This window comes from Staphylococcus parequorum (assembly GCF_039237145.1).
Taxonomy (GTDB): domain Bacteria; phylum Bacillota; class Bacilli; order Staphylococcales; family Staphylococcaceae; genus Staphylococcus; species Staphylococcus equorum_A.
The window spans coordinates 1,325,684-1,556,369 of sequence record NZ_CP150682.1; the positions used below are offsets into that span (position 1 = coordinate 1,325,684).

At 33.2% G+C, this 230,686-nt stretch carries 204 protein-coding genes, 37 tRNA genes, 3 rRNA genes, 4 pseudogenes, 3 riboswitches and 1 other annotated feature (2 of these 252 cut by a window edge); of the genes and pseudogenes, 197 read left to right on the forward strand and 51 right to left on the reverse strand.

Annotated features, from left to right (window positions below; translation table 11 throughout):
* Window positions 1–1,336, forward strand: partial view of an SLC13 family permease gene (locus AAA453_RS06285; RefSeq protein ID WP_427706934.1) — the 3' portion only. The gene continues 224 nt to the left of window position 1, outside the view; the window shows 1,336 of its 1,560 coding nt (coding positions 225–1,560); its start codon lies off the left edge, out of view; it ends in the stop codon at window positions 1,334–1,336.
* Between the two features lie 84 nt (window positions 1,337–1,420).
* Here AAA453_RS06285 and AAA453_RS06290 read toward each other — a convergent pair whose 3' ends face one another.
* Both AAA453_RS06290 and AAA453_RS06295 read right to left on the reverse strand, forming a co-directional pair.
* The gene (locus AAA453_RS06290; RefSeq protein ID WP_285324009.1) at window positions 1,421–2,233 is read right to left on the reverse strand and encodes a prephenate dehydratase; all 813 of its coding nucleotides are present in this window, start codon (window positions 2,231–2,233) and stop codon (window positions 1,421–1,423) included.
* A 39-nt stretch (window positions 2,234–2,272) separates the two neighbouring features.
* Window positions 2,273–3,337, reverse strand: coding sequence for a nitric oxide synthase oxygenase (locus tag AAA453_RS06295; RefSeq protein WP_427706936.1), 1,065 nt, complete (start codon window positions 3,335–3,337; stop codon window positions 2,273–2,275).
* Window positions 3,338–3,566: 229 nt separating this feature from the next.
* Between AAA453_RS06295 and AAA453_RS06300 the strand changes: the two genes are divergently transcribed.
* The 18 genes from AAA453_RS06300 to dinB all read left to right on the forward strand — a co-directional run bounded on the left by AAA453_RS06300 (window position 3,567) and on the right by dinB (window position 24,404).
* On the forward strand, window positions 3,567–5,033 hold the full coding sequence (locus AAA453_RS06300) for a nicotinate phosphoribosyltransferase (RefSeq protein ID WP_427706937.1): 1,467 nt from the start codon (window positions 3,567–3,569) through the stop codon (window positions 5,031–5,033).
* Entirely contained in the window at window positions 5,026–5,847 is an 822-nt protein-coding gene (gene nadE / locus AAA453_RS06305) for an ammonia-dependent NAD(+) synthetase (RefSeq protein ID WP_427706940.1), read from the forward strand. Before AAA453_RS06300 ends, nadE begins: the two co-directional genes overlap by 8 nt.
* 86 nt (window positions 5,848–5,933) lie before the next feature.
* Window positions 5,934–6,512: a DUF2179 domain-containing protein gene (locus AAA453_RS06310; RefSeq protein WP_046466261.1), complete on the forward strand. Its 579-nt coding sequence runs from the start codon at window positions 5,934–5,936 to the stop codon at window positions 6,510–6,512.
* The gene (locus AAA453_RS06315) at window positions 6,509–6,694 is read left to right on the forward strand and encodes an NETI motif-containing protein (RefSeq protein WP_002507181.1); all 186 of its coding nucleotides are present in this window, start codon (window positions 6,509–6,511) and stop codon (window positions 6,692–6,694) included. The genes AAA453_RS06310 and AAA453_RS06315 overlap by 4 nt, the downstream gene beginning before the upstream one ends.
* A 224-nt stretch (window positions 6,695–6,918) precedes the next feature.
* A complete protein-coding gene (gene purB / locus AAA453_RS06320; RefSeq protein ID WP_069815021.1) occupies window positions 6,919–8,214 on the forward strand; it encodes an adenylosuccinate lyase in 1,296 nt (431 codons plus the stop codon).
* Between the two features lie 96 nt (window positions 8,215–8,310).
* Window positions 8,311–8,613, forward strand: a complete 303-nt coding sequence (locus tag AAA453_RS06325) for a YerC/YecD family TrpR-related protein (RefSeq protein WP_046466259.1) — start codon at window positions 8,311–8,313, stop codon at window positions 8,611–8,613.
* Window positions 8,614–8,806: 193 nt separating this feature from the next.
* Entirely contained in the window at window positions 8,807–9,478 is a 672-nt protein-coding gene (locus AAA453_RS06330) for a M15 family metallopeptidase (RefSeq protein WP_427706942.1), read from the forward strand.
* Between the two features lie 137 nt (window positions 9,479–9,615).
* Complete coding sequence (locus tag AAA453_RS06335; protein ID WP_427706944.1) at window positions 9,616–10,308, forward strand: heptaprenylglyceryl phosphate synthase; 693 nt, start codon at window positions 9,616–9,618, stop codon at window positions 10,306–10,308.
* Window positions 10,305–12,515 carry a DNA helicase PcrA gene (pcrA, locus tag AAA453_RS06340; RefSeq protein WP_285324016.1) on the forward strand — a complete coding sequence of 737 codons (2,211 nt, stop codon included), beginning with the start codon at window positions 10,305–10,307 and terminating at the stop codon, window positions 12,513–12,515. The genes AAA453_RS06335 and pcrA overlap by 4 nt, the downstream gene beginning before the upstream one ends.
* A 3-nt stretch (window positions 12,516–12,518) precedes the next feature.
* Window positions 12,519–14,522, forward strand: coding sequence for an NAD-dependent DNA ligase LigA (gene ligA / locus AAA453_RS06345; protein ID WP_427706946.1), 2,004 nt, complete (start codon window positions 12,519–12,521; stop codon window positions 14,520–14,522).
* A gap of 12 nt (window positions 14,523–14,534) precedes the next feature.
* Window positions 14,535–15,755: a CamS family sex pheromone protein gene (locus tag AAA453_RS06350; protein WP_427706948.1), complete on the forward strand. Its 1,221-nt coding sequence runs from the start codon at window positions 14,535–14,537 to the stop codon at window positions 15,753–15,755.
* Between the two features lie 744 nt (window positions 15,756–16,499).
* Window positions 16,500–16,802 carry an Asp-tRNA(Asn)/Glu-tRNA(Gln) amidotransferase subunit GatC gene (gene gatC, locus AAA453_RS06355; protein ID WP_046466253.1) on the forward strand — a complete coding sequence of 101 codons (303 nt, stop codon included), beginning with the start codon at window positions 16,500–16,502 and terminating at the stop codon, window positions 16,800–16,802.
* 1 nt (window position 16,803) lies between these two features.
* Window positions 16,804–18,261, forward strand: coding sequence for an Asp-tRNA(Asn)/Glu-tRNA(Gln) amidotransferase subunit GatA (gatA, locus tag AAA453_RS06360; protein ID WP_046466252.1), 1,458 nt, complete (start codon window positions 16,804–16,806; stop codon window positions 18,259–18,261).
* A 12-nt stretch (window positions 18,262–18,273) separates the two neighbouring features.
* Window positions 18,274–19,701, forward strand: coding sequence for an Asp-tRNA(Asn)/Glu-tRNA(Gln) amidotransferase subunit GatB (gene gatB, locus AAA453_RS06365; RefSeq protein ID WP_069815005.1), 1,428 nt, complete (start codon window positions 18,274–18,276; stop codon window positions 19,699–19,701).
* Window positions 19,702–19,913: 212 nt separating this feature from the next.
* The gene (locus tag AAA453_RS06370; protein ID WP_285324023.1) at window positions 19,914–20,831 is read left to right on the forward strand and encodes a diacylglycerol kinase; all 918 of its coding nucleotides are present in this window, start codon (window positions 19,914–19,916) and stop codon (window positions 20,829–20,831) included.
* A gap of 153 nt (window positions 20,832–20,984) precedes the next feature.
* Window positions 20,985–22,346 (forward strand): 23S rRNA (uracil(1939)-C(5))-methyltransferase RlmD, encoded by a 1,362-nt coding sequence (gene rlmD / locus AAA453_RS06375; protein WP_427706951.1) that lies wholly within the window; start codon window positions 20,985–20,987, stop codon window positions 22,344–22,346.
* Window positions 22,347–22,565: 219 nt separating this feature from the next.
* On the forward strand, window positions 22,566–23,123 hold the full coding sequence (locus AAA453_RS06380; RefSeq protein WP_069815003.1) for a DUF3267 domain-containing protein: 558 nt from the start codon (window positions 22,566–22,568) through the stop codon (window positions 23,121–23,123).
* Window positions 23,124–23,333: 210 nt separating this feature from the next.
* A complete protein-coding gene (gene dinB, locus AAA453_RS06385) occupies window positions 23,334–24,404 on the forward strand; it encodes a DNA polymerase IV (RefSeq protein WP_046466247.1) in 1,071 nt (356 codons plus the stop codon).
* 31 nt (window positions 24,405–24,435) lie between these two features.
* Here dinB and AAA453_RS06390 read toward each other — a convergent pair whose 3' ends face one another.
* On the reverse strand, window positions 24,436–24,990 hold the full coding sequence (locus tag AAA453_RS06390; protein WP_046466246.1) for a 3'-5' exonuclease: 555 nt from the start codon (window positions 24,988–24,990) through the stop codon (window positions 24,436–24,438).
* Between the two features lie 183 nt (window positions 24,991–25,173).
* Window positions 25,174–25,674, reverse strand: a complete 501-nt coding sequence (gene ftnA / locus AAA453_RS06395; RefSeq protein WP_002507198.1) for an H-type ferritin FtnA — start codon at window positions 25,672–25,674, stop codon at window positions 25,174–25,176.
* A 170-nt stretch (window positions 25,675–25,844) separates the two neighbouring features.
* Between ftnA and AAA453_RS06400 the strand changes: the two genes are divergently transcribed.
* On the forward strand, window positions 25,845–27,164 hold the full coding sequence (locus AAA453_RS06400) for a Mur ligase family protein (protein ID WP_069815002.1): 1,320 nt from the start codon (window positions 25,845–25,847) through the stop codon (window positions 27,162–27,164).
* Window positions 27,161–27,883, forward strand: coding sequence for a type 1 glutamine amidotransferase (locus tag AAA453_RS06405; RefSeq protein ID WP_427706953.1), 723 nt, complete (start codon window positions 27,161–27,163; stop codon window positions 27,881–27,883). Before AAA453_RS06400 ends, AAA453_RS06405 begins: the two co-directional genes overlap by 4 nt.
* A 112-nt stretch (window positions 27,884–27,995) precedes the next feature.
* Here AAA453_RS06405 and AAA453_RS06410 read toward each other — a convergent pair whose 3' ends face one another.
* Window positions 27,996–28,982 (reverse strand): FUSC family protein, encoded by a 987-nt coding sequence (locus AAA453_RS06410; protein ID WP_427706955.1) that lies wholly within the window; start codon window positions 28,980–28,982, stop codon window positions 27,996–27,998.
* Window positions 28,983–29,161: 179 nt separating this feature from the next.
* On the opposite strand from AAA453_RS06410, the gene map reads away from it, so the two are divergent.
* From map to vraR, 5 genes are all read left to right on the forward strand, one after another.
* Window positions 29,162–29,914: a type I methionyl aminopeptidase gene (gene map / locus AAA453_RS06415; protein WP_046466242.1), complete on the forward strand. Its 753-nt coding sequence runs from the start codon at window positions 29,162–29,164 to the stop codon at window positions 29,912–29,914.
* A 104-nt stretch (window positions 29,915–30,018) separates the two neighbouring features.
* Window positions 30,019–30,405, forward strand: a complete 387-nt coding sequence (locus AAA453_RS06420; protein WP_427706957.1) for a hypothetical protein — start codon at window positions 30,019–30,021, stop codon at window positions 30,403–30,405.
* A gap of 16 nt (window positions 30,406–30,421) precedes the next feature.
* Window positions 30,422–31,123, forward strand: coding sequence for a cell wall-active antibiotics response protein VraT (gene vraT, locus AAA453_RS06425; protein ID WP_046466240.1), 702 nt, complete (start codon window positions 30,422–30,424; stop codon window positions 31,121–31,123).
* Window positions 31,120–32,163, forward strand: coding sequence for a sensor histidine kinase VraS (gene vraS, locus AAA453_RS06430; protein WP_285324033.1), 1,044 nt, complete (start codon window positions 31,120–31,122; stop codon window positions 32,161–32,163). The genes vraT and vraS overlap by 4 nt, the downstream gene beginning before the upstream one ends.
* Window positions 32,153–32,782, forward strand: coding sequence for a response regulator transcription factor VraR (vraR, locus tag AAA453_RS06435; RefSeq protein ID WP_002507206.1), 630 nt, complete (start codon window positions 32,153–32,155; stop codon window positions 32,780–32,782). Before vraS ends, vraR begins: the two co-directional genes overlap by 11 nt.
* 190 nt (window positions 32,783–32,972) lie before the next feature.
* On the opposite strand, the gene AAA453_RS06440 is transcribed toward vraR, so the two are convergent.
* From AAA453_RS06440 to AAA453_RS06450, 3 genes are all read right to left on the reverse strand, one after another.
* The gene (locus tag AAA453_RS06440; protein WP_427706959.1) at window positions 32,973–34,145 is read right to left on the reverse strand and encodes a YihY/virulence factor BrkB family protein; all 1,173 of its coding nucleotides are present in this window, start codon (window positions 34,143–34,145) and stop codon (window positions 32,973–32,975) included.
* A gap of 231 nt (window positions 34,146–34,376) precedes the next feature.
* Window positions 34,377–34,661, reverse strand: a complete 285-nt coding sequence (locus tag AAA453_RS06445) for a YtxH domain-containing protein (protein WP_427706961.1) — start codon at window positions 34,659–34,661, stop codon at window positions 34,377–34,379.
* A gap of 6 nt (window positions 34,662–34,667) precedes the next feature.
* Window positions 34,668–35,132: a low molecular weight protein-tyrosine-phosphatase gene (locus AAA453_RS06450; RefSeq protein WP_046466236.1), complete on the reverse strand. Its 465-nt coding sequence runs from the start codon at window positions 35,130–35,132 to the stop codon at window positions 34,668–34,670.
* 155 nt (window positions 35,133–35,287) lie between these two features.
* Here AAA453_RS06450 and AAA453_RS06455 point away from each other — a divergent pair, with 155 nt between their 5' ends.
* From AAA453_RS06455 to AAA453_RS06500, 10 genes are all read left to right on the forward strand, one after another.
* Window positions 35,288–35,470, forward strand: a complete 183-nt coding sequence (locus AAA453_RS06455; RefSeq protein ID WP_226957509.1) for a DUF1128 family protein — start codon at window positions 35,288–35,290, stop codon at window positions 35,468–35,470.
* 15 nt (window positions 35,471–35,485) lie between these two features.
* Window positions 35,486–36,724: an aminopeptidase gene (locus tag AAA453_RS06460; protein WP_427706963.1), complete on the forward strand. Its 1,239-nt coding sequence runs from the start codon at window positions 35,486–35,488 to the stop codon at window positions 36,722–36,724.
* 101 nt (window positions 36,725–36,825) lie between these two features.
* Entirely contained in the window at window positions 36,826–37,347 is a 522-nt protein-coding gene (locus AAA453_RS06465; RefSeq protein WP_046466233.1) for an acyl-CoA thioesterase, read from the forward strand.
* Between the two features lie 310 nt (window positions 37,348–37,657).
* Entirely contained in the window at window positions 37,658–37,828 is a 171-nt protein-coding gene (locus tag AAA453_RS06470; RefSeq protein WP_002507213.1) for an SE1561 family protein, read from the forward strand.
* A 100-nt stretch (window positions 37,829–37,928) separates the two neighbouring features.
* Entirely contained in the window at window positions 37,929–38,447 is a 519-nt protein-coding gene (locus AAA453_RS06475; protein WP_285324040.1) for a type 1 glutamine amidotransferase domain-containing protein, read from the forward strand.
* 363 nt (window positions 38,448–38,810) lie between these two features.
* The gene (gene sgtB / locus AAA453_RS06480) at window positions 38,811–39,623 is read left to right on the forward strand and encodes a monofunctional peptidoglycan glycosyltransferase SgtB (RefSeq protein ID WP_427706965.1); all 813 of its coding nucleotides are present in this window, start codon (window positions 38,811–38,813) and stop codon (window positions 39,621–39,623) included.
* A gap of 323 nt (window positions 39,624–39,946) precedes the next feature.
* On the forward strand, window positions 39,947–40,765 hold the full coding sequence (gene recX / locus AAA453_RS06485) for a recombination regulator RecX (protein WP_046466230.1): 819 nt from the start codon (window positions 39,947–39,949) through the stop codon (window positions 40,763–40,765).
* Entirely contained in the window at window positions 40,743–41,057 is a 315-nt protein-coding gene (locus tag AAA453_RS06490; RefSeq protein ID WP_427706967.1) for a YfhH family protein, read from the forward strand. The genes recX and AAA453_RS06490 overlap by 23 nt, the downstream gene beginning before the upstream one ends.
* 15 nt (window positions 41,058–41,072) lie before the next feature.
* Window positions 41,073–42,605 carry an ATP-binding cassette domain-containing protein gene (locus AAA453_RS06495; RefSeq protein WP_427706969.1) on the forward strand — a complete coding sequence of 511 codons (1,533 nt, stop codon included), beginning with the start codon at window positions 41,073–41,075 and terminating at the stop codon, window positions 42,603–42,605.
* A 9-nt stretch (window positions 42,606–42,614) separates the two neighbouring features.
* Window positions 42,615–43,463 carry a sugar ABC transporter permease gene (locus AAA453_RS06500; RefSeq protein ID WP_427706971.1) on the forward strand — a complete coding sequence of 283 codons (849 nt, stop codon included), beginning with the start codon at window positions 42,615–42,617 and terminating at the stop codon, window positions 43,461–43,463.
* Between the two features lie 116 nt (window positions 43,464–43,579).
* On the opposite strand, the gene AAA453_RS06505 is transcribed toward AAA453_RS06500, so the two are convergent.
* Window positions 43,580–44,557 (reverse strand): metal-dependent hydrolase, encoded by a 978-nt coding sequence (locus AAA453_RS06505; RefSeq protein WP_427706973.1) that lies wholly within the window; start codon window positions 44,555–44,557, stop codon window positions 43,580–43,582.
* Between the two features lie 127 nt (window positions 44,558–44,684).
* Between AAA453_RS06505 and mutY the strand changes: the two genes are divergently transcribed.
* The 3 genes from mutY to AAA453_RS06520 all read left to right on the forward strand — a co-directional run bounded on the left by mutY (window position 44,685) and on the right by AAA453_RS06520 (window position 48,285).
* Complete coding sequence (mutY, locus tag AAA453_RS06510; RefSeq protein ID WP_427706975.1) at window positions 44,685–45,731, forward strand: A/G-specific adenine glycosylase; 1,047 nt, start codon at window positions 44,685–44,687, stop codon at window positions 45,729–45,731.
* 67 nt (window positions 45,732–45,798) lie between these two features.
* Window positions 45,799–46,341: a nucleoside tri-diphosphate phosphatase gene (gene ntdP / locus AAA453_RS06515; protein WP_046466225.1), complete on the forward strand. Its 543-nt coding sequence runs from the start codon at window positions 45,799–45,801 to the stop codon at window positions 46,339–46,341.
* A 207-nt stretch (window positions 46,342–46,548) separates the two neighbouring features.
* On the forward strand, window positions 46,549–48,285 hold the full coding sequence (locus tag AAA453_RS06520) for an ABC transporter ATP-binding protein (protein WP_427706977.1): 1,737 nt from the start codon (window positions 46,549–46,551) through the stop codon (window positions 48,283–48,285).
* Window positions 48,286–48,438: 153 nt separating this feature from the next.
* On the opposite strand, the gene AAA453_RS06525 is transcribed toward AAA453_RS06520, so the two are convergent.
* Window positions 48,439–49,533 (reverse strand): FUSC family protein, encoded by a 1,095-nt coding sequence (locus AAA453_RS06525; protein ID WP_002512520.1) that lies wholly within the window; start codon window positions 49,531–49,533, stop codon window positions 48,439–48,441.
* Between the two features lie 75 nt (window positions 49,534–49,608).
* Complete coding sequence (locus tag AAA453_RS06530) at window positions 49,609–50,898, reverse strand: glutamate-1-semialdehyde 2,1-aminomutase (RefSeq protein ID WP_427706979.1); 1,290 nt, start codon at window positions 50,896–50,898, stop codon at window positions 49,609–49,611.
* Between the two features lie 82 nt (window positions 50,899–50,980).
* Between AAA453_RS06530 and AAA453_RS06535 the strand changes: the two genes are divergently transcribed.
* The 44 genes from AAA453_RS06535 (at window position 50,981) to fumC (ending at window position 69,988) form a co-directional block, all read left to right on the forward strand.
* Entirely contained in the window at window positions 50,981–51,436 is a 456-nt protein-coding gene (locus AAA453_RS06535) for a peroxiredoxin (RefSeq protein WP_285324051.1), read from the forward strand.
* Window positions 51,437–51,442: 6 nt separating this feature from the next.
* Window positions 51,443–52,393 carry a phosphoglycerate dehydrogenase gene (locus AAA453_RS06540; protein ID WP_427706981.1) on the forward strand — a complete coding sequence of 317 codons (951 nt, stop codon included), beginning with the start codon at window positions 51,443–51,445 and terminating at the stop codon, window positions 52,391–52,393.
* A gap of 95 nt (window positions 52,394–52,488) precedes the next feature.
* Window positions 52,489–52,947: a peroxide-responsive transcriptional repressor PerR gene (gene perR, locus AAA453_RS06545; protein ID WP_427706983.1), complete on the forward strand. Its 459-nt coding sequence runs from the start codon at window positions 52,489–52,491 to the stop codon at window positions 52,945–52,947.
* A 713-nt stretch (window positions 52,948–53,660) separates the two neighbouring features.
* A 16S ribosomal RNA gene (locus tag AAA453_RS06550) occupies window positions 53,661–55,213 on the forward strand.
* Between the two features lie 104 nt (window positions 55,214–55,317).
* A tRNA-Ile gene (locus AAA453_RS06555) sits at window positions 55,318–55,394 on the forward strand.
* Between the two features lie 22 nt (window positions 55,395–55,416).
* Window positions 55,417–55,492, forward strand: a tRNA-Ala gene (locus AAA453_RS06560).
* Between the two features lie 198 nt (window positions 55,493–55,690).
* Window positions 55,691–58,615 (forward strand): 23S ribosomal RNA (locus AAA453_RS06565).
* An 81-nt stretch (window positions 58,616–58,696) separates the two neighbouring features.
* A 5S ribosomal RNA gene (rrf, locus tag AAA453_RS06570) occupies window positions 58,697–58,811 on the forward strand.
* Together the 16S, 23S and 5S rRNA genes with 29 tRNA genes alongside form the textbook arrangement of a ribosomal RNA operon.
* Window positions 58,812–58,821: 10 nt before the next feature.
* Window positions 58,822–58,897, forward strand: a tRNA-Val gene (locus AAA453_RS06575).
* Window positions 58,898–58,911: 14 nt separating this feature from the next.
* Window positions 58,912–58,987, forward strand: a tRNA-Thr gene (locus AAA453_RS06580).
* A 6-nt stretch (window positions 58,988–58,993) separates the two neighbouring features.
* Window positions 58,994–59,069 (forward strand) — tRNA-Lys (locus AAA453_RS06585).
* A 13-nt stretch (window positions 59,070–59,082) separates the two neighbouring features.
* Window positions 59,083–59,164: transfer RNA gene (locus tag AAA453_RS06590), tRNA-Leu, on the forward strand.
* Between the two features lie 3 nt (window positions 59,165–59,167).
* Window positions 59,168–59,242, forward strand: a tRNA-Gly gene (locus AAA453_RS06595).
* Window positions 59,243–59,249: 7 nt separating this feature from the next.
* Window positions 59,250–59,335: transfer RNA gene (locus AAA453_RS06600), tRNA-Leu, on the forward strand.
* A 23-nt stretch (window positions 59,336–59,358) separates the two neighbouring features.
* A tRNA-Arg gene (locus tag AAA453_RS06605) sits at window positions 59,359–59,432 on the forward strand.
* Between the two features lie 8 nt (window positions 59,433–59,440).
* Window positions 59,441–59,514, forward strand: a tRNA-Pro gene (locus AAA453_RS06610).
* Between the two features lie 17 nt (window positions 59,515–59,531).
* Window positions 59,532–59,607, forward strand: a tRNA-Ala gene (locus AAA453_RS06615).
* 28 nt (window positions 59,608–59,635) lie between these two features.
* Window positions 59,636–59,709 (forward strand) — tRNA-Met (locus AAA453_RS06620).
* A gap of 27 nt (window positions 59,710–59,736) precedes the next feature.
* Window positions 59,737–59,810, forward strand: a tRNA-Ile gene (locus AAA453_RS06625).
* 11 nt (window positions 59,811–59,821) lie between these two features.
* Window positions 59,822–59,914: transfer RNA gene (locus tag AAA453_RS06630), tRNA-Ser, on the forward strand.
* A gap of 42 nt (window positions 59,915–59,956) precedes the next feature.
* A tRNA-Ser gene (locus AAA453_RS06635) sits at window positions 59,957–60,049 on the forward strand.
* A 13-nt stretch (window positions 60,050–60,062) separates the two neighbouring features.
* Window positions 60,063–60,134 (forward strand) — tRNA-Met (locus tag AAA453_RS06640).
* A 12-nt stretch (window positions 60,135–60,146) separates the two neighbouring features.
* Window positions 60,147–60,222 (forward strand) — tRNA-Asp (locus AAA453_RS06645).
* Window positions 60,223–60,232: 10 nt separating this feature from the next.
* Window positions 60,233–60,305 (forward strand) — tRNA-Phe (locus tag AAA453_RS06650).
* 11 nt (window positions 60,306–60,316) lie between these two features.
* Window positions 60,317–60,392: transfer RNA gene (locus AAA453_RS06655), tRNA-Thr, on the forward strand.
* 7 nt (window positions 60,393–60,399) lie between these two features.
* Window positions 60,400–60,483: transfer RNA gene (locus AAA453_RS06660), tRNA-Tyr, on the forward strand.
* A 17-nt stretch (window positions 60,484–60,500) separates the two neighbouring features.
* Window positions 60,501–60,574 (forward strand) — tRNA-Trp (locus tag AAA453_RS06665).
* Window positions 60,575–60,576: 2 nt separating this feature from the next.
* A tRNA-His gene (locus AAA453_RS06670) sits at window positions 60,577–60,649 on the forward strand.
* Window positions 60,650–60,660: 11 nt separating this feature from the next.
* Window positions 60,661–60,732, forward strand: a tRNA-Gln gene (locus tag AAA453_RS06675).
* Between the two features lie 8 nt (window positions 60,733–60,740).
* Window positions 60,741–60,814 (forward strand) — tRNA-Cys (locus AAA453_RS06680).
* Window positions 60,815–60,821: 7 nt separating this feature from the next.
* A tRNA-Gly gene (locus AAA453_RS06685) sits at window positions 60,822–60,896 on the forward strand.
* Window positions 60,897–60,914: 18 nt separating this feature from the next.
* Window positions 60,915–60,989, forward strand: a tRNA-Gly gene (locus tag AAA453_RS06690).
* Between the two features lie 18 nt (window positions 60,990–61,007).
* Window positions 61,008–61,082: transfer RNA gene (locus tag AAA453_RS06695), tRNA-Gly, on the forward strand.
* A 19-nt stretch (window positions 61,083–61,101) separates the two neighbouring features.
* Window positions 61,102–61,176 (forward strand) — tRNA-Gly (locus AAA453_RS06700).
* Between the two features lie 41 nt (window positions 61,177–61,217).
* Window positions 61,218–61,303 (forward strand) — tRNA-Leu (locus tag AAA453_RS06705).
* Window positions 61,304–61,526: 223 nt separating this feature from the next.
* On the forward strand, window positions 61,527–62,609 hold the full coding sequence (locus AAA453_RS06710) for a PTS transporter subunit IIC (RefSeq protein ID WP_427706985.1): 1,083 nt from the start codon (window positions 61,527–61,529) through the stop codon (window positions 62,607–62,609).
* Window positions 62,610–62,777: 168 nt separating this feature from the next.
* The gene (locus AAA453_RS06715; RefSeq protein ID WP_046466316.1) at window positions 62,778–64,241 is read left to right on the forward strand and encodes an ABC transporter permease subunit; all 1,464 of its coding nucleotides are present in this window, start codon (window positions 62,778–62,780) and stop codon (window positions 64,239–64,241) included.
* Window positions 64,234–64,956 carry an amino acid ABC transporter ATP-binding protein gene (locus tag AAA453_RS06720; protein WP_427706987.1) on the forward strand — a complete coding sequence of 241 codons (723 nt, stop codon included), beginning with the start codon at window positions 64,234–64,236 and terminating at the stop codon, window positions 64,954–64,956. The genes AAA453_RS06715 and AAA453_RS06720 overlap by 8 nt, the downstream gene beginning before the upstream one ends.
* 180 nt (window positions 64,957–65,136) lie before the next feature.
* Window positions 65,137–66,267, forward strand: coding sequence for a tRNA epoxyqueuosine(34) reductase QueG (gene queG, locus AAA453_RS06725; RefSeq protein WP_285323467.1), 1,131 nt, complete (start codon window positions 65,137–65,139; stop codon window positions 66,265–66,267).
* A gap of 1 nt (window position 66,268) precedes the next feature.
* The gene (gene trmL, locus AAA453_RS06730; RefSeq protein ID WP_046466318.1) at window positions 66,269–66,739 is read left to right on the forward strand and encodes a tRNA (uridine(34)/cytosine(34)/5-carboxymethylaminomethyluridine(34)-2'-O)-methyltransferase TrmL; all 471 of its coding nucleotides are present in this window, start codon (window positions 66,269–66,271) and stop codon (window positions 66,737–66,739) included.
* Between the two features lie 184 nt (window positions 66,740–66,923).
* The gene (locus AAA453_RS06735) at window positions 66,924–67,523 is read left to right on the forward strand and encodes a 6-phosphogluconolactonase (RefSeq protein WP_069818055.1); all 600 of its coding nucleotides are present in this window, start codon (window positions 66,924–66,926) and stop codon (window positions 67,521–67,523) included.
* A gap of 23 nt (window positions 67,524–67,546) precedes the next feature.
* Window positions 67,547–67,732 (forward strand): SAS053 family DNA gyrase inhibitor, encoded by a 186-nt coding sequence (locus AAA453_RS06740; RefSeq protein ID WP_427706989.1) that lies wholly within the window; start codon window positions 67,547–67,549, stop codon window positions 67,730–67,732.
* Between the two features lie 208 nt (window positions 67,733–67,940).
* Window positions 67,941–68,357 (forward strand): hypothetical protein, encoded by a 417-nt coding sequence (locus AAA453_RS06745; protein ID WP_069818057.1) that lies wholly within the window; start codon window positions 67,941–67,943, stop codon window positions 68,355–68,357.
* Between the two features lie 245 nt (window positions 68,358–68,602).
* Entirely contained in the window at window positions 68,603–69,988 is a 1,386-nt protein-coding gene (gene fumC / locus AAA453_RS06750; RefSeq protein WP_427706992.1) for a class II fumarate hydratase, read from the forward strand.
* Between the two features lie 68 nt (window positions 69,989–70,056).
* On the opposite strand, the gene AAA453_RS06755 is transcribed toward fumC, so the two are convergent.
* Window positions 70,057–70,884 (reverse strand): RluA family pseudouridine synthase, encoded by an 828-nt coding sequence (locus AAA453_RS06755; protein WP_046466323.1) that lies wholly within the window; start codon window positions 70,882–70,884, stop codon window positions 70,057–70,059.
* Window positions 70,885–71,080: 196 nt separating this feature from the next.
* Between AAA453_RS06755 and AAA453_RS06760 the strand changes: the two genes are divergently transcribed.
* The 3 genes from AAA453_RS06760 to AAA453_RS06770 all read left to right on the forward strand — a co-directional run bounded on the left by AAA453_RS06760 (window position 71,081) and on the right by AAA453_RS06770 (window position 74,238).
* On the forward strand, window positions 71,081–72,190 hold the full coding sequence (locus AAA453_RS06760) for a GAF domain-containing sensor histidine kinase (RefSeq protein WP_069818058.1): 1,110 nt from the start codon (window positions 71,081–71,083) through the stop codon (window positions 72,188–72,190).
* 20 nt (window positions 72,191–72,210) lie between these two features.
* Entirely contained in the window at window positions 72,211–72,834 is a 624-nt protein-coding gene (locus AAA453_RS06765) for a response regulator (RefSeq protein WP_046466325.1), read from the forward strand.
* 120 nt (window positions 72,835–72,954) lie between these two features.
* Window positions 72,955–74,238, forward strand: coding sequence for a dicarboxylate/amino acid:cation symporter (locus tag AAA453_RS06770; RefSeq protein WP_427706994.1), 1,284 nt, complete (start codon window positions 72,955–72,957; stop codon window positions 74,236–74,238).
* A 114-nt stretch (window positions 74,239–74,352) separates the two neighbouring features.
* Here AAA453_RS06770 and AAA453_RS06775 read toward each other — a convergent pair whose 3' ends face one another.
* On the reverse strand, window positions 74,353–74,697 hold the full coding sequence (locus AAA453_RS06775; RefSeq protein ID WP_427706996.1) for a hypothetical protein: 345 nt from the start codon (window positions 74,695–74,697) through the stop codon (window positions 74,353–74,355).
* 233 nt (window positions 74,698–74,930) lie between these two features.
* Between AAA453_RS06775 and AAA453_RS06780 the strand changes: the two genes are divergently transcribed.
* Both AAA453_RS06780 and AAA453_RS06785 read left to right on the forward strand, forming a co-directional pair.
* Window positions 74,931–75,290 carry a hypothetical protein gene (locus tag AAA453_RS06780; protein ID WP_427706999.1) on the forward strand — a complete coding sequence of 120 codons (360 nt, stop codon included), beginning with the start codon at window positions 74,931–74,933 and terminating at the stop codon, window positions 75,288–75,290.
* Window positions 75,291–75,599: 309 nt separating this feature from the next.
* Window positions 75,600–75,742, forward strand: a pseudogene (locus tag AAA453_RS06785) (IS5/IS1182 family transposase); the annotation flags it as partial.
* Window positions 75,743–76,066: 324 nt separating this feature from the next.
* On the opposite strand, the gene purU reads toward AAA453_RS06785, so the two are convergent.
* Window positions 76,067–76,918: a formyltetrahydrofolate deformylase gene (gene purU, locus AAA453_RS06790; RefSeq protein ID WP_427707000.1), complete on the reverse strand. Its 852-nt coding sequence runs from the start codon at window positions 76,916–76,918 to the stop codon at window positions 76,067–76,069.
* A gap of 431 nt (window positions 76,919–77,349) precedes the next feature.
* Between purU and xdrA the strand changes: the two genes are divergently transcribed.
* The 6 genes from xdrA to yhaM all read left to right on the forward strand — a co-directional run bounded on the left by xdrA (window position 77,350) and on the right by yhaM (window position 84,958).
* The gene (gene xdrA / locus AAA453_RS06795; protein ID WP_277582196.1) at window positions 77,350–77,814 is read left to right on the forward strand and encodes an XRE family transcriptional regulator XdrA; all 465 of its coding nucleotides are present in this window, start codon (window positions 77,350–77,352) and stop codon (window positions 77,812–77,814) included.
* A 320-nt stretch (window positions 77,815–78,134) separates the two neighbouring features.
* Window positions 78,135–79,265: a DUF445 domain-containing protein gene (locus tag AAA453_RS06800; RefSeq protein ID WP_427707002.1), complete on the forward strand. Its 1,131-nt coding sequence runs from the start codon at window positions 78,135–78,137 to the stop codon at window positions 79,263–79,265.
* 67 nt (window positions 79,266–79,332) lie between these two features.
* On the forward strand, window positions 79,333–79,677 hold the full coding sequence (locus AAA453_RS06805) for a YlbF/YmcA family competence regulator (protein WP_046466332.1): 345 nt from the start codon (window positions 79,333–79,335) through the stop codon (window positions 79,675–79,677).
* A gap of 220 nt (window positions 79,678–79,897) precedes the next feature.
* Complete coding sequence (locus AAA453_RS06810; protein WP_046466333.1) at window positions 79,898–81,082, forward strand: metallophosphoesterase family protein; 1,185 nt, start codon at window positions 79,898–79,900, stop codon at window positions 81,080–81,082.
* A 1-nt stretch (window position 81,083) separates the two neighbouring features.
* On the forward strand, window positions 81,084–84,017 hold the full coding sequence (locus AAA453_RS06815; protein ID WP_427707004.1) for an AAA family ATPase: 2,934 nt from the start codon (window positions 81,084–81,086) through the stop codon (window positions 84,015–84,017).
* Entirely contained in the window at window positions 84,017–84,958 is a 942-nt protein-coding gene (gene yhaM / locus AAA453_RS06820; RefSeq protein ID WP_046466335.1) for a 3'-5' exoribonuclease YhaM, read from the forward strand. The genes AAA453_RS06815 and yhaM overlap by 1 nt, the downstream gene beginning before the upstream one ends.
* 191 nt (window positions 84,959–85,149) lie before the next feature.
* On the opposite strand, the gene prsA is transcribed toward yhaM, so the two are convergent.
* The 4 genes from prsA to AAA453_RS06840 all read right to left on the reverse strand — a co-directional run bounded on the left by prsA (window position 85,150) and on the right by AAA453_RS06840 (window position 88,098).
* A complete protein-coding gene (prsA, locus tag AAA453_RS06825) occupies window positions 85,150–86,142 on the reverse strand; it encodes a peptidylprolyl isomerase PrsA (protein WP_277575893.1) in 993 nt (330 codons plus the stop codon).
* Between the two features lie 253 nt (window positions 86,143–86,395).
* Window positions 86,396–86,953, reverse strand: coding sequence for a DUF3267 domain-containing protein (locus AAA453_RS06830; protein ID WP_002507252.1), 558 nt, complete (start codon window positions 86,951–86,953; stop codon window positions 86,396–86,398).
* A 268-nt stretch (window positions 86,954–87,221) separates the two neighbouring features.
* Window positions 87,222–87,593 carry a YtxH domain-containing protein gene (locus tag AAA453_RS06835; protein WP_046466337.1) on the reverse strand — a complete coding sequence of 124 codons (372 nt, stop codon included), beginning with the start codon at window positions 87,591–87,593 and terminating at the stop codon, window positions 87,222–87,224.
* A gap of 79 nt (window positions 87,594–87,672) precedes the next feature.
* Window positions 87,673–88,098 (reverse strand): HIT family protein, encoded by a 426-nt coding sequence (locus tag AAA453_RS06840; protein ID WP_046466338.1) that lies wholly within the window; start codon window positions 88,096–88,098, stop codon window positions 87,673–87,675.
* A gap of 127 nt (window positions 88,099–88,225) precedes the next feature.
* Between AAA453_RS06840 and ecsA the strand changes: the two genes are divergently transcribed.
* Window positions 88,226–88,963: an ABC transporter ATP-binding protein EcsA gene (ecsA, locus tag AAA453_RS06845; RefSeq protein ID WP_069818064.1), complete on the forward strand. Its 738-nt coding sequence runs from the start codon at window positions 88,226–88,228 to the stop codon at window positions 88,961–88,963.
* On the forward strand, window positions 88,960–90,183 hold the full coding sequence (gene ecsB / locus AAA453_RS06850; RefSeq protein ID WP_285323449.1) for an ABC transporter permease EcsB: 1,224 nt from the start codon (window positions 88,960–88,962) through the stop codon (window positions 90,181–90,183). Before ecsA ends, ecsB begins: the two co-directional genes overlap by 4 nt.
* 83 nt (window positions 90,184–90,266) lie before the next feature.
* On the opposite strand, the gene AAA453_RS06855 is transcribed toward ecsB, so the two are convergent.
* Window positions 90,267–90,770, reverse strand: a complete 504-nt coding sequence (locus AAA453_RS06855) for a signal transduction protein TRAP (RefSeq protein ID WP_285323448.1) — start codon at window positions 90,768–90,770, stop codon at window positions 90,267–90,269.
* A 260-nt stretch (window positions 90,771–91,030) separates the two neighbouring features.
* Here AAA453_RS06855 and hemE point away from each other — a divergent pair, with 260 nt between their 5' ends.
* From hemE to AAA453_RS06920, 13 genes are all read left to right on the forward strand, one after another.
* Window positions 91,031–92,065, forward strand: coding sequence for a uroporphyrinogen decarboxylase (hemE, locus tag AAA453_RS06860; RefSeq protein WP_069818066.1), 1,035 nt, complete (start codon window positions 91,031–91,033; stop codon window positions 92,063–92,065).
* A gap of 84 nt (window positions 92,066–92,149) precedes the next feature.
* Window positions 92,150–93,073: a ferrochelatase gene (gene hemH / locus AAA453_RS06865; protein ID WP_285323446.1), complete on the forward strand. Its 924-nt coding sequence runs from the start codon at window positions 92,150–92,152 to the stop codon at window positions 93,071–93,073.
* A gap of 17 nt (window positions 93,074–93,090) precedes the next feature.
* Window positions 93,091–94,485, forward strand: coding sequence for a protoporphyrinogen oxidase (hemY, locus tag AAA453_RS06870; protein ID WP_427707006.1), 1,395 nt, complete (start codon window positions 93,091–93,093; stop codon window positions 94,483–94,485).
* A 193-nt stretch (window positions 94,486–94,678) separates the two neighbouring features.
* Window positions 94,679–95,236 (forward strand): RBBP9/YdeN family alpha/beta hydrolase, encoded by a 558-nt coding sequence (locus AAA453_RS06875; protein WP_427707008.1) that lies wholly within the window; start codon window positions 94,679–94,681, stop codon window positions 95,234–95,236.
* A gap of 375 nt (window positions 95,237–95,611) precedes the next feature.
* A tRNA-Met gene (locus tag AAA453_RS06880) sits at window positions 95,612–95,683 on the forward strand.
* Window positions 95,684–95,695: 12 nt separating this feature from the next.
* Window positions 95,696–95,771, forward strand: a tRNA-Asp gene (locus AAA453_RS06885).
* Window positions 95,772–95,781: 10 nt separating this feature from the next.
* Window positions 95,782–95,854: transfer RNA gene (locus AAA453_RS06890), tRNA-Phe, on the forward strand.
* A 20-nt stretch (window positions 95,855–95,874) separates the two neighbouring features.
* Window positions 95,875–95,950 (forward strand) — tRNA-His (locus AAA453_RS06895).
* Window positions 95,951–95,964: 14 nt separating this feature from the next.
* Window positions 95,965–96,038 (forward strand) — tRNA-Gly (locus tag AAA453_RS06900).
* Window positions 96,039–96,048: 10 nt separating this feature from the next.
* A tRNA-Asn gene (locus AAA453_RS06905) sits at window positions 96,049–96,123 on the forward strand.
* 3 nt (window positions 96,124–96,126) lie between these two features.
* Window positions 96,127–96,198 (forward strand) — tRNA-Glu (locus AAA453_RS06910).
* Window positions 96,199–96,243: 45 nt separating this feature from the next.
* Window positions 96,244–96,332 (forward strand) — tRNA-Ser (locus AAA453_RS06915).
* Window positions 96,333–96,510: 178 nt separating this feature from the next.
* Window positions 96,511–96,951 (forward strand): carboxymuconolactone decarboxylase family protein, encoded by a 441-nt coding sequence (locus AAA453_RS06920; protein WP_046465635.1) that lies wholly within the window; start codon window positions 96,511–96,513, stop codon window positions 96,949–96,951.
* A gap of 73 nt (window positions 96,952–97,024) precedes the next feature.
* On the opposite strand, the gene AAA453_RS06925 is transcribed toward AAA453_RS06920, so the two are convergent.
* The 3 genes from AAA453_RS06925 to AAA453_RS06935 form a co-directional block, all read right to left on the reverse strand.
* A complete protein-coding gene (locus AAA453_RS06925; RefSeq protein WP_427707010.1) occupies window positions 97,025–97,588 on the reverse strand; it encodes a PepSY domain-containing protein in 564 nt (187 codons plus the stop codon).
* A 362-nt stretch (window positions 97,589–97,950) separates the two neighbouring features.
* On the reverse strand, window positions 97,951–98,223 hold the full coding sequence (locus tag AAA453_RS06930; protein ID WP_056935754.1) for a hypothetical protein: 273 nt from the start codon (window positions 98,221–98,223) through the stop codon (window positions 97,951–97,953).
* An 8-nt stretch (window positions 98,224–98,231) separates the two neighbouring features.
* Window positions 98,232–99,233: a glycosyltransferase family 2 protein gene (locus AAA453_RS06935; protein WP_427707012.1), complete on the reverse strand. Its 1,002-nt coding sequence runs from the start codon at window positions 99,231–99,233 to the stop codon at window positions 98,232–98,234.
* Window positions 99,234–99,508: 275 nt separating this feature from the next.
* Between AAA453_RS06935 and menE the strand changes: the two genes are divergently transcribed.
* Both menE and menC read left to right on the forward strand, forming a co-directional pair.
* Window positions 99,509–100,897, forward strand: coding sequence for an o-succinylbenzoate--CoA ligase (gene menE / locus AAA453_RS06940; protein WP_427707014.1), 1,389 nt, complete (start codon window positions 99,509–99,511; stop codon window positions 100,895–100,897).
* Window positions 100,898–100,910: 13 nt separating this feature from the next.
* Entirely contained in the window at window positions 100,911–101,915 is a 1,005-nt protein-coding gene (gene menC / locus AAA453_RS06945; protein WP_427707016.1) for an o-succinylbenzoate synthase, read from the forward strand.
* Here the strand turns inward: menC and yidD are convergent.
* Entirely contained in the window at window positions 101,912–102,148 is a 237-nt protein-coding gene (gene yidD, locus AAA453_RS06950) for a membrane protein insertion efficiency factor YidD (RefSeq protein WP_002507269.1), read from the reverse strand. The two genes, menC and yidD, sit on opposite strands and share 4 nt — an antisense overlap.
* Window positions 102,149–102,210: 62 nt before the next feature.
* Here yidD and ytkD point away from each other — a divergent pair, with 62 nt between their 5' ends.
* Window positions 102,211–102,687, forward strand: a complete 477-nt coding sequence (gene ytkD, locus AAA453_RS06955) for an RNA deprotection pyrophosphohydrolase (RefSeq protein ID WP_427707018.1) — start codon at window positions 102,211–102,213, stop codon at window positions 102,685–102,687.
* Window positions 102,671–103,465: an alpha/beta hydrolase family protein gene (locus AAA453_RS06960; protein ID WP_427707021.1), complete on the forward strand. Its 795-nt coding sequence runs from the start codon at window positions 102,671–102,673 to the stop codon at window positions 103,463–103,465. The genes ytkD and AAA453_RS06960 overlap by 17 nt, the downstream gene beginning before the upstream one ends.
* 51 nt (window positions 103,466–103,516) lie before the next feature.
* Here AAA453_RS06960 and pckA read toward each other — a convergent pair whose 3' ends face one another.
* A complete protein-coding gene (gene pckA, locus AAA453_RS06965) occupies window positions 103,517–105,106 on the reverse strand; it encodes a phosphoenolpyruvate carboxykinase (ATP) (protein WP_046465628.1) in 1,590 nt (529 codons plus the stop codon).
* A gap of 175 nt (window positions 105,107–105,281) precedes the next feature.
* A riboswitch (SAM riboswitch) is annotated at window positions 105,282–105,394 on the forward strand.
* A 109-nt stretch (window positions 105,395–105,503) separates the two neighbouring features.
* On the opposite strand from pckA, the gene metK reads away from it, so the two are divergent.
* From metK to AAA453_RS06980, 3 genes are all read left to right on the forward strand, one after another.
* On the forward strand, window positions 105,504–106,700 hold the full coding sequence (gene metK / locus AAA453_RS06970; protein WP_046465627.1) for a methionine adenosyltransferase: 1,197 nt from the start codon (window positions 105,504–105,506) through the stop codon (window positions 106,698–106,700).
* A 95-nt stretch (window positions 106,701–106,795) separates the two neighbouring features.
* Window positions 106,796–107,704, forward strand: coding sequence for a nuclease-related domain-containing protein (locus AAA453_RS06975; protein ID WP_069818189.1), 909 nt, complete (start codon window positions 106,796–106,798; stop codon window positions 107,702–107,704).
* A 196-nt stretch (window positions 107,705–107,900) separates the two neighbouring features.
* Complete coding sequence (locus AAA453_RS06980) at window positions 107,901–108,737, forward strand: aldo/keto reductase (protein ID WP_427707023.1); 837 nt, start codon at window positions 107,901–107,903, stop codon at window positions 108,735–108,737.
* A gap of 199 nt (window positions 108,738–108,936) precedes the next feature.
* Here the strand turns inward: AAA453_RS06980 and AAA453_RS06985 are convergent, their stop codons facing one another.
* From AAA453_RS06985 to AAA453_RS06995, 3 genes are all read right to left on the reverse strand, one after another.
* A complete protein-coding gene (locus AAA453_RS06985; RefSeq protein ID WP_046465624.1) occupies window positions 108,937–109,293 on the reverse strand; it encodes a fluoride efflux transporter FluC in 357 nt (118 codons plus the stop codon).
* The gene (crcB, locus tag AAA453_RS06990; protein ID WP_427707025.1) at window positions 109,290–109,655 is read right to left on the reverse strand and encodes a fluoride efflux transporter CrcB; all 366 of its coding nucleotides are present in this window, start codon (window positions 109,653–109,655) and stop codon (window positions 109,290–109,292) included. Before crcB ends, AAA453_RS06985 begins: the two co-directional genes overlap by 4 nt.
* A 67-nt stretch (window positions 109,656–109,722) precedes the next feature.
* Entirely contained in the window at window positions 109,723–110,028 is a 306-nt protein-coding gene (locus tag AAA453_RS06995) for a hypothetical protein (protein WP_002507278.1), read from the reverse strand.
* Window positions 110,029–110,310: 282 nt separating this feature from the next.
* Between AAA453_RS06995 and AAA453_RS07000 the strand changes: the two genes are divergently transcribed.
* The 3 genes from AAA453_RS07000 (at window position 110,311) to AAA453_RS07010 (ending at window position 112,420) form a co-directional block, all read left to right on the forward strand.
* Window positions 110,311–111,024, forward strand: coding sequence for a transaldolase (locus AAA453_RS07000; protein WP_069818193.1), 714 nt, complete (start codon window positions 110,311–110,313; stop codon window positions 111,022–111,024).
* 184 nt (window positions 111,025–111,208) lie between these two features.
* On the forward strand, window positions 111,209–111,844 hold the full coding sequence (locus AAA453_RS07005) for a pentapeptide repeat-containing protein (RefSeq protein WP_046465621.1): 636 nt from the start codon (window positions 111,209–111,211) through the stop codon (window positions 111,842–111,844).
* A gap of 126 nt (window positions 111,845–111,970) precedes the next feature.
* Window positions 111,971–112,420, forward strand: coding sequence for a hypothetical protein (locus AAA453_RS07010; RefSeq protein ID WP_427704205.1), 450 nt, complete (start codon window positions 111,971–111,973; stop codon window positions 112,418–112,420).
* 10 nt (window positions 112,421–112,430) lie between these two features.
* On the opposite strand, the gene AAA453_RS07015 is transcribed toward AAA453_RS07010, so the two are convergent.
* The gene (locus AAA453_RS07015) at window positions 112,431–112,874 is read right to left on the reverse strand and encodes a competence protein ComK (RefSeq protein ID WP_427704207.1); all 444 of its coding nucleotides are present in this window, start codon (window positions 112,872–112,874) and stop codon (window positions 112,431–112,433) included.
* 18 nt (window positions 112,875–112,892) lie between these two features.
* Window positions 112,893–113,357 carry a sigma-70 family RNA polymerase sigma factor gene (locus AAA453_RS07020; protein ID WP_427704208.1) on the reverse strand — a complete coding sequence of 155 codons (465 nt, stop codon included), beginning with the start codon at window positions 113,355–113,357 and terminating at the stop codon, window positions 112,893–112,895.
* A 220-nt stretch (window positions 113,358–113,577) separates the two neighbouring features.
* On the opposite strand from AAA453_RS07020, the gene AAA453_RS07025 reads away from it, so the two are divergent.
* Together AAA453_RS07025 and AAA453_RS07030 are read left to right on the forward strand one after the other, a co-directional pair.
* A complete protein-coding gene (locus AAA453_RS07025; protein ID WP_046465617.1) occupies window positions 113,578–113,802 on the forward strand; it encodes a hypothetical protein in 225 nt (74 codons plus the stop codon).
* Window positions 113,803–113,965: 163 nt separating this feature from the next.
* Window positions 113,966–114,817, forward strand: coding sequence for an N-acetylglucosaminidase (locus AAA453_RS07030; protein WP_046465616.1), 852 nt, complete (start codon window positions 113,966–113,968; stop codon window positions 114,815–114,817).
* 551 nt (window positions 114,818–115,368) lie between these two features.
* Here AAA453_RS07030 and AAA453_RS07035 read toward each other — a convergent pair.
* Entirely contained in the window at window positions 115,369–116,295 is a 927-nt protein-coding gene (locus AAA453_RS07035; protein WP_427704210.1) for an osmoprotectant ABC transporter substrate-binding protein, read from the reverse strand.
* A gap of 176 nt (window positions 116,296–116,471) precedes the next feature.
* Between AAA453_RS07035 and AAA453_RS07040 the strand changes: the two genes are divergently transcribed.
* The 5 genes from AAA453_RS07040 to ribH all read left to right on the forward strand — a co-directional run bounded on the left by AAA453_RS07040 (window position 116,472) and on the right by ribH (window position 121,865).
* Window positions 116,472–117,941: an FAD/NAD(P)-binding protein gene (locus AAA453_RS07040; protein ID WP_427704212.1), complete on the forward strand. Its 1,470-nt coding sequence runs from the start codon at window positions 116,472–116,474 to the stop codon at window positions 117,939–117,941.
* Window positions 117,942–118,225: 284 nt separating this feature from the next.
* Window positions 118,226–118,359: riboswitch (FMN riboswitch) on the forward strand.
* A 160-nt stretch (window positions 118,360–118,519) separates the two neighbouring features.
* On the forward strand, window positions 118,520–119,563 hold the full coding sequence (gene ribD / locus AAA453_RS07045) for a bifunctional diaminohydroxyphosphoribosylaminopyrimidine deaminase/5-amino-6-(5-phosphoribosylamino)uracil reductase RibD (RefSeq protein WP_427704213.1): 1,044 nt from the start codon (window positions 118,520–118,522) through the stop codon (window positions 119,561–119,563).
* A gap of 6 nt (window positions 119,564–119,569) precedes the next feature.
* Window positions 119,570–120,202: a riboflavin synthase gene (gene ribE, locus AAA453_RS07050; RefSeq protein WP_046465612.1), complete on the forward strand. Its 633-nt coding sequence runs from the start codon at window positions 119,570–119,572 to the stop codon at window positions 120,200–120,202.
* 10 nt (window positions 120,203–120,212) lie between these two features.
* Window positions 120,213–121,394, forward strand: coding sequence for a bifunctional 3,4-dihydroxy-2-butanone-4-phosphate synthase/GTP cyclohydrolase II (locus AAA453_RS07055; RefSeq protein WP_046465611.1), 1,182 nt, complete (start codon window positions 120,213–120,215; stop codon window positions 121,392–121,394).
* Window positions 121,395–121,406: 12 nt separating this feature from the next.
* Window positions 121,407–121,865, forward strand: coding sequence for a 6,7-dimethyl-8-ribityllumazine synthase (gene ribH / locus AAA453_RS07060; protein WP_046465610.1), 459 nt, complete (start codon window positions 121,407–121,409; stop codon window positions 121,863–121,865).
* Window positions 121,866–121,977: 112 nt separating this feature from the next.
* On the opposite strand, the gene AAA453_RS07065 is transcribed toward ribH, so the two are convergent.
* Window positions 121,978–122,979, reverse strand: a complete 1,002-nt coding sequence (locus tag AAA453_RS07065; protein ID WP_427704215.1) for a proline dehydrogenase family protein — start codon at window positions 122,977–122,979, stop codon at window positions 121,978–121,980.
* A gap of 264 nt (window positions 122,980–123,243) precedes the next feature.
* Between AAA453_RS07065 and AAA453_RS07070 the strand changes: the two genes are divergently transcribed.
* The 3 genes from AAA453_RS07070 to AAA453_RS07080 all read left to right on the forward strand — a co-directional run bounded on the left by AAA453_RS07070 (window position 123,244) and on the right by AAA453_RS07080 (window position 125,823).
* Complete coding sequence (locus tag AAA453_RS07070) at window positions 123,244–124,068, forward strand: alpha/beta fold hydrolase (RefSeq protein ID WP_069818199.1); 825 nt, start codon at window positions 123,244–123,246, stop codon at window positions 124,066–124,068.
* A gap of 247 nt (window positions 124,069–124,315) precedes the next feature.
* Entirely contained in the window at window positions 124,316–125,272 is a 957-nt protein-coding gene (locus AAA453_RS07075) for an L-lactate dehydrogenase (protein WP_046465607.1), read from the forward strand.
* A gap of 149 nt (window positions 125,273–125,421) precedes the next feature.
* Window positions 125,422–125,823, forward strand: coding sequence for a transcriptional regulator, SarA/Rot family (locus AAA453_RS07080; RefSeq protein ID WP_021339039.1), 402 nt, complete (start codon window positions 125,422–125,424; stop codon window positions 125,821–125,823).
* Window positions 125,824–125,954: 131 nt separating this feature from the next.
* On the opposite strand, the gene AAA453_RS07085 is transcribed toward AAA453_RS07080, so the two are convergent.
* Window positions 125,955–126,515 carry a tRNA (mnm(5)s(2)U34)-methyltransferase gene (locus tag AAA453_RS07085; RefSeq protein WP_427704217.1) on the reverse strand — a complete coding sequence of 187 codons (561 nt, stop codon included), beginning with the start codon at window positions 126,513–126,515 and terminating at the stop codon, window positions 125,955–125,957.
* Complete coding sequence (locus tag AAA453_RS07090; RefSeq protein WP_285323414.1) at window positions 126,512–127,465, reverse strand: TIGR01212 family radical SAM protein; 954 nt, start codon at window positions 127,463–127,465, stop codon at window positions 126,512–126,514. The genes AAA453_RS07085 and AAA453_RS07090 overlap by 4 nt, the downstream gene beginning before the upstream one ends.
* A 110-nt stretch (window positions 127,466–127,575) precedes the next feature.
* On the opposite strand from AAA453_RS07090, the gene AAA453_RS07095 reads away from it, so the two are divergent.
* The 3 genes from AAA453_RS07095 to AAA453_RS07105 all read left to right on the forward strand — a co-directional run bounded on the left by AAA453_RS07095 (window position 127,576) and on the right by AAA453_RS07105 (window position 131,887).
* Window positions 127,576–128,745 (forward strand): MDR family MFS transporter, encoded by a 1,170-nt coding sequence (locus AAA453_RS07095; protein ID WP_427704219.1) that lies wholly within the window; start codon window positions 127,576–127,578, stop codon window positions 128,743–128,745.
* 397 nt (window positions 128,746–129,142) lie between these two features.
* A complete protein-coding gene (leuS, locus tag AAA453_RS07100; protein ID WP_427704221.1) occupies window positions 129,143–131,557 on the forward strand; it encodes a leucine--tRNA ligase in 2,415 nt (804 codons plus the stop codon).
* An 18-nt stretch (window positions 131,558–131,575) separates the two neighbouring features.
* Window positions 131,576–131,887 (forward strand): rhodanese-like domain-containing protein, encoded by a 312-nt coding sequence (locus AAA453_RS07105; RefSeq protein WP_069818201.1) that lies wholly within the window; start codon window positions 131,576–131,578, stop codon window positions 131,885–131,887.
* 275 nt (window positions 131,888–132,162) lie between these two features.
* Here the strand turns inward: AAA453_RS07105 and AAA453_RS07110 are convergent, their stop codons facing one another.
* Window positions 132,163–133,422: an NAD(P)/FAD-dependent oxidoreductase gene (locus AAA453_RS07110; RefSeq protein WP_427704223.1), complete on the reverse strand. Its 1,260-nt coding sequence runs from the start codon at window positions 133,420–133,422 to the stop codon at window positions 132,163–132,165.
* Window positions 133,423–133,543: 121 nt separating this feature from the next.
* Between AAA453_RS07110 and AAA453_RS07115 the strand changes: the two genes are divergently transcribed.
* The 10 genes and pseudogenes from AAA453_RS07115 to AAA453_RS07160 all read left to right on the forward strand — a co-directional run bounded on the left by AAA453_RS07115 (window position 133,544) and on the right by AAA453_RS07160 (window position 144,173).
* Entirely contained in the window at window positions 133,544–135,181 is a 1,638-nt protein-coding gene (locus AAA453_RS07115) for a putative polysaccharide biosynthesis protein (RefSeq protein ID WP_069818276.1), read from the forward strand.
* Window positions 135,178–135,876 (forward strand): pseudouridine synthase, encoded by a 699-nt coding sequence (locus AAA453_RS07120; protein WP_046465599.1) that lies wholly within the window; start codon window positions 135,178–135,180, stop codon window positions 135,874–135,876. The genes AAA453_RS07115 and AAA453_RS07120 overlap by 4 nt, the downstream gene beginning before the upstream one ends.
* Window positions 135,877–135,891: 15 nt before the next feature.
* On the forward strand, window positions 135,892–136,302 hold the full coding sequence (locus AAA453_RS07125) for a YtxH domain-containing protein (protein WP_046465598.1): 411 nt from the start codon (window positions 135,892–135,894) through the stop codon (window positions 136,300–136,302).
* Window positions 136,303–136,690: 388 nt separating this feature from the next.
* The gene (pepV, locus tag AAA453_RS07130) at window positions 136,691–138,100 is read left to right on the forward strand and encodes a dipeptidase PepV (RefSeq protein WP_046465597.1); all 1,410 of its coding nucleotides are present in this window, start codon (window positions 136,691–136,693) and stop codon (window positions 138,098–138,100) included.
* A gap of 2 nt (window positions 138,101–138,102) precedes the next feature.
* Window positions 138,103–138,948, forward strand: a complete 846-nt coding sequence (dat, locus tag AAA453_RS07135; protein WP_069818273.1) for a D-amino-acid transaminase — start codon at window positions 138,103–138,105, stop codon at window positions 138,946–138,948.
* A 466-nt stretch (window positions 138,949–139,414) separates the two neighbouring features.
* Entirely contained in the window at window positions 139,415–140,206 is a 792-nt protein-coding gene (locus AAA453_RS07140; protein WP_046465595.1) for a phosphotransferase family protein, read from the forward strand.
* Window positions 140,207–140,218: 12 nt separating this feature from the next.
* Window positions 140,219–140,863: a tRNA (guanosine(46)-N7)-methyltransferase TrmB gene (trmB, locus tag AAA453_RS07145; protein ID WP_046465594.1), complete on the forward strand. Its 645-nt coding sequence runs from the start codon at window positions 140,219–140,221 to the stop codon at window positions 140,861–140,863.
* Between the two features lie 37 nt (window positions 140,864–140,900).
* Window positions 140,901–142,503, forward strand: a pseudogene (locus tag AAA453_RS07150) (IS3 family transposase).
* A gap of 327 nt (window positions 142,504–142,830) precedes the next feature.
* Window positions 142,831–143,228, forward strand: a pseudogene (locus AAA453_RS07155) (transposase); the annotation flags it as partial.
* A 117-nt stretch (window positions 143,229–143,345) separates the two neighbouring features.
* Window positions 143,346–144,173 (forward strand): YtnP family quorum-quenching lactonase, encoded by an 828-nt coding sequence (locus tag AAA453_RS07160; protein ID WP_427707050.1) that lies wholly within the window; start codon window positions 143,346–143,348, stop codon window positions 144,171–144,173.
* Window positions 144,174–144,334: 161 nt separating this feature from the next.
* On the opposite strand, the gene AAA453_RS07165 is transcribed toward AAA453_RS07160, so the two are convergent.
* On the reverse strand, window positions 144,335–144,655 hold the full coding sequence (locus AAA453_RS07165) for a hypothetical protein (protein ID WP_046465591.1): 321 nt from the start codon (window positions 144,653–144,655) through the stop codon (window positions 144,335–144,337).
* Window positions 144,656–144,770: 115 nt separating this feature from the next.
* Here AAA453_RS07165 and AAA453_RS07170 point away from each other — a divergent pair, with 115 nt between their 5' ends.
* From AAA453_RS07170 to ccpA, 11 genes are all read left to right on the forward strand, one after another.
* Window positions 144,771–145,814 carry a M42 family metallopeptidase gene (locus AAA453_RS07170; RefSeq protein WP_427707052.1) on the forward strand — a complete coding sequence of 348 codons (1,044 nt, stop codon included), beginning with the start codon at window positions 144,771–144,773 and terminating at the stop codon, window positions 145,812–145,814.
* Window positions 145,815–145,833: 19 nt separating this feature from the next.
* Window positions 145,834–146,142 (forward strand): thioredoxin family protein, encoded by a 309-nt coding sequence (locus tag AAA453_RS07175; protein ID WP_046465589.1) that lies wholly within the window; start codon window positions 145,834–145,836, stop codon window positions 146,140–146,142.
* Between the two features lie 129 nt (window positions 146,143–146,271).
* Entirely contained in the window at window positions 146,272–147,135 is an 864-nt protein-coding gene (locus AAA453_RS07180) for a DUF1444 domain-containing protein (RefSeq protein WP_046465588.1), read from the forward strand.
* 13 nt (window positions 147,136–147,148) lie between these two features.
* Entirely contained in the window at window positions 147,149–147,748 is a 600-nt protein-coding gene (gene ytpR, locus AAA453_RS07185) for a YtpR family tRNA-binding protein (RefSeq protein WP_069815347.1), read from the forward strand.
* A gap of 17 nt (window positions 147,749–147,765) precedes the next feature.
* Window positions 147,766–151,545: a DNA translocase FtsK gene (locus AAA453_RS07190; protein WP_427704225.1), complete on the forward strand. Its 3,780-nt coding sequence runs from the start codon at window positions 147,766–147,768 to the stop codon at window positions 151,543–151,545.
* Between the two features lie 22 nt (window positions 151,546–151,567).
* Window positions 151,568–152,881 (forward strand): UDP-N-acetylmuramate--L-alanine ligase, encoded by a 1,314-nt coding sequence (gene murC / locus AAA453_RS07195; RefSeq protein ID WP_046465585.1) that lies wholly within the window; start codon window positions 151,568–151,570, stop codon window positions 152,879–152,881.
* A 70-nt stretch (window positions 152,882–152,951) separates the two neighbouring features.
* A complete protein-coding gene (locus AAA453_RS07200) occupies window positions 152,952–153,446 on the forward strand; it encodes a DUF948 domain-containing protein (protein ID WP_046465584.1) in 495 nt (164 codons plus the stop codon).
* An 81-nt stretch (window positions 153,447–153,527) separates the two neighbouring features.
* Window positions 153,528–154,061, forward strand: coding sequence for a hypothetical protein (locus AAA453_RS07205; protein WP_427704226.1), 534 nt, complete (start codon window positions 153,528–153,530; stop codon window positions 154,059–154,061).
* A 158-nt stretch (window positions 154,062–154,219) separates the two neighbouring features.
* Window positions 154,220–155,026: a hypothetical protein gene (locus AAA453_RS07210; RefSeq protein ID WP_427704228.1), complete on the forward strand. Its 807-nt coding sequence runs from the start codon at window positions 154,220–154,222 to the stop codon at window positions 155,024–155,026.
* 697 nt (window positions 155,027–155,723) lie between these two features.
* The gene (locus AAA453_RS07215) at window positions 155,724–156,815 is read left to right on the forward strand and encodes a bifunctional 3-deoxy-7-phosphoheptulonate synthase/chorismate mutase (RefSeq protein WP_002507320.1); all 1,092 of its coding nucleotides are present in this window, start codon (window positions 155,724–155,726) and stop codon (window positions 156,813–156,815) included.
* A gap of 416 nt (window positions 156,816–157,231) precedes the next feature.
* A complete protein-coding gene (gene ccpA, locus AAA453_RS07220; protein ID WP_046465582.1) occupies window positions 157,232–158,221 on the forward strand; it encodes a catabolite control protein A in 990 nt (329 codons plus the stop codon).
* Between the two features lie 145 nt (window positions 158,222–158,366).
* Here the strand turns inward: ccpA and AAA453_RS07225 are convergent, their stop codons facing one another.
* Window positions 158,367–159,521, reverse strand: a complete 1,155-nt coding sequence (locus AAA453_RS07225; protein WP_427704229.1) for an acetoin utilization protein AcuC — start codon at window positions 159,519–159,521, stop codon at window positions 158,367–158,369.
* A gap of 13 nt (window positions 159,522–159,534) precedes the next feature.
* A complete protein-coding gene (locus tag AAA453_RS07230; RefSeq protein WP_069815356.1) occupies window positions 159,535–160,167 on the reverse strand; it encodes an acetoin dehydrogenase in 633 nt (210 codons plus the stop codon).
* 182 nt (window positions 160,168–160,349) lie between these two features.
* Here AAA453_RS07230 and acsA point away from each other — a divergent pair, with 182 nt between their 5' ends.
* Entirely contained in the window at window positions 160,350–162,059 is a 1,710-nt protein-coding gene (acsA, locus tag AAA453_RS07235; protein ID WP_046465579.1) for an acetate--CoA ligase, read from the forward strand.
* Between the two features lie 367 nt (window positions 162,060–162,426).
* A complete protein-coding gene (locus AAA453_RS07240) occupies window positions 162,427–164,094 on the forward strand; it encodes a formate--tetrahydrofolate ligase (RefSeq protein ID WP_069815358.1) in 1,668 nt (555 codons plus the stop codon).
* A 115-nt stretch (window positions 164,095–164,209) separates the two neighbouring features.
* On the opposite strand, the gene AAA453_RS07245 is transcribed toward AAA453_RS07240, so the two are convergent.
* Window positions 164,210–165,121: a transglycosylase domain-containing protein gene (locus AAA453_RS07245; protein ID WP_427704231.1), complete on the reverse strand. Its 912-nt coding sequence runs from the start codon at window positions 165,119–165,121 to the stop codon at window positions 164,210–164,212.
* A 413-nt stretch (window positions 165,122–165,534) separates the two neighbouring features.
* Between AAA453_RS07245 and tyrS the strand changes: the two genes are divergently transcribed.
* Window positions 165,535–166,797 (forward strand): tyrosine--tRNA ligase, encoded by a 1,263-nt coding sequence (gene tyrS, locus AAA453_RS07250; protein ID WP_427704232.1) that lies wholly within the window; start codon window positions 165,535–165,537, stop codon window positions 166,795–166,797.
* Between the two features lie 336 nt (window positions 166,798–167,133).
* Here the strand turns inward: tyrS and AAA453_RS07255 are convergent, their stop codons facing one another.
* Window positions 167,134–168,432, reverse strand: a complete 1,299-nt coding sequence (locus AAA453_RS07255) for a S1C family serine protease (RefSeq protein WP_427704233.1) — start codon at window positions 168,430–168,432, stop codon at window positions 167,134–167,136.
* Between the two features lie 167 nt (window positions 168,433–168,599).
* Between AAA453_RS07255 and AAA453_RS07260 the strand changes: the two genes are divergently transcribed.
* The 3 genes from AAA453_RS07260 to AAA453_RS07270 all read left to right on the forward strand — a co-directional run bounded on the left by AAA453_RS07260 (window position 168,600) and on the right by AAA453_RS07270 (window position 172,227).
* Window positions 168,600–169,220 (forward strand): lysophospholipid acyltransferase family protein, encoded by a 621-nt coding sequence (locus AAA453_RS07260; protein ID WP_069816471.1) that lies wholly within the window; start codon window positions 168,600–168,602, stop codon window positions 169,218–169,220.
* 178 nt (window positions 169,221–169,398) lie between these two features.
* Window positions 169,399–170,898 (forward strand): N-acetylglucosamine-specific PTS transporter subunit IIBC, encoded by a 1,500-nt coding sequence (nagE, locus tag AAA453_RS07265; protein WP_427704234.1) that lies wholly within the window; start codon window positions 169,399–169,401, stop codon window positions 170,896–170,898.
* 207 nt (window positions 170,899–171,105) lie between these two features.
* Window positions 171,106–172,227: an HAD family hydrolase gene (locus AAA453_RS07270; RefSeq protein WP_427704235.1), complete on the forward strand. Its 1,122-nt coding sequence runs from the start codon at window positions 171,106–171,108 to the stop codon at window positions 172,225–172,227.
* A 166-nt stretch (window positions 172,228–172,393) separates the two neighbouring features.
* On the opposite strand, the gene serA is transcribed toward AAA453_RS07270, so the two are convergent.
* From serA to AAA453_RS07285, 3 genes are all read right to left on the reverse strand, one after another.
* Window positions 172,394–174,010, reverse strand: coding sequence for a phosphoglycerate dehydrogenase (gene serA, locus AAA453_RS07275; RefSeq protein WP_069815368.1), 1,617 nt, complete (start codon window positions 174,008–174,010; stop codon window positions 172,394–172,396).
* Complete coding sequence (locus AAA453_RS07280; RefSeq protein ID WP_427704237.1) at window positions 174,003–175,163, reverse strand: pyridoxal-phosphate-dependent aminotransferase family protein; 1,161 nt, start codon at window positions 175,161–175,163, stop codon at window positions 174,003–174,005. Before AAA453_RS07280 ends, serA begins: the two co-directional genes overlap by 8 nt.
* Before the next feature lie 163 nt (window positions 175,164–175,326).
* Entirely contained in the window at window positions 175,327–175,767 is a 441-nt protein-coding gene (locus AAA453_RS07285) for an SACOL1771 family peroxiredoxin (protein WP_046465571.1), read from the reverse strand.
* Window positions 175,768–175,846: 79 nt separating this feature from the next.
* Here AAA453_RS07285 and AAA453_RS07290 point away from each other — a divergent pair, with 79 nt between their 5' ends.
* Complete coding sequence (locus AAA453_RS07290) at window positions 175,847–176,587, forward strand: glycerophosphodiester phosphodiesterase (RefSeq protein ID WP_427704239.1); 741 nt, start codon at window positions 175,847–175,849, stop codon at window positions 176,585–176,587.
* An 81-nt stretch (window positions 176,588–176,668) separates the two neighbouring features.
* On the opposite strand, the gene AAA453_RS07295 is transcribed toward AAA453_RS07290, so the two are convergent.
* From AAA453_RS07295 to AAA453_RS07305, 3 genes are all read right to left on the reverse strand, one after another.
* Window positions 176,669–177,196 (reverse strand): GNAT family N-acetyltransferase, encoded by a 528-nt coding sequence (locus AAA453_RS07295; RefSeq protein WP_002507336.1) that lies wholly within the window; start codon window positions 177,194–177,196, stop codon window positions 176,669–176,671.
* Between the two features lie 189 nt (window positions 177,197–177,385).
* Window positions 177,386–177,988 (reverse strand): 30S ribosomal protein S4, encoded by a 603-nt coding sequence (rpsD, locus tag AAA453_RS07300; protein ID WP_002507337.1) that lies wholly within the window; start codon window positions 177,986–177,988, stop codon window positions 177,386–177,388.
* A gap of 257 nt (window positions 177,989–178,245) precedes the next feature.
* Complete coding sequence (locus AAA453_RS07305) at window positions 178,246–178,710, reverse strand: GAF domain-containing protein (RefSeq protein ID WP_427704241.1); 465 nt, start codon at window positions 178,708–178,710, stop codon at window positions 178,246–178,248.
* A 229-nt stretch (window positions 178,711–178,939) separates the two neighbouring features.
* Here AAA453_RS07305 and ezrA point away from each other — a divergent pair, with 229 nt between their 5' ends.
* From ezrA to AAA453_RS07350, 9 genes are all read left to right on the forward strand, one after another.
* Window positions 178,940–180,631 carry a septation ring formation regulator EzrA gene (gene ezrA, locus AAA453_RS07310; protein WP_046465568.1) on the forward strand — a complete coding sequence of 564 codons (1,692 nt, stop codon included), beginning with the start codon at window positions 178,940–178,942 and terminating at the stop codon, window positions 180,629–180,631.
* Between the two features lie 226 nt (window positions 180,632–180,857).
* Window positions 180,858–181,994, forward strand: a complete 1,137-nt coding sequence (locus AAA453_RS07315; protein WP_427704242.1) for a cysteine desulfurase family protein — start codon at window positions 180,858–180,860, stop codon at window positions 181,992–181,994.
* The gene (gene thiI / locus AAA453_RS07320; protein WP_427704243.1) at window positions 181,991–183,214 is read left to right on the forward strand and encodes a tRNA uracil 4-sulfurtransferase ThiI; all 1,224 of its coding nucleotides are present in this window, start codon (window positions 181,991–181,993) and stop codon (window positions 183,212–183,214) included. The genes AAA453_RS07315 and thiI overlap by 4 nt, the downstream gene beginning before the upstream one ends.
* 119 nt (window positions 183,215–183,333) lie before the next feature.
* Window positions 183,334–184,107: a sulfite exporter TauE/SafE family protein gene (locus tag AAA453_RS07325; RefSeq protein ID WP_046465565.1), complete on the forward strand. Its 774-nt coding sequence runs from the start codon at window positions 183,334–183,336 to the stop codon at window positions 184,105–184,107.
* A 332-nt stretch (window positions 184,108–184,439) separates the two neighbouring features.
* On the forward strand, window positions 184,440–185,432 hold the full coding sequence (gene sppA / locus AAA453_RS07330) for a signal peptide peptidase SppA (RefSeq protein WP_427704245.1): 993 nt from the start codon (window positions 184,440–184,442) through the stop codon (window positions 185,430–185,432).
* 8 nt (window positions 185,433–185,440) lie between these two features.
* Window positions 185,441–185,983, forward strand: a complete 543-nt coding sequence (locus tag AAA453_RS07335) for an RDD family protein (RefSeq protein WP_046465563.1) — start codon at window positions 185,441–185,443, stop codon at window positions 185,981–185,983.
* A gap of 89 nt (window positions 185,984–186,072) precedes the next feature.
* The gene (gene tpx / locus AAA453_RS07340) at window positions 186,073–186,567 is read left to right on the forward strand and encodes a thiol peroxidase (RefSeq protein WP_069815379.1); all 495 of its coding nucleotides are present in this window, start codon (window positions 186,073–186,075) and stop codon (window positions 186,565–186,567) included.
* A 169-nt stretch (window positions 186,568–186,736) separates the two neighbouring features.
* Complete coding sequence (locus AAA453_RS07345; RefSeq protein WP_046465561.1) at window positions 186,737–187,684, forward strand: class I SAM-dependent methyltransferase; 948 nt, start codon at window positions 186,737–186,739, stop codon at window positions 187,682–187,684.
* A gap of 86 nt (window positions 187,685–187,770) precedes the next feature.
* A complete protein-coding gene (locus tag AAA453_RS07350) occupies window positions 187,771–188,970 on the forward strand; it encodes an acetate kinase (RefSeq protein WP_046465560.1) in 1,200 nt (399 codons plus the stop codon).
* Window positions 188,971–189,104: 134 nt separating this feature from the next.
* On the opposite strand, the gene AAA453_RS07355 is transcribed toward AAA453_RS07350, so the two are convergent.
* Window positions 189,105–190,277, reverse strand: coding sequence for an esterase-like activity of phytase family protein (locus AAA453_RS07355; protein WP_427704247.1), 1,173 nt, complete (start codon window positions 190,275–190,277; stop codon window positions 189,105–189,107).
* A 262-nt stretch (window positions 190,278–190,539) separates the two neighbouring features.
* Complete coding sequence (locus AAA453_RS07360) at window positions 190,540–191,043, reverse strand: universal stress protein (protein WP_046465558.1); 504 nt, start codon at window positions 191,041–191,043, stop codon at window positions 190,540–190,542.
* Between the two features lie 141 nt (window positions 191,044–191,184).
* Here AAA453_RS07360 and ald point away from each other — a divergent pair, with 141 nt between their 5' ends.
* Window positions 191,185–192,300, forward strand: coding sequence for an alanine dehydrogenase (gene ald, locus AAA453_RS07365; protein WP_046465557.1), 1,116 nt, complete (start codon window positions 191,185–191,187; stop codon window positions 192,298–192,300).
* Window positions 192,301–192,624: 324 nt separating this feature from the next.
* Here ald and AAA453_RS07370 read toward each other — a convergent pair whose 3' ends face one another.
* Entirely contained in the window at window positions 192,625–193,254 is a 630-nt protein-coding gene (locus AAA453_RS07370; RefSeq protein ID WP_427704248.1) for a copper homeostasis protein CutC, read from the reverse strand.
* A complete protein-coding gene (locus tag AAA453_RS07375; protein ID WP_427704251.1) occupies window positions 193,251–194,303 on the reverse strand; it encodes a M24 family metallopeptidase in 1,053 nt (350 codons plus the stop codon). The genes AAA453_RS07370 and AAA453_RS07375 overlap by 4 nt, the downstream gene beginning before the upstream one ends.
* Window positions 194,304–194,510: 207 nt before the next feature.
* Between AAA453_RS07375 and AAA453_RS07380 the strand changes: the two genes are divergently transcribed.
* Window positions 194,511–195,200, forward strand: a complete 690-nt coding sequence (locus tag AAA453_RS07380; RefSeq protein WP_285323362.1) for a metal-dependent hydrolase — start codon at window positions 194,511–194,513, stop codon at window positions 195,198–195,200.
* A gap of 218 nt (window positions 195,201–195,418) precedes the next feature.
* Here the strand turns inward: AAA453_RS07380 and AAA453_RS07385 are convergent, their stop codons facing one another.
* Window positions 195,419–195,832, reverse strand: coding sequence for a universal stress protein (locus AAA453_RS07385; protein WP_285323361.1), 414 nt, complete (start codon window positions 195,830–195,832; stop codon window positions 195,419–195,421).
* A gap of 228 nt (window positions 195,833–196,060) precedes the next feature.
* On the opposite strand from AAA453_RS07385, the gene AAA453_RS07390 reads away from it, so the two are divergent.
* The 8 genes and pseudogenes from AAA453_RS07390 to pyk all read left to right on the forward strand — a co-directional run bounded on the left by AAA453_RS07390 (window position 196,061) and on the right by pyk (window position 208,010).
* On the forward strand, window positions 196,061–197,353 hold the full coding sequence (locus tag AAA453_RS07390) for a DRTGG domain-containing protein (RefSeq protein ID WP_021339078.1): 1,293 nt from the start codon (window positions 196,061–196,063) through the stop codon (window positions 197,351–197,353).
* Between the two features lie 36 nt (window positions 197,354–197,389).
* A complete protein-coding gene (locus tag AAA453_RS07395) occupies window positions 197,390–198,325 on the forward strand; it encodes a DHH family phosphoesterase (RefSeq protein ID WP_427704253.1) in 936 nt (311 codons plus the stop codon).
* A gap of 21 nt (window positions 198,326–198,346) precedes the next feature.
* On the forward strand, window positions 198,347–201,550 hold the full coding sequence (locus AAA453_RS07400) for a DNA polymerase III subunit alpha (protein WP_427704255.1): 3,204 nt from the start codon (window positions 198,347–198,349) through the stop codon (window positions 201,548–201,550).
* A 255-nt stretch (window positions 201,551–201,805) separates the two neighbouring features.
* Window positions 201,806–203,037: pseudogene (locus AAA453_RS07405) on the forward strand (NAD(P)-dependent malic enzyme).
* A gap of 80 nt (window positions 203,038–203,117) precedes the next feature.
* Window positions 203,118–203,984: an acetyl-CoA carboxylase, carboxyltransferase subunit beta gene (gene accD, locus AAA453_RS07410; RefSeq protein ID WP_046465549.1), complete on the forward strand. Its 867-nt coding sequence runs from the start codon at window positions 203,118–203,120 to the stop codon at window positions 203,982–203,984.
* Window positions 203,977–204,921: an acetyl-CoA carboxylase carboxyltransferase subunit alpha gene (locus tag AAA453_RS07415; RefSeq protein ID WP_285323355.1), complete on the forward strand. Its 945-nt coding sequence runs from the start codon at window positions 203,977–203,979 to the stop codon at window positions 204,919–204,921. Before accD ends, AAA453_RS07415 begins: the two co-directional genes overlap by 8 nt.
* Before the next feature lie 339 nt (window positions 204,922–205,260).
* The gene (gene pfkA / locus AAA453_RS07420) at window positions 205,261–206,229 is read left to right on the forward strand and encodes a 6-phosphofructokinase (protein ID WP_046465547.1); all 969 of its coding nucleotides are present in this window, start codon (window positions 205,261–205,263) and stop codon (window positions 206,227–206,229) included.
* 20 nt (window positions 206,230–206,249) lie between these two features.
* Window positions 206,250–208,010, forward strand: a complete 1,761-nt coding sequence (pyk, locus tag AAA453_RS07425; RefSeq protein WP_046465546.1) for a pyruvate kinase — start codon at window positions 206,250–206,252, stop codon at window positions 208,008–208,010.
* Window positions 208,011–208,235: 225 nt separating this feature from the next.
* Here the strand turns inward: pyk and AAA453_RS07430 are convergent, their stop codons facing one another.
* On the reverse strand, window positions 208,236–209,600 hold the full coding sequence (locus tag AAA453_RS07430; RefSeq protein WP_427704256.1) for an amino acid permease: 1,365 nt from the start codon (window positions 209,598–209,600) through the stop codon (window positions 208,236–208,238).
* 356 nt (window positions 209,601–209,956) lie between these two features.
* Here AAA453_RS07430 and AAA453_RS07435 point away from each other — a divergent pair, with 356 nt between their 5' ends.
* The 18 genes from AAA453_RS07435 to AAA453_RS07520 all read left to right on the forward strand — a co-directional run.
* On the forward strand, window positions 209,957–211,075 hold the full coding sequence (locus AAA453_RS07435) for a citrate synthase (RefSeq protein ID WP_046465544.1): 1,119 nt from the start codon (window positions 209,957–209,959) through the stop codon (window positions 211,073–211,075).
* Between the two features lie 105 nt (window positions 211,076–211,180).
* Window positions 211,181–212,449 carry an NADP-dependent isocitrate dehydrogenase gene (gene icd / locus AAA453_RS07440; RefSeq protein WP_046465543.1) on the forward strand — a complete coding sequence of 423 codons (1,269 nt, stop codon included), beginning with the start codon at window positions 211,181–211,183 and terminating at the stop codon, window positions 212,447–212,449.
* 443 nt (window positions 212,450–212,892) lie between these two features.
* Window positions 212,893–213,603 (forward strand): response regulator transcription factor, encoded by a 711-nt coding sequence (locus tag AAA453_RS07445; protein WP_046465542.1) that lies wholly within the window; start codon window positions 212,893–212,895, stop codon window positions 213,601–213,603.
* Window positions 213,603–215,297 carry a two-component system histidine kinase PnpS gene (pnpS, locus tag AAA453_RS07450; RefSeq protein ID WP_427704258.1) on the forward strand — a complete coding sequence of 565 codons (1,695 nt, stop codon included), beginning with the start codon at window positions 213,603–213,605 and terminating at the stop codon, window positions 215,295–215,297. The genes AAA453_RS07445 and pnpS overlap by 1 nt, the downstream gene beginning before the upstream one ends.
* Before the next feature lie 179 nt (window positions 215,298–215,476).
* Window positions 215,477–218,107: a DNA polymerase I gene (polA, locus tag AAA453_RS07455; protein ID WP_069815400.1), complete on the forward strand. Its 2,631-nt coding sequence runs from the start codon at window positions 215,477–215,479 to the stop codon at window positions 218,105–218,107.
* A 15-nt stretch (window positions 218,108–218,122) separates the two neighbouring features.
* Window positions 218,123–218,995, forward strand: coding sequence for a bifunctional DNA-formamidopyrimidine glycosylase/DNA-(apurinic or apyrimidinic site) lyase (gene mutM / locus AAA453_RS07460; protein ID WP_285323346.1), 873 nt, complete (start codon window positions 218,123–218,125; stop codon window positions 218,993–218,995).
* A 15-nt stretch (window positions 218,996–219,010) separates the two neighbouring features.
* Complete coding sequence (coaE, locus tag AAA453_RS07465) at window positions 219,011–219,634, forward strand: dephospho-CoA kinase (RefSeq protein WP_046465538.1); 624 nt, start codon at window positions 219,011–219,013, stop codon at window positions 219,632–219,634.
* A gap of 289 nt (window positions 219,635–219,923) precedes the next feature.
* Window positions 219,924–220,949, forward strand: coding sequence for a type I glyceraldehyde-3-phosphate dehydrogenase (gap, locus tag AAA453_RS07470; RefSeq protein ID WP_046465537.1), 1,026 nt, complete (start codon window positions 219,924–219,926; stop codon window positions 220,947–220,949).
* Between the two features lie 394 nt (window positions 220,950–221,343).
* Window positions 221,344–221,814 carry a transcriptional regulator NrdR gene (gene nrdR, locus AAA453_RS07475; RefSeq protein WP_285323343.1) on the forward strand — a complete coding sequence of 157 codons (471 nt, stop codon included), beginning with the start codon at window positions 221,344–221,346 and terminating at the stop codon, window positions 221,812–221,814.
* Window positions 221,815–223,221, forward strand: coding sequence for a replication initiation and membrane attachment family protein (locus AAA453_RS07480; RefSeq protein WP_427704260.1), 1,407 nt, complete (start codon window positions 221,815–221,817; stop codon window positions 223,219–223,221). It begins immediately after the preceding gene.
* The gene (gene dnaI / locus AAA453_RS07485; protein WP_046465535.1) at window positions 223,222–224,145 is read left to right on the forward strand and encodes a primosomal protein DnaI; all 924 of its coding nucleotides are present in this window, start codon (window positions 223,222–223,224) and stop codon (window positions 224,143–224,145) included.
* Between the two features lie 354 nt (window positions 224,146–224,499).
* A complete protein-coding gene (gene thrS, locus AAA453_RS07490) occupies window positions 224,500–226,437 on the forward strand; it encodes a threonine--tRNA ligase (RefSeq protein ID WP_277575855.1) in 1,938 nt (645 codons plus the stop codon).
* 71 nt (window positions 226,438–226,508) lie between these two features.
* A riboswitch (Lysine riboswitch) is annotated at window positions 226,509–226,681 on the forward strand.
* Between the two features lie 217 nt (window positions 226,682–226,898).
* The gene (locus tag AAA453_RS07495; protein ID WP_046465533.1) at window positions 226,899–228,383 is read left to right on the forward strand and encodes an amino acid permease; all 1,485 of its coding nucleotides are present in this window, start codon (window positions 226,899–226,901) and stop codon (window positions 228,381–228,383) included.
* 61 nt (window positions 228,384–228,444) lie between these two features.
* Window positions 228,445–228,573 (forward strand) — a sequence feature (ribosomal protein L20 leader region).
* A gap of 22 nt (window positions 228,574–228,595) precedes the next feature.
* The gene (gene infC, locus AAA453_RS07500; protein ID WP_002507377.1) at window positions 228,596–229,123 is read left to right on the forward strand and encodes a translation initiation factor IF-3; all 528 of its coding nucleotides are present in this window, start codon (window positions 228,596–228,598) and stop codon (window positions 229,121–229,123) included.
* A gap of 26 nt (window positions 229,124–229,149) precedes the next feature.
* The gene (gene rpmI / locus AAA453_RS07505; RefSeq protein WP_002507378.1) at window positions 229,150–229,350 is read left to right on the forward strand and encodes a 50S ribosomal protein L35; all 201 of its coding nucleotides are present in this window, start codon (window positions 229,150–229,152) and stop codon (window positions 229,348–229,350) included.
* A gap of 50 nt (window positions 229,351–229,400) precedes the next feature.
* On the forward strand, window positions 229,401–229,757 hold the full coding sequence (gene rplT, locus AAA453_RS07510; RefSeq protein ID WP_002507379.1) for a 50S ribosomal protein L20: 357 nt from the start codon (window positions 229,401–229,403) through the stop codon (window positions 229,755–229,757).
* A 119-nt stretch (window positions 229,758–229,876) separates the two neighbouring features.
* A complete protein-coding gene (locus AAA453_RS07515; protein ID WP_046465532.1) occupies window positions 229,877–230,488 on the forward strand; it encodes an NUDIX domain-containing protein in 612 nt (203 codons plus the stop codon).
* Window positions 230,489–230,500: 12 nt separating this feature from the next.
* On the forward strand, window positions 230,501–230,686 hold the start of the coding sequence (locus AAA453_RS07520) for a hypothetical protein (RefSeq protein WP_427704262.1). Its footprint extends 738 nt past the window's final position; only the first 186 of its 924 coding nucleotides appear in the window; it begins with the start codon at window positions 230,501–230,503; its stop codon lies beyond the right edge, outside the window.

Below are 230,686 nucleotides of genomic sequence, written 5' to 3' on the forward strand. Positions count from 1 at the left end.
AGCCATTCCGATTGCAGCAACGAGTTTATTACCATTAATACTGATGCCAATTGGACATGTTTTAAGTCCAGAAGAAGTTTCAGCGCAATATGGTAATGATATTATCTTCTTATTCCTTGGGGGATTCATTTTAGCTATTGCCATGGAAAGATGGAATTTACATACCCGGGTTGCTCTAACAATTATCAATACATTAGGGACAAGTACAGGAAAGATTTTGCTAGGATTCATGATTGCGACTGGTTTTTTATCCATGTTTGTATCGAACACTGCTGCTGTTATGATTATGATTCCGATTGGTCTAGCAATTATTAAAGAAGCCAATGAATTAAAAAGTAAAGATACTAAAGATTCAAGTATTACTAAGTTTGAACAATCTTTAGTATTAGCAATTGGTTATGCTGGTACAGTCGGTGGTCTTGGAACCTTAATTGGGACGCCGCCTTTAATTATATTAAAGGGACAATATCAATCTGCATTTGGTGAAGAAATTAGTTTTGCTAAATGGATGATTATTGGTGTGCCAACAGTTATTGTCTTATTGTTCATAATTTGGGCATACATAAGATATATAGCTTTTAGACATGATATGAAAGAATTACCAGGTGGAAAAGCGTTAATTAAAAGGAAACTAAACGAATTAGGTAAGATGAAATATGAAGAAAAAGTAGTTTTAATTGTGTTCATGCTTGCCAGTTTCTTATGGATAAGTAGAGAATTTTTATTGAAAAATTGGACATACACCTCAGAAATAGCAGATGGGACCATAGCCATGTTTATCGCAGTCTTACTATTTTTAATTCCTGCGAAGAACAAAGCACAACATAAACGTATTATAGATTGGGACGTGGCTAAAGATTTACCGTGGGGCGTACTGATACTCTTCGGTGGAGGGCTTGCGTTAGCGAAAGGGATAGCATCAAGTGGATTAGCAGTATGGCTTGGCGATCAGTTGAAATTGATAGAAGGTGTGAGTCCTTTAATTATTGTAATAGTCATTACCGTATTTGTACTATTCTTAACTGAAATCACATCAAATACTGCAACTGCAACGATGATTTTACCAATTCTTGCAACGTTATCTGTTGCTGTAAATGTTCATCCATTATTACTAATGGTGCCTGCAGCTATGGCGGCAAACTGTGCATACATGCTTCCAGTAGGTACGCCACCGAATGCAATTGTATTTGGTACAGGACGTATTAGTATTAAAAAGATGGCATCTGTCGGCTTTTGGGCCAACATAATAAGCATTGTAGTTATTGTACTCGTTGTTTACTTCCTAGTACCACCAGTATTAGGTATAGATGTAACCAAACCATTGCCACTTAAATAATTATATAGATAAATAAAACCCTCCATTTCTAAATAATGAATGGAGGGTTTTTGGTTTGTCTAATGGATTTACGTAAAAATAAAATTAACTTAATTTATTGAATGAACCAATAATTGAAACTTGGAAGTCTAATGTGTTTAAAATTTTAATAACTTTGGCCAAATCTTCATTGATTGGTGTGTCTGCTTGCACAAAAAAGTGATACATTCCAAGTTGTGTTTTTAAAGGTCTAGATTCAATCCAAGACAAGTTAATATTAAATAAAACAAAAGTATTTAATATGCTTGCTAATAAACCAGGCTTGTCAAATTGAGGCGTGATGAGTAATAATGTATCGCTCGCATCTTCTACATCCTCGATACTACTCGGTTGGTTACTCACGACTAAAAAGCGCGTTACATTATGTGGAAAGTCTTGTATGTTTTCCGCAATAGGTGAATAGCCGTATGCTTCGCCACTACCTAAAGGTGCAATGGCACCAACGTGATTAGTTATTTTTTCCAAACTTTTAATCGTACTGTCTACATAGTCATACGTGAAGCCTTGCTTTTGTATGTACTGGCTCGTTTGACTAATCGCAGGCGCAATAGAATAAACTTTTGAGATATCATTTACTGTAGCATCTTGAGAACCATACAACGCGAATTGAATGTCTAAATGAAGTTCACCTTGCGCAAAAATATTTTGTTGCGTTAATGCATCTGCGACAATATTAATCGTCCCTTCAATTGAATTCTCAATTGGTACTACGGCGATACTGTTATCATCGTTAGAAACAGCTTGTACAACTTCGTACAGGTTAGATTTGGCTTCAAAATCCATTTCAGATTCTGATTTATATTGTTTTGCTGCTAAGTATGAAAATGTCCCTTTTGGGCCTAAATAATAAAGTTTCATGTGACGTTACCCCTTGTTCATATGTGTAAGGATAGAGTTTTAATGGAATGGACAACCCTTAGATGTTGATTGCTTATAAAAGAAATTAGGCTCTCGAATTTCATTCTTATAACCATGATGATAATTTGACACCAATGTTGGAGATAACGAAGGTGCTAACCATGACCATTTACCAGTAACATCTCTTCCTTCTTTTGTTTCCTTCTTTTCAAATCGTTCGAACTGTTTAGAAGCAGTCAAATGATCAACAATAGAGACGCCTTCATTTTTAAAGGAATGATATACTGCATCATTCAATTCAACAAGTGCACGATCTTTATTGAAAGAATTATTCTTAAGTGTATCAAATTCAAATGCATCTGCAACACTTTCTAGCAAATTATAACGATAGCTATCTGTAAAATTACGAACAGCAATCTCATTTACCATATACCAACCGTTGAATGGTGCTGTGGGATATGTAACGCCGCCAATTTTCAAATCCATACTTGATATGATAGGAACGGCATACCATTTTAAACCGAGTTGTTTTAACTTTGGATAGCGGTCATGGGCTATAGGAACTTCTTTTATTAATTCCGGGTTATAAACATGATACTTTAAATTACCTTCAGGCATTTTATAAATTAAAGGTAAGACATCAAAGTGAGTATGTTCTCCTTTCCATCCAAGATGTTCAGCAAGTTGCGTTATACTTCGTTCGGCAGGGTCACCTTGATCTGAATAACCGGCATATCTGATGAGTTGATTATTATAAATTTGGGGTGGCTGATGCTGTGAAAAGATAGTGATATAAGGTTTGATTTTCCCATTATTTGTTGCAGTTGTTATGTGATTTTCAATTGTAGCTATAAATTCATCTTCAGTTTGAATATCTCTTGCGTCTGCTACAGTTAATGAATTCCAGAAAAATCGACCAATACAACGATTCGAATTCCTCCAGGCCAATTTAGCACCATAAGTAAGTTCTTCAACTGTATGTTCATACGTGCCATTTGTTTGAATAGCAATTTCAATTTCTTTAATTCTATCTAATGTAGCATGTTCATCGTAACTTAATTCTTTATGCATTGTTTTAATAAATGATTTAGCTTCATTTAACATATAAACACCTCACTTAGTATTATAAGTGATTACAGTTAATTTTTAATTATAAAAATATAAATGTCACTACTTTGTCGTTAGTAATGTCACACTTTTATCAAAATTTAAAATAATGAACATTAGCAATCTGAAAATGTTGCACGAATGCTATTAAATAGGATGGTATTTCAGGTGCTAACAACGTTTCTTTTATGCTAAACTAATAGAAAAGCTGATTGGAGAGATTTTTGTGTACCAATACGAAGACGATACATTAGTATTGCATAATGATTTATATCAAATAAATATGGCTGAAAGTTATTGGAATGATGGTATTCATGAACGATTAGCAGTCTTTGATTTGTATTTTAGAAATATGCCATTCGACAGTGGCTATGCGGTTTTTAATGGATTAAAGCGTGTGATTGAATATGTAAATCAATTTCATTTTTCAGAATCAGATATAGAATATTTAAAATCTATTGGCTATCAAGAGGATTTCTTGAGTTATTTAAAAGACTTGAAATTTACAGGTAATATTCGCTCAATGCATGAAGGTGAGCTTTGTTTTGGCAATGAACCATTAATGCGAGTAGAAGCACCATTGATACAAGCTCAATTAATAGAAACGATGCTATTAAATATAGTAAATTTCCATACTTTGATTACAACAAAGGCAAGTCGTATTCGACAAGTTGCGCTGGATGATATGTTAATGGAATTTGGTACACGCCGTGCGCAAGAAGCGGACGCAGCCTTATGGGGAGCTAGAGCCTCGTACATTGGTGGCTTCAATTCTACAAGTAATGTAAGAGCAGGAAAGTTATTTGGCATTCCAGTATCTGGTACACACGCACATGCAATGGTACAAACTTATGGTGATGAATATATTGCTTTTAAAAAATACGCCGAGCGCCATAAGGACTGTGTGTTTTTAGTAGATACATTCCATACGCTAAAATCTGGTGTTCCAACAGCAATTAAAGTTGCAAAAGAATTAGGAGACAAAATTAATTTTGTAGGTATTCGATTAGATTCAGGAGATATTGCTTACCTTTCTAAAGAAGCGCGACGCATGTTAGATGAAGCTGGATTTACAGATGCAAAAATTATTGCTTCAAATGATTTAGATGAACAGACAATCACTAGTTTGAAATCCCAAGGTGCAAGAGTTGATTCATGGGGTGTAGGTACTAAATTAATTACAGGCTATGATCAACCAGCACTTGGTGCAGTTTACAAACTCGTTGCTGTAGAAGATAGTACAGGCGCATATGTTGATCGTATTAAACTCTCAAATAATGCAGAAAAAGTAACAACGCCAGGCAAGAAAAAAGTATACCGTATCATTAATAAAAAAACGAACAAAGCTGAAGGGGACTATATTACATTGGATCATGAAGATCCATATGAAACGACGCCGCTTAAACTTTTCCATCCTGTCCATACCTACAAAATGAAATTTATAAAATCATTTATAGCGAAAGATTTACATCATGATATTTATAAAGACGGTAAATTAGTATATGATTTACCAAGTGAACAAGAAGCACAAACTTATTTGAAAGAAAATCTCACCTATCTATGGGATGAAAATAAGCGTCATCTTAACCCACAAGAATATCCTATAGATTTAAGCACAGCATGTTGGGAAAATAAACATAAACGTATATTTGAAGTCGCAGAACATGTGAAGGAGATGGAAGAAAATGAGTAATTTACAAGAAATCATTGTTAAAGAAATGAATGTCCAACCAATGATTGACAGTGAACAAGAAGCGCGTAGCATTATTCAATTTATTAAAAGTTATGTACAATCTCACTCTTTTATCCAATCTTTAGTGCTAGGTATTTCAGGTGGCCAAGATTCCACTTTAGCTGGTAAACTATGTCAAATTGCGGTTAATGAATTAAAAGAAGAAAAAATTCATTGCCAATTTATTGCTGTTAAATTACCATATGGTGAACAAAAGGATGCAGTCGAAGTTGAAGATGCTTTGAAGTTCATACAACCAGATGAAGTAGTAACGGTCAATATTAAATCAGCTGTAAATCAAAGCGTGCAGTCACTAAAAGATGCGGGCATTCTACTTACTGATTTTCAAAAGGGAAATGAAAAAGCACGTGAACGTATGAAAGCACAATTTTCAATTGCTGCAAACAAACAAGGTATAGTGATTGGTACAGATCATTCGGCTGAAAGTGTAACTGGTTTTTATACGAAATATGGTGATGGTGCTGCTGATATTGCACCACTATTTGGTTTGAATAAACGCCAAGGTAGACAATTATTAAAGTATTTAAAAGCGCCTAAGCATTTATATGAAAAAGTACCTACTGCAGATTTAGAAGAAGACAAACCACAGTTACCAGATGAAGAGGCATTAGGTGTGAGTTATGATCACATAGATGATTATTTAGAGGGAAAATCAGTACCAGATGATGCACAAGAAGTTATTGAACATCATTATGTTAAGAGTGTGCATAAAAGAGAACTAGCTTATACAAGACACACATGGCCCAAAAATTAACTGTTACAACAGAAAATTTTTAGTGACAAAATATAAACTTACTGATAGAATTACTTGAATTTAATGTAACAGAAAGGAAAATGGACATGTCAGTGATAACATCTACGCCATGGTTAATGGTTTTAGCCATTTTTATAATCAACGTTGCTTATGTAACGTGTCTAACGATGAGAACGATATTAACCCTTAAAGGTTATCGCTATGTAGCTGCAATCGTGAGCTTCTTGGAAGTTCTTGTATATGTTATTGGTTTAGGTATGGTAATGTCTAGTTTGGATCAAATCCAAAATGTGCTTGCATACGCCTTTGGTTTTTCAATAGGTATTATTGTAGGTATGAAGATTGAAGAAAAACTAGCACTTGGATATACAGTAGTCAATGTAACTTCATCTGCGTATGAGTTAGACTTACCAAGACAATTAAGAGATTTAGGGTATGGCGTAACACATAATACTGCATACGGCCGAGATGGCAAACGCTTGATTTTACAAATTCTTACACCGAGACGTTTTGAAGCTAAATTAATCGAGACGATTAAACAAATTGATGAAAAAGCATTTATGGTCGCATACGAACCACGTACGATTCATGGTGGGTTCTGGGCGAAAGGTGTTAAAAGTAAAAAACTTAAACAATATGATACGGATGAAGTTGAAAGCATATGAAAAAACAACAAAAATTCAAAGTCGAAGAACACGAGTCAATTCAAGATTGTTTGGGTCGCATGCGTGAAGCTGGTTATACACCAGTTAAACGTTTTGAAAAGCCCGTTTACAAAGAAAATAAAGATGGCAGCGTAGAGGTACTAAAACAAGAAATTGAGTTCGTAGGCAAATTACAAGAATGATAAGTATGGGAGTCTGATACATGTATTTATGTTTCGGGCTCTTTTTTAATACTTTGATTCTAAATAATTTCTATAGTAGGCTTAAAAGGCTTATACATTTCAAAGTAATTCTGGTAAACTAGTATTGAAAAGAACAAACACGAACTTTAAAGTGGAAACGAACTTAAATGTACATGTTTTGAGGTTTGTGAACTAAAACTTATGTAAGATAGGAGCTAATTTCAATGATTGAACGCTATTCTAGAGAAGAAATGTCTAATATTTGGACTGATCAAAATCGCTATGAAGCTTGGTTGGAAGTAGAGATACTTGCTTGTGAAGCTTGGAGTAAACTAGGTGATATACCTGAGGCAGACGTCAAAAAAATACGTGAAAACGCCAAGGTTGATGTTGAACGTGCACAGGAAATTGAACAAGAAACACGTCATGATGTAGTCGCATTTACAAGACAAGTTTCTGAAACACTTGGTGAAGAACGTAAGTGGGTTCATTATGGTTTAACTTCAACTGATGTAGTAGATACTGCGTTAAGTTATGTGATTAAACAGGCAAACGACATTATTGAAAAAGATTTAGAAAGATTTATTGAAGTATTAGCGAAAAAAGCAAAAGATTACAAATATACATTAATGATGGGTCGTACACATGGCGTGCATGCTGAGCCAACAACATTTGGTGTTAAAATGGCGCTTTGGTATACAGAAATGCAACGTAATTTAGAACGTTTTAAACGTGTGAGAGAAGAAATTGAAGTTGGAAAAATGAGTGGTGCAGTAGGTACTTTTGCTAACATACCACCTGAAATAGAAGCACATGTGTGTGAAAATTTAGGTCTAGATGCAGCTCCGGTATCAACGCAAACGCTACAACGTGATCGTCATGCTTATTATATTGCGACACTTGCGCTTATCGGTACTTCAATGGAGAAATTTGCCGTGGAAATACGTAATTTACAAAAAACTGAGACACGTGAAGTAGAAGAAGCATTTGCTAAAGGACAAAAAGGTTCATCAGCAATGCCACACAAACGTAACCCAATTGGTTCTGAAAATATTACAGGTATTGCACGTGTAATAAGAGGTTATGTAACAACAGCTTATGAAAATGTGCCATTATGGCATGAACGAGATATTTCTCATTCTTCAGCTGAACGTATTATGCTTCCAGATGTTACGATTGCATTAGATTACGGGTTGAATCGTTTTACAAATATTGTTGATAGACTGACAGTATTTGAAGATAATATGCTTGAAAATATTGATAAAACATTTGGTTTAATTTACTCACAACGTGTATTGTTAGCGTTAATTAATAAAGGTTTGGCACGTGAAGAAGCATATGATAAAGTACAACCTAAGGCTATGGAGTCGTGGGAAACTAAAACACCATTTAGAACTTTAATTGAACAAGACAGTTCAATTACAACATTATTATCTGAAGCAGACTTAGATGAATGTTTCGATCCAAAACACCATTTAAACCAAGTTGACACTATTTTTGAAAGAGCTGGTTTAGAATAACCAGGAATAATTGAATTTTTCAAGGGAAATCGTTACACTTTAATGTATTAGTACGTTAAACTGAGATTAAATTGAAAGATACAGGGGTTGTTTTGAATGCAAATAGAAAAATTAAGAGGAAAAGCATTAGATGAATTGTTCGATGCAGTTTTGACACTTGAAAATAGAGAAGAATGTTATGAATTCTTTGATGATTTATGTACTGTTAATGAAATACAGTCATTGTCACAACGATTACAAGTCGCAAAAATGATTAAACAAGGTTTCACTTATGCGACAATTGAACAAGAATCTGGTGCATCGACTGCAACAATTTCTCGTGTGAAAAGATCATTGCAATGGGGTAATGATGCTTATACTATGATTCTAGACCGCATGAATATTGAAACGGCTGATTAGATAATTTTATATAAGAAGTAAGGTTAACACATGAAGTTAATCCTAGCTGTCGATAGAGTATGATACTTTGTCGGCAGCTTCTTTATGTTTTGTAAAGTGATAGAATGGTAATTGAGACATATCAACTGCATCATTGTTATATGTGTTTTGTGAAAATATTGTTATATGTACATATGTTGGAGGGGAGATAATTGTGTTTAAGAAGTGGATAATTGTAATTGCGACTTTATTATTTATCAGTATTGTCATACGAATGTCTTTTATTATAACTTCTAATCATCAACAACCTGTGCATTCAGATATCGTCGAATCTAAAAATGCATTACCTATTATTGATGAAAGTCAAGGCGTGACGAAAGTGAATGGGCATGTCATTGTCAACAAAACATACCAATTACCGAAACGTTATAAACCTGGCGAAAATAAAAAAGCCAGACGTAAATTAAATGAAATGCTAGATAAAGCTGAACAAAAAGAATTAGATTTAAAATATATTAGTGGCTATAGAAGTTATGAAGATCAACAAAAAGTAGTGAAATCATATGTTGAAAATGATGGGGAAAAAGTTGCGAAACAATATACTGCTAAACCGGGCCATTCAGAACATCAAACAGGATTAGCATTTGATGTAGGTACACAAAGACCACTTGAAGATTTCCACGATGATTTTGAACATACAAAAGAAGCGCACTGGTTAGCTCAAAACGCTGCTAAATATGGCTTTATTATTAGGTATCCTAAAGGGCAATCAAATCAAACAGGCTATGCATATGAGGCATGGCATTTGCGATATGTAGGGTCTGAATTAGCTAGAATTATAGACAACCAAGATACAAACTTAGAAAGTTATTACCAGTTGAATTAAATCATTACCGTAAAAAGGAAACTAAATTGTAAAAATCATCTCAGAAATATTGGGGTGGTTTTTTTCGACATCATTTTAGAACTCACAGACTAAAAATGATATAATCATATGTATGTTTAAAAAAGGAGTAACATATCATGCATGACATTAAAAAGTGGAAACATATTTTTAAATTAGACCCTGCAAAGTTAATATCTGACGAAGAATTAGAGGCAATTTGTTTATCTAACACAGACGCAATTATCATAGGTGGAACAGATGATGTTACTGAAGATAATGTTTTTCATTTAAAGCAACGTTTAAAGCAATATGCATTACCGATAGCATTGGAAATTTCAAATGTAGATAGCGTAATGCTTGGTTTCGATTTTTATTTCGTGCCTACTGTGTTAAACAGTTCAGATGTTAAATACCATAATGGCATGTTGTTAGATGCACTCAAGTCATTCGGACAAATAATTGATTTTGATGAAGTCATATTTGAAGGTTATGTCGTACTTAATCCTGATAGTAAAGTTGCGAAAGTGACGCAAGCAAATACAAACTTAACGGATGAAGATATTGAAGCTTATGCATTAATGATTAATGATATGTACAAATTACCAGTTATGTATATAGAATATAGTGGTACATATGGAGAAGTAGAAATAGTAAAAGCAGCAGCAGATCAATTAACAGATACACAACTATTTTATGGTGGTGGTATTAGTGATTATAACGAGGCAAAACAAATGGCTTCAATCGCAGACACTATTATAGTTGGAGACATTATATATAAAGATATAGAAAAAGCATTAAAAACAGTTGAGATAAAGGAGTCACATAAATGAACGCATTAGTTAATAAGATGAATGAGGAACAAAGCCAAGCAGTACGTACAACAGAGGGGCCATTACTTATAATGGCAGGTGCAGGTTCAGGCAAAACACGTGTCTTAACACATCGTATAGCTTACTTGCTTGATGAGAAAGACGTGTCTCCATATAACGTATTAGCCATCACATTTACAAATAAAGCTGCTAAAGAGATGAAAGCACGTGTTGAGACCCTAGTTGGGGAACAAGCTCAAGTGCTATGGATGTCTACATTCCATTCTATGTGTGTGAGAATCCTTCGAAGAGATGCAGATAGAATTGGCATAGAACGCAATTTTACAATTATTGATCCAACTGACCAAAAATCTGTAATTAAAGATGTATTAAAAAATGAAAATATTGATAGCAAAAAGTTTGAACCTAGAATGTTTATAGGCGCTATTAGTAATTTAAAAAACGAATTAAAAACGCCGGAAGATGCACAAAAAGAAGCAAATGATTATCATGCACAAATGGTTGCTACTGTTTATAAAGGTTATCAACGTCAACTATCAAGAAACGAAGCACTAGATTTTGATGATTTGATTATGGTTACAATACGTCTATTTGAACGTGTGCCAGAAGTATTAGATTATTATCAAAATAAATTTCAGTATATTCATGTGGATGAGTATCAAGATACGAATAAAGCGCAATATACATTAGTTAAACTCCTTGCAAATAAATTTAAAAACCTTTGCGTTGTAGGTGACTCAGATCAATCTATTTACGGATGGCGTGGCGCAGATATACAAAACATCCTTTCTTTTGAAGAAGATTACCCAGAAGCAAAAACGGTTTTCCTAGAGCAAAACTATCGTTCTACAAAAAATATTTTGAATGCGGCTAATGAAGTGATTAAAAATAATTCAGAGCGTAAACCAAAAGGGTTATGGACGGGCAATACAGACGGCGATAAAATCCATTATTATGAAGCAACAACTGAACGAGATGAAGCGGAATATGTTGTACGCGAAATTATGAAACATCAGCGTAATGGAAAGAAATATAAAGATATGGCTATTTTATATCGTACGAATGCACAGTCACGAGTACTTGAAGAAACGTTTATGAAATCAAACCTCCCTTATACAATGGTTGGCGGTCAAAAATTCTATGATAGAAAAGAAATTAAAGATTTATTAAGTTATGTACGTATCATTGCTAACAGTAATGATGATATTAGCTTGCGTCGTGTAATAAATATTCCAAAACGTGGTATTGGACCAACTTCTGTAGATAAAATTCAAGCCTATGCAATACAAAATGATTTGAGTATGTTTGATGCATTAGCTGAAGTAGACTTTATTGGATTATCTAAAAAAGTAACACAAGAATGTATTAACTTTTATGATGTGATGCAAAACCTTATCAAACAACAAGAATTTCTTGAAATCACTGAAATTGTTGAAGAAGTGCTAGTTAAATCAGGTTATCGCGAGATGTTAGAACGTGAACAAACGTTAGAATCTAGAAGTAGACTTGAAAATATCGATGAGTTTATGTCTGTTCCAAAAGATTATGAAGAGAATACACCATTAGAAGAACAGTCATTAATTAACTTCTTAACGGATTTATCATTAGTTGCAGACATAGATGAAGCACAAATTGAAGATGGTATCACATTGATGACAATGCACTCTGCTAAAGGTCTAGAATTTCCGATTGTATTTATCATGGGCATGGAAGAGTCTTTATTCCCACACATTAGAGCAATTAAGAGCGATGATGAACATGAAATGCAAGAAGAGCGACGTATTTGTTATGTAGCTATCACACGTGCTGAAGAAACATTATATTTAACACATGCGACATCAAGAATGTTATTTGGACGACCACAATCCAATATGGCTTCTAGATTTTTAAGAGAAATACCTGAAGATCTATTGGAAAATGAAACTAAATCTAAAGCGAAAGCTAAAACACAAGGCAATAGCTTCCGTTCAGCAACAAAAGAACCAGCTAAAAGAGGTTATAGCCAACGTGCTACAGCTACTAAAAAAGCACAAGTGTCTTCTGATTGGAAAGTTGGAGACAAAGTTGTTCATAAATCATGGGGCGAAGGCATGGTTAGTAATGTAAAAGAAAAAAATGGTTCTGTAGAACTAGATATCATTTTTAAATCAGAAGGACCGAAACGCTTACTTGCACAATTTGCGCCAATTGAGAAAAAGGGGGAATAAAATGTGGCTGATTTACAATCACGCGTCGACGAATTGCATCAACGCTTAAATCGCTATAGTTATGAGTACTACGTTCAAGATAACCCATCAGTGCCAGACAGTGAATATGATAAATTGTTGCATGAGTTAATAGACATTGAAGAGACTCACCCAGAATATCGAACGTCTGACTCTCCAACAGTAAGAGTCGGCGGTTCTGCCCAATCAACTTTCGAGAAGGTAAGACATAATACCCCGATGCTCAGTTTAGGCAACGCGTTTAATGAAGAAGACTTAAGAAAATTCGATCAACGTATACGTGAACGTATCGGTGACGTAGAATACATGTGTGAATTAAAAATAGACGGCTTGGCAGTATCTTTGAAATATGAAAATGGCCGATTTGTACAAGGGTTAACACGTGGAGATGGTACTACAGGTGAGGATATTACGGAAAATTTAAAAACGATTCATGCGATTCCTTTGAAAATCAAGGAAGCTAGAACATTTGAAGTTCGTGGCGAAGCGTATATGCCTAGACAATCATTTTTTAATTTAAATGAAGCAAAAGCTAAGAATGATGAACAAGCGTTTGCGAATCCACGAAATGCTGCTGCAGGTTCACTTAGACAATTAGATTCAAAGCTTGCAGCTAAACGTAAACTAAGTGTTTTTCTTTATAGTGTTAATGACTTTACTCAATTTAATGCGAATACACAAAGTGAAGCATTAGATGAATTAGATGAGTTAGGCTTTAAAACGAACCAAGAACGTCAACGTGTACAAACAATTGATGATGTGATTGCATATATTGAACAGTGGACTGAAAAAAGAGAAGCATTACCTTATGATATTGATGGTATTGTAATTAAAGTGAATAAGGTAGAGCACCAAGAGGAGCTTGGTTTCACTCAAAAATCACCACGTTGGGCAATTGCGTATAAATTCCCAGCAGAAGAAGTAATTACAGATTTATTAGATATTGAATTAAGTATAGGTAGAACAGGTGTAGTCACACCTACAGCTATTCTTGAACCAGTTAAAGTTGCTGGGACTACTGTTTCTCGCGCTTCTTTACATAACGAAGATTTGATTCATGACAAAGATATTAGAATTGGCGACAGTGTAGTAATTAAAAAAGCAGGGGATATTATACCTGAAGTCATTAAAAGTGTATTAGATAGACGTCCAGATAACGCGGAAGTTTATCATATGCCAACACATTGCCCAAGTTGTGAACATGAATTAGTACGCATAGAAGGCGAAGTTGCTTTACGCTGTATCAATCCTAAGTGCCAAGCACAACTTGTAGAAGGCATGATTCATTTTGTTTCTAGACAAGCAATGAATATCGACGGTTTAGGTACAAAAATCATTCAACAACTTTATGATAATGAAAAGATAAAAGACATTGCAGATATTTTCTACTTAACAAAAGAAGATTTGTTACCACTTGACCGCATGGGAGAGAAAAAAGTAGATAATTTAATCAATGCTATTGAAGTGTCTAAAAACAATTCGTTAGAACAGTTATTGTTTGGCTTAGGTATCAGACATCTTGGCGTAAAGGCAAGCCAAGTTATAGCTGAAAAATATGGCACAATGGATAAATTATTCGAAGTAACTGAAGAAGATTTTGTTGGTATTCATGACATCGGACACAAAGTAGCTCAATCTGTAGTCACGTATTTAGAAAATGAAGATATTCGTGCACTTATTAATAAATTAAAAGAAAAAAATGTTAATATGACATATAAAGGCATAAAGACAAGTGATTTAGAAGGCCACCCAGACTTTAAAGGCAAGACAATTGTACTTACTGGTAAGTTGTATCAAATGACTAGAAACGAAGCTTCAAAATGGTTAGAACTTCAAGGTGCAAAAGTTACGAGCAGTGTAACTAAAAGTACAGACTTAGTCATCGCTGGCGAGGATGCAGGCTCTAAATTAACAAAAGCTGAAAAATTTGGTACAGCAATATGGTCAGAAGAAGACTTTGTTCAGAAGCAAAATGAAATCGAGGGATAGAGGAGATAATGCATGAAACGGAAGGTTATACTATTCATCTCAGCAGTTTTTTTATTATCAGCATGTGGCAATGATGATGAGAAAAGCAAAGAACAATCTAATGAAAATGAACAACAACAGCAGCAACAACAAGATTCTGGTTCTGTAAAAGATATAGCAACGGATAAAAATGTATCAGGCGACAATTACAGAACAATATTACCATTTAAAGAAAGTAAAGCACGCGGTGTATTACAAGAAAACATGGCAAATAGTTATAACGGTGAAGATTTCGAGAGTGGTCTATTAGATTTAAGTAAAGAAGTCTTTCCAACTGAAGATTATTTATATCAAGATGGCCAATATCTAGATAAAGATACGATTAACGCATATTTAGGACCTAAATATACTAAAGATGAAATCGATGATATGGATGAAGACGAACGTAAAGAGAAAAAAGCAAATGAGAATTTAGGATTAAATCCATCTCATAATGGTGAAACTGATCCTGAGAAAATTGCAGAAAATTCACCAGCATATCTTTCTAATATTTTAGAACAAGATTTTTATAATAGTGGAGATACAAAAGGTAAAAAAATTAAAGGCATGACGATTGGTTTAGCGATGAACAGTACATATTATTACCAAAAGGAAAAAGATGGGGAGACCTATAGTAAGAAATTAGATGACAAAGAAATTAAAAAACAAGGTAAAAAAATGTCTGAAGAAATACTTACTAGATTACGTGAAAATAAAGAACTGAAAGATATTCCAATTCATTTTGCTGTTTATAAACAGTCCGGAGAAAACTCTATTATACCTGGTGAGTTTATCGCTGGTACAACAGTTGAAGGTGATAAAACACGTATTAATGAATGGAAAGATATTCAACAGAAAACTGCTTTATTACCATCTGGAGAAGCTGCAGAATTAGATGAAAGTTTAAACTCTGATTTCAAACAGTTTAATGATAATCTCCAAACATATTTTAATAATTTCACTCAAGCAGTAGGTACTGTTAAATTCGATAATAAAGAAGCTAAGCAATTATCTGTAGATGTACCAATTGATTATTATGGTAAAGCTGAAACCATAGGTATTACACAATATGTCACTGAGCAAGCAAGAAAATATTTCGATGATATAGATGAGTATGAAATTCACATTAAAGATGGTAATAACCCTAAAGCACTAATTAGTAAAACAAAAGAAGATAAAGAACCGCAAGTTCATATTTATAAAAACAACAACTAATTTTTACTCAGCCTTGTAAGGGTGGGAATACGAAATCAAATTTAAAGTTTGATTTCTATCCCGCTCTTTTTTGTTTTAAAATGTTCCGATTTTGAAATGCATGCTTGCCTGGGTATGGCTCGAGCCTGTAGTCTCTCGCTCACACTATTCCCCTAGGCGTCAGCCCTTTACAAAATCGGTTTATTACATGAATTTATACAAAAAACTTAAGAATAGCGAATTCGCCTTAACATATTTTTAAAACGCGATAGCTTATGTATTAGAATTATAATCTGATTCAATAGATAATATCATTGGAACTGTGATACTAGTCACTAACAATGAATGTTTAAAATTTGATTTCTGTGCCGCTCTGTTTGGTTTCAAAATTTTCTAGTTTTGAACGTGTATGCTTGTGTTTATTCGAACATGAATGGTTATACAAGCGTATTCATAATAGCGTCGAGATAAATGTTAAGTAATTTTATGACTTTACTCTATAGATACTAAGTATTAAACGCTTACAATTTTTCGGAGTATGTTCTATATTCATATAAATAATAGAATTATTATACATATAAAAGTGATGAATAGTTATCTACATCTTGAAAACCTAGCTATAAAAGGGTTGTGAAAACATATATTTTTTGGAAAAGTATAAAAATAAATCACTATAATTTACTGTTATTATCGAAAAGCTTAGATTTTTGGGCGGAATTTTGGTACAATTTTGTAATGAATGAGTAAAAAGGAGGCTTTTATTTAATGGCTAAAGTTACACGTGAAGAAGTAGAGCATATAGCAAATTTAGCTAGACTTGAAATTACTGAAGATGCAACTGCAGAGATGCAAGAAACATTAGAAAGTATTTTAAACTTTGCTAATCATATAGATACAGCAGATACAAGTGAAGTAGAACCAACATATCACGTATTAGATTTACAAAATGTATTACGTGAAGACAAAGCAGACGAGGGTATTCCTCAAGAGCTTGCATTAAAAAATGCTAAAGAGACGGAAGATGGACAATTTAAAGTCCCATCTATCATGAATGAGGAGGACGCTTAAGATGACCATCCGTTATGAATCTGTGGAAAATTTGATCAACTTAATAAAAAACAAAGAAATTAAGCCTTCACAAATTGTGAATGATATTTATGATGCAATCGAAGAAACTGATCCAACAATCAAATCGTTTCTTGCATTAGATAAAGAAAATGCAGTTAAACAAGCTCAGGAATTAGATGAATTACAAGCTAAAGACCAAATGGAAGGTAAACTTTTTGGTATTCCTATGGGTATTAAAGACAACATTATTACTGAAGGCGTTGAAACAACTTGCGCAAGTAAAATGTTAGAAGGATTTGTACCTATTTATGAATCAACAGTAATGAATAAATTACGAAATGAACAAGCAGTACTTATCGGTAAACTCAACTTAGATGAATTCGCTATGGGTGGTTCAACTGAAACTTCATACTTTAAAAAGACAGTTAACCCATTTGATCATACTGCAGTACCTGGAGGGTCATCAGGTGGTTCAGCAGCAGCTGTAGCAGCAGGTTTAGTTCCTTTCAGTTTAGGTACTGATACTGGTGGTTCAATTCGTCAACCAGCGGCTTACTGTGGCATCGTAGGCATGAAACCTACATATGGTCGCGTATCACGTTTTGGATTAGTTGCGTTTGCATCATCATTAGACCAAATCGGACCACTTACACGTAATGTTAAAGATAATGCCTTGGTATTAGAAACAATTACTGGTTTAGATGAAAATGACTCTACAAGTGCGCCAGTTGAAGATTCAGATTTCACTACTGATATCGGTAAAGATATTCAAGGTCTAAAAGTTGCGTTACCAACAGAATACCTTGGTGAAGGTGTATCAGAAGATGTTAAAGCTTCTGTTAAACAAGCTGTTGAAACACTAAAAGAATTAGGTGCAACAGTTGAAGAAGTATCATTACCAAACACTAAATATGGTATCCCTTCTTATTACGTTATTGCTTCATCAGAAGCTTCATCAAACTTATCTCGTTTTGATGGTATTAGATATGGTTACCATTCACCTGAAGCGAACTCATTAGAAGAATTATACAAAATGTCTAGAAGTGAAGGTTTTGGTGACGAAGTTAAACGTCGTATCTTCTTAGGTACTTTTGCATTGAGTTCTGGTTATTATGATGCATTTTATAAAAAATCACAAAAAGTAAGAACATTGATTAAAAATGATTTTGACCGCATATTTGAAAATTACGATGTTATTGTAGGACCAACAACACCAACACCAGCGTTTAACATAGGTGAAGAAATTGATGATCCGCTTACAATGTATGCGAATGATTTATTAACAACACCAGTAAACTTAGCTGGATTACCAGGTATTTCTGTTCCTTGTGGTAAATCAAACGGACGTCCAATTGGTTTACAATTTATTGGAAAACCATTTGATGAGAAGACGTTATATCGTGTCGCTTACCAATATGAAACAAAATTCAATTTTCATAATGAATACGAAAAATTATAAGGAGTGGAAATCATGCATTTTGAAACAGTTATTGGACTAGAAGTCCATGTTGAGTTAAAAACAGAATCTAAAATGTTCTCTGCATCACCAGCACATTTTGGAGCAAAACCTAACTCAAACACAAGCGTAATTGATCTTGCATATCCTGGTGTGTTACCAGTTGTAAATAGACGCGCTGTTGATTGGGCTATGAGAGCTTCAATGGCAATCAATATGGATATTGCAACAGAATCTAAATTTGACCGTAAAAACTATTTCTATCCAGATAATCCAAAAGCATATCAAATTTCACAATTTGATCAGCCTATTGGTGAAAATGGTTATATTGATATTGAAGTTGATGGTAAGACAAAACGTATCGGCATTACACGTCTTCACATGGAAGAAGATGCTGGTAAATCAACGCATAAAGATGGATACTCTTTAGTAGATTTAAACAGACAAGGTACACCATTGATTGAAATTGTTTCTGAACCAGACATTCGTTCACCAGAAGAAGCATATGCATACTTAGAAAAACTACGTTCTATTATTCAATATACTGGCGTATCTGACTGTAAGATGGAAGAAGGCTCACTACGTTGTGACGCTAACATCTCATTACGTCCATATGGCCAAGAAGAGTTTGGTACTAAAGCAGAGTTGAAAAACTTAAACTCATTTAGTTTTGTACGTAAAGGTCTTGAATATGAAGAAAAACGTCAAGAAGAAGAACTATTAAATGGTGGAGAAATCCTACAGGAAACACGTAGATATGATGAGTCAACTGGTAAAACAATTTTAATGCGTGTTAAAGAAGGCTCTGATGACTACCGTTACTTCCCAGAACCAGACATCGTACCTTTATATGTGGATGAAGCTTGGAAAGAGCGTGTACGTCAAACAATCCCAGAATTACCAGATGAAAGAAAAGAAAAATATGTGAACAACTTCGGCTTACCTGCTTATGATGCGCATGTATTAACACTTACAAAAGAAATGTCTGATTTCTTTGAAAGTGCTATTGCTGAAGGTGCAGATGCTAAATTAACTTCTAACTGGTTAATGGGCGGCGTGAATGAGTATCTTAATAAAAACCAAATTGATTTATTAGATACAAAATTAACACCTGAAAACTTAGCTGGAATGATTAAATTAATTGAAGATGGCACAATGAGCAGTAAAATCGCTAAAAAAGTGTTCCCAGAACTCGCTGAAAATGGTGGGGATGCGAAACAAATTATGGAAGATAAAGGCCTAGTTCAAATTTCTGATGAAGCTACACTTTTAAAATTTGTAAACGAAGCGTTAGACAATAATGAACAATCAGTTGAAGATTACAAAAATGGTAAAGGTAAAGCAATGGGCTTCTTAGTTGGTCAAATTATGAAAGCTTCAAAAGGCCAAGCCAATCCTCAATTAGTAAATCAATTGTTAAAACAAGAATTAGATAAAAGATAATTAAAAATGCGTTGGATTTTAGTGTAATGTGATGATTAAATAACGTATTACAACAATAGATATAGCAGAACCTGTAGAACGTTTTTGTCTACAGGTTCTTTTACTATTTATACGATATTATATATATTCTGTAAAATTTGGCCTAAATACTTTTATCATTTATCTAAATCATATAATATAGACATTGAGTATAAGAAGTCGAGGGATAAAATATGAGAAAACGAGCTAGAATCATTTATAATCCAACATCTGGAAAAGAATTGTTTAAACGTACCTTGCCAGATGTTTTAATTAAATTGGAAAAAGCAGGGTTTGAGACAAGTGCATATGCAACTGAAAAAGTTGGAGACGCAACTTCAGAAGCAGAACGCAGTTTAGAACAAAACTATGATGTATTAATTGCTGCTGGTGGTGACGGTACGCTTAATGAAGTCATAAATGGTATTGCAGAGCAGCCGAACAGACCTAATATAGGCATTATACCTATGGGGACAGTAAATGATTTTGGACGTGCACTACATTTGCCAAATGACATTATGAGTGCAATTGATGTGATTATAGAAGGCCATACAACAAGGGTTGATATAGGCAAGATGAATAGTCGTTATTTCATAAATTTAGCTGCCGGTGGTCAATTAACACAGGTTTCTTATGAGACGCCAAGTAAATTGAAATCCATCGTTGGACCGTTTGCCTATTATATAAAAGGTTTTGAAATGTTACCTCAAATGAAAGCTGTCGATATTCGTGTAGAATATGACGATGAAGTTTTTCAAGGGGAAGCATTATTGTTCTTATTAGGTTTAACGAATTCTATGGCTGGTTTTGAAAAATTAGTGCCAGATGCTAAGTTAGATGATGGTTATTTTACATTGATTATCGTTGAAAAAGCAAACCTTGCTGAATTAGGACATATAATGACCCTAGCTTCTAGAGGAGAACATACTAAGCATCCTAAGATACATTATAAGAAAGCCAAATCCATTAGCGTATCATCATTTGTAGATATGCAGTTAAACGTAGATGGTGAATATGGTGGTAAATTACCAGGCAATTTCTTGAATTTAAAACAACATATCGAAGTATTTACGCCAAGTGATATTAATAATGATGAAATAGTTGAACAATAAAAGTAGGTTTCGTATAATATTACAAAATCAATTTGAAGAACTTAAGTGTTTCAAGTTAAAATGAATAATCGAAAAAATTAAAGATACAGAATAAACTGAGAGGTTAGGTAAAGACATCAAATATCCTAACCTCTTTTAGTGTGGGGTGAAGTCATGGATGCAATTCAAAAAAATGAGGTCATAGAAGGTAAAGTTATAGATTTAACACATGAAGGACATGGTGTTGTTAAATTAGATCGCTATCCTATATTTGTACCAAATGCATTGATTAATGAAACAATAGAATTCAAAGTGATAAAAGTTAAGAAAAATTTTGCAATAGGTAAGCTAATTGAAATTAAAAAAGAGAGTGAAGAACGTGTAGAACCACCATGCGTTTATTACCATAAATGTGGTGGCTGTCAGCTACAACATATGACTTATCAAGCGCAATTGAATATGAAAAAAGAGCAAGTTGTCAATTTGTTCCACCGTAAAGCAGATTTTAAGGACACAATTATTCACGATACGATTGGTATGGATAATCCTTGGTTTTATCGTAATAAATCTCAAGTCCCAGTTGGTAAGAACAATGAAAATAAAGTGATTACAGGATTCTATCGTCAAAGAAGTCATGACATTATAGATATGGATGAATGTTTAATACAAGACAATATGCATCAAGATGTGCTGAATCAACTCAAATTATGGTTCAATGAATTAAATATCAGTATATATAATGAACGTAAAAAACAAGGCCTTATGCGTCATGTCGTAATTAGAACAGGACACCATTCTAGAGAACTGATGGTTGTATTTGTTACAAACGGCAAGAAATTCAAACAAAGTGATGTGCTTACAGAAAAATTAGTAGCAGCATTTCCAGAAATAGTGAGCGTCAAACATAACGTGAATGATACACATTCGAATGTCATTATGGGTGAAACGTCATATACGCTATATGGTAAAGATGAAATTCAAGATACACTTTCAGATGTAACATTCAAAATCAGTGATCAATCTTTTTATCAAATCAATTCTATTCAAACTGAAAAATTATATCAACGTGCAATTGAGTATGCTGAACTTAAAGGTGAAGAAACAATACTAGATACTTATTGTGGTATAGGTACAATTGGATTATACATGGCACCGAAAGCGCAACATGTCTATGGTGTTGAAATTGTCCCAGAAGCAATTGCAGACGCTAAGCAAAATGCGACCTTAAACCAGTTCGAAAATACTACTTTTGTCTGTGGTAAAGCTGAAGAGGTTATTCTAAAATGGAAAGCACAAGGCATTAAACCAGATGTAGTAATGGTTGATCCACCTCGAAAAGGCTGTGACGAAACTTTCTTGGAAACACTTTTAGAATTGAACCCAAGAAAGATTGTCTATATTTCTTGCAATCCATCAACGCAACAACGTGATGCGCAAAAATTAGCACAACAATATAAATTAACACAAATTACGCCAGTAGATATGTTTCCACATACCACGCATGTTGAAACAGTAGCACAATTTGAAAGACGCTAAATTATAATATTTTATATTTAGGTGGCTTAACGTGAATATTGGATTTGTGTGAATTTAATTAATAAGCTGTTTACTAATTATTGCAAAATATTGCAGAACAAGTAAGTTTGTTAAAATTCAATTACAAGCAACTAACTTACTTGAAAAGCCCATCATTAGTGGTTACAATCGTTGTATAGTCTAGGTAATAACGATGACGATGACACGGAGGGTTGACACATGTTCAAGATTGATTTGTTCTCTAGCAAGAAAATGCTGGAAGGTTTTATACTTTTTCAATTTACAATAGTGATGGTTAGTATATTATTATCTTATAAATTTGCTTATTCATTTACACACATTATAGAACAAAATATTATATTAAATTTAGTATACGGTATATTAGGATTTGCAGTTGTTTATTTCTTACATGAATTTATTCATAATATAATGTTCCGTTTGTTGTCAAAAGGCAATAAACCTACTTTCCAGATCCGCCAAGGTTTAATTACTACTCATATGCCAAATGTATATTTTAAAAAATGGCAATACATCACTATCATGTTAGCTCCCTTAGTCGTTATTACAACAGTGTTGATTATATTATTCTCATTTTTTGCATATTCATCTATGATATTTATAGCGAGTCTTCATATTGGATATTGTGTAATGGACATGTATTTCTTAACAGGCGCATTTAATAATAAAGTGCAATATATTGAAGATACAGAAGAAGGTATAATATTTTATTCAGAGAGTCCAGTGACACAAATACAGGCTCAGACAGAAGTGAAATAAACATAATTGAATTTATAAATTTTAATCTGAGTTAGTTGTTTACTTACAGAGAGATGTTGACGATTGTGTTCAGCAGTCGTTTGTTCTGATAAGAGATAACTGGCTCTTTTTTTGTGTTACTTGAGCAAATTATAAGAAAATACATATTTTAAAAGTTAAGATTGAACTAATATTAATCATTGTATCCAGACGATGAAGGAGGCGAGTGCATTGTCAGAAAGACGTATTATCCATATCGATATGGACTATTTTTTTGCGCAAGTAGAAATGAGAGATAATCCAAAGTTAAAAGGGAAGCCTGTGATTGTAGGTGGTAAAGCAAGCGGTAGGGGCGTAGTTTCAACAGCCTCATACGAAGCTAGAAAATATGGTGTACATTCTGCAATGCCCACTGCACAAGCACATAAGTTATGTCCAAATGGTTTTTATGTTACGCCAAGATTCGAAGCGTATAAAGCAGCTTCAGAAAAGATTATGAAGATATTTAAGAGTTATACTGATGTTGTAGAACCATTGTCATTAGATGAAGCTTATTTAGACATTACACATTTAGTTAGAGCAGATTTACCTGCATCAAGCATTGCTCAATATATACGTAAAGATATTTTTGAAGCAACACAACTGACTTCTTCTGCTGGTGTATCTTATAATAAATTTTTGGCTAAATTAGCGAGTGGAATGAATAAGCCGAATGGGTTAACAGTAATTGATTATCATAATGTACACGAGATATTAATGGGATTAGATATAGGCGATTTCCCTGGTGTAGGTAAAGCTTCCAAACAGAAAATGCATGATAACGCAATATACAATGGTAAAGATTTATACGAACAAAGTGAAAGAGAATTAATAAGACTTTTTGGTAAACGAGGACATGGGCTGTATAACAAAGCGAGGGGTATAGACTATAATCCTGTTAAATCAACAAGAATAAGGAAATCAGTTGGAACAGAGCGGACTTTTGCGACGGATATGAATGATGACGATCAAATATTACAAAAAATATGGGAATTGAGCCATAAAACAGCTGAACGTTTAGCTAAGTTACAAAAATCCGGTAAGACAGTTACAGTAAAAATAAAGACGCACAAATTTGAATCATTATCGAAACAACGAAGCTTAAGAGATCCTGTCAGAGATGAAACGGATATTTATAATATAGCTTATACTTTATATACAGAATTAAAAGATCCAGATGTGCCCATTAGGCTAGTAGGTGTAACGGTAGGTAATTTAGAAAAAGCATCTTATGAAAACATGACAATTTATGATTATATTTAAAAAAGTGAGTTCAAATTTGAAGCTAACTTCATTAATCTTTATCCTTTAAATCTTTGCCATAAATATTAAGCATACTATTTAAATCATCATAGTGTTTTAAAAGGCGAAATGTGATCATTGCACAAGCTTTCGCATCATTTAATGCATCATGATGACCATGAAAATCTAAATTATAATATTGCATCATATAATTTAAGCCGTAGCGATGGTTCTGTATTGTTCTTCTTGATAGTTGTAATGAACAGAAGTATTTCATATTTGGCGTATCACTACCTATAGCTTTAATACTTTCATGCAGGACACTCATATCAAAAGCAGCATTATGTGCGACAACTGGTAGGTCGTCAATGAATTGCATCATAAAAGGGTATACTTTTTTAAACGTGGGAGCGTCATAGACCTCATCTGGTTGTATACCATGTACAGCAATATTTTGTTGTGAAAAGTAATCGTTTGGATTAACTAATGTGTAAAATGATTCAGTGATTTGGTGATTAACAACTTTAACCATACCAACTGAACAGATACTTGTACGTTTACCATTAGCAGTTTCAAAATCAAGGGCAATAAATGCGTCAGAATTCATTAAGCAAGATTCCTTTCTCATGTGTGAATATGATATGACTTTATATAAATATGTGCTTAGAGTCAAGTTAATCAGACTTTAACAAGGCAAATTACAAGCGCATAATAAACATAAAAACTCATCCCAGATTTAAATTGGGATGAGTTTTTATTGAGACAATAAACTTAAGTTATAATATGAAGATTACTCTTCGTCAAATGAACGTGCAGCTAATTCTTTCTCGTATAGGTAAAGTGTATTGCTGTCATCACCGATACGTTTTAGGTAATCAAGGTGTGTTTCAAACATCGCTTCTTCTTCTACTTGTTCGTCTAAGAACCAATTCAAGAATGAAATAGTAGCATAATCTTTCGCTTGATTAGCTAAATCTGATAAATTATAAAATCTACGTGTAACATCTTGTTCTTGCGCTAAGCCATCTTGAAATGTTTCCAAGATACTTGAGAAATCTGATTTTGGGGCAGGAATCGTTGCAAATAAAGCGTGTTCTCCACGGTCATTGATATAATCATATATTTTTTTACCATGGAATCTTTCTTCTTTCGCTTGTTGAACATAGAAATTCGCAAAACCTTCGTATGATTCTTTGTCGCAAAAAGCGGCCATTGCCATATACGCATGTGCTGCAAAATATTCATGATTCATTTGTTCATTTAATGCATTTAACAATTCTTTGTTTAACATAAGTAATAGCCTCCATGTATGTTTTTTTTTCAGTATAGCAAATCTATTCTCATTAGTAAATAATAATAATTATAATCTAGAAAAAAGACATGATTATTTCAATTGAGAATTGTTTGGAATACAACTTAATCATGTTATAATATTTGAGTGAAGAGTGAAGGAGGAAGTACATGAGACATTGGACTGCAACCCACTTAGCAAAATTGGCTAAGCAAGCAAGTAAAGCTGCTGGGAAAAAGGGCACAGACTTGCCAGGTCAAGTTGCTAGAAAAGTGGATAAAAATATTTTAAGAAAATTAGCATCACAAGTTGATGAAATTGTCTTTATAAGTGGCACAAATGGGAAAACAACCACTTCAAATTTAATTGGCCATACATTAAAAGTAAATGATGTCGACATCATACATAATAATGAAGGCGCAAATATGGCTGCAGGTATTACTTCAGCATTTATTTTGCAAATTAAACAAAGCACAAAAATTGCAGTCATTGAAATTGATGAAGGCTCGATTCCAAGAGTACTCAATGAAGTAACACCAACAATGATGGTGGTTACTAATTTCTTCCGTGATCAGATGGACCGTTTTGGGGAAATAGATATTATGGTAAATAATATTGCAAATGCGATTAATAATAAAGGGATTAAGTTATTGTTAAATGCAGATGATCCATTTGTCAGTAGATTGAAGATAGCTAGTGATACAGTTGTATATTATGGGATGAAAGCACATGCACATGAATTTGAACAAAGTACAATGAACGAGAGTCGCTATTGTCCAAATTGCGGTCGTTTATTACATTATGATTATATTCAATATAATCAAATTGGGCATTATCATTGTGAATGTGGATTTAAACGGGAGGATACTAAATACGAAGTGTCTGAATTTAATTTAAATCCATTCATTAATTTAAATGTAGGAACTGCTACTTTCAATATGAAAATCGCGGGAGACTTTAATGCTTATAATGCGATTGCAGCTTATACAGTGCTAAAAGAATTAGGACTCAATGATGAAGGTATAAAACGTGGATTTGAGACATATACGTCGAATAATGGACGTATGCAGTACTTTAAAAAAGACAGTAAAGAAGCAATGATTAACCTTGCCAAAAACCCTGCCGGAATGAATGCTAGCCTTTCTATAGGAGAACAACTAGAAGGTAGCAAAGTTTATGTCTTAGGATTGAATGATAATGCAGCTGATGGTAGAGATACTTCTTGGATTTATGATGCTGATTTTGAAAAATTAGTAAAACAACAAATCGAAGCAATTATTGTTACAGGGCTACGTGCAGAAGAATTGCAGTTAAGGTTAAAGTTAGCAGGTGTAGAAGCACCAATCATTTTAGAAAGAGACATATATAAAGCGACAGCAAAAACGATGGACTATAAGGAAAGTTTTACAGTAGCTATTCCTAACTATACTTCTCTAGCACCTATGTTAGAACAATTAAATCACTCTTTTGAGGAGGACAAAGCTAGATGAATGAATTGACTGTTTATCATTTTATGCCTGATAAATTAAATTTATACAGTGATATTGGGAATATTATCGCGTTGAAACAACGTGCAAAATTGCGTGATATTAAATTGAATGTTGTAGATATAAATGAAACAGAGGGCGTTACTTTTGATCAATGTGATATTTTCTTTATCGGTGGCGGTAGTGATAGGGAACAAGCACTAGCTACTAAAGAATTAAGCAAAATCAAAACGACATTAAAAGAAGTAATTGAAGACGGCATGCCTGGTTTGACAATTTGTGGTGGTTATCAATTTTTAGGAAGTAAATATATTACGCCAGATGGTACTGAACTTGAAGGACTTAATATTTTAGACTTCTATACTGAGTCACAGAAAGAGCGTCTAACTGGAGATATTGTAATCGAGAGTGAAACGTTCGGTACAATCGTTGGTTTTGAAAATCATGGTGGTCGTACGTATCATCCATACGGCACTTTAGGTAATGTCACACATGGTTATGGTAATAATGATGAAGATGCTAAAGAAGGCATCCATTATAAAAATCTATTAGGGACTTATTTACATGGGCCTATTTTACCTAAGAATCATGAAGTGACTGATTACTTACTAGAAAAAGCATGTGAACGTAAAGGTATACCATTTACGCCTAAGCAGGTAAATAATACTGAAGAAGAAGCTGCCAAACAAGTAATCGTTAATCGTGTAACACAAAAACAGTAATAAGCAAAAAAATAAAGTGGCTGTTAGAAATCCTATTGGAAATCTGACAGTCACTTCTTTTATTTTTGAAAATCTTTTGAATTTCAATGCGTAAGACTTAACTACACAAGTGTTACGCAAAACGATGATCCAATATACGATAGATTAATAAAATTTCATAAATTAGGTGACTTTTTAATTGATTGTCATCAAATTCGTCTAATCCTTTAACAGAAGTTTTCAATAATGAAGCAGATTGTTGTTGACGCTCAAAAGATCCAGTAGTGTATATGTCATTAATACTTTGAGCAATACTTAAGATGGCTATTTTTTCTTCATTCGTAAATTGGATATGCGTGCCTTTAGGTAAATAGACTAAGTTTGATAAATGCGTAATAAATAATCTATTTGTATGTGTACGTGTTGTTAATGATTTTAAACGTATCCATTCTGAATCGTGATGTTTGTGATAGCTCAGCTCATCCTTTTGATAAGAAAGCAATGTCTCAACCTTTTGATTTAAATCTAACAATATATTTAATTGTTGGTAAGGCGCACCTTTAGTAAATTTGCCTAACAGTAACTGACGCATACGATGATGAAAGAGACCGTACATTTTAGACTCTACTTTATTTATTGAAGATTCAAGTTGGTCATAATATTTTGGTGGGAATACAACAAAGTTGACTAAACCAGCCGTAACCAGACCAATAATTGCAGTTAATAGTCTTGAGAAAAAGTTGAAGAAATAAGCATCATGTATACCGGGTATCATAGCCATTGCTGTTAATGTTGCAACTGTGGTTCCGGCTTGAAGTTTTAACTTAGTACAAAATATTATTGTAAATGTAGCACTAAAAGCATAGGCGAAAGCAAATTCGTCGCCAAAAATAAATGTAAAAATAACTGCAAAGAGTGCGCCAATTACCGTAGCTGGAAGTCTACGATATCCTTTTTTTAATGATGCCTTCGCAGTGGGTTCAATTGTGACAATAGCAGTTAAAATTGCGAAAATAGGATTTAAATCTAATGCCAAACAAAAAAATGCGGTTAAAAAAGTAGCTAACCCAGTTTTAATTGTTCGTGCACCTATTAGTCCTTTATACCAATTGTTGCTCATAAAAAAACTCCTAGTCATGTTATGTATCAGAAGAGAATTAACACGAATTACAAAAGTAGCCATGTTATTCATATAATCAAAATGTTAAACTATACGTGTTCAAATATTCTAATTTATTATATCAAAAAAAGTCTGCTATAATAAGAAGGAATATAATTTACAAAAAGGAACGGGATAATATGATCGTAAAAACAGAAGAAGAATTAACAGCTTTAAAAGAAATTGGTTATATTTGTGCATTAATTAGAGATACTATGCAAGCAGAAACAAAGCCAGGTATCACAACAAAAGAGTTAGACGATATTGCAAAAGAGTTATTTGAAAAACATGGTGCACTTTCTGCTCCAATCCATGATGAAAAATTTCCAGGACAAACGTGTATCAGTGTTAATGAAGAAGTAGCACATGGTATTCCAGGCAAACGTAAAATACGCGAAGGTGATTTAGTTAATATCGATGTTTCAGCCTTGAAGAACGGCTATTACGCTGATACAGGCATCTCATTTGTAGTTGGTGAAGCGGACAACCCATTGAAACAAAAAGTCTGTGATGTAGCGTTAGAAGCATTTGATGCGGCTATGACAAGAGTTAAAGTAGGTGGGAAGTTAAGTCAAATCGGTAAAGCAGTTCATGCTACTGCACGTAAAAATGATTTAACAGTTATTAAAAACTTAACAGGTCATGGCGTAGGACAATCACTTCATGAAGCACCAAGTCACGTGATGAACTATTATGACCCTAAAGATAAAACTTTACTTAAAGAGGGTACAGTGATTGCAGTTGAACCATTTATTTCTTCAAAAGCAACATTTGTGACAGAAGGCAAAAATGAATGGGCATTTGAAACGAAAGATAAAAGTTTTGTTGCTCAAATTGAGCATACTGTCATCGTTACCAAAGATGGACCAGTGTTAACTACTAAAATAGATTAGATAGTGTTTCGGTCTAAAGTCCTAATATAAGATGGTTCCGGAGCCTATACCAATGGTTCCGGATATTCTTTATAATAGAGTTTAATCGATCATGAGGTGATTCTATGAATTATATTACGTCTTATTTAGAAAAGATGACAAAACACACATTTCGCACAAGCATAGTGGAGTACCAACGTTTTCTTGATAAAAAATTGAGAAGTGTTGAAATGTATATTAAATACTTAATTGAAAGAAAGGGTAATGTAGGCAGTTTAATTGATAGACTGACATTATCATTAGAAAATAAATATATTGATATGTTGGATAACGAGTACATTGATTGTGCCGAAGAAATAGAACATAAAGATATAGAGCAAATAAAATGTGAATTAAATGAAATGGAAGCAGACTACGCTCGTATTGAAACCGATTTATCACAACAAGCAACAGAGAGAGCTAATATTGAAACTGAGTGTGATCTAATCGAACGCATTAGTTTAGTCGCTTGAAGAAAGGTGGCGAAACATGACTCATAAATATATATCGACTGAGATGTTAATTGTTTTTACAACATTATTGATTATTGCCAATTTCTATTATATATTCTTTGAAAAAATTGGTTTCTTACTCGTGTTATTACTTGGCTGTATCCTAGCCTATGTAGGTTATTTGTATTTCCATAAAATACGGGGACTCTTATCATTTTGGATTGGTGCTTTGCTGATTGCATTCACTTTATTATCTAACAAATATACAATTATCATTTTATTTATCTTTTTAATAATGCTAATCATAAGATATATTATTTATAGATTTAAACCATTAAAAGTAGTCGCTACTGATGAAGCAATTGAATCTCCAAACTTCATTAAACAAAAATGGTTTGGTGAGCAACGTACACCAGTATATGTATACAAATGGGAAGACTTACAAGTGCAACATGGCATAGGTGATATTCATATCGATATGTCTAAAGCTGCTAATATTAAAGAAAACAATACTGTAGTGATACGACATATTATAGGAAAAGTTCAAATTATCGTACCTTTAAATTATAATATTATTTTAAACTTTACTGCCTTGTATGGGAATGCTTATGTTAATGAAACTTCTTATAAAGTTGAAAATAATAACATTAAAATCGTGGAAGAGACGAAAGAAGAAAACTATGCTGTAAACATTTATGTTTCGACGCTAATTGGCGATATTGAGGTGATTTATAAATGAATCACTACATAAGAGCAATAGGTTCCATGTTGATATTAGTTTATAGTACATTTTTTGCTCTATTTTTTATCGATAAAGTATTTGTAAACATAGTGTATTTTCAAGGTATGTTTTATACACAAATTTTTGGAATACCAGTTTTATTATTTTTAAATTTATTAGTTATTTTTCTCTGTATTATTGTAGGGTCGGTATTAGCATATAAAATAAATCAGCAAAATCATTGGTTACAGGACCAAATAGAACGTTCTATTGAAGGTCAAACAGTAGGTATTAATGACCAAAATATTGAATTGTATAATGAAACAATTGAATTATATCAAACGCTAGTTCCATTAAATCAAGAAGTACACAAATTACGTATGAAAACGCAAAATCTAACAAATGAATCATATAATATAAATGATGTGAAAGTTAAAAAGATTATAGAAGATGAACGACAAAGACTTGCACGTGAGTTACACGATTCAGTAAGTCAGCAATTATTTGCAGCGAGTATGATGCTTTCAGCTATTAAAGAAACACAATTGGAAGCACCTTTAGATCAACAAATACCGTTATTAGAAAAAATGGTACAAGATTCTCAGTTAGAAATGAGAGCCTTACTATTACATTTAAGACCTATTGGATTAAAAGACAAATCGTTAGGTGAAGGTATTAAGGATTTAGTCGTTGATTTAAAGAAAAAAGTACCTATGAAAGTTGTACATGATATTGAAGAATTTGAAGTACCTAAAGGTATTGAAGATCATTTGTTCAGAATTACTCAAGAAGCTTTATCTAATACTTTGAGACATTCAAAAGGTACCAAAGTAACAATAGAATTGTTTAATATGGCAGATTACTTATTATTACGCATTCAAGACAATGGTAAAGGATTCAATGTTGATGATAAGGTAGAACAAAGTTATGGTTTAAAAAACATGCGAGAACGTGCGCTTGAAATTGGTGCGACGTTCCATATTGTTTCTTTGCCAGATTCAGGTACAAGAATTGAAGTAAAGGCACCATTAAATAAGGAGGATTCACATGACGATTAAAGTTTTATTTGTTGATGATCATGAAATGGTTCGAATTGGAATTTCTAGTTACTTATCTACACAGCCAGATATTGATATTGTAGGGGAAGGTCAGTCAGGAAAAGATGCGATTGAAAAGGCTCATCAATTAAATCCTGATTTAATCTTAATGGACCTGCTTATGGATGATATGGATGGTGTCGATGCTACTGAGCAAATAAAAAAAGACTTACCTCATATTAAAGTTGTGATGTTAACAAGTTACATTGAAGATAATGAAGTATATCGTGCTTTAGATTCTGGTGTAGACAGCTATATTTTGAAAACAACTAGTGCTAGCGATATAGCCGAGGCGATTCGTAAAACGTATAAAAATGAATCTGTATTTGAAGCTGAAGTGCTTGTGAAGATGAGAAATAGAATGAAACAACGTGCCGAATTATATGAAATGTTAACGGAACGAGAAATGGAAATTCTATTACTTATCGCAAAAGGTTACTCAAACCAAGAAATTGCGAGTGCATCACACATAACGATTAAAACAGTAAAAACACATGTAAGTAATATATTAAGTAAATTAGAAGTACAAGATAGAACACAAGCAGTTATTTATGCTTTCCAGCATAATTTAATACAGTAATATATTCTATTTTAAGTATTTCCAAAAGGCTAAAACCGAAACGTAGATGATAGACATTTACGTTTCGGTTTTAGCCTTTTTACGTGTTATAAAGCCATTCAATAGGATAGCTTTAAATTAGGAAGTGAAAATAGCTGATAGATATCATGATTTAGATACCTATCAGCTATTTAGCTAAGTTTATATTAAATTATATTTTTTTGTTGTCTGAGTCTGAAATATTATGATTGGAATCAGAATCAGTAGCATGAGTTGATTCATTTTCAGCATTAGTATCTGCTTCGCTTCCAACATGAGTTGATTCATTTTCTTCAATCTCAGCCATTGTATGTTCTTCTGGTGTTTTACCAGCGACTACTTTGCGTTGATGAATAATCGCATTGATTTCAGCCCCGATAATAATAATAAAGCCTGTAATGTATAACCATAGCATTAAAATAATGATACCAGCGATACTACCATATGTTTTAGAATAGTTAGCAAAGTTTGAAATGTATATACCAAATAAGAATGAGCCACCTAAAAATACAATCGTAGCGAATATTGCACCTGGTATTACTGATTTCATTTTAATTTTAACATTCGGCGCTAACGTATATAAAACCATAAACGCTATGAAAATAATGATTAATGGTAATACAACACGTACTAAATTAAAAATCCATTTGATTTGATCACCTAAACCAAGTGGGCCAAATAAAAGCGAACCGATTTGTTCTCCAAAGGTAGGTAATATCAGTGCGATAGGTAAGACGATAATCATAGCAAGTGTAAATAACACACTGAATAATTTAGAAACAACAAAGTTTCTGCTATCTTCAACGTCATATGCGACATTGAAAGAGTTCATAATTGCAGTCATACCGTTTGATGCAGACCACAGTGCTAAAATCAAACCTACAGATAATATACTACCACTAGCGTTCCCCATAATATCACCAATGATTGATGATACTTGTCCTGCATAATCTGAAGGGACGTGCTCTTTAATCATATCTCTTATCGTTGACTGTTCAACACCTACGACAGGTACTATTGATAGTAAGAATAGGAGCATAGGGAATAGTGACAACATGAAGTAATAAGATAATTGTGCAGATAAACCGGATGCATCATCTTTACCTATTCTATAAATGAGATAAGAGAAAAAATTAGGGTTTTTCGTATATTTTGCTGGTTTATTAATACGTGATACAAAGAATTCTTGATTGTCTTTCTTAGGTGATTTTGATTTGAATTCATTAGGTGTGATATAAGTACGATCACGCCCGATTTGTTCATCTTTTGTTTTCTTAGACTTCTTCTCTTCATTCTTTTTAGCTGAGTTTAGAAACTTTGAAGTTGTTTTCTCTTTTTTAGACATATCAAATCTCCTTATGTATTGATGTTTTCAGTATATTGTTTAATATACTTTAAAAGTTAAAGAAGGTAAATAACTGTTGATATTCTTTTTTTAAAAATTGTTTTTAAGTTTTTAAAATATCGCACATTACAAGTTATATACAAAAGACAATACCTAAACATGTAATATTAGGTATTGCCTTAATTTAATTATTTAAACATGCGGTATCAAAAATACAATACTATAAATCAATTAATTGTTTAAACGTTTATTTTTACGTTCAACGAATGTATTTTTCGCGTCTTTTAAAGAACGTTCTAATTCTGGATTATTACGGCGAATTTCTTCTACCACATCTTTCCAATATAATACTTCGTCTTTTACGTTGTTGATAGCTGAAGGTTTTTGAGAACGATTGCCTTCTTTTCTATCTTTAGTTGATTGTTTTAATGATTGGCGAGTTGATTTGTCTGCCAATGTTGCTGCGCCTCCAATTACGGCACCTAATAGAATTCCTGGAATTAATTTATTTTGCATGATGTTTTACCCCTCTCTTAGATTTGCATCTTTAACTATAAAATCAATTAAGTTATCACAAGATGATTGTACCATTTTATAAACACCTTCGAAATTATTTGTATAATAAGGATCAGGTACGTCAGTCTCATTCATATCACTAAAGTCTAATAGCTTATACAATTGTCCTTTAATGCTAGAATTGATCTGTTTAATATTCTCTACATTACTTTGATCCATTGCAATGATATAATCAAAGTCATCATCAGCTTTAAATAGTTCACTGATCATGTTATCAAACGGTATATCATTTTTAGTGAGAATATCTTGCGTACCCTCATGAGGTGGCTGACCTAAGTTCCATTCACCTGTGCCTCTAGAGGTTACGTTTAAACCTGTTATCTTTCGATCTAGTAATCTTTGTCGCATTATAGCTTCTGCCATTGGCGAGCGACAAATATTGCCTAAACAAACGAATGCTACTGAAATCATGTGACTACCTCCAAATTATATAATGCTATTTCCCATTTTAAAGCTTTTTTAATCATTTCTAAAGCATTATTATGATAAAAGTTTTACAAGAAACGTAAATTTGATAAAATAAGTTGGTAAAAGGGGTGAACGAAGTGACAAATACTAACGAACAAATGATATTAGAAATAAGAGAACGTTTAAATCTTGTAAATCAAAGCTTGATTGATCCAGATAAATATGAAGAAGCAGATAAGCAAGAAATAAGCGAAATTCACGAATATGTAACATCAAAAGCGTCATTTACACCAAGTGAAGCAGCTGCAATTGCAGACGCACTTGGGCAAATACGCAAATAAAAGGAGTGTATAAAGATGACTCAATTACAAGAAAAATTAAAACAATACGCCGAACTTTTAGTTGGTGTAGGAATGAATGTTCAAGAAGGTCAGCCAGTATTTATTCGCTCAAGTGTTGATGCTATTGAATTAACACATTACATAGTAGAAGCCGCATATAAACGAGGCGCTTCTGATGTTAAAGTTGACTATAGCGACGATCGACTTTCTCGCTTAAAATTCGAATATGAAACCGTGGAACATTTTGAAAGTAATGAAGTGAAAGATTATGAAGTTGCTAAGCGTATGGATTATGTAAATAGAGGTGCTGCAAATTTAGCACTTATAACACAAGATCCTGATTTATTAAATGGCATTGACCGTGATAAATTAGCTGCTTTCCAAAGACAGTATGCTACTGCATATAAAGGATATATGGAAGCAAGTCAGAAAAACCAATTTCCTTGGTGTGTGGCAGCCTATCCTTCAAAAGCTTGGGCAAGCCGTGTCTATCCAGAACTATCTGAAGAAGATGCCTACAACACATTCATTGATGAAGTATTAGATATCGTTCGCGTAGATGGTAATGATCCAGTCGCTAATTGGAAGGCTCATGTTGCTAATCTAAGTAAACATGCAGATAAGTTACAAAGTAAAAATTATAAAGCACTTCACTATATTTCTGAAGGTACAGATTTAGAAATTGGTTTGCCAGAAGGTCATATATGGGAAGATGCAACAAGTTATGCAAGTGGAGGCCAAGCCTTTGTAGCTAATATTCCAACTGAAGAAGTGTTCACTGCACCTCATAGGTTGAAAGTAAATGGCTATGTAACGAATAAATTACCATTAAGCCATAACGGTAATATTATAGATGGTTTTACATTAACTTTTAAAGATGGAGAAGTCATTGATTATAAAGCTGAAAAAGGTGAAGAGGTCTTACGTGATTTATTAAATACAGACGAAGGTGCTAAGCGATTAGGTGAAGTAGCATTAGTACCTGATGATTCACCTATTTCTAATCGCAATACTATCTTTTATAATACATTGTTCGATGAAAATGCATCTTGTCACATTGCATTGGGCTCAGCTTACGGTTTTAATGTAGAGGGTGGTACAGAAATGACTACAGATGAAAAGTTAGCTCAAGGGTTAAATGATTCACTTATTCATGTTGACTTTATGATTGGTAGTAAAGATTTAACAATTTATGGCATTACACAAGAGGATGAAAAAGAACCCGTCTTCGAAAATGGTAACTGGTCAAAATAGAGAGATATTATGGAGAAATCTGTGAAAGTGTTCTGAAGTAGTATTCTATTTTTCAGAGCACTCACTTTTTGTCTTATAAAAGAAAAGGAAATGATTAAATTATGGACAGACCTAAACGTAAATCGATGTCTGAAGCACGAAGTATTAAAGAGAGACAAGTTTTTCCACAAGAAACGAATCATCTGCAGACAATGTTTGGCGGTATGTTGATGGCGAACATTGATGAAATTTCTGCTATAACAGCAACGAAACATAGTAATTCACAAGTAGTAACAGCTTCAACTGATTCGGTAGACTTTTTAAAACCAATTAAAACAGGAGCTGTCGTTTCTTATGAAGCTATGGTCTCATATGCTGGAAAATCTTCAATGGAAGTCTGCGTTCAAATTATTATAGAAGATGTACTTAAAAATGAAAGACATTTAGCAGCGCTAAGTTTTTTAACATTTGTAGCACTCGGTGAAGATGGTAAGCCAATAGAAGTACCTCAAGTTTACCCAGAATCACAGACAGAAAAATGGTTCTATGATACAGCACCTGCTCGAGTTAAAAGAAGAAAAGAGCGTAGAGAAGAAAGTAAAAGTACGATTGAGTTCTTATCAAACGTGCAACAATTAGGATAAAAAATGGAAGGTACATATCGGATTAATTACAATCGATATGTACCTTTCGTTTTTTATATAGATGATTTTTAAAATGTCAGTGATTTGTTTTGACTTCTAACTAGTTAATAAAGCATTAGCGAAATACCACAAGACAAGGTTGTGACCGCGGAAAAGGTGTACAAAAAATCTGCTGACAAAGTTATAAACTTTATTAACACTCTGAGACACGACACTTAACATTTTATTATAATATTATTCTGATACTACCAAAAGTTGTTAATTCCATGTTAGGATAATAATATCTTATAAAAAGGGAGTCTCATTGAAAATGAATGAAAATCAAACAATTGATCAAATAAAAGAAAGATTAGAAAAGTTTATTGACGATATAGACCAAGTTAATCCAAACGAAGTAAAAGTGGAAGATATTGATGAGTGGATTGGTTTATTAGATCAATTAGAAGAAAAAGTCAAAACTGTATCAAACACATCTGAATAAACACAGATTGTCCATAAATTAGATTGAGCTATTGTATGTTTAACTTTTCTTGATTTCGTCTATATATAATGTAGAACGCAAATAGGAAAGGTGATTATACATGGCTAAAAAAGTAGCAATCATAGTAACAAATGAATTTGAAGATGTTGAATTAACAAGCCCACAAGAAGCAATAGAAGAAGCAGGGCATGAAACAGTAATTATTGGCGATACAGCGAATAGTGAAGTTGTTGGTAAACATGGTGCAAAAGCTACAGTAGAAGTTAGTATTGCAGATGCTAAGCCAGAGGATTACGATGGATTATTAATTCCAGGCGGATTTTCTCCAGATCATCTACGTGGTGACTCAGAAGGCAGATATGGTACATTTGCTAAGTATTTCACAAAAAATGATGTTCCAACATTTGCAATTTGCCACGGACCTCAAATTTTAATAGATACTGATGATTTAAATGGACGTACTTTAACTGCAGTGTTAAATGTCCGCAAAGATTTATCTAACGCAGGCGCACAAGTTGTAGACGAATCGGTAGTTGTAGATAAAAATATAGTTACGAGTCGTACACCTGATGACTTAGATGATTTTAATAGAGAAATTGCAAATCAGTTAAATGACTAATTGAAAATCATTAATGAACGCACGCTTTGGACATAAGTGTCCTTAATATATGACTGGAAAAACGTATGGTAATGATTATATCTTATAAGTTGAATTAAAGGTTCAACCTGTGAGATATAGTCTGATGCTATGGGTTTTTCCAGTTTTTTGTATTTTATAATGATAATTTTCGCGTTAGTATATATCTTATGGTCGTATAATGTTTAATAACTTAAACATATATGAAATATGCTTACAATGAAACTCTATGCGTAGCGTGACATACACCCTTGGACTGATATTTTCAATTTGGTGTAGATAAACATTTAAACTATTGATAAACTCACTTATAATGATATGAGAGCAACATAAAGGAGCTAGCGCATGAAAAGAAGCGATCGTTATAAGCAAACTAAAAAACAAACTAGTCAAAAAAACTCAAATATACCGCAGCATAATACCTATTTCCAACCGGTAAACAAACCACCAAAAAAGAAAAAAGGAAAAGGTTTGTTGATAAAGATATTAATACCTATCATCATTTTAATCGCTGCGTTTGTAGCTACAATGTACACATTTTCTTTAAGAGCAGATGTGGATGACTTGAGAAGTATTGAAGATAAAGAATCCTTCGTCTCTGTTTCAAATATGCCCGACTATACTAAGGGTGCATTTATAGCAATGGAGGACGAAAGATATTATAAACATAATGGATTTGATTTCAAAGGTACATCGCGTGCACTATTTTCAACAATAAGTGATAATAGCGTGCAGGGTGGGAGTACGATTACGCAACAAGTAGTGAAAAACTATTATTATGATAATGAACAATCACTAACAAGAAAAATTAAAGAATTATTTGTAGCACATCGCGCAGAAAAAACTTATGACAAAAATGAAATTTTAAGTTTTTATGTGAACAATATTTATTTTGGAAGTGACCAATATACTGTCGAGTCAGCAGCAAATCACTTTTTTGGCGTAACAACAGATAAAAACAATCCTAATTTACCTCAAATATCTGTATTACAAAGTGCAATTTTAGCAAGTAAGATTAATGCACCAAGCGTATACGATGTGAATAACATGTCGGATAATTATATCAATCGTGTAAAAATAGATTTAGAGAAAATGAAACAACAGGATTTTATTTCTAATGAACAGTATGAAAATGCAATCCAAGAACTCGGTGTGTAATAAGCTAAGAGAATAGAACATAAATAAAACATTGCACACGAGCTGTAAGGTGTTTAAAAACACATGTTTCAAGCTTTTAAAGAACTACTTCTTCATTTAAGAAGATGAGTAGTTCTTATGCAAGAGTTTCAGCTCTTGTATTCCTTTGCTAGGGAGCCTTGTGGGAGCGGAATACGAAATCAAATTTTGATTTCTATCTCGCTCCTTTTTTGATGTTATAATTTAAATATACATACATGGATTAATAGCAATTTTAAATATGCTATACACTATAATTCCATTCATAATCAATATAAGTTATTCTTATAAGTGGAGTGAATAATATGCCTAAAATAACAAAGATAGAAGTGCAAAAAAAGAATAAAGAACGTTTTAATCTATATTTAGATGATGAATTTGAAATGGGTATCGATATTGATACCTTTGTCTATTTTAATTTAAAAAAAGATCAAATTGTTGAAGCTAAAGATATGGAAGAAATTCAAAGCTATGAACAATACAGGCAAGCAGTTAACGCAGCTATTCAATATATTTCATATAGAAAAAGAACTGACCATGAAGTAATTAAACATCTTACAAAAAAAGAAATTTCTGAGTCAGTCATTGCTAAAGTCATAGATTACTGTCATGAGCAAAAGCTTATAGATCATAATGATTATGCGAATAGTTTAAAAAACACCATGATTTTAACGACAGATAAAGGTCCTGGAATATATAAACAAAAATTACGAGAAGCTGGCATTGAACAATTAATTATTGATGAATATAGCCAGATTTATGAACAGGAGCAATCTATGGAGGATATATTAAAAGTTGCAAATAAAATTTTGAAACAGAAAAAGGGGCCATTAGTAAAAAGAAAAGAGAAATTGACACAATCATTAATGCAAAAAGGCTACTCTTTTGAGAAAATTAAAGAAGTAATGGACGAAATGGATTTTTCTCAACCTGAAGAAGAATTAGATGAGTTATTACAAAACGAATTAGAAAAAGCATATAATAAATATTCAAGAAAATTTTCAGGTAGAAAATTAATTAACAAAACAATAGAAGCACTTATGAGAAAAGGTTATAAATATGATAAAATTAAAGCTAAATTAGAAGAGAGTGGAATAGTAGATGGAACAGAAGAAATTGAGTGAAATGAGTGAAATTGAATTACGTCATGAGATACAAGGTTATAAAGAGAAAATGCGTAAAGCAGAAATGAATGGCATTTTTAATGAATATGACGTATATGCAAGTAAAGTAATTATTGCAGAAAGCTATCTTATAGATAGAAATAAAGTAGAATTGGGTAAAATATATAAATTAAATGATGGCACAGAAAGCTATTTCAAAGTTGAACGGTTAAAAGGCGTTTTTGCGTGGGGCTTTAGAATTAAAAGTTCAGAACCTGAAGAGGGTTTACCGCTCGCATTATTAAAATTGTAGAAGGATGAAGATAGGATGGGTAGTTCAATTATATTAAAGTTACTAAATGTAACTCATTATTATAGAAATAAAAAATCATCTAAATGGTATTTACCATTTGGTTATGATGAAGAAGATATAGAATTGAATAATTTTAACCTCCATATCTATCAAGGTGAAGCTTTAGGAATAATAGGTGAAGCGGGTTCTTCTAAATCATTAATAGGGCGTTTATTAAGTGGTGAAATAAAACCCGACAAAGGAAAAGTCGTTAAGAAAAGAGACTTGTTTTTTGCTGATATTGAAGATAAATTATTGCAGCATACTTCTGTAAATGATTTTGTGGCTAATGCAATCATGTTGTTTCAATATAAGACTTCGGATCATAAAGTAGAGCAAATTATAAAATATGCGCACCTTGAAGATAAAGCGGATGTTAAAGTTAGCCGATTAACTGATTCACAATATGCACAATTATTATTCGCATTAGCAAGAACTTCAAAAGCAAGCATTATAATTTTTAATCATATTTTACAATACTTAGATGAATCTTTTATCGAAAAAGCAATTGGACTTACAGAAGAATACATAAACCAAAATTTAACAATTGTGATAATCGATGATGATGTTCAACGTATAGCTCAGACGAGTAATTACATTGCCTGGGTCTCTCACGGCCAACTTAGAATGGAAGGCTCTTTAAATCAAGTCTTACCAGTATTTAAAGACCATGAGAAAGATAGATTGTCGTTGGAAGATGAGCAAGAGAAGGCGAATTTTGATGTTGATTGGAAAAAAAGTAGAACAAGAACGCCGGAATTAACTTATAATTTCAAACGTATAGAAAGATATAATCATGTGAAACCACCTGTTGCATTCGTTAGATTTTGGACATGGCTTTCAGTATTTGTAGTGGGCTTATTATTTATGACAATTTTAATGTTTAATAATGTCGGGAAGTTACAGATTGGACAAAATATTGATCAAGCCTCAATACAAAACCAACATAAAGATCCTTATGAAGAAATGTTAGGATACGGTATCGTATTAGATGAATCTATTACTGTGGAAGATATGGACAATGGAAATAAACAAAAAATAAATCAGTATGGCTTTGTAACTATTACCGCTAAAAATAATAAGCATTATAGAATTGACGTAGACAATAGGCATTATAAGGTTGCTAAAAATAAATTGCGTTTCTTTGAACCTGCAGGTTTATATGAAGCACATAGTTCTAAATCATTAGCACCATACATGCATAATAACTATATTAATTTTTATGAATTTTTCAACAGTCATTTGCATAAAAAACATAGTACAGTAACAGAGGGACTTGTACCAGAAAATAATAAGGACAATCGTTTTGTAGTACCTATAGTACAACAACCTATCTCTATGATTTTTAATGACGAAAATAAACTCAAGGGCTTTACATTCCCTATTAAGAAGAAGGAAGAATTAAAAGATAAGTTTAATATTGAAAATAATTTCTGGATTACTAAATCTGGAGAGGGCTATTTCATGGCAGATTTAAAAAATAATAAATGGATATATATTGAATTGTAGGTGTAAAGAATGATTGATAGTATAATTAGTTTTTTTAAAAACATGCCATATCTTAGCAAACAAGCATATCATCGATTAAAATCACAATGGGTGTGGCTTGTTATACCCTTTTTATCAAGCTTGGCATTGCTATTCTTATTAATGCTAATATTTAAAATAAATGGCACCGAAGAACTAATTCAAGCTCGTGCCTATTTTAGATTAGCAGGATTAACAACTTTTGCTTATATTTGGATTGCTGTTTATCGAAGCTATAACACTTATAAAATTGATTACTTTACTAGTAAGTTATTTAACTTGAACCCAATATTTCAAAATGTTGTTATAGCAATCATTACGAGTATAACAATGTTTATAACTTTAGTTATTATGATATATGCTACACCTGTTAATATTGAAAGTTCTATAACTTCTACGTTTTATTATGTAGTAATGTCGATGCTATTCATGATACTCATATCGACAATATTAGGTCTTTCAGCTATTGTTCGTCGCAAAATTAACGGCATGTTTTACGTGATTTCATTAGTAATGTTTTTTATTGTTCCAATACTCTTTATACCAACAAGTAATACGTCACTGGTATCGCATATATTAATGTTAAATCCACTATATTACCTTATTGAAGGTATTTCACAATCTGTCGTGCTGGGTGCTTTAAGTTTAAATAATATACCATATCATTTGTATTATATATTGTTTTTAGCAATACTTTGTGTAGTTATTTTTGCTAAATATCGAATAATGGCACACAGAAAATATTTATACGCAGTGCCGGATGAAACAATCGTTGCTCATTCAGATACAGATAAAGATGAAAATACGAATGAAGCAGATGATTTAAGCGAAAATAAATAAAGATTATTCACTATTAATTAAACTAAACGTAATAAAAGAACTGGAAAGGTTCGTTGATTGATAACGAACCTTTCCAGTTCTTATTGTATTTAGAGGTATTAAATTTTAAAAACGCGTTATTTTGCAAATAATTTTTTCTGTAATTTATCTTCGCTAAAGACCCAGCCGATATATGAATGGTCGATATTCATTTCATCGTCTAAATGGGCAATAGCTACAAAAGAATAATGTCCATTTTTTAAATAACGTAAATCAATTAATCTGATTTCGGTTGTTTCATCATCTAACTTTCTAGCTTCCCAACGATAAATTGTTGAGAAGTTAAGGAATGTTTTAATATTTTTATCACCCTCGACATATTGCATTAAATCATCACTTGGAAATGGATGACGTTTTGATTTGTCACTAAATACAATGTTTCTACCAAAACTACGTCCCACATAATCATGTTCTTCAGTTTGTATTGCAACACGCCATTGCATGAAGCGAATTGTTGGAGCAACAAATACTTTTACTGGATTATGTTCTTGTTGAATTTGTTTTAGAGCTTGTTCTTTAATCACAGCTTGCATTCTAAAGCGAATGATATAATATATTACAAGAATAGCGATAATTGGGAAAAACACAAGATATGGATGAATCCCAACTAACCAAAGCAGTATTCCAATACACCACAAGACAAATATAATTGGATCAAACGTATTAATTACACTGAGTTGTATCCATTTGTTAGTAATAGGCCTTAGCGCTTGTGTACCATAAGAATTGAAAATATCTACAAACACATGTAGAAATACTGCAAGCTGAGCCCATAGCCAAACATGTGTTATATCAACGTTTTTGAAAAATGTAAAAATTAATAAAGTAATTAATAAAGGCCATAATATCGTAAAGGGTATTGAATGTGTGATACCTCTATGATTTGATATATAGGTAGCGTTATCTTTTAATTTAAAAACAGTGTCGCCATCAGGTATTAAAGAGCCAACTACTAATGTGGTAGCTGTGGCTACAAATGATCCTGCCATTGCCGGGTCTTGAGTAGCTAATGCTGTTAATCCGATACCCATGACAATGTGTGTGCCTGTATCCATAAGTATTCAACTCGTTTCATGTCAATAATATATATTCATTATAATCTAATATCATAAATAATAAAAATAACATACTAAAATTTATTTTGAAATTTTTAAGAATTACTAATAGAAAGAGATGTGTAAAATGTTTAATGAGTCAAAATTCAAGAATAATCTCGTTACATGGTTTGACGAACATCAACGTGAAATGCCTTGGAGAGAAACCTCTAATCCATATTATATATGGTTGAGTGAAGTGATGTTACAACAAACTCAAGTTAAAACCGTTATAGATTATTATCATAGATTCATCCATCGCTTTCCAACTATTTCTGAGTTAAGTCAAGCACATGAAGATGAAGTGCTCAAATATTGGGAAGGCTTAGGCTATTATAGTAGGGCACGTAATTTTCACACTGCAATAAAAGAAGTACATGACAGTCACCACGGTGTCGTGCCAGACGAACCGGAAACATTTGGAAAACTAAAAGGCGTAGGTCCTTATACACAAGCAGCAGTTATGAGTATTGCTTTCGACAAACCCTTAGCAACTGTGGACGGGAACGTCTTTAGAGTATGGTCTCGACTAAACAATGATGAGAGAGATACGAAATTGCAATCAACACGTAAAGCATTTGAGAATGAATTACAACCATACGTTGAGCAAGATGCAGGTACATTTAACCAAGCAATGATGGAACTAGGTGCATTGATTTGTACACCGAAATCCCCGTTGTGTTTATTCTGTCCGGTTCAAGATCATTGTGAAGCATTTGAAAAAGGTACAGTTCAATCATTACCTGTAAAAACAACAAAAATTAAAAAGAAACATATAAAACAACATGTTTATCTACTTAAAAATGAAGATGATGCTTATTTAATTGAAAAACGTACACAAAAGTTATTAAATAATATGTGGGAATTTCCAATGTATGAAGCAGAGGAAGATAAGCATATTAACTCAGTATTGGGGACACAAGCGACATTTGATCAAGCGCCTGCATTTAAATTAAAACATCAATTTACACATATCACGTGGGATATTGAGGTATTTATGACTCAAGAAAATGTGCATAAAGATGACATCACCTTACCAGAGAATATGGTGTGGATGCAGTTAACAGAAAAAGAAGACTTTAATTTTCCTGTAAGTATGACAAAAATATATAATTTCATAACTAAACATTGTTAGATTCGGTGTTGTATCTTGAGTTATGTTATAATTCTATATGTGAAATTAAGAAAAGGTGGTGTGGAGCATGGTAAAAGAATCCATACCTAAAGAAGGTCAGACAATTAAGATTCAAAGTTATAAACATGATGGTAATATTCATCGTGTTTGGTCTGAAACTACTATATTAAAAGGTACGGAAGATGTTGTTATTGGTGGGAATGATCATACGCTCGTCACAGAAAGTGATAGTCGTACATGGATTACGAGAGAGCCTGCAATTGTATATTTTCATTCTGAATATTGGTTTAACGTGATATGTATGTTTAGAGAAGATGGCGTTTATTATTATTGTAATTTATCTTCACCATTTGTTTGTGATGAAGAAGCTTTAAAATATATCGATTATGATTTAGATATTAAAGTATATCCAAACGGTAAATATCATTTACTAGACGAAGATGAATACGAGCAGCATATGAGACAAATGAATTATTCACCTGATATCGACGTTATTTTAAGAAGAAATGTAGATATTTTACAGCAATGGATTGAACAGAAGAAAGGTCCATTTGCTCCAGACTTCATTAAAGTTTGGCGAGAACGATACAAAAAAGTTAGAAATTATTAAGCAGATTTAATGTTTTTAATTTAATTATCATTTATAGTGATATGAATGTGAACAATACAAACAAGAAAAAATAAGTTTGCTATAAAATATTCGTATTCGCAAATGAAATTGTCAAACAACTTTAGATAATGCATAAATTAGCAGCCTAGTTGGACCATCAACATAGGCTGTTTCATTTGCAAATATAGTGTGGGGAGGAATCGTTTTATGATTCGCAGATATTTACAATTTGTTCGACCATATAAATGGCGAATCATTGCCACTATACTTGTAGGTATTCTAAAATTTGGTATTCCTATGCTGATTCCATTATTAATTAAATATGTCATTGATGATATTATCAATAATGGTGCTATAACAGTAGAAGAAAAAATCACAAAATTATTAGTTGCAATGGGTATAGCAGCGTTTATCTTTGTGATAGTAAGACCACCAATTGAGTTTTTAAGACAATATCTAGCACAGTGGACAAGTAACAAAATTTTATATGACATACGTAAAAAGCTTTATCATCATTTGCAAGCTTTGAGTTCAAGATTTTATGCGAATAACCAAGCAGGGCAGGTTATTTCAAGGGTTATTAATGATGTTGAGCAAACTAAAGACTTTATATTAACTGGTTTAATGAATATATGGCTCGACTGTATAACTATTATTATTGCATTGACTATTATGTTTTTCTTAGATGTTAAGTTAACTTTAGCTGCAATTATTATATTCCCTGTATATATTTTAACTGTGTATTTCTTCTTTGGTCGTTTGAGAAGTTTAACAAGAAAGAGATCACAAGCATTGGCAGAAGTACAAGGGTTCTTACATGAACGTGTACAAGGGATGTCAGTTATAAAAAGTTTTGCAATTGAAGATAATGAAGCAGGGAACTTTGATAAACATAACCAAAATTTCTTACAAAGAGCGTTTAATCATACACGTTGGAATGCTTATTCATTCTCAGCAATTAATACGGTTACAGATATTGGACCTTTAATCGTTATTGGTACAGGTGCATTCTTAGCAATCAATGGATCGATAACAGTAGGTACTTTAGCTGCTTTCGTGGGCTATCTTGAACAACTATTTGGTCCTCTACGTAGATTAGTTTCCTCATTTACGACATTGACACAAAGTTTTGCGTCAATGGACCGTGTATTCCAACTTTTAGATGAGGATTACGACATCAAAAACAAAAAAGGTGCATTGCCAATAGAAATAAAACAAGGACACATCGAATTAAATAATGTTAATTTTAAATATGATCAAAATGAAGCAAATATCCTTAAAGATATTAATTTAGAAATTAATCAAGGTGAGACTGTGGCATTTGTTGGTATGAGTGGTGGAGGAAAATCTACTTTAATCAATTTAATACCTAGGTTCTATGATGTTACCGAAGGCGAAATAAAAATTGATGGTACAAATATCAAGTCATATTTAACAGGTAGCTTGAGAAGACAAATTGGCTTAGTTCAACAAGATAATATATTATTCTCGGATACGATTAAAGAAAATATATTATTAGGTAAACCAGATGCTTCAGATGAAGAAGTTATTAACGCTGCTAAAATGGCCAATGCGCATGATTTTATAATGGAACTATCTAAAGGTTACGATACAGAAGTGGGCGAAAGAGGGGTTAAACTCTCTGGTGGACAAAAACAACGTGTTTCTATTGCCCGCATCTTCCTAAATAATCCACCAATTATTATATTAGATGAGGCGACGAGCGCGCTTGATTTAGAAAGTGAATCTATTATTCAAGATGCCTTGAGTGTATTAAGTGCAAATCGTACAACACTTATTGTTGCACATAGATTATCTACTATCACACATGCTGATAAAATTGTTGTTGTAGAAAATGGTGAAATTGTTGAAAGTGGTTCACATTCAGCATTATTAGCTAAAAAAGGTGCATATGAACACCTATATAGTATTCAAAATTTATAGTCAGTAAATATTTAAAAGCGCATTGGGCATTTTAACGTATACCGAGTGCGCTTTTATCTTAAACGATTATGCTACTATTTTGATTACAACTATTATAAGAAATTTAAAAATACCCTTTGAGCAGATGAAAATTAAGCTCAAAGGGTATTTTATTTATAAATCGAAGTCTTCTTCTAGTATATCAATTTCATTATCATTTCGATGGTACGTGAAGAAACTAATACGCAGTCTATCTAAATGTTCTAAAATATAACGATATTCTTCGATTGCTGAAATAATTTGCATAATATTCGTATATGAGTACATTGATTGATAAGGATTTTGAATGATTTCTTTTTGAAATGCATCCATCAAATCTTTTTTCTGTGGGTTTGAAATCTGACTATCAAGTTGATCTACATCATACCGTGCCTTTTTTGAAAGACTGATGAAGATTTGTTCGTGATATGCAATCAATGTGTCTATCTCTAATTTAATCTGCAAAAGTAATTCGTTATTTAAATTATGAAGATCATTTTGATAACGATTCATTTTTCTCAACACTTCATACGCTCGCCGAGTACTACGGACTAATTCTTTAAAAAGAATTTTTTTCCTATTTTGTGCATACAGTTGCTTTTTAGTCCATGGTTTTTCTTCTGAATAATAACCCAAAGTTTCTTCGAGTTTATCAATACGGGTAACAATTAACCCTCTATCTTCTTTAATATGATGATACTCAGAGGTGTCATTTAAAACTAATTTAAACCATACAAAAATATCAGAACAGATATTTAATGAATTATAGTAAATTTTAGATTCAAATTTAGGTGGTAGAAATAAAAGGTTTACTGCTGAAGAACTAAGCACACCAACCATAACAAGTACAAATCTATAAAAGGCAGAAACATAAAAGTTACCAGTATGTTGTCCCATAATAATTAAAGCAGTTATACTTGCTAGCGTAGCAACATGTTCCAATTTGAAACGAAACAGGATTGCAATTAATAAAATTACTGTAACACCCATGATTACAATATTATTTCCAAATATCGTAACCATCACTACTGCTAAAACAGCACCAACAAGGTTACCTATTGCTCGTTCCCCAATTGTTTTTATTGAACGAAAAACACTTGGTTGCATTGCAATGACAGCACTGACTGCAGCAATGGCTTTTAAACCAGCTTCATCAGGTAATAGAGAAGCGATAAACAAAGCAAGTATAATTGCGATACCTGTTTTGAGAATACGGGCTCCTAATTTCAAATGTACCGCTCCTTAATATATTTAATAAAATAATGTTTATACTTGTTATACAACGATTGGGTGTAAAATTCAAGTTTATACCATTTGACTAAATGCATAATCTACCGCTTTTAATGTTGCATCAATGTCTTCGTCTGTATGTTCAGTAGTTAAAAACCAAGCTTCAAATTTAGAAGGCGCAAGATTAATACCTTGGTTTAGCATTAATTTAAAGAATTTAGCAAATGCGTCTCCATCAGTATTTTCAGCCTGAGCATAATTTTCTACTGTTTCATCTGTAAAATATAATGTTAGGGCACCATATACTCTATTTACTGTAGCAGTAATGTTATGTTTTTTAATTAATGAAAGTAAACCATCCTCTAAACGTTTACCTAATACATCTAATTTTTCATAAACGCCATCTTGCTCTAATACTTCTAGAAGTGCAATGCCAGCTTTCATGGATAGTGGGTTGCCCGCCATAGTGCCAGCTTGGTATGCAGGACCTAAAGGTGCTACTTGTTCCATAATATCTTGCTTTCCTCCATATCCCCCTATAGGTAAACCACCACCAACAATTTTACCGAAGGCTGTTAAATCAGGATATACATTATAAAGATCTTGTGCGCCACCGTAATGGAAACGGAATGCTGTAATGACTTCATCATATATAACTAAGCTTCCATTATTATGGGTAAGTTCGTTTACTTGTTCTAAGAAACCAGGTTTAGGTTTAACCATGCCAAAATTACCCACAATAGGTTCTACTAATACGGCAGCAATATCTTCTCCCCAATAATCAATAGCTTCCTTATAAGCACCAATATCATTGAAAGGAACTGTGATGACTTCTTGAGCGACACTTTCAGGAACACCAGCAGAATCAGGTGAACCTAGTTGAGAAGGCCCACTACCAGCAGCAACTAAAACTAAATCAGAGTGACCGTGATACTGACCAGCAAATTTGATGATTTTAGTTCTTTTAGTATAAGCACGGGCGACACGGATTGTAGTCATAACTGATTCTGTACCCGAATTAACAAACCTAATCTTTTCTAATGAAGGCATAGCTTCACGTAATTTTTTAGCAAATTCAATTTCTAGTTCTGTAGGCGTACCATACAATACACCTTGTGCAGCCTGTTCTTGAATTGCTTTAGTAATATGTGGATGTGCATGACCAGTAATAATAGGGCCATAAGCCTGTAAATAATCAATGTACTTGTTTCCATCTACATCAAACAAATATGCGCCCTGACCAGAGCGCATCATAACTGGTGCGCCACCGCCAACCGCCTTATATGAGCGAGAAGGTGAATTGACTCCCCCTAGAATATACTCGTTAGATAATTTTTGAAGTTTTTCACTTTCAGTAAATTTCATACATATCAACCTCTTTTAATTTAATAATTTCGTCTATTATCGTATCATAAAATTAAGAATAAAAAGGAATAGGGTGAGTTAAATGTTAAGAAAAGGCGATCAATTTCCATCATTTAAACTAGAAAATCAAAAAGGGGAGTTTATTTCTAATGAATCTATAAAAGGAAGTAAAGCTGTACTTTACTTTTATCCAAGAGATAATACACCTACATGTACTACTGAAGCATGTGATTTTAGAGATAATTTAGCAATCTTTAATGATTTAAATGCCAAAGTATATGGTATTAGTGGAGATACTAAAAAGAAACACGAAAATTTCAGCCAAAAACTAGATTTAAATTTTGACTTATTAGTGGACGAGAATTATGAGTTGTCAGAAGAAGTGGGCGTCTATCAATTGAAGAAATCATTTGGTAAAGAATCAATGGGGATTGTAAGAACTACATTTGTTATTGATGAAGATGGTATTATAATAGATGTAATCGAAAAAGTTAAAGTTAAAACACAAATGGATGAACTAAAAGAAATCTTGGGGTGAACATAGATGAAAGCTGTCAGTTTAAAAAGAATGGGAGATTTAGAATCTAAATTAATAGAAGCATATCCTACTGTCGATTTTGTATTTACAAAGGGTGTTTCTGAAATAGAAGAACAAGATAAAAAAGATTTAGATATAATATTCGGTTATGATGGTAAACTTAATCAATCGTTTTTAGAAAATTGTCCGAACCTTAAATGGATGGCATGGTATTCAACAGGTGTGAATAGTTTACCTTTAGATTATATTGATAAACAAAATATATTACTTACAAATGGTAAAGGTATACATGCAAAGCAAATGTCAGAATTTATTATAGCTTATATACTTGATGACTATAAAAAAATGAGAACTTCCTATATTAATCAACAAAATAGATATTATGATTCAAAACTTACGGGCTCAAGAGTGAGTGGGGAAACGATTCTATTTCTAGGTACAGGAAGTATCGCTCAATATACGGCTAATATTGCAAATGCAATGAACATGAAAATTATTGGTATCAATACAAATGGTCATTCAGTAGAGGGGTTTAGTAAGACCTTTGCATTAAATGAACTTTCTAATGCTTTAACCGAAGCGGACATAATTGTTAACACACTGCCTGAAACTGAGCAGACTATACATCTCATAACAAAAGCGCATTTTGAGTTAATGAATGAAACAGCATTGTTTATAAATGTAGGTAGAGGGACAATTGTTGATGAGAGTGTGTTAATTGAAGCTTTAAAAGAAAAGCAAATTAGACACGCATATATAGACGTGTTCGAAAAAGAGCCTTTAAATCCAAGTAATGAACTATATTCATTAGATAATATTACTATTACTGCTCATATCACAGGTAATGGTAAAGAAAATATGAGCGAGGTTACGGATATATTTATTAAAAATCTCAATCATTTTCTCAATAAGGAAGATTTAATTGAGAATGAAGTAGATCCTAAACAAGGCTATTAAAGACTTTTAAGTAATGAAGATTGACATTTCACACATCAAACAGTTATATTTATATTAAGTAATAATTATTCTTAAATAGAAAGATGGTGAGTGAAATGAGTGCAAAGATGGAAACAGTTGAACATCAACTAGAACATTCAATTGCGTCTTTAAGAAATAACGGTATTAGAATAACGCCTCAACGACAAGCAATATTGAAATTTTTAATTGCTTCAGAGACACATCCTACAGCCGATGAGATTTATCAAGCACTTTCACCTGATTTTCCAAATATAAGTGTTGCTACAATATATAATAATTTACGTGTCTTTAAAGATATTGGTATAGTAAAAGAATTACCATACGGAGATTCTTCGAGCCGTTTTGACTTCAGTACACATAATCATTATCACGTTATCTGTGATAATTGTGGAAAAATAGTGGATTTCCATTATCCACAACTTGATGAAGTAGAACAATTAGCGCAGCACGTAACAGACTTTAATGTAACGCATCACCGTATGGAAATATATGGGTTATGCAAAGACTGCCAAGATAAAAGAAACAGTCAATAGAAGAAAGAAAACATTATCTAATATCTTGTAATACTAATGATATAAGAAAAGGGAAAACTCATTTTTAAAACAAATGAGTTTTCCTTTTTCTTTGTTCTTACTTCTTTATATTGAATATGTTGAATGATACTAAACTAGAAAAGATGAGTTTATGCGATAGTGGCGGTATTACTGTTTGATAAGCATCCTAGTTCCTACTATATATAATAGAAGGTAAGACAACTCATTAAGTTAAGATGTATGCCGATATATTTACACTAAACTAACGTTTAATACATAAAAACAATAAATAGACATCACAAAGGTAAAATTTAACTAAAAAGATTGCTGAAAATGATTGACGGTTGTGAATAAACTTGATATTATAAAAAAGTCGTCGAAACAAGACACGTAGCAAAACAATCGATTCAACGAAGTTTTTACAAAGTGTAAATTTGACACTTGTTAAATTAGTTGAAAGGATATACAATATTAAATGTTGAGTTAAAAAACGCAACAAACTTAATAAATAAAAAAAGAAATTTATTATTGACTTAACAAAAACTTAATGTTATAATTATTTCTTGTAACGCATTAAAGCAGTAATGAACATTGAAAACTGAATTGCAATATGTCAACGTTAATTCCGAACGCAACATTAAATTGTTGGTTCAAACGTGTTAGAGATAACACACAAATTAGTATTTTATGAGCTAATCAAACATCATAATTCATTTATGGAGAGTTTGATCCTGGCTCAGGATGAACGCTGGCGGCGTGCCTAATACATGCAAGTCGAGCGAACGGATAAGGAGCTTGCTCCTTTGAAGTTAGCGGCGGACGGGTGAGTAACACGTGGGTAACCTACCTATAAGACTGGAATAACTTCGGGAAACCGGAGCTAATGCCGGATAACATTTGGAACCGCATGGTTCTAAAGTAAAAGATGGTTTTGCTATCACTTATAGATGGACCCGCGCCGTATTAGCTAGTTGGTAAGGTAACGGCTTACCAAGGCAACGATACGTAGCCGACCTGAGAGGGTGATCGGCCACACTGGAACTGAGACACGGTCCAGACTCCTACGGGAGGCAGCAGTAGGGAATCTTCCGCAATGGACGAAAGTCTGACGGAGCAACGCCGCGTGAGTGATGAAGGTTTTCGGATCGTAAAACTCTGTTATTAGGGAAGAACAAATGCGTAAGTAACTGTGCGCATCTTGACGGTACCTAATCAGAAAGCCACGGCTAACTACGTGCCAGCAGCCGCGGTAATACGTAGGTGGCAAGCGTTATCCGGAATTATTGGGCGTAAAGCGCGCGTAGGCGGTTTCTTAAGTCTGATGTGAAAGCCCACGGCTCAACCGTGGAGGGTCATTGGAAACTGGGAAACTTGAGTACAGAAGAGGAAAGTGGAATTCCATGTGTAGCGGTGAAATGCGCAGAGATATGGAGGAACACCAGTGGCGAAGGCGACTTTCTGGTCTGTAACTGACGCTGATGTGCGAAAGCGTGGGGATCAAACAGGATTAGATACCCTGGTAGTCCACGCCGTAAACGATGAGTGCTAAGTGTTAGGGGGTTTCCGCCCCTTAGTGCTGCGGCTAACGCATTAAGCACTCCGCCTGGGGAGTACGACCGCAAGGTTGAAACTCAAAGGAATTGACGGGGACCCGCACAAGCGGTGGAGCATGTGGTTTAATTCGAAGCAACGCGAAGAACCTTACCAAATCTTGACATCCTTTGAAAACTCTAGAGATAGAGCCTTCCCCTTCGGGGGACAAAGTGACAGGTGGTGCATGGTTGTCGTCAGCTCGTGTCGTGAGATGTTGGGTTAAGTCCCGCAACGAGCGCAACCCTTAAACTTAGTTGCCAGCATTTAGTTGGGCACTCTAGGTTGACTGCCGGTGACAAACCGGAGGAAGGTGGGGATGACGTCAAATCATCATGCCCCTTATGATTTGGGCTACACACGTGCTACAATGGACAATACAAAGGGCAGCTAAACCGCGAGGTCATGCAAATCCCATAAAGTTGTTCTCAGTTCGGATTGTAGTCTGCAACTCGACTACATGAAGCTGGAATCGCTAGTAATCGTAGATCAGCATGCTACGGTGAATACGTTCCCGGGTCTTGTACACACCGCCCGTCACACCACGAGAGTTTGTAACACCCGAAGCCGGTGGAGTAACCATTTATGGAGCTAGCCGTCGAAGGTGGGACAAATGATTGGGGTGAAGTCGTAACAAGGTAGCCGTATCGGAAGGTGCGGCTGGATCACCTCCTTTCTAAGGATATATTCGGAACATCTTCCTTGAGAAGATGAAGAGGAATGACATTGACATATTGCATTCAGTTTTGAATGCTCATTACGAGTATTCAACATCGAAATGGGCCTATAGCTCAGCTGGTTAGAGCGCACGCCTGATAAGCGTGAGGTCGGTGGTTCGAGTCCACTTAGGCCCACCATTTAGAATTTTATAAGCACTATGGGGGCTTAGCTCAGATGGGAGAGCGCCTGCTTTGCACGCAGGAGGTCAGCGGTTCGATCCCGCTAGTCTCCACCATAAAGAATTTAATTTGTACATTGAAAACTAGATATGTAAGTAAAATTTATGATTTTACCAAGCAAAACCGAGTGAATTAGAGTTTTAAAAAGCTTGAATTCAAAAAAATAGAAATAATCGCTAGTGTTCGAAAGAACACTCACAGATTAATAACATTTTAGGTCTTCAACCGATTTTTTTCGTGTTGAAAGTCGAAAAGATTAAGTTATTAAGGGCGCACGGTGGATGCCTTGGCACTAGAAGCCTACGAAGGACGTTACTAACGACGATATGCTTTGGGGAGCTGTAAGTAAGCTTTGATCCAGAGATTTCCGAATGGGGAAACCCAACACGAGTTATGTCGTGTTATCGATATGTGAATACATAGCATATCTGAAGGCAGACGCGGGGAACTGAAACATCTTAGTACCCGCGAGGAAGAGAAAGAAAAATCGATTCCCTGAGTAGCGGCGAGCGAAACGGGAAGAGCCCAAACCAACGAGCTTGCTTGTTGGGGTTGTAGGACACTCTATACGGAGTTACAAAAGAACAAATTAGACGAATCATCTGGAAAGATGAATCAAAGAAGGTAATAATCCTGTAGTCGAAAGTTTGTTCACTCTTGAGTGGATCCTGAGTACGACGGAACACGAGAAATTCCGTCGGAATCCGGGAGGACCATCTCCCAAGGCTAAATACTCTCTAGTGACCGATAGTGAACCAGTACCGTGAGGGAAAGGTGAAAAGTACCCCGGAAGGGGAGTGAAATAGAACTTGAAACCGTGTGCTTACAAGTAGTCAGAGCCCGTTAATGGGTGATGGTGTGCCTTTTGTAGAATGAACCGGCGAGTTACGATTTGATGCAAGGTTAAGCAGTTAATGTGGAGCCGTAGCGAAAGCGAGTCTGAATAGGGCGTTGAGTATTTGGTCGTAGACCCGAAACCAGGTGATCTACCCATGACCAGGCTGAAGTTCAGGTAACACTGAATGGAGGGCCGAACCGACTTACGTTGAAAAGTGAGCGGATGAGTTGTGGGTAGCGGAGAAATTCCAATCGAACCTGGAGATAGCTGGTTCTCTCCGAAATAGCTTTAGGGCTAGCCTTAAGTAATGATTATTGGAGGTAGAGCACTGTTTGGACGAGGGGCCCTTATCGGGTTACCGAATTCAGACAAACTCCGAATGCCAATCAATTTTATCTTAGGAGTTAGAACGCGGGTGATAAGGTCCGTGTTCGAAAGGGAAACAGCCCAGACCACCAGCTAAGGTCCCAAAATATATGTTAAGTGGAAAAGGATGTGGCGTTGCCCAGACAACTAGTATGTTGGCTTAGAAGCAGCCATCATTTAAAGAGTGCGTAATAGCTCACTAGTCGAGTGACACTGCGCCGAAAATGTACCGGGGCTAAACATATTACCGAAGCTGTGGATTGTCCGTAAGGACAGTGGTAGGAGAGCGTTCTAAGGGCGTTGAAGCATGATCGCAAGGACATGTGGAGCGCTTAGAAGTGAGAATGCCGGTGTGAGTAGCGAAAGACGGGTGAGAATCCCGTCCACCGATTGACTAAGGTTTCCAGAGGAAGGCTCGTCCGCTCTGGGTTAGTCGGGTCCTAAGCTGAGGCCGATAGGCGTAGGCGATGGATAACAGGTTGATATTCCTGTACCACCAAATTTCGTTTTAAGCGATGGGGGGACGCAGTAGGATAGGCGAAGCGTACTATTGGATTGTACGTCCAAGCAATGAGACTGAGTGTTAGGCAAATCCGGCACTCTTAAGGTCAAGTTGTGATGGGGAGAGGAAATTGTTTCCTCGAGTCGTTGATTTCACACTGCCAAGAAAAGCCTCTAGCTAGAATTTTGGTGCCCGTACCGCAAACCGACACAGGTAGTCAAGATGAGAATTCTAAGGTGAGCGAGCGAACTCTCGTTAAGGAACTCGGCAAAATGACCCCGTAACTTCGGGAGAAGGGGTGCTCTTTAGGGTTAACGCCCAGGAGAGCCGCAGTGAATAGGCCCAAGCGACTGTTTATCAAAAACACAGGTCTCTGCTAAACCGTAAGGTGATGTATAGGGGCTGACGCCTGCCCGGTGCTGGAAGGTTAAGAGGAGTGGTTAGCTTCGGCGAAGCTACGAATCGAAGCCCCAGTAAACGGCGGCCGTAACTATAACGGTCCTAAGGTAGCGAAATTCCTTGTCGGGTAAGTTCCGACCCGCACGAAAGGCGTAACGATTTGGGCACTGTCTCAACGAGAGACTCGGTGAAATCATAGTACCTGTGAAGATGCAGGTTACCCGCGACAGGACGGAAAGACCCCGTGGAGCTTTACTGTAGTCTGATATTGAAATTCGGTACAACTTGTACAGGATAGGTAGGAGCCTTTGAAACGTGAGCGCCAGCTTACGTCGAGGCGTTGGTGGGATACTACCCTTGCTGTGTTGGATTTCTAACCCGCACCATTTATCATGGTGGGAGACAGTGTCAGATGGACAGTTTGACTGGGGCGGTCGCCTCCTAAAGAGTAACGGAGGCGCTCAAAGGTTTCCTCAGAATGGTTGGAAATCATTCATAGAGTGTAAAGGCATAAGGAAGCTTGACTGCGAGACTTACAAGTCGAGCAGGGTCGAAAGACGGACTTAGTGATCCGGTGGTTCCGCATGGAAGGGCCATCGCTCAACGGATAAAAGCTACCCCGGGGATAACAGGCTTATCTCCCCCAAGAGTTCACATCGACGGGGAGGTTTGGCACCTCGATGTCGGCTCATCGCATCCTGGGGCTGTAGTCGGTCCCAAGGGTTGGGCTGTTCGCCCATTAAAGCGGTACGCGAGCCGGGTTCAGAACGTCGTGAGACAGTTCGGTCCCTATCCGTCGTGGGCGCAGGAAATTTGAGAGGAGCTGTCCTTAGTACGAGAGGACCGGGATGGACATACCTCTGGTGTACCAGTTGTCGTGCCAACGGCATCGCTGGGTAGCTATGTATGGACGGGATAAGTGCTGAAAGCATCTAAGCATGAAGCCCCCCTCAAGATGAGATTTCCCAACTTCGGTTATAAGATCCCTCAAAGATGATGAGGTTAATAGGTTCGAGGTGGAAGCATAGCGATATGTGGAGCTGACGAATACTAATCGATCGAAGACTTAATCAAATTTAAAAAGTGTTTTGTTTGGCATTATCAAATTTTACTTACTATCTAGTTTTGAATGTATAATTTTTATACAGTTCATTGTCTGGTGACAATGGCAAGGAGGTCACACCTGTTCCCATGCCGAACACAGTAGTTAAGTTCCTTAGCGCCGATGGTAGTCGGACTTACGTTCCGCAAGAGTAGGACGTTGCCAGGCAATTTTATACGGAGGATTAGCTCAGCTGGGAGAGCATCTGCCTTACAAGCAGAGGGTCGGCGGTTCGAACCCGTCATCCTCCACCATTTATTTTTTAATAGCCGGCCTAGCTCAACTGGTAGAGCAACTGACTTGTAATCAGTAGGTTGGGGGTTCAAGTCCTCTGGCCGGCACCATGTTTTGAGCCATTAGCTCAGTTGGTAGAGCATCTGACTTTTAATCAGAGGGTCAGTGGTTCGAGCCCACTATGGCTCACCATTATTTTAATATCGCGGGTGTGGCGGAACTGGCAGACGCACTAGACTTAGGATCTAGCGCCTCACGGCGTGGGGGTTCGACTCCCTTCACCCGCATATGCAGAAGTAGTTCAGCGGTAGAATACGACCTTGCCAAGGTCGGGGTCGCGGGTTCGAATCCCGTCTTCTGCTCCATTATTTTGCCGGGGTGGCGGAACTGGCAGACGCACAGGACTTAAAATCCTGCGGTGAGAGATCACCGTACCGGTTCGATTCCGGTTCTCGGCATTATCCCATGAAAATAGAATTATGCGCCCGTAGCTCAACTGGATAGAGTACTTGACTACGAATCAAGAGGTTACAGGTTCGACCCCTGTCGGGCGCACTATTTTACGGGAAGTAGCTCAGCTTGGTAGAGCACTTGGTTTGGGACCAAGGGGTCGCAGGTTCGAATCCTGTCTTCCCGATATCCTTAAAATAATATGGGGGCTTAGCTCAGATGGGAGAGCGCCTGCTTTGCACGCAGGAGGTCAGCGGTTCGATCCCGCTAGTCTCCACCATATATTTAAATGCAATCTAAATTACAACGGCGGCGTAGCTCAGCTGGCTAGAGCGTACGGTTCATACCCGTGAGGTCGGGGGTTCGATCCCCTCCACCGCCACTAATTATTAGTTGTAAATTATATTTAGGACCTTTAGCTCAGTTGGTTAGAGCTAACGGCTCATAACCGTTCGGTCGCAGGTTCGAATCCTGCAAGGTCCATATAATTTTTTGGAGGAATACCCAAGTTCGGCTGAAGGGATCGGTCTTGAAAACCGACAGGAGCTTAACAGCTCGCGGGGGTTCGAATCCCTCTTCCTCCGCCATTTTTATAATAATTGAATATAATTTATTTACCTAATATTTTTGGAGGAATACCCAAGCCCGGCTGAAGGGATCGGTCTTGAAAACCGACAGGGGCTTAACGGCCCGCGGGGGTTCGAATCCCTCTTCCTCCGCCATTAATATTATCACCGCGGGATGGAGCAGCGGTAGCTCGTCGGGCTCATAACCCGAAGGTCGGTGGTTCAAATCCGCCTCCCGCAATTTTTTATTTTAGGTCCCGTAGTGTAGCGGTTAACACGCCTGCCTGTCACGCAGGAGATCGTGGGTTCGAATCCCATCGGGACCGCCATTATTGTTATGGTTCAGTAGCTCAGTTGGTAGAGCAATGGATTGAAGCTCCATGTGTCGGCAGTTCGACTCTGTCCTGAATCATTTTAATGCAAGCCGGCCTAGCTCAACTGGTAGAGCAACTGACTTGTAATCAGTAGGTTGGGGGTTCAAGTCCTCTGGCCGGCACCATCTTTCGGGAGGGGTAGCGAAGTGGCTAAACGCGGCGGACTGTAAATCCGCTCCTTCGGGTTCGGCAGTTCGAATCTGCCCCCCTCCACCATATAACTTTAATTTAATAGGGGCATATTTCAACGGTAGAATACAGGTCTCCAAAACCTTTGATGTGGGTTCGATTCCTACTGCCCCTGCCATGGCGGTTGTGGTGAAGTGGTTAACACATCGGATTGTGGTTCCGACACTCGTGGGTTCGATCCCCACCATCCGCCCTTTGTATTTTTGGGCTATAGCCAAGCGGTAAGGCAACGGACTTTGACTCCGTCACTCGTTGGTTCGAATCCAGCTAGCCCAGTTTTTATTGGCGGCATAGCCAAGTGGTAAGGCAGAGGTCTGCAAAACCTCTATCACCGGTTCAAATCCGGTTGCCGCCTCCATCAATATGCGGGAGTAGTTCAATTCTTAGAACACGTTCCTTCCCGGAACGAGGTATAGGTGTAAGTCCTATCTTCCGCTCCATATTAATTTATATCCCATGCGGGAGTAGTTCAACTCTTAGAACACGTTCCTTCCCGGAACGAGGTATAGGTGTAAATCCTATCTTCCGCTCCATATTAATTTATATCCCATGCGGGAGTAGTTCAATTCTTAGAATACGTTCCTTCCCGGAACGAGGTATAGGTGTAAGTCCTATCTTCCGCTCCATATTTAATATTATTTGCATGCGGGAGTAGTTCAACTTTTAGAACACGTTCCTTCCCGGAATGAGGTATAGGTGTAAGTCCTATCTTCCGCTCCATCGATACTTCCACACTGGGAGTTTTTTATTTATTTAATTGGGCCGGCGTGGCGGAATTGGCAGACGCGCGGGACTCAAAATCCCGTTCCATTGATTTGGAGTGTCGGTTCGATCCCGACCGCCGGTATATATAACGTACTTAGATGTACATGTTAAGCAATCTCATAAGATGGGGTTGCTTTTTTATGTTTAAACTTAATTAACTGCTAATGCCTTTAATTATTTTACTTAATTGCTAAATATCACTTTATAAAACTATGTATGCAATATTAATATAATCAAAGTAAATATTGTAGTTTTTGGTAAAGTATAATATTATTAGTCTAATGTTATATTTGGAGGAAAATTCAATGGTTAAAACTAAAACAACCAAAACTAAAACAACTAAACCAAATGGAAAGCAATTTTTTGGTAATATCTTACAAGCTGTTGGCGCAGGGGTAGTTATTGCGTTAATACCTAATGCATTATTAGGTGAACTATTAAAGTTTTTTAAAGAAGGTAATGAGTTATTAGAAACAATATATCAATTAGTAGTTATGATTCAATCATTTATGGCTTTTATTATAGGTGTATTAGCTGCGCACCAATTTAAATTTAATGGTGCAGGTGCTACGATGATAGGTGTTTCTGCTATGTTAGGTAGTGGAGCTGTTAAAATTACTCCTGATGGATTTATACTAAATGGTATTGGTGATATTATTAATACTATTTTAGTTGTAATTATTGCTTGCTTTTTATACTTAATATTACAAAATAAATTAGGTTCATTAGAAATGATCTTGTTACCAGTTATTATTCCTGTAGTAAGTGGAATTATTGGTCTATATACATTAGGCTATGTATCTAATGTTACAAAAGGTTTAGGCCACGTAGTGCATTCATTTACTGAACTCAATCCATTATTGATGTCAGTATTAATATGTGTGACTTATTCGTTGCTGATGGTAACGCCAATATCGGTTGTAGCTATTGCAACAGCAATTAGCCTATCTGGACTAGGTAGTGGTGCAGCCAATATGGGAATTGTTGCAGCTTGTGTTACATTCTTATTTGGATCAATCAGAGTTAATGGTGCTGGTGTGAATTTAGTATTAATTATTGGTGCAGCTAAGATGATGATACCTGTCTATTTCAGACATTTAATTATCGCGATACCTTTAACAATTAATGGTATTATAGGTGGCTTGATTGCTTACTTTATTGGGATTGAAGGTACACCGATGTCAGCTGGTTTTGGTTATACAGGACTTGTAGGACCAATTAATGCCTTTAACCGTATGTCTGGAGATCCAACAATGAATATCATATTGTTAATTTTTGGTTATTTCATTATTCCTTTTGTTGCAGCATTTTTTGTTCATGAGTTATGTAAAAAATTCATTGGTAGATATACTGATGAAATATACAGTTTTGAAATTCCTAAACAGTAATCTTAAGAGACCTAATATTTATTAGGTCTTTTTTTATACATAAATAATGCATATTTTGTAATTTTTAGAAAAAAACCTCTCTTATACATAGCTTTTATATAAAAAGTTATTGAATAATATTACGTTATTATGTATAATAATTAATTATATAGAGAGGGGCTAACCAAGATGAAACACATTATTAAACTATTTATGGTCTTTATTATATTTATTAGCGCCATAATTACATACATAAATCCTGATGCTCAGGCAGCAGAAGAAGACCAATGGGATAAAATTAAGGAACGTGGAGAATTGAGAGTGGGTTTATCTGCAGATTATGCACCTTATGAGTTTGAACATAATGTGAATGGTAAATCTGAATATGCCGGTATTGATATTGATTTGGCAAAGAAAATTGCAAAGGACAATGATGTAAAGCTAAAAATTGTTAATATGCAATTTGATAGTTTGTTAGGAGCAATTAAAACTGGGAAAATCGATTTAATCATTTCTGGAATGACACCAACACCTGAACGTGAAAAAGAGGTAGATTTTTCAAATCCATATATGACGGTTGAACAAAAAATGATCGTTAAAAAGTCTGAAGCAGATAGATTTCAAAATATAGATGATTTTGCTAATCAAAAAATTGGTGTACAAAAACAAACACAACAAGAAAAAATTGCACAAACAGAAATTGAAAATGCACAAATACAATCTTTAACGAGAGTGCCTGAAGTAATCATGTCATTGAAGAGTGGCAAAATCAACGGGATGGTTATTGAAGGACCAGTTGCAGAAGCTTACTTGAAACAAAATGAAGATTTAGCATTTGCAGATGACGTGCAATTTAATGAAGGTACGAAACAAACAGCAATTGCAGTACCTAAAAATTCCCCTGAATTAATGGAAAGACTTAATGCTACTATTAAAGATGTTGAAGATAAAGGTTTACTAGCAGATTATAAAGCATCAGCTGCAGAAGCGATGAAAAAGGATGAAGGAAATTTCTTTACTAAATATGGAAACTTCTTTATAAAAGGTATTAAAAATACGATACTCATTTCAATTGTGGGAGTAGTGCTAGGGGCAGTGTTTGGCGCATTTATTGCATTATTAAAACTAAGTAAAGTTAGAGTTTTAAGATGGTTAGCTTCGGCTTATATTGAATTCTTAAGGGGCACACCATTGCTCGTGCAAGTATTTTTAGTTTATTTCGGCACAACTGCAGTATTAGGTTTAAATATCTCCGCATTAATTTGTGGTATGATCGCGCTTGTAATTAACTGTTCTGCATATATTGCTGAAATTATTAGAGCCGGTATAAATGCAGTAGACAAAGGACAAACTGAAGCTGCACGTAGTTTAGGATTATCTTATGGTCAGACTATGAAATCAGTTGTATTACCACAAGCGATTAAAAATATTTTGCCTGCTTTAGGTAATGAGTTTGTAACAGTGATTAAAGAATCTTCTATAGTATCTGTAATCGGTGTTAGTGAAATTATGTTTAATGCACAAGTAGTTCAAGGTGCTTCATTTGATCCGTTCACACCATTGATCATAGCAGCTATACTGTATTTTATTCTCACATTTACATTATCTAGAATTATGTATTTCTTTGAAGGGAGATTGAAAGTTAGTGATTAATATTAAAAATTTATACAAGTCATTTGGTAAAAATGAAGTTTTAAAAGGCATTGATTTTACTGTAAACCAAGGCGAAGTTGTAGCTATCATAGGTCCTTCAGGTAGTGGGAAAAGTACCTTACTGCGTTGCATGAATCTACTAGAGACGCCAACAAGTGGCGAAGTTATATTTAAAGATAATAATTTAACGAGTAAAGATACAGAATTAGAAAAATTGCGTCAACAAATGGGAATGGTATTTCAAAATTTCAATTTATTTCCGCATAAAAAAGTAATAGATAACGTTATTTTAGCTCCTAGTTTATTAAAAAAAGGGAATCAAAATGACTTGAAAAAAGAGGCCCAGTTGTTATTAGAAAAAGTGGGTTTAGAGGATAAAGCTGATGCATATCCAGCACAATTATCTGGCGGTCAAAAGCAAAGGGTAGCAATTGCTAGAGCATTAGCAATGAACCCTGAAGTTCTATTGTTTGATGAACCTACATCAGCTCTAGATCCAGAGGTTGTAGGAGACGTATTGAAAGTTATGAAGGATCTAGCTAAAGAGGGTATGACAATGGTAGTTGTAACCCATGAAATGCACTTTGCTAGAGATGTAAGTGATAAAGTAGTATTTATGGCTGATGGTGTCATCGTCGAGTCTGGGACACCAGAAGAAGTCTTTGACCACCAACAACATGAAAGAACGAAAAACTTTTTATCAAGAGTTTTATAATTAATTAAAAATAAGACTAAGTTGGTAACATAGTATTGTTTAAAATCAATCTTATGTTATCGATTTGGTCTTTTATTTTATTATATTTAAATTATAATAAAAGTAATATAGCTAATACGCCAAAGCCATACGAATGTGTTAAACTGTACAATGTATGTTTTTAAGGTGGGGTGTAAGAAAATGGATTTAAACCAATTAAAACAAGATGTTATAGACTATGCCCATTCAATTGGTATTGATAGTATTGGTTTTACGACAGCTGATCCTTTCGATGAAATGAAGCAAAAGTTAGTGGATTATCATGCAAAAGGGTATGCATCTGGTTTTGAAGAATCTGATATAGAATTAAGAACAGAACCGAAATTAAATTTGCCAACAGCAAGATCTATTATTGCAATAGGCGTTGGCTATCCAAATAAATTAAAAGGTGCGCCTAAAAGTGTCCGCGGAGACAGAAGAGGTATGTTTGCTAGAGCTTCTTGGGGGCAAGATTATCATAGTATTATGAGGAAACGGTTAGATAAATTGGGTGAGTATTTAGAATCTAGAGTAGAAGACGTTGAAATTAAATCAATGGTAGATACTGGCGCATTGTCTGATCGTGCTGTAGCAGAACGTGCAGGACTTGGGTTTGTAGGAAGAAATGGCTTCGTCATCAATCCTGACCTTGGTACATGGACGTATTTAGGAGAGATGCTAGTTAGTATACCTTTTCCGCCTGATGACCCGTTAATCGATAGCTGTGGCGATTGTACGATTTGTGTCGATCGTTGTCCAACAGGAGCACTCGTTGGAGATGGACAGTTAAATAGTCAGAAATGTATTAGCTTTTTAACTCAGACGAAGGGTTATCTAGAAGATGAATATCGTTATAAAATTGGCAATCGTCTTTATGGATGTGATACCTGTCAACAAGTATGCCCGAAAAATAAAGGGATTAATACACAGCATGACGATATAGAATTAGAACCTGAAATTTTAAAACCAAGGCTCGTGCCTTTATTAAAAATGAGCAATAAAGAATTTAAAAATACTTATGGTCATTTAGCAGGGGCATGGAGAGGTAAGAAACCGATTCAACGTAATGCAATTATTGCTTTGGCACATTTTAAAGAAGAAACAGCAATACCTGAATTACAAGATGTTGCGTTAGATGATCCAAGACCTATGATTAGAGCTACAGCATATTGGGCGATAGGACAAATTCAAGGCGAGGCTGCTAGACCATTTATTGCACAACATTATGAAAATGAACTAGAAGAGGTTCAAATTGAAATGTTAAAAGGACTTGAAACGAGGAGCGAAAAATAGAATGACAAACCACATAGTACTATTTCAACCACAGATACCTGGTAATACAGGCAGTATTGCAAGAACATGTGCAGGCACATATACACATTTACACTTAATTAAGCCACTTGGTTTCAGTACAGATGATAAGATGCTAAAGCGTGCTGGATTAGATTATTGGGAAACTGTTAATATCACTTATCATGAAAGTATTGAAGACTTTTTTGAAGCAACAGAGGGTACTTATTATTTATTAACTAAATTTGGTAAGAAAACATATTCAGATTTTGATTTTACTGATACTACTCACGATCACTTCTTTATTTTCGGACGTGAAACGACTGGATTACCTGACTGGGTGAAAGAGACATATCAAGAAACGGCGTTACGTATCCCAATGAATGATAATATTAGATCATTAAACTTATCTAATACAGCATCATTGCTCATTTACGAAGCGTTAAGACAACAAAGTTTTCCAGAATTACATTAATAAATGCGCTAAATGAATGAAAATAATGTGATAGATTTGTATAATAGAGATAAGTCTTATAACTTAGCATTTAATTAATCAAATTGGTACATTAGTAATGTTGTGGTTTATCTCCATTACATCAAGGGTATTAATAAAAATAATGCTAGAACGCGTCTTAATAAAAAAGAGGAGTGTAATTACTATGGCAATGAACTTTAAAGTTTTAGAAAACGAAAAAATTGTAGCTGAATATGCTGCAGATATATTAAGAAAACAATTTAACAACAATCCGACAACTATTGCAGGTGTACACCTTTCTAATGATAATTCACCAGTATTAGATGAATTAAAGAAAAATGTAGATAATCATCCTGTAGACTTTAGTCAAATTAACATTTTAGATTATGATGATAACAAATCTTATTTTGAAGCTTTAGGTGTGCCTGAAGGTCAAATTTATAATGTTTCATTTAATGAAGACACTGAATCATTTATTGGTGATAAAATTAAAACAAAAGAAAATAAAGGTAAATTGATTACACAAGTACTATCAATTGATACTAATGGTAAATTGAACGTAAGTGTAAAACAAGGTCTATTTTCAGCACGTGAAGTTATTTTAATTATCACTGGCGCTGACAAAAAAGAAGTTGTTCACAAATTATATGAAGAAAATGGTAAAACAAGCTTTGAACCTTCAGATTTAAAAGCGCATCGTATGGTGAATGTAGTTTTAGATGAAGCGGCAGCAGAAGGGTTACCTGAAGATGTAAGACATTATTTCACAGCACGTTTTGCTTAATATATAAATGTGAGGTGATAGGTATGACAAACAAAAAAGATAATAAACATTTACAAAATGATGTACCTGAACCTGAAAATGAAATGGTCAGTGACTACGAAGATGTAGTAGAACTTGGTAAGGAAATGGAACAAATTTCCGAGAAAAATGATGAGGATAAGTTAGATAAATCTCATGATCCAGAAGTTCGTTCAGATTTAAATGATTAGTTTTAACATAGCTCTTTGGGGGATTTTTTATTCACAAAGGGCTATTTTTATGTCTATTAATAGCAAATGAGATTTTGGAAAAATGAAAATTAATCTGTTTTGATAGTCAAATACTGTGATAAATTATTTTCAATTTAAAAAGAAATGCCAAGTTAAAAGTGAATGTGTTATTATTAAATCATTATTGGATTTAAGGAGACTTATACATATGTTAAGTAAGTATTGGAAATACATTATGATTAGTGCTGTCATTGTTAATTTAATTTCTATTAAGGGTTTTCCTATGGCGATTGGTGCACTTTACTTACCCGTGTTATTTAAAGTTATAAAATTGCAGATAAATTTATCGCGTGGGCTTGTTGATCAAGTTAATGCTTCAACGTTCGTTAAAGGTAACCAAACTGGAATTATTATAAGTGTGATATGTTGTATTGTAATAACTGTATTGTTGTTTAAACCATTAGGAGATTTTTATAGTAGTTTAACTGGATTTTTAGGTACATTAGTTACGATTAGTCCTGTTACTATGGTTATCGGTGCGATTCTACTCATATTAACAGCTGTAGGTGTAATACAAGCAGCAAAAGTACAATTCAACAAAATAAACATTACTAAAGAAAGCTAAATTGTATAGTTACTAGATGATTTATAAAAAAGTATAGTTTATATAAAATGCCGTAAAATCTTAATGATTTTGACGGTATTTTTTTGTGGAAAAGTGAAGGGTTCTAATTAATAAGGTAAAATAATAACTCATAAATTCAATTTAAAATAAAATAATATGTAAACGCTCTATAATACGATTGCCCCTTTAAAATAATTAATGCTATACTAAAGCTGAATAACGAATAATGAAGGGGAGAATTTGAAATGTCAGTTAGAATTGAACATGATACATTCGGTGAAATTGAAGTACCTGCAGAAAAATATTGGGGTGCTCAAACAGAAAGAAGTAAACGTAACTTTCCAGTAGGCAAAGAACAAATGCCAATTGAAGTTGTTTACGGATTTGCTCAGTTAAAAAGAGGAGCAGCATTAGCTAACAATGAATTAGGAAAACTATCGGACGCTAAAAAAGATGCCATTGTTTATGCTTGTGACCGTGTCATTAATAAAGAGCTAGATGAACATTTCCCATTAGTGGTTTGGCAAACAGGTAGTGGCACACAAAGTAATATGAACGTAAACGAAGTTGTGAGCTATGTAGCTAATGAATATTTAAAATCACAAGGCAGTGATGAAACGATACATCCTAATGATGACGTTAATAAATCACAAAGTTCAAATGATACTTTCCCAACAGCAATGCATGTGGCATTATACAATGAAGTAGAAACAAAACTTGAACCAGCTTTAAAAGCGTTACGTGATACTTTTAAAGAAAAAGAAGAACAATTTAACGATATTATAAAAATTGGCCGTACGCACTTACAAGATGCAACGCCTATTCGTTTAGGACAAGAAATTAGTGGGTGGCGTTTCATGCTTGATAAATGTGAAACTTTATTAGGTGAATCAAAAGCACACATCTTAAATTTAGCGATTGGTGGTACAGCTGTAGGTACAGGTATTAATGCGCATCCTGAATTTGGCGATAAAGTAGCTAAATTCATTTCGAAAAATACAGGTTATGCATTTGTTTCATCTGAAAATAAATTCCATGCATTAACAGCACACGACGAAGTGGTTCAATTACATGGTACTTTAAAAGCATTAGCAACTGACTTAATGAAAATTGCTAATGATATAAGATGGCTAGCATCAGGCCCGCGCGCAGGACTTGCTGAATTATCTATTCCTGAAAATGAACCTGGTTCATCTATAATGCCTGGGAAAGTGAACCCGACACAATGTGAAATGTTAACAATGGTAGCGGTACAAGTTATGGGTAACGATACAGCAGTCGGTATTGGAAGTTCTCAAGGTAACTTTGAACTTAACGTATATAAACCTGTCATCTTGCATAACACGTTGCAATCAATTTACTTATTAGCAGATGGCATGCAAACATTTAATGATAATTGTGCAGTTGGTATTGAGCCAATTCATGAAAATATAGATAATTATTTAAACCAATCATTAATGCTAGTGACTGCTTTAAATCCACATATTGGATATGAAAATGCTGCAAGTATTGCTAAAAAAGCACACCGTGAAGGTCTTACATTAAAAGAATCTGCAATACAATCAGGTCATGTGACTGAAGAGCAATTCGAACAATGGATTAAACCTGAAGATATGGTTGAACCAAAATAAAAGATATTAAAAAGCCAACGCTTCTTTAAATAGAACGCGTTGGCTTTTTTGTATTATATTAATATGATTTAAACTTCATCGTCCATACTTACTGAAATCGTTTCTTGCGTAAGTGGATGGATAAATTCAATTTTATAACTATTTAATTGAAGCTGTCTTAATGTTGAATTACCATATAATGGATCACCAATTACTGGATGACCAATTTCAGCTAAGTGAACGCGAATTTGATGGGTTCTACCTGTATCTAATTTTAAATCTACTTCACTTACATCTTCTTTAATCATTTTAGAATTAATGATATGTGTAATTGCAGTTTGTCCAGTAGGTGACACTCTACGTTTATTAGAGTGGAATTTATCTTTGCCAATTGGCATATCGATCGTTTGTGGTTTGATAGGTAATAAACTGTGCACATTTGCTTTATAAATACGGTCAATTTCATTTTCTTCTAGCATACGATCTAGAATTTTTTTCATTAATGGATTTTTAGCAACAATCAATAAACCAACCGTTTCTTGGTCTAAGCGATGTATTGGCTCAACGTAATCACTTTTGACTGTATAGATAACATGATTCATTAGTGTATTACTTTCTTTTAAATCATTCGGGTGTGTTTTAACGCCTTTTGGCTTCATCACAACAGCGATATCGTCATCTTCGTAATAAATTTGAGCATAGCGATAACTTGGTAAATAGTTGCTTACTTCTTCTGGTGTAGGAATATAAGCTACGTCACCAGTATTTACTTTAGACATTAATGTTGCTGGTTCATCGTTAATTGTAATTAACTTAGACATATTTAAATTATGTAAGTCTTTTTTAGGTAAGTGCAATTGTTGAAAAATTTCTCTCAATGTTAATTGATTATATTTAATAGGGATTTCAAATTTCATAGTATCCTCCTTGATTATCATATATAATCATACCATAAACAACGTGTTAAAAATATTAGACATAGTAATTCTATGAAATTTATTTTATTGTTAATTAAATCATTTTAAAGGTTAATCGAAACTGTATTTTTCAATTAGTTTATGAGCCTGTATAATGTATGTAAAGTAATATTGTATAAAAGAATGGACTGGTTAAATGGAAAAACCGACTAGACTTGCTTTATTAAAAGAAATTGCAGAATTTTTAAATGTAGAAACAGAAACATATAGTATGATGCAAGGTGCATTGAAGTCTTTAATTCAAGGAAGTGAGTTTACAACAGGCTGGATTTTCTTTATTGATGATTCAGGTCAACATGAGCTTGTATCTCATATAGATTTACCAGGCGCATTAGCCAAACAAAATTGTAAATATATGTGTGAAGGCACGTGTTGGTGTGTTCAAGCTTATCAAAATAAGAAATTGACCAAAGCATCTAATATCATTAATTGTTCGCGTATCAACCTTGCAAACCGTGCATATCATGATGAAACAGATGGTGTCACGCATCATGCAACTGTACCGCTAAGGTCAGGGGATGAACAATTCGGACTATTAAATGTTGCTACACCACATACAACGCATTATAGTGAAGAAGATTTAGAAATGCTTGAGTCTGTAGCGTTTCAAATTGGCTCTGCAATCAAACGTATTTGGCTAACAGATCAAGAAAAAGAAGCAGCTCGTATAAGTGAACGAAATCGCTTAGCAAGGGACTTACATGATTCAGTGAATCAAATGCTTTTTTCTGTAAAATTAACAGCCCATGCAGCTGAAGGAATTACTAATGAAGAAGTATCGCGCAAGGCTTTTCAAGTGATAGAACAAACAAGTCAACAAGCTGTTAACGAGATGCGAGCTTTGATTTGGCAATTAAAGCCAGTTGGACTAGAACAAGGTTTAGTTAACGCACTGAAAAAGTACAGTACGCTTTTACAACTTGAATTAACTGTTAAAGTAGATGGTCTGATCAATTTACCAAGTATAATTGAAGAAAATATTTATCGTATTATACAAGAAGCAATGAATAATACAAAAAAACATGGTGGTACAACACAAATAGATTTATCGTTGATTCAAAAAGATGGTTATCTAACTATTGATATAGTAGATCAAGGCAAAGGTTTTAATATTAATAAATCCAATCCACCAGACACTCATGGTTTAAGTAATATGAGACAACGTACAAAATTGATTAATGGTAAATTAGAAATAGATTCAACTCAAAATAAAGGCACTACAATTCATATAGCAGTTCCATTATAGTTTTTGAAAGGAAGTTTAACATGCATCGAATTATACTCGTAGATGATCATCATATCGTAAGACAAGGATTAGAATTCCTACTATCCACTGTTGACGATATAGATGTTATAGGAGGGTTTTCAGACGGTAAATCTTTCTTTGAATATTTAGAAACAAATGAATTACCTGATATTGTATTGTTAGATTTAGTTATGCCTGAAATGAATGGTATTGAAATTACAGAAAGAATGAAAAAGGCGTATCCAGAAGTGAAAATATTAGTCCTTACAAGTTATGTGGACGATGAACATGTAATTTCCGCTATTGATAAGGGTGCAGATGGATACGAGATGAAAGATGTAGAACCAGACCAATTAATAAAAACAATTAAGAAAGTACTTTCAGGTGAGAAAACGATACATCCTCAAGCGCAAAGTGTCATCGAAGCGGTGAGTAAAAAGCCACATTTTACTAATAAATTATCAAAGCGTGAATCAGAAGTATTGGCAGAGATGGCTAAAGGTAAAACAAATAAAGAAATTGCAGAAACACTGTTTGTTTCTGAGAAAACTATAAAAACACATGTCAGCCATATTTTCAATAAACTTCAAGTAACTGATCGCACACAAGCAGCGATATATGCGATGCAAAACAATCTCATTTAAGATAGCGAAGGCATAGTATTGGAAGCGCATTCATTTTTTTGTAATTATTTTCAAATTTTACTTTTAATTATATAATATTACTATATAATACAGAGTAATAAACAATAGGGGGATAATGCAATGAAAACAAAAAACCTTTCAATGAAGATTGTCATAGCATTAATATTAGGTATTGCCATTGGTTCTATTTTTAATATGTTTGCACAATCTGCATTTGTAGTAAATGTTGATAAATACGTATTTAATGTTATTGGACAAATTTTCTTAAATTTAATATTTATGTTAGTAGTACCAGTAGTATTTGTATCAATCGTTTTAGGAGTAGTAGGGGTTGGGGACCCGAAACTACTAGGTGGTATAGGTTTAAAAACAATTACATTCTTTTTAGCAACTACAGCTTTAGCAATTACAATCGGTATAGCTTTAGCATTAATATTTAACCCAGGCGAAGGTAAGTCAGATTTATTAAATAGTGAAGATGTTTCTAGTTATCAAAAAACTTTAGATAAAGAAGAGGGCTCACAAAGTGCTGCAGCCAGTCAATCGTTCGATCAAACTTTAATTAATCTATTTCCAAAGAATCCATTACAATCAATGACTGATGAAAATATGCTTCAAATTATTACATTTGCTATTTTTATTGGGGTCGGTATTATTATGGTCGGTTCTAAAGCACAAATGGTACATAAGTTTTTTGAACAAACCAATGAAGTACTCATGTATATCGTGACCATGATTATGAGTGTCTTTGCACCAATTGGTACATTTGGTTTAGTTGCACATGCCTTTACAGGAGCTGGTTTTGGTGCTATTAAACAATTAGGTATGTACTTCTTTATTGTACTGTTAGCACTCGCAATTCATTTCTTCGTGGTATACGGTTCAGCAGTTAAATTCATGGGAAAAACAAGCCCATTGAAATTCTTTAAAGCATTTATACCAGCGATTTCGCTTGGATTTAGTGCTTCGAGTTCAACAGCAACGTTACCAGTCTCACTAAGATGTACGAAGAAAATGGGAGTGAGACCTGAAATTGCATCCTTTGTCCAACCTTTAGGTGCGACAATCAATATGGATGGTACAGCAATTATGCAAGGGGTAGCAACAATCTTTATTGCTCAAATTTCAGGTGTGGATCTTTCATTTGGACAACTTATTACAGTAGTAGTAATTGCAGTCGTAGCATCCATTGGAACTGCGGGTGTCCCAGGTGTCGGCTTAATTATGTTAGCAATGGTATTAAATGCAGTTGGATTAGACCCAGCAGCAATCGGTATTATTTTAGGTATAGATAGATTGTTAGATATGACAAGAACATCTGTAAATATTACTGGTGACGCAGCTTGTGCGTTGATTATTTCAAACGCAGCAGACAGAAAAGATGCTAAAAAGGCTCAAGCATAAATAGTTAATAATATTTTAATAAAAAAGCCTCCCATTCAATTGTTTGAATGGGAGGCTTTTTGCATGTCAATTATAAATATGTATAACTATTAGTTTAGATGAGAGCAAAAATACTTAATTTCTATAGTAAGAATGATTCTCCTCTTTAATTTTATTAATGGAGTTGTAAAGTTCTACAAATCGTTTGCCATCTTTACGATTTACTTGGTCGAAGATCCATGATTCACCATCGTTATCTATTATGACAATGCGGAATGGAGAAAATGAAAACCCAAATTTAACATTTTTGACTTCATTAAAATGAAAAGCATCTTTATTTTCTGTTCCTTTAAGTGGTCCGCTTGCTTGAAACCGAATTTCATCATTTAGAAGTGTTAAAGTACCCGGAATTGTTTGAGCTGTAGAAACTTTCATAGCAGCGTATAGCGAAAACGCTGTATTGTGTGTCTGTATTGTCATAGCCGAGCCTCCAATTTTAGTGAAATTTTTCTTAGTATATCATTTTTTAATGTATGCAACAAATAAGAGATTAACTTAATATAAATTATAATTAAAAATTTAAATACAAACATAAAGTTTTTCGAAATATATTCATATAAAAACTTTAAAAATTCTGAATATTTTGTTAGTGTTATAACCAAGTTGCAAGGTAGTCAAAATAAGTTGCAACATTTTAAGGAGGAATTTTCTATATGGATACATTAAATTTTATGAAAAGTAAGGGGTTAGCAAGTTTAATGGTTGCTGCTTTAATTATTTCGTTAGTAGGTGTCTTCAATAGTGCAAGTGCTGCAAGTATAGATAATCCGGTAGAAGTTAGCAAGAAAGATGAGAGTACAGTACATCTTAAATTAAAAGAAGGTATCAAGGGTACTCAAGCTGAAGATGGAGCGGTTACGCTTACTGATGAAGATGGAGAATCTAAAGAATTACCTACGGAAGTAGAAAAAGATGGAGAAACAGTTAAGATAAAATATACAGAAACTGACGATGGATATGATATGGAAGTTTTAAGTAAAGAGACAACACGTACACAAGCAGACTCAATGTAACAATTCTTTGTTTTAAAAAATTAAATGATTGATTCCTAAAAATTATTTTTTAAGAGAATAGAATATCAGTAATCATGATAAATTAAATCATTCAAACTAAAAAAGAGCCTTTATAGTTTCTTTCAGAGTGTCGACAAAGTCTCCGACTTTGTTGGCACTTTTTTGTGCACGCTTTCCGCGGGCACAGCCTCAGCCTGTAGTCTTCGGCTAGTGCTTTTCCCGCAGGAGTCGGCACGAATTAGTGGCATTTTTCAAACAAAAATAATGTAATATATTTAAATTAAACAGTGGTGGTGTTTGTAATGTTGAATAAATCAATTGATAAAAGAGATAGAAACGAACGTAGCTTACCATTGGTAGTAAGGTTAAACTATTTAGATAAAGTACCTCGTTTAGGTACATTTAGTAAAAACTATACACGCCGTTTTCATGATACAGATTTATTTTCACAAAGAATGTGAAAATTTTTAAAACAACGTGTGAAAAGTTTGAGAACCTACGAAAGATATTAATACAGACAAAGCTGGTTAAGCTCTGTTATAGAACAGTTAACGTTAAAATTAAAGCTGTTCATTTAGATTGTATTGAATCTAAAAAAATCTAATTGCATCACTTAATAGTGAGCATGTAAATAAAAAAACGAGATAATACCTAAAGATTCTAGGTATTATCTCATTTATAAAAATCACACTTATAATAGAAGATATTGATAGTTATTATTAAAAAATGATACATGAGCATATGGTAACAGCGAGTAGTACACGCCGTTTTTACTATTAATTAAATACGATTGTTTTATTTCCTTTTGTAACTATTACTTTATGTTGAACGTGGTATTCAACAGCTTGTGCTAATACACTTGATTCAACATGACGACCAATTTTTCTTAAGTCTTGAACATTATAACGATGATTAATACGTGTTACATCTTGATCAATGATAGGGCCTTCATCTAAGTCAGATGTTACATAGTGACTCGTAGCTCCGACAAGTTTCACTCCACGTTCCCAAGCTTGTTTATAAGGATTTGCTCCAATAAATGAAGGTAAGAAGGAATGATGAATATTGATGATTTGATTTGGATATTGGCTCACGAAATCGTCACTTAAAATTTGCATATATTTTGCTAATACAATGAGTTCAATTTCGTGTTTGCCACAAATATCTAAAATATATTTCTCAACTAAATCTTTAGCATCGTTGCTAGGCACATAATAAAAAGGAATATTAAACGTTTCTGCAAAATGTCTATTATTTTCGTGATTACTGACAACACATACAATTTCCGCAGGTATTTCTCCACGTTTCACTCTCAGTAAAACTTCATTGAAAGCATGATCTTCTTTTGAAACAAATAAGGCAATTTTAGTTTTATGACTATTATCGAATAAGTTAAATTCAATATCATTTTCACTTAGTGTTTTTTCTAAAGCTTCTTTTACTAAAGGCACTTTATTAAATTCAAATCGTAAATATAATTTTCCATCGGCATCTTGTGCATGATCATATTCTGTAAAGTGATCTAAATGTAAAATATTAGAATCATATTGTGAAATGATATTTGTGATTAATGATGTAATTCCAACTTTGTCTGAACATGTTGCTAGTAATATGTATTTATCTTCCATTTTAAGCACCTCTAATTTTGAAAAGTAACTCAGAGTATAATGAAGATTCTGAAAAAAGTAAACGGTTATAGCTCAATTTAATAACTTTTAAATTTTTTAAATCTTTTTCTATGCGCAAATGGGTAAAGTAGGCTATAATGATTAATAGTGTTTTTATCTTAAAAGAGTAATAAGTAATTTAAGAAAATAACACTTTTCACAAAAATAATACGCTTACAATCAAAATGTTTTTTGTTTGTAACTTATTTATAAGATATAAGATTGATTATTTTGATAATTGCGCCAATGATAAAAAACAATGAAAATTTCATTTCACTCTTTTATTTTCTTGAAAATTGTATTAAGATGTAATTTGTGTTTCAAGAAGCGTGTATTATTGCAATTTCTTGTGTCCGGATAAAATATTCTTTTATGAAAGGTAGATTAAAGTAATGGATAGACAGCATTTCACAGATTTAATTCAAACAAAATTTAAAATGGTACGTATTGAAGCAGGTTATACGCAAGATACGATGGCCCAAACTATTGGTCTTTCAAAAAAGACATTAGTTCAAATAGAAAAAGAGAGAGTATTACCTAACTGGACTACGTGTGTATCAATTTGTGCGTTATTCAGAGATTCAGATGTTCTAAATAGTACTTTTGGTTGTGATCCTTTAGAAATGGTACAAACGATTTCTCGTAATCATTGTGCATACCCTAACCATTCTACAACAAGTGACATATACTGGAATACGATTGATAGCCGCAACGGTTTCATCTTACAAAGTAATAAAGTAAGTGATATCTATCGTGTACTTAATAACGAAACGCAACCAATATTTGGAACGTCTAAATTAAGAGAAGCTGAAACATACTTCGGCAGAATATCAAAAGAAGAATTAATGCACGTATAATATTAATTCATTTTGTGATAGGAGAATCATTATTTATATAATTGGGTGACATGGGACTTTAAATTGTATATGAATGATTTAGTCACTTTACTCTACTTGACCTAAACAAAGATTTAGGTCTTTTTTTATTTGGTTGTTTTGTCACTTTATTTTAGTTGCTTGTGATATTTAAGATGAATTAAGTAACTAAATATAGAAAACAAGGTATTTTTACTACACATTTTTATAGTAAGTATTATACAATGTAAAAATGATTGTAATTTAAAATGGTCTTTCAATAAAACAGAAATAAATTATAGAATTTAAAGGAGAAATCATCTATGCATACTTTTTTAATAATTGTATTTATGATGGTGATTGGAGCATTGATAGGTGGGGTAACAAATATTTTAGCAGTTAGAATGCTATTTCATCCATTTAAAACCTATTATATTTTTAATAAACGTGTGCCCTTTACACCAGGATTAATACCAAAACGTAGAAAAGAAGTCGCTGATAAGATTGGTCAAGTAGTTGAAGAACACTTATTAACAGAAAGTTTAATCCAATCAAAATTAAATGCACCATCTTCAAGACAAGCAATTGAAGAAGTATTACTTAAACAAATTCAAAAATTAAAACAAGAACATATGACATTGCAATATTTCGCTGATAAGTTAGATTTAGATGTTGCGCAGGTAGCAAATGAAAAATTAGACTTAGTGATTTCAAATAAATTAGATGCATTTTACCAAGATAATCAAACTACACCTATCAAACAGATTATTCCTGAAGAAATAGAAGCTAGTATTGATAGTAAAATAGATTTAGTTCCTGATTTATTGTTTGAAAGAGCAAGCGTGTATCTAAGTTCAGAAAAAGGTGCAACTGATATTGCATCTATGTTGGAGACTTTCTTCAACGAAAAAGGTAAAATAGTTGGCTTATTACAAATGTTTATGACTAAAGAGAGTATTGCTGATCGTATTCAACATGAACTTATTCGTTTAACTAAACATCCTAAAGCTAAGGCAATTGCAAAACAGGTCATTGATAATGAATATGAGACTATGAAAGCTAAAAATTTAAATGAACTTGTTAGCGAAAGTCAGTACAATTCATTTAAAACTTCTATAACTGAATTAGCTGTTGGTTATTTAGATGTAGATAAAGTATCAAAACAATCGTTTAATACTTTAATGCCAAGCTTTATTCATTTCTTAGAAAGTAAAGTTTCTCAAAAACTAACAGATGTTATTATAGAGAATATATCTAAACATATATCTCCAATCATGAAAAAGATTAATTTAAGACAAATGGTTGAAGAACAAATTAATACATTTGATTTAGCTTATATAGAAAGATTAATCATTGATGTCGCAAATAAAGAACTGAAATTAATTATGCTTTTAGGTTTTTTATTAGGGGGCATAATAGGGCTATTACAGGGCGTAATTGCAATTTTTGTATAACATATTAAATTATGTTATTGTAATACCGATGTGGTTTTCACACATATACAAAAAGGAGTGAAGCATAGTGGCAGTAAATTTACACGATCATGCAAATCAATTAGAACAAGCTTTAAGAGAAAGTGATGAATACCAAGCTATTCAAAAAGCTTATGCAAATGTTAAAGAAAATAAAGAGTCAAAAGAATTATTTGACGAATTCCGTGAAACTCAATTAGAATTCCAACAAAAACAAATGCAAGGTGAAGAAATCGGTGAAGAAGAGCTACAAAAAGCACAAGAACAAGCTCAAAAAATCGAAAATGATTCAAACATTTCAGAATTAATGGCTGCTGAACAAAACATGAGCCAAGTATTCCAAGAAATCAACCAAATCATTGTTAAACCTTTAGACGAAATCTACGCTGACTAATATCAATTAATCAGATTTTTGATTTCCAGCTACAATACATTTTATGTATTGTAGCTTTTTTTGTTTTATCGACTGAATCTTAGACAATGTGGTAAAATATAGAGATACAAGGTATTCGCATGCACACATCTTAAAATTTGAATGAGCAACTAATTCATTTATAGATTGTCTTGCATGTATCATCTTAAATAAACCTTTAGATAAAGGAGAACTGTACTGTATGGTGAAATTTATTCATTGTGCTGACTTACATTTAGATAGCCCGTTTAAGTCAAGAAGCTATTTAAGTCAGTCGATTTTTGAAGATATGCAAAAAAGTGCGTACGAAAGCTTTAAAAAAATAGTAGATTTAGCATTGAATGAAGAAATAGATTTTATGATTGTTTCTGGTGATTTATTTGACCAACAGAATCGGACATTACGTGCAGAAGTGTTTTTGAAAGAGCAATTTGAGCGCTTATCTAAAGAACAAATATTCGTCTATATTTGTCATGGCAATCATGATCCTTTATCATCGAATATTGGAACAGAATGGCCAGATAATGTTTCAGTGTTCTCAGAAAATGTTGAAACTTATCAAACAATCACTAAAAATGGAGAAGAAATCTATCTTCACGGCTTTAGTTATCAAAATGATGCGAGTTACGAAAATAAATTAGATGCTTATCCATCAAGTCAAGGCCAAAAAGGAATCCATATTGGCATACTTCATGGTACATATAGTAAATCTAGTGCGAAAGACCGCTATACAGAATTTAGATTAGAAGATTTAAACAATAAGCTGTATCATTATTGGGCACTAGGTCATATTCATGAACGTCAACAATTAAGCGATATGCCTCAAATTCACTATCCAGGTAATATACAAGGCCGACACTTTAAAGAATTAGGTGAAAAAGGTTGTTTACTCGTAGAAGGCGACGATTTAAATCTCGAGGCTAAATTCGTACCTACACAATTTATTCGCTTTGAAAAAGCAACGCTTGAAACAGATAAAACTTCTAAGCAAGGTCTTTTTGAAGCAATTCAAACTTTTAAAACACAAGTGAGAAAAAATGGTAAATCGATTTATCAATTGAAGGTTATTGTTAATTCCGATCAATTGATACCTGAACAAGACGTCATACAAGTTCATGAAATGATTAGTGATTATGAAGAAAATGAACATAACTTTGTATTTATTGAAAATTTAACAATCAACAATAAATATGAAGATCAAAATACATTAGTAAAAGAATTCTCGCCAGAGTTAATCGATGACAACACTGTTTATGATAAAGCTATGAACGATTTATATTTAAACCCTAAAGCTTCTAAATATCTAGAAAATTATAGTGATTTTGATCGACGTGGTTTGATAGAACATGCCGAAGAATTATTAAAGTCAGATATGAGGGAGGAATAATATGAAAATTAAATCGTTAGAGATATATGGTTATGGTAGATTTATACAAAGAACAATCGAATTTGATGAGACTTTCACTGAAATATATGGTGAAAACGAAACTGGAAAGTCTACGATACAAGCCTTTATTCACTCCATCTTATTTGGTTTTCCAACAAAAAAAGAAAATGAGCCGCGCTTAGAACCACGATTAGGTAACCAATATGGTGGTAAATTAACTTTAATTCAAGATGATGGCACATTAGTTGATGTAGAGCGTATAAAGGGTAGTGCAGTAGGCGATGTGAAAGTTTATTTACCTAATGGCACGATTAAAGATGAAAATTGGTTGAAAAAAGAATTGAATTTTATTTCTAAACGTACATACCAAGGTATTTTTTCTTTTGATGTACTTGGGTTACAAGATATTCATAAAAATATGGATGAGACACAATTACAAAATTATTTATTACAAGCGGGTGCATTAGGTTCTACAGAATTTACTAGCATGCGTGGCATTTTAAATGAGAAAAAAGAAATGTTATATAAGAAAAATGGACGTAATCCAATTATTAATCAACAATTAGATCAGTTGAAAGACTTAGAGAGTCAAATTAGAGCAGAAGAGTCGAAGTTAACTACTTATAAAAGACTTGTGGATGATAAAGATAAATCAGAACGCAGGTTAGATAATATAAAGCAAAATCTAGCACAGTTATCTAAAATGCATAACGAAAAACAAAAAGAACTCACTTTGCATGAACAAACACAAGAATGGAAAACATTAGAATCTCAACTAAATATTGAACCAGTACTTTTCCCAGAACAAGGTATTGATCGCTACGAATCTGCAAAAATTCAAACCCAAAACCTTAAAAGAGATTTGGGTTTAAGAGAAGAAAAGTTAGCGCATCTTAAATCAGAAAATGAAAAAATCAATGTTCCGAAACAAAGTGATATAGATGCTTTCAATCATTTACACCAACAAGAGAATGAAATTAAACAAAAAGAATACGAACTTAAAGCTATTGAAAAAGACATCCAAGATAAAGAGCGCGAAAAGACTGGTCTGAAGTCTAATATTGGCTGGCATGATGTGCATCATCAAGTTGACAGTTCAGAAGCAATGAAAAGCTTTGTAAGTAATCAAATTAAAAACAAACAAGAACAAACTGCATTTGTACAACAACTCGAACGTAATATCGAAGAAAATAAAATTGATCAAGAGACCAATGCTACGGAAATAGATGCTTTAGAAGCAGATATTGTACCTGAAGAAAATTTTGAAAAGAAAAAACAATATAATAAACAAGTATTTGAGCTTCAAGAAAAGAATAACCTTTACCAAAAAATGAAAGAGGCTTTTGATAAAGATCAACAAGAAAATGAGAAAAAACAGAATTTATTACGCATAAGCTTAATTATATTAGCAGTAATAAGTATAGGACTAACGATTTTCTCATTCGTATCTGCGAACATACTCTTTGGCGTTGTATTTACGATATTGTCAGTCATATTTATCATAGGCGTTTTCTTTGTAAAATCTAAGGAAATAGGTCATAGTGAAACTTTCTCAAAAGAAATAGATGATTTGCAACGACAAATTACGCATTTAGAAGATAATTATGATCTTGACTTTGACTTGGATGATCAGTACCGAGTGCGGGAACAGTTGCATAGTACAGTTAAGACAAAAGAAGCACTTGATAAAAAGGCCGACTATTTAGCAACGAGTTTAGAGCAAGCTCAAAAACAATATCAAGAAGCACAAGACAGTATTCATAAAGTTAAAACAGATTTGCATTTATCTGATAAAATGTCAGATGAACTAATCATTGATAGTATTGGCACAATGAATAAGATTAAAGACTACGATAAGCATATCGATGAACTTAAAGAGCAAGCGCGTCAATTACGTGAATCGTTAGAAGCATTTTATGCACATGCTAAAGAAATAACTAATAATCAATTTACGTATTTTAATGATTTATCACTATTCCATGACATTAGACAGTGGCTCAAAGAAGAAACAAGTAATCTTGAAAAATGGAATAGAAACGATGAGCAAATCAAATTAATTGAGAGTGAAGTATCGCAACTACACAATCGATTAAACGAAAATAATAATGTGATTACACAGTTATTTGGCTATGTTAATGCTTCTGATGAAGAGAGTTATTATCAACAACATGTACAATATCAAAATTATCAACAACAAATGACAAGGTTTAATGATTTATCGAAATACTTAGAGAATCAAAATTATAATTATGATTTAAGCTCAAGGTTAAGTGAAAAGACTTATGCGCAATTAACGCATGAAGATGAAGTCTTAGCACGACAAGTAGACGAATATAATGATCAATATTTAGAAATGCAGTCAGAAGTTAGTGACTTAAACGCAAAAATAACTGATATGGAAACAGACAAGACATTAGCTGATTTAAGACATAGATTCCATATTCTTAAAAATAAAGTAAATGATGAAGCAAAAGATTGGGCAAGTCTGAGTTACTTACAATCTTTAGTAGAAGGTCACATTGCACAAATTAAAGATAAACGTTTACCAGAAGTGATAAGCGAAGCAACTGATATATTTACGCATTTAACAAATGGTCATTACGTACAAGTGACTTATGCTAACGATGAATTAATGGTGAAACAACAAAATGGTCAAATGTATGAACCAGTAGAACTTAGTCAGTCTACTAAAGAAATACTTTATATTTCATTGCGATTGAGTTTAATCAAAACGTTAAAACCATACTATCCATTTCCAATTATCATTGATGATGCATTTGTACATTTTGATAAACAACGCAAAGAAATTATGATGAATTATTTAAGACAAATGCCGAAAGACTATCAAATTTTATTCTTTACATGTGTGAAAGATACAAGTGTGCCTTCAAAACAAATCATTACGTTGAATAAATTCGAGGAAGGCGGTAAATAATGAGAAACGTAGAAAATTTAAAGCCTGGAGATTCTGTAGATCACTTTTTTCTAATTCATAAAGCAATACAAGGTGTGACAGCTCAAGGCAAAGATTATATGACACTACATTTACAAGATAAAAGTGGGGATATAGAATCTAAATTATGGACGGTTTCAAAAGAAGATATGAAAATATTAGAGCCTGAACAAATTGTCCATGTTACTGGTGATGTTATCAATTATCGTGGTAGAAAACAGATGAAAATCAATAAAATACAGTTAGCTAAACCAGAAGATAATATGAAAACACAAGATTTTGTTGATGGTGCGCCATTAACACCAGATGAAATTCAAGAAGAAGTTTCACATTATATGCTAGATATTGAAAATGCTACGCTACAACGTATTACGCGTCATTTGATACGTAAGCATCAAGAAGCATTTTTCACATTCCCAGCGGCAAGTACACATCACCATAACTTTTCTAGTGGTTTAAGTTATCATGTATTAACGATGTTGCGTGTTGCTAAATCTATATGTGATATTTATCCTTTACTTAACCGTAGTTTATTATATAGCTCAATTATTTTACATGATTTAGGTAAAGTAAGAGAATTAAGCGGACCAGTTGCTACATCGTACACAGTAGAAGGTAATTTACTTGGTCACATCTCCATAGCGAGTGATGAAGTTGCAGAAGCGGCAAGAGAGTTGAATCTTGACGGAGAAGAAGTACTTTTATTGCGCCATATGATTTTAGCACATCATGGTAAGATGGAATATGGTTCTCCTAAGTTACCGCACATGAAAGAAGCAGAAATATTATTCTTTATTGATAATATCGATGCTAAAATGAATATGTTTGAAAAAGCATATAAGAAAACGGATAAAGGTCAATTTACTGAGCGTATTTTTGGACTAGATGGCAGACAGTTTTATAATCCAACGTCACTAGACTAATCACGTCATTGTTTATATAAGAGGATAGTTTGGAACATCAAGAACACATCCTCAAATTAAATACACCAAGCCATTTGTTTTTCTGTTGGCTTGGTGTTTTCTATTATAAAAAAGGCTGATAGAATCTCTTTTAGAATCTATCAGCCTTTTTGAATTTGTGTGAGCTATTTCAGAGACACTGTGATGGCTTTTTATTGTCCTGTAGACATTCCAGCGCCACCTTGTTGCATAGCTTGTTGCTGTTGCTGTTGTTGCTGCTGTTGTTTTATTTTTTCTGGGTTTAAGATTGAATCTTCAATAGCTTTTTTGATATCTCTATCCTTATAGTCTACATTATATTCATCTAATAATTCTTTGTATGCATCTGTTAATAGTTTAGGCTCTTTTTGTACTTTAGATTGTAATAATTGAGATTTAAGTTTATCTTTTTGTTTATCAAAGTCGTCTTCTTTGTCTGCTTTAATAATATGATAACCATAATCTGTTTTCACTACTTTAGAAATTTCGCCTTCTTTAAGTTTAAAGAGAGCTTTTTCAAATTTATCTTCCATTTGGCCTTTCATAACATAACCTAAGCTACCGTCTTTTTTAGCTGATGATTTATCTCCTGATTCTTCTTTTGCGATTTCACCAAATTTGTCTGGATCTTTATCGACTTGTTTTTTGATTTTTTCTGCTTTTGCTTTTGCATCTTTATCAGATAAACCTTCTTTATCATCTTCATTTTCTTTTACTTTAATTAAGATATGAGAACCTTTTTTAGTGTTTTCTTTGATTTCTTTATCTGAAACATCGACTTTGTCATTAAGTAATTCTTTTTGATAAGCTTGCGTTTTCTTCTGTTCTTTATAATCACTTATAGACATTTTTTGCTGTTTTAACATACTTTCAAATTGTTCTTTACCGCCATATTGTTTTTGTTCTTTTTCAACTTCTTTGTCGATGTCTTTCGTATTAACTTCGTCTTTATATTTATCTGCTAGTAATTTGTTTAATAAGATTGAGAATGAACTGTTGGCAATTTGTTCATCGCCCATTTTGCTCATGACATCTTCTACTTTAACGTCTCCAGCTTTTGATGAAATAATCGTATCATCTTTTGAATCTGTTGCACTACTACCACAAGCACTTAATAGCAACGCGCTTGCCGTAACCGGAAGTATAACTTTTTTAAATGTTTTCATGGTTGGAAACTCCTTTTGTAATAATAACAACGTAAATATAACATATTATGCTGTGTTCACCAATAAGAAACCCTATTTCTAAGACTATAGTATTAGTAAATATATAAAAAAATAGATTATTAAAATTAATTTGAATAAAAAACAAAAAAGTGGGATAGAAATCAAAATTTAAAATTTGATTTCTATCCCACCCACAAGACGTATTAGGTATCTGATAGATAGCATGCTGCTTGTATGTCAAAGACACTATGCATTATTGTTCATATTTAGTGTCAACTTTATTTAGAATATTAATACCAGTTTGATGTTCTTCTATATATGAACCTTCATTGGAAAATAGTATTATTTTTAAATAAAGAAAATCCATTACTGAATAACCCATATTTAATGCAAGAATAAACATAAAGTAGTGACCAAATTGTGGGAACTGTATGCTGGCATATGCACAGATGCTCGTAATAATGATTACAGGCGTAATTAAATCAAAGCAAAAGTAATATTTATTTACAGGTGTGTTCACATACGTATTATAAAAAGGAACGGATTTATGTCGCACTAATTTATATTTTTTGAAAGATTTATAATAAGGAAACAGAAATACTAAATGAATTGCTTTATGAATAGGGTATAAGATCACCACTAACACTAAAAATACTAAAAAATATTGATCCGTCAATTTCGTATTGGAAAAGAAATACAAAATTTCATAGGCAATTAAGAATGTAATGATCGTTGTGACTAAACTTAGAAATGCGATTCTAGGTAAGCCGAAACGTGCATTTATATCAATTTGGCGTGTACATAGATACATAACTAAATCATGCTCCTCTACTTAATAAATATCAGCACTTATATACTTTCGTATTATCTATCCTAACAGTAAAAAGGTCAAGATAATTTTGAATATGTAATAGGGCGCATATAAAAGAAGAAATAAGCGATCAATTGAATGCTTTTATAGGAGTTTATATCAGTATATAAAAAGAGCTGTAAACCTCATTATGGACAATGCTAAAGGTTACAGCTCTATGTTTAGGTTTGATAGATGTTTAGCATAAAATCAATTGAATAACTGTAGGTTACTTATCTTTTTCAAAAGTTTTGCTAATTTCTTCGCCACGATTTTGTAAATTCTCGATATGAGACTGTAATTTTTCAATGTTAGGGTTGATATCAGATTTGAAATCACCAATCATTGTTTTCACTTCATCACCAATTGTACTACCAAATTCTGTACTTTCAGATTTAATTTGAGAGATATAATTCGTAATATCATTTATACTTTGCTTAATGGTATTAATTTCTCTATCAACTTCTGATTCAGCGCCGGCAGGTCTTTTTGTTTGTGCATTAAATTGGTTAGACTCTCTTTTATCGCGATTCATTAAAGCAAAGCCAAGACCAGTTGCAACGCCAGCACCAAGACCTAATAATATTTGAGCTGTTTTCATAAAAATTCTCCTCATTTCTAAATAATATCGCATTCTTTAATATGTTTTATATACCCCGTATGAGATAAGATAAGCATATTTAGTCGAATTGAGCTGCTATTTCTTGTGCGAGTTTAGCTTTTTGGTCATCATCAATCGTATCTTCATGCGTTTCCCATTTATAGCCAAAGCCATCCACATCGTTTTCATATCTTGGTAAAAAGTGGAAATGAAGATGGAAGACAGATTGATCGGCAAATTCACCATTATTCTGTATAATATTTAATCCATCAGGGTTAAATGCTTTTTTAATCGCATTTGCCACTTTAGGTAATGCTGCACCAATATGTTTCATTGTCTCAGTATCTGTTTCGAAAATATTGGCTGATGCTTTTTTAGGAACTAATAGTGTGTGACCTTTTGTAACTTGAGAAATGTCTAAAAATGCGTAAACATAATCATCTTCGTATACTTTATGGCTAGGTATGTCACCATCAATAATTTTACTAAAGACTGTTTCTGACATGAATCTTCACTCCTTGTAAGATTGTTACTGACTATTATAGCATTAGTATATTATTTCCGTCATTTTTCGCAGTAAATTTATGCCTATAGACTGATTTTTGATACAATATAATTTGTGGAGGTGCCATATGACAGTAAAAATAGAACATTTAACAGGCGGTTATGGTAAACGACCTGTAATTAAAAATATAAATTTTGAATTAACCCAAGGTGAAATTGTTGGGCTTATTGGATTAAATGGAGCAGGTAAAAGTACGACAATCAAGCACATGCTTGGTTTACTGACACCTATGGAAGGTGAGATGACAATTTCTAATATAAATATAAAACAAGATGTTGAAACTTATAGAAGAAAATTATCTTATATTCCAGAGTCTCCAGTTATTTATGAAGAATTAACATTGCAAGAACATATCTACATGACAGCTATGGCTTATAATATTAGCAAAGAAGCTGCAATGGAGAAGGCACAACCTTTATTAAAAACATTTCGCTTAGAAGATAAATTAAATATATTTCCAAGCCACTTTTCTAAAGGTATGAAGCAAAAAGTAATGATTATTTGTGCCTTTATTGTAGATCCAGAATTATACATTATTGATGAACCATTTCTTGGATTAGATCCTCTAGGCATTCAATCAATGTTAGATTTAATGGTTGAGAAAAAAGACGAAGGTCGTACTGTATTAATGAGTACACATATTTTAGCAACTGCAGAAAGATACTGCGATAGATTCTTAATTATGGACGAAGGGCAAATTGTAGCATTCGGAAACTTAGATGAACTAAGAGCACAAACAGGCTTAGAAGGTAAAACATTAGATGAAATATATATCCATGTCACACAAGGTGGCCAACAAACATGAATCAAAATGCGAAACAATTATTTAATACAAGAAAACAAGAGATAAGCAAAGAAAAGCAATACTATAATAAATTCATCTTTAATGGCCATTTCTCCGTATTTCTTGTAATTATGTTTGGTGCCTTTCTAGTAGGCTATGGTGATTGGCTACAATCTATACCACATGATTTTAATTACGCTTTGATTGCTAGTATCGTCGTAGCATTAACATCTATGTTTCCAATTAGAACGTTGCTTAAAGATGCAGATAGACTTTTTCTATTACCATTTGAAAAACACATGTCGGAATATATGAAACATAGTTTGATTTATAGTTACTTTTCTCGAATAGGGTTTCAAGTATTAATACTAATTGTGTTATTCCCATTGTTCTTTGTGATTAATAATCAAACGTTTGGTTTTTATATTTTGTTTGCTGTATTAGCACTCATTTTCCCATTGCTAGGTTTATTATTAAAATGGCAATGGTATAAATACCGATTAGAAGGTTGGTCTCTGTATGTATTACTCTTTATTATTTTCACCTCGGGATATTACTTAGCATTAGACCCGAAACAATTATCAAGTATTACTTCTGTTTTCCTCCTCGTGGGTATAACAATGTTAATCCGTTATCAAAATAAGACACATTTATATCCTTGGGAAAGAATGATTAAATCAGAACATCAACATCACATGAATTATTATAAATTCGTTAATATGTTCACGGATGTAAAACATCTTAAAGAAACAGCAGTAAGAAGAAGCTATCTAGATCCATTGCTGATTACGCCTAAGCGTAAAAAGTTTAATTCAAATTATATGTATCTTTATTTATTTATAAGAAGTTTTGTACGTGGTAAAGATGCTTTTAATATTATTTTAAGGTTAGTAATGCTTGCACTTGTTTTAATGTTTTGGTTAGAACAACCTATTATCATGTTAATTATTGGTAGCTTGTTTATGTACATTATCTTATTACAAATGGCACAATTTTATACACAACAAGCCTATGGGTTGTGGCCACAAGTATGGCCCGTTACTGAATCGAAAGTAATAAAAGGATATGAACAATTCTTGTATAGATTAATGTTAATTGTAGGAGCGTTATTTATTATCATCTATGCTGTAGTATTTCCGCTCTATAGTTACTTTGGTTTGTTATACTTCCTTGTAGGTTGGCTAACAATTTTAAATGTCATTAAAAAACTTAAATATCAAGAAACATTGTTAAGAGATTAAAAAAAGTCGTTTCTCGATGTGTTAGATAGTTTATCTAGCGCATAAGAAACGACTTTTTATTTTAAAAATTGTAATTTCCAATATTAATTATCATCAATCGGGAATAAATATCTTTCGAAATAACTCGAATGTTGACGACTTGAGCCGAAGAACTGGCTTAATGCCAGCTTATCAAAGTTGTCTTTGAATAAAGACGAAGCTCTAAAATCTTCATAAGCATTTCTACTTTCGAAGCCAAAGTAAATCTTATATGTTAAACCTTGTTCCGGTTTTAAGAAACGATAACTTCTATAACCAGCAAATTGATTGAAATCAGTAGAAAAGCCTTCCAATTTTTTCTCTAATTGATAAGCATGATCTTCTGAAGTCGGAATAAATATTACTGAATAAAAGTTATTCTCATCTAAATCGCCCTCAGCCTTTAGAACTTCATAAACTAAAGGTTGTTTTAAAACGGATTGATTATCTGTTTCTTCAATGATTACTGAAGAGTCAGAAGCTGAAAATTGTAATAAGTTATGATCAGGGTTATTAAGTCTGATTTGATTCAAATAACCAAAAGTACCATAAGATGCATGAATTTTCATAAGATTTCCCCCTTGCTTTGTTTAAGAAAGTGCATATAACTATTATACTGTACTATAGATATATCTATGTTATCAAATAAATATAATAATAGTCTTTGATAACATTATAATAGATTTCTAAAAGAAAACAATAGTCAAATGATTAAGATGGTAAAAGTAGACTGTTTGTCTTTTTTATGACATTTTAACACAATGAAATACGGGGTATATAACAGTATGGTATTATAAATAAGAATGATTATAATGTAGGAGGATTCAAGGTGCATAATAAAAATAATACAATCCTAGATATGATAAATGGTGAGGCGGTAGACCACACACCAGTATGGTTTATGCGTCAAGCTGGTAGATCACAGCCTGAATATAGAAAATTGAAAGAAAAGTATTCTTTATTTGAAATTACACATCAACCTGAGTTATGTGCTTATGTTACACATTTACCAGTTGATAATTATAATACAGATGCAGCGGTGCTGTATAAAGATATTATGACACCACTTCAGCCGATAGGGGTAGATGTAGAGATTAAATCTGGTATAGGTCCAGTAATTCACAACCCTATAAAAAATATACACGACGTTGAAAAATTAGGAAAGATTGATCCTAAGCGTGACGTGCCATATGTTTTAGATACAATAAAAATATTGACTGAAGAAAAATTAAATGTGCCATTAATTGGTTTTACGGGAGCGCCATTTACATTAGCAAGTTATATGATTGAAGGTGGACCTTCAAAGAATTATAATTTTACTAAAGCAATGATGTATAGTGACGAAGCAACTTGGTTTGCACTTATGGATCATTTAGTAGACATGTCCATCACATATACCTCTGCTCAAGTTGAGGCTGGCGCAGAGATAATACAAGTGTTTGATTCATGGGCTGGGGCGTTAAATGTAAAAGATTATCGTTATTACATTAAACCAGCGATGGAGAAACTTATTAAGGGTATAAAAGCGAAACATGATGTACCTGTAATATTATTTGGTGTAGGTGCAAGTCATTTAGCACAGGAGTGGAATTCATTACCTATCGATGTATTAGGTCTAGATTGGAGACTCTCTATCAAAGAAGCTGGAGATTTAAATATCACTAAAACACTGCAAGGCAATTTAGACCCATCATTGTTATTAGCACCATGGGACGTTATTGAAGAAAGATTAAAACCAATATTAGATCAAGGTATGGAACATGGACAGCACATTTTCAACCTTGGACATGGCGTTTTTCCAGAAGTTAAACCAGAAACACTTAAACGTATAACAACATTCGTTCATGATTATACTAAGAGATAGTAGACATAAACACACGTCATCAAGAGTAACAATTTATTATGTCATATACATCTAAAATTTATTATACAAAAGGATGATTTAAAAATGACAAAAACAATAGGCTTATTAGTTATGGCATATGGAACACCATATCAAGAAAGTGATATTGAGGCTTACTACACAGATATTAGACATGGGAAAAAACCTACTGAAGCAGAATTACAAGACTTAAAAGACAGATACAAACATATCGGTGGGTTATCACCATTAGCTAATACAACCAATCGCCAAGCTGAAACACTTTGTGATGCACTAAACGAAGCTTACAGTGATGTTGAATTTAAATTATACATTGGTTTGAAACACATACATCCTTTTATAGAAGATGCGGTTCAATCAATGTATGATGAAGGTATAGAAGAAGCAGTTACAGTAGTATTGGCGCCACATTATTCTAGTTTCTCAGTTGGTTCATATAATACGAGAGCTCAAAAAGAAGCGGATAAATATGGTATTACATTTAAACATGTAGAACACTATTATCAACAACCTAAATTCATTCAATATTGGACAGAAAAAGTGAATGAGTCATTATCGGAAATTCCAGAAGAAGAACATAATGAAACAGTGTTAGTTGTATCAGCGCACAGCCTGCCAAAAGAACTTATTGAGCAAAATAATGATCCATATCCAAATGAATTACACCATACGGCACAATTATTAGAAGAACATTCTAATATTCTCCATGTAGCTGAAGGGTGGCAATCTGAAGGTAATACTGGTACACCGTGGTTAGGGCCTGATGTTCAAGATTTAACTAGGGCGTTATATAAAGAACATGGCTATAAAAATTTCATTTACACTCCTGTTGGTTTTGTATGTGAACATTTAGAAGTGTTATACGATAATGATTATGAATGTAAAGTAGTCTGCGACGAATTAGGCGTTAACTATTTCCGTCCCTCAATGCCTAATACGGATCCATTGTTTATTGGGGCAATCGTTGATGAAATCAAAAATGTTTATTAAAGGAAGCGTGAACTGTTTTGACTAAAAGTATTGCGATTATTGGTGCTGGTATTACAGGTTTATCAAGTGCATATTTTATTAAAAAACAACGACCTGACATTGATGTCACTATATATGAAGCATCTAATAGAACTGGTGGTAAAATTCAAACTTATAGAACTGAAGGTTACACCATTGAACTTGGGCCAGAATCCTATTTAGGACGCAAACAGATAATGACAGATATTGCTAAAGAAATTGGTTTAGAAAATGACCTTATTACAAACCAAACAGGACAGTCTTTTATATATGCTAAAAATAAATTATTTCCTATCCCAGGCGGATCAATTTTAGGTGTGCCAACTGACATTAAACCATTTTTAAAGACAAAATTAATTTCTCCTACGGGTAAATTAACAGCTGGATTAGATTTATTTAAGAAATCGATAGAAATGAACCATGATATTTCAGTAGGATCATTTTTCCGCCAACGTCTAGGGGATGAAGTGTTAGAAAACTTAATAGAACCTCTAATGGGTGGTATTTACGGTACGAATATAGATGACTTGAGTTTGATGAGTACTTTTCCAGAATTCAAACAAAGAGAAGAACAATTTGGCAGCTTAATTAAAGGTATGCGATATGAAAAAGAACAACGACAAAAACAACGTCAACTATATCCAGGTGCGCCAAAAGGACAATTCAAGCAATTCAGACATGGTCTGAGTTCATTTATAGAAGCTTTAACAAAATATGTTTTAAATCTAGGTGTCAAAATAGAGTTTAATACGCCTATTCAAGATATTATTGTTGCTCAAAAATCTTATGAAATCGTCACATCAGAAACGAAAACTGAATATGATGGTGTCCTAGTTACTACGCCACACCAAACATTTATGCAATGGTTTGGCAATGATCCTTCCTTTGACTATTTCAATACAATGAATTCTACGACTGTGGCAACAGTCGTATTAGCTTTTGATGAAGAAAATATTGAAAACACATATGACGGTACCGGATTTGTCATTGCGCGTACAAGTAAGACAAGTATCACTGCATGTACATGGACAAGTAAAAAATGGCCATTTACAACACCAGAAGGTAAAGTACTTATTCGTGCATACGTAGGTAAACCTGATGACACGGTCGTGGACGATCACACAGATGAGGAAATTGTAAATATTGTTAAAAAAGATTTGAGTCAAATGATGACATTTAAAGGTGCACCAGATTTCAGCATCGTGAATAGATTACCTAAAAGCATGCCGCAATACCATGTAGGCCATATAGATCGTATTAAAGAATTACAAACACATATTAAAACAAGCTATCCAAGACTACGTATTACTGGTGCCTCATTTGAAGCAGTAGGGTTACCTGATTGTATTCAACAAGGCAAAAATGCTGTCGAAGAATTAATAGCTGAACTATAATAGAAAGTTTAAAGAGCCGCTACTTCGATATAATAAGTTATTATATCGAAGTAGCGGCTTATTTTTATATTTTTAATTGTTGGATAATTTAATATTTATAATAATTGTGAGATACTTAATATATAGTGTAGTAGAAACGTATGCAGTAGCAATATAACAATGGTTTATGAGCTATTGTACAGGGGGAGTAGTTATGACAGATATTATAATTGTACATTCAAAAATTGGAGATGCCACAAATCATTGGTATAAATGGTTAGCTAATAATCTTATTTTAGAAGGTTACAATGTAACATTATTTGATTTACCAGTAGAAGAAAATGATAATCTTGAGCAGTGGGTGGAAAGAATGAAAGACCAGATCACTGTAAAAAAATATGAAACGTATTTTATAACACATGGTTTTGGTACTTTAGCATCACTAAAGTATATAGAAGAAATGAATATAAACCACATCGAAGGATTGTTTAGTGTTGCAGGCTTTATGGATGACGCGGAAGAAATAGATGCCTACATCGATCCTGAAACAAAAGCAATCGATTATGAGATTGTTAAAAATAAAGTAGATGAATTTTATGGTTTATGTTCTAAAAATGATGAATATGTATCGTATTTAGAAACTAAAAGATTAATGGATACATTAAATGGTGTATGTAAAGTTACAGAGAACGGTGGCCACTTTATAGAAGATGATGGCTTCACTACATTCACAATTTTACATGGAAAAATGCAAGGCATTATGAGTAAGTAATTTACTATTGTACATTAAAGAACATTATTTAGTTAGTTATTGTTCTTTAATGTACAATATTGAATGTAATGACATCACTATAAATGTAGTATTTAAGTATGAAAACAATAGAATTTTGTATAAATAAGGAACTAAAGATAAAATATTATTATTATATTCCTTTTTTACACAAAATAGTTTATAAAAGTTATTGACTAAAGTGTTGGAAATTTATATACTAAGTTAGTATTGATTGATAGGGGATGTGCAAACATCAATTATCGCATTAAAGTTTTAACTCCTGATTAAGCCAATGTAAATTACTTTTAAAAAGTTGTTGACATTAAGTAAAGATTCATGGTATATTAATTGGGTAGGCGTCATTAATAATATTACCGCGGGATGGAGCAGCGGTAGCTCGTCGGGCTCATAACCCGAAGGTCGGTGGTTCAAATCCGCCTCCCGCAATTTTTTATTTTAGGTCTCGTAGTGTAGCGGTTAACACGCCTGCCTGTCACGCAGGAGATCGCGGGTTCGATTCCCGTCGAGACCGCCATTATCATTATGGTTCAGTAGCTCAGTTGGTAGAGCAATGGATTGAAGCTCCATGTGTCGGCAGTTCGACTCTGTCCTGAACCATTTTTTTAATATTAGTTTTGGCGGTTGTGGTGAAGTGGTTAACACATCGGATTGTGGTTCCGACACGCGTGGGTTCGATCCCCATCATCCGCCCCATAATGATTAATTAAGCGGGTGTAGTTTAATGGGAAAACCTCAGCCTTCCAAGCTGATGTTGTGGGTTCGATTCCCATCACCCGCTCCATTTTAATTATTCCACAGTAGCTCAGTGGTAGAGCTATCGGCTGTTAACCGATCGGTCGTAGGTTCGAGTCCTACCTGTGGAGCCATATGGCCCCGTGGTCAAGCGGTTAAGACACCGCCCTTTCACGGCGGTAACACGGGTTCGAGTCCCGTCGGGGTCATACAAACAGAAGTGAAATATCGCTTCTGTTTTTTTATATTCTATTGGAGAGTTGTCCGAGTTGGCCGAAGGAGCACGCCTGGAAAGTGTGTAGACGTCACAAGCGTCTCGAGGGTTCGAATCCCTCACTCTCCGCTATTTGATTATGATTTCCCTCATTACTCATCATTCCTTAGAATGTTGATGTAGTGGGGGTTTTTTATTTCGTCTAACTATTAAAAAGATGGGTACTAAACAAAGAAATTGTGATTTTTAAATTTAAAAACTATACTAAATTAGAAAGCTTGAAAATCATAATTACGGGGGCTCATACTTGGAAAATAGAATAGATTATTATGAAATTGCTAGGGAAGAAATGGCATTAATTATGGATTTGGAAAAACAATTAAAGAAAACATCTATTAATAGAAAGTTACGAGAGTTGATTAAAATACGTGTTTCTCAAATAAACGGCTGCGCTTTTTGTATTGGTATGCATACTGCAGATGCTAGAAAAATGAAAGTATCAGAAGAAGAAATTTATTTATTAAACGCATGGCATGAAACAAATATATATTCTGTAAAAGATAAACTAGCTTTTAAACTTGCAGAAGCAGTGACAAATATTACTGTAAATGGCGTTACAGAGGAACTATTTAACGAAGTTCGTAAAGTGTATACAGAAGAGGAGTACACAGACTTAATATTAATCATTAATCAAATTAATATGTGGAATAGATTATCTATTTCTATGGGGAATAAACATATCGTGTAAGTCATAAATTTATAGAAATAATAAAGGAGAATCAATAATTTAATATTGATTCTCCTTTGTTATTTAGTGCGTTTTAATCATCTTGTTCATTGTTTAGTACATCGCCACTTTTAGCATCTATTGTGATTTCGTGCTTAGTACTATCATCTTTTAGGTCTAAATCGTAAACGAGTTTGCCATCATCTTCAGATAGGGACCATTCTTTGATGTCGCCATCAAATTCTTCTTGTCCTTTTTTGATAGCATCTTTATAATCGATGGCATCACTATATTTAAAGGCTTCATTTTTATTTACTGAATCTTCATTTTCAGTGTTTTTATTTAAAACTTCTTTGTTTTTATCAGAAATGATAACTTCTGATTCTTCACCATTTTTTTGTTGCTCTATTTTATAAGCCCATTCACCATTACTCTTTTCATAAGAGATACCTTTTAAGTCTTGTCCGCTATATTCATCTTGTGCTTTTTTAATAGCATCTTCAGGGCTTGTTTTGATTTTATCTAAAGCAATAACTTGTTTATCTGTATCTTTATTACTAGAATCCTCAGATTTAGTATCGCTCTCTGAATCTCCATTACCACATGCTGTAAGCAAAATACCTGATAGTGCAACCGCAGTCACCAATTTTAATTTCATTTTTATCTCTCCTTGTAAATGATTCATTAACAAGTATATACCCATTAATAATACTTTTAAACTATAAAATAAAAGAAAAAATAGTTTTTTGAGGGATTTTAGCGTGGAAAAATTTATATTTTTGAATATAAATAACTAAAAATGATAAATTAAACATATTTTCTATTTATGATATTCCAATTTTGAAAGCACATGTTTGTCTGCTTTTTTTATAATGTGACTCAGTTAATGCTGCCAATGGAAACTTCGATGTTCATATCAAACAATGCTATCACCCATGTAGTTAATTAAATTGTTGAAACAATTTTAGGAATAGAATACAATCACTTAAATGACTCGTTAACTTATCATCTTATAATGATTTAAAATCTACAAGATACACGGAGAAGAGGGGTATTATTAAAATTAAATTCTCCTTTTAAATCATGAATGTTTATATGACTTTTTAAATTGCTAATACTTGCTATTTTATACCCATTCATCATTAATATTGGTGTTTTATTTTTGTTCCATTTAACTGAAAATGTAATTTGCTCATAATTGGTGAATATCCATTCAATTTTTTCTTTGTTTAGTTTTAAATCTTCTTGCTTCAATGCTAAGTAATGTCTATTTTCATAATTAAAGTTTTCCAATTATATCTTTAACCACCTTTTAATATTTTATCTGCAGTCATCACAGCTAATAGGTTATTTTGTCGTATAGCCTCTAATTTTAAATTAAATATAGGTGTTACATATGTATCTGCGGTTCTGGGAACTTCATTTATAGTTTTTGATAAATAGTTAAGCCATTCTTTTTTCTCTCTATAACTCATTTTACTAATTGAAAAATGCTTATTCTGTCCATGTCTAAATAGTCTTGTCGTATACTTCGCTGCAAGTTTGTCACGGAGCACTCGCTTTTTGTATACTTTACTGCAATATATAGCGTTATAGATATTACTTATAGTAGAAAAATATTGTTTTGGTGTGCTTTTCTTAGTAGATAGATGATTTTTTTTCGAGAAATCATTCACAACAATGTAGTATTCATAATCAGTTTTAATAGAATAATTTTTTGAATTCATTAGGAATTCTATAGTGAAAAGTTGATCCTCTGCAGTTTTAGCATTTGTTTTAAAACGAATTTTATTTTTATGTATAATATTACTTTTAAACATCTTTAAAACTGATAATGCATAAAATAAACTGTTTTCTATAATATCTGCTCTTGGCACATTACCATTTTCAAACACTGCTTTCGGAACACCTCTACCTTTTCCTTCCACACCATACTTACCAATAATTAAATCACTATTATTTTCTTTCCCATATATGTAAAGGTCCTCTAACGCTCTTTCATGCAAGTAATCATCAGAATCTAAGAAGAAAATGTACTCCGAATTACTCATGCTTATGCCTTTGTTTCTTGGAGCACTTGCGCTTCCTGTATTTTTATTTAATCTTTTAAATTTTATTAAATGCTTATAATTAACCCAATATGCTTTAATAGTTTCAATGGTTTCAATATCGTTTGAATGATCATCTATAATTATTAATTCAAAATCTTTATGACTCATAGTTTGATTTAGAATTGAATCGATAGTACGAGAAATCATTTTTCCATTATTATATGTAGGCATAATGACACTAATCATTTTCATAAGAAATCACTCCTTTAAACTAAAATAGCAAAGTTAAATATGAGATGGAATAAAGTTTAGTAAAGTGTGAAAAATATAACGGTAAATGTAAAAAAACATATGTATGAAAATTCAAAAGCTATTTGAAATAATAACAAGCTTTAAAAATTAGAATGTGTGACTAAAAATTTAACTTATAAAACCTTTGCGTAGTCATAACATTAAAGTGAAGATTTGGACCATGTTAAATAATAATAAAAGCGTTATAATATAATATGAGATGGAGGAATGTAGGCGTGGAATTTTGGTTGAAAAAACAAGCAGAACTAAATGGTGAAAAGGTGTTTATAGATGATGGCACAAAGCAAATTTCATTTAATAAGACCTATCAATATGCTTCGAGATTAGCATATCAATTAAAACAATTAGATAAGCCAAGAATTGGATTATATATCGATAATTCGATAGCATCTGTCATTTTAATTAATGCAGCGTGGCTAGCTGGAATTGAAATTGCTATGTTAAATACAAGGCTGACTAAGAAGGAAATGCTTGCACAAATGGCATCAATTGAGGTTGATACTGTGATAGCACGTGAGCCAATACAATTAGAAGGTATTCATATAGTTAATTTTGAAAACTTATGGACTTATTTGGATGATAAGCAATTTGAAGCTTCATTTTCAATAGAACGTATTGCATCAATTATGTTTACATCAGGGACAACAGGGCCTCAAAAAGCTGTGCCACAGACATTTAGCAATCATTATGCAAGTGCAAGTGGTTGTAAAGAAAGCCTTGGGTTTGATCAGAATACTAAATGGTTATCGGTATTGCCTATTTATCATATTTCAGGATTAAGCGTAGTATTAAGAGCATTAATTGAAGGCTTTACAGTTCGTATAGCATCTAAATTTAATTCTGTAACTATGTTAAATATTATAAAAGAAGAATTACCTACACATGTGTCACTCGTACCACAAACCTTAAAATGGTTAATGGATGAAGGGTTTAATCAACCTTATCATGTTCAAAAGATATTACTTGGTGGTGCGAAACTCTCTAGTGCTTTGATTGATCAAGCACTTCAAAGTAGATTGCCAATATATAATTCCTTCGGTATGACAGAAACGTGTTCACAGTTTTTAACTGCCTCACCAGAGATGTTAGCACATCGTTATGATACAGTAGGGAAACCGAGTGAAAATGTTGATGTAAAAATTAAAGCTCCAAATACGCAAGGTCATGGTGAATTGTTAATCAAAGGAGATAACGTTATGCAAGGTTATCTATATCCTGAAAATAAGCAAGATACTTTTGAAGCAGGCTATTTTAATACTGGTGACATTGCAGAAATAGATGACGAAGGTTATGTCATGGTTTATGATCGCAGAAAAGATTTAATAATCAGTGGTGGAGAAAATATCTATCCTTATCAAATTGAGTCAGTTGCTAAGAATTATTTTGGCATAGAAGATGCGATGTGTGTCGGCATAGAAGATGATACTTGGGGGGAAGTCCCATATTTATATTACGTTGCGAATATAACAATATCTGAGGCGCAATTATTAGAACATTTCAAACAAAATTTAGCAAAATATAAAATACCTAAGCAATTTGTACGTGTTGAATCATTACCCTATACATCAACAGGAAAGCTACAGAGAAACCGTTTGAAACTTTAAATTCGAGGTGGATATGAAATTACAAGCAGTGAAATTATACGAATATAATACTAGTTTTAAACATGCTATTGTGACGCCGAAAATTAAATTGAGTTGCCGGAAGGTATTAATTATTGAATTAATTACTGATACGGAGCAACATTATTTTGGTGAATGTAATGCTTTTGAGACGGATTGGTACTCACCAGAAACGATAGAAGTTGTACGCTGCCAAACTGAGAAATGGATTAAACAATACCAAAATGAAACGTTTAATCATTTTGGAGAGGCACAAGCAACATTAGGTTGTTTGATGGCATATCCAGCTACAAGAAGCATGCTAGTAATGGCTTTTTATCAAATGTTTTATGAAATGCATTCATTTAATGTTCCTTATGGCGCAACAGTCAGTGGTTTGACTGAAGGGAATTTAAAGCAACTTGTAGATACCCAACCACAACGTGTTAAAATAAAATGGTCACAGCATATACTACAAAATATTGAAATGTTAAAACAATTAGATTTTCAACCGGATATCGCAATAGATGCGAATGAATCTATTCAAGATAATGAGTCGCACAAGTTAAAACAACTGGCTAATAAATCATTACTCTATATCGAAGAACCTTTTAAATCGTTAGATAAACTAGAGGCTTTTACTAAGTCTGAACTACCACCAATCGCAATTGATGAAAAAGCATTATCTCAAGATCAAATTATGGAAATCATTGCTAATAATCCTATTGATGTAGTTGTGTTGAAACCATTTAGATTGGGTGGCGTAGATAAAGTATTAGAAATCATTAACGTATTAAAAGCAAAAGATATCAAAATTGTTATCGGTGGTATGTATGAATATGGATTAAGTAGATATTTCACCGCATTGTTAGCTCAATTTGCTGACTATCCAAGCGATATCACACCAGAAGGTTATTATTTTAAAAATGATATAGTAAATAATGCAGGCATATTAAAAGGAGATTCAATATATTTTGAACCTCCTGTTGTTAATACAGCACAATTAAAGCGCGTTTATTAATCTTTTTTCTTTTCTTTTTTCTTTAATGGTACTGGGTCAAAGCCACCTTTATGAAGTGGATGGCATTTCGAAATTCTTTTAACACCTAACCACGTACCTTTAAATGCACCATAGACTTGTATCGCTTCTCTCGTATATTCAGAGCAAGTTGGATAGAAGCGACATGTAGCAGGTGTCATTGGCGAAATGAAACGTTGATAAATACGTATAAGTCCTAGGAACAATGTTTTCATTATAATTTTGCCTCCAACAAATAACTTAGCATAGATAGTTTAACATAATTAAAGGGAGAAGGATGAACGTGAAGTTTAAAGATAGCGAAAATGATGATGTGTTTTTATCATATAAAAATGACGAAAATCATGCTGATGGTAACCATGTCTTGATTATACCTATATTTCAAGGAGAGTTGCTGTTTACCAATCATAAATTGAGAGGTATAGAGTTTCCTGGTGGCAAAAAAGAAATAGGAGAATCCAGTGAGGTAGCAGCAGCTAGAGAATTATTTGAAGAAACAGGTGCAACGATAAAAAAGTGTAATTATATTGCGCAATATCGTGTAGAAAGACAAAATGGATTAAGCTTTACTAAAGATGTATTTATGGTTGTCGTTAAGGATGTAGCGCAACAAAACGACTATTTAGAAACAAATGGACCTTTATTTTATAATAATGTTTATGATATTCCAGAAGAACGTAAAAGCTATTTATTGAAAGATGCAGCAATTTTACAATGTTTAGAGAGAGTGATGGAGCTTGGATTTTATTCATAGAAAACGTATGCCAGTTGAATCATCAACACATTTTTTTGAAGAAGTCACATATCGTGTCGATGCGTTAAAAGTGCGTGGCCTCTTAATGGCACCTAAAGCTAATGTTGAAAGAATTGTAATTTATTTACGAGGTGGAAAAGGGCAAGTAGGTATGGTACGTACAGGACGTTTAATGCAATTTGCAGACGATCATACATTAGTTTTCGGTCCATATTATCGAGGGAATAATGGCAGTGAAGGAAAAGATGCATTTTACGGTGAGGATTTAAACGACGTTACTGTTGCTATTAGAATGTTAAACCAAATGTATCCAGAGGCACATATTCACATGATTGGATTTTCTAGAGGTGGTCTACAAGGATTATTAACATTTCAAGATTTACCAATATCTAGTTATATAATTTGGGGTGGCGTCTCTGATATATATTTAATGTATGAAGAGCGTGTAGACTTAAGAGGAATGCTTAAACGTATGATTGGTCATCCTAAAAAGAATGCTGAAGCGTATAGGCAACGAGATGCAGTTTCTCAAATTACTGAGGATAGCCCACCAATTTTAATAGTTCACGGTGGAAAAGATCATCAAGTTGGTATTCATCAAGCGTATTATTTAGCGGAACAATTAAATCGTATAGGTATGACTTATCGTACATTTTATCAAATGGAAGAAGGACATATTCCTAGACCTTTTGCATTAAAATCTACATTGTCGACCATCAAACAATGGATGACAGATGTTGAAGTCCAGCATATTAAACAAAATTATAATGAAAAATAAAAGACATGAACTACAATGCTTTCGTAGTTCATGCCTTTTTATTTATTTAACTTATTTGAAACCGCCATTGTTAGCTAAATCTTCTACTTCTGTACCAAATTTTTCGAAATTATGTTTAAAACGGTTAATTAAATCTTGGGCTTGCTCTCTATATGCTTCTGGCTTACTCCAAGCATTAATAGGGTTTAATAATGTCTGTGGTACACCTTCAATTTCTACTGGGATATCTAATCCGAACATATCATCTTTCATATATTCAATTTCACTTAATTGCCCAGTAATAGCTTGGTTTACCATTTGTCTTGTATAGTTAAGGCTAATGCGACGTCCGAGCCCATATTGGCCACCAGTCCAACCTGTATTAACTAGATAAACATCTACACCATGTTTATCAATTAAATTTCCTAATAAATCTGCATATACTTTTGCGTTGAGAGGTAAGAATGGTGAACCGAAACAAGTTGAAAATGATGGTTCTGGCTCTGTGACACCACGTTCTGTACCAGCTAATTTAGCTGTGAAACCACTAAGGAAATGGTACATCGCTTGATCTTTAGATAGTTTAGAAATAGGTGGTAATACACCAAAAGCATCAGCAGTTAAGAAAATAATTGTATTCGGATGTGCTGCTTTAGATGGTGTCACGATATTATCGATATGATCAATTGGGTAGGCAGCTCTAGTGTTTTCAGTGTAGTAGTTATCATCGAAGTCTACATCACCATCTTCATCGACAACTACGTTTTCTAAAATAGTACCATATTTAATTGCGTCGTAAATTTGCGGTTCTTTTTTATATGAAAGGTTAATTGCTTTAGCATAGCAGCCACCTTCAATATTGAAAATGCCGTTTTCATTCCAACCATGCTCATCATCACCAATCAGTTTGCGTGTTGGGTCAGCAGAAAGTGTTGTTTTACCTGTACCGGATAAACCGAAGAACAATGCTACATCACCTTTATCGCCAACGTTAGCCGAACAGTGCATGCTCATGATTTTATCTTTAGGGAGTAAGTAGTTCATTACTGAGAAAATTCCTTTTTTCATTTCTCCAGCATATTCAGTGCCACCAATCAATATCACTTTATGTTTGAAAGAGGTAATTATAAATGTTTCGGAGTTTGTGCCATCAACTTCAGGAACTGCTTTAAAAGAAGGTGCTGAAACAATAGTGAAATCTGATTTGATTTCGCTAGCTTCTTCTTTAGTACTTGGGCGAATGAACATATTTTGTGCGAATAAATTATGCCAAGCTAACTCATTAATGACAGTGAGTTTTAATTGTGAATCTTCATCACTACCTGCATAACCATTAAATACATAAAGTTCATCTTTTTTGTTTAAATGGGCTAAAACTTTATCATACAAATTTAAGAACGTTTCTTCTTCGATAGGTTGATTTATGTTTCCCCAATCGATGTCATCTCTATAAGATGGTTCATTTACAATAAACTTATCTTTTGGAGAACGACCTGTGTATTTACCTGTTTTAGCGTTAATTGCTCCAAGTTCAGTCAATGCACCTTCATCATTATTTAAAATTTTGTTATACAACTGTGTTGTAGATAGTTGAAATAATGATGATGGTTTCTCTAATATACTTTCAATCTTGCTTGTGTATGTGTATGTATCTACCGCCATACTAATCCCTCCAACGCTATTTAGTTAATGTAAGCCTTTACAATTAAAGAGTATAACACATATGAATTAATAGTCCACATCATATTAAAAGGAATTTTAGAAATTTTAAATAAATATTAATAATTGTTAAATTGACAATATATCATAGATTAGGTACTATAGGACTTAACGGATTCTCTTATCCTGAGTGGCGGAGGGACATGGACCCAATGAAGCCCAGCAACCTCTTCTTAATACGAAGAAAGGTGCCAAACCGTTTGCAGACATATATCGTCTGAACGATAAGAGCGAATGGACGTATAAGGGCCTTCTCTCTATTTAATATAGTGATGAAGGCCTTTTTTAATGAGCTCAACAGAGAGAGAATTTTCGTAATTTAAAACTAAAGGAGCAAATTATGACATACAATAGAAGATTATTCACTTCAGAATCTGTAACAGAAGGGCACCCGGACAAAATAGCGGATCAAGTATCTGATGCAATATTAGATGAGATTTTAAAAGACGATCCTAATGCAAGGGTCGCTTGTGAAACTACGGTAACTACTGGTATGGCGTTAATTTCAGGTGAAATATCTACAACAACTTACGTTGATATTCCAAAAGTAGTAAGAGAAACAATTAAAGAGATTGGTTACACACGTGCAAAATATGGGTATGACAGTCAAACCATGGCCGTATTAACTGCAATTGATGAGCAATCTCCTGACATCGCGCAAGGTGTTGACACAGCATTAGAGTATCGTGAAGATGCATCAGAAGAAGAAATTGAAGCAACTGGTGCTGGTGATCAAGGCTTAATGTTTGGTTATGCTACAAATGAAACGGATACGTATATGCCTTTACCAATCTTCTTATCACATCAACTTGCTAAGAAATTATCTGATGTACGAAAAGATGAAATATTAAAATATTTACGCCCAGATGGGAAAGTACAAGTAACGGTTGAATATGATGAACAGGATAAGCCGCAACGTATAGACACTATCGTTGTTTCTACGCAACATGCAGAAGATACTGAATTGCAACAAATACAAGATGACATTAAAGCGCACGTTATTTATCCAACAGTGCCTGAACATCTATTAGATGAAGATACTAAGTTTTATATTAATCCTACTGGTCGTTTTGTGATTGGTGGTCCTCAAGGAGATGCTGGACTTACTGGTCGTAAAATTATTGTAGACACATATGGTGGTTATGCACGTCATGGTGGCGGTTGTTTCAGTGGTAAGGACCCAACAAAAGTTGACCGTTCTGCTGCTTATGCTGCACGTTATGTAGCTAAAAATATTGTTGCGGCTAAATTAGCAGACAAATGTGAAGTACAATTAGCATATGCAATTGGTGTTGCTGAACCAGTTTCAATTTCTATTGATACATTTGGAACAAGTAGCGTAAGTGAAGATGAGTTAGTAGAAGCTGTACGCACGCATTTTGACTTAAGACCTGCTGGCATTATTAAAATGTTAGATTTAAAACATCCAATCTATAAACAAACAGCTGCCTATGGTCATTTTGGCCGTACAGATATCTTATTACCATGGGAAAAATTAGATAAAGTAAACCTATTAAAAGATTCTGTAGAAGCATAAAAAACTAAAATTTAATTTTCTGGACTTTTCTATCGAATGATGAGCTATTATCTATTATAATTAAGTTACTGAACACATAAAGGAGCGTTTTTGTTATGAATTCATTAGGGCCAATAGAAATTGGTTTAATCGTGGCAATCATCGTAGCAGTCATTTGTTTGATATTATTTATGCTTGCTTTAAAAAGTAAAAAGAAAGCGCAAAAAAACGCTGAAGAGCAGTATAAATCTAGAGAACAAAAATTAAGCGATGAGCATGAAGAAGAGTTGGAAAAGGAAAGAATAGAAAATAAAAAAACTGTAACGAAGCAAAAGGAAGAATATGCAGCTACAGTTAGTTCTAAAGATAGAGAAATTGATGCTTTAAAATTATTTTCTAAGAATCATAGTGAATATGTAACTGACATGAGATTGATTGGTATCCGTGAACGTCTTGTAAATGAAAAAAGAATACGTCCTGAAGATATGCACATTATGGCTAATATATTTTTACCTAGAAATGAATTTAGCGATGTTCAACGTATCAGTCATTTAGTACTGACACGTACTGGTTTATACATCATAGATTCTCAATTATTGAAAGGGCATGTTTATAATGGTGTTAGTGCAGCCCAATTCAAAGAACAACCAATGATGGAGCAGGTATTTAATACTTTAGATCTTGATAAGCATACACCACAAACACTTGTGTTAGATCAGAATGAAGATACGCAATCATTATCGTTTGTAAATTATACATCGCACTTAAATGAAATAGAAAAACTTGCCGGTGATATCCAAACAGAACTCAATTTAAAATTCACACCAACTACTATTTTATACTTCAATCCTAAAAATGAAGGTGCTGTAACAATTTCAAATTATGCACAAAGTTCAAATACTAAAGTGCTAGTGGGTGCAGAGCAACTTGATGAGTTCTTTAATAAATTTGTATTCCACGGTCGAATTCAATACAATGTTGAAGATTTACAACGTGTTATGGATGAAATAGAAACATTTAATTAATGTGAAATACTTAATTTTAACAAAGATAGGTAGCCATATAGGTTATCTATCTTTTTTTGTTGAATTTTAAAATGCCTGAACAATGTATTTTAATTATTAATTCGAGATAATTTGGTAAATTAAAGTCCTTTTAATTTATAATTTAAAGAAAATTGATTAATATAATAGTTATCTAAATAGAAAAGGGGATTTTAATTTGGAACATGTAACTTTTTATAATGGCAATGAAATGCCAATTGTTGGTTTAGGTACGTTTCGTGTCGAAAACAGTAACGAATGTAAAGCATCAGTAAAACATGCGATAGAAAATGGTTACACACATATAGATACGGCAATGGTATATGATAACGAAGAAAAAGTAGGGGAAGGTATCGCAGAAGGTTTAGTAGCTACAGGTAAGCAAAGAAGTGATTTGTTTATCACATCTAAATTATGGTTAGCAGATTATGGCCGTGAAAACGTTGCAGATGCTTATGAAACGAGTTTAAATAAACTTGGATTAGATTACCTAGATTTGTATCTCATGCATTGGCCAGGTACAGATGAAGCTTTAATGATAGATACTTGGCAAGGTATGGAAGATTTATACAAAAATGACAGAGTGAAAAACATTGGTGTAAGTAATTTTAAAACAGAGCATTTTGAAGCGTTGTTAGCCCAAGTTTCTATTAAACCTGTGATTAACCAAGTTGAATTCCATCCATATTTATTGCAAGAATCATTAAGCAGATATTTAGAAGTACAAAATATTCACATGGAATCATGGTCACCACTCATGAATGCGCAAATTTTAGAAGATGATACTGTAAAAAGTGTTGCATCTGAAGTAGGGAAATCACCAGCACAAGTGATTATTCGTTGGAACATAGAACATGGTGTTGTAGTAATACCTAAATCAGTAACGCCTTCTAGAATAGAAGAAAATTTAAATGTATTTGATTTCCAATTAACATCAGCACAAATTGAGAAATTAGATAAACTCAACGAAGATAGAAGAATTGGACCAGATCCATCTGAATATAGTGGGCACTAGTATGAAAAGAAGAGAGTGAGTTACAAATACGCACTTCTTAAATAGAAAAGGACCAATCTATTTGTTTTTTCAAATAGATTGGTCCCTTTTAAGTCTTTTTATAGTTAAGCCGTATGTTTAACTATTTTTATAATAAGGATGGTGATTGAAGTTATTAATACCTATTGTATTTATATGCATCTGAATTTCAATTAATCGGCTAAATCATGATGTATCCTAATAAACAGGATAAAAATGAAACGCCATATTGCAGTAAAGAATAAATTAAAAAGTTAAAAATGTTCTTTTCGGATGTTAGTAATTTGACTAACTCTGAAGATAAAGTAGAAAATGTAGTTAATCCACCGAGAACGCCGACAACTACAAAGGGATGGACCCAATCTATATTTAATGTCATACCCATCAATAAACCAATTATTAAACTGCCTAATATATTAACAATTGGCGTTGCAATAGGTAGCTTACTATTAAATCTACTTGTACAAACGTTAGTAATAAATCCTCTGATTACAGCTCCGAGACCGCCACCTAACATAACTAACAGTAATTGTGTCATGATATACGAGCCCCCATTTTCACACCAAGATAACAGACAAGTATACCTATAATATAACTACTTAAAGCGTATAAAATCATTAATAAATATGCTTGTTGTTCTAAAAACGAAACAAGCTCAAATTGAAAAGTAGAAAAAGTAGTGAGTGCACCTAAAAATCCAGTAGTTATACCTTTTTTAAGTAATGGATTATTTCTAAAATACTTTATAGTCATCGTTCCAATAAGTCCCATTAAGAAAGCGCCAACAACATTAGCAATAAATGTGTCTGCTGGAAATTCAGTAGTTTGATTGATGAATGTTAATAGATATCTTAGTAAAGCACCAATCGCGCCGCCTATAAAAATATATAAGTATTGCATTGTTTTTATTCTTCCTCTCGACAAAAAATAAAAAACTACAAAAGTATTATAACTTTTGTAGCATTAATTAGAAAATAATACCAAACGTTGATAGTGAAGCAACGATATGGATGATAAGCACTACTAATATCACATAAGGTAATATTTTACTTGCTTTTCTAACCCATCCAGAATTTTCATGTAAGTGTTTAATTGATTTATCTGCTAAAATAATTGAAATTATTAAAATTATAGCGTTAATAATACTACAAACAAAAATTAATTTGATCATTGAACTAAAATGCATAGTAATTAGAGGATTTCTAGTATTAAAATACAAGCTAATAATAACCAATAAACTAGATAAATAAAAATAAAGTTTTGAACGTGCCATATTTACCTCCTAGTACAATTCATTAAATAATAATACCATAGATTTACAAAAATTTAACTAATTTGTAAATTTAGAATATATATATATTTAGATTTATAGTAAAACATAACAATATAGAGCTTGAAGTATCTTAATGTTTCTTTTTACTCTAAAGATTTTGACAATTTAAGCAAAAAATTAGAATTTAGTGATTAATGGTGGTATAAATGAGTTGTATGGTTAATAACCGTTATAAGAATAATTCTTTATTGAATTATTTATTTAAGTCAGGAGGAATTAGTAATGGCAAAATTAAATGTTGAAGTGTTTGCAGATGGTGCAGATATTGAAGAAATGAAAACAGCTTATAAAAATAAACAAGTAGATGGTTTTACTACTAACCCTAGTTTAATGGCAAAAGCAGGTGTAACAGATTATAAAGCTTTCGCAGAAGAAGCTGTTCGTGAAATTCCTGATGCTTCTATTTCATTCGAAGTATTCGCAGATGATTTAGAAACAATGGAAAAAGAAGCTGAAATTTTGAAACAATATGGTGAAAACGTATTTGTTAAAATTCCAGTCGTAAACACAAAAGGTGAATCAACTATTTCTCTAATTAAAAAATTATCAGCAGACAATGTACGTTTAAATGTAACTGCTGTTTATACTTTAGATCAAGTTAAAGAAATTACAGAAGCTGTAACAGAAGGTGTTCCAACATATGTATCAGTATTTGCTGGTCGTATTGCTGATACTGGTGTAGATCCAGTTCCAATGATGAAAGATGCAGCAGAAGTAACACATAGTAAAAAAGGCGTTAAATTACTTTGGGCAAGCTGTCGTGAAGTAATCAATGTAATCCAAGCGGATGAAGTTGGCGCAGATATCATTACATGTCCTGCAGACGTTGTTAAAAAAGTAAATAACAACCTTGGCCGTGATATTAACGAATTATCAGTTGATACAGTACAAGGATTTGCTAAAGATATTCAAAGTTCAGGATTATCTATTCTTTAATAGAAGATTAAGAAATTTAAATTTCAAATAATAATAAGCTGAGGCAATTCATTCTAAATGAGTTGTCTCAGCTTTTATATTGAGCATAAGTATAGGATGCTAGATATCTGTTATACTGTTGAAGTTCTTAAAATATATATACTTGTTCGATTAAACATGAATGATATAGAGGGGAAGATGATTTATGAAAATACAACAACCCAAAATCAGCGCAAATTTAGAACTTAAAGAATTAGAAGAAATTTTTCAAGATGAAGATGATATAGTTGAAGTTGCGGAAATACAAAATGCTAATTTAAGTAATAAAGTTTTACAAAGATTTGTAGTTTATGGTTCATATATCAAGGATTGTGATTTTTCTAACTCTGATTTAGGTCGCGCTGATTTTACAGATGTTATTTTTGAAAATTGCGATTTCTCGAATACGAAAATGGATCATGGTTCCATACATAGAGTGACATTTAAAAATTGTCGTATGACCGGAACTTTATTTAACTATATGAGGTTTGGAAATACAGTGTTTGATGAAGTGAAAGCTGATTTTATAAGTGTTGTGGACTCTAAGATAGAAGCACTGATGACACAAAAAAGTAACTTTGAAAATGCTGAATTTCATAATTCAAATTTGAAAAAGGTTGTTTTTGACAATAGTAATTTAGAGCATTTATCAATTTACCAAACCCCATTAAAAGATTGTGATTTGAGCCAATCTTATTTTGAGTCATTTGTGGTTAATAAAGAAGACTTATTAGGTTGCAAAGTTTCTAGAAATCAAGCTGTACAATTTGCAGCATTAATGGGCTTAGTTATCGTAGATTAGATGAAATAAAAATCGATAAAATTAAAGTTAATACAAATATTATAAAATTTAATTGAATAACTTAGATAATTGATTTATTATTTAATGAGTATAGTGTACTGTGAAAGTTCTAAAGGAGAAACATTTATGAAACTAGATATCTTTAAACAAAAAGTTAAAAAGCAATTATGGTTTTTAAATAAAAAAGAAAAAAGTCAATTGAATGAAGTATTAGAGGAAGTTACTAAGTCTAGTGATGGACAAAATTTTAATCGTCCTATTGCATTTTCAAATCAATTTTTAAAGGAATATGTCTTTAAAGAGAAAGTTGTATCATCAACACAATTATTTGCATTGCTTATAGGTATTTTAATCACATATATCGTGCTCTTAGGTTTGTTTTTATTTGGTTTTTTGACAAGTCTATCATCTGTGCAATACTTTATTAAACCTGAAGTGCAATTATCTACAACCACTGTTATTTTGACCTTGATTGGCTCAATATTACTATTAATCGTTAGTTTATATTTGATTAAAATGGTAACTGCTTATTTTACGAAAAAATTATTAGAATATAAGCATAATAAAGCACTATAGTTGAATCGTGTTAAGTTAAATGGTGAGAAAGTGTTAAACTTTCTTGCCATTTTTTATGAATAAATACATAGGAAGCATTAACTGTAATATAGGTAGCATTAACTGTAATATAGGTAGCATTTTCAAAATATATAATTGTTTGTGTTCCTTTTGACTTTAATCCAGTGATTGGGATTGCGTTAATATAATATTGTATTGGTGAGCGCTGTGGTTTTACTGGAAATAATGTTATATCGCTATTAATAAATATTGGAACGATCTTGCGTATTTTTAGTAATTGTTTGGCTTGTTTCGTCTGAAGTGTTAAAGATAAATGTCGTGATTCTAAAAAATAATTTAACGTGAGATTAATTGTAGTAGGGTAAGTGAATTGGTGCGTAGTATATTGGCATATTGTTAATATTTCTGGTCCAAGAACTGTTTTGAAATAAAGCAATTGAGTAAGTGGCGTCATATCATATTCACCTCAATCTTAGGTATAAAATTTCAAATGTTTTTGTTGAATTCGTTTTTGATAGTTTTTTAAAGTTGAGACAGAACAATTTAGAAGTTTTGCAATTTCATATTGTTTAAGTCCTGCAAATTTTAATCGTAACCATTGTTGCTCTTTATCAGTCAATAATGATAAAAATTGTTGGAAAACTAGCATACTGTCATAATCATCATTATATAAAGAAGCTTTAACTTCTTGTTCTATAGGATCAACTAGTAGTAGTGGTTGGTGTTTGCGGAAAAGGTCTATCAAATAGAAATTTAATCGTGAATATAAGAAGGTGTTTAATGAGCTGCTTTTTTGTGAATTGTAGATTTTGCTTAGCTCCCACATTTTAATTAAGAGGAGTTGAGCATATTCATCATAATTGTACTTAATATTGTACTTTTTTAATAGATAATGAATAATATGTTTGTACTTTTTATAAACTTCTTCAAAGGTCATTCATTCTCTCCATTGTCGTATATACAACATATATTTCCGGATGTTATTATTTTATTATAAGAAATAGTAATTTTCATTTGCCAAATAGGGATAATAGGTGTTAAATAGTAGTCATAAGATAGATAAATTTTAAGTTTTATAACATTAGCGCGTATTCAACTTAAAGATATAACACTTTAGAGGTATATTATTATCTTCGGACAATTATCAGGAGGTTTATATGGATTACGCATATTTAAATTTAGAACATTTTTTTGCAAGGCATGATGATTTGGATACGATTAAAGATAAATCAGATTTTGTTATGATAAACAACATGGCAAAAGAAATGATGTATCGAGATGGGGAAATAGAAGGTACGATTGATTTAAATCGTTATTTTTATAAAAATAGATCACAAGCTGCAAGCTTTATTATAATGGATTATTATAAAAGTCAAGAGTAATGAAATTAAAATTTCATTACTTTTTTTATGAATATGTAACAACGTTCATATTAAATTGTCTGTTCAAGTAATTAGTGTTAAACTTTATAATCGGATGGCTTTAAAGCTATGATACATATGACGAAGGCGTGTCCTTCCTAATTATTACCTAAGAGGTGTAAACATGACGAAGCATAAAAAAGGCTCAATTCTATCAATCATTGGTTTATTGATAGTCTTAGGTGTAGCTGCGGTTGTTGTTTTTTCAATGATCTCAGATCAAATCTTTTTTAAAGAAGTTGACGAACAAGAAAAAGTAGAAAATCTTAAAGTAACTTTGGATAAAGCATCAAAAAAACAAATTGATAATTATACTAGCCAACAAGTTTCAAGCAAAGATAATAAAACATGGAGAGATGCGTCATCTACTGAGATAAAAGCTGCGATGAACAGTAGTGAATTTATTGAAAGTGATACGCAAAAATACCAATTTTTAGAATTAGATAAGTATCAAGGTATTGATGAAAATAGAATAAAACGCATGCTCATAGATAACCCTACGTTGTTAGAGCATTCAGATGATTTTATAAAAGCAGCACAGGATAAGCACGTCAATGAAGTTTATTTAATTTCACATGCGTTACTTGAAACAGGCTCTGCTAAAAGTGAGCTTGCAAGTGGTGTAGAAATTGATGGTAAAAAATATTATAACTTCTTTGGTGTAGGTGCACTTGATGAAGATCCGATTAAAACAGGTTCAGAATATGCTAAAAAACATGGCTGGGACACACCACAAAAAGCAATTAGTGGTGGGGCTAACTTCATTCATGATCACTTTCTATCTAATGAAGATCAAAACACGCTTTATAGTATGAGATGGAATCCTAAAAATCCAGGAGAACACCAATACGCTACAGACATTAAATGGGCTGAAAGTAATGCGACTTTAATGGCTCATTTCTATGAAGATATGAAAACAGAAGGTAAATATTATAAATATTTTGTTTATAAAGATGATGAAAAGCACAAAAATTAGATAAGTATTTGAAATATTATTTCTAATACAATAGAACGAAGAATACCAATTGCTATAAAAGCAGTTGGTTTCAGACTGCCAACAAAGCCTCTGATTTTGTTGGCAGTTTTTTTGTGCATGCTTTCCGCTGGCACTGCCTTAGCCTGTAGTCTTCAGCTAGTGATTTATTAACGAGTCAGGCGTCGGCCCAAATTACTGCCAATATTTTAATATTTATAAATTAAACAGTGATGGTGTTTATTATGTTGAATCAATCAATTGATAATGGCAGAGCATCTATAAATCCTATTTTTTAATTGATATTATTCTCTTGAAGTAAGCTTTATTTATTAATTTCATAATTTATATAAAAAAAGAGTCTCCAATTTTGGAAACTCTTTTTTATTATTCTACTTTGTTTTTTTTGCTTATAAGAATGAAGAACATGAGCGCTGATATAAACACTTTTATAGTAAATTTCATATTATCACATCCTAATCTATGCCAACATATTAACATTAAATGGGTGTGAAGATACATCAATAACTACATACAGGTGTATATACTGAGCATTATTCTTTTTCAAAGTAATTGTGCTCTTTTAAAAATTCTTCTGCAACAACTGCGGGCTCTTTGCCTTCTCCATCTGCTTCATAATTTAATTTTTGCATTTGCTCCGTACTTATTTTATCGTTCAATTTATTAAGTGCTTTCTTAACTTCTGGTTGTTCTTTTAAAAGTTTATTTGGTGCTACAGCACTTGCATCATATGTTGGGAAGAACTTTTTATCATCTTCAAGTACTACTAAATCATAAGCTGCAATTCTACCATCAGTCGTATAGCCTAGTGCAACATCTAATTTTTTACTTTTCAAAGCATCGTAAACGAGTCCGATTTGCATCGGTTTAATAGAATCAAAAGCAAAGCCATAATGTGCTTGGAAAGGTGCATAACCATCGCCCCCACGTTTAATCCAAGTGGTATCTGTGCCTACATCTACTTGATCTTTTACTTTTTCTAAATCTGAAACAGTATGTAAATCATATTTTTCAGCAGTTTCTTTGGTTACCATAAAGGCAAAGGTATTTTCAAAACCATATGAATCAAAAAAGGTCTGATTAAATTTTTGCTGAAACAATTTTTTAGTTAAAGCCATCGCTTTTTTAGGGTCAGTAACGGGTTCAGACTCAAGGACACCCACTAAATCTGTCCCAGTATATCGCGTGCTCGAAATATCAGCATCGTTATTCATTAGCGCATTATGCTGGATTGTAGCTGAGCCTAAGTTATTAATGATTGAACCTTTAGTTTTACCTTTTGTATCATGTTCGATAAGATCTATGATCATATATGCCATGATTTGAGACTCACTCGTAGCCAAAGCTGAAACTTTAATCTCGTTCTTTGATTGACTTCCACCAAGTCCTGGCAATCCACAACCGGATAATAATATTGTACTTGCTATAATTAAAAATAATAAATGTTTTAAAAATTTCATTGTCTAGCTCCTTAAAATAAGTACAGAAATAATATTTTTTCAATATATTAATATTAACATATTTATCAAAATATTATAACAACGCTAAATTGTACGGTAGTTGAATACATTAGCATGTAATATAAGGTTAATCATTGCTATAATGAATATAAATAAATTTAATAAGGATGTGTACAATGCGAATAGCTATCATAGGAATGGGCACAGCGGGTGTAAGCTTGCTAAAGGAATTAGTGAAACATGATAATTTTGCAACAATGAATATAGACATGTACGATAATCCTAAAAATATGGGGCAAGGTGTACCTTTTCAAAATGACAGTGATCAATTATTAATCAATATGCCTGCGAAACAAATGTCTTTAAATTTAGATAATCAAGGTGAATTTTACGAATGGTACAAATCACAATCGATATTTAAGTTTTCTAATCCGGAGTATTTACCAAGGTTTATATTTGGTCATTATATGAAAGATTTTTTAGAAAAATATAATCAGCAATTTGAAAATGTCCAGATGATTAAAGAAGAAGTGTCAGAAGTTTTCATTGAGGCTGATGTAGGTCAAACGGATGTTAAATATTATGTTTGTACGTCGAAAGACATGTCGAATTGTCAAAAGTATGATGCTGTATTTTTAACGATTGGTACACTGTCATACCATGATCCATACCATTTGAAAGGAAAAAAAGGATATATTCACACACCATATCCAACTTATAATACGTTAGATGATGTGAAGGATACTGACAGAATTGCGATCATTGGCACAGGTTTAGCATCTTTAGATGTAATTCGTTATGTTACTGCACATCATCCTAAATTACCAATTACTATAACAAGTCGCAAAGGTCAATTGCCAAGCGTGAGAGGCGAAATGCCTGACATTGAATTTAAATACTTAACACCAGAAAATTTTAATGCAATAAAGAACGAAAATTTTGGAAACGTACCTTTAGAAAAAGCACTAACTTTATTTATGAAAGATTGTGCATATTATGATATTGCAATTGAAAAATTAGTGCACCGTAGACAAAATGACCCTGTGAAGGATTTAACATATGATTTAGAACACGCAACTGAATTAGGGGCATTCCAAAGTATACTTGAATTAGTAAAAGAGAATTTAAATTGGATTTGGAATAGTTTCAGTAGGGAAGATCAAAAACAATTTTTAAAAGATTACCAATCTATATTAAAGGATAATTCTAATCCAATGCCTCCACGCACAGCTCGATTAATTATAGATCATATCAAAAATGGGACTATTGAAATTAAAAGTGGTCTAGAGGATGTTCAATATGAAGCAAGTCAATTTTGTTTCAAATATAAAAATGAAACAGAGGCAAACCATAAATTTGATGTCGTAATCAACGCAACTGGTTCAAAAACACAACTTTCAGATCTTGATAGTGATGATCAATTGGTTTTGAATCTTGAAAATAGACAGGTTGTACAAGCGCATCCACTTGGTGGTATTCAAATTATTGCTGAAACAAATCAAATTATAAGCCCTCGTTATGGAACACTTAAACACATGTACGCATTAGGTCAATTAACAAATGGAATCAATCAGTCTCGAAATGGTGTAGCAATGATAGTTAAACAAGCAGTTAGCATAGTAAATCAGTTATTACCGAATAAGTAATTACAAAAATAAAAACATTAACTGTATGGTTTCGAGAGGTTAATCTGTTAAATGATAACTAGATTATTAAGGTTATAAAAGTCATAATAAAAATTAATTTATTTTTTCATTAATTTAAGTAAAAAGCTTTTCTTATTAGTATTTAAAGCATTTTAATAATAATAATACGTTAAAAATAAAGCCGACTTAGATAATATGAATTGTCATTCTGCCTAAAATGTAGTACGATATTGGTGTAACTTAGTAAGAGTTACTTGACTCAATCATTAATTACAATTTCATAGATATTCTTTCGGGGCAGGGTGAAATTCCCAACCGGCAGTAAACAAAGCCTGCGACCTGCATTTGATTATTCAAATGTGGCTGATCTAGTGAGATTCTAGAGCCGACAGTAAAGTCTGGATGGGAGAAAGAATGAAGTATAACAAAAACGACACTTTTTAAGTGTTTATTTGGCATACACTTATGTTTGAAAATGGATAAGTGTATTTAACTTGAAGCTAATGATGTTATATCAATATATCCCACACCTGAAATATTTTATTTCAGGTGTTTTTTTATTATTTAGAGGTGATAACGTGAGTCAATATTTAAATTATGCAATCCAATTAGCAAAAATGGTCAATGGTCAAACGGGTGTAAACCCACCTGTAGGCGCGGTAGTTGTTAAAGACGGCCGAATCGTAGGGATGGGCGCACACTTAAAAAAGGGCGATAAACATGCTGAAGTACAAGCGTTAGATATGGCACAAGATGAAGCTAAAGATGGTACCATTTTTATCTCATTAGAGCCATGTACACATTTTGGTTCAACGCCACCTTGTGTAAATAAAATTATTGATTTTGGCATAAAGAAAGTCATATATGCTGTAAAAGATACGACTTTAGCGTCTAACGGTGACGAAATATTACAACATGCAGGAGTAGAAGTTGAATTTCGTCATAATGCAGAAGCAGAACACTTGTACAAAGACTTCTTTATAAGCAAAAGTAAAGAGGTTCCTGAAGTGACAGTTAAAGTAGCTTGTAGTTTAGACGGTAAACAGGCCACTGATGAAGGTGAAAGTAAATGGATTACGAATACAGCCGTTAAGCATGATGTATTCAACTTACGTCATACGCATGATGCTGTACTTACAGGTAGAGGCACGTTAGATGCAGATAACCCTCAATATACAACACGAATTGAGGAAGGTAAGCATCCAATAAAAGTGATTTTATCGCAATCAGGCCAAATTGATTTTGAATTAGACATGTTTAAAAATGCTAATACACCTATTTGGATTTATACACAAAATAAAAACTTGAAAACAGATATTGAACATGTAGAAATTATTATTTTAACTGATTGTTCAATTGAAAATATTTTAATAGATTTATATCAAAAGGGAATTGGGAAATTGTTAGTAGAAGCGGGTCCAACCGTATCTTCAGCATTTCTACAATCTCAATATACGAATGAACTTATCTTATATTATGCCCCGAAAATTATAGGTGGTTCTGGTAATTATCAATTTTATCAAACTAAAAACATTTTTAGATTATCAGAAGTACCACAATTCGAAATTGTTAATTCCCAAATGCTTGAGCAAAACATTAAATTAGAGTTGCGAAAGAAGTGAATAATCATGTTTACCGGTATTGTTGAAGAAATAGGCACGATTAAAAAAATAACGACACAACAATCTGTAGTTAACTTAACAATTGATTGCGAGACCATCTTATCAGACATGCATATAGGAGATTCTATAAGTGTGAATGGCGCATGTTTAACTGTTGTTGATTTTAATAAGCATTCGTTTTCAGTACAAGTAATTAAAGGTACAGAAAATAAGACTTATCTAAATCATTTAAACCAATCTGCAGAAGTGAATTTAGAAAGAGCGATGAGTGGTCAAGGTCGTTTTGGAGGGCACTTTGTGCTCGGGCATGTAGATGAAGTAGCTAAGATTACACGTATACAAGCATCAGATAATTCTAAAATTGTAACAATAAAGCCTACTACTACACTTATTAAACAAATGGTGCCACAAGGATCCATAACTGTAGATGGCGTAAGTTTAACTATTTTTCAATTAAAAGATGCTGAATTCGACATTCATCTCATTCCTGAAACGCGAAGATCCACTATTTTAAATCAAAAACGTGTAGGCGATCCGGTCCATATTGAAACTGATATGTTATTCAAATATGTAGAGAGAATTGTCAGTAATAATGAATCAGGATTAAGCACCGAAAAACTTAGAGCATTTGGATTTTAGGAGGGGTAGTATGAAATTAGATAGTATAGATACAGCGCTTGCGGAGCTTAAAAAAGGTAAAAGTATTGTGGTCGTTGATGATGAAAACAGAGAGAACGAAGGCGACCTAGTAGCTGTGACAGAATGGATGCAAGATAATACCGTTAATTTCATGGCGAAATATGGTAGAGGACTCATCTGTGCACCAATTAGCAAAGATATAGCCAGAAAATTAGAACTCAATCCAATGGTGAGTCATAACTCTGATGTTTATGGTACAGAGTTTACTGTGAGTGTCGATCATATTAATACGACGACAGGTATTAGTGCTGGAGAAAGAACAATGACAGCAAAAGCGTTGATAGAAGAAAATGCAACAGCTAGTGATTTTAATAAACCAGGTCACTTATTTCCGTTAATTGCACAAGATAATGGTGTGTTAGAAAGACGTGGTCATACAGAAGCATCTGTAGATTTAGCAAAACTAACAGGAGCAAAGCCAGCAGCATTAATTTGTGAAATTATGAATGAAGATGGTTCAATGGCTAAAGGTGAAGAATTAGAAGCATTTAAGGAAAAGCATGAGCTTGTAATGATTTCTATTGAAGATTTAGAAACATATAGAAAATCACTCACATCTAAGTTAGAAGCAAAAGCAAAAGTAAAAATGCCTACTAAACATGGTAAGTTTGATATGTATGGTTTTACTTCACAGACGAGTGACGAAGAACTTGTGGCGATTGTAAGTGGAGACATAAAGAAAACTGAGAATGTGCGTATTCATTCTTCTTGTCTGACAGGAGATATTTTTCATAGTCAAAGATGTGATTGTGGAGAACAACTTGAAGCTTCTATGAAATATATAAGTGAACATGGTGGCATTATTTTATATTTACCTCAAGAAGGTAGAGGTATTGGTTTAATTAATAAGTTAAAAGCATATGAACTTATTGAACAAGGTTATGATACTGTGACAGCTAATATTGCTTTAGGTTTCGACGAAGATTTGAGAGATTATAAAGACGCCGCAAAAATTTTAAAGTATTTTGGTATTGAAAGCGTGAATTTGTTAAGCAATAATCCCAAAAAATTCGAAAGTCTAGAAACTTATGGTGTAAATATTGCGAAAAGAATTGAGCTAGTAGTTCCAACAAATAAATTTAATCAAGATTATATGGATACAAAAAAAGAAAAAATGGGTCATTTAATATAGGAGGGCAATAAGATGAATTTTGAAGGTAAATTAATAGGTTCAGATTTAAAAGTAGCAATTGTGGTAAGTAGGTTTAATGATTTTATTACAAATCGTTTATTGGACGGGGCTAAAGATACTTTAGTGCGACATGAAGTACCGAAAGAAAACATTGATGTAGCATATGTACCAGGTGCATTTGAAATTCCATTAGTAGCTAAAAAATTAGCTCAAAAAGGTGAATATGATGCTGTAATCACTTTAGGTTGTGTAATAAGAGGATCTACTTCTCATTATGATTATGTTTGTAATGAAGTGGCGAAAGGTGTTTCTAAGGCAAATGATATTGCTGATACACCAGTTATCTTCGGTGTTGTGACAACTGAAAATATTGAACAAGCAATAGAACGTGCCGGCACAAAAGCAGGTAATAAAGGTGCAGATGCAGCAATTAGTGCAATAGAAATGGCTAATTTATTAAAAGAAATATAATAGAACCAGACTGAAGCACTAACTTTTTTATAAAGGCTATAGGTGTTTCTACTAAAATAAAAAGAATTGGACTTAACGAAATCGTTATTGTCCAATTCTTTTTTGTTAAAGATTATTTTTTTAAAAGACGATATACTAAAGCACTAGCTGCTCCAAAGGCTGCAACTACACCTGTAACGATACCCGCTTTTTTCATTACTTCGGGTTTCATTAACTCTTTAAACATTAAATTTAAATTTTGAGGTCGTTCAGCTAGTCGTCTCATAAAGTAACTAAACCAATCATCCCCATATGGTACATAAATACAGAAATTGTTACCTTCACCAGCTATTTTCTCTGCTAAATCAGTACGGAAACCATATAACATTTGAAATTCGTACTGATTTTTTTCAATATTATTATCTTTGATAAATTGTTTTATATGTGTAATAACTTTATCATCATGAGTGGCAATTGAAGTTACATTTTTAGCGTTTAATAGTCTTTTTTCAATTAAACGTATGTAATTTTCGTCAATGTCTTCTTTAGTTTGATAAGCTATTGTATCAATTTCTTTATATGCGCCTTTAACCATGCGCAATCGTAATTCCGGATATTTTTCTACAAGTGTATCAGCTTCATATAAATAACCTTGAATTACGGTACCTACATTTTTGAATTCACCTTTTAAACGGTCTAACACTTGCGTGATGTCAAATAAACTATCATACTTTTCAGTATCGATATTAATATGCATATTATTAAACTCATTCGCTTTTAATAATATTTCACGTAGATTGCGATAAGCAAGATCTAAATCAAATTCAGAGCCTAACTGGCTTAATTTAATAGACATGTGACCATCTAAGCTATGATTATAAATAGCATACATCACTTCTAATATTTGATCTTTTGATTGAATTGCTTCACCTTCAGTTACAACAAATTCTCCAAGGCAATCTACAGTAACTGTAATTCCCTTGCTGTTTAGACGTTCAATTGTGTTTAATAAGGCTTCGATTGTATTGCCGGCAACCACTTTATTAGCACCGAGCATTGGACCGATTTCCTTAGCACTCTTATTTAAAAAAGGGTTGTTAGATAACCCGATAAAAAAATTTTTCACAATTGGCATATTAATTCCTCCCATTCTGCTTACAGCTGATCTTTCAATATAAGTGTAGCATGAATCTAAAGGGAATGAAATCGTTTACAATAGAATATATTACACTTTATTTTATTAAATACACTTATGATAAAGTGTTGATTATAAGATGCTTTTAATTTTTAAAACAAATTGAGTTTTTCGCGTCTATGGTTATCTTTAAAATGGAAAAAGTACATCGTATTTTGATACAATAAATATAATGAAATTTAACGAGAAGGGGAAGTATGTATTATGTGGAAATGGGAAACCGAAAAGGAAGCTAAAGGTGTCGTTGTAATTGCACATAACATGCTTGAACATACGGGAAGATACGCATATGTAATTACGATGCTTCGCCGAAATGGATATCATGTTATTATGGGCGATTTACCTGGACAAGGGCAAACGTCACGTTCTAACAAAGGTCAAATTGACAGTTTTGATGTATATCATGAGCATATTCTAGAGTGGATTAGAATAGCGAATGAGTATAAAATACCTACTTACGTGTTAGGTGTCGGTTTAGGTGGTTTAATTACACTTAATTTACTTGAAAAAGTAGAAGTACCAATTGAAGGTTTGATGCTTTTATCTCCACTTTTAGAATTTAAAAAGAGTAATAAATCTCGTAAAGACAAAATAATTTCAAATATAGGTAAAGTAGCTAAAGATACAAGATTTAAAGTAGGGATTACAGTTGAAGACTTAACACGAAACGAAGAAGTAATTGAAGAAACAAAAAATGACCAGTTGATGTTGCAAAAAGTAACTTATCATTGGTATAAACAAATCATAGAAATTATGAAAGAAACGGTAACACATTTAACTGATATTAAACCATTACCACTATTGTTAATGTATGGTCTAGAAGATCAAGTTGCAGATGTATCAACAATGGAATTAATTAAAGACAAAGTCACAACCGAAGAATTATATTTCAAAGCATGGGAAGGACTTTATCATGAGGTACATAATGAACCTGAAAGAGATGAAGTAATGAGATATATTTTGGCATTTTTAAATAATAGTGCTAGCAATAATGGCTTTATCGTTCATGATGAACATGAAGTATCTTAATTAAAAGAACCCTTATACTAAAATAGAGTAAGAAAAGCATCGGAAAACTTTAAATGTTATCTGATGCTTTTTTTTATAAAATTATCAGAAGTATGGTGTATGTAAATCTATTAGAAAGATTAACAAAATAATATTGTGAAAAAAATAACAAAGTTATTGAAAAACTTATGAAATACTGTTATATTTATATTGTGAAATAAATCACAAACATTAACTAAATGATTGAATACGTGAGGAGCGTCATATAATGAAACAAATTAAAAATAATAAAGTAGTTTTAATAGGTGATGGGGCAGTAGGTTCAAGTTATGCTTTTGCGTTAGTAGCTCAAGGTGTTGCTGATGAATTAGTAATTATTGATTTAGACGAAGAAAAAGTTAAAGGCGACGTCATGGATTTAAATCACGGTGCGCCATATGGTGATTCACCAGTGAAAATCAAAGCAGGCGCATATAATGAATGTACAAATGCAGATTTAGTAGTTATTACTGCTGGAGCAGCTCAAAAACCAGGTGAAACACGCTTAGATCTTATCGAAAAAAACACCCAAATTTTTAAAGGAATTGTTTCTGAAGTTATGAAATCTGGATTTGATGGTATTTTCTTAATTGCAACCAATCCGGTAGATGTCTTAACATATGTGACATACAAAGTATCTGGTTTACCGAAAGAAAAAGTGATAGGCTCTGGGACAATTTTAGATACAGCACGTTTTAAATATGAATTAGCTGAAGAATTTGGCGTTTCACCAGGTAGTGTGCATGGTCAAATCATCGGTGAACATGGCGATTCAGAATTAGCGGTATGGTCTCAAGCTAATATAGCCGGTCAATCTTTATATCAATTTTTAAAAGATGACCCTGAAAAACAACACAGGGTTGAAGAGATTTTTACAAATACGCGTGATGCAGCCTACGATATAATACAAGCAAAGGGTGCAACGTATTATGGGATTGCAATGGGGCTATTACACATTACAAAAGCAATTTTAAATAACCAAAATGTTGTACTAACAGTTTCGAGTTATTTAGAAGGTGAATACAACCAAGAAGATGTCTATATTGGTGTACCAACACAAGTAAATAAAGAAGGTGCTGTAAAAGTTTTTGAAATGCCTCTAGACAGCCATGAGCGCGAATTATTCGAAAAATCAGCTACTATTTTGAAAGAAATGCAAAATAAAATATCTCATATAATTGCATAATTCATAGTTTAAATTTAAACTGTATATAAGATTAATTTTATTAAAAATTCTAATGTTAATTCAGTGAAGAATTTATTTACTAAGAATGATGTTTTTTGATAAATTAATTTTACATGTTTAACTTTATACTATGATTGGGGGATTATTCTATGGGGAAGACATTTACTGATAATGTTGATGGCGTTTTAAGATTAGAAATGGTGTTGAATGACATCGAAGATATCTTTAACAAAGTTCAAAAGCAGTACAAGATGTCGAAAGAAGAAATTTTGATTCTTTTAACGCTTTGGAAAGAAGGATCGATGACTTTAAAAGAAATGGATGATTTTGTGCACATTAAATCTTATAAGCGTACAAGAACTTATAATGATTTAGTGGAAAAAGCGTGGATCATTAAAGAAAGACCACAAAATGACGAACGTACAGTTATCATTCATTTCAATGAAGATTTAAAAGCGCAACGGGAAAGCCTTTTAAATTTCTTCAAAGAAGAAATTGAATCAAAATCAACTAGCATTCAAACTAGTCTTAAATCTATCATTAACTTATAGGGAATAAGCAAAGCCTCGGTAGTCAAATACCGAGGCTTTTGTTTGTCTTTTTTATTTTATTTTCGAATAAATTGTTAATAATCGTGATTGTGTTAAGAAATTATATCTTGAACTCATGAGGTATTCACAGTCTAAATTTTTTCAAGTGCACAGATAAACGGCGGGTTATTCTGTTGATTGATAAATTGATATTGCAATACATGTGCTTTAGTTTGATCAAACTGTGACAAATATTCAATTACAGCATCACGTTCTAATTTACCTTCATCATGACCATGGTAGATCACTAATATAATGACGCCTTCTGGAGCTAATATATCAAAAATTGAGTTGATAGCTGATAATGTACTTTCAGGGTGGGTAACAATCGATTTATCACCTTTAGGTAAATATCCTAAATTGAAAATGGCAGCATCCACTTTACCAGCTTCAATCTCTTGAATATGCTGTTTTACATGCGCATGACTATCTTGAATCAACATTACATTGTCATAACCTTCAGTTTTTTGTTTTGTATTACTAATAGCTTCTGCTTGGATGTCAAATGCATATACTTTACCGTGAGGCACTTGTTGCGCAAGAAAAAGTGTGTCATTGCCATTACCACAAGTAGCATCTATGACAATGCTTTCTGATGTCATATGTTGTTGAAGCAACGTTTTCGCAAATGGTAAAATGCGTTCTAATTTCATGATTTTATCGTACTTTCAAAATGTTTTCCTTGATATGATTCTCTGCGACCTAGTTCATTATCAATTTCGTTCAGTACTTCCCATTTATTAACACTCCACATTGGACCTACCATTAAATCAATCGGACCATCACCAGTAATTCTATGAACAATCATTTCTTTTGGAATGATTTCTAATTGATCACAAACTAATTTAGTATATTCATCCTGTGACATAAATTCTAACATGCCTTTATCATACTGTTTCACCATTGGCGTGCCTTTAAGTAAATGAAGTAAATGAATTTTAATACCTTGGACGTCCATTTGAGCGACTTCTTTAGCCGTCTCCATCATCATCGTATAGTCTTCGCCTGGCAAACCATTAATAATATGCGTACAAATATTAATATTATGCTTACGTAATTTAGCGATACCTTCATAATATGTTTGCATATCATGCGCGCGATTGATTAAATCTGATGTTTCTTGGTGTACCGTTTGTAAGCCAAGCTCTACCCATAAATATGTACGCTCATTTAACTCTGCCAAATACTCAACCACATCATCAGGCAAACAATCAGGTCGTGTACCTATTGAAAGGCCAACAACACCAGGTTCCTTCAAAGCAGTTTCATATTTTTCACGTAATTCTTCGACAGGTGCATGCGTATTTGTAAATGCTTGGAAGTAAGCAATGTATTGACCGTCACTCCATTTTTCGTGCATTCTATCTTTAATTTGTTGAAATTGTACATCGATTGGATCCACACGATTACCTGCAAAATCTCCGCTACCTGCAGCTGAACAGAAAGTACATCCTCCATGTGCTACAGTACCGTCTCTATTAGGACAATCAAAGCCACCGTCAATTGCTACTTTGAAAATCTTTTGTCCAAATTTATTTTTTAAGTGATAATTCCAAGTGTGATATCTTTTATTCTCGAATGCGTAAGGGAAAAATTGTCCCATAAAACATTTTCCTTTCTGAATTCATTCTAGTTAAAGATTTTAACATATTTTAATGATATAGTGTTTAGTGTAAAATTAGAAATTTTTAAAATAGAGAGGAGCTTACTGTTATGAAAATGCCTAAATCAGTGTGGTGGTTAGTTATTGGGATGGCATTAAATATCACTGGCTCAAGTTTTTTATGGCCCTTAAATACAATTTATATGAATGAACAATTAGATAAAAGTCTTACAATGGCTGGTTTTGTCCTAATGATTAATTCGTTTGGTATGGTCATTGGTAATTTATTAGGTGGTAATTTATTTGATAAATTAGGTGGCTATCCAACGATTATGATAGGTACTGTTATATGTTTAATCAGTACAACACTCTTGAATTTCTTCCACGGATGGCCTTGGTATGCGGTTTGGCTCGTAGCATTAGGTTTTGGTGGGGGTATGATTATTCCAGCTATTTATGCACTTGCAGGCGCTGCATGGCCTCAAGGTGGCCGCCAAACATTTAACGCAATCTATTTAGCGCAAAATTTAGGCGTCGCTATAGGAGCAGCATCCGGAGGTTTTGTGGCAGAGTTGAGTTTCAATTATATATTTATAGCTAACTTATTAATGTATGTAGCATTTGCAGTGGTAGCAATTACACAATTTAATATTAAACTTGATGTGAAAGTAAAATCGAATGATACGATGTCCTTATTATCTAAACAAAACAGAGTTCAATTTACTGCGCTGTCACTTTTATGTGTGATGTTTAGTATTTGTTGGATTGCATATATTCAATGGGAGAGTACGATTGCTTCTTTCACTCAAGAAATTAATATGTCAATGAGCCAATACAGTTTATTATGGACTGTTAATGGTATTATGATTCTGGTTGCACAACCGCTGATTATGCCGGTGATCAGGTTGCTAAAAGGTAATTTGAAATATCAAATGTTAGTAGGTATATCGATTTTCATAGTGTCATTTTTAGTGACGAGTTTTGCTGAACAATTTTCAGTGTTCATGATAGGTATGATTATACTGACATTAGGTGAAATGTTTGTTTGGCCAGCTGTTCCAACAATTGCAAACCAATTAGCTCCAAAAGGGAAAGAAGGAGCGTTTCAAGGGTATGTTAACTCAGCAGCAACTGTTGGTAAGGCTTTTGGTCCACTTATAGGTGGGGTCCTTGTAGATACACTAAATATGCAAGCGATGTTTTTAAGTATGATAGGGTTATTAGTTATCGCAGTGTTTTTCTTAATGATTTATGATAAGAAATTACCAAAAGACGTATAAGTTATACGTGGAAAATAAAAAGTTTAATCATTTTCTCGAACAGGTGTAAGGTTGCCTGTTCGATTTTTTTATAAAAACTAATAAATCGCCACACAGAAACTTTTAGTGTAGCTTTATTTCACGTTTTCCACTTGAAATAAAACCTTTTTTCAAATATCATTAGTAATGTATAGGAGTAGTAACTTAAAAGCTTTTCTACAGAGAACTAGGAAAGGTGGAACCTAGTGTTAAGCATTGAGTGAACTTACCAGGACTTAAATGAATTTATAACATCTCTAACTATTAATTTAAATGAGCGCACATTTAATGTGAAACTGGGTGGTACCGCGGTGAAAGTCGTCCCTTTTGAAGTCGATAATAGTTTGAGGTGTTTTTTTATTGAATAGGAGGAAAAGTAGTGAACTACAATCATAATGAAATTGAAAAGAAATGGCAGGATTATTGGGCAGAACATAAAACTTTTAAAACGAGCGATAATTTAGGTCAAAAAAAATTCTATGCACTAGACATGTTTCCATACCCATCAGGTGCAGGACTTCATGTAGGGCATCCAGAAGGTTATACAGCTACAGATATTATTTCTCGTTATAAACGTATGCAAGGATACAATGTGTTACATCCAATGGGGTGGGATGCATTTGGTCTTCCTGCAGAACAATATGCCTTAGACACTGGGAATGATCCTCGTGAATTTACTAAAAAGAATATTCAGACGTTTAAACGTCAAATTAAAGAATTAGGTTTCAGTTATGATTGGGATAGAGAAGTGAATACTACAGACCCAGAATATTATAAATGGACGCAATGGATTTTTATTCAATTATATAATAAAGGACTCGCTTACGTAGATGAAGTTGCAGTAAACTGGTGTCCAGAACTTGGTACAGTACTTTCAAATGAAGAAGTTATTGACGGTTTGTCTGAACGTGGTGGCCACCCTGTGGTAAGAAAACCAATGAAACAGTGGGTATTAAAAATTACTGAATATGCAGATCGTTTACTTGAAGATTTAAATGACTTAGATTGGCCTGAGTCTTTAAAAGACATGCAACGTAACTGGATTGGTCGTTCAGAAGGAGCTGCTATCGCATTCGACGTAGAAGACAGTGATGCCCAAATTGAAGTGTTTACAACACGTGCAGATACTGTATACGGTGCAACCTTCTTAGTGTTAAGTCCTGAACATGAACTAGTAAATGAAATTACAACAGCTGATCAAGAAGCAGCTATCAAAGATTATCAACAAGAAGCGGCTAAAAAGTCAGACTTAGAACGTACAGGTTTATCTAAAGAAAAATCGGGTGTGTTCACTGGCGCATATGCAACGAATCCTTTATCGGGGCAACAAGTGCCAATTTGGATTGCTGATTATGTGCTTGCCACATATGGAACTGGTGCAGTTATGGCAGTACCAAGTGGAGACCAAAGAGACTATGAATTCGCAAAAACATTTGATTTGCCACTTTTAGAAGTTATCGAAGGTGGAGACTTATCGCAAGAAGCCTATGATGGAGATGGACCACATGTTAATTCAGGTGAGTTAAATGGTTTATACAACGAAGAAGCGATTGCTAAAGCAATTGAATTGTTGGAACAAAAAGGTGCGGGTACTCGCAAAGTAAATTATAAATTACGAGACTGGTTATTTAGTCGCCAAAGATATTGGGGTGAACCAATACCTGTAATTCATTGGGAAGATGGTTCAATGACCACTGTTCCAGAAGAAGAACTACCATTACTTTTACCTGAAACGGATGAAATCAAGCCTTCAGGTACAGGTGAATCTCCATTAGCTAACATTTCAGATTTTGTTAATGTGGTTGATGAAGAAACTGGAATGAAAGGTCGTCGCGAAACAAATACGATGCCACAATGGGCAGGTAGCTGTTGGTATTATTTAAGATATATTGATCCTGATAATGACCAAATGCTTGCAGATCCAGAAAAATTAAAACACTGGCTACCGGTTGATTTATACATTGGTGGTGTAGAACACGCAGTACTTCACTTATTATATGCGAGATTCTGGCATAAAGTTTTATATGATTTAGGTGTAGTTCCTACTAAAGAACCATTCCAAAAATTATTTAACCAAGGCATGATACTTGGTGAAGGTAATGAAAAAATGAGTAAGTCAAAAGGTAATGTAATCAACCCAGATGATATCGTGAAATCACATGGTGCTGATACTTTACGTATGTATGAAATGTTTATGGGACCACTTGATGCAGCAATTGCATGGAGCGAAAATGGCCTGGACGGCTCTAGACGTTTCTTAGATAGAGTTTGGCGCTTATTAGTAACTGATGATGGTTTGATTTCCGATAAAGTGGTAAACAATAACAGTAAAGCTTTAGATAAGAGTTATCATCAAACAGTGAAAAAAGTAACTGAAGATTATAATACGTTGAATTTCAATACTGCAATAAGTCAACTTATGGTATTTATTAATGATTGTTATAAAGCAGATGAAATTTACAAACCATACATTGAAGGTTTCATTAAAATGTTGGCACCAATTGCGCCACATATATCTGAAGAATTATGGACGCAACTTGGACATGAAGAAACAATCACTTATCAACCATGGCCTTCATATGATGAATCATTACTCGTTGATGATGAAATCGAGATTGTTGTTCAAGTGAACGGTAAAGTACGTGCTAAGATTAATATTCCTAAAGACACTTCAAAAGAAGAAATGGAACAATTAGCACTTGGTAATGAAAATGTTAAGGCTGAAATTGAAGGTAAAGAGATTAAGAAAGTCATTGCAGTACCGAAAAAATTAGTTAACATTGTAGCTCAATAATAACAGGAGGAATTATTTATGGAATCTATAACAATTGATGAATTAAAAGAGAAAATTTTAGATAGTGACCCAATTCATATCGTTGATGTTAGAACAGATGAAGAAACAGCTATGGGTGTGATACCAGGCGCAGAAACAATACCGATGAATCAAGTTCCGGATGAATTAAATCATTTTAATAAAGATGAAACATACTACATCATCTGTAAAGTGGGCGGTCGTAGTGCACAAGTAGTACAATACCTTGAGCAAAATGATATCCATGCAGTTAACGTTGAAGGCGGCATGGATGCATGGGGCGACGAAGGTTTAGAAATCAATAGTATTTAAGTTAAAATAAAGCTTATAATATTGAATTGAAAATATTGTAAGTTTTATTTTTAGAGCGTTTATTGCAATTTTAAAATGTCGACAAAGTCTCTGACTTTGTTGGCATTTTTTTGTGCAGGTATTCCATAAGCGCAACATCATCTTATAGTCTTTAGCTATGAACTTGTCGAAGACAAAGATTACTTCAAAGAAAAATACAAATCAAAAAAAACAAACAAAATGCTATAAGCGCATTTTGTTTGTTTTTTTTGATTTGTGAAGCTTATATTTCAGCATTAAAGATGAAATTCACCCGCGTTTGAACCGGCTACATTACCAGTGACTAAAGCGCTTGTGATATTATATCCACCTGTGTAACCATGTATATCTAATACTTCACCGCATAAAAATAACCCTGGTACGTGTTTTGACATCATAGATTTAGGGTGTATTTCTTTTAATGACACACCACCACCAGTTACAAAAGCTTTATCGATGGGCAACGTTCCATTGACAGTAAAAGTAAATCCTTTAAATAATTCAACTAATTTATTAATTTGTGCATTTGAAATATGGTGAGCAGTTAAGTCATCACTAATTTGTGCTTGTTCAATAATGAATAATAAATAACGTTCTTCGATTAACCCGTGCAAACTATTTTTAATATATTTGTCAGGTGTATCTTTTAATATATTTCTAATTTGTGCTTCTAATTGAGCGACACTCAGATTTGGAAAAACATCAAGTTGCATCTGAATCTCTTTTTGTTTTTGACTTTTTTGCTCTTTATATACAAATTGACTACATCTCAGTGCGGCAGGTCCACTTATACCAAAATGTGTGAATATCATATCCATTTGATGTGTGATACGTTGTTTGCCATTCTTTTTTAATACGGATAGTGCAACATCTTTTAAACTTAATCCTTTTAAACGTTTGTTCTTAATAAATGGTTCAGAAGATGTTATAGGGACTTCGGTTGGAAATAATTCTGTAATTGTATGCCCTAAATGTTTAGCGAATTTATAACCATCTCCAGTAGAACCAGTTTTGGGTACACTAGTACCACCAGTCGCAATAATAAGACTCTTACATTCAAATTGTTGTTGATTATTTAGCATAACTTCAAACGTTTGTTGGGGCGTATATTCAATAGATTGAACAGTTGATTCTTCTTTAACGTCGACATTATTTTGTTGTAACGTATGAATGAGTGCATCTACCACGTCTTGTGCTTTATTAGATACTGGAAACATACGACCATGATCTTCTTCTTTTAAACCTACACCTCTGGATTCGAAAAATTGAATGATGGATTCATTATCAAATACAGAGAAAGGGCTATATAAAAACTTTCCATTACCCGGTATGTTTTTAATAATTTCATCATAAGGAAGGCGGTTAGTAACATTACAGCGGCCACCACCAGAAATTTTCAGCTTGCGACCCAATCCTTTTTTCTTTTCAATTAATAAAACATTTTCACTATTTTGACTTGCTGCAGCGGCAGCCATGAGTCCACTTGGCCCACCACCGATTATAATTGTTTGATACATTTTATTGCCTCCCTTAGCTATATAGTGTTATTTTATAGTAATATACTTTTGAAAAAAAGTAGTTATAACGTTATTATTAAAGTTATGAGTGTAAAAATTAATTTGAGATAGGAAGATCTGAATGAGTGAAAGTAAAGAATTAGTGAGGGGCACCTTTTTAATTACGCTTAGTATTTTGATTACTAAGGTTTTAGGTGTTATATATATTATTCCATTCTACTCGATTATTGGTGGAGAGGAAAATTTGGCGCCTTTCAACTATGCATACACCCCGTATAATATAGCGATTGCTATTGCAACTGCGGGCGTCCCATTAGCAGCGTCTAAATATGTATCTAAATATAATGCAATGGGCGCGTATAGGGTAAGTGAGAAACTGTACAAATCAAGCTTTCTTGTTATGACTGTAACAGGATTTATAGGTTTTTTCATCTTATATTTATTAGCTCCAACAATTGCATCTATTACTTTAGCAAATAAAGCAGGTGCAAATGGCGGATGGTCAGTAGATGAAATTACATGGATTATTAGAATTATTAGTATGGTAGTTATTTTTATCCCGCTACTTGCTACATGGCGTGGTGTGTTCCAAGGTTACAAATCTATGGGACCGACGGCAGTGTCAGAAGTTATCGAACAAATCGCACGTATACTATTTATTTTAGTTGGTAGTTATTTAGTGCTTAATGTATTTAACGGTAGTGTACTTGCAGCTAATGGTATTGCTACATTTGCAGCGGCTGTAGGAGCAATTGCAGGGATTTTCACGCTATGGTATTACTGGAGAAAAAGAAAGCCTAATATTGAAAAAATGGTTGCAACGGATACAACGGGTATCGATGTATCATACGGTAAAATGTATAAGGAAATTATTTCTTACAGTATCCCGTTCGTCATTGTGAGTTTAAATTTCCCATTATTTAATTTAGTCGATCAATTTACACATAACAGTGCACTCGGTTTAGCTGGCGTTCCAAGTCATATGCATGACTATTTCTTTACAATTTTAAATATGACGACAAACAAAATTGTGATGATTCCAACAGCATTATCAGCAGGTTTTGCAGTAAGTTTAATTCCATTTATTACGAAAACTTATGCAAAAGGTGAATTGCATGAGATGCACAGACAAATGCGTACGTCGTTAGGTGTTTTAATGTTCATCACAGTGCCTGCAAGTTTAGGTATTATGGCATTAGCGTTACCATTATATACAGTCTTTTATAGTTATAATGTTGATGGTAGCCAAATGCTATTCTACTATGCGCCAGTAGCGATTCTAATTGGTTTACTGAGTGTAACAGCATCTATGTTACAAGGTATTGATAAACAAAAATTAACAGTATTTGTTATATTAGCAGCAGTTGTAATAAAAGTAGTATTAAATACGCCATTAATTTTAGCGTTCCATTCTGCTGGTGCGATATTAAGTACGGCAATTGCATTGTTATTTGCAGTATCATGTAATCTGTATATACTTAAAAAACACGCTAAATTTGATTTTTCAGAAACATGGTTACATTTTGGTAAAATATTCTTATATAGCTTAATTATGATGATATCAGTTGAGTTAACATTCTTTATCTTACAATTATTTATTTCAACACAATCTAAATTTGGATCGCTGATTATAATTATTGTTAGTGTAATTGTAGGTATGTTAGTTTATGCTAGCATGACAATGAAGACAAGGCTTGCAGATCAGTTTTTAGGTGATATTCCACAGAAAATTAGACGTAAGTTAGGTATTGCAGAATGAGAATAGATAAATTCTTAGCTAATATGGGCGTAGGAACACGTACAGAAGTGAAACAGTTATTAAAAAAAGGCAATGTTACCGTGAATGATAAAAAAGAGAAGTCACCAAAAATTCAAATTAATCCAGAAACGGATATTGTAAGCGTCAATGAAACGCAAATTCAGTATATAGATAAAATCTATTTGATGTTAAATAAACCAAAAGGGTATTTATCAGCTACTGAAGACAATAATCAACAGACTGTTATAGACTTAGTAGATGAATTTAGATATTTAGAACTATTTCCAGTTGGTCGTTTGGATAAAGATACTGAAGGGTTATTGCTCATCACGAATGATGGGCAGTTTAACCACCAATTGATGAGTCCAACAAAGCATGTTTCTAAGACATATGAAGTGATTTCTGAAAAAACTATTACAAAAAATGATATAGAATCCTTTAAAACGGGTATTGAATTAAATGAGGGATTGGCGAAACCTGCTCAATTAGTTGAAGGTGATGAAAAGAACAAATCATTTGTCACAATATACGAAGGAAGGTATCATCAGGTTAAGCGTATGTTTCATGCTATAGATAATGAAGTTTTAGCTTTGAAACGTATTAGCATTGGCGACTTAAAGCTAGATTCAGCATTAGCGCCAGGAGAATTTCGTCATTTAACTCAACAAGATTTTAAACAATTAGGATTAAAATAATGAAGAGGTGTTTTTATGTCAAATTTATTTAAAGCAGTATTAGGAATCGGTGGAGCAGCGGCTGCAGTTGTTCTTTCTAAAAAAGAAAATAGAGATAGATTGAAAGATGAGTATGGCAAATACAAATCTAATCCAGAATCATATAAGCAAAACGCGAAAGATATCGCTAGTCAAATTAGTTCAAAAGCAGGCGAAACTTATAGCGAAGTAAAACAAGATCCTAAAGGTTATGCTTCAAAAGTAAAACAAGACCCTAAAGGTTACCTTAAAGATCAGAAAAATAATTTCAAAAATAGTGTTAAAAAAGAAGACGTAGAGATTGAAGAAGCTAGATTCGATGATGAAGGCGGAGATCCTTCTAATAATCTACGTGTCGTAACTGAAGAAGAATTAAAAAATAATAGTAATAAACGTGATAATAAATAGTAAATTACTATTTGGCGACCTAGTTCACTTTAATGAACTAGGTTTTTTTATGCGTGTGGGACAGAAATCTATATTTTTAACAAGATTTCGTCGTATGAACCCAGCCCGACAAAGTAGACTAGAAAATGGAATACAAGCGCTGAAGCGCTTTTTCAATTTAGTCAATCACTGCGAAATTAATCATTGAGGCTGAGATATGTATTTTATCTCACCTTCTTTTTTATATTAATACAGATTTTGAAATATATTAATATATATAGGTTGAACTGTTTTATCTGTTAGCGAAACAGTTGGAATTTTTAAAAAATAATGACATCTCACTGTAGTTTCTGCCACACATCATGTAAAATATTAAATATATAAGTTTGGAGAAGGAAGTGGATCACAAATGTGGAAAGACAAAGTGAAAGAATATGAAGATCTAATCATTGAAGATTTGAAAGGTTTATTATCTATTGAGAGTGTTAGGGAAGATAATAAAGCATCGACCGAATATCCAGTTGGACCTGGTCCACGAAAAGCCTTAGATTACATGTACAAAATAGCTGAACGCGACGGATTTGGCACACATGATGTAGACCATATTGCTGGTCGAATTGAAGCGGGTGCTGGAGAAGATGTTTTTGGTATATTATGCCATGTTGATGTCGTACCTGCTGGAGAAGGTTGGGATTCTGACCCATTTGATCCAGTTGTGACAGACGATAAAATTATTGCAAGAGGTACGCTTGATGATAAGGGACCAACAATTGCAGCGTACTATGCAGTTAAAATATTAAATGATATGAATGTAAATTGGAAAAAACGTATACATATTATAATAGGCACTGACGAAGAATCTGATTGGCAATGTACTGAGCGTTATTTTGAAACTGAAGAAATGCCTGCTTTAGGATTTGCACCAGATGCAGAATTCCCTGCAATTCACGGCGAAAAGGGTATTACTACTTTTGATGTGATTCAAAACGAAAAAGCAGAAGACCAAGACGAGCCAGAATATGAATTAATTTCATTCAATTCAGGACAAAGATATAATATGGTACCTGATGAAGCTGTGGCGAATGTATCTGTAAAAGAAAACATGACTGATGTCATTCAAAACTTCGAACAATTTGTTCACGAGAACAATATTGAAGGGGAAAGCATCGTTGATAGTGGCGTACTTGTATTAAAAGTTCAAGGAAAAGCCGTACACGGTATGGATCCTTCTATAGGTGTTAATGCTGGTTTGTACTTGTTGAATTTCTTATCTAGTCTAGATTTAGACAAAACAGCAGCTAATTTCGTGAATTTCAGTGAAAAATATTTATTTAATTCTCATTTTGGAGAAAAAATGGGTATGAAATTTCACACAGATGTTATGGGTGATTTAACGACGAATATAGGTGTCATGTCTTATGACAATGTTGAAGGTGGAACATTTGGTGTTAATTTAAGATATCCACAAGGATTTGAATTTGAAGAAGCAATGACGCGCTTCAAGAGTGAAGTTCAACCACTTGGATTTTCAATTGAATTAGGTAAAAACCAAACACCGCATTATGTAGAAAAAGATGATCCCTTCGTTCAAACGTTAGTACAAGCCTATAGAAATCAAACAGGTGACGAAACAGAACCATACACAATTGGTGGTGGCACATACGCACGTAATTTAGACAAAGGTGTTGCCTTTGGCGCAATGTTCAGTGATTCTGAAGATTTAATGCACCAAAAAAATGAATATATCAGTAAAAAGCAATTGTTTGATGCGACGAGTATCTACTTAGAATCACTATATACTTTGTGTGTGGAGGAATAAATATGACAAAAGTATTAATAAATGAAAGATTACTAGAGGAAAAAGATGCGAATGTAGCTTATAACGATAGAGGATATGTATTTGGTGATGGTATTTATGAATATATAAGAGTTTATGACAATCATCCTTTTACTGCCAATGCGCATTTTGAAAGATTATTAAGAAGCGCTAAAGAAATTGGCTTAGAATTAAACTATACAGTTGATGGCCTTATAGAACTTGTACGAGAACTGATAGCTGCTAATGGTATTGTTAATGGCGGCGTATATATTCAAGTGACGCGTGGTACTGCGCCGCGTGATCATGCCTTTCCTACGCCATCAGTAAAAGCGAATATCACAGCTTTTACAAAATCTTATGACCGTCCATACAAATTATTAGAAGAAGGCATAAACGCCGTAACGACTGAAGATATCCGCTGGTTAAGATGTGATATAAAAAGCTTGAATTTATTAGGCAATGTATTAGCAAAAGAATATGCTGTTAAATATAATGCACAAGAAGCAATCCAACACCGTGGTGAAACTGTTACAGAAGGATCTTCAAGCAATGTTTACGCAATTAAAGATGGCGTGATTTATACGCACCCAATCAATAACTATATTTTGAATGGTATTACGCGTATGGTAATAAAAGAAATTGCTGAAGAAAAAGGTATTTCGTTTAAAGAAGAAACATTTACTTTAGAATTTTTAAAAAATGCGGATGAAGTTTTGGTTTCAAGTACATCAATTGAAGTGATGCCAGTTGTTAAATTAAATGGTGAAGCTGTAGGTGATGGAAAAGTAGGACCAATCACTAAATCGCTACAAGAAGGATTTAATAGATATATTGACACGCATAGTTAATAATTTCAATAAATGGATAGAAAATGTAACATATATTAAGGTCAAATTATGTTATAATTCTTACTGAGCCGTTTAATAGAATTCCATAAAGGTATGGAATCAAAATGTGAATTTTAATTTCTCATTTATAGTTGAAATAAAGTATTAAAGATTATAAAATCTTTTATAAGTCGTGAAATTTGGAAGTAAAAAATTTCACAAAAAAAGATAGAGAAATATTAAATTAATACTCTGTTAAGAGCTAATTTATGATATGATGTAAAAGTTATTGTAAATTAGCTCAGACAGTATGAGTATTAATAAATTAAAAAGAACTTGAACCATGATGGGACAATGTGTCAGTCATAAAACTTGAGGCTGCACAATTTTGGTTGGAGTTTATAATTTTGAATTAAAAAATTATTATATATGGCTCTCGAAAATTCTTTTCAGGAGCCATTTTCTAGTTGAAAGTGAGGTGAACGTGTTGGAGCAGTTTTATCAATTAGGATGGACGCTTGATTCAGCAGGTGGTGCATCTGGTGAAGCTTATATGGCTGAACAGGATGGGCAGAAATTATTTTTAAAAAGAAATTCAAACCCCTTTATCGCAGCCTTATCTGCTGAAGGTATTGTGCCAAAACTAGTTTGGACGAAACGAATCGAAACTGGAGAAGTTGTAACGGCGCAACATTGGAAAAATGGTAGAGAACTTACTTTCAATGAAATGCATGAACAAAGAGTAGCTAATTTATTGAAAAAAATTCATAGTTCTAGAACACTATTGAATATGTTAAAACGAATGGAAATGGAGCCGATCACACCAGATATTTTGTTAAATAAAATTAACGCTTCATTATCTAGAGAAGTTTTAACGCATCATGTAGTAAGAAAAGCATTAACGTATTTAGAAGACCATATGCCTAATTTAGATCCACGTTTCTTTACCGTTGTACACGGCGATGTTAACCACAATAATTGGCTATTATCAGATCGTGATGAGCTTTACTTAGTTGATTGGGAAGGCGCGATGATTGCTGATCCTGCAATTGATTTAGGCATGCTGCTATACAATTACGTTCCTGAAAAAAAATGGCCTCACTGGTTAGATGTTTATGGAACTAAAGACTCAATGGACTTACAAAAACGTATGAAATGGTATACAGTTATTCAGTCTATAGGTATGGTCCAATGGTATGAAGAACAAAAGCGCTACAAAGATATGAATATGTGGCTCAAATTCTTAAATGAAGTAATGAATAACAATGCTTTTATATAAGGAGTTATCAGAATGAGAATGCGTTACAAGCCTTGGGCAGAAGATTATTTGAAATCACATCCTGAACTAGTGGATATGGATGGTAGTCATGCAGGGCATATAAGTGACTGGTTTGATAAAGACCAAGAGATATACATTGAAATAGGATCAGGAATGGGACAGTTTATTACAACACTTGCCGGACAAAACCCTGACATAAATTTTATTTCTTTGGAACGAGAAAAAAGTGTAGTGGTTAATATTGTAGATAAAGTTAAAGAACTTGGTCTTACTAACATTAAATTGATTTGTAACGATGCACTGGAGCTCAATGAATATTTCAAAGATGGCGAAATTGATCGCATATATTTGAATTTTTCAGATCCATGGCCTAAAAAACGACATACTAAACGCAGATTGACGTATCATACGTTTTTAGCACTGTATAAGCAAGTTTTGAAAGAAGACGGAGAACTTCACTTTAAAACTGACAACAGAGGTCTTTTTGCTTATAGTTTAGAGAGTATGTCTCAATTCGGCATGTATTTTACTAAACTCAATTTAAATCTTCATCAAGAAGATGACGAAGATAATATAGAAACTGAGTATGAAAGAAAGTTTTCTGACAGAGGTTCAAGAATTTATCGAATGGAAGCAAAATTCCATAAAAATTTATAATGATTTTCAAATTAAAAGCAGCAATCTATTAGTTTTGATATGCTCCCTTCAAAGTAGACACTTAAAAAGTAAAAACTTTGAAGGGAGTTTTTTTGTGTCTCAAAAACTTAAAGTAGATTTAAATTCACTTCTTATTGCCTTTGACAAATATGAAGAAGGCATGAGTTTTGCGAATATTGTAGATGAATTAAACCTAGATATTCATACAGGTATATTAAGAGATAAATACTATCAATATTTAGATAAAGGTATGGAATCGTTGATTCCAAAATCAAATAACAATAGTTATTCAAAAGAATTTAAAATGAACGTTGTTGATGAATATTTTCATAGTGAGTTATCTTATCGAGATTTAGCGATTAAATACAACGTGCCATCACATAAGACTATAATTAATTGGACAAAACGTTATACTGAGGATAAAGAGAACCAAAATTATTCTTCAATATCTGAGGTGTATATAATGAAAGCGAAAAAAACGACTTATGAAGAAAAATTAAATATCGTTAAATTTTATCTGGATAATGAATTAAGTTACAAAGAAATAGCCCAAAGATTTAATGTTACTTACGGTCAAGTGTACCAATGGATACAAAAATATAAAGAGCATGGCGACTGACGGTCTAATCGATGGTCGAGGTAAAGGTAAACCTCAATCAATATTAACTTCTGAAGAAGTTAATGAAGCTGAAATTAAAGCATTAAAAGAACGTAATAAAATTTTAGAAATGGAAAATAAAGTTTTAAAAAAATATCAAGAAATAGAAAGAGAGATGATGAATCAAAAATCAAACAAATCACGGCATACGAAACGATCCAAACGCTAAAAGAAGAATATCCTGTTCAACAACTATGCCAAACGCTTGGAATTTCAAGATCCAGTTATTATAAATGGATTCATCGCGTACCTACACAAAGAGATGTAGAAAACGAATCTTTAATGGAAGACATACAAGAAATATATGATAAATATAAAGGCATTTATGGTTACAGACGTATTTACATTTATATTCGAATTAAATTAGGTAAAAAAGTGAATCAGAAGCGTATTTATCGATTAATGAAAAAACTGAGGCTAACTGCTGTCATACGTCGTAAGAGAACACCATATAAACGTTCAACGCCTCAAATCACAGCTGAAAATATATTGAATCGTGAATTTCAAGAAGATAAACCTAACGTTAAATGGTTAACTGATGTAACTGAGTTTCGACTTAAAGCTCGGAAACAAAGTATATTTAAGTGCTATTTATGATTTAGGTACAAATAAAATAGTTAGTTATGAAACAAGTGCTTCAAATAATAATCAACTCGTATTTAACACTTTTGATAAAGCAGTATGTAATATGGACTCTACCGAAGGTATTCTTTTGCATAGTGAACGAGGGTACCAATACACATCTAGGCGATTTAGAGATAAATTAAATCGCTTTGGCGTAATTCAAAGTATGTCGCGTGTTAGTAGATGTATAGATAATGGACCAATGGAAAGTGTTTGGGGGATTATTAAAAGTGAGATTTATAGAGGAAATAAACATTATTTATTTGAGAATATAGAAAGAGCTAAAATTATTATAGATGATTATATTCATTTTTTTAATAATGAGCGCATCACATTAAAAATGGCTGATCTCGCTTAATACGAGATCAACCTAAAATTTAATTATTTACTTGTCTACTTGACTGGGTGCAGTTCAGTTTCTAATGGATTGCTGCTTTTCTATTTAAAATATTCCGATTTTGAAAACGCATGTTTGCCTCGGGTATGGGAGTGGGACAGAAATCTAATTTTTCTAATAAGATTTCGTCGTCCCACCCTGGCAAAGATGACTAGAAGTGAAACAAGCTTCATATTATGCGCGTTTTCACTTCAGTCATCTACTGCCAATATAGCAATAGAGTTGAGATATTATTTGTTTTACAGACTCATACTATTCTACTAGGCGTCAGCGCTTTAAAAAATCGGTACAATTAAACCTTATTTAGAGCACATTAAAAATTATCATGGTGACATTCCTGTATATATCGTTGCTGCAGGCAATGGAAGTGAACCAAATTATTTATCTATTCTAGATGATTTTGGTAAAACACCTTTAGTTACATATGGAATGTTTATCAAAGAACAAAAAAAGAAATATAAAAATGACAAGTTTAATACACAAAACTGGCCATACAACGAGATTAACGATGAACTTATTTGTCCGAATAATTGTAGATTACCTTTTATAAAGTATGATTATAGAAATGATAAATATGGTTTTAGAAGAGATTTCAAACTATATGACAGTGATAGTTGTAACGGATGTTTATTAAGAAATCAATGTATTAAAAATAACTCACTATCTAATAAAAAGTAATGAAGAATTAGAATTGGGGATATTTTAAATTTCAAATCATTGCCTTTATTTTACGTAGTAAATGTATTGTATTACTATAGTAAGTAATTGACGTTGTTAAATGAAAGGTGAGGAGGAATTAAATGATGAAATTAGGTAATTATAAAGTACATTATTTAAATGGGGGTATTACTCATATTGATGGGGGCGCAATGTTTGGCGTTGTACCTAAAGCATTATGGACAAAGAGATATGAAGTAAACGAAAAAAATCAAATCCCATTACCGACGCATCCGATACTTATCCAAACTGAGGACAAAAATATTGTTGTTGATACTGGTGTTGGTGCGGGAAAATTAACTGATAAAGAACGTAAAATATTTGGTGTCCATTATGAGAGTGATATGGAAAATGATTTAAAAGCGTTAAATCTAACACTAGAGGATATTGATTATGTATTAATGACTCATCTTCATTTTGACCATGCAGCTGGGCTAACGGATAACGATGGGCACGCTATTTTCAGTAATGCAATCCATGTCATTCAACAAGACGAATGGCATGAGTTCCAAAGTCCAAATATACGTAGTAAATCGACTTACTGGCAGAAAAATAATGGAGATTTTAAAAATAAATTAATGCTTTTTGAGAAAGAGATAGAAATATATCCTGGCATTCAAATTCGTCATACTGGGGGACATAGTTACGGACATTCAGTAGTAACAATAGAAAGTGAAGGAGAAAAAGCAGTGCACATGGGAGACATCTTCCCGACACTGGCTCATAGAAATCCATTGTGGGTAACAGCATATGATGACTATCCTATGCAATCCATAAGAGAGAAAGAACGTTTAATTCCAAACTATATTATGCAAGATTATTGGTTCTTATACTATCATGATGCTAATTACTTTGCTGTGAAATTTGATAAGAATAAATTGAATGAAATAGAAACTTATATTTCGAGAAATTAAAAAGGTTAAAGTTATGAACGAAGAGATATGGATAATCACTGTTTTAGAAACGGATGGGTGTGGTCCTTGTGTCTATACAGTGTAAACCTTTATCTCTTGTCTTGTAATGTTTATCAGTGCTTTGAGCGATTGATACATTACATGTTCAAAACTTTAACCTTTTATGATTCACATTCAATAATATCTATAACTTCTCCACTTTTTGCATCTGCAAAAAAGTCATAATATGTTAATGTTTTATTGTTTTGTGTGGTAATACCACCTTGAAAAACAATAAAATTATCATCGGATTTTTTATACGTAATCGGTTCATTCAATATATAAGATCCTACAACATTCATAAAGTATGTTCTTACTTCAGTAATAATTTTATCTGGATCGTGATATTGTAGATCTTTTTGACGTTTATAAAAATAAGTCGCTCCGACAATTGTTGTTAGTGAAATAAATAAGATGATAAGCCAATTCTTTTTATTTAACATAACACAATCTACCTCCAATAAAGTCATATTTATAGTTTACCATAATGAAGATGATATAATAAATAGTAAGGAGTGAGGGACATTGAATATAGACAATAATAAAACATTAGCTAGAATGAAAACATTAACAGAATTACATGGGGCACCTGGTTTTGAAGATGATGTAAAAGCATACCTTAAATCAGAATTAGAACCATTTGTAGATGAGTTTGTTTATAATCGCATGGGTGGCATTTACGGTGTTAAACGTTCGAAAGTAAAGAATCCAAAGCGTGTAATGGTGGCTGCTCACATGGATGAAATTGGCTTTATGATTACAAATATTACAGAAAACGGTATGATACAATTTACAAATTTGGGTGGCGTTGCTACAGATATTTGGCAAGGTCAACGACTTAAAGTAAAATCGCGTAAAAATGAAGAAATCATCGGCGTGGTGGCGAATATACCTAAACATTTTAGGACAGGTAATGAAGGTGCACCTAAAATAGAAGATTTACTTTTAGATATTGGCTGTGAAAATCCAAAAGAGGTAAGAAAACGTGGCATTGAAATTGGTGATTCAATTGTTCCAGAAACACCGTTCACACAATTATCAGAGCATCGTTTCTCAAGTAAGGCTTGGGACAATCGTTATGGTTGTCTGCTTAGCATTGAATTATTGGAATTATTAAAAGATGTAGAGCTTGGCTATGACTTATATGTAGGTGCTAATGTCCAAGAAGAAGTTGGTTTAAGAGGAGCTAAAGCGTCTGCTGAATTGATAGACCCTGATGTGGCTTTTGTAGTAGACTGTTCACCAGCTAATGATATGAAAGGTAAACAGAATTTATCTGGAGAATTAGGTGCTGGCACATTAATTAGAATTAAAGATGGTACGATGCTACTTAAACCAATTTTTAGAGATTACCTATTAGATTTAGCTGACCAATTTAAAATTAAGCATCAATATTATATTTCACCTGGTGGTACTGATGGTGGAGAAATCCACAAAGCAAAAATCGGTATCCCAACCGCAGTAATTGGAGTTTGTGCACGATATATCCATAGTACAAATGCAGTGTTTGATATAAGAGATTACGAAGCTGCAAGAGCATTATTAACACAAGCTACAACTCAATTAGATGATTCTAAAATTGAAGAATTACAATATAAATAACACACTAAGGAGTGATTGGATGCAACAATTAGAAACTGAACAACAATTTGAGCAACTTAAAAACGAGCAAACAGTATTTTTATTTACGGCTGATTGGTGTCCTGATTGTAAAGTGATTGAACCTGAATTACCACAGTTGGAGGAAAAATACACTAATTACAAATTCATCTCAGTTGATAGAGATAAATTTATAGATATTTGTGTGGAAAATGGAATTATGGGTATACCAAGTTTCTTAGTTTTCCGTAATGGCTCACAAATCGGTAGTTATATTGGAAAAGAAAGAAAATCCATTGAACAAATTGATAACTTTTTAGCTTCTTTATAAAAAATTTTACTTCGTAAATAATTAATGTTGAAATATAAAAATATATACCCTTAGAACTTACATTTTTTCTGTTCCTAAGGGTGTATTTATTGTAAACTATAATAAGGCACGTAAATAGGAGTGTTAACAATGAATGTCTTTCAAATGAGAGATAAATTAAAAGATCGATTAAGCAAACCAGAAGTAAAGTTTACTTTTAATCGTGAAGATGAAACGCTACGTATATCTAGAGTAGACAATGGCAAGGGCGTCACTGTTAAAGTTGCTACGATAGTAGCTAAATATAAAGAACAAAAAGAAAATATAGTAGATGAAATTGTATATTATGTAGAAGAAGCAATTGAACAAATGAAAGGGGAGGGGCTATCAGAGGTTAATAGTGCTCAAATCATGCCAGTACTGAGATCCCCAAGCTTTGATAAAAAAGACAAAGATGGTAATGCATTTGTTATAGAAGAACACACTGCAGAAACAAATATTTACTATGTAGTTGATCTAGGGAAATCATATCGTCTTATGGATGAAAAAATGTTAGAGTCAATGAAGTTATCTAAGCAACAATTAAAAGAAATGGCTTTATTTAATGTGCGAAAATTAGAAAATAAATATACTACAGATGAAGTAAAAGGCAATATATTTTACTTTATTAACTCTAACGATGGCTATGATGCGAGTAGAATCTTAAATACAACATTTTTAAATGAAATACAAGACCAATGTGAAGGAGAAATGTTAGTTGCAGTGCCACATCAAGATGTCTTGATTATTGCAGATATCCGTAATAAAACGGGTTATGACGTAATGGCACATTTAACTATGGAATTCTTTACAAAAGGCTTAGTGCCTATCACATCATTATCATTAGGTTACGACAAAGGTCATTTTGAGCCTATTTTCATCTTAGGAAAAAATAACAAACAAAAAAGAGATCCTAACGTGATACAAAGATTAGAAGCAACAAGAAAACAATACGAAAATAAAGATAAGAAATAAGGAGTATATAGATATGAATTTATTTTATAATAAAGAAGCAGTAGGAGACGTTGCATTTTTACAAGTTGAACCAGCTAGCGGTGAGTTCAACTATGAGTATAAAGGTGATGTTGTTGAAATTAAAAGTGAATCACAAGTTGTAGGTTATAACATTTTTAATGTATCAGAAAAATCAACTATAAGTGGAAATGGACATGTTAAGTTAACTGAAACATTAGTTAATGAATTTCAAAAAGCCATTGAAGATGCTGGATTTACATTTAAATTAAAGGCAGATTTATCTCCTAAGTTTGTTGTAGGCTATGTTGAAACTAAAGAAAAGCACCCAGATGCTGATAAATTAAGTGTGCTTAGTGTTGATGTAAGTACTGAAAAGTTACAGATAGTTTGTGGTGCAGCTAATATAGATGCTGGACAAAAAGTAGTAGTGGCTAAAGTAGGCGCTGTAATGCCAAGTGGTATGGTTATTAAAGATGCTGAGCTAAGAGGTGTAGCTTCAAGTGGTATGATTTGTTCTATGAAGGAACTTGATTTACCCAATGCACCTCAAGAAAAAGGGATTATGGTCTTATCTGATGATTATACAGTTGGCCAAGCATTTTTTGAAGAATAAAAGGAGGTAATGTACGAATGAGCTGGTTCGACAAGTTATTTGGAGAAGATAATGATTCTACAGAAGATTATCTTAGTAAAAGAAACCAACGACGTCAAAAAGCTACACAACAAGAAGAACAAGATTCATTACTTCCTCAGAACAATGATGTTTATGAAAGACCCAAAGGAAAATTCAGGTTTCCAATGCGTATTTTAGAAGAAGCGAATGAAGCCAAGCATCCAGAAGAAGATTCAATTTCAAAAGATAGTTCAGATTATGGTAATCAACAACATAGTGACCGTCATGCTTCAGACTCAATAAATGCTAATCATAAGCAGAGAAGACGTAGACATATGTATGATAAGACAGCTTCTAATGATGTTAATACACAAACAGAAAATCAGCCGTCACAAAAAGAAACATATTCAGAACCAAAACGAGAACCAAAATCTCATAAAGGTCAACGAATGAGAATACAAACTGATGTTTTACGTGCAAATGCTTCTAAGAAAACTAAAAGAGACATACCTATGTATCATGAGAGTGATTTTAAAGCGAGTGAAGTGCCATCTGCAATATTTGGTACTCAAAAGCCACACCCGCTGGAAAACGGTGTTATAAAACCTTCAGACGAAACTGAAAACGGAAATAGCGAGCAAGTTTCAAATGATGAAGATAACAAAACACAATCACAAACTCTAGCACAGGAATCATCTGAAATACATGACACTAAAATTTATAATGACCAATTTGTAGAACCATCAAATGATGCAACAGACGATGAAAATTTACAAGTTGATAATCAGCAACCATATTCTTTTGAAGATAATGACTATTTAGAAGCGCAAGTGGAAGAAGATAATGAACAGTCACAACAACTTTCTGAACAAAAGCAGCGATCTTCAAATGAACAACCTAAAGTAAACAACGCAATTAATATTGAAAATATTTACGCATCACAAATCGTAGAAGAAATTCGAAGAGAACGTGAACGTAAAGTACTTCAAAAACGCCAATTCAAAAAAGCGTTGCAACAAAAACGTCAAGAAAACCAAGATAATAACGAAGACAGCATACAAAAAGCAATAGATGAAATGTATGCCAAACAAGCACACCATTTTATTGGAGAAAGCTCTTTAGACGAAGAGAGCAAAAATAAAAATGTTTCTGAACATCAAACAGAAGCATCGATTCAAGACGCTCAACTATCCGATGATAGTCAACAAAATGAGGATGAAAGCAGCTTAGGCGCTACATCACCATTTAATTATGAAGAAATTGATTTAGATCATGTGCGTGATGTACATACAATTAATGATGAATACGTAAATGTAGATGCAGATTTAGAATCAGAATCGCCTGATAGTGACATTGAAAATCATGCATCAACTGAGTACAAATCATTAAATGATGATGTCGAAACAACCATTTCAAACGATGATACTTTAAATACAGTTGAAGATAATAATGAAAATATTTCTGATGAAAATCTTTATGTAGAAATAGAAGATAATGAAGATATATCAGACGCTCAATATAGAGAAGTGACAAGCCCACAAAATGAATTAACAGAAGCGGATAGTATTATATCTGAGGGCGAGAGCGAAATACATTGTGAAGATCAGGAGTTAGCGACTGAAACAGAACTAAATAGTGCTCAAGATATGACACAACCGTCAGAATCAGAGATGTCATCGGAATCTGTATCTAATGAAATAGCTGAAGTACAACAAGATTCAGCACAATACAATACAGAGCAATCTGATACAGACCAATTTGAAATCGAAGATGAAGTGGTTGATCAAGAAACACAGCTTGATCCTAGTAGTACGCAATCAAGTGTACTAAAAAATGAAACAACTGAATCAAGTGAAGCAGCTACAAGTAGCAATCAAACATCAATTAGAAAAGGTAGCAAGCCATTTAATGTTGTTATGACACCTTCTGACAAAAAACGTATGATGGATGCTAAAAAACCTAAGAATAGTAATCAGCATTTTACAAATTCAAGTAACACATCACAATCATCACAAAATGAAAGTAAAGAAATTGAATCCAATGATCTTGGTACTGAAAGTGTAGTTAAAGATGAAACAGTTGGACAAGAGCAACAAGAGCAACAAGAGCAAAATCTGACATCAACGCCCGAAATAACAGAACATCCATCAACTACTATGGATGCATCAAATCATAGTGAACAATCTATCAATCATGGAACGTCAGAAAAACATGACGATGAAATAAATCCATCTTCAGTTGACTCCGCTCAACATGCGGAGCATAAGGAAACTGAAATTAATAATGAACAGACGTCACCAATAACACAAAATCAAGAGCCGAAATTAAAACCCGAGATGGCACACAATCAATTAGACGCTAACAAGACAACTGACGACAGTGGTAAGCCAACAATTAGAAGAGGGCCAAATATTAAGTTGCCTAACTTAGATTTATTAGAAGAACCTAAACAACATGAAATTGATAACGCTTGGATTGAAGATAAAAAACAAGAATTGAATGATGCGTTTTACTATTTTAATGTACCCGCTGAAGTTCAAAACGTTACTGAAGGACCAAGTGTCACACGTTTTGAATTATCAGTAGAAAAAGGTGTCAAAGTTTCTCGAATCACTGCATTGCAAGACGACATTAAAATGGCACTTGCAGCTAAAGATATTCGTATAGAAGCACCAATCCCTGGTACTAGCCTTGTAGGTATAGAAGTTCCTAATCAGAACGCTACCACAGTCAATTTACGTTCAATTATTGAAGATCCCACATTTAAAAATGCAGAGTCTAAATTAACTGTTGCTATGGGGCTTAGAATTAATAACGAACCTTTACTAATGGATATATCTAAAACCCCACACGCACTTATAGCTGGTGCAACTGGTTCAGGTAAATCTGTGTGCATAAATAGTATTTTAATGTCATTATTATATAAAAATCATCCAGAAGAGCTAAAATTATTACTTATTGATCCTAAAATGGTAGAATTGGCACCATATAATGATTTACCACATCTGGTAGCGCCTGTTATTACTGACGTAAAAGCGGCGACACAAAGCTTAAAATGGGCTGTAGAAGAAATGGAACGTCGTTATAAAGTGTTCGCAAAATATCACGTAAGAAATATTACTGCTTTTAATAAGAAAGCAACTTACGAAGATAGAATGCCAAAAATTGTTATAGTAATAGATGAATTAGCTGATTTAATGATGATGGCGCCACAAGAAGTAGAACAATCTATCGCACGTATTGCTCAAAAAGCCCGTGCATGTGGGATTCATATGTTAGTAGCAACACAACGTCCATCAGTAAATGTCATTACAGGTTTAATTAAGGCAAACATACCTACAAGAATTGCATTTATGGTATCATCTAGCGTTGATTCAAGAACCATTTTAGATAGTGGCGGCGCTGAACGCTTGTTAGGTTATGGAGATATGCTTTATTTAGGCAGTGGTATGAATAAACCGATACGTGTTCAAGGCACATTTGTATCGGATGATGAAATAGATGATGTTGTTGATTTTATAAAACAACAAAGAGATCCAGAATATTTATTTGAAGAAAAAGAATTATTGAAAAAAACGGAAGCACAACCTCAGGATAGTTTATTCGATGATGTATGTAGTTTTATGTTGAAAGAAGGTCATATTTCTACTTCATTAGTACAACGCCATTTCCAAATCGGTTATAATCGTGCAGCGAGAATTGTAGACCAATTAGAACAATTAGGTTATGTTTCTGGAGCAAATGGTTCAAAACCAAGAGATGTATACATTACAGAATCAGATTTGAATGAGAATTAAATAGAGATAAAGGAGTGTTACAATGACACATTATCATTTTGTCGGCATAAAAGGCGCCGGCATGAGTTCATTAGCACAAATAATGCATGATCTTGGAAATGAAGTACAAGGTTCAGATATAAATAATTATGTTTTTACAGAGGTAGCATTACAAAATAAAGGTATTCAAATATTACCTTTTGATGAAAACAATATAAAAGAAGACATGGTTATTGTTCAAGGTAACGCATTTCCAAATTCACACGAAGAAGTTGTTAAAGCGAATGAATTAAAACTAGATGTCATACGCTATCACGACTTTTTAGGTCATGTTATCAGTCAGTATACATCTGTAGCTGTAACAGGTGCACATGGTAAAACATCTACAACTGGTTTATTGTCACATGTGATGAATGGGGATAAAAAGACATCATTTTTAATTGGAGATGGCACTGGTTTAGGTATTCCTGCAAGTGATTATTTCGCATTCGAAGCTTGTGAATACCGTAGACATTTCCTAAGCTATCATCCTGATTATGCTATTATGACTAACATTGATTTTGATCACCCTGATTACTTTAAAGATGTTGAAGATGTATTTAGTGCTTTCCAAGAAATGGCACATAATGTTAAAAAAGCAATTATTGCGTGGGGTGATGATGATCATTTACGTAAGATAGAAGCAGATGTTCCAGTATATTATTATGGGTTTTCAAAAAATGATGATGTATATGCGGATAACCTACAAATTAGTGAAAATGGAACTAAATTTGATGTATACATTAAAAATGAATATTATGATACGTTCTTATCTCCACAATTTGGTGATCATAATATATTAAATGGACTTGCTGTAATTACAGTGAGCTATCTTGAAAGTTTGGATGTAAATAATATAAAAGAAGCCTTAGAAACATTTGGTGGCGTAAAAAGAAGATTTAATGAGACAAAAGTGGGAAAACAAGTATTAGTTGACGATTATGCACACCATCCTAGAGAAATTAGTGCTACAATTGAGACAGCTAGAAAGAAATATCCGAATAAAGAAGTTGTAACTGTATTCCAGCCTCATACTTTTAGTCGAACACAAGCATTCTTAGATGATTTTGCTGAAAGTTTAAATTTAGCAGATAAAACTTTCTTATGTGAAATTTTTGGTTCAATAAGAGAAAACACTGGTAATTTAACAATTCAAGATTTACTCCAAAGAATTGATAATGCGACATTAATTGATGAAACTACTGTGAATGCGTTAGAACAATATAGTGATGCAGTTATTTTATTTATGGGTGCGGGCGATATTCAAAAGATTCAACGTGCTTATATGAAAGAAATGGGTGTTACTACCTCATTTTAATATGTTTATGTTAAAATGATTTGGGTATTTATATTAAATAACAACATATGATTAATAGGAGGCGTTTTAAATGGAATGGATTTTACCTATAGCTGGTATTATTGCGGCGGTTGCTTTTCTTATTTTAGTAATTGGTATCGTTGTAATTTTACTTTCAGTTAAGAAAAACTTAGATCACGTTGCAAAAACTCTTGATGGTGTTGAAGGACAAATTCAAGGTATTACACGTGAATCTACGGACTTACTTCATAAAGCAAATCGCTTAACTGAAGATATCCAAGACAAATCAGATCGTTTGAATTCTGTAGTTGATGCAGTGAAAGGCATCGGTGAATCAGCTCAAACGTTAAATGGTTCAGTTGATAGAGTTACAAACTCAATCACGCACAATATTTCTCAAAATGAAGATAAAATTTCTCAAGTAGTTCAATGGTCAAATGTAGCAATGGAAGTTGCTGACAAATGGCAAAACAGAAGAAATCGTAGAGATAGTGCAAATTATAAAGCGAGCAGTGTAGCAGATGATTCTAATCATAGCTATACTACACGTGTAGATAATAAATAATTCGTATATTTAAACAAACAAATGCACTTAAATGAGGTATGAAACTTATTTAAGTGCATTTGTTATAGGAGGCATTCAATTATGAAGTACTATAACCGTGATAATTACGAAAGAAATGTAGAAAGTTATGAAGTGCCAGAATATTTTACTAAAGGTGCCAGAAATGAGTTTGTTTACGGATTTCTAATCGGTGCATTTATTGGCTCAGCTGTTGGATTAATTTCTATAAGCAAGTCACGCACTAAAGATAAATCTCAAGTTGATTCTGAAGATGACTCACGTTTTAAATCTAGTATTATTGAGCAGTCTGAAAGCGAACAAACAGATGCTGAACAACAAGTAGATAGTATTAAATCTACAGTCGCAGATGCGCAAAACAAAGATACTGAAGTAACAGATTCTGAACTAGCTGCTCAAAAAGCGGCGATTCAGCAAGAAAGTTCAGACAACAATTTAGCAGATACGTCACCACAAGCACAAGATCTACAAGATGATAATAATTTGGATCAGAGTGACGACACAACAACACATATTGATCCCAATTCAGAACCGACTGAGGACGAGGTCAGTGCGCGCAGAATGCTATTAAAGAAGAAGCAGCAGATAATAACTTAGCTGATTCCACTACTACACCTTCAAATAATAAAGGTACAAAAACTGCAGCTGCAGCAACAGGTGGTGCAATAGCAGCAGGTAGTTTAGCTAAAGTTGCACAGGATAAAAAGCAATCATTAAATAATGATTCACAAGTTGCAGAAAACACTGATAATCTTTTGAAATCTGAAGAAACAACGAAAGGTGATAATCAAAAAGATGCGCCTAACTTAGTTACTAAAGACTCAAAAGAAGATGAAAGTAAAAATAATGATCATTTGAAAGCAGGCGCTTTAGCAGGTACTGTCACAGCATCTGGATTAGCGTTAGCAGCTAAAAATAAAAACAAAGCTTTAAATGACGATAATAAAGTTGCAGAAAACACAGCAAGTTTATTAAAACCAGAAACACCTAAACAAAGCACAAAAAAAGATGTGCCTAATTTAGTAACACCTAAAGTTGGTCATGCGGTAGAATCAACTGATAAAGTAGAAAACTCTGCAGACAAAAATAAAAGTAATACGATTGCAAAACCAGAAAAAGCAGAACAACGTGTAAAACAGACACATAAAACTGTAAGTTTCAAAGATGGTATTATTGTTCATAATGAAGCAGAAACTGGTCTTAGTAATCAAACTGCAAACAAAGTACAACAGAGCGAAGCTACTACAAATGCAACAGATAAAACATCATCATTTAAAGATGGTATCCTTGTGCATGATGAAGCAGAAACTGATATTAGCAACCAAAGTGCAAGTGAAGGGCAACAGAACGCAGCCACTACTAATACAACAGATAAGACATCATCATTTAAAGATGGCATCCTTGTGCATGATGAAGTAGAGACTGATAAAACAACAGACGATAGTGAAGCACAACAAAGTAAAGGTGGACATAATGAGCCAACTTACTCTAAAAACAGATCGCAGTTGAAAAAATCAGAAAAAGCTCAAAGTAAAATAGACAAAAGAACTTTTAATGATTAATCATTACTAAAACTGAAATATAATAAAAGGAATCGAACATGTTTTGTTCGATTCCTTTTTAATTTATACTTTTTATTAGCTAGGTCATGTTAAGTGTAATACGAATTAGAATTTATTATACTCATTGAGCCTCTTAAAACGATTATGTTACTATTTTTGAAGTATTATAATTACACAAATAACTATGATGCATCTAGAACGTTATTTAAGTCATCTAGAATGCCTACAAATACTTTATTGCATATATTTGATTGATTAGACGATATAGCTACATTTTGATGCCTCAACGTGCAATGTGCTTTGCAAATTTATAATGGACGCTTAAAATTAATGCCAATCCTTTTTTAGTGCTTTTTAAAGCAAAAATAATTATGAGATAAACAATGTATTTATTTAATAAATGTTTGAGTAAATCATTATATAGAAAGTACAATTCGAGCATTTATATGACAATAAATTGAATTAAATGAAACTTAAGTTAATAAATTATAGAAAATGAAAGAATAGTGTAAAATATTACTGGTAAATGACTGAAAATTCAGTTACCATTAGGGATATTCACTTACAGAAAGTGAAATTTTAACAATCATTACTTGAACTTATAAGTAGTTATTGTTAGAATTACGTTTAACAAATATTTTATCGCTTTAAAGCAGAATAAAATATCGATTTTAAATTTTTCATAGAGGTGAATAAAATGACAGACAAATTACAAGAATTCAGAAGCGAGATTGTTGATATTAATGAAGAAATTTTAAATCTTTTATCTAAAAGAGGAAAAATAGCACAAAACATTGGTGAGGAAAAACGTAAGCAGGGTACAGCAGTGTACGATCCTCAACGTGAAAAAGAAATGATTAATAAACTATTAGATAAAAATGAAGGTCCATTTAACGATAATGTGATTAAACAATTATTCAAGGAAATTTTTAAAGCCTCTACTGATTTACAAAAATCTGAAAATGAAAAACATTTATATGTATCAAGAAAATTAAAACCAGAAGATACAATAGTACAATTCGATAATGGGGGCATTATTGGAAGTGGTAATAAATCATTCGTATTTGGACCATGTTCAGTTGAATCTCAAGAACAAGTTGATGCAGTTGCAGCTAATTTACAAGCTAGAGGCGAAAAATTCATTAGAGGTGGTGCTTTCAAACCGCGTACATCTCCATATGATTTCCAAGGATTAGGTGTTGAAGGTCTTAAGATTCTTAAAAATACTAAAGACAAATACGGCCTGAATGTAGTTAGTGAAATTGTAAATCCTGCAGATTTTGAAGTAGCAGATGATTATTTAGATGTATTCCAAATTGGTGCACGTAATATGCAAAACTTTGAATTATTAAAAGAAGCAGGTCGTTCAAATAAACCAGTATTATTAAAACGTGGTTTATCTGCAACAATTGAAGAATTTATCTTTGCAGCAGAATACATTGCTTCTCAAGGTAATGAAAACATTATTCTATGTGAACGCGGTATCCGTACTTACGAAAAAGCAACAAGAAACACATTAGATATTTCTGCAGTACCTATTTTAAAACAAGGTACACACTTACCAGTAATGGTTGACGTTACACACAGTACAGGACGTAAAGATATCATGTTACCAACAGCTAAAGCTGGCTTAGCAGTAGGCGCAGATGGCATCATGGCTGAAGTCCACCCTGATCCATCAGTTGCATTAAGCGATAGTGGTCAACAAATGGATTTCGATGAATTCGAGAATTTCTATAATGAAATTAGACCATTAGCTGATATGTACAATAACAAACAATTAAAATAAGATATATATAAAGCCCTTGTTACGTTACTACTTGATTAGTAATTGTAATAGGGGTTTTTTGTGTCTTTATACTATTTTTGAAATGAATGAAGCATATTGAGGTAATTTATAAAATGCTCATGCTTTGGAGTGACATGCTAACTGAATAGCATATTTAAATATAAAATAAAAACTAAATGATGAATCATCAAATTACACTTGATTTTAATAAAAAACATAAAAATTTAAACGAAAAAGGTTTGTTTTCACTGAAAATAAGAAATATAATACATTTAGTAGGTTTATAATTTTATAAAATGACATAATTATGACATTCAAAACAAAACTATTTTACATTTAGTGAAAATATGGTAAACTTTGAAAATGTTATGAAAACAGAGTATAATAATAAAGAAATCGCTTTCAAGGAGGAAATTATGACTGTAACTATATATGATGTAGCTAGAGAAGCAAGAGTATCTATGGCAACTGTCTCACGTGTTGTTAATGGTAATCAAAATGTTAAACCCGAAACACGTGACAAAGTAAACGATGTTATTAATAAATTGAACTACCGTCCAAACGCAGTAGCAAGAGGATTAGCTAGTAAACGAACAACAACAGTAGGCGTTATTATTCCAGATATTTCAAATGTCTATTATTCGCAACTTGCTCGAGGGTTAGAAGATATAGCAACAATGTATAAATACCATTCAATTATTTCAAATTCTGATAATGATCCAAGTAAAGAAAAAGAAATATTTAACAACCTATTAAGTAAACAAGTAGATGGTATTATTTTCTTAGGTGGAACAATTTCAGAAGAAATCAAAGAATTGATTAATAAAACATCAGTTCCTGTAGTAGTTTCAGGTACAAATGGTAAAGATGAAGGTATTTCATCTGTAAATATTGATTTCAAATCAGCAGCTAAACAAATTACAAATCAATTAATCGAAAACGGTGCAAAAACGTTTGCTTTTGTGGGCGGAGATTATTCTAAAAAAGCACAAGAAGATGTGCTAGTAGGATTAAAAGACGTCTTAGCAGAGCATAAACTTTCATTAAATGAAGGATTGATTTTTAATGGTAATGAAACGTATAAAGATGGTCTACGTGCATTTGATGCTTTGAAATCTGCTAAGCCAGATGCAATTTTATCAATCAGTGATGAACAAGCAATTGGCCTAGTTCATGCTGCTCAAGATGCAGGGATTAATGTTCCAGAGTCATTACAAATTGTAAGTTTTAACAATACTAGACTTGTTGAAATGGTAAGACCTCAATTATCTAGTGTAATCCAACCGTTATACGATATTGGGGCAGTGGGTATGAGACTTCTTACTAAATATATGAATGATGAAGAAATCGACGAGCCTAATGTGATTTTACCTCATAGAGTTGAGTATAGAGGTACTACAAAATAAAATTTTTGTAGATATAGCAAAGTATAATTAACAATCAATGTTATTAAACTATAATGAAATACAAAAAACGAAATTCTTATTAATTAAGAATTTCGTTTTTTATTTAAATTAAAGATTTAACTCAGTATATGTGATGTAGATTTATTTAAAACCAACTCAGCACTTGTTTAGCATATTTTAAATTGGTTTCCGTAATTTCTTTTTGTCTAGGTATGATGTGATAGTCAGTTTTTTCATCGGTCCAAGTTTGTGGTAGTTCGCAAGGTGCGTATTGTTGCCATTTTGTTAACCATTTATCAGGCAAACGACCAGTTTGTGGTTTTTCTCCGATTAAAGCTAAAAAAACGTGGCTCCAAGCACGTGGGACAACTTTCCAAATATTATAGCCGCCCCCACCAAACATTAATACTTTACCATTTGTGTATTTATCTGCTAAATCTTTAATGATATATGGAATTTGATATAGTGATTCAAGCGTACAGTTTAAATGCGTGAGTGGATCTAAGTAGTGAATATCAACACCATGCACACTCACAATGATATCTGGTTTAAATGAAGCTACTATAGGCTCTATCGTTTCTTTAAATATTTCCAGAAATGAATCATCTTCTGTATAAGGTTCAAGTGGAATATTTACTGTATAGCCAAAACCTTGTTCGCTACCACGTTCTGTGTAACGTCCAGAACCAGGGAAAAGAAATTTTCCAGTTTCATGTATCGAATAAATTAAGGCTTGATCATTTGTATAAAAACTCCATTGAGTCCCATCACCATGATGTGCATCTGTATCAATACATATCACGCGTTGCCCATATTTCTGTATGAGATAGGCGATTGTAACTGCAACATCATTATAAATACAAAAACCATTTGCACGGCCTGGTAGGCTATGATGTAAACCGCCACCTAAATGGCAACCATTGGTGATTGTATCATCCATGATGTGATCAGCTAAATTCAATGCGCCACCCACAATGCGTGCACTGTGCTTATGCATCATTCTAAATTGTAGGGTATCATCGCCATCTAATCCATACTTCTTAGCTTCATTGTCACTTAAAATACCATGTGAAGCACGTCTGATCGCTTGAATATAATCATGAGAATGAATTAATGATAATTCGGTATCATTAGCTATACGTGGTTTAATAATATGATGTGATTTTAAATATCCTAAATCTGTTAATAATTCTGTTGTTAATTTTAATCTCATTTGATTAAATGGATGGCTATTACTAAAACGATATTGCAGTATTTCATTAGAATAGACAAAGCCCGTTGATTGTTGCGTATTACTCATATGTTTCTCCCCTTTAAAAGAAAAAGCGATTCATAAATCGAATGTCATCAAATGCTTGTAATTGTTCTATAGAAATTCTTGAACCAATTCTTGCCATAAGACAATTAGCAGGATGACTTGTAATTTCTGGATCATCTGTTGCAAATACTTCAAGGCCCCCATAACCCATCAATTTCTGCATTAATTTTTTATATTCATACACATCAAGTCCAGAATTTTTCAAATCCCAATGCCAATAATATTCAGTAGTTAACACGATGTAATCTTCATATTCATCAGCTGCTAAACTGACTTTGATAAGTTCACTGCCTAAATGTAAATCACGATAGGCTAGGCTTAACTCTATAGCGCCTAATTCTATTAAGTATTCCAAATTACCACTAGACCAACGTTCTAATGGGTCTGGATAATGATAAGTGACATAGCCAATAATATGCTGTGAATTACGTAGTACAAAAATTCTGCCTTCTTCTAATTCACTAATTTCTTTTATGGCTTCAAATTGATCCGCAGGTGGGCGAAATGCAAAGAGCCCATCATCAAATGTCATAGATTCAAGGTTATTTCTTGAAACAGGACCTTCTATCACAAATGTTCCTTGCTCCAAATGATAAGTTTGAGATTGATATGTTTTTATATGTTCCATTTTTTCACTCCAAACTACCGCATACGCATACAGTAAACAATCTATTATAAGTCTATTATAAGTTAAAAAAGTTTAAAATAACACAATAATGTATTCGTTTACACACTATTATTTTGAAAATTTTGACAATGTTAGTTATAATAATTTTTAAGCAAGCGATTTCATTAAGAGGGGGATTCAAAATGAAAGTAGAAGTATACAAAGGGGAAAATGGAAATTTTAACCTACAAGACTATGAAAAAGAATACGCAAATTTTGACTGGAAAGAAATAGAAAAAGCATTTTCATGGTCAGAAACTGGTAAGATCAATATGGCACATGAATGTATTGACCGCCATGTGGATGAAGGTAATGGTGAAAAAATCGCATTACATTATAAAGATGATAAGCGTAAAGAAAGTTATACTTTTGAAGAAATGAAATCAAATTCTAATAAAGCTGCAAATGTATTAAAAGATAAAGCAAACATTGAGAAAGGTGATCGTGTTTTTGTATTTATGCCTAGAACACCAGAACTTTATTTTGCTTTATTTGGAATATTAAAAATAGGTGCAATTGTAGGACCGTTATTTGAAGCATTTATGGAAAAAGCTGTTGCAGATCGTTTAGAAAATAGTGAAGCGAAAGTGATTGTGACAACGAATGCATTATTGCCACGTATTCCTAAAGATAAATTACCACATTTAGAAACGATTGTAGTCGTAGATGAGGAAGTAGACAGTGAATATGTTGACTTTAATAGTGAATTTAAAAATGCGAGTGACCAATTTGAAACAGAATGGTTAAACTTAGATGACGGTTTGATATTGCATTATACTTCAGGTTCAACAGGCCAACCTAAAGGTGTATTACATGCTCAAAAAGCAATGCTCGTTCATTATATTTCTGGTAAATATGTACTAGATTTTAAAGAAGACGATGTATATTGGTGCACAGCTGATCCGGGCTGGGTGACAGGTACTTCATATGGTATTTTCAGTCCTTGGTTAAATGGTGTGACAAATTGTATCGTTGGAGGTAGATTCTCACCTGAAGCGTGGTACGGCATGATTGAAGAATATAAAGTTACAATATGGTATACGGCGCCAACTGCATTAAGAATGTTGATGAGTGCAGGCGATGATATTATCGACAAATACGACTTATCATCACTAAAAAGTATCTTATCCGTAGGCGAACCACTAAATCCTGAAGTAATTAAATGGTCAAAAGATGTTTTTGGTAAACGCGTCTTAGATACGTGGTGGATGACTGAAACAGGGGGCCATATGATCGTTAACTATCCATCTATGGATGTTAAATTAGGATCCATGGGTAAACCGTTACCAGGTATAGAAGCATCTATTGTTGATGATCAAGGTAACGAGTTGCCACCAAATCGAATGGGTAACCTTGCAATTAAAAAAGGATGGCCATCTATGATGGTTTCTATTTGGAAAAATCCTGAAAAATATGATTCATACTTTATTGGTGATTGGTATGTTTCTGGAGACTCTGCTTACAAAGATGAAGATGGCTATTATTGGTTCCAAGGTCGTGTAGATGACGTTATCATGACGGCAGGCGAACGTGTAGGTCCTTTTGAAGTAGAATCGAAACTAGTAGAACATGAATCGGTTGCAGAAGCAGGTGTGATTGGTAAACCAGATCCAGTAAGAGGAGAAATTATTAAAGCATTTGTTGCTTTACGCCCAGAGTATGAAGCTTCAGATGAACTGAAAGAAGAAATTCGCGTATTTGTTAAAGAAGGTTTAGCCGCACACGCTGCACCACGCGAAATAGAATTTAAAGAAAAACTTCCTAAAACACGTTCTGGTAAAATTATGCGTCGTGTCCTTAAAGCTTGGGAACTTGATTTACCTGAAGGCGATTTAAGTACAATGGAAGACTAATTAAACAAAAAAGTAGTTTTATTTTACTAAGTTTAATCATAAATATTTAACCTGTATTTCCAATGTGAAATAATACAAGCTATTTTATACTCCCTTTATATTATCAACTTTAAGTATGTGCTTTATGCTACACACTAAAGATTATGATGATATTCAGGGAGTTTTTTGTGTAAAATAACAATTTAAGCGTAACATAGGTCACATAAGGTGAATATATTCACTTATTATTTTGAAAGCGCTATCTCTATTAATCGACAACACAACATAAGTTAGTTAATATTAATATGTAAGGATTTATTTTTATCAGTAGTATATATGGGAAATATATGTATTGATTTAAAATTTATTTAAGAAGAGGCGAATGAATTTGGCACACTTATCTGATTTAGATATAGCAAATCAATCAACATTAAAACCGATTGGAGATATTGCTAAGCAGGCGGGCATACCCGCAGATGCATTAGAACCATACGGGCACTATAAAGCTAAGATTGATATTAATCAAGTTCAACAAAAAAATGGTAAGGGGAAAGTAGTATTAGTTACTGCTATGAGTCCAACGCCAGCAGGTGAAGGTAAATCGACAGTTACAGTTGGGTTAGCAGATGCATTCAACGAACTTAAAAAAAGCGTCATGGTAGCGTTACGTGAACCAGCTTTAGGTCCTATTTTCGGAATAAAAGGTGGGGCAACTGGTGGTGGCTATGCACAAGTATTACCAATGGAAGATATAAATCTACACTTCAATGGTGACTTCCACGCAATCACTACTGCAAATAATGCACTGTCAGCATTTATTGATAATCATATGCATCAAGGTAATGAATTAGAAATCGATCAAAGACGTATTGAATGGAAACGTGTTTTAGACATGAATGACCGTGCATTACGTAATGTAAATGTAGGTTTAGGTGGACCAACGCAAGGGGTTCCAAGAGAGGATGGTTTTAATATTACCGTTGCTTCTGAAATAATGGCAATTCTTTGTTTATCTAATGACCTTAATGATTTAAAAGCGAAAATCAGTAGAATTACTGTAGGTTATACTAGATCACGTAAACCTGTTACTGTAGCTGACTTAAAAGTAGAAGGCGCATTAGCGATGATTCTTAAAGATGCAATTAAACCTAACTTAGTACAAACAATTGAAGGCACACCAGCCCTTGTACATGGTGGGCCATTTGCTAATATTGCACATGGTTGTAATTCAATTTTAGCAACAGAAACTGCAAGAGACTTAGCAGATATTGTTGTAACTGAAGCTGGCTTTGGCTCAGATTTAGGTGCTGAAAAATTCATAGATATTAAAGCACGTGAAGCAGGATTTGAACCTTCAGCAGTTGTAGTAGTTGCGACAGTTCGTGCGCTTAAAATGCATGGCGGTGTAGCTAAAGACAACTTAAAAGAAGAAAATGTTGAAGCGGTTAAAAAAGGCATCGTGAACTTAGAACGCCACGTTAAAAACGTTAAAAAATATGGTTTAGAACCTGTAGTTGCGTTGAATGCGTTCGTACATGATACTGAAGAAGAAACACAATATGTACAACAATGGGCAAAAGAGAACGGTGTGAGACTTGCTTTAACTGAAGTTTGGGAAAAAGGTGGTAAAGGCGGCATCGATTTAGCAAATGAAGTGCTAGAGGTGCTTGATGAACCACAAGACTTCAAACATTTATACGAATTAGATTTACCACTTGAAGAAAAAATTGAAACAATTGTTAAAGAAATTTATGGTGGCTCAAAAGTTACATTTAGCAGCAAAGCACAAAAACAGCTTAAACAATTTAAAGAAAATGGCTGGGATAATTATCCGGTTTGTATGGCTAAAACACAGTATTCATTCTCGGATGATGCAACACAATTAGGCGCACCTGAAGGTTTTGAAATCACTATTCGTGAATTAGAAGCTAAAACTGGCGCAGGATTTATTGTTGCATTGACTGGAGCAATCATGACTATGCCTGGTCTTCCTAAAAAACCAGCAGCATTAAACATGGATGTTACTGATGATGGACATGCAATTGGTCTATTCTAAATTTTAACTATTATATAATACAAACATATTAAAAATAGCTGTAAGGAAATCTATAAAGATAGATTTCTTCACAGCTATTTTTTTAATTGTCAGAGAAGTTTATGAACTAGACACTTTATTTTGTCATTAAATGTTGTTTGATATTGTATTTTTCAGCTTTTTTAAAGTCATAAGTAGTAATTTCACCTTCAACTAACATCCGTTTGAGCACATAGTGTTGGCGATCCAAACCAATTTGTATTTGAGCGTCAGATTTGAGTGAACCATCTGTTTCATAAGGAGTGTAATAATAAGGGCTTTGTAAAAGTCCAATCAGATAGGCTGATTCAGCGATATTTAAGTTTGTAGCTGCTTTTCCAAATAAACTGTAGGATGCTGAAGCGATACCTGTGATATCAGTGCCATTATAATCACGTCCAAAAGGCACGATATTCAAATAAGTATAGATAATTTCATCTTTGGTTAAAATCTTTTCAGTTCGCATAGATAGGATGAGTTCATTAGCTTTGCGATGATATGTTTTTTCGTTTGTCAGTAATTGATTTTTTACGAGTTGTTGTGTGATGGTGCTGCCTCCAGTTGCAGCTTCTGTATTAAATATATCTTGACCAACAGCTCGAATAATAGCCTTTGGTAAAATACCATTATGATAGAAAAACAAGCTGTCTTCTGAAGAAGTTAACGCCTTTATCACATTGCTATTCACATGTTTTGGTCCTACGATAAGTGAATTTGTTGATCCATTGTATTCTGTTAAAATATGTTTACTGTTATAATTTATATCTTGACTACCAGCAATGTTCAGCAATTTAGTACGTAATTCGTTATCTGACATGTTTACAGATTCATCAGTCAAACTTTGGAAGTAAAATACCGATATGGCTAATAGAATAATAAAGGTACATGCGAAAATTGCAAACAAGCCAATGAAAAGATGCTTTAATTTTTTATAGATAATTTCAAATTTAGAGAATTTAGAGTTATGTAAATGATTGTGAACATTATTTTCATGTGTTTGATTTTCCATGTCTGACCTCCTTACGTATGCAATATTATAACATAATATTTGATATTGACTTTTAAAATAGAGTTACTTATAATTAACATCAATTCGATATCGTTTTTGGATAAAGGAGAAGTAACATATGGTGTCATCTTCAGAGAGTTAGTGGTTGCTGTGAACTAACGATGATTCATATGTGAATACACCTTAATGATTTCACTCATCCAAACGTTTAAGTTAATGAACGTATCATTAATAAAGTTGTTTGACTTAAAGTATGGTGGTACCGTGCGCATGCGCCCTTACATTAATTTGTAGGGGCGTTTTTTTATTTTTTAAGTGTTATTCGGTCGCACTTGCTAAAAGTAAATTAAACTTTGGATGATATTTAAAATCTATTCGAAACAATATCTTAATAAATATAGGAGGTATATACAATGACAAATGCATTATTAGAAGATTTAAAATGGAGAGGCTTAATTTATCAACAAACAGACGAAGCTGGTATAGAGAATGTATTGAATAAAGAACAAGTTACATTATACTGTGGTGCCGATCCAACTGCAGATAGTTTACACATCGGTCATTTATTACCATTTTTAACTTTACGTAGATTCCAAGAACATGGGCATCGTCCACTCGTATTAATCGGTGGGGGCACAGGTATGATTGGTGATCCATCAGGTAAATCTGAAGAACGTGTCTTACAAACAGAAGAACAAGTTGAATTAAACGTTCAAGGCATCAGTGAACAAATGCATAAAATTTTCGAATTTGGTACTGATAAAGGTGCTAAACTGGTTAATAATAGAGATTGGTTAAGCCAAATTTCTTTGATTGATTTCTTAAGAGATTACGGTAAACATGTTGGTGTGAATTACATGTTGGGTAAAGACTCCATTCAAAGTCGTTTAGAATATGGTATTTCGTTCACTGAGTTCACATATACAATCCTTCAGGCAATTGATTTTGGTCATTTAAACAACACTTACAACTGTAAAGTACAAGTTGGTGGTTCTGATCAATGGGGCAATATCACAAGTGGAATTGAATTAATGCGTCGTATGTACGGCCAAACAGAAGCTTACGGACTGACGATTCCATTAGTCGTTAAATCAGATGGTAAAAAATTCGGCAAATCAGAAGGTGGCGCAGTTTGGTTAGACGCTATAAAAACGAGTCCATACGAATTTTACCAATTTTGGATCAACACTACAGACGATGATGTAATCAAATTCTTGAAATATTTTACATTCTTAGAAAAAGAAGAAATTGAAGCATTAGAAAAATCGTTAAATGAAGCACCACATTTACGTGAAGCACAAAAAGCCTTAGCTGAAAATGTAACACGTTTCATCCATGGTCAAGCTGCATTAGACGATGCAATGCGTATCTCAAAAGCATTATTTGCTGGTGACTTACAATCATTGTCGGCTTCAGAATTAAAAGCAGGATTCAAGGATGTGCCACAAGTTGAATTGAGCAAAGAAATAACAAATATTGTTGAAGTAATTGTTGAAACTGGTATTTCATCGTCTAAACGTCAAGCACGTGAAGATGTGAATAACGGTGCAATTTATATCAATGGTATAAGACAACAGGATGTGAAATATGAATTAACAGCTGACGATAAAATTGAGAACGAATTTACAATTATTCGTCGTGGTAAGAAAAAATATTTCATGGTTAATTATAAATAATATATATAAAGATAGAAGAATAATACGATATTTAAATTATCGACAAAACAGCCGACAATGCCTTAGGACTTTGTCGGCTGTTTTTGTTTAGCTTGCCTCAGCCTTTATTCTTCGGCTAATACATTTTTTCCACAGGAGTCGGCTAAAGTATTGTCATTTTTTAATGAAAATTGTCTCATGGGAAAAGTGCTTTCTGTAGGATAGAACTGAGTTTAATTTTTATCATAATTATTAATTTGAATAAAATGGAATAGGCCTGATTGTTATGTAATAAAAAACCAACCAAGTCAGATTAATTTACTTGGTTGGTTCAAAATAGGTATTCTGTTATTGTTTTTAATTAAACGGTGAAGTATTTTCACTTTCTTTCTCAGATGACTCTGAAGATGTTGATTTTTGTTCTTTTAATGGTACTTCCACTGTTTGCTCTTTACCATTTCTTTCAATAGTCATTTCTACTGAATCACCAGGTTTTTTATTTTCATATAAATAAGAGCGTAAGTCTGTGTCTTCTTTAACTTTTTTATCGTCTATCGCAGTGATGATATCACCTTCTTTAAGCTCATTATCAGCATGAACTTTGGCAATGTAGACACCATCTTTGCGTTTTGTATTCAGTTCTTCTTTATATTGTTCTGGTATCTCACTTACATTGAGTAAACTAATTCCAATAGAAGGGCGCTCAATCTCGCCATTTTCTACAAGCTCTTTAATGGTAACTTTAACTTCATTACTTGGGATTGCAAAACCAATACCTTCAACTTGTTCACTTGCAATCTTCATTGAGTTAATACCTACGAGATTACCATTAATATCAACGAGTGCGCCACCTGAATTACCAGGATTAATTGCCGCATCTGTTTGTAATACATTTACTTTATTGGTACCAGCAGATGTTTTCGTATCAATTGTGCGTTCGCTAGCAGAAATAATACCTGAAGTCACTGAGTTAGCAAATTGTAAGCCTAAAGGATTACCCATTGCAAAAACACTGTCTCCTGTTTTTACTTTTGAAGAATTAGCAAAATCAATTGCTTTTGTACCTTTTGTATCATTGATTTTTAATACTGCTATATCTGTTAACGCATCTTTCCCAACTAATTTAGCATCGACTTGTTTAGAATTATGTAATTGTACTTTAATTTCATTTGCACCATCAATGACGTGGTTATTCGTTACGATATATGCAGAACCATTATTTTTTTGATAAATAACACCTGATCCAACACCAGCTTCTTCTGATTTAGAAGATTCACCTTTCAGTAAACTATCTAAATTCTGAGCTTTTTGCATATTAATAACGCCTACAATAGCAGGAGAGACATCGTTAATCATTTGATTCACAGAATCATATTTTTCACTTTTTCCATCAAGTGTATTGCCACCATTGCTACTATTAGAAGCGTCTTGAACGGAAGACCCGTTATCATTTAAACCTGTGCTTTCCATAATTTTCCCAATGCCTAATACCAAAAGCGCACCTATAATACCGGCAACTAAGGCCACGATTATTGTTTTAAACCAGGGGAATTTGGCTTTATGTTTTGACCTTTTATTTTGAGGTTGTTGCGGTTGTTGCGGTTGACGAGGGTTTTGAGTTTCATTAGAGTTATTATCGTTATTAAAATCTGACATACTTTACCTCCGATTTATTCTATATAACCTATTATGCTAGGTTTATACAACTTTTTCTAGTATATCACTATACAACTTTAGACTGAAATATAAATATTCTTGTTCATAAGGTGACTAAATGATAGAATCAATAGGTAAATATAATGGAAAATGAAGTAGGTGGAGAAATGTATAAATTCATTAGCGGTTTGTTAGATTTAATTATTATGAAAATATGTAAATCACTAGAGGTGCAAGGTAAAGAAAATATACCTCAACTTCACAGATATGTAGTGACTTGTACTCACGAAAGCTATAATGAAGTAATCATGTTAGGGACAGCAATATACCCAAATCAAATTCATTACATGGCTAAAAAAGAGTTATTCAACAATAAATGGTTTGGTAAGTTTTTAAGTTCTTTAAATGCTTTTCCTGTAGATAGAGAAAATCCAGGGCCAAGTACATTGAAAAAACCGGTTAAATTATTAAAAGAAAATAAAACGGTAGGTATATTCCCAACTGGTCATCGTATGAAATATGATGAGGGATCGCCAATGAAACGTGGCGCAGTAACTATTGCTTTGATGGCGCAAGCTCCCATTTTACCTGCTGCATATGTTGGACCTAAAGAAATTAAGGGACTCATTACAGGTAAAGCAATTGTTAAATTTGGTGAACCTATCGAAACAAAGCATTTACCAAAAAACATGAAACGCAATGAAAAGTTAGAATATCTAACTAAAGAATTAGAAAGTAGAACGATACAATTACAAAATGAATTAAATGATTATGTGAATGATAAATAGTAAGTTTCAATATTTTTTAAAAAGTTAGACATTTTAATTTATATACGAATTTTTTTAAACTTGTGTTATTATGTAACTGTACAATGACAACAAGTAAAACGTTTACAAACACCACGTGGACATATTGTGCATGTGGTGTTTGTTTGTGTAAATATCTATTTTGAAATGGGGAATTGTTATGTTTAGTTTCTTTCAACGTCTTGGTAGATCTCTTATGCTTCCTGTTGCAGTATTACCAGCAGCCGCGATTATTACAGGTATCGGTAACGCGTTAACAGCAATGGGAGTCTTGCCAACGGTAGCAGCGTTTTTCTCTTCTGCCGGTTCGACGATTCTTGAACAACTAGGTATTCTTTTTGCGATTGGGGTAGCATTAGGAATGGCTAAGAAAAATGACGGTGCAGTAGCACTTGCTGCAGCAGTTGGTTTCTTTTTAACGACAGTGGTTTTAAGTCCAGCAAAATTAGCACCATTATTAGGTGTTAAGGAGACAGGTGTAAACGAAGCTTTTGAACAAATGAATAATTCTAACGTTTTTATTGGTTTATTGATTGGTTTAATTGCAGCGTATACTTATAACAAGTTTAGTAAAACTGAATTACCTACAGCATTATCATTCTTTAGTGGTAAACGTTTAGTACCTATTTTAACAGCATTTTTTAGTATTATATTGGCTGTATTGATGCTATTTGTTTGGCCAGTTATCTATTCAGCAATTGTAACATTTGGGACGTGGATTTTAGATTTAGGTCCAGTCGGTGCTTTCTTATATGGTTTCTTTAATAGATTATTGATACCAACTGGCTTGCATCATGCATTAAATTCAGTGTTTTGGTTTGATTTAGCAGGTATTAATGACATTGCTAAATTCCAAACTGGTGATGGTGCAGTACATGGTATTACAGGACGTTATATGGCTGGTTTCTTCCCAGTAATGATGTTTGGTATTCCTGCTGCAGCATTAGCGATGTACCACACAGCTGAATCTAAACAGAAAAAACGTGTCTATGGTTTAATGTTTGGTGGCGCAGTTTCAGCATTCTTTGTTGGTGTTACTGAACCAATTGAATTCTCATTCATGTTTGTAGCACCAGTATTATTTGTTATACATGCATTTTTAACTGGTTTATCCATGTTTATAGCAGCATTGTTTGAGTGGACAGCAGGGTTCTCATTTAGTGCTGGTTTAATAGACTATGTACTATCATTAATTAATCCTGTTTCAAGTCAACCATTCATGTTATTACTACAAGGACTTGTATTCTTTGTGATATATTACTTTGTATTTAGAATAGCGATTAAAGTATTGAAATTAAATACGCCTGGTCGTGGGGATAACTTACTACCAGATCCAACTACTGATGAAGCGTCAACGGGGGATGCTGCAGATTCAGAAGGCGCATCTACAGCGGCAACTAATAAATATACAAATACAGCAAGCCAAATTTTAGATGGATTAGGTGGCAAAGAGAATATTGCATCATTAACAAACTGTGCTACTAGATTACGCATGGAATTACATGATAATAGCATTATTGATGAAGCTAAGATTAAGGGCGCAGGAGCTGTCGGTGTGACGAAGAGTGGTAAACATAATGCCCAAGTTATTATCGGCACTCAAGTTCAGCAAGTAGCTGATGAAATTGAAGTACAAATGGAATCAGAGCAACAAAAATAATAACTAAATAGTTTATTTTAGAATACGCCTAAGCATAGTTATCACTGAAAAAGTGGATCTTTGTAGGGCGTATTTTTTATATGAAAAAATTAAATATTTAACGATATGATTTGTTTGATAAAATGATGAAAATACATTGCTCTTTTCATGGGTAAATAGTACGATGAACTAGTATCAGAATTTTCTGATTTAAGGAGAGTAGATGAGATGAAGTCGGTATTATTTGATGTTGATGGTGTTTTTTTAAGTGAAGAAAGGTGTTTTGATGTATCTGCATTGACGGTTTACGAAATGCTTATGAGTAAAGATTATATGGGATTAGATCCATCTATACAATTTGATGATTTAAGTGATCAACAAATTACTGAAATAAGAGATATCGTATTCTATCATGATGAAATTTTAACTAAGTTAAAATCACTTGGATTAAATTCAAATTGGGATATGTTGTTTGTAGTAGTTGCCATTCACTTTATTGAAATTTGCAAAACATTACCCCAAGAAAAATTAGTAGAAGTTTTAAACTCAGAAAGCTTTAATCAAGAAACATTGCAACAGATTGGTGAAAACATTTTTGATATAGAATTGAACTTTGAGTCACCATTATCGTTTTTAGATGGTATAAGTTCAGGAAAAGACAATATTTATCAAACACTTGTTACGCATGCTGGTGATCAGTTAAATACAAAACAAACAGCACTATTTGAACTAAAAAGTCCGTTTTGGACGCTTGCGCAAGAAGTTTACCAAGAGTGGTACTTAGGCTCCCAGTTATTTAATGAAGTAGAACAAAAGCCTAACCGTACAGAATTTAAAGAAGGATACATATATAACGAAGTCGTGTTAAGACCTGTATCTGAAATTAAACAGTTATTAACAGATTTGAAAGCTGCTGGCTATCATATAGCCATTGCAACTGGTAGACCTAGAACAGAAACAATAGTGCCATTTGAAGCAATTGGTATCAAAGATTTATTTGATGACTTACATATTGTTACCGCAAGTGAGGTATTAATCGCTGAGGAACAATATCCTGAGTTAAAGCCATTAGGTAAGCCTAATCCCTTTAGCTATTTAGCAACATTAGAAGGTAATCATTTAAAAAATTATGAACGATATGCTACAAATCAAGAAAATCGTGTTAATAAAGATGATGTCTTTGTGGTAGGAGATTCATTAGCAGATTTATTAAGTTCTAAGAAAATTGGGGCGACTTTCATTGGTCCATTAACAGGTTTGAAAGGTCAGAATGCTCGTGAAGAATTAGAGTCTTATGACGCTGAATATATCGTAGACCATGTAGGAGATATCAGAGAAATATTATTGTAATTAAAAAAGATACTTCGCTTATTATTTGATGACTAAAAAATAATGCGTCAGTATCTTTTTTATTGTTAATAAAAAACACCAATCCATTAGAAAACTAATAGATTGGTATTTTTAATTTGAGAAATAAGCTATTTATGTTCCGGGTTCTTTTATGATGATTCACTATTTAAATGTTGTAGTTTGCATCACTCTGGATATCAAGTTCAACGCTTCGTATTAAATTAAATCCTTCAATTTGATATAAAGCATCAATAACATCTGGTGTAACAGGATGATCTATTGATAATACCATTAGCGCATTACCACCTTGGTTTGTACGACCAAGATGCATAGAAGCGATATTGATATCATATGTGCCAAGAATTTGTCCTGTACGGCCTACAATGCCTGGTCTATCGTTATGATTTATTACCAGTTGGTGATGTTCAGGTTTAAAGTCTACTGGATAGTCATTTATACGTACGATTCTTGGACCATAACCATTGAGTACAGTTGCACCAAGTTTAATTTGAGTATCTTTATTGATTAATGTTAATTCTATATAGTTACTAAAACCACGATGTTTTGTGTTTTTTTCAATATTATAAGATACACCTTGTTCATTTAAGAGTACTAAAGCATTGATTAAGTTTACACGCTCTGCTAAATCTTGACGTAAGACACCAGATACAAGTGTTCTGGTAATCAAACTTGTATCATCTAATGCAATATCACCTTCGTATTTGATTTGTAGTTCGCGCGGTGCTTTTTCAAGTAATTGAATACCCACTTCACCTGTCATTTTACTTAATTCAATATAAGGCTTCAATTCATCATTGATTTCACTGTAAGTCATTTTTGGTGCATTAATCGCATTTAAGACGTTACCATTTTCGAAAATATCCACGATTTCATTTGCTACTGAAACAGCTACTTTTTCTTGTGCTTCAACAGTGGATGCACCTAAATGTGGCGTAACAATAATTTTATCGTGCTCAACAAGAGGGGACTCAGTTGCTGGTTCGCTTTCAAATACATCTATCGCTGCACTTTGAATTTGATCATTGTTCAAAGCGTCTAATAGCGCTGCTTCATCAATAATACCACCACGTGCTACGTTAATAATCTGTAACGTCGGTTTTGCTTTTTCGAAAAATGCTTTACCGACGATACCTTTGGTTTTTGGAGTTAATGGTGTATGTACAGTAACGAAATCTGCTTGTTCAGCAATTTCTTCAACTGTTGCACGTGTTACATTTAGTTCTTTTGCTTTATCTTCAGATAAGTAAGGATCAAAAGCTAAGATATGCATACCGAAACTTTGTGCGCGTTTTGCAACACCTAAACCAATTCTACCAGCACCAATGACGCCAAGCGTTTTATTATAAAGCTCTGTACCTCTATATGTTTTACGGTCCCATTTTCCATTTTTTAATGACTGATGTGCTTGTGGGATATTACGCGCCATTGATAAAATCATGGCCATAGAGTGTTCAGTTGCAGAAATAGTATTACCATCTGGTGCATTAATTACAATAACACCATTTTTGGTCGCTGCATCAACATCAATGTTGTCAACGCCGACGCCAGCTCTAGCAATAACTTTTAAATTTGGCGCTGCTTCAATCATCTCTGCAGTGACTTGTGTCTGACTTCTAACGATTAAGCCTTGGTAATCACCAATTTTTTCAACGAGTTCGCTTTCATTTAATTCTGTATTGATTTCGACTTCGAAGTCTTTATGGTCAATTAAACTTTTTAAACCTTCTGGTGAGATTGGATCAGATACTAAAATTTTATACATATGCTTTTACGACCTCCATGTACTGAGTAATTGCGGTACCAATATATGATTCTTTTCTGAATTCTGTTAATAGAATTTCTAATGCTGATACGACTTGTAAAATATCAAAAGGTGAAATTTGACCCATATGACCTATACGTAGAATTTCTCCTTTTAGATGACCTTGTCCACCTGCAATTGTTATAGCAAAACGGTTTTTAAGTTCTTTTTTAATGAAGTTGAGTTCTTCTTTTGATTTAGGTACAAAAGCTGTAACAGTAGGTGAAGCATATTCGTCTTGTACCAATAATTCTAAGTCTAATGATTTGAGTGATTGTCTTAAAGCATCACGTATTGCATAATGACGTGCAATAACTTGGTCTAATCCTTCTTCTTCAACTAATTTGGCATATGCATTCACACCTCTAAATAACGAAACGTTTGGTGTGAAAGGTGTTGAATTTGCTTCTAATGATTTTAAATATTTATTTAAATCTAAATAAAACCTCGGCGTAGTAACTTGGCTAAATCGTTTTTTAGCACGATTATTGTAAGCTACAAACGCTAAGCCAGGAGGCAACATAATGGCTTTTTGACTACCAGATATAAGAACATCAATCTGATCTCGTTGTAAGTCTACATTAACTGCACCGATACAACTCACGCCATCAACGATAAAGTAAATCGATTCGTCGTAGGCTTTAAGGGCATGTCCTAATTCATGGACAGGGTGCAAAACTGCAGTGGATGTTTCACAATATTGACTATAAACTGCTGTAATATCTGTGTTCAATGATTTTAAGAAGTCAATAAATTCAGGCACATTTACAGCTTTACCCCATTCGACTTCAAAAATATGTACGTTATCGTAATATGTTTCAGCAATTTGTTTAAAACGATTACCGAAAGCACCTGAAACAATGATAACAATATCGTCGTCAGGATTTGCAATATTTAACATACTTGCTTCTAAAGAACTTGTCCCGCTAGAAGTTAATATCATTACGTCATTTTGCGCACCGAATATTGGTTTTAGTGCACGAAACGCTTCTTCAGCAATTGTTTCAAAGTCACTTGATCTGTGTCCGACCATTGGTGACTGTGTTGCGTGTAAAATTTCTTCTGGTACTGGCGTTGGTCCTGGTGTAAGTAACATAGGACGATAATATTTCATGTGTGATTCCCCCAATGCTTATGATTGTCTTAGTTTAGCAAATTTTCAGAAAATATAAAAGTGCAAAAGTTAAAAGATAATGTAAATAAACAAAATAAAATATCATGAAAGGGCATACATTGTTATCACATTCATATTCCGTCATATATAAAATTTTTTTAAATTATTTTATTTTTGGTTCTATTTTTACAGTGACATTACCTTTAATTGAGTTTGAAATCATACAATTATTGTCCGCAACCTTTAAGAGTTTAGGTAGTTTTCTAACTAAACTATCTTTTTGTGCAGTTTCAACTTCAATAACAGGGTAATGGATAATGTTGTCCATACGAAATTTTGCATTTTCAAAAATAGCTGTACCTATAGATGATTGTTGAATTTCTATATTATTAAAACCAGAACGTTCGAGTACAGCTGCAAGTGAGATAATATAACAAGAAGATGCAGCTGAAACTAACAATTCATCTGGATTTGTACCAGTTCCATTGCCACCTAAACCTGATGGTATAGATATTTGTTCATCTAATACGTCTCCGTGAAGTTGACCTACAGCTTCGCGACCACCAGACCATTGTGTGTTTACTTTGAATTCATGTTGAACCATAACGATTGACCTCCAGTTGATTTGTGATAATTTAAGTTTAGATGAAAATAAGCTATAAAGAAAGAGGAGAGCAATTTTAATGACAATATATACTTCTGACAACAAGCTCATATTAGTGGCACATCGTGGTATTGCTACATATTTTCCTGAAAATACGATGATTGCTTTTAAAGCTGCACTTATAAGTAATATTGATATATTAGAAATAGATATACACAGGACATTAGACAATCAACTTGTAGTTATTCATGATGATTCGATTGACCGTACCTCAAATGGATCAGGAAAAATCAAGGATATGACTTTAGCAGCTTTGCAGCAATTTGATTATGGTATAACTAAAGATAAGCAATTTGAAGGAGAGACATTACCAACATTGGATGAAGTAATTAAATTAATCCAAGACTATCCTCAAAAATTATTAATAGAACTAAAACAACCGCAGAATTATCCTGAAATTGAAAACGAATTAATAGATGCATTAAATGCTTGGAATTTACCAAAAAACAAAGTCATCATACAATCATTCAATCAAAAAAGTATGAAAAAAATATTTGATATGAATGAAGGATATGAGCTAGGTGTATTGATTAGTAAAAAGAAGTATTGGTATAAATTACCTCCATTTAAAAGCATTGCGGCCTATGCCAATTATGTAAATCCCAATTATGCATTAGTTACAGAGAAGTTTTTAAAAAGTGCACATCAGTATAGATTGTCAGTGATGCCCTATACAGTTAATGAACATGAACAAGCAAAATCATTGCAGAAATTAGGGGTAGACGGACTGATTTCAGATAACCCAAATGATATTTTGTAAAATGAAAAAGTTAAAAAAGCTTAAATGAATAGTAAAGATTCATTTAAGCTTTTTATAGTTTTAATAAATAGGCAAGACATATTATTTAATATGAGATAAATCATTATCGTGATGATTTACCCAATTCTTTTTTAATAACCCCATCACATGACAATCACTATATTCACCGCGAGTATAAAAATGTTCTTGTAATGTACCTTCGATGGAGAAGTTTTGTGCTTTATAAATATGAACGGCTTTTTCATTGTTTACATCAACAAATAAATATATTTTGTGGAGATTAAGTACTAGGAATGCATAATCAATAGCCATTTTAAAAGCGCTTTTAGCGTATCCTTTACCACCATATTCGGAATCAATGATAATTTGAATTTCACAATTACTATGTATAAAGTCAATTTCAACTAATTCAACAACACCGATACGCGTTTGATCTTTTTCAATAATAAATCTACGTTCAGTTTCATCTAATAAATGTTTTTTATATAATGATTGAAGCTCGCTTAATGATTGATAAGGTTCTTCAAACCAATAAGACATAATGGAATATTCATTATTTAAGTGATGTACAAAATCTAAATCTGTCTCCTCTAATGCTCTAATAATCAAATTTAACACTCCTTTACCCATAGCATACAGTAATTATTATAAAAAAGTAAAAAGATATTGTGCTTTAAAGCGGGGGAGTTAAAAAGATTTCTATTTATAATTAAATAATAGGGGGCAGTTTATTACTTTTATAGAAATAAAAAAACCAAGAAATCCTCAAAAGGACTTCTTGGTTTGAAATTAAAACGCTTATCTTGAGTAATACTCAACGATAAGTTGTTCGTTGATTTCAGCAGGTAATTCACTACGTTCAGGAACGCGTACATATTTACCTTTTAAGTTGTCTGCATCAAATTCTAAGTACTCAGGTACGAAGTTGTTGATTTCAACAGATTCAGCAATGATATCTAATTTTAAAGATTTTTCACGTACTGAAATTTCTTGACCAGGTTTTAAAGTATATGATGGAATGTCAACACGTTTACCATCTACTAAAATATGACCGTGGTTAACAAGTTGGCGAGCTTGGCGACGCGTACGCGCTAAACCTAATGAATATACAACTGCATCTAAACGAGCAGCTAGTAATTGCATGAAGTTTTCACCATGGACACCGTGTTGGTTACCAGCAATTTCAAATGAGTTACGGAATTGTCTTTCAGTCATTCCGTATAAATAACGTAATTTTTGTTTCTCACGTAATTGTAATGCATATTCTGATAATTTTTTACGTTGGTTAGGACCATGTTGGCCTGGAGCGTATGGACGCTTCTCTAATTCTTTACCAGTACCACTTAATGAGATACCTAAACGACGTGATTTTTTCCAGTTCGAACCTCTAAATCGAGCCATAATAGACTCCTCCTTTTTCTCTTTTGTTGTTATGAAAAAACAAAAAAGAGTGTTGCATGCTTATTTGGATATATTGTTTTATGTATCCTCACCTCATAGCTACGGTTACACGACACGTCCGCGTTGGGAACAACATAGAGCCAACTAATAGGCAACTGCTAATTTCGTTTATTCACACAAAGTACATTGTACCTTTGTTATAAATGACTGTCAACAGTAAACAAAGATTTACTTATTAGAAAGGCAAGCGTTAAATGTTAAGCTATTTGTTGTTCAATAATGCTTACGATTTCTTCTAAAGCAATTTTATCTGTGTTTGAAAAGCGATTTATAATAGGGGCATCAATATCTAAGACACCAATGACTTGATTGCCTTTATGAATAGGAACAACAACTTCTGACTTACTATTCGCATCACATGCAATATGTCCTGGAAAAGCATTAACGTCTTCAACGAGTTGTGATTCATTTGTTTCTACAGCTGTGCCACATACGCCCTTGCCGATAGCGATATGTACACAAGCAGGATGGCCTTGGAATGGTCCTAGGATTAATTCATTATTTTCTATTAAATAGAAGCCAACCCAATTAATTTGATCTAATGAATCATTTAGTAAAGCAGAGACATTGCTAAGTATAGCAATTAAATTTGATTCATCTTCGATTAGACTAGCAACTTGCTTTTGTAATAAATCGTAATTTGTTTCTTTTACCTCTGTCATATTAATAAAACCTCACTTTTTACTTTTCATTTAGTATAAAGACTGTTTTAATAGTAATCAATCAAATGATTTGTAAGGGCTTTTTTTAGTAGCAACATGATACATAATATTAACAGAGATAGATTTACTATGAAATTTAAAATATTATTATTGATTAATTCATTTTCTCTTTTAATGCATGGGTAAATTACGTTATAATGAATAGTGATAAAATAGGAGGAGAAAACATATGGTATTGTATATCATTCTAGCAATTATTGTTATTATACTGATTATTGTCGGTGTATTATTCTATATGCGTTCGAATAAAAGCCAAATGATTGAGAAGGCTGAAGAACGAAAATTACAAGTAGAGCAATTACCCTATGATGAAAGTTTATCTCAATTATCTGATTTAACTTTAACAGGTGAAACAAAATCTACTTATGATAGATTAAAACAAACGTCTTTAGATAGTAAAAATCAATATTTGTTACCATTAGAAGAAAAGATTCACAATGCGGAAGGTTTACTTGATAAATTTAAATTTTCGCAAGCGCAAACTGAAATTGATGAAGCACATGAATTGATGGATAAATACGAAGAAAATTATAATGTATTAACTACAGATGTCGAAGATATTATGGGCGTACATAAAGAAAGTGATCACTTATATGAAGCATGTAAAGTGGATTACCGAGAAATGAAGCGCGACGTGTTAGCGAACAGACATCAGTTCGGTGAAGCAGCAGCGCCATTAGAACATGAAATTGAAGCATTCGTACCAGAAATGGAAAGCTATGAATCATATAAAGCAGAAGGTAATTATGTTTACGCACATGAACATATCAAAACTTTAAATGAAGATATGAACTTTTTAAAAAAGGATATGTCAGAAATTCCTGAGTTAATCAGAGAAGCACAAAAAGAATTACCTGGACAGTTCCAAGATATGAAATACGGATGTAGAGATCTCAAAGTAGAGGGCTATGATTTAGATCATGTCAAAATTGATAGTACTTTACAAACGCTTAAAACAGAACTTAGCTTTGTAGAACCGATGATTAGTAGATTGGAACTTGATGAAGCGAATGAAAAATTAAATAATATTAATGATCGTCTTGATGAAATGTATGAATTAATTGAGCATGAAGTTAAAGCAAAAAATGAAGTAGAAGAATCAAAAGAAGTCATTACAGATAATTTGTTTAGAGCGAAAGAAATGAATTATACATTACAAACTGAAATTGAATATGTACGTGAAAATTACTATATAAATGAAAGTGATGTACAGAATGTAAGACAGTTTGAAAATGAAATTCAAAACTTAATAGCTGTTTATGATGAAATTCTAAAAGAAATGGCCAAATCTGCAGTACGTTACAGTGAAGTTCAAGATAACTTGAAATATATCGAAGAGCATGTAGCTGTAATTAATGAAAAACAAGAAAAATTACAAAATCACTTAATTCAACTACGCGAAGATGAAGCGGAAGCAGAAGAAAATATCTTACGTGTACAAAGTAAAAAAGAAGAGGTTTATAGAAAGCTATTAGCTTCTAATTTACCTAGCGTACCGGAACGTTTCATTATAATGAAAAATGAAATTGATTACGAAGTGCGTGAAGTAAACAAGAAATTCAGTGTACGTCCGATACATGTTAAGCAATTGAAAGATAAAGTATCTAAAGTAGTGCTGCAAATGAATAAATTTGAAGATGAAGCTACGGATGTACTCGTTAATGCAGTTTATGCTGAGAAACTTATTGAATATGGTAACCGTTACCGTAAAGATAGTTCAAATATAGATAAAAGCCTTAATGAAGCTGAAAGACTATTTAAAAATAATAGATATAAACGTTCAATTGAAATATCTGAACATGCGTTAGAAAGTGTGGAACCAGGAATTACAAAACAAATAGAAGATCAAGTTATTGGTTAAATTATTTATTTTTTAAAAATAACACGAGTAAGACACGAAATGAATTATGATTTCGTGTCTTTTCTTTTTATTAAAAGCGCGTATAATGCTTAAAGGGAAAGTATAAAATTAATTTTTAAAATGACAGAAAAGTATTGTTGTTGATGTAATAACTTAAATATAAATATAAAATTAGTGTCACTTCTTATATAAGTGTGTATGATAAAAATGAAATGGAGTGAAAGAATTGATATATCTTGATAATGCCGCAACGACAAAGCCAAACCAAGACGTGTTGGATACTTATGTAAAAGTAAATCAATCATTGTATTTTAACCCTAATAGTCCACACCAAGCCGGCTTACAAGCAGACCAATTGTTACAACAAACTAAAAAACAAATAAAAGATTTGTTTAATTTAGATGAAAAATTTGATATTGTTTTTACAAGTGGTGCGACTGAATCTAATAATATGGCGCTTAAAGGCGTAGCATATAAGAAAAAAGCATTTGCTAATGAAATAATCACTTCAGTACTTGAGCATCCATCTGTATTAGAAGTTGTACGTTCATTAGAAACAGAAGGATTTATTATTAAATATGTTGATGTTACTGACGAGGGTCAAATCGACTTGGACCATTTAAAAACATTGATGTCGGATGATGTTGCTATAGTAACCTGTATGCACGTTAATAATATTATGGGTCAAATCCAACCAATAGAAGAAGCAGCAAAAATTGTGCACCAATATCCCAAAGCACATTTTCATGTAGATGCAGTACAAGCGATTGGTAAAGTGCCATTATGCTTTGAAGGTGTAGATACGTTGAGTTTGAGTGGGCATAAATTTCACGGTTTAAAAGGGCAAGGTATATTATTTGTTCGAAATATTCATCAACTTGAACCTATTATTCACGGTGGTGGACAAGAATATGGTGTGAGAAGTGGTACAGTTAATTTACCAATGGATATTGCAATTGTTAAAGCCATGAAAGCAGCTGTGAATCATACCACAGAACTTAACCATGCTTTAAGTGAATTTAATGCTGACTTATGTCAATTTCTTACAGGTTTTCACGGCATTAAACTGAATTCACCTCAAAATTCGGCGCCACACATTCTTAATGTTGGATTACCAGGCGTTAAAGGCGAAGTATTGGTCAATGCTTTTTCAAAACATAGTATTATGTTATCTACAACAAGTGCATGTTCATCTAAAAAATCGAGTCTAAACGAGGTGCTTTTAGCGATGAATATACCTAGAAAACAAATTGAAGGTAGTATTAGAATTTCAATGGGAGCCAATACGACTCAAGAAGATATTCAAATATTTAAAGATAATTTTTATAAAGTATATGAAGAAGTAAGGGAGCTGTTAGTATGATTTATGATCATATATTAGTTAGGTATGGTGAATTAACATTAAAAGGCGCTAATCGTAAAATGTTCGTGAATAAATTGCGCGCAAATGTAAAGCGTTCATTAATGCCATTGCAAGGTTATAAAGTAAAAGCGAATAGAGATAGAATGTATATTGAATTAGACGAAGGCGCAGATATAGATGAAATGTGTAATAGACTTAAAAAAGTATTCGGCATTTATTCTATTAGTCCAGTGTTAAAAATTGATAAAACTGTAGAAGCGGCAAATGAACAAGCCATTCAATTTGCAAAAGACTACGCAAACGGAGATACATTTAAGATAGACGTGAAACGTTCAGATAAAAACTTTCCTTATGACACTTATCAATTACAACGTGGCATTGGTGCTGCGGTATTAAATGCAACAGAGGATTTAACTGTTGATGTCCACAATCCAGATCACAATATAAAAGTAGAAGTCCGTTTAGATGCCATTTATGTTTATGACAAAACCATAGCTGGACTTGGTGGCTTGCCAGTTGGAACAGGTGGCAAAACATTACTTATGCTCTCAGGTGGTATAGATTCTCCTGTAGCAGGTATGGAAGTCATGCGTAGAGGTGCAATGATTGAAGCCATTCATTTTCATAGTCCGCCATTTACAAGTGAAAAAGCTAAAGAAAAAGTTATTGAATTAACACGTATTTTAGCTTCTCATGTAGGTCCAATTAAATTACACATTGTGCCTTTTACAGATTTACAAAAACAAGTTAATAAAGTTGTACATGAACGTTATACAATGACATCTACACGTCGTATGATGATGAGAGTGGCAGACAAAATTGTTCATGAAATTGATGGGCATGCCATTGTAAATGGTGAGAATCTTGGTCAAGTTGCGAGCCAAACGTTAAAAAGTATGTACGCAATCAATAGCGTAACTTCAACACCAGTGTTACGTCCATTACTCACATTAGATAAAGAAGATATCGTGAAAAGAGCTAAAGAAATTGGAACTTTTGATGTCTCTATTCAACCTTATGAGGATTGTTGTACTATTTTCACACCAAAAAATCCGGTAACTGAACCTGATATTGAAAAAGTGGAAAAATATGAAAATATTTTTGATTTTGAACCATTAGTACAACAAGCTGTGGATCAAATCGAAACAATAGAAATTTCAAATGACTACCAAAGTGATAAAGACTCAGAGACACAAGCTTTGGCAGACGATTTATTTTAAATATAAATATAAGTTTAAATTATAGTAAGCATCATTTAAAAAATAGAAAACTTAGTTTTAGATGTTCAATTTATAATGAATAATCAGTTAACATGATTTAAACAGACAGGGGTTGGCGCATGTTAGAGTGGGACATTTCAATTGTAATTATCATCATACTTCTTGGATTTTTAGCAGCGTTTATTGATGCAGTTGTCGGCGGTGGAGGGTTAATTTCTATCCCTGCGCTTTTAGCAGTGGGTATGCCACCAGCTATGGCTTTAGGTACAAATAAATTAGCCAGTGCGTTTGGATCGATGACTAGTGCATTTCGTTTTTTAAGGTCAGGCAATGTCGATTTGAAAATTGTTGGAAAGTTATTTCCATTTGTATTCCTAATGGCTATGGGTGGTGCGAGTGTTGCTACATTTTTACCGTCTGAACTTTTGAAGCCAGTCGTAATCATTATCTTAACACTTGTCATGATTTATACATTAATGAAAAAAGATTGGGGTAGTATACGTACTTTTACAAAACTTACTACCGGTAAAGCCATATTATTTGCCGCGTTAATGTGCTTAATTGGTCTATATGATGGATTTTTAGGCGGTGGCACAGGTTCATTTATGCTTTTTGTTTTATTAATGTTTGGATTTGATTTTCTAGGTGCAGCAGGCAATGCTAAAGTGTTAAATTTTGCATCCAATTTAGGGGCATTAATATTATTTATATTTTTAGATCAAGTCGATTATTTTTATGGTTTTATCATGGCTGGTAGTATGATTTGTGGCTCATATTTGGGTGCTTTATTCGCAATTAAAAAAGGTGTTGGTTATGTCAAAGGTCTGTTTATTGTAGTTACTGCTATTTTAATTTTGAAAAATGCGTATGATTATTTAATGCAAATCATATAGTACTTAAAAATAGATTAAATTAAAAATTATATAACAATCTCATGCAAAATCTTCAGTGCTTATCTTCCTTTTTCAGTCCAGCCTTATAGGAACGGGAATACGAAATCAAATTTTGACTTCGTATTTCCGTTCTTTTTTGTATATGATTTTCGAAAATATAATATAATGTCTGTTCATATTTTAGTACCTTATTACTACAGTTACGATAAAACATTATTATTATTTTAAAACTCTTTTATTTTATATTTGAGATAAGGTATACATAGCTTAATTGATTATGGTTAAATTGAGGATGGAGTTAAAAGGAAAATAAATTATGGGAGTGAGTGTAAATGTCGAAGAAAAGGATTATCGCAATCATACTTGCGGTTGTCATCGTGTTAGGCGGCATCGTGATGAGTTCAATTTCAGCGGTCTTTTCATCTTTATTTGATGAACAAGCTACATCTAAAATGGACCCATTTACAGAAAAAGTAGAAAAAGAGGGCAATTCAAGTAAACGAATTGCACATTTAACATTAGATGGCCAAATAGCTGAAGGTACAGGCGGGGGCATGTTTGGTGGCGGTGGTTACAACCATGAGGCGTTCTTAAAACAATTAGAAAACGTAAAAAATGATGACACAGTCAAAGGTATGTTGTTATCTGTAAATACTCCTGGTGGTGGCACGTATCCAAGTGATGAAATTTATCAAAAGATAAAAGAAATTAAGCAAAAAGATAAAAAGATTTATGTACATATGGGTAGTATGGCAGCATCTGGTGGATACTACATTTCAGCACCAGCAGACAAAATATACGCAGGTCCTCAAACAATGACAGGATCAATCGGTGTTATTATGTCTAGTGTTGATTATTCAGAATTACAAGAAAAAATAGGCGTTAAAGAAAATGTTATAAAATCAGGGGATCATAAAGACATATTAAGTAGCTCAAGAGCTATGACAAGTGAAGAAAAAGATATTTTACAATCTGTATTAGATGATAGTTTTGATCGATTTGTGAATATAGTTAAAGATGGTAGAGGTATGTCTGAAAGTAAAGTTAGAGAGTTAGCTGATGGACGCATCTACAGTGCAGAACAAGCGGAAGATAATGGTTTAATTGACGAAATTGGTTATGAAGATGAAACTTTAAAAGCAATGAAAAAAGATATGAAAGCAAAAGATGCAGAAGTGTTTGAATATAGTGAAGAAGGTAGTTTCTTCTCATCGTTTAGTAATGCAAAAGCGAGTATTGGTCAGTTTAAAAATGAATTCAATGAAGTTAAATCAATAATTAAAAATGATACTGAAGCTGAACCTATGTATCTATACGAAGGTTAGGTGTAATAATGGATAATATGAAACAAGATGATACTGCACATTCGGTTGCAGATTCAAACGAAGCACAAACAGAGTCAGATGTACTTGCTCATAATCAATTAGCAAAAGCACTATATGCAGGATTTGGTATAAGATTTTGTAGTTTTCTCATTGATTTGCTCATCATTTTTGGTATTCAAAGTATTATATTGAAACCAATCTATCATTTTACACATATAGATAATGCAAAGTTATGGATTGATTATTTTAGTGTAGGTCACGTATTAGATGCACTCGTATTTTATTTGTACTTTGTGTTATTAACGAAATATTTTAAACAAACTATTGGTAAAATGATTTTGAATATAAGAGTGGAACGTGCAGATAGACAACCATTAACTTGGGTAGACGTATTATTTAGAGAATGGATTGGTCGCATTATCAGTGGCGTATTTGCTAATTTACCTTATTTAGTAACAATATTTACAGATAAACACAAAGGTATACATGATTATTTTGCTGATACTGTTGTAATAAAAAACAAATTCGAAAAATTGTTTTATTTGAAGTAGATTGTTATGTTTCAAAGGGTTTAAGGTTTATTTCATCAGATTAAACAGTTATAATTATTGAGTAAGCACTTTTTATAGGAGGCATTCAAATGGCGCAAATTACATTTAAACAAGAACCAATTACATTATTAGGATCACAAGTAAAAAAAGGTGAAACAGCACCAGATTTTACAGTGTTAGACAATGATTTAAATGAAGTAACTTTATCAAACTATGATGGTCAAAAGAAATTGATCAGTGTAGTACCATCTATTGATACAGGTGTCTGTGATAAACAAACACGTAAATTCAACGAAGAAGCAGCGCAGGAAGATGGCGTCGTGTTAACTATTTCTGTTGACTTACCATTCGCACAAAAAAGATGGTGTGCATCAAATGGCTTAGATAACGTGGTTACTTTAAGTGATCATAAAGAACTTTCATTTGGTAAAAATTACGGCGTAGTTATGGAAGAATTACGTTTACTTGCACGTTCAGTTTTTGTTTTAGATGAAAATAATAAAGTAGTATATACTGAAGTTGTTTCTGAAGGCACTGATTTCCCAGACTTCGACGCTGCTTTAGAAGCATATCGTGCTATTTAAATTAAATATAGGTAATATAAAATTTGTCATTTGATTTGAAGTTAAACAATCAAACAGTATCATTGACATTATAAAGTATACTGTCCATAATTATTTGGTAATATAAGTTAGCATAAACTGACTTAATTTCAAACAAATTATGGACAGTTTTTTTAGAAAGGACTATTAAATGACACAAGAAGAAACAGTAATGGAAAAGTTATTCCAAACACTCGACGAAAAAGCTAAAGCTTTAAATGAAAATAACGGTCAAAGTTTTATTGAAAACTTAGGACTAGCAATGGAACATATTTATACAAGTAAAAGAGACTTGTTAGAACAAGCTACATTGCAAGATAGAAGAAAAGCATTTCAGTTTGCTTACTTAAGCTTAATGCAAAAAGAAGATATCCAAGCAAATCATCAAATTACACCAGACTCTATTGGCTTAATTTTAGGCTTTTTATCTCAACGCTTCTTAAAAAACAAAGAAGAATTACACGTTGTAGATATCGCAAGTGGGGCAGGTCATCTAAGTGCGTCTGTACATGAAGTGTTAACTGAACATACGGTAATGCATCATCTTATAGAAGTTGATCCAGTATTATCAAGAGTCAGCGTTCATTTAGCCAACTTTTTAGAAATACCATTTGATGTTTATCCACAAGATGCAATTATGCCATTACCTTTTGAGGAGACAGATGTTGTTATTGGCGATTTACCTGTTGGTTATTATCCGGCAGATGAGAGAAGTAAGGAAATGGCTTTAGGATTTGAAGAAGGTCACAGTTTCTCTCACTTTTTATTAATTGAACAAGCTGTTGTAGCCTTAAAACAATCAGGTTATGCTTTTTTAGTTGTTCCAAGTAATATTTTCGAAGGTTCAAATGTGAAACAGTTACAAAACTTCATTGCAACAGAGACGGAAATGCAAGCATTTTTAAATTTACCCTCAACATTATTTAAAAATGAAAAAGCACGCAAATCTATTCTTGTACTACAGAAAAAAGAAACAAACGTTACTAAACCAGTAGAGGTTTTATTAGCGAACATTCCTGACTTCAAAAGCCCTCAACAATTCCAAGCATTTTTACAAGATTTAAATGTGTGGATGGAAGAAAATCATCCTGAAAATTAAACTGTATTATTCTTGAAAATAAACTGTATTAATGATTAAATAGATAGGTATATTAAAACTTAATTGAAAATGGAGGCAACAAGCTTATGTCAAAATTAGTTTTGGCCATTAACGCTGGTAGTTCATCACTGAAATTCCAACTTATTGAAATGCCGGAAGAAAAAGTTGTTACTAAAGGACTAATTGAACGTATTGGTTTAAAAAATTCTGTCTTTACTATTGAAGTGGATGGAGAAAAAATTACTGATACCAATGATATTGCTAATCACGAAGTAGCAGTAAACATTATGTTAGAAAGCTTTAAAAAACATGGTATCATTGAAAGTATTAATGATATTGATGGTACGGGTCACCGTGTTGTTCATGGTGGAGAATTATTCCCAGAATCAGTTTATATAACTGATGAAGTAGAAAAGCAAATTGAATCGTTAAGTGAATTAGCTCCGTTACACAACCCAGCAAACTTAATGGGAATTCGTGCATTCCGAAAACTTTTACCAGAGACACCACATGTCGCTGTGTTTGATACTTCATTCCATCAAACAATGCCAGAGAAATCTTATTTATATAGTTTACCATATCAATATTATGAAGATTTTGGAATTCGTAAATATGGTTTTCATGGCACGAGTCATAAATATGTTTCACAACGTGCAGCTGAAATTTTAGGAAAACCAATTGAAGAATTACGTATTATCTCGTGTCATATTGGTAATGGTGCTTCAATCGCTGCTATTGATGGTGGCGAATCTGTAGATACGTCTATGGGCTTCACTCCTCTAGCAGGTGTTACAATGGGCACACGCTCAGGTAATATTGACCCAGCTTTAATTCCATTTATTATGGAAAAAACGGGTAAAAATGCAGAAGAAGTATTAAATACACTTAATAAAGAATCGGGATTATTAGGTATTTCAGGTACTTCAAGTGACTTAAGAGATATCATTGAAGACTCTAAAGAGGGTAAAGAAAGAGCGCAATTAGCACTTGATGTCTTTGCATCTCGTATTCACAAATATATCGGTTCATATGCGACGCGTATGCATGGTGTAGACGTTATTGTATTTACAGCAGGTGTAGGTGAAAATTCTGACCCTGTAAGAGCAAAAGTCTTAGAAGGTTTAGAGTTTATGGGTGTTTATTGGGACGCTAAGAAAAATGAAATGATTCATGGATCTGAAGGTTTCATTAATTATCCACATTCACCTGTAAAAGTTATTGTTATTCCTACGAACGAAGAAGTAATGATTGCTCGTGATGTTGTTGATTTTGGAAACGTAAAATAATCTGGAAGTAAACCCAGATTCATTAAATAAGTATGAGTTGTAAATATTTATACTTAAATTAAAAGCACCCATTCATTAGAAAAACTAATGAATGGGTGCTTTTATTATATTGTTAATCCATTTTAGCAAATGGATTATTTTTTCTCTGGTTTAACCTCAAAAGCAATAATTTGAGATTGTTGTGTTTCATTAAAATTATTATCAGCTGTCAATACTAGACTGTCATTACCGTTGGATAGCTTTTTACCAAAGGTCATACCTTCAATATTATCCACTTTACCAATGTCTTGTTCATTTAAATCAGCAATCAGCGTTTTGTTTAAAGGTTTTGAGTTTGTTTCTTTGAGTGACTCTATATCTTTGATATCAGTTCCTTTACTCACATCAATTTTATATATACGCACATAATTACTAAATGAGCCATCTTCCGCTTGTACAGATGCACGCTCTAAAGTAAGAAATTCATGGTCATTGAGGGCTAATATTTCTGTGATGCCATTATCAGCTTGTTTGTCTTTGCCAGGCTTTTTAGGAATCGCATCAAGTGGATATGCAAATTCAGATAATATGTTGCCTTCGCGGTCATATTGTGTGATGCGTGATAAGGCGCCTGACTCAGGCGTAGGTTTTTGGCCATCTTGTATTAGTGGACCTTCCATAGAAGTCCATAACGTATTACCATCTTGAGAAAAAGTGCTACCTTCAATAGCTTGATTATTGCGGAAACCTTTCTTATTTTGTTTGTCCATTTTTATTGTATCTTTAATAGGAATTTCAGCTGAGTATTTACCATCTTCAGTTGCTTTACGAATAAATGGATTCAATCCTAAGGAACGATCTCCTTCACTAGTATATAGAATCTCATTAGTTTGTGGATCGAACCGTATCGATTCTGGGTCAGCGACAATATTATCAGCGTCGTTCTTATATTGCTCTTTATTGATGTAATCTTTGCCATTCGGTTGTTTTAACTTGTGAACGCCATTAAATTTGACGTCTTTGAATTCATTACTATTATAGTCGATATCAGCTTCATAGAACCTTGCTGGATTGTGTTCTGATCGGTCATCGCTCATAAGTAGCCATTTATCATTTTTAGGGTCATACGTTATACCAGATAATCCACCAACTTTTGTATCTTTGTAAGTTTTATCGAACGGTAAGATTTTGGTGTCTATTAATTTGAGATGATCTGCGGTACGTGTTGTATTGTCTTTTTCTGTAGCAATTATTTCACTATGTAAGGTTGTGCTCGAAATGAATAATGTAAACATGCTTGTAATAAGCGCTTTACGCATCGGTTTCATAGGTTGTTCATACTCCTTTCATTATGCTTTTCAACTTCAATCATATATCTTTTGTTTAAAGTGCATATGAAGTTTTGATAAGGAGTTTGTAAAACTCACTTTGAATGCGCAATATAACTTTGCAAGTTCATTTCTTTGGATATTAAAAAGGATAGATTGCTCTAAATAAATGAACAAACTATCCTAACGAAACAAGCCAATTATCTTTGTTTCGATTTTAAAGGTAACTAAATTATTTTTATGAAATTAAACTAGTGAATTTTTATTGAGCTTGGTGTTGCGATCTAAGTTCGTCTGTTGCTACTTGTGGTTGGAAATCTTCTGGCAGTTCTTCAGTACGTACAACAAGTACATCACAAGGTGAGTGGCGTACAATTGCTTCAGAAACAGAACCAACAATAAATCTTTCTACAGCATTTAAACCAGAAGTACCACACATAATTAAATCAGCTTCTACTTCAGTTGCTAATTTTTTTGGAATAATTGCTTTTGGAGAACCAAATTCTAAGCGAGTTTCAACATCTTTAATACCAGCGTTTGTTGCAACTTCTTTATAACCTTTTAACAAGTCGTCAGAGAAATTTTTTGATTTCTCAGTGAACTGTGCATCATATACCTCGTATGATGAATATGTTCGTGAATCAATGACGTTCACAACTGTTAATTTTGCTTCGTTACGATTTGCAACATCTACAGCTTTATTAAACGCCCATTCAGCCTCGTGTGAACCATCTACCGCAATTAAAATGTTTTTATAAGTTAGCATATCAATGACCTCCTTATTCTTCTTATTTATATTATACCACCATTTACAGAATATTAACATAATTCGCTGTTGTAAAAGTACCCTATTCTTTGATTGCGCTTTCATAGAATACACGTTACTATAAATTTGGAGGTGGATGAAATGATTATAGGTATTCCTAAAGAGATTAAAAACAACGAAAACAGGGTGAGTTTGTCCCCAAGTGGTGTGCATGCATTAGTTGAGCAAGGTCATAATGTTATTGTTGAAAAATCTGCTGGTTTAGGCTCTTATTTTGAAGATGTGGACTATACTGAAGCTGGTGCAAAAATTGTAAATGAACAAGCTGCAGTATGGAACGTAGATATGGTTATGAAAGTTAAAGAACCATTGGAAGAAGAATTCCAATTCTTTAAGGAAGGATTAATTCTATTTACTTATTTACATTTAGCAAATGAAGAGAAATTGACTAAAGCTTTATTAGAAAACAAAGTCATTAGTATCGCTTATGAAACAGTGCAATTGCCAGATCGTTCTTTACCATTATTAACACCAATGAGTGAGGTGGCAGGTCGAATGTCTGCTCAAATTGGTGCTGAGTTCTTACAGAAATATAAAGGCGGCATGGGTATTCTACTTGGTGGTGTTCCTGGCGTAGAAAAAGGACGCGTAAGTATAATTGGTGGTGGCCAAGCTGGTACAAATGCTGCAAAAATTGCTTTAGGCTTAGGTGCTGACGTTACAATTTTAGATGTTAACCCTAAACGTTTACAACAATTAGAAGATTTGTTTAGTGGCCAAGTACATACAATCATGTCAAACCCATTAAATATAGAGCAATGTGTTAAAAATAGTGACTTAGTCATTGGTGCAGTGCTTATTCCAGGCGCAAAAGCACCAAAACTCGTTACTGAAGAAATGGTTAAACAAATGAAAGATGGGGCAGTGATTGTTGATATTGCGATCGACCAAGGTGGCATTTTCGAAACAACAGATCGTATTACTACACACGATGACCCAACGTATAAAAAACATGGTGTAGTACATTATGCAGTAGCTAATATGCCAGGTGCAGTGCCGCGTACGTCAACAATCGCATTAAACAATGCGACGTTACCATATGCGCAACAAGTAGCTGGAAAAGGCTATTTAAAAGCACTACAAGATAATCCAGCATTATCTTTAGGCTTAAGTACGATTAATGGTGAATTAACTAATAAAGGTGTTGCAGATGCATTAAACTTATCATATACCGATATTGAAAGTGCATTAAAATAAAAATACCTATAATACAACTCAACCATAACGAATTGATTGTATTAAATTGATGTAAATAAAATGAGAGTAGGACATGTATTTATGTACCTCACTCTAAAGTGCCGACAAAGTCAGATACTTTGTCGGCACTTTTTATACATGATTGTCTAGTGGTGTTATAGGACAAGCAGTAGTTCTTTAAACGCTTGTTATAAGCGCATTTTCAATTCAGTCAGCTACTGCCAATATAATAAAACAGGCTGAGACATGTAATTATGTCTCAGCCTGTTTTATTGATGCTATAAGATCTTGTGTCTCAAGCAGTTAAACTATAAATGACATGTTTTAAACGATTCTTGTACCATGCACTTCTTGGAAAGGGAAAGAAGATATTAAATCTTGTAAATTATCTTTATTTAATCCACCACCAGGCATAATTTCGATACGGCCGCCTGTATTAACCACAAGTTTGCCAAGATGATTTAAATTATCGAAAATATCAGTGTCTGAAGGGCCGCCATGTGTTAGTAATCTGATAAAGCCAATATCAATCAGCTGATGTAGTGCTTTGATTTGACCATGTATATGAATTTCATCAAATGCCATATGGCATACGGCCGATACAGGTGCCGCTAGGTTTTTCAAAGTCTTCATTTGCCATTCATTTAAGACATTATCCTCTGTTAAACATCCAAATACAAAGTAATCTACGTTGAGTTGTTTGATTGCTTTCATGTCTCGTTGCATGATTTCAAAGTCATATAAATTATATACGAAATCACCGCCGCGAGGGCGAATCATTACTGCGATTTCAACATCGTTGGTATGACAAATTTCTGTCGCTATTTCAATCATCCCGATGCTAGGTGTCGTCCCGCCGACACTCAAATTATCACATAATTCTATACGATCAGCACCATTGCTTATTGCTTGTTCAACTTGTTGAATCGTTTCAACAACCGCTTCTTTTATCATTTTTCGTAACCCGTTAAACTTTCATTACCATCTTCAGTTACTAAAATATCGTCTTCAATACGCACACCTGCAACGCCAGGAACGTATATGCCTGGTTCAACAGTGATAACCATTCCAGCAACAAATTGGTTGGTATTTGAACTAGAAACATCTTGATACTCATGTTCTTCCAAGCCTAATCCATGTCCTAAGCGATGAGGGAAATAATCACCATAACCTGCATCACTGATAATATTACGTGCAATATCATCTACATCTTTAATCGTAACGCCTGGTTTGATTGCTGCAATCGCTTCTTGTTCAGCTTTCAAAACCACATTATAAATTTCTTGGGCTTTATCATTTGGTTCGCCAAATTTAACGGTTCTAGTCATATCACTACAATAATTGTTATAAATAACACCAAGATCAAATAATACATATTCATCTCTTTGTAATTGACGATCACCAGGCGTACCATGTGGTGAAGCAGCGTGATCACCGAAGAGTACCATCGTATCGAAACTCATTTCATTTACACCGTAATCTTTGATTGCATTCTCAATATGATTAACAACTTGGCGTTCCGTCACACCTTCTTTTAAAAAGTCTACACCGATTTCAATGCATTTGTCAGCAAGTTCACATGCTTTTTTAATAGTAGCAATTTCATTTTCGCTTTTTACGTTACGTAAGTCTTTAATTGTTTGATCAATATCACCAAAAGTTTGTACATTAAATGCTTCAACGAGTTCGCGTTGACGTTTTACTGTTAAATGTTCAGCTTCAACTAATAATTTATTTACAGTGAACGTATATTTATCTAATGCATTTTCTGTGTCTAAATATCCAACTACTTCACCTTCAAAAGGAGAGGCTTTTACTTCATCAACTTCTAATTGTGGACAAAATAATACTTGTTCACCATTTTCTTTGATTAATAATGCGAGTAAACGTTCATGAGGATCACTTAAATAGCCTGTAAAGTAAAAAATGTTTAATGGTGTTGTAATCCATGCTGCTCTAGCTTGTTGTGATTTTAATTCTGCGGTAATCTGTTCTAATTTCATTTATCATCATCCTCCTAAAAATACTATCATTCTAAGTTTATGTTAGTTCATGACGGAATTCAAAAATAAAATATTAGAATGATACTATTTTAACTAAATGTTTTTAAAATAAGCATAAAAGAGCTATATAAAATGCACGGATATGTTATAAAATAGTATGAATGTGGTATGTAGTAAATAAACAGATTTATGGGAGGAATTCATATAATGAACTTATCATTTCATGGACAATCAACGATTTATTTCGAAGCGAACGGTAAAAAAGTAATTGTAGATCCATTTATTACTGGCAATGGTCAGTCAGATTTAGATGCAAATGCTTTAGAAGTAGACTATATTATTTTGACGCATGGTCATGGTGACCATTTCGGAGATACAGTCGAGTTGGCTAATAGAAATAATGCAACTGTAATTGGTTCAGCAGAACTGGGAGATTATTTAACTACAAATAAAAATGTTGAAAATGTAAGACCAATGAACATTGGTGGTAAAGCTGAATTTGAATTTGGTACAGTGAAATTTGTGCAAGCTTTTCACAGTTCAAGTTTAACTAATGATAATGGTATACCGGTTTATCTTGGTATGCCGATGGGTGTTATTTTAGAAGTTGAAGGCAAAACAATTTATCACACTGGTGATACAGGATTATTCAGCGATATGAAATTAATTGCAGAACGTCATCCTGTTGATGTTTGTTTTGTTCCTATTGGTGATAACTTTACTATGGGTATCGATGATGCAAGTTATGCTATCAACACATTTATTAAACCTAAAATCACTGTCCCTGTGCATTACGATACATTTGAATTGATTGAACAAGATCCAAACAAATTTAAATCTGCTGTTACAGTAGGAGAGGTGCAAATTTTAAAACCTGGAGAATCAGTTAAGTTTTAAATTATTTAAAGGCTTAGGATTTGCAATAAATAGAAAATGGCGACAAAATCTTATTATTTTGTCGCCATTTTTATGTTTTTATAAGAAAAATTCAAACCATTCATTTATATTTCATGTTTTTTAAGGATACAAATTAAAAAACAAACCCAATGCATTTGTGCGTTAGGCTTGTTTAGGCGTGTAACTCAAATGAATACAAAAGTTTTTTGAGTTTTATCTTATTTTACGATAAGAACAGGGATGTTTGCTCTTTTAGCCACCTTATGGCTGACACTACCTAGGACAAATTTTTTCTTTTCCTCAGCTTTGCGGTTACTGAGTACGACGATTTCATATTTGCCACTATTAGCTTGTTTAACTAATTGTTCTTTGGCACTGCCACGAACAATAATTTCATCATATTTGATACCATATTCATCTAAAGCTTTACGTGTAGGCTCAAGTCCTTTGCTACGCTTTTCAACTAGTTTATCTAAATGAACACCAGATTTAATTGATGATTGTGCATCTTGTTCACTAATCGAATTTAAAATAGTGACCGTTGTTCCTTCACCGGCTAATTTTGATACTTCTTTAAGTGCTTTTTCATTAGTAAGTGTTGTATCTACACCAAGTAAAATATTTTTGAACATTGTTCATCCCTCCTTGATATCATTCTAATCAAAATTTCTTAATAAATCCAATTATAATATAAAATCTTACATATTAATTTCTTAAAAAGAATTATTTATATTATTTAAAAGGTGCAGTTCAACATTATAAAGTTAGAATCTACCATAATTTGAATTGTGACATCGCAATTTTAGATATAAGAAGTTATAATGGCATAGAAACTGTTCAATATAAATGAGGTTATTTAAATGACAAAGCATGAGCAAATTTTATCATATATAGAATCTCTAGCAGTAGGACAAAAAATTTCTGTTAGAAAAGTGGCGAAAGATTTAAGTGTATCTGAAGGTACAGCTTACAGAGCGATTAAAGATGCTGGTCAAATTGGCTTGGTAGCAACAATTGACCGCGTAGGTACTGTTCGTATAGAAAAGAAAACACGCGAGCAAATTGAACAACTTACATTTGGTGAAATTGTAAAGATTATAGACGGTCAAGTGTTAGGCGGCAGAAACGGTTTAATTAAAACACTAACTAAGTTTGCCATAGGTGCGATGGAGATTGATGATGTAGTAAAATATTTAAGTACGCATACATTATTGATTGTAGGTAATCGTAAAGATGTACAATTAGCAGCTTTAAAAAGAGGAAGTGCGGTGCTGATTACAGGTGGTTTTAGAACATCTGATGAAATTATAAAGTATGCAGATGAACATGATTTACCAATACTTTCTTCTAATTATGATACATACCTAGTAGCAAACATCATTAATAGAGCAATGTATAACCAAATGATTCGTAAAGAAATATTGGTCGTTGAAGATATTGTGAAGTCAGTAAAAGAGAGCACAGTAATCTTTGAAAATATGAAGTTGATTGATTATAAAGAAAAAGCAAGAGCTACTGGACATTCAAGATTTCCAGTTATTGATGAACAGTGGAAACTAGTAGGTATTATTACGAGCAAAGAAATTATTAAAATGGATGATTATGATACGATAGCTCAGTTTATGACGAAGGCTCCTATAAATGTCCAATTAACTACCACAGTAGCAAATTGTGCGCATATGATGATTTGGGAAGGTATAGAACTGTTACCAGTGACTACAAGTAGTAAAAAACTTATAGGTGTTATTACGAGAAAAGATGTATTAACAGCGATGCAATTATTAAGCCGACAACCCCAAGTGGGTGAAACTATTAATGATCAAATTGCAAAACATATCAACATTACAAATAATGGCATTCAAGTACAAACAACCCCGCTATTAACGAATCAATATGGTACTTTAAGTAAAGCTGTATTTGTCGCTATAATTGAAGAAACAGTGCGCTATGAAATGAGAAAGTTAAAAAAACTTGAAGTCATGATAGAAAGTTTGAACATTATATATATTAAGACAGTACAAATTGAATCAGAAATCGATGTGCATTATGATATGTTAGATGTAGGGAGAAACTTTGCTAAACTAGAAGTGACAATGTCTACTGATGAGCATCATGTCGCGAAAGCAATGATTATCTGCCAGATGATAGATTAAACGAATTTTATATAACTAATGAAAAGGAAGATATAAATGACTAAAGAATTCAATCAAATTATGAGTGAAATTAACGAAGCTGAAACAGTTATTATACATAGACATGTCAGACCTGACCCAGATGCTTATGGTTCACAGCTTGGTTTGAAACATTATTTAACATTAAAATTTCCAGATAAAAACATATATGCAGTTGGGGAATCAGAGCCTTCGTTAGATTTTATAGGAACTTTTGACGAAATTACAGATGAACAATACAAAGATGCATTAGTGATTGTTTGTGATACGGCTAATTCACCAAGGATTAGTGATGAACGCTTTAATAAAGGTCGTTCCCTAATTAAAATCGACCATCATCCTGCAGTAGATCAATATGGTGATATTAATTATGTGAATGCACAGGCTTCTTCTACAAGTGAAATTATCTTTGACTTTATTGCGCATTTTAATGACACAACTGTGATAGATGCATCTGTTGCACGTGTACTATATTTAGGGATTGTTGGTGATACAGGTCGTTTCTTATTTAATAATACGACGTCCCATACGATGGAAGTCGCAAGCCAGTTACTTAAATATCCATTTAATCATAATGAAGAGCTTAATAAAATGGGCGAAAAAGACCCAAAACTCCTACCATTCCAAGGATATGTATTACAGAACTTTGAGTTAGATGAAAATGGATTTTGTAAAATAATTATTACACAAGATGTACTTAAGCAGTTTAATATTGCGGCTAACGAAGCTTCATTATTTGTAAATGCGATTGCGGATATTCAAGGCTTGAAGATATGGGTCTTTGCTGTTGATGAAGGTTCTGAAATAAGATGTCGCATCCGCTCAAAAGGCATTGTGATTAATGATGTTGCAAGTGAATTTGGTGGCGGAGGTCATCCAAATGCTTCAGGTGTTTCTGTTGCTAACTGGAACGAATTTAATACATTAGCGGAAGCTTTAAAGAATAAGTTATAAGTATATAGGAGGTGTTTGCTGATGGTTACGCATTTAAATATTCATACAACATACGACTTATTACATTCTAGTTTGAGAATAAAAGATGTTGTTGCTAAGGCCGCTAAAGAAGGGTATACCGCGTTAGCGATTACAGACACAAATGTCTTATACGGTTATCCACAATTTTATGACGCGTGTATTGCAGCAAATATTCATCCTATATTCGGTATGACAATTTTTGTGACAGATGGATTAGAGTCAGTGGAAACGATAGTGCTAGCGCAAAATGAACAAGGACTAAAAGATATGTTTAAGCTGTCGTCTGCTATAAAAATGAAAGAAAAAACTGAAACACCTATAGAGTGGCTAAAAAAATATCTACAGCATTTTGTTGTTATTTTTAAAGATGTATCATCATCAAATGAAGCTATTGTAGCTGAATTTACCGATAATACACATGTTTATGTGAATCATACGAGTGAAGTAACATTAGAATTACCAATGGTTTGGGCACAAAGTACACGTTATCTTAATCAACAAGATGCTGATACACTGACTGCACTTGCTGCAATCAGAGATAACGATAAATTAGATTTAGTGAGTGAACAACCTGATTATAATGCACATTTATACGACAATAATGATTTAACTACACTTCATTTAAGTAAGGAAGTGTTGGATAACACAAATCAACTTGCAACAGTATGTCAGGCTGAAATGATTTATCATCAGTCTTTATTACCTAAATTTAAAACGCCAGATAATCAGCAATCAAAAGATTATTTATGGCAAATATTACAAGAAAACTTAAGCCAACTCAATTTAGATCATAGTCAATTCGAAACGTACAGAGAAAGACTTGTACATGAGTATCAAGTCATTACTCGCATGGGGTTTGAAGATTACTTTCTTATAGTAAGTGATTTAATACATTATGCAAAAACACATGATGTATTAGTAGGGCCTGGTCGTGGTTCTTCCGCAGGGTCATTGGTAAGTTATCTTTTAAACATTACTACGGTTGATCCCATACAATATAATTTACTGTTTGAGCGTTTTCTTAATCCGGAACGTGTAACAATGCCGGATATTGATATTGATTTTGAAGATACGCATAGAGATAAAGTAATTCAATATGTTCAAGAAAAGTATGGTGATAATCACGTTGCAGGTATAGTAACGTTCGGTCATTTGTTAGCTAGAGCAGTAGCTAGAGATGTTGGTAGAATTATGGGATTTGATGAGATTACTTTAAATGAAATTTCTAAATTAATACCACACAAGTTAGGTATAACTTTGGATCAAGCATATGAACAAAATGATTTTAAACAGTTTGTGCACCGAAATCATAGGCATGAACGATGGTTTGAAATTAGTAAAAAATTAGAAGGTTTACCTCGTCATACTTCAACACATGCTGCAGGTATCATTATTAATGATCATCCATTATATGAATATGCACCGTTGACGTTAGGTGATACTGGATTATTAACGCAGTGGACGATGACAGAAGCAGAGAGAATAGGCTTGCTGAAGATTGACTTCTTAGGGTTACGGAATTTATCCATTATTCATCAAATTGTGAAACAAGTAAAAAAAGATATGAATACACATATTGATATAGAGCAAATACCTTTTGATGATAGCAAAGTCTTTCAATTATTGTCACAAGGTGATACTACAGGTATTTTTCAACTAGAATCAGATGGTATTAGAAATGTATTGAAAAAATTACAACCTGAACATTTTGAAGATATTGTAGCCGTAACGTCTTTATACAGACCAGGTCCTATGGAAGAAATACCTACCTATATTACGAGAAGGCATAATCCATCGAAGGTGCAATATTTGCATAGTGATTTACAGCCGATATTAAGTAACACTTATGGCGTTATCATTTATCAAGAACAAATCATGCAAATTGCCAGTAAGTTCGCAAACTTTAGTTATGGAGAAGCGGATATTTTAAGACGTGCGATGAGTAAAAAGAACCGTGCTGTATTAGAAAGTGAACGTCAACACTTTGTGGATGGTGCTTTAAATAATGGCTATGATGAAAATTTAAGTAAGCAAATATTTGATTTGATTCTAAAATTTGCAGACTATGGCTTTGCACGTGCCCATGCTGTAAGCTATTCTAAAATTGCTTATATTATGAGCTATTTAAAAGTATATTATCCTAACTATTTTTACGCTAATATTTTGAGCAATACTATTGGAAGCGAGAAAAAGACAGCACAAATTATTGATGAAGCAAAGCATCAATCAATCAATATTTTAACGCCGAATATAAATCAAAGTCATTGGTTCTATAAAGCAACTAAACAGGGTATATACTTGTCAATCGGTGCGATTAAAGGTGTAGGTTATCAAAGCGTTAAGTTAATTGTTGACGAACGCATAACGCATGGTCATTTCAAAGACTTTTTTGATTTCACAAGACGCATTCCTAAAAGGATTAAATCTAGAAAATTACTTGAAGCGCTCATATTAGTAGGCGCTTTCGATACCTTTGGTAAGAATCGTGCTACGCTACTACAGTCAATTGATCAAGTACTTGATAGTTCATCTGATATTGAACAAGACGGTTTTATATTTGATGTATTAACGCCTAAAGCGACATATGAAGACAAAGAGGAATTGCCAGATAAAGTATTAAGTGATTATGAAAAAGAATATTTAGGCTTTTATGTTTCAACACATCCTGTCGAAAAAGCCTTTGAACAAAAGCAATATCTTGGTATATATAAACTCACTAATGCACGAGATAATCAACCGATTTTTGTTCAAATTGATAATATTAAACGTATACGTACAAAAAACGGTCAGAATATGGCTTTTGTAACATTAAATGACGGAATTAATAGTTTGGATGGCGTTGTTTTTCCAGATGCATTCAAAAAATATGAAACAGATTTGAAAACGGATGAGACATTTATCCTAAAAGGTAAGTTTGAAAATAGGAATAATAAGAAGCAACTTATTATTAATCAAATAGAGACGATTGATGCATTCGAAGTGAGTACATTTGAACATGCGAAACAAATTGTGATTAGAAACCTTAGCGATGAAACAGAAGTAAAGCAATTTTTAACACAAACAGAGCACAGCAATTATATTCCAGTTAAGTATTTTCAAGAAGCGCAAAATAAGTTCAAAATCATAGGTTATATCACACGAGATAACGACGTATTAAATACATTTATACAACGATTTTCGCCTTGGGATATAAGAATTATTTAACTTTAATAGCGCTATGAACTATGGTATAGTAAACTGATGGTTAAGCATAAACTTGCCGTCAGTTTTAATTTTAACTAAATTAAAGATAAGAATTATTTAATGTCAAATCAATCTATATATTTTTATTACAAATATTAACTGTACGGGTGAATTCGACATCTTGTTAGCAATATCATTTGTAATTTAAGTTAGATTGTAATAAAAATATATATGAACTGATTTTTATACTAGTTGAATGTAAAGGGGTAGATTTACATGACATTGAGAGACGAAGCATTAGAAATGCATAGACGAAATCAAGGAAAATTGGAAGTAACGCCTAAGGTTCAAGTTACCAATAAGGAAGAATTAAGTTTAGCTTATTCACCAGGTGTCGCAGAGCCTTGTAAAGAGATACATGAAGATTCTAGAAAAGTTTTTGAGTATACCATGAAAGGCAATACTGTTGCTGTTGTAACAGATGGCACAGCTGTTTTAGGATTAGGCAATATTGGTGCAGAAGCGAGTATCCCAGTAATGGAAGGGAAAGCAGTACTATTTAAAAGCTTTTCTGGTATCGATGGTGTACCTATTGCATTAAACACTACAGATACAGATGATATAGTAAACACTGTGAAATTATTAGAACCGAATTATGGTGGCATAAACTTAGAAGATATTTCGGCACCGCGTTGTTTTGAAATTGAAGAACGTTTAAAAAAAGAAACTAAAATACCAGTATTTCACGATGATCAACATGGTACAGCAATTGTAACAGTAGCCGGTATGATTAATGCCTTAAGAATAGTGGATAAAGATTTATCAGACATTAAGGTCGTTCTCAATGGTGCTGGGGCAGCTGGTATGGCTATCGTTAAATTATTATATTCTTATGGTGTTCGAGATATGATTATGTGTGATTCTAAAGGTGCTATTTTTGAAGGACGCGCTTTTGGTATGAATGATACAAAAGCATACGTAGCTAAATGGACTAATAGAGAAAAAATTGAGGGCAGCTTAAATGATGTCATCAGAGATGCTGACGTATTTATAGGTGTTTCTGTTGCAGATTTATTAACAAAAGAAATGGTTGAATCTATGGCCGATGATCCAATTATCTTTGCTATGGCAAACCCTAACCCAGAAATTCAGCCAGATGTTGCAAAGGCGCAGGTGCAAAAGTAATTGGTACAGGTCGTTCAGATTTTCCAAATCAAATTAATAATGTCTTAGCATTTCCAGGTATATTCAGAGGTGCTTTAGATGTAGAAGCAACACAAATTAATGAAGCAATGAAGCAGGCTGCGGTTGAAGCGATTGCGAATTTAATTAATCCAGAAGAATTGAATCCTGATTATTGTATTCCTGGTCCGTTTGATAAGCGAGTAGCACCGTCAGTTGCTAGAGAAGTTGCAAAAGCAGCGATGGAGTCCGGCGTTGCTAGAAATGATATGGATCCAGAGGAAATATATGAAAAGACAATGAAATTAACAGATTTAGATAAATAATATTCGTTAATACTAAACTCAATACGTAACTTACAGTTAAGTGTAGAGACAGATTGCGATATTTATGTGGAGGTTTACCAATGTTTAAAGATTTTTTCAATAGAAGTAGTAAAAAGAAAAAGTACGTAACCGTATCGGATTCAAAACAAAGCGATGTTCCAGCAGGTATTATGACGAAATGTCCTAAATGTAAAAAAATTATGTATACGAAAGAATTAGCTGAAAACTTAAACGTTTGTTTTAACTGTGATCATCATATTGCACTTACAGCTTATAAACGTATTGAAGCTATTTCTGACGAAGGCACATTTAAAGAATTTGATAGAGGCATGACTTCGGCAAATCCATTGGACTTCCCAAGTTACGAAGAAAAAATCCAAAAAGATCGACAAAAAACTGATCTAAACGAAGCAGTAGTAACTGGAACTGCAAATTTAGAAGGTATAAGTTATGGTGTTGCTGTTATGGATGCTAGATTCAGAATGGGCAGCATGGGTTCTGTAGTAGGCGAGAAAATTTGTAGAATTATAGAGCACTGTATTGAAAACCGTTTGCCATTTATTTTATTTTCAGCAAGTGGCGGAGCTAGAATGCAAGAAGGTATTATTTCGTTAATGCAAATGGGTAAAACAAGTGTGACACTGAAGAAACATGCGGACGCTGGGTTATTGTATATTTCTTACATTACTAATCCAACTACAGGTGGTGTTTCTGCAAGTTTTGCTTCTGTAGGTGATATCAATCTTAGTGAACCTAAAGCGTTAATTGGATTTGCAGGGAGACGTGTCATCGAACAAACAATTAATGAAAAATTACCAGAGGATTTCCAAACTGCAGAATTTCTATTAGAACATGGTCAATTAGATAAAGTAGTACATAGAAAAGAAATGAAAACAACGTTATCTAGTATCCTAAAAATGCACCAAGAGGTGAAAACAAATGCTTGATTTTGAAAAGCCGCTTTTTGAAATAAAAAATAAAATTGAATCATTAAAAGAATCTCAAGAAAAGAATGATGTAGATCTGCAAGAAGAAATTGATATGCTTGAAGCTTCTTTAGAGAGAGAGACTGAAAAGGTATATACAAACCTTAAACCTTGGGATCGTGTGCAATTAGCACGTTTACAAGAAAGACCTACATCTTTAGATTACATACCTTATATATTCGACTCATTCATGGAACTCCATGGTGATAGAAATTACAGAGATGATCCTGCAATGATTGGTGGCATTGGTTATTTGAATGGCCAAGCAGTTACTGTAGTTGGACAACAACGTGGTAAAGATACCAAAGATAATATTTATCGTAATTTTGGGATGGCACATCCAGAAGGTTATAGAAAAGCAATTAGATTGATGAAACAAGCAGAAAAATTCAATCGACCTATTATTACTTTTATTGATACTAAAGGTGCTTATCCAGGTAAAGCAGCAGAAGAACGTGGACAAAGTGAATCTATTGCTAGAAACTTAGTCGAAATGGCTGCGTTAACAGTACCAGTCATTTCTATTGTGATTGGTGAAGGCGGTAGTGGCGGAGCTTTAGGTTTAGGTATTACAAATCGTATATTGATGCTTGAAAATAGTACGTATTCAGTTATTTCACCTGAAGGTGCCTCTGCACTGTTATGGAAAGACAGCAATCTTGCAAAAATTGCTGCAGAAACAATGAAGATTACTGCTGAAGATTTACGTGAACTCAATATAGCTGATGATGTAATTAAAGAACCATTAGGTGGTGCGCATCATGATGTTGAAATTCAAGCACAAAATATCAAAAAAGGGTTTGAATATTATTTAGCAGAATTAAGTCAGCTAAGTAAACAACAACTTGTTGATGACCGATATGCTAAATTTAGAAATATTGGAACATACCACGAATAATAATAAATATACTAAGATTAGCTGTACAGAAATTTATGACGATAGATTTCTGTACAGCTATTTTTTATAGTTGTACAGAAGGAGATTGAGTAAATGCAAACCCTTAACTTATTTAAAAAATAAATACATTGTTTAAGAAATATAATTTAAAGGTAAATATAAAAGAGTGCTCATTTCATTTTTGCCGAAAAATTATAGTAAACGCTTACTAGTTATAATTTAATAGCTTAGATTACTTTAAAACGTTTACATTCGGCACAAAGCCTTATTTTAATGGCACCATTGTATTATTTATGGTATTTTTAGAATAAGAAATACATGTTAGAAAGGTTTGTCGTCATGAAAAAAATTGCAGTGTTGACAAGTGGTGGAGATTCTCCAGGCATGAACGCAGCTGTAAGAGCTGTAGTTAGAAAAGCGATTTTTAATAACATTGAAGTCTATGGTGTTTACCAAGGCTATCAAGGTTTATTAAACGATGATATCGAAAAGCTTGAACTCGGTTCTGTAGGGGATACAATTCAACGCGGAGGCACTTTTTTATATTCAGCAAGGTGTCCTGAATTTAAAGAAGTAGAAGTGCGTAAGAAAGGCATAGAAAACTTACGTAAAAGAGGCATCGAAGGCCTTGTAGTTATCGGTGGAGACGGTAGTTATAGAGGCGCGCAACGTATAAGTGAAGAATGTGAAGAAATCCAGACAATTGGAATACCTGGTACGATTGATAATGATATTAATGGTTCAGATTTTACAATTGGATTTGATACAGCATTAAACACTATTATTGATTGCGTTGATAAAATCCGCGATACAGCATCGAGTCATGCTAGAACCTTTATTATAGAAGTTATGGGACGTGATTGTGGAGATTTAGCATTATGGGCAGGTATGTCTGTAGGTGCAGAAACAATTATTGTTCCAGAGGTAGAAACAGACATTAAAGATGTAGCTGAAAAAATCGATAATGGTATTAAAAGAGGTAAAAAACATTCAATCGTCATGGTTGCAGAAGGTTGTATGTCTGGAGAGGCTTGCGCACAAGAGTTAACTAAGTATATTAATGTTGATGCGCGTGTTTCTGTATTAGGTCATATCCAACGTGGTGGTAGCCCAAGTGGAGCAGATCGTGTGTTAGCGTCACGTTTAGGTGGTCATGCAGTAGATTTATTATTACAAGGGAAAACTGCTATCGGTGTAGGCATTCGTAATAATGAATTAACTGACACACCATTCGAAGAAATATTTAGATCAGATCAACATGAGTTTGATTTTGAAACTTATGAATTAACAAATGAATTATCTATATAAAATACTTGGAGGCATTATTAATGAGAAAAACTAAAATTGTTTGTACTATTGGACCAGCGTCAGAATCGGAAGAAATGCTTGAGAAATTAATGAAAGCCGGAATGAACGTTGCACGTTTAAACTTTTCACATGGTGATCATGCAGAACATAAAGCAAGAATTGATTCAATTCGCAAAGTATCTAAAAAATTAGGTAAAACTGTTGCAATCTTACTTGATACTAAAGGCCCTGAAATTCGTACACATAGTATGAAAAATGGCAAAATAGAACTTGAAAAAGATACTGAAGTCATTGTAAGCATGACAGAAGTAGAAGGTACACCTGAAAAATTCTCAGTAACTTATGATAATTTAATCAATGATGTAGAAGAAGGTTCATATATTTTATTAGATGATGGCTTAATTGAATTACAAGTTAAAAGTATCGACAAAGACAACGGCGAAGTTGTTTGTGATGTACTAAACACTGGCGAATTAAGCAACAAAAAAGGTGTTAACTTACCTGGCGTTAAAGTAAGTTTACCTGGTATCACTGATAAAGATGCTGAAGATATTAATTTCGGTATTAGCGAAGGCGTTGATTTTATCGCAGCTAGTTTCGTACGTCGTCCAAGTGATGTACTAGATATCCGTAAATTACTAGAAGCACAAAAAAATACAACAATCAGTATTATACCTAAAATTGAAAACCAAGAAGGTATCGATAATATCAAAGGTATTCTTGAAGTTTCAGATGGTTTAATGGTTGCACGTGGTGATATGGGTGTTGAAATCCCACCAGAATCAGTACCTATGGTGCAAAAAGATTTAATTAGACAATGTAATAAATTAGGCAAACCTGTTATCACTGCGACTCAAATGCTTGATTCTATGCAAAGAAACCCACGTGCTACACGTGCCGAAGCAAGTGATGTTGCCAACGCAATTTATGATGGTACTGATGCAGTTATGCTTTCTGGTGAAACAGCTGCTGGACTTTATCCTGAAGAAGCAGTTAAAACAATGCGTAATATTGCAGTTTCTGCTGAAGGTGCACAAGATTATAAAAAATTATTATCAGACCGTACTAAATTAGTAGAAACTTCACTTGTTAATGCAATTGGTGTTTCAGTTGCACATACAGCATTAAACTTAAATGTAAAAGCAATTGTTGCTGCTACAGAAAGTGGTTCTACTGCACGTACGATTTCTAAATATCGTCCACAATCAGACATTATCGCAGTAACACCTAATCCAGAAACTGCACGCCAATGTGCGCTAGTATGGGGAATTCACCCAGTAATCAAAGAAGGACGTAAAACTACAGATGCATTATTAAATAATGCTGTAGCTACTGCAGTTGAAACAGAAAAAGTTCAAAATGGTGATTTAATTATTATCACTGCTGGCGTTCCAACAGGTGAAAAAGGTACTACTAACATGATGAAATTACATTTAGTAGGCGATGAACTTGCAAAAGGACAAGGTATTGGTAGAAATTCAGTTGTTGGCCAAACACTTGTTGTTAATAATGCAAGTGAGTTAGAAGGTAAAGATTTATCTGAAACTATTATTGTAACGTCTTCAGTAGACGAAACGCTTGTACCTTATATTGAAAATGCAATTGGTTTAATCACAGAAGAAAACGGCATCACTTCACCAAGTGCGATTATTGGTTTAGAAAAAGGTATTCCTACAGTTGTTGGTGTTGAAAACGCAACTAAAGAAATACAAAATGATGTTTTAGTTACTATTGATGCAAATCAAGGTAAAATCTTCGAAGGTTATGCTAACGTTCTATAATAAATTTACGAATATAAACAAATAGGCGGTTGTAAATTCCTATTTGAAATAATAGAAGACATTGAGAGTTAATTGAATTTTAAATTCAGTTAACTCTCTTTTTAATTTTCACTCAATCTTATATAAAATCACTAAGATTACTATTTTTAATCATAATAAAAACTATCCATACACATTGGTTCGCGAACAATGTGTATAGATAGCTTATTTTGAAAATATCTTCTTTTATTTATCTTGTGTACGTGCTACTTTTTTATATCTTAAGTACATTAAACTTAAGGCAACGAACCATATTGGTGTTAAAAATACTGCTGTTCTTGTAACCTCACTTACGAATAATAGACAAAATACTAAGAAGAAAAATATTAAGATGATATAACCCATATATTTACCGCCAAGTAATTTAAAATTAGCCTGTTTGTGAGCTTCTGGGTTACGTTTAGTATAATTGATATAAGCAACGGTGATTAACGCCCAAACGGCTAAAAACAACACTGTAGATACAGTTGTGATATAAGTGAAGACGAGTGTCGCATTCGGTACAATATAATTTAATAAAGCTGCGATCATCAGTAAAGCGCATGAGACAAATATTGCAATGTGCGGTACACCATTTTTATTCGTTGATGCAAAATAAGGTGGTGCTTGTTTTTGATTAGAAAGACCAAAGAGCATACGACTGTTAGAAAAAATACCACTGTTACAAGAAGATGCCGCTGCAGTTAGTACAACGAAATTAATAATGCCTGCTGCAAATGGAATACCGATTAGAGCGAACAATCTAACAAATGGACTATCGTCAGGATTTATAGCATTCCATGGGATGATTGACATAATCACAGCTAACGCGCCTACATAAAAAACTAATATACGTAAAGGCACACTATTAATTGCTTTCGGTAAGGTCTTAGTTGGATCTTTAGTTTCACCCGCAGTCACACCTATTAATTCGATACCCACAAATGAGAATACAGCCATTTGGAATGACATTAAAAATCCATTAACACCTTTAGGGAATATACCATTAGTGTATAAATTAGATAATGAAGCATGTCCAAATTGTGTGTCATAGGCCATAATAATCATAATTGCACCAACAACAATCAAAGCGAGAATCGTTACAATTTTTATGATTGCAAACCAAAATTCTAATTCCCCAAATAATTTAGCACTTAATAAATTAAGTGACATAAGTACAAGTACACAGAACAAAGCACTGATCCAATTTGGAATGTGAGGAAACCAAAAACTTACATATTTAGCTACTGCAGTTACCTCAGCCATACCAGTAATAATCCAACATAACCAATAAGTCCAACCAGTTACAAAACCTGCAAATGAACCAATGTATTGATTCGTGACATCGGCAAAAGACTTGAAATTAGTATTTGTAACAAGCATTTCTCCTAAGCCACGCATAAACATAAATAGCATAAACCCAATGATAATATATGTAAGTAAAATAGAAGGGCCAGTTAACGCGATAGTTTGACCAGCTCCTAAAAATAGACCTGTACCAATTGCGCCACCAATTGCAATCAACTGGATGTGCCGATTACTTAGTTCTCTCTGTAATTCATTGTTTGACATAATCTACTACTCCTTCATTTTGTCGTTTTATTATTATGCAACTGTCTTTAAAATATTACAACTGTTTTTTAACTGAATCATAAAAAAAGTTAAGGATAAAACTACATTAATAATTAGTTATTAATAATGATAACCAAATGAAAAGTAATAAAAATTGAACTGTAAGGCTTTCCATACTAAAATGAGATTATAACACCGTTTCATATCATGACGTGTTTAAGGGTATATAAACAAATACTTATTTCTTAGTGTTTTGGCAAGAGGATTAAACTTTAAATATTCACAAAAGGGACGAAATTGGATATAATGGTTAATGAAAGCCATTTCATAACGAAATAGAAAAGGGGAATTTATATATGGCAGAGTTACAAAAAGGTTTAGAAGGGGTAATTGCATCTCAAACTAAAGTAAGTTCTATCATTGATAGTCAATTAACATATGCAGGTTATGATATTGATGATTTAGCTCAAAATGCTGAGTTTGAAGAAGTTGTCTTCTTATTATGGCACTACCGATTACCTAATGAAGAAGAATTAAAAGAATTAAAAGAAAAGCTTTTTGAACACATGACACTAAATCCTAGAGTGTATAATCACTTTAAAGAGTACGCTACTAGTAATGTGCATCCAATGACAGCGTTAAGAACTTCTGTGTCTTATATTGCCCATTTTGATGAACATGCTGAAACTGAAAGCGATGAACAAACAATGGAACGTGCAATACGTATTCAAGCTAAAATAGCTTCTCTTGTTACAGCATATGCAAGAGTTAGAGAAGGTAAAGAGGTTGTAAAACCAAATAGTGATTTAAATTATGCAGGAAACTTCTTATATATGTTAAGAGGGGAACTACCTACAGATATCGAAGTTGAAGCGTTTAACAAAGCGCTTGTATTACATGCTGACCATGAGTTGAATGCCTCAACATTTACAGCAAGATGTGCTGTTTCATCATTATCAGATATGTATTCAGGCATTGTTGCTGCAGTTGGTTCATTAAAAGGCCCACTTCACGGTGGCGCAAATGAACGTGTCATGAGCATGCTAGCTGAAGTGAAATCAATTGATGAAGTTGATAATTACATCGATAAAAAAATTGAAAATAAAGAAAAAATTATGGGCTTCGGACACCGTGTATATAAAGATGGTGATCCAAGAGCGAAATACTTAAAAGAAATGAGTAGAAAAATCACAGCAGAAACAGGTCAAAGTCAATTATTTGATATTTCCGTTAAAATTGCTGATAAGATGAAAGAAGAAAAAGGCTTAATAGCCAATGTGGATTTCTTTAGTGCGACAGTTTATCATAGTATGAACATTGAGCATGATTTATTCACTCCAATTTTTGCGGTAAGTAGAACTTCTGGTTGGATTGCACATATCTTAGAACAATATAGAGATAACCGAATTATGCGTCCAAGAGCTGAGTATATTGGTGAAACAGATAGAAAATATGAACCAATAGAAAAAAGATAATAAGTTTAATCATTTTCATTACAGTTTTTATTGTAATAATGAATGTATAAACAATATTTTTGAAAAGTATTTAATCAATAAAACAAAACACGGAGGTTTTTTTACATGTCAGGAGAAAAAATAGTAAAATCACAAGAAGGTTTAACAGTTCCAAATAATCCAATCATCCCATTTATTATCGGTGATGGTATTGGACCAGATATCTGGAATGCGGCAAGCAGAGTAATCGATGCAGCTGTTGAAGAAGCTTATAACGGTGAAAAGAAAATCGAATGGAAAGAAGTATTAGCTGGACAAAAAGCTTACGATGAAACTGGCGAATGGTTACCTAAAGAAACACTTGATACAATTAATGAATATCTAATTGCTATTAAAGGTCCTTTAACAACACCAATTGGCGGCGGTATCCGCTCACTTAACGTTGCTTTACGTCAAGAATTAGATTTATTTACATGTTTACGCCCAGTACGTTGGTTCCAAGGCGTTCCTTCACCAGTTAAACGTCCTGAAGACACTGATATGGTTATTTTCCGTGAAAATACTGAAGACATTTATGCTGGTATTGAATTCCAAGAAGGTACTCCTGAAGTTAAGAAATTAATTGAATTCTTACAAAATGAAATGGGCGCTAAAAATATTAGATTCCCAGAAACATCAGGTATTGGTGTGAAACCAGTTTCTAAAGAAGGTACAGAACGTTTAGTACGTGCTTCTATACAATACGCTTTAGAAAATAATCGTAAATCATTAACTTTAGTGCATAAAGGTAATATCATGAAATTTACTGAAGGTGCATTTAAACAATGGGGTTATGATTTAGCACATAACGAATTTGGTGATAAAGTATTTACTTGGCAGCAATATGATGAAATTGTTGAAAAAGAAGGTAAAGACAAAGCAAACGAAGCGCAAGAAAAAGCAGAAAAAGAAGGCAAAATTATCGTTAAAGATTCAATTGCTGACATTTTCTTACAACAAATCTTAACACGTCCATCAGATCATGATGTAGTGGCTACAATGAACTTAAATGGTGACTATGTATCTGATGCATTAGCAGCACAAGTTGGTGGTATTGGTATTGCACCTGGTGCAAACATTAACTATGAAACTGGACATGCTATTTTTGAAGCTACACATGGTACAGCTCCAAAATACGCTGGACAAAACAAAGTTAACCCATCATCTGAAATTTTAAGTGCAACACTAATGTTAGAACACTTAGGTTGGCAAGAAGCTGCAGATAAGATTACTGAATCAATTGAAAAAACAATTGCTTCTAAAGTAGTAACTTACGACTTTGCCCGTTTAATGGATGGTGCTAAAGAAGTATCTACTTCTGACTTTGCAGATGAACTTATTAAAAACATCAAATAATATAAATTCGTATTGATTTTAAAGTTACCAACAATATCTTAGGATTTTGTTGGTATTTTTTTGTTTTCACGATTTAGTAAAAATGCACCACAAAGAGTATTTAATTCATATAGTTTTAAATGTAAATTGTAAATTTAAGGATAGTATTTAATGTAAATTAACACGGAGGATTTCAGGGAACTGCATATTTTCAGTGATATAAGTGTTCATCTTGTTAATTAAATGTTAAGATTTTGTTAACGTATAATTTCAGGAAAATTCAGTAAAACAAAATCAACAGCACAACAGATTGTTAACAGTACAATTACATTAAATTCATGAATACTTAATTTGTTTCTATAATATAGGCATTGTAAAGTTTATGTGAAAAGAATTTAAAGTATGTTATTTTTATTTAAATATAAGTTATAATTAATTTGTAAACACAAATATGGAGGTATACTATGTCACAAAAAGTACTTGTAGTAGATGATGAGCAATCAATCGTAACCTTATTAAAATATAATTTAGAGCAAGCTGGATATATAGTGGATGTAGCTTATGATGGAGAAGAAGCACTGGAGAAGGTTAATGCTACAAACCCCGAATTAGTTGTGTTAGATGTCATGCTTCCCAAAAAGGATGGAATAGAAGTGTGTAAAACGATCCGTTCTGATAAAAATCTTGTACCCATCTTAATGCTGACAGCTAAAGATGATGAATTTGATCGTGTACTTGGACTAGAACTTGGCGCAGACGATTATATGACTAAACCATTTTCACCAAGAGAAGTCGTAGCAAGAGTCAAAGCTATTTTAAGAAGATCTGCCATGGTTACAGAAGCAGCTCAAATTGAAAATGATGAAGATGACATACTTATTGGTGCAATCAGAATTAGACCAGAATATTTTGAAGTGTATAGAGAAGATGAACTATTAGAATTAACACCAAAAGAATTTGAACTGTTATTATATCTTATCGAAAGACAGGGTAGAGTAATCACACGTGAACATATGTTAAATTCAGTTTGGAATTATGAATTTGCGGGTGACTCTAGAATTGTGGATGTACATATTAGTCATTTAAGAGATAAATTAGAAGAAAACCCAAAACAACCTAAACTTATCAAAACAGTACGAGGTTTAGGATATAAATTGGAGAGACCTAAGGTTTAATGCTGAAGTTTCATCACCGCCTCTTATTTTTATTATGTACCATCGTTATCATTAGTTTTATTATGCTAGGCGCAATCATAACACATGTTATTTATAACACGGTTACTACGGGTCAAGAAGGCGACCTAGAGCATCGTTCGGAGCATTTCGTTAGTTTGTACAACCATGATAAAATAGCTGAAATCAAAGATATTGCTGAAAGTGAGAAACTTACTGTAGTCATTGAAAAAGGTAACGATGTCTTGTTGTCCACAAAACAAGGTACTGAGTTAAATGAAGATATAAGAAATGAAGCTATTCCTTCGAAACTAATTTATGATAAAGTAGCCGATGATCGAAGATATACATTTAAAACTTCAATCAAAGATCAAGACGTTTTGATTAGTGGTGTAAATAATGAAATCTTAGAATTGCAAATTGAAATATGGAAATACACTGCTTTAATTGGTTTGATTGTTTTAGTGATTATTTTCTTTGTAGTTCGAAGTATCAATAGAACATATATTAGACCTATTAATGAAGTAACTTATGCCACGAACCTTTTAGCTGAAGGTTATTATCACGTGAGGGTACCTGAAAGTAACGTTAAAGAGACGAGAGAGTTGTTCGTTACTACAAATGAATTAGCTAGACGTTTACAACGTTTAAACCATAAGCAAAAACTACAATCCAATAGACTAAAAACAACTGTAGAAAGTATTCCAAGTTCCATATTAATGATTGATAAATATGGTGAAATTGTTGTAGCAAATAAAGCATATTATGAGTTGTTTACGCCTGAAGAAGCAGTAGAACATAAAAGTTATGTTGAGTTTATCGATGTTAAAATTCAAAAACTTATTGCTGATGCTTTTAAAGTAGAAAAACCTATTTATGATCAAGTGGAATTAACCATAGATCAAGTGCATCAAAAATATTTTGATACTGCTTGTGTGCCAATTTTGTCAAAAACAAAGAAAAATTTATATGGCATGGTTATTGTTATGCATGATATCACGAACCTTAAAAAGCTTGAAAATTTGCGTCGTGAATTTGTAGCGAATGTATCACATGAACTAAAAACACCTATTACTTCAATAAAAGGATTTGCTGAGACATTATTAGATGGGGCGAAAAATGATGAACAGGCATTAAATGACTTTTTACAAATCATTTCTAAAGAATCTGATCGCATAGAAACCTTAGTTTTTGATTTACTAGATTTATCTCATGTCGAACAACAATCTGAAATAGAAACAGAATATATCAGTTTGTCTGACATTGCTGAGTTAACGATAAAAAATATGCAGACGATTGCTGAAAGTAAAGATATAACCATTTTAAATGAAGTGACGCCTGATATTGTCATTGATGCAAATAAGGATAAAGTTTCACAAGTTGTTATCAATTTGTTATCAAATGCAATTAGTTATTCTAAGGAATCGGATGAAGTCATTGTACGTGTATATAAAGAAGGTAATAAACGTATACTAGAAGTAGAAGATTTTGGTATGGGGATCAGTGAAGAAGATCAAAAACATATTTTTGAACGCTTCTATAGAGTAGATAAAGCACGTAGTAGAGATTCAGGTGGTACGGGCTTAGGACTATCGATTACAAAACATATTATGGAAGCCCATAATGGTAGAATTAACGTCATTAGTAGTCCAAATGAAGGCTCGACGTTTAGAATTACATTTTTTGAAACAGAGTAAGTATACTTTAAATGAACAATTGTTGTATAATATCAAATTGATAGTCGATCTAATTAACTTAATGTTGTTAGGTCGACTTTTTATATTGCTATGAAAATCAGAAGATATGTCGTATCAATACGGATAGGGTCATAATTTATGATAAAATGGATAGTAAATATGTGTTGGAGGTTAAAACATTGAATAAATTAATCTTAGTTGATGGTAACAGTCTTAGCTTTAGAGCTTTTTACGCTTTGCCATTGTTACAAAATAAAGCAGGTATTCATACCAATGCCGTGTACGGTTTTGCAATGTTGCTTGAAAAAATTATAAAAGAAGAACAGCCTACACATTTCTTAGTTGCATTCGATGCTGGAAAGACAACGTTCAGACACTCACAATATAGTGAATATAAAGGTGGACGTCAAAAAACACCACCTGAATTAAGTGAACAATTTCCTTATATCAGACAATTATTAGATGCTTATCAAATTAAGCGCTATGAGTTAGACAATTATGAAGCGGATGATATTATCGGTACGCTGAGTAAACAAGCAAATGAAGAAAAATTCCAAACGATTATCGTAACTGGTGACCGAGATTTAACACAACTTGCTACAGATGACGTGACAATCTATTATACTAAAAAAGGTGTAACAGACGTTGATCATTACACGCCGGAATTTATAGCCGAAAAATATGATGGTTTGGTTCCAGAACAAATTATTGATATGAAAGGCTTAATGGGTGATGCTTCGGACAATATTCCAGGTGTTGCAGGTGTTGGCGAGAAAACAGCAATTAAATTATTGAAGCAATTTTCAAATGTTGAAAATGTCTATGAACACCTAGATGAAGTGTCAGGTAAGAAATTAAAAGAGAAACTTGAAAATAGTAAAGATGATGCTTTAATGAGTAAGGAACTTGCGACAATTAATTGTGAAAGTCCAATTGAAGTATCCTTAAACGAGACTAAGTTACAAGAAAATCCAGATACAAATGATAAAATTGAATTATTTAAAAAATTGGAGTTCAAACAATTGTTGGACCAAATAGATGTTGATGGTAGTAGCTCAAGTGTTGAAGAAATGGAAATCAATACAGTGAGTGATTTTGCACAGGTTGATTTTAACAACTTGGCTGCCGCAGCTATACATTTTGAGTTAGATGGTTCTAATTATTTAAAAGATGACATATTAAAATTTGCTTTATATGATGGCACACACCATGTTGTTATTGATGCACATAAGATGCATGATTATCCAGAACTTATTGCATGGTTAGAAGATAGTACTACAGAAAAGAATGTATATGATGCTAAAAAATCATATGTCGTCGCACATAGATTAGATATCGCGATTAAGCACATTGTGTTTGATGTGATGTTAGCAAGTTATATTATTGATCCATCCCGTACAATAGATGACGTCAATTCAGTTGTTACGAATTATGGTCAGTATTACGTACAACAAACCATCGCTATTTATGGTAAAGGCAAAAAAAGACAGTTGCCTGAAGATGAAGTTCTGAATCATCATGTAGCAACTATTATAGAAGCAATTAGTGCGACTAAACCTAAAATGGCAGAACAACTAGATGAATATAACCAAACAGATTTACTATATGATTTAGAGTTACCATTGGCACGCATTTTAAGTGAAATGGAAGAAACAGGTATTTATACAGTTGCTGATGATTTAAAAGAAATGGAAAAAGAGATTCAAAGTAAATTAGATGTGTTAATAAAAAATATACATGAAGCTGCAGGAGAGCCGTTTAATATCAATTCACCAAAACAGTTAGGTGTTGTATTATTTGAAACATTAGAGTTACCTGTAATTAAAAAAACGAAGACTGGTTATTCCACAGCAGTAGATGTGTTAGAACAATTACAAGGTGAACATCCAATTATTGAACATATCCTTGAATATAGACAACTTGCTAAATTACAATCTACGTATGTAGAAGGATTACAAAAAGTAATTGCTGAGGATAATCGTATTCATACACGTTTTAACCAAACGCTAGCACAAACTGGTAGATTGTCATCTATTGATCCTAACCTACAAAATATACCTGTTCGTTTAGAAGAGGGTAGAAAAATTAGAAAAGCGTTTAAATCTACAGATGAAAATAATGTCATATTTGCAGCCGATTACTCGCAAATTGAATTAAGGGTATTGGCGCACATCACGCAAGATGAAAGTATGAAACAAGCATTTATTAATGATGAAGACATTCACACAGCTACAGCTATGAAAGTATTCAATGTGCAACCAGATGAAGTTGATGGCACGATGCGTAGACAAGCGAAGGCAGTGAATTTCGGAATTGTTTATGGTATAAGTGATTATGGTCTAAGCCAAAGTTTAGGCATAACAAGAAAACAAGCCAAACAATTTATTGATGATTATTTAGATAGTTTCCCTGGTGTTAAACAATATATGGAAGATATTGTTAAAGACTGTAAAGCTCAGGGCTATGTTGAAACATTATTACATCGTCGTAGATATATACCTGATATCACAAGTAGAAACTTTAATTTAAGAGGTTTTGCAGAAAGAACCGCAATGAATACACCAATTCAAGGTACAGCTGCAGATATTATTAAATTAGCCATGGTTAATTTTGCAAATGAAGTTAAAGATACGGATTTCCATGCGCAACTTTTATTACAAGTGCATGATGAATTGATTTTTGAAGTACCTAAAGAAGAAGTAGAAGCATTTGAAAAATTTATTGAAAAGATTATGGACAATGCGATAGAGTTAGATGTACCATTAAAAGTTGAATCTAGCTATGGTCAAACATGGTACGATGCAAAATAGAAAGAGGGTATTATATTGCCTGAGTTACCAGAAGTAGAACATGTAAAAAGAGGTATTAAACCTTTTGTTAAAGGACAAACAATTGAATCAGTTACTTTTTCTGACAAAGTGCATGAAGGTAAAGCAAACAAACGTGAAACAATAATTAAAGGTTTAGAATTAGATACGTTTAGACGCTTTACTGAGCAATTTACAATAAATGATATAGATAGACGAAGTAAGTATATCGTTTTCTATTTAGAGAAAGACGGTGAAGAAAGAATACTCATTAGCCATCTGGGTATGGCTGGTGGTTTCTTTGTAGTCGATAAAATAGAAGATATTAGTGTTCCAAATTATCGTAAACATTGGCATGTTATATTTAAATTAAATAATGATAAGTTGCTTGTCTATTCTGATATTCGCCGCTTCGGTGAAATTAGAAATGTGCCATCATTTGAAGCGTATCCATCATTTTTAGAAATCGCTCCAGAACCATTTGATGAAGAAGCAATGCCACATTACTTATCATGGTTTAATAAAAAACTTTACCAGAACAAGCCAATTAAACAAATGATTTTAGATCATCGGGTCATTTCGGGCTGTGGTAACATTTATGCGTGTGAAGCGCTTTTTAGAGCAGGTATCCATCCAGCGCGTCTATCAAAAGAGTTAAATAATCAAGAACGAGAAATATTATTTTATTATGTTCGAGATGTATTAGAAGCGGGTATAAAATATGGTGGAACGAGCATATCTGATTATCGTCATGCAGACGGTAGTACAGGTACGATGCAATTACATCTTAATGTTTATAAACAAAAGATATGTAAAGTGTGTGGAAGTGATATTGAAACTCAAGTTATTGCAACGAGAAATAGTCATTTCTGCGCTACATGTCAAAAATAAAGGAAGAGTGATATTATGCCAAAAGTTATAGGACTAACAGGTGGTATCGCATCAGGTAAATCTAGTGTTTCGGAATTATTAACCGTACATGGTTTTAAAGTCGTAGATGCAGATGTTGCATCACGCCAAGCAGTAGAAAAAGGTACTAAAGGACTAGAACAAGTTAAAGAAGCATTTGGAGAAGAAGCAATAGATGAAGATGGCAATATGAATAGATCATATGTAGGAGATGTCATATTTAATCATCCAGAGAAAAGATTGGAATTAAATGAAATTGTTCATCCTATTGTTAGAGATATCATGGAACAAGAAAAAGAAGCTTATCTTGAGCAAGGCTATAACGTAATTATGGATATTCCGTTATTATTTGAAAATGACTTACAAGATACTGTGGATGAAGTTTGGTTAGTATACACTTCTGAAAGTATACAAATTGATAGATTGATGGAACGTAATGATTTATCAATGGAAGATGCGAAAGCACGCGTTTATAGCCAAATTTCAATTGATAAAAAACGTAGAATGGCGGATCGTGAAATTGATAACCGTGATACGAAATTAGAATTGAAACAGAACTTAGAACAATTGCTCGTAGAGGAAGGTTATATTCACAACAATACTGAAGAAGAGGCGCAATAAATCATGAGTCTTTAAATGATGATTTTCGTAAGCTTGATTTAATATACATTAGTATGGTTTAATAAGTATATTCTGAAGTACTACTCAACTTATAATTTAAGTTTGAGTGGTACTTTTTCAATATGAAGTTAAATTATTTGGATAAACTTATTATGAAAAGGGCTCTTTAAGTTCATAGGTATGCGGAATTTAAATTTTTTTAAATTTATTTTAGAAAACGCTTTCTTGTACTTTTATTTATGTTATACTATTTCCATAAAGTATAACACAAAAACAAGGGGTGCTTTGAATGACGACAAATATTGCAATTAATGGAATGGGTAGAATAGGAAGAATGGTATTAAGAATCGCTTTGAAAAATAAGGATTTAAATGTAGTAGCAATTAATGCGAGCTACCCTCCTGAAACGATTGCCCACCTAATTAATTATGATACAACTCATGGTGCTTATGATTTAAAAGTAGAGCCTATAGAAAATGGCGTCAAAGTTGATAATCATGAGATTAAGCTTGTAGCGGAAAGAAATCCTGAGCACTTACCTTGGGAAACGCTGAACATCGATATCGTTATTGAAGCTACTGGAAAATTCAATCATGGAGATAAAGCTGTTGCACATATTAATGCAGGCGCTAAAAAAGTATTGCTTACTGGCCCATCTAAAGGTGGAGAAGTCCAAATGATTGTCAAAGGTGTTAATAATGAGCAATTAAACATTGAAGAGTATGACATATTTAGCAATGCTTCATGTACTACAAACTGTATTGGTCCAGTTGCAAAAGTATTAAATGACCAATTTGGTATACAAAACGGTTTAATGACAACGGTTCATGCCATTACGAATGATCAAAATAATATAGATAATCCGCATAAAGATTTAAGACGTGCGCGTTCTTGCAATGAAAGTATTATTCCAACTTCAACAGGTGCTGCAAAAGCACTAACAGAAGTTCTACCTGAATTAGATGGTAAATTGCACGGTATGGCATTAAGAGTACCGACGAAGAATGTTTCATTAGTGGATTTAGTCGTTGATTTAGACACGAATGTAACGGCTGAACAAGTCAATCAAGCATTTAAAGATAATGACTTAGACGGTGTGATTGCAACTGAAGATGCACCTTTAGTATCTATGGACTTTAATACAAACCCACATTCAGCAATTATTGATACACAAAGTACAATGATTATGGGTGATAATAAAGTTAAAGTAATCGCGTGGTATGATAATGAATGGGGTTATTCAAATAGAGTAGTAGATGTAGCTGAACAAATAGGTCAATTACTCAAAAATGATGTTGGTGCTGTCACAAATTAAAGTACACATTTATAACAGTTAATAATAATCTATTTGATTAAATTTTAAGAAACTACCATGTTTAGACTATACGACATTATAATAGAAAGTATTATGTATACTCCTTTTGAAGTGATGCACATTGATAGTGCCTACTTTGAAAGGAGTTTTCATTTTGTCGTTTAAACCTATATAATAGATGATTGTAGAAATAGACAATGATGAATTTACTGAGCATGTTAAACTTACTGTCAGGGAGACGTGATAAGTATTTTAATTTCTAACAATATTTGGGATGTTAGTGATAAAAATTACATAATGCATTAAGTATTTTACATGTATCATAGTGATTCTTTTGTGACATACATATTTATAGTATAATGATAAGTAATCAAAACGAGAGGGTGATAATTCGATGAAATGCCCGAAATGTAATTCGACTCATTCTCGTGTTGTAGACTCTAGACATGCAGATGAAGTTAATGCGATTCGACGTAGAAGAGAATGTGAAAAGTGTAGTACGAGATTCACAACTTTTGAACATATAGAAAAAAGACCACTTATTGTGGTGAAAAAAGATGGTACGCGGGAACAATTTTCACGTGAAAAGATTTTAAATGGATTGGTACGCTCATGTGAAAAAAGACCAGTACGTTATCAACAATTAGAAGATATTACGAATAACGTTGAATGGAAGTTACGTGATGACGGACATGCAGAAATTTCTTCAAGAGAAATTGGAGAACATGTGATGAATTTGCTTATGCACGTAGATCAAGTATCATATGTTAGATTTGCATCTGTATATAAAGAATTTAAGGATGTAGATCAACTATTACAATCTATGCAAGGTATTTTAGCTGGAAATAAACGGAGTGATTCTTAAATGGGGTTACAATCATATGATTATGGTTTGAGACCACATGATAATTTTACTGTTGTGCGAAATTTCTATTTGAACAGTAAGCATCTAGAAATTTTAAATAGATTGTTCACACCAATGATTGGTGCAAATGCAATTGGTTTATATCATTATTTGAATCAGTTTGTAGAATATGAAGCGGATTCTGTATTGACGCACTATATAATTATGAGTGAGTTAAAGATTAATTTATTAGAATTTAGAAAAGATATGGACTTATTAGAGGGTATTGGTTTAGTTAAAACATTAGTGAATCATGATGCACAGCATTCGTCTTTTGTTTATCAGCTTGTTCAACCACCCTCAGCAAAACAATTTTTCAGTGATCCAATGTTATCAGTGTATTTGTTTAGTGAAGTAAGCAAACAACGTTATCAACAATTGAAACGCCATTTTGAACATAAAAAGCAAATTGACTTTAGTAAATATCAAGATGTGACACGCAATTTCACTGATGTGTTTAAGGTGCCTAATAAGTCCTTAGATAACGATACAAATGAAATCCAAAGTGAAACTGCATATGAAGGTTTAAACTTGTCACAAGTGCACTTTGATTTTGAAACACTATATGATTTATTACAAAATCACTTTATTAGCACAAAAATTATAGATAAAGAAGCAAAAGCTTTAATCACACAAATCGCGACCTTATATGGTTTAACGCCTGAGCCGATGAAGCGCATCATTTTAAAATCTATAACAAGCGCACAAGAACTTTCGTTTGAAGAATTAAGAAAACATGCAAGAACTTATTATTTGATGGAGCATGAACAACAAATGCCATCTTTAAATATAAAAACTAACAATTATGCAGATAACACAACCCAAGTTGATCAAACGCAGAATGATAACCAAACTCAAAACCAAACACAAAATGAGGATAACTCTGCTACATGGTTAAAACAGTTAGAAGAAACAAGTCCAATAGATATGTTAGCATCTTGGTCAGAATCTGAACCGACAACACAACAAAAATATATGATTGAAGAGTTAGTAGAACGTGAACAATTGTCATTCGGTGTCATTAATATACTGTTACAATTTGTGATGTTGAAAGAAGATATGAAGCTACCTAAGACTTATATTTTTGAAATAGCATCCAATTGGAAGAAAAAAGGTATCAAAACAGCGGAACAAGCATATCAATACGCGATAAAAGTGAATCAACCTAAGACTGAAAACAAGTCATCTAAACCTTATTATAAACAAAAACAACTGGCATCGAGAGAGATGACGCCTAAATGGTTAGAAGAGCGAGATAACAAAGCAGAAACTGACACTTCAAATAATAATGAAGATGATGAAAAATTGAAGAATGATAGAGAACAGTTTTTAAATCAACTTAAAGATAGATGGAAGGAGGACAAATAAATGAAACCTTTTAATCAAATTATGGGCGATTCTAACGATTTATCAAAAAAAATTGCCAAAATAAAAAAAGATGTCGTCAATGATCCAGACGTTAAACAGTTTCTAGAGTCACATAAAGCTGAATTGACGAATGCAATGATAGATGAAGATTTGAATATTTTACAAGAATATAAAGATCAAGAAAAGCGTTATGATGGTCATAAATTAAAAGACTGTCCCAATTTTGTTACAGGTCATATTCCTGAATTATATATCGAACATAATCATATAAAAATTCGCTACTTACCTTGTCCTTGTAAAATTAAACATGATGAAGAACGGTTTAATAAACATTTAATTACGTCGCACCATATGCAACGTGACACACTAGATGCAAAACTTGAAGATATATATATGGATAGAAGAGATAGATTAGATGTCGCAATGGCTGCTAACCAAATTTGTGAAAAAATAACAAATAAAGAGACCCAAATTAAAGGTTTATATTTACATGGTCCATTTGGTACTGGTAAATCATTTATCCTTGGCGCAATTGCAAATCAATTAAAAACTGAAAAGATACCATCTACAATTGTTTATTTACCAGAATTTATTCGTTCGCTTAAAGGCGGGTTTAAAGATGGTACTTTTGAAACAAAACTCTCTAGAGTGAGAGAAGCAAATATATTAATGTTAGATGATATAGGCGCTGAAGACATCACACCATGGGCACGAGATGAAGTGATTGGACCATTGCTACATTATCGTATGGTTCAAGAGTTACCTACATTTTTCAGTTCTAATTTAAGTTTTGAAGAATTAGAATATCACCTCTCTGTTACACGAGACGGTACAGAAAAAACAAAGTCCGCAAGAATAATGGAAAGAATCAAAACATTATCAACACCTTATTTCTTAGAAGGAAAAAATTACAGGAACGATTGAAATCTAAAATAAATGTTGTATAATAAACTTAAATCTAAATCATAAAAAATGAAATGAAGACGAGATGAATAAACCACTACTTCACAGAGAACCAGTAAAAGATGAGATGCTGGTAAGTAAGTTTATTCGTTACTACTTTATAAAATGATGTTGTAATGAACATCCGGCTCAAGACCGTTATCTTACGTAGAGTAAAGTTATGTATATCAAATACATCATAACTTTAATTTAGGGTGGTACCGCGAAGACCTCGTCCCTTTTTAGGGATGGGGTCTTTTTGTTTTTTTGAGTCTAATTCAGTATAAACGTCATTTCATTTTGATTTAAGTGCTTGAATAAATAGGAGGGTTTTTTATGGAGCAAATAAATATTAAATTTCCAGATGGCAATTCAAAAGTGTTTGATAAAGGTACAACTACAGAAGATATTGCACATTCTATAAGTCCAGGATTAAGAAAAAAAGCTGTAGCTGGTAAATTAAATGGACAACTCATAGATTTAACTAGATCAATTGACGAAGATGGATCAATTGAAATCGTTACACCTGGTTCTGATGAAGCGCTAGAAGTGTTACGTCATTCTACTGCACATCTTATGGCTCAAGCTTTAAAACGTCTATATGGTAATGTTCATTTTGGCGTTGGTCCGGTAATTGATGGTGGGTTTTATTATGACTTTGATATGGAAGAAAGTATTTCATCAGATGATTTTGAAAAAATAGAAAAAACAATGAAGCAAATTGTTAATGAAAACTATCCAATAGAACGTAAAGTCGTTTCGAGAGATGAAGCTAAAACATTTTTCTCAGACGACCCGTATAAGCAAGAATTAATTGATGCTATTCCAGAAGATGAAAATGTGACGCTATATTCACAAGGAGAGTTCACTGATTTATGTCGTGGTGTTCATGTGCCATCTACTTCTAAAATAAAAGAATTTAAATTATTATCAACAGCTGGTGCATATTGGCGTGGAAACAGTGATAATAAAATGTTACAACGTATATACGGCACAGCATTTTTCGATAAAAAAGAACTGAAAGCGCATTTGAAAATGTTGGAAGAACGAAAAGAACGTGATCACCGTAAAATTGGTAAAGATTTAGAACTGTTCGCTAACAATCCTTTAGTAGGTGCAGGTTTGCCACTTTGGTTGCCTAATGGTGCTACAATACGTCGTGAAATTGAACGTTATATTGTAGATAAAGAAGTAAGTATGGGTTATGACCATGTTTATACTCCAGTGATGGCTAACGTTGATTTGTATAAAACATCAGGCCATTGGGATCATTATCAAGAAGACATGTTCCCAACAATGAAATTAGATGAACACGAAGAAATGGTCTTAAGACCAATGAACTGTCCACACCATATGATGATTTATGCAAATAAACCACATTCATATCGTGAATTGCCTATTAGAATTGCTGAATTAGGTACTATGCACCGTTATGAAGCGAGTGGCGCGGTTTCTGGTTTACAACGTGTCCGCGGAATGACATTAAATGATGCGCATATTTTTGTACGTCCGGACCAAATTAAAGAAGAATTCAAACGTGTTGTAAATTTAATTGTTGATGTATACAAGGATTTCAACTTTGAGAATTATAAATTCCGTGTAAGTTACAGAGATCCCGAAGATAAAGAAAAATACTTCGATGACGATGACATGTGGAACAAAGCAGAAAGTATGTTGAAAGAAGCGGTAGATGAACTTGGCTTAGATTATGAAGAAGCAGTAGGTGAAGCAGCATTCTATGGTCCGAAACTTGACGTACAGGTTCAAACTGCTATGGGTAAAGAAGAAACATTATCTACTGCCCAATTAGACTTCTTATTACCAGAAAAATTTGATTTAACTTATATTGGTAATGATGGGGAACAGCATAGACCAGTAGTCATTCACCGTGGTGTAGTATCTACTATGGAGCGTTTCGTTGCATTCTTGACTGAAGAAACAAAAGGCGCATTCCCTGCTTGGTTAGCGCCAAAACAAGTAGAAATCATACCTGTTAATGTTGATTTACATTATGATTATGCTAGACACATTCAAGACGAGCTTAAATCTCAAGGTGTTAGAGTTGAAATTGATGACCGTAATGAAAAAATGGGTTATAAAATCAGAGAAGCGCAAATGCAAAAAATCCCTTATCAACTTGTTGTAGGGGACAAAGAAGTAGAAAATAATGAAGTGAATGTACGTAAATATGGTTCCCAAGATCAAGAAACATTAGAAAAAGAAGAATTCATTTGGAATTTACTTGATGAGATTAGATTGAAAAAACAAAGATAGTCTTGAAACTCTTGGTGAAATCATGTATATTACAGAATAGTGAAGTAAGTTCACATTCATATAAAAATTAAATTTGAGTTAGAGGTTGCATATTCAATTAGTAATTATTCAGAAGCCGAATGGGGCATATGTTGAATAATAGAAAGGTGAAGATGCCGAAACCTGTATTGTCCATTAACTATACAGGTTGGGCCAGTTATCGAAAGAAACTGGACTGTCACATACGTGATGTGCTACCTATATAAATGCTATTATTAAAATGGTTGCATATCTAATAGGTATGCAACCATTTTATTTTTAGTCGAATGATTATCATAAATACGTTAACGGGAAAGAGCGAAATTTATAATTGTTGTGTAATTTATATACCTAATTACAATGAAGTACTGCTCAAACTATAAATAGTATGAATCTTAATCATATAGTAAGTTAACCTCTATATTTAAGGAAGGGAAGCGTCTATGGCAAAACAAGTGAATCAAAATGATGGAGTGCAAAGGGGTCTGAAAGATCGCCATATATCCATGATTGCAATTGGAGGTTGTATTGGGACTGGTTTATTTATGACTTCTGGTGGTGCAATCCATGATGCAGGTGGTTTAGGAGCGCTTTTAGCCTTTGCAATCATTGGGGCGATGGTATTCTTCCTTATGACTTCTCTAGGAGAAATGGCAACATATTTACCTGTGTCAGGCTCATTTAGTACATATGCTACACGTTTTGTTGATCCATCTCTAGGATTCGCATTAGGTTGGAACTATTGGTTTAACTGGGTAATTACAGTTGCAGCCGATGTAACGATTGCAGCACAAGTAATACAGTATTGGACACCAATGTCAGGTATTCCAGCTTGGAGTTGGAGCTGTCTATTCTTAATTATCATATTTGGACTGAATGCATTGTCCGTTAGAGTATTTGGCGAAAGTGAATATTGGTTTGCTTTAATTAAAGTAGTTACCGTAATTATCTTTATTGCTATCGGTTTATTAACAATAGTCGGTATCATGGGTGGCGAGTTTGTTGGTTTTGACACGTTTACTCAAGGTAATGGTCCTATTTTAGGTGATGGTTTTGGAGGAAGTATCTTAGCAATTTTAGGTGTGTTCTTAGTAGCAGGCTTTTCATTCCAAGGTACTGAACTCATTGGTATTACAGCAGGAGAGTCTGAAAATCCAGAGCGCGCAGTTCCTAAAGCAATTAAACAAGTATTCTGGAGAATATTAATATTCTATATTCTTGCAATTTTTGTAATCGGTATGTTGATACCATATGATAGCCCATCACTTATGGGTGGCGGAGATGATATTTCAACTTCACCATTTACGCTTGTATTCCAAAATGCAGGACTAGCATTTGCTGCCTCATTCATGAATGCTGTTATATTGACTTCAGTATTATCAGCCGGTAACTCAGGCATGTACGCTTCAACACGTATGCTATATTCAATGAGTAAAGATAAGCTTGCATATCCTATATTTGGTAAAACAAATAGAAGTGGTGTGCCATACGTATCATTACTTGCTACAGCAGTAGTCGTAGTAATTATCTTTGTACTACAACATTTGAGCGGTGACGCTTATGAGTATATCGTTGCTGCAAGTGGTCTGACTGGTTTTATTGCATGGGTTGGTATTGCAGTCAGTCATTACAGATTTAGAAAAGCTTTTGATAAACAAAACTATGATAAATCGAAATTAAAATATAAAGCTAAATTATTCCCATTTGGGCCTATTTTTGCAGGTGTCTTGTGTGTACTTGTAATTATTGGACAAGATGTTGATTTCATCCAATCAGGAGAATTTGATCTTAACAGATTTGTTATCACATATATGGGTATTCCGGTATTCTTAGCATTCTTCATTTATCATAAACTACGTTATAAAACAAAAATTGTACCATTAGAACAAGTGGATTTAAGACAAAATGTTAAAATGGACGATAAATAATAAGAAAAGCTATTGACTTGCTAATGAATTGTTGCTAAGATAGGTAATGTTGAATACGAAACGAACCAAGTAGAAGCTCCCGCTTCTCACCTGTTGCGACACTGATAGTAGTTGGCAGGTCTATATATACACGACATTGTTGTGTGTAAAGAAGAGCGGGTATATTATATACCCGCTCTTTTTCTTGGGATAATTTCGTAAAAATCTTGGAGGTGTCAACCATAGCAAAAGATCAGACTCAAGTTAACGAGAAGATTCGTGCAAAAGAATTACGTTTAATCGGACATGACGGAGAACAGATTGGTATTAAATCTAAAGCAGAAGCTTTAGAAATGGCAGAGCGCGTAGAACTCGATGTAGTTATTATGTCGCCTAATGCTAAACCACCTGTTGCGAAAATCATGGATTATGGTAAGTACAAATTCGAACAACAGAAAAAAGAAAAAGAAATGAAGAAGAAACAAAAAGTTATTAACCTTAAAGAAATCCGTTTAAGTCCTACAATTGAGGAACATGATTTCCAAACTAAATTGAAGAACGGACGTAAATTCTTAGAAAAAGGCGACAAATGTAAAGTTTCAATTCGTTTCAGAGGGCGTGCTATTACGCATAAAGAAATAGGTCAACGCGTATTAGAGAAATTTGCAGAAGAATGTAAAGATATCGCTACGATTGGGCAAAGACCTAAAATGGATGGACGCCAAATGTTCATTATGCTTAACCCACTCAACGAAAAATAAAAAGATACTACAGGAGGAATTGAATCATGCCTAAAATGAAAACACACCGTGGAGCAGCAAAACGTGTTAAAAGAACTGGTTCAGGTAAATTAAAACGTTCTAGAGCTTTCACATCACATATGTTTGCAAACAAAACAACTAAACAAAAACGTAAATTACGTAAAGCTTCATTAGTGAGCAAATCAGATATGAAACGCGTTAAACAATTATTAGCTTATAAAAAATAAGTAACGACAGATAAAATAAAGATTGAAGATATTTTGAGGAGGAATTTATTATGCCACGTGTTAAAGGTGGAACGGTAACAAGAGCTCGTCGTAAAAAGACGATTAAATTAGCTAAAGGTTACTTTGGTTCAAAAAGAACTTTATATAAAGTAGCAAAACAACAAGTAATGAAATCAGGACAGTACGCATTCCGCGACCGTCGTCAAAGAAAACGTGATTTCCGTAGATTATGGATTACACGTATTAACGGAGCTGCACGTCAACATGACATGAGCTATTCAAGATTAATGAACGGTTTGAAAAAAGCTGGAATCGATGTTAACCGTAAAATGCTTTCTGAAATTGCTATTTCAGACGAAAAAGCTTTCGGTGAATTAGTTGCTAAAGCTAAAGACGCTTTAAAATAATTCTCAAATAAAGAGATGTACAAATTCGTACATCTCTTTATTTTTGTATCGATTAACATTTTGATAAATAACTATCATTTGATAAAATGGCTAAGAAGTCATATATGAAGGAGAAACTTATGTCTAAATTTGATGAAATGATTACAGTAGTACCGAGAACAATTTTATTTAATAGTGAAAAGAATCAATTCAACGGTTTTCTTGATAAAAATTCTGAAAAGGGTCAAGACATCTTTGACGCACTTTCAAAGTATGAAATTAAGCGTCGTGGAGATATGGAGGAAGATCCGACATATAAACAATTGGTATCTTATTGTATTTTAGAAAATGAGAATGATGAAATTTTAGTGTATGAGCGATTAGCAGGTGGTGGAGAATCACGTTTGCACGGTCAATCTTCAATCGGTGTTGGTGGACACATGAACGATGTTAAAGGTGCTGAATCTATCAATGAAGTCTTGCGTATTAATGCACAAAGAGAACTTGAAGAAGAAGTAGGTCTGTCAGATAGTAAATCACAAAATTTAGCATACATAGGTTTTATTAATGATGATACTAATGAAGTTGGCGAAGTTCATTTAGGCGTAGTGTTTAAAATTAAAGTGAATAGTAATGAGGTTGAAGCTAAAGAAACAGATACATTAAAAATAAAATGGGTGAATCAAAGTAAAATAGATAACTATGATGACTTTGAAACATGGAGTACATTAATATTACAGTCAATACAATAGAGGTGCATAAAAATGTCTGATATCATTCCATTTCCACGTTCAAAAGATAAGTTAATAAGAGAAATCAAACAATCTTTTAACAATAATGAATTAGATCAAATGTATGAACTGTTTGAAGATTTTGAAAAGCAATTTGAATTAGATGAGCAAATGTCTCTATTGAAATGTGCCATGCTATATAAGATGGGGCATTATCTT

Bases quoted from the DNA above. Each gene is read 5' to 3' on its own strand.
- AAA453_RS07025 (WP_046465617.1), top strand. From the start codon at position 113,578: ATGGATTACGCATATTTAAATTTAGAACATTTTTTTGCAAGGCATGAT.
- AAA453_RS06855 (WP_285323448.1), bottom strand. From the start codon at position 90,770: ATGAAAATTCATGCATCTTATGGTACTTTTGGTTATTTGAATCAAATC.
- AAA453_RS07355 (WP_427704247.1), bottom strand. From the start codon at position 190,277: ATGAAACCGATGCGTAAAGCGCTTATTACAAGCATGTTTACATTATTC.
- AAA453_RS07400 (WP_427704255.1), top strand. From the start codon at position 198,347: ATGGTTACGCATTTAAATATTCATACAACATACGACTTATTACATTCT.
- AAA453_RS07255 (WP_427704233.1), bottom strand. From the start codon at position 168,432: ATGTCAGATTTTAATAACGATAATAACTCTAATGAAACTCAAAACCCT.
- sppA (WP_427704245.1), top strand. From the start codon at position 184,440: ATGTCGAAGAAAAGGATTATCGCAATCATACTTGCGGTTGTCATCGTG.
- AAA453_RS07480 (WP_427704260.1), top strand. From the start codon at position 221,815: ATGGGGTTACAATCATATGATTATGGTTTGAGACCACATGATAATTTT.
- AAA453_RS07395 (WP_427704253.1), top strand. From the start codon at position 197,390: ATGACTAAAGAATTCAATCAAATTATGAGTGAAATTAACGAAGCTGAA.
- AAA453_RS06440 (WP_427706959.1), bottom strand. From the start codon at position 34,145: ATGTCTAAAAAAGAGAAAACAACTTCAAAGTTTCTAAACTCAGCTAAA.
- AAA453_RS07260 (WP_069816471.1), top strand. From the start codon at position 168,600: ATGTATAAATTCATTAGCGGTTTGTTAGATTTAATTATTATGAAAATA.
- AAA453_RS06495 (WP_427706969.1), top strand. From the start codon at position 41,073: ATGGGTAGTTCAATTATATTAAAGTTACTAAATGTAACTCATTATTAT.
- murC (WP_046465585.1), top strand. From the start codon at position 151,568: ATGACACATTATCATTTTGTCGGCATAAAAGGCGCCGGCATGAGTTCA.
- recX (WP_046466230.1), top strand. From the start codon at position 39,947: ATGCCTAAAATAACAAAGATAGAAGTGCAAAAAAAGAATAAAGAACGT.
- hemH (WP_285323446.1), top strand. From the start codon at position 92,150: ATGACAAAAACAATAGGCTTATTAGTTATGGCATATGGAACACCATAT.
- AAA453_RS06740 (WP_427706989.1), top strand. From the start codon at position 67,547: ATGACAAACAAAAAAGATAATAAACATTTACAAAATGATGTACCTGAA.
- AAA453_RS06405 (WP_427706953.1), top strand. From the start codon at position 27,161: ATGAATGAATTGACTGTTTATCATTTTATGCCTGATAAATTAAATTTA.
- AAA453_RS06835 (WP_046466337.1), bottom strand. From the start codon at position 87,593: ATGAAAACAGCTCAAATATTATTAGGTCTTGGTGCTGGCGTTGCAACT.
- AAA453_RS07120 (WP_046465599.1), top strand. From the start codon at position 135,178: ATGAGAATAGATAAATTCTTAGCTAATATGGGCGTAGGAACACGTACA.
- gatB (WP_069815005.1), top strand. From the start codon at position 18,274: ATGCATTTTGAAACAGTTATTGGACTAGAAGTCCATGTTGAGTTAAAA.
- AAA453_RS07200 (WP_046465584.1), top strand. From the start codon at position 152,952: ATGGAATGGATTTTACCTATAGCTGGTATTATTGCGGCGGTTGCTTTT.
- AAA453_RS07280 (WP_427704237.1), bottom strand. From the start codon at position 175,163: ATGAAATATTATCGTCCTATGTTACTTACACCAGGACCAACGCCAGTA.
- accD (WP_046465549.1), top strand. From the start codon at position 203,118: ATGTTTAAAGATTTTTTCAATAGAAGTAGTAAAAAGAAAAAGTACGTA.
- AAA453_RS06760 (WP_069818058.1), top strand. From the start codon at position 71,081: ATGGAAAAACCGACTAGACTTGCTTTATTAAAAGAAATTGCAGAATTT.
- AAA453_RS07495 (WP_046465533.1), top strand. From the start codon at position 226,899: ATGGCAAAACAAGTGAATCAAAATGATGGAGTGCAAAGGGGTCTGAAA.
- AAA453_RS06310 (WP_046466261.1), top strand. From the start codon at position 5,934: ATGTCAGTGATAACATCTACGCCATGGTTAATGGTTTTAGCCATTTTT.
- AAA453_RS07385 (WP_285323361.1), bottom strand. From the start codon at position 195,832: ATGTTCAAAAATATTTTACTTGGTGTAGATACAACACTTACTAATGAA.
- AAA453_RS06490 (WP_427706967.1), top strand. From the start codon at position 40,743: ATGGAACAGAAGAAATTGAGTGAAATGAGTGAAATTGAATTACGTCAT.
- AAA453_RS07090 (WP_285323414.1), bottom strand. From the start codon at position 127,465: ATGGGACAATTTTTCCCTTACGCATTCGAGAATAAAAGATATCACACT.
- AAA453_RS07170 (WP_427707052.1), top strand. From the start codon at position 144,771: ATGAAAACATTAACAGAATTACATGGGGCACCTGGTTTTGAAGATGAT.
- gatC (WP_046466253.1), top strand. From the start codon at position 16,500: ATGGCTAAAGTTACACGTGAAGAAGTAGAGCATATAGCAAATTTAGCT.
- vraT (WP_046466240.1), top strand. From the start codon at position 30,422: ATGACTCATAAATATATATCGACTGAGATGTTAATTGTTTTTACAACA.
- AAA453_RS07305 (WP_427704241.1), bottom strand. From the start codon at position 178,710: ATGACAGAGGTAAAAGAAACAAATTACGATTTATTACAAAAGCAAGTT.
- AAA453_RS06780 (WP_427706999.1), top strand. From the start codon at position 74,931: ATGGATACATTAAATTTTATGAAAAGTAAGGGGTTAGCAAGTTTAATG.
- AAA453_RS06450 (WP_046466236.1), bottom strand. From the start codon at position 35,132: ATGATTTCAGTAGCATTCGTTTGTTTAGGCAATATTTGTCGCTCGCCA.
- crcB (WP_427707025.1), bottom strand. From the start codon at position 109,655: ATGCAATACTTATATATTTTTATAGGCGGCGCGATTGGTGCTTTACTA.
- rplT (WP_002507379.1), top strand. From the start codon at position 229,401: ATGCCACGTGTTAAAGGTGGAACGGTAACAAGAGCTCGTCGTAAAAAG.
- AAA453_RS07375 (WP_427704251.1), bottom strand. From the start codon at position 194,303: ATGAAATTAGAACAGATTACCGCAGAATTAAAATCACAACAAGCTAGA.
- rlmD (WP_427706951.1), top strand. From the start codon at position 20,985: ATGGATGCAATTCAAAAAAATGAGGTCATAGAAGGTAAAGTTATAGAT.
- AAA453_RS07435 (WP_046465544.1), top strand. From the start codon at position 209,957: ATGGCAGAGTTACAAAAAGGTTTAGAAGGGGTAATTGCATCTCAAACT.
- AAA453_RS06325 (WP_046466259.1), top strand. From the start codon at position 8,311: ATGCAAATAGAAAAATTAAGAGGAAAAGCATTAGATGAATTGTTCGAT.
- AAA453_RS07350 (WP_046465560.1), top strand. From the start codon at position 187,771: ATGTCAAAATTAGTTTTGGCCATTAACGCTGGTAGTTCATCACTGAAA.
- AAA453_RS07115 (WP_069818276.1), top strand. From the start codon at position 133,544: ATGAGTGAAAGTAAAGAATTAGTGAGGGGCACCTTTTTAATTACGCTT.
- gatA (WP_046466252.1), top strand. From the start codon at position 16,804: ATGACCATCCGTTATGAATCTGTGGAAAATTTGATCAACTTAATAAAA.
- AAA453_RS06410 (WP_427706955.1), bottom strand. From the start codon at position 28,982: ATGAGCAACAATTGGTATAAAGGACTAATAGGTGCACGAACAATTAAA.
- tyrS (WP_427704232.1), top strand. From the start codon at position 165,535: ATGACAAATGCATTATTAGAAGATTTAAAATGGAGAGGCTTAATTTAT.
- ecsB (WP_285323449.1), top strand. From the start codon at position 88,960: ATGAATCAAAATGCGAAACAATTATTTAATACAAGAAAACAAGAGATA.
- AAA453_RS06370 (WP_285324023.1), top strand. From the start codon at position 19,914: ATGAGAAAACGAGCTAGAATCATTTATAATCCAACATCTGGAAAAGAA.
- AAA453_RS06810 (WP_046466333.1), top strand. From the start codon at position 79,898: ATGGTGAAATTTATTCATTGTGCTGACTTACATTTAGATAGCCCGTTT.
- mutY (WP_427706975.1), top strand. From the start codon at position 44,685: ATGTTTAATGAGTCAAAATTCAAGAATAATCTCGTTACATGGTTTGAC.
- ytpR (WP_069815347.1), top strand. From the start codon at position 147,149: ATGAATTTATTTTATAATAAAGAAGCAGTAGGAGACGTTGCATTTTTA.
- AAA453_RS06735 (WP_069818055.1), top strand. From the start codon at position 66,924: ATGGCAATGAACTTTAAAGTTTTAGAAAACGAAAAAATTGTAGCTGAA.
- queG (WP_285323467.1), top strand. From the start codon at position 65,137: ATGGATTTAAACCAATTAAAACAAGATGTTATAGACTATGCCCATTCA.
- AAA453_RS07095 (WP_427704219.1), top strand. From the start codon at position 127,576: ATGAAAATGCCTAAATCAGTGTGGTGGTTAGTTATTGGGATGGCATTA.
- AAA453_RS07325 (WP_046465565.1), top strand. From the start codon at position 183,334: ATGTTAGAGTGGGACATTTCAATTGTAATTATCATCATACTTCTTGGA.
- AAA453_RS07030 (WP_046465616.1), top strand. From the start codon at position 113,966: ATGACGAAGCATAAAAAAGGCTCAATTCTATCAATCATTGGTTTATTG.
- AAA453_RS06770 (WP_427706994.1), top strand. From the start codon at position 72,955: ATGAAAACAAAAAACCTTTCAATGAAGATTGTCATAGCATTAATATTA.
- AAA453_RS06505 (WP_427706973.1), bottom strand. From the start codon at position 44,557: ATGGATACAGGCACACACATTGTCATGGGTATCGGATTAACAGCATTA.
- AAA453_RS07360 (WP_046465558.1), bottom strand. From the start codon at position 191,043: ATGCTAACTTATAAAAACATTTTAATTGCGGTAGATGGTTCACACGAG.
- AAA453_RS06470 (WP_002507213.1), top strand. From the start codon at position 37,658: ATGAATGAAAATCAAACAATTGATCAAATAAAAGAAAGATTAGAAAAG.
- AAA453_RS07040 (WP_427704212.1), top strand. From the start codon at position 116,472: ATGCGAATAGCTATCATAGGAATGGGCACAGCGGGTGTAAGCTTGCTA.
- AAA453_RS07110 (WP_427704223.1), bottom strand. From the start codon at position 133,422: ATGTATCAAACAATTATAATCGGTGGTGGGCCAAGTGGACTCATGGCT.
- AAA453_RS07415 (WP_285323355.1), top strand. From the start codon at position 203,977: ATGCTTGATTTTGAAAAGCCGCTTTTTGAAATAAAAAATAAAATTGAA.
- AAA453_RS07190 (WP_427704225.1), top strand. From the start codon at position 147,766: ATGAGCTGGTTCGACAAGTTATTTGGAGAAGATAATGATTCTACAGAA.
- pyk (WP_046465546.1), top strand. From the start codon at position 206,250: ATGAGAAAAACTAAAATTGTTTGTACTATTGGACCAGCGTCAGAATCG.
- AAA453_RS07290 (WP_427704239.1), top strand. From the start codon at position 175,847: ATGACAATATATACTTCTGACAACAAGCTCATATTAGTGGCACATCGT.
- AAA453_RS07125 (WP_046465598.1), top strand. From the start codon at position 135,892: ATGTCAAATTTATTTAAAGCAGTATTAGGAATCGGTGGAGCAGCGGCT.
- AAA453_RS07055 (WP_046465611.1), top strand. From the start codon at position 120,213: ATGAAATTAGATAGTATAGATACAGCGCTTGCGGAGCTTAAAAAAGGT.
- AAA453_RS06465 (WP_046466233.1), top strand. From the start codon at position 36,826: ATGGACAGACCTAAACGTAAATCGATGTCTGAAGCACGAAGTATTAAA.
- menC (WP_427707016.1), top strand. From the start codon at position 100,911: ATGAAATTACAAGCAGTGAAATTATACGAATATAATACTAGTTTTAAA.
- nrdR (WP_285323343.1), top strand. From the start codon at position 221,344: ATGAAATGCCCGAAATGTAATTCGACTCATTCTCGTGTTGTAGACTCT.
- purU (WP_427707000.1), bottom strand. From the start codon at position 76,918: ATGGAAGATAAATACATATTACTAGCAACATGTTCAGACAAAGTTGGA.
- ecsA (WP_069818064.1), top strand. From the start codon at position 88,226: ATGACAGTAAAAATAGAACATTTAACAGGCGGTTATGGTAAACGACCT.
- metK (WP_046465627.1), top strand. From the start codon at position 105,504: ATGACATACAATAGAAGATTATTCACTTCAGAATCTGTAACAGAAGGG.
- AAA453_RS07205 (WP_427704226.1), top strand. From the start codon at position 153,528: ATGAAGTACTATAACCGTGATAATTACGAAAGAAATGTAGAAAGTTAT.
- dnaI (WP_046465535.1), top strand. From the start codon at position 223,222: ATGAAACCTTTTAATCAAATTATGGGCGATTCTAACGATTTATCAAAA.
- AAA453_RS06975 (WP_069818189.1), top strand. From the start codon at position 106,796: ATGAATTCATTAGGGCCAATAGAAATTGGTTTAATCGTGGCAATCATC.
- AAA453_RS07175 (WP_046465589.1), top strand. From the start codon at position 145,834: ATGCAACAATTAGAAACTGAACAACAATTTGAGCAACTTAAAAACGAG.
- AAA453_RS06380 (WP_069815003.1), top strand. From the start codon at position 22,566: ATGTTCAAGATTGATTTGTTCTCTAGCAAGAAAATGCTGGAAGGTTTT.
- AAA453_RS06295 (WP_427706936.1), bottom strand. From the start codon at position 3,337: ATGTTAAATGAAGCTAAATCATTTATTAAAACAATGCATAAAGAATTA.
- map (WP_046466242.1), top strand. From the start codon at position 29,162: ATGATCGTAAAAACAGAAGAAGAATTAACAGCTTTAAAAGAAATTGGT.
- AAA453_RS07085 (WP_427704217.1), bottom strand. From the start codon at position 126,515: ATGAAATTAGAACGCATTTTACCATTTGCGAAAACGTTGCTTCAACAA.
- dat (WP_069818273.1), top strand. From the start codon at position 138,103: ATGACAAAAGTATTAATAAATGAAAGATTACTAGAGGAAAAAGATGCG.
- trmL (WP_046466318.1), top strand. From the start codon at position 66,269: ATGACAAACCACATAGTACTATTTCAACCACAGATACCTGGTAATACA.
- rpmI (WP_002507378.1), top strand. From the start codon at position 229,150: ATGCCTAAAATGAAAACACACCGTGGAGCAGCAAAACGTGTTAAAAGA.
- pepV (WP_046465597.1), top strand. From the start codon at position 136,691: ATGTGGAAAGACAAAGTGAAAGAATATGAAGATCTAATCATTGAAGAT.
- thiI (WP_427704243.1), top strand. From the start codon at position 181,991: ATGATTTATGATCATATATTAGTTAGGTATGGTGAATTAACATTAAAA.
- trmB (WP_046465594.1), top strand. From the start codon at position 140,219: ATGAGAATGCGTTACAAGCCTTGGGCAGAAGATTATTTGAAATCACAT.
- acsA (WP_046465579.1), top strand. From the start codon at position 160,350: ATGAAAGTAGAAGTATACAAAGGGGAAAATGGAAATTTTAACCTACAA.
- AAA453_RS07160 (WP_427707050.1), top strand. From the start codon at position 143,346: ATGAAATTAGGTAATTATAAAGTACATTATTTAAATGGGGGTATTACT.
- thrS (WP_277575855.1), top strand. From the start codon at position 224,500: ATGGAGCAAATAAATATTAAATTTCCAGATGGCAATTCAAAAGTGTTT.
- AAA453_RS07225 (WP_427704229.1), bottom strand. From the start codon at position 159,521: ATGAGTAATACGCAACAATCAACGGGCTTTGTCTATTCTAATGAAATA.
- AAA453_RS06445 (WP_427706961.1), bottom strand. From the start codon at position 34,661: ATGCAAAATAAATTAATTCCAGGAATTCTATTAGGTGCCGTAATTGGA.
- AAA453_RS06875 (WP_427707008.1), top strand. From the start codon at position 94,679: ATGACAGATATTATAATTGTACATTCAAAAATTGGAGATGCCACAAAT.
- pcrA (WP_285324016.1), top strand. From the start codon at position 10,305: ATGAACGCATTAGTTAATAAGATGAATGAGGAACAAAGCCAAGCAGTA.
- nadE (WP_427706940.1), top strand. From the start codon at position 5,026: ATGAGTAATTTACAAGAAATCATTGTTAAAGAAATGAATGTCCAACCA.
- pnpS (WP_427704258.1), top strand. From the start codon at position 213,603: ATGCTGAAGTTTCATCACCGCCTCTTATTTTTATTATGTACCATCGTT.
- AAA453_RS06935 (WP_427707012.1), bottom strand. From the start codon at position 99,233: ATGAAAATGATTAGTGTCATTATGCCTACATATAATAATGGAAAAATG.
- AAA453_RS06350 (WP_427706948.1), top strand. From the start codon at position 14,535: ATGAAACGGAAGGTTATACTATTCATCTCAGCAGTTTTTTTATTATCA.
- nagE (WP_427704234.1), top strand. From the start codon at position 169,399: ATGTTTAGTTTCTTTCAACGTCTTGGTAGATCTCTTATGCTTCCTGTT.
- vraR (WP_002507206.1), top strand. From the start codon at position 32,153: ATGACGATTAAAGTTTTATTTGTTGATGATCATGAAATGGTTCGAATT.
- ytkD (WP_427707018.1), top strand. From the start codon at position 102,211: ATGAACGTGAAGTTTAAAGATAGCGAAAATGATGATGTGTTTTTATCA.
- AAA453_RS06775 (WP_427706996.1), bottom strand. From the start codon at position 74,697: ATGACAATACAGACACACAATACAGCGTTTTCGCTATACGCTGCTATG.
- AAA453_RS07285 (WP_046465571.1), bottom strand. From the start codon at position 175,767: ATGGTTCAACATGAATTCAAAGTAAACACACAATGGTCTGGTGGTCGC.
- AAA453_RS06400 (WP_069815002.1), top strand. From the start codon at position 25,845: ATGAGACATTGGACTGCAACCCACTTAGCAAAATTGGCTAAGCAAGCA.
- AAA453_RS06500 (WP_427706971.1), top strand. From the start codon at position 42,615: ATGATTGATAGTATAATTAGTTTTTTTAAAAACATGCCATATCTTAGC.
- ribE (WP_046465612.1), top strand. From the start codon at position 119,570: ATGTTTACCGGTATTGTTGAAGAAATAGGCACGATTAAAAAAATAACG.
- AAA453_RS07335 (WP_046465563.1), top strand. From the start codon at position 185,441: ATGGATAATATGAAACAAGATGATACTGCACATTCGGTTGCAGATTCA.
- AAA453_RS07080 (WP_021339039.1), top strand. From the start codon at position 125,422: ATGGGGAAGACATTTACTGATAATGTTGATGGCGTTTTAAGATTAGAA.
- AAA453_RS07015 (WP_427704207.1), bottom strand. From the start codon at position 112,874: ATGACGCCACTTACTCAATTGCTTTATTTCAAAACAGTTCTTGGACCA.
- icd (WP_046465543.1), top strand. From the start codon at position 211,181: ATGTCAGGAGAAAAAATAGTAAAATCACAAGAAGGTTTAACAGTTCCA.
- AAA453_RS07370 (WP_427704248.1), bottom strand. From the start codon at position 193,254: ATGATAAAAGAAGCGGTTGTTGAAACGATTCAACAAGTTGAACAAGCA.
- AAA453_RS06540 (WP_427706981.1), top strand. From the start codon at position 51,443: ATGAAAGCTGTCAGTTTAAAAAGAATGGGAGATTTAGAATCTAAATTA.
- AAA453_RS06995 (WP_002507278.1), bottom strand. From the start codon at position 110,028: ATGGCACGTTCAAAACTTTATTTTTATTTATCTAGTTTATTGGTTATT.
- AAA453_RS06315 (WP_002507181.1), top strand. From the start codon at position 6,509: ATGAAAAAACAACAAAAATTCAAAGTCGAAGAACACGAGTCAATTCAA.
- pfkA (WP_046465547.1), top strand. From the start codon at position 205,261: ATGAAAAAAATTGCAGTGTTGACAAGTGGTGGAGATTCTCCAGGCATG.
- rpsD (WP_002507337.1), bottom strand. From the start codon at position 177,988: ATGGCTCGATTTAGAGGTTCGAACTGGAAAAAATCACGTCGTTTAGGT.
- AAA453_RS07380 (WP_285323362.1), top strand. From the start codon at position 194,511: ATGAACTTATCATTTCATGGACAATCAACGATTTATTTCGAAGCGAAC.
- AAA453_RS07230 (WP_069815356.1), bottom strand. From the start codon at position 160,167: ATGGAACATATAAAAACATATCAATCTCAAACTTATCATTTGGAGCAA.
- sgtB (WP_427706965.1), top strand. From the start codon at position 38,811: ATGAAAAGAAGCGATCGTTATAAGCAAACTAAAAAACAAACTAGTCAA.
- AAA453_RS07390 (WP_021339078.1), top strand. From the start codon at position 196,061: ATGACAAAGCATGAGCAAATTTTATCATATATAGAATCTCTAGCAGTA.
- AAA453_RS06765 (WP_046466325.1), top strand. From the start codon at position 72,211: ATGCATCGAATTATACTCGTAGATGATCATCATATCGTAAGACAAGGA.
- prsA (WP_277575893.1), bottom strand. From the start codon at position 86,142: ATGAAAACATTTAAAAAAGTTATACTTCCGGTTACGGCAAGCGCGTTG.
- AAA453_RS06715 (WP_046466316.1), top strand. From the start codon at position 62,778: ATGAAACACATTATTAAACTATTTATGGTCTTTATTATATTTATTAGC.
- pckA (WP_046465628.1), bottom strand. From the start codon at position 105,106: ATGGCGGTAGATACATACACATACACAAGCAAGATTGAAAGTATATTA.
- AAA453_RS07105 (WP_069818201.1), top strand. From the start codon at position 131,576: ATGGAATCTATAACAATTGATGAATTAAAAGAGAAAATTTTAGATAGT.
- AAA453_RS06925 (WP_427707010.1), bottom strand. From the start codon at position 97,588: ATGAAATTAAAATTGGTGACTGCGGTTGCACTATCAGGTATTTTGCTT.
- AAA453_RS07270 (WP_427704235.1), top strand. From the start codon at position 171,106: ATGAAGTCGGTATTATTTGATGTTGATGGTGTTTTTTTAAGTGAAGAA.
- AAA453_RS07165 (WP_046465591.1), bottom strand. From the start codon at position 144,655: ATGTTAAATAAAAAGAATTGGCTTATCATCTTATTTATTTCACTAACA.
- AAA453_RS06520 (WP_427706977.1), top strand. From the start codon at position 46,549: ATGATTCGCAGATATTTACAATTTGTTCGACCATATAAATGGCGAATC.
- ezrA (WP_046465568.1), top strand. From the start codon at position 178,940: ATGGTATTGTATATCATTCTAGCAATTATTGTTATTATACTGATTATT.
- AAA453_RS07005 (WP_046465621.1), top strand. From the start codon at position 111,209: ATGAAAATACAACAACCCAAAATCAGCGCAAATTTAGAACTTAAAGAA.
- AAA453_RS06420 (WP_427706957.1), top strand. From the start codon at position 30,019: ATGAATTATATTACGTCTTATTTAGAAAAGATGACAAAACACACATTT.
- AAA453_RS07065 (WP_427704215.1), bottom strand. From the start codon at position 122,979: ATGCCAATTGTGAAAAATTTTTTTATCGGGTTATCTAACAACCCTTTT.
- AAA453_RS06840 (WP_046466338.1), bottom strand. From the start codon at position 88,098: ATGTCAGAAACAGTCTTTAGTAAAATTATTGATGGTGACATACCTAGC.
- ribH (WP_046465610.1), top strand. From the start codon at position 121,407: ATGAATTTTGAAGGTAAATTAATAGGTTCAGATTTAAAAGTAGCAATT.
- AAA453_RS07430 (WP_427704256.1), bottom strand. From the start codon at position 209,600: ATGTCAAACAATGAATTACAGAGAGAACTAAGTAATCGGCACATCCAG.
- coaE (WP_046465538.1), top strand. From the start codon at position 219,011: ATGCCAAAAGTTATAGGACTAACAGGTGGTATCGCATCAGGTAAATCT.
- ntdP (WP_046466225.1), top strand. From the start codon at position 45,799: ATGGTAAAAGAATCCATACCTAAAGAAGGTCAGACAATTAAGATTCAA.
- purB (WP_069815021.1), top strand. From the start codon at position 6,919: ATGATTGAACGCTATTCTAGAGAAGAAATGTCTAATATTTGGACTGAT.
- vraS (WP_285324033.1), top strand. From the start codon at position 31,120: ATGAATCACTACATAAGAGCAATAGGTTCCATGTTGATATTAGTTTAT.
- yidD (WP_002507269.1), bottom strand. From the start codon at position 102,148: ATGAAAACATTGTTCCTAGGACTTATACGTATTTATCAACGTTTCATT.
- perR (WP_427706983.1), top strand. From the start codon at position 52,489: ATGAGTGCAAAGATGGAAACAGTTGAACATCAACTAGAACATTCAATT.
- AAA453_RS06535 (WP_285324051.1), top strand. From the start codon at position 50,981: ATGTTAAGAAAAGGCGATCAATTTCCATCATTTAAACTAGAAAATCAA.
- AAA453_RS06335 (WP_427706944.1), top strand. From the start codon at position 9,616: ATGCATGACATTAAAAAGTGGAAACATATTTTTAAATTAGACCCTGCA.
- gap (WP_046465537.1), top strand. From the start codon at position 219,924: ATGACGACAAATATTGCAATTAATGGAATGGGTAGAATAGGAAGAATG.
- AAA453_RS07345 (WP_046465561.1), top strand. From the start codon at position 186,737: ATGACACAAGAAGAAACAGTAATGGAAAAGTTATTCCAAACACTCGAC.
- AAA453_RS07020 (WP_427704208.1), bottom strand. From the start codon at position 113,357: ATGACCTTTGAAGAAGTTTATAAAAAGTACAAACATATTATTCATTAT.
- ccpA (WP_046465582.1), top strand. From the start codon at position 157,232: ATGACTGTAACTATATATGATGTAGCTAGAGAAGCAAGAGTATCTATG.
- ald (WP_046465557.1), top strand. From the start codon at position 191,185: ATGATTATAGGTATTCCTAAAGAGATTAAAAACAACGAAAACAGGGTG.
- yhaM (WP_046466335.1), top strand. From the start codon at position 84,017: ATGAGAAACGTAGAAAATTTAAAGCCTGGAGATTCTGTAGATCACTTT.
- AAA453_RS07245 (WP_427704231.1), bottom strand. From the start codon at position 165,121: ATGGAAAATCAAACACATGAAAATAATGTTCACAATCATTTACATAAC.
- AAA453_RS07515 (WP_046465532.1), top strand. From the start codon at position 229,877: ATGTCTAAATTTGATGAAATGATTACAGTAGTACCGAGAACAATTTTA.
- AAA453_RS06290 (WP_285324009.1), bottom strand. From the start codon at position 2,233: ATGAAACTTTATTATTTAGGCCCAAAAGGGACATTTTCATACTTAGCA.
- AAA453_RS06530 (WP_427706979.1), bottom strand. From the start codon at position 50,898: ATGAAATTTACTGAAAGTGAAAAACTTCAAAAATTATCTAACGAGTAT.
- AAA453_RS06745 (WP_069818057.1), top strand. From the start codon at position 67,941: ATGTTAAGTAAGTATTGGAAATACATTATGATTAGTGCTGTCATTGTT.
- xdrA (WP_277582196.1), top strand. From the start codon at position 77,350: ATGGATAGACAGCATTTCACAGATTTAATTCAAACAAAATTTAAAATG.
- AAA453_RS07035 (WP_427704210.1), bottom strand. From the start codon at position 116,295: ATGAAATTTTTAAAACATTTATTATTTTTAATTATAGCAAGTACAATA.
- AAA453_RS06815 (WP_427707004.1), top strand. From the start codon at position 81,084: ATGAAAATTAAATCGTTAGAGATATATGGTTATGGTAGATTTATACAA.
- AAA453_RS06755 (WP_046466323.1), bottom strand. From the start codon at position 70,884: ATGAAATTTGAAATCCCTATTAAATATAATCAATTAACATTGAGAGAA.
- AAA453_RS06460 (WP_427706963.1), top strand. From the start codon at position 35,486: ATGACTCAATTACAAGAAAAATTAAAACAATACGCCGAACTTTTAGTT.
- AAA453_RS07010 (WP_427704205.1), top strand. From the start codon at position 111,971: ATGAAACTAGATATCTTTAAACAAAAAGTTAAAAAGCAATTATGGTTT.
- AAA453_RS06475 (WP_285324040.1), top strand. From the start codon at position 37,929: ATGGCTAAAAAAGTAGCAATCATAGTAACAAATGAATTTGAAGATGTT.
- AAA453_RS07445 (WP_046465542.1), top strand. From the start codon at position 212,893: ATGTCACAAAAAGTACTTGTAGTAGATGATGAGCAATCAATCGTAACC.
- AAA453_RS06800 (WP_427707002.1), top strand. From the start codon at position 78,135: ATGCATACTTTTTTAATAATTGTATTTATGATGGTGATTGGAGCATTG.
- AAA453_RS07070 (WP_069818199.1), top strand. From the start codon at position 123,244: ATGTGGAAATGGGAAACCGAAAAGGAAGCTAAAGGTGTCGTTGTAATT.
- AAA453_RS06455 (WP_226957509.1), top strand. From the start codon at position 35,288: ATGATATTAGAAATAAGAGAACGTTTAAATCTTGTAAATCAAAGCTTG.
- AAA453_RS06830 (WP_002507252.1), bottom strand. From the start codon at position 86,953: ATGTATCTATGTACACGCCAAATTGATATAAATGCACGTTTCGGCTTA.
- AAA453_RS07075 (WP_046465607.1), top strand. From the start codon at position 124,316: ATGAAACAAATTAAAAATAATAAAGTAGTTTTAATAGGTGATGGGGCA.
- tpx (WP_069815379.1), top strand. From the start codon at position 186,073: ATGGCGCAAATTACATTTAAACAAGAACCAATTACATTATTAGGATCA.
- serA (WP_069815368.1), bottom strand. From the start codon at position 174,010: ATGTATAAAATTTTAGTATCTGATCCAATCTCACCAGAAGGTTTAAAA.
- fumC (WP_427706992.1), top strand. From the start codon at position 68,603: ATGTCAGTTAGAATTGAACATGATACATTCGGTGAAATTGAAGTACCT.
- AAA453_RS07000 (WP_069818193.1), top strand. From the start codon at position 110,311: ATGGCAAAATTAAATGTTGAAGTGTTTGCAGATGGTGCAGATATTGAA.
- AAA453_RS06985 (WP_046465624.1), bottom strand. From the start codon at position 109,293: ATGACACAATTACTGTTAGTTATGTTAGGTGGCGGTCTCGGAGCTGTA.
- AAA453_RS07215 (WP_002507320.1), top strand. From the start codon at position 155,724: ATGACAGACAAATTACAAGAATTCAGAAGCGAGATTGTTGATATTAAT.
- AAA453_RS07180 (WP_046465588.1), top strand. From the start codon at position 146,272: ATGAATGTCTTTCAAATGAGAGATAAATTAAAAGATCGATTAAGCAAA.
- ftnA (WP_002507198.1), bottom strand. From the start codon at position 25,674: ATGTTAAACAAAGAATTGTTAAATGCATTAAATGAACAAATGAATCAT.
- AAA453_RS06390 (WP_046466246.1), bottom strand. From the start codon at position 24,990: ATGAATTCTGACGCATTTATTGCCCTTGATTTTGAAACTGCTAATGGT.
- AAA453_RS06710 (WP_427706985.1), top strand. From the start codon at position 61,527: ATGGTTAAAACTAAAACAACCAAAACTAAAACAACTAAACCAAATGGA.